Annotated in this window: 282 protein-coding genes and 5 pseudogenes (1 of these 287 cut by a window edge); 200 read left to right on the plus strand and 87 right to left on the minus strand. The window is 33.3% G+C overall.

Annotated elements, in window-relative coordinates; all coding sequences use genetic code 11:
* Positions 1-109: 109 nt before the first annotated feature.
* The 3 genes from NYE73_RS06575 to NYE73_RS06585 form a co-directional block, all read right to left on the minus strand.
* Positions 110-301: a hypothetical protein gene (locus NYE73_RS06575; protein WP_081011054.1), complete on the minus strand. Its 192-nt coding sequence runs from the start codon at positions 299-301 to the stop codon at positions 110-112.
* A gap of 182 nt (positions 302-483) precedes the next feature.
* On the minus strand, positions 484-1611 hold the full coding sequence (locus tag NYE73_RS06580) for an acyltransferase (RefSeq protein ID WP_259949968.1): 1128 nt from the start codon (positions 1609-1611) through the stop codon (positions 484-486).
* Positions 1612-1899: 288 nt separating this feature from the next.
* Complete coding sequence (locus NYE73_RS06585) at positions 1900-2892, minus strand: NADPH:quinone oxidoreductase family protein (protein WP_048389661.1); 993 nt, start codon at positions 2890-2892, stop codon at positions 1900-1902.
* A 126-nt stretch (positions 2893-3018) separates the two neighbouring features.
* On the opposite strand from NYE73_RS06585, the gene NYE73_RS06590 reads away from it, so the two are divergent.
* The 10 genes from NYE73_RS06590 to NYE73_RS06635 all read left to right on the plus strand — a co-directional run bounded on the left by NYE73_RS06590 (position 3019) and on the right by NYE73_RS06635 (position 13399).
* Positions 3019-3606 carry a TetR/AcrR family transcriptional regulator gene (locus tag NYE73_RS06590; protein WP_259949972.1) on the plus strand — a complete coding sequence of 196 codons (588 nt, stop codon included), beginning with the start codon at positions 3019-3021 and terminating at the stop codon, positions 3604-3606.
* Between the two features lie 376 nt (positions 3607-3982).
* Entirely contained in the window at positions 3983-4888 is a 906-nt protein-coding gene (rocF, locus tag NYE73_RS06595) for an arginase (protein ID WP_048389666.1), read from the plus strand.
* A 268-nt stretch (positions 4889-5156) separates the two neighbouring features.
* Positions 5157-6584 carry an amino acid permease gene (locus NYE73_RS06600; protein WP_004232450.1) on the plus strand — a complete coding sequence of 476 codons (1428 nt, stop codon included), beginning with the start codon at positions 5157-5159 and terminating at the stop codon, positions 6582-6584.
* Between the two features lie 203 nt (positions 6585-6787).
* Entirely contained in the window at positions 6788-7588 is an 801-nt protein-coding gene (locus tag NYE73_RS06605) for a DUF817 domain-containing protein (RefSeq protein ID WP_054550667.1), read from the plus strand.
* Positions 7589-7747: 159 nt separating this feature from the next.
* Positions 7748-8335, plus strand: a complete 588-nt coding sequence (locus tag NYE73_RS06610; protein ID WP_066038246.1) for a pyridoxamine 5'-phosphate oxidase family protein — start codon at positions 7748-7750, stop codon at positions 8333-8335.
* Positions 8336-8555: 220 nt separating this feature from the next.
* Entirely contained in the window at positions 8556-9248 is a 693-nt protein-coding gene (vanR, locus tag NYE73_RS06615) for a VanR-ABDEGLN family response regulator transcription factor (protein ID WP_199768326.1), read from the plus strand.
* Complete coding sequence (locus tag NYE73_RS06620) at positions 9184-10365, plus strand: sensor histidine kinase (RefSeq protein ID WP_054550669.1); 1182 nt, start codon at positions 9184-9186, stop codon at positions 10363-10365. Before vanR ends, NYE73_RS06620 begins: the two co-directional genes overlap by 65 nt.
* Before the next feature lie 88 nt (positions 10366-10453).
* On the plus strand, positions 10454-11371 hold the full coding sequence (locus NYE73_RS06625) for a D-alanyl-D-alanine carboxypeptidase family protein (protein WP_259949977.1): 918 nt from the start codon (positions 10454-10456) through the stop codon (positions 11369-11371).
* 220 nt (positions 11372-11591) lie between these two features.
* Entirely contained in the window at positions 11592-11987 is a 396-nt protein-coding gene (locus NYE73_RS06630) for a VOC family protein (RefSeq protein ID WP_048389675.1), read from the plus strand.
* Positions 11988-12268: 281 nt separating this feature from the next.
* Positions 12269-13399 carry a CamS family sex pheromone protein gene (locus NYE73_RS06635; protein ID WP_259949978.1) on the plus strand — a complete coding sequence of 377 codons (1131 nt, stop codon included), beginning with the start codon at positions 12269-12271 and terminating at the stop codon, positions 13397-13399.
* Between the two features lie 31 nt (positions 13400-13430).
* Here the strand turns inward: NYE73_RS06635 and NYE73_RS06640 are convergent, their stop codons facing one another.
* Positions 13431-13901, minus strand: coding sequence for a hypothetical protein (locus NYE73_RS06640; RefSeq protein WP_054550673.1), 471 nt, complete (start codon positions 13899-13901; stop codon positions 13431-13433).
* Positions 13902-14121: 220 nt separating this feature from the next.
* Between NYE73_RS06640 and NYE73_RS06645 the strand changes: the two genes are divergently transcribed.
* Complete coding sequence (locus NYE73_RS06645; RefSeq protein WP_259950124.1) at positions 14122-15384, plus strand: NtaA/DmoA family FMN-dependent monooxygenase; 1263 nt, start codon at positions 14122-14124, stop codon at positions 15382-15384.
* 34 nt (positions 15385-15418) lie between these two features.
* Here the strand turns inward: NYE73_RS06645 and NYE73_RS06650 are convergent, their stop codons facing one another.
* The 3 genes from NYE73_RS06650 to NYE73_RS06660 form a co-directional block, all read right to left on the minus strand.
* On the minus strand, positions 15419-16345 hold the full coding sequence (locus NYE73_RS06650) for a TIGR03943 family putative permease subunit (RefSeq protein ID WP_054550675.1): 927 nt from the start codon (positions 16343-16345) through the stop codon (positions 15419-15421).
* Between the two features lie 11 nt (positions 16346-16356).
* Positions 16357-17355 (minus strand): permease, encoded by a 999-nt coding sequence (locus NYE73_RS06655; RefSeq protein WP_054550676.1) that lies wholly within the window; start codon positions 17353-17355, stop codon positions 16357-16359.
* Between the two features lie 135 nt (positions 17356-17490).
* The gene (locus tag NYE73_RS06660; protein ID WP_054550677.1) at positions 17491-18672 is read right to left on the minus strand and encodes an AraC family transcriptional regulator; all 1182 of its coding nucleotides are present in this window, start codon (positions 18670-18672) and stop codon (positions 17491-17493) included.
* Positions 18673-18836: 164 nt separating this feature from the next.
* Between NYE73_RS06660 and NYE73_RS06665 the strand changes: the two genes are divergently transcribed.
* Positions 18837-19595 carry an SDR family NAD(P)-dependent oxidoreductase gene (locus NYE73_RS06665; protein ID WP_054550678.1) on the plus strand — a complete coding sequence of 253 codons (759 nt, stop codon included), beginning with the start codon at positions 18837-18839 and terminating at the stop codon, positions 19593-19595.
* 59 nt (positions 19596-19654) lie between these two features.
* On the opposite strand, the gene NYE73_RS06670 is transcribed toward NYE73_RS06665, so the two are convergent.
* From NYE73_RS06670 to NYE73_RS06695, 6 genes are all read right to left on the minus strand, one after another.
* Complete coding sequence (locus NYE73_RS06670; RefSeq protein WP_259949979.1) at positions 19655-21316, minus strand: methyl-accepting chemotaxis protein; 1662 nt, start codon at positions 21314-21316, stop codon at positions 19655-19657.
* Positions 21313-22299 carry a BMP family lipoprotein gene (locus NYE73_RS06675; RefSeq protein WP_115673461.1) on the minus strand — a complete coding sequence of 329 codons (987 nt, stop codon included), beginning with the start codon at positions 22297-22299 and terminating at the stop codon, positions 21313-21315. The genes NYE73_RS06670 and NYE73_RS06675 overlap by 4 nt, the downstream gene beginning before the upstream one ends.
* Before the next feature lie 252 nt (positions 22300-22551).
* Complete coding sequence (locus tag NYE73_RS06680) at positions 22552-23820, minus strand: PTS ascorbate transporter subunit IIC (RefSeq protein WP_066037585.1); 1269 nt, start codon at positions 23818-23820, stop codon at positions 22552-22554.
* Between the two features lie 33 nt (positions 23821-23853).
* Positions 23854-24117, minus strand: a complete 264-nt coding sequence (locus NYE73_RS06685) for a PTS sugar transporter subunit IIB (RefSeq protein WP_004232490.1) — start codon at positions 24115-24117, stop codon at positions 23854-23856.
* On the minus strand, positions 24114-24572 hold the full coding sequence (locus tag NYE73_RS06690; protein ID WP_054550682.1) for a PTS sugar transporter subunit IIA: 459 nt from the start codon (positions 24570-24572) through the stop codon (positions 24114-24116). Before NYE73_RS06690 ends, NYE73_RS06685 begins: the two co-directional genes overlap by 4 nt.
* Before the next feature lie 61 nt (positions 24573-24633).
* The gene (locus NYE73_RS06695) at positions 24634-25545 is read right to left on the minus strand and encodes a LysR family transcriptional regulator (RefSeq protein WP_259949981.1); all 912 of its coding nucleotides are present in this window, start codon (positions 25543-25545) and stop codon (positions 24634-24636) included.
* A 138-nt stretch (positions 25546-25683) separates the two neighbouring features.
* On the opposite strand from NYE73_RS06695, the gene NYE73_RS06700 reads away from it, so the two are divergent.
* The 8 genes from NYE73_RS06700 to NYE73_RS06735 all read left to right on the plus strand — a co-directional run bounded on the left by NYE73_RS06700 (position 25684) and on the right by NYE73_RS06735 (position 34074).
* Positions 25684-26649 carry an ABC transporter ATP-binding protein gene (locus NYE73_RS06700; RefSeq protein WP_054550684.1) on the plus strand — a complete coding sequence of 322 codons (966 nt, stop codon included), beginning with the start codon at positions 25684-25686 and terminating at the stop codon, positions 26647-26649.
* Complete coding sequence (locus tag NYE73_RS06705) at positions 26646-27671, plus strand: ABC transporter substrate-binding protein (protein WP_259949983.1); 1026 nt, start codon at positions 26646-26648, stop codon at positions 27669-27671. Before NYE73_RS06700 ends, NYE73_RS06705 begins: the two co-directional genes overlap by 4 nt.
* A gap of 56 nt (positions 27672-27727) precedes the next feature.
* Entirely contained in the window at positions 27728-29389 is a 1662-nt protein-coding gene (locus NYE73_RS06710) for an ABC transporter permease (RefSeq protein ID WP_259949986.1), read from the plus strand.
* Positions 29382-30452: an MBL fold metallo-hydrolase gene (locus tag NYE73_RS06715; protein ID WP_259949988.1), complete on the plus strand. Its 1071-nt coding sequence runs from the start codon at positions 29382-29384 to the stop codon at positions 30450-30452. The genes NYE73_RS06710 and NYE73_RS06715 overlap by 8 nt, the downstream gene beginning before the upstream one ends.
* Positions 30445-31251 carry a hypothetical protein gene (locus tag NYE73_RS06720; RefSeq protein WP_259949989.1) on the plus strand — a complete coding sequence of 269 codons (807 nt, stop codon included), beginning with the start codon at positions 30445-30447 and terminating at the stop codon, positions 31249-31251. Before NYE73_RS06715 ends, NYE73_RS06720 begins: the two co-directional genes overlap by 8 nt.
* Positions 31252-31408: 157 nt before the next feature.
* Positions 31409-32707, plus strand: a complete 1299-nt coding sequence (locus NYE73_RS06725; RefSeq protein WP_279629542.1) for a M48 family metallopeptidase — start codon at positions 31409-31411, stop codon at positions 32705-32707.
* 87 nt (positions 32708-32794) lie between these two features.
* Positions 32795-33613, plus strand: coding sequence for a YitT family protein (locus tag NYE73_RS06730; protein ID WP_004232517.1), 819 nt, complete (start codon positions 32795-32797; stop codon positions 33611-33613).
* 80 nt (positions 33614-33693) lie between these two features.
* Entirely contained in the window at positions 33694-34074 is a 381-nt protein-coding gene (locus NYE73_RS06735; RefSeq protein WP_259949990.1) for an MmcQ/YjbR family DNA-binding protein, read from the plus strand.
* Positions 34075-34113: 39 nt separating this feature from the next.
* Here NYE73_RS06735 and NYE73_RS06740 read toward each other — a convergent pair whose 3' ends face one another.
* From NYE73_RS06740 to NYE73_RS06765, 6 genes are all read right to left on the minus strand, one after another.
* The gene (locus NYE73_RS06740) at positions 34114-34455 is read right to left on the minus strand and encodes a GIY-YIG nuclease family protein (RefSeq protein ID WP_259949991.1); all 342 of its coding nucleotides are present in this window, start codon (positions 34453-34455) and stop codon (positions 34114-34116) included.
* An 18-nt stretch (positions 34456-34473) separates the two neighbouring features.
* Positions 34474-35229 carry a DUF2087 domain-containing protein gene (locus NYE73_RS06745; RefSeq protein ID WP_066037595.1) on the minus strand — a complete coding sequence of 252 codons (756 nt, stop codon included), beginning with the start codon at positions 35227-35229 and terminating at the stop codon, positions 34474-34476.
* A 135-nt stretch (positions 35230-35364) separates the two neighbouring features.
* Positions 35365-36240 carry an ABC transporter permease gene (locus NYE73_RS06750; RefSeq protein WP_259949992.1) on the minus strand — a complete coding sequence of 292 codons (876 nt, stop codon included), beginning with the start codon at positions 36238-36240 and terminating at the stop codon, positions 35365-35367.
* The gene (locus NYE73_RS06755) at positions 36240-37160 is read right to left on the minus strand and encodes an ABC transporter ATP-binding protein (protein WP_259949993.1); all 921 of its coding nucleotides are present in this window, start codon (positions 37158-37160) and stop codon (positions 36240-36242) included. Before NYE73_RS06755 ends, NYE73_RS06750 begins: the two co-directional genes overlap by 1 nt.
* Positions 37161-37166: 6 nt before the next feature.
* A complete protein-coding gene (locus NYE73_RS06760; RefSeq protein ID WP_259949994.1) occupies positions 37167-37568 on the minus strand; it encodes a DUF3021 domain-containing protein in 402 nt (133 codons plus the stop codon).
* Between the two features lies 1 nt (position 37569).
* Positions 37570-38019: a LytTR family DNA-binding domain-containing protein gene (locus NYE73_RS06765; RefSeq protein ID WP_340815204.1), complete on the minus strand. Its 450-nt coding sequence runs from the start codon at positions 38017-38019 to the stop codon at positions 37570-37572.
* A gap of 205 nt (positions 38020-38224) precedes the next feature.
* On the opposite strand from NYE73_RS06765, the gene NYE73_RS06770 reads away from it, so the two are divergent.
* From NYE73_RS06770 to NYE73_RS06790, 5 genes are all read left to right on the plus strand, one after another.
* A complete protein-coding gene (locus tag NYE73_RS06770) occupies positions 38225-39253 on the plus strand; it encodes an AbrB family transcriptional regulator (RefSeq protein ID WP_259949996.1) in 1029 nt (342 codons plus the stop codon).
* Positions 39254-39408: 155 nt separating this feature from the next.
* Positions 39409-39549: an RAxF-45 family protein gene (locus tag NYE73_RS06775; RefSeq protein WP_004232534.1), complete on the plus strand. Its 141-nt coding sequence runs from the start codon at positions 39409-39411 to the stop codon at positions 39547-39549.
* Between the two features lie 104 nt (positions 39550-39653).
* Complete coding sequence (gene abc-f, locus NYE73_RS06780) at positions 39654-41453, plus strand: ribosomal protection-like ABC-F family protein (protein WP_259949998.1); 1800 nt, start codon at positions 39654-39656, stop codon at positions 41451-41453.
* On the plus strand, positions 41446-42237 hold the full coding sequence (locus tag NYE73_RS06785; RefSeq protein ID WP_257961442.1) for a GNAT family N-acetyltransferase: 792 nt from the start codon (positions 41446-41448) through the stop codon (positions 42235-42237). The genes abc-f and NYE73_RS06785 overlap by 8 nt, the downstream gene beginning before the upstream one ends.
* A gap of 471 nt (positions 42238-42708) precedes the next feature.
* Positions 42709-43443, plus strand: coding sequence for a hypothetical protein (locus tag NYE73_RS06790; RefSeq protein ID WP_259950002.1), 735 nt, complete (start codon positions 42709-42711; stop codon positions 43441-43443).
* A 133-nt stretch (positions 43444-43576) separates the two neighbouring features.
* Here the strand turns inward: NYE73_RS06790 and NYE73_RS06795 are convergent, their stop codons facing one another.
* Complete coding sequence (locus NYE73_RS06795) at positions 43577-43954, minus strand: hypothetical protein (RefSeq protein ID WP_066037601.1); 378 nt, start codon at positions 43952-43954, stop codon at positions 43577-43579.
* Positions 43955-44108: 154 nt separating this feature from the next.
* Here NYE73_RS06795 and NYE73_RS06800 point away from each other — a divergent pair, with 154 nt between their 5' ends.
* Entirely contained in the window at positions 44109-44639 is a 531-nt protein-coding gene (locus tag NYE73_RS06800) for a hypothetical protein (protein WP_004232545.1), read from the plus strand.
* 15 nt (positions 44640-44654) lie between these two features.
* A complete protein-coding gene (locus NYE73_RS06805) occupies positions 44655-46199 on the plus strand; it encodes a flotillin family protein (RefSeq protein ID WP_004232547.1) in 1545 nt (514 codons plus the stop codon).
* Positions 46200-46235: 36 nt separating this feature from the next.
* Here the strand turns inward: NYE73_RS06805 and NYE73_RS06810 are convergent, their stop codons facing one another.
* A complete protein-coding gene (locus NYE73_RS06810; RefSeq protein ID WP_066037602.1) occupies positions 46236-46781 on the minus strand; it encodes a GNAT family N-acetyltransferase in 546 nt (181 codons plus the stop codon).
* A 17-nt stretch (positions 46782-46798) separates the two neighbouring features.
* Positions 46799-47623, minus strand: a complete 825-nt coding sequence (locus tag NYE73_RS06815; RefSeq protein ID WP_048389774.1) for a methyl-accepting chemotaxis protein — start codon at positions 47621-47623, stop codon at positions 46799-46801.
* A 299-nt stretch (positions 47624-47922) separates the two neighbouring features.
* Between NYE73_RS06815 and NYE73_RS06820 the strand changes: the two genes are divergently transcribed.
* Together NYE73_RS06820 and NYE73_RS06825 are read left to right on the plus strand one after the other, a co-directional pair.
* Entirely contained in the window at positions 47923-49122 is a 1200-nt protein-coding gene (locus NYE73_RS06820; protein WP_340815208.1) for an MFS transporter, read from the plus strand.
* A 14-nt stretch (positions 49123-49136) separates the two neighbouring features.
* On the plus strand, positions 49137-49865 hold the full coding sequence (locus NYE73_RS06825) for a sulfite exporter TauE/SafE family protein (RefSeq protein WP_066037604.1): 729 nt from the start codon (positions 49137-49139) through the stop codon (positions 49863-49865).
* Between the two features lie 52 nt (positions 49866-49917).
* On the opposite strand, the gene NYE73_RS06830 is transcribed toward NYE73_RS06825, so the two are convergent.
* The 3 genes from NYE73_RS06830 to NYE73_RS06840 form a co-directional block, all read right to left on the minus strand.
* Positions 49918-50700: an enoyl-ACP reductase FabI gene (locus NYE73_RS06830; RefSeq protein WP_004232559.1), complete on the minus strand. Its 783-nt coding sequence runs from the start codon at positions 50698-50700 to the stop codon at positions 49918-49920.
* 164 nt (positions 50701-50864) lie between these two features.
* The gene (locus NYE73_RS06835; protein WP_048389781.1) at positions 50865-51458 is read right to left on the minus strand and encodes a hypothetical protein; all 594 of its coding nucleotides are present in this window, start codon (positions 51456-51458) and stop codon (positions 50865-50867) included.
* A gap of 137 nt (positions 51459-51595) precedes the next feature.
* Positions 51596-51844, minus strand: coding sequence for a ferredoxin (locus tag NYE73_RS06840; protein WP_004232564.1), 249 nt, complete (start codon positions 51842-51844; stop codon positions 51596-51598).
* 106 nt (positions 51845-51950) lie between these two features.
* Between NYE73_RS06840 and NYE73_RS06845 the strand changes: the two genes are divergently transcribed.
* The 7 genes from NYE73_RS06845 (at position 51951) to NYE73_RS06875 (ending at position 59420) form a co-directional block, all read left to right on the plus strand.
* On the plus strand, positions 51951-52982 hold the full coding sequence (locus NYE73_RS06845; RefSeq protein WP_048389783.1) for a helix-turn-helix domain-containing protein: 1032 nt from the start codon (positions 51951-51953) through the stop codon (positions 52980-52982).
* A complete protein-coding gene (locus NYE73_RS06850; RefSeq protein WP_259950005.1) occupies positions 52983-54425 on the plus strand; it encodes a RecQ family ATP-dependent DNA helicase in 1443 nt (480 codons plus the stop codon).
* Positions 54426-54511: 86 nt separating this feature from the next.
* Positions 54512-55249, plus strand: a complete 738-nt coding sequence (locus tag NYE73_RS06855) for a LysM peptidoglycan-binding domain-containing protein (RefSeq protein ID WP_048389785.1) — start codon at positions 54512-54514, stop codon at positions 55247-55249.
* Between the two features lie 144 nt (positions 55250-55393).
* The gene (locus NYE73_RS06860) at positions 55394-56152 is read left to right on the plus strand and encodes a metallophosphoesterase (RefSeq protein ID WP_131519657.1); all 759 of its coding nucleotides are present in this window, start codon (positions 55394-55396) and stop codon (positions 56150-56152) included.
* 112 nt (positions 56153-56264) lie between these two features.
* Positions 56265-57230, plus strand: a complete 966-nt coding sequence (locus NYE73_RS06865; protein WP_259950007.1) for a YpdA family putative bacillithiol disulfide reductase — start codon at positions 56265-56267, stop codon at positions 57228-57230.
* A 58-nt stretch (positions 57231-57288) separates the two neighbouring features.
* Positions 57289-57849, plus strand: a complete 561-nt coding sequence (locus NYE73_RS06870) for a glycerol-3-phosphate acyltransferase (RefSeq protein WP_054550703.1) — start codon at positions 57289-57291, stop codon at positions 57847-57849.
* 5 nt (positions 57850-57854) lie between these two features.
* Positions 57855-59420 carry an aminotransferase class V-fold PLP-dependent enzyme gene (locus NYE73_RS06875; protein ID WP_259950008.1) on the plus strand — a complete coding sequence of 522 codons (1566 nt, stop codon included), beginning with the start codon at positions 57855-57857 and terminating at the stop codon, positions 59418-59420.
* On the opposite strand, the pseudogene NYE73_RS06880 reads toward NYE73_RS06875, so the two are convergent.
* A pseudogene (locus tag NYE73_RS06880) lies at positions 59400-59879 on the minus strand (asparaginase); the annotation flags it as partial. The gene NYE73_RS06875 and the pseudogene NYE73_RS06880 overlap by 21 nt on opposite strands.
* A 174-nt stretch (positions 59880-60053) precedes the next feature.
* On the opposite strand from NYE73_RS06880, the gene NYE73_RS06885 reads away from it, so the two are divergent.
* A complete protein-coding gene (locus NYE73_RS06885) occupies positions 60054-61019 on the plus strand; it encodes an asparaginase (protein ID WP_340815209.1) in 966 nt (321 codons plus the stop codon).
* 162 nt (positions 61020-61181) lie between these two features.
* Here the strand turns inward: NYE73_RS06885 and NYE73_RS06890 are convergent, their stop codons facing one another.
* The 4 genes from NYE73_RS06890 to NYE73_RS06905 form a co-directional block, all read right to left on the minus strand.
* On the minus strand, positions 61182-61478 hold the full coding sequence (locus tag NYE73_RS06890) for a hypothetical protein (RefSeq protein WP_340815210.1): 297 nt from the start codon (positions 61476-61478) through the stop codon (positions 61182-61184).
* Positions 61465-62301, minus strand: a complete 837-nt coding sequence (locus NYE73_RS06895; protein WP_340815211.1) for a ParM/StbA family protein — start codon at positions 62299-62301, stop codon at positions 61465-61467. Before NYE73_RS06895 ends, NYE73_RS06890 begins: the two co-directional genes overlap by 14 nt.
* A 245-nt stretch (positions 62302-62546) precedes the next feature.
* On the minus strand, positions 62547-62759 hold the full coding sequence (locus NYE73_RS06900) for a hypothetical protein (RefSeq protein ID WP_340815213.1): 213 nt from the start codon (positions 62757-62759) through the stop codon (positions 62547-62549).
* Between the two features lie 401 nt (positions 62760-63160).
* Positions 63161-63337: a hypothetical protein gene (locus NYE73_RS06905; RefSeq protein ID WP_281115094.1), complete on the minus strand. Its 177-nt coding sequence runs from the start codon at positions 63335-63337 to the stop codon at positions 63161-63163.
* Positions 63338-63417: 80 nt separating this feature from the next.
* Between NYE73_RS06905 and NYE73_RS06910 the strand changes: the two genes are divergently transcribed.
* Genes NYE73_RS06910 through NYE73_RS06925 form a run of 4 tightly spaced genes read left to right on the plus strand, consistent with a single transcriptional unit; the run spans position 63418 to position 67391 of the window.
* A complete protein-coding gene (locus NYE73_RS06910; RefSeq protein ID WP_281115093.1) occupies positions 63418-63555 on the plus strand; it encodes a hypothetical protein in 138 nt (45 codons plus the stop codon).
* Positions 63521-64075: a hypothetical protein gene (locus NYE73_RS06915; protein ID WP_340815218.1), complete on the plus strand. Its 555-nt coding sequence runs from the start codon at positions 63521-63523 to the stop codon at positions 64073-64075. Before NYE73_RS06910 ends, NYE73_RS06915 begins: the two co-directional genes overlap by 35 nt.
* A gap of 23 nt (positions 64076-64098) precedes the next feature.
* Entirely contained in the window at positions 64099-65112 is a 1014-nt protein-coding gene (locus NYE73_RS06920; protein WP_340815220.1) for a hypothetical protein, read from the plus strand.
* The gene (locus NYE73_RS06925) at positions 65109-67391 is read left to right on the plus strand and encodes an FtsK/SpoIIIE domain-containing protein (protein ID WP_340815222.1); all 2283 of its coding nucleotides are present in this window, start codon (positions 65109-65111) and stop codon (positions 67389-67391) included. Before NYE73_RS06920 ends, NYE73_RS06925 begins: the two co-directional genes overlap by 4 nt.
* A 146-nt stretch (positions 67392-67537) precedes the next feature.
* Here the strand turns inward: NYE73_RS06925 and NYE73_RS06930 are convergent, their stop codons facing one another.
* The 20 genes from NYE73_RS06930 to NYE73_RS07025 form a co-directional block, all read right to left on the minus strand.
* Positions 67538-68251, minus strand: a complete 714-nt coding sequence (locus NYE73_RS06930; RefSeq protein ID WP_340815223.1) for a M23 family metallopeptidase — start codon at positions 68249-68251, stop codon at positions 67538-67540.
* Positions 68252-68328: 77 nt separating this feature from the next.
* The gene (locus NYE73_RS06935) at positions 68329-68613 is read right to left on the minus strand and encodes a phage holin (protein ID WP_340815224.1); all 285 of its coding nucleotides are present in this window, start codon (positions 68611-68613) and stop codon (positions 68329-68331) included.
* Between the two features lie 16 nt (positions 68614-68629).
* Positions 68630-69043 (minus strand): hypothetical protein, encoded by a 414-nt coding sequence (locus NYE73_RS06940; RefSeq protein WP_340815225.1) that lies wholly within the window; start codon positions 69041-69043, stop codon positions 68630-68632.
* A gap of 165 nt (positions 69044-69208) precedes the next feature.
* Entirely contained in the window at positions 69209-69373 is a 165-nt protein-coding gene (locus NYE73_RS06945; protein ID WP_340815226.1) for a hypothetical protein, read from the minus strand.
* The gene (locus tag NYE73_RS06950; RefSeq protein WP_340815228.1) at positions 69373-69672 is read right to left on the minus strand and encodes a hypothetical protein; all 300 of its coding nucleotides are present in this window, start codon (positions 69670-69672) and stop codon (positions 69373-69375) included. The genes NYE73_RS06945 and NYE73_RS06950 overlap by 1 nt, the downstream gene beginning before the upstream one ends.
* Before the next feature lie 14 nt (positions 69673-69686).
* Complete coding sequence (locus tag NYE73_RS06955; protein ID WP_340815230.1) at positions 69687-72209, minus strand: pyocin knob domain-containing protein; 2523 nt, start codon at positions 72207-72209, stop codon at positions 69687-69689.
* 51 nt (positions 72210-72260) lie between these two features.
* Complete coding sequence (locus tag NYE73_RS06960; protein ID WP_340815231.1) at positions 72261-72434, minus strand: hypothetical protein; 174 nt, start codon at positions 72432-72434, stop codon at positions 72261-72263.
* Positions 72435-72560: 126 nt separating this feature from the next.
* Positions 72561-74186 (minus strand): hypothetical protein, encoded by a 1626-nt coding sequence (locus tag NYE73_RS06965; protein ID WP_340815232.1) that lies wholly within the window; start codon positions 74184-74186, stop codon positions 72561-72563.
* Entirely contained in the window at positions 74186-75316 is a 1131-nt protein-coding gene (locus NYE73_RS06970) for a DUF7487 domain-containing protein (RefSeq protein ID WP_340815234.1), read from the minus strand. Before NYE73_RS06970 ends, NYE73_RS06965 begins: the two co-directional genes overlap by 1 nt.
* A 25-nt stretch (positions 75317-75341) precedes the next feature.
* A complete protein-coding gene (locus NYE73_RS06975) occupies positions 75342-77177 on the minus strand; it encodes a phage tail spike protein (RefSeq protein WP_340815235.1) in 1836 nt (611 codons plus the stop codon).
* Between the two features lie 58 nt (positions 77178-77235).
* On the minus strand, positions 77236-78003 hold the full coding sequence (locus NYE73_RS06980) for a phage tail domain-containing protein (protein ID WP_340815236.1): 768 nt from the start codon (positions 78001-78003) through the stop codon (positions 77236-77238).
* Between the two features lie 63 nt (positions 78004-78066).
* Complete coding sequence (locus tag NYE73_RS06985) at positions 78067-85197, minus strand: phage tail tape measure protein (RefSeq protein WP_340815237.1); 7131 nt, start codon at positions 85195-85197, stop codon at positions 78067-78069.
* 310 nt (positions 85198-85507) lie between these two features.
* Positions 85508-86323, minus strand: coding sequence for a hypothetical protein (locus tag NYE73_RS06990; RefSeq protein ID WP_340815238.1), 816 nt, complete (start codon positions 86321-86323; stop codon positions 85508-85510).
* 315 nt (positions 86324-86638) lie between these two features.
* A complete protein-coding gene (locus NYE73_RS06995) occupies positions 86639-87472 on the minus strand; it encodes a hypothetical protein (protein ID WP_340815239.1) in 834 nt (277 codons plus the stop codon).
* A gap of 177 nt (positions 87473-87649) precedes the next feature.
* Positions 87650-88222, minus strand: a complete 573-nt coding sequence (locus NYE73_RS07000) for a hypothetical protein (protein ID WP_340815240.1) — start codon at positions 88220-88222, stop codon at positions 87650-87652.
* A 22-nt stretch (positions 88223-88244) separates the two neighbouring features.
* Entirely contained in the window at positions 88245-88541 is a 297-nt protein-coding gene (locus NYE73_RS07005) for a phage antirepressor N-terminal domain-containing protein (protein WP_340815241.1), read from the minus strand.
* 146 nt (positions 88542-88687) lie between these two features.
* Entirely contained in the window at positions 88688-89296 is a 609-nt protein-coding gene (locus NYE73_RS07010; protein ID WP_340815243.1) for a hypothetical protein, read from the minus strand.
* A 30-nt stretch (positions 89297-89326) separates the two neighbouring features.
* Entirely contained in the window at positions 89327-89545 is a 219-nt protein-coding gene (locus NYE73_RS07015; protein ID WP_340815244.1) for a helix-turn-helix domain-containing protein, read from the minus strand.
* A 288-nt stretch (positions 89546-89833) separates the two neighbouring features.
* Entirely contained in the window at positions 89834-90046 is a 213-nt protein-coding gene (locus NYE73_RS07020) for a helix-turn-helix domain-containing protein (protein ID WP_340815245.1), read from the minus strand.
* A gap of 126 nt (positions 90047-90172) precedes the next feature.
* Positions 90173-90409 (minus strand): helix-turn-helix domain-containing protein, encoded by a 237-nt coding sequence (locus NYE73_RS07025; RefSeq protein ID WP_340815246.1) that lies wholly within the window; start codon positions 90407-90409, stop codon positions 90173-90175.
* A 154-nt stretch (positions 90410-90563) separates the two neighbouring features.
* Between NYE73_RS07025 and NYE73_RS07030 the strand changes: the two genes are divergently transcribed.
* Positions 90564-91004, plus strand: coding sequence for a hypothetical protein (locus tag NYE73_RS07030; RefSeq protein WP_340815248.1), 441 nt, complete (start codon positions 90564-90566; stop codon positions 91002-91004).
* A 56-nt stretch (positions 91005-91060) separates the two neighbouring features.
* On the opposite strand, the gene NYE73_RS07035 is transcribed toward NYE73_RS07030, so the two are convergent.
* The 26 genes from NYE73_RS07035 to NYE73_RS07160 all read right to left on the minus strand — a co-directional run bounded on the left by NYE73_RS07035 (position 91061) and on the right by NYE73_RS07160 (position 113785).
* Positions 91061-91837, minus strand: coding sequence for a phage regulatory protein/antirepressor Ant (locus NYE73_RS07035; protein ID WP_340815250.1), 777 nt, complete (start codon positions 91835-91837; stop codon positions 91061-91063).
* Positions 91838-92023: 186 nt separating this feature from the next.
* Positions 92024-92317 carry a hypothetical protein gene (locus NYE73_RS07040; RefSeq protein WP_340815251.1) on the minus strand — a complete coding sequence of 98 codons (294 nt, stop codon included), beginning with the start codon at positions 92315-92317 and terminating at the stop codon, positions 92024-92026.
* Between the two features lie 144 nt (positions 92318-92461).
* A complete protein-coding gene (locus tag NYE73_RS07045) occupies positions 92462-93466 on the minus strand; it encodes a tyrosine-type recombinase/integrase (RefSeq protein ID WP_340815778.1) in 1005 nt (334 codons plus the stop codon).
* Positions 93467-93532: 66 nt separating this feature from the next.
* On the minus strand, positions 93533-94039 hold the full coding sequence (locus NYE73_RS07050; protein WP_340815252.1) for a hypothetical protein: 507 nt from the start codon (positions 94037-94039) through the stop codon (positions 93533-93535).
* Positions 94040-94041: 2 nt separating this feature from the next.
* Positions 94042-94539, minus strand: coding sequence for a hypothetical protein (locus NYE73_RS07055; RefSeq protein WP_340815253.1), 498 nt, complete (start codon positions 94537-94539; stop codon positions 94042-94044).
* Between the two features lie 77 nt (positions 94540-94616).
* A complete protein-coding gene (locus NYE73_RS07060; protein ID WP_340815254.1) occupies positions 94617-95588 on the minus strand; it encodes a hypothetical protein in 972 nt (323 codons plus the stop codon).
* A gap of 31 nt (positions 95589-95619) precedes the next feature.
* Positions 95620-96378, minus strand: a complete 759-nt coding sequence (locus NYE73_RS07065) for a hypothetical protein (protein ID WP_340815255.1) — start codon at positions 96376-96378, stop codon at positions 95620-95622.
* 13 nt (positions 96379-96391) lie between these two features.
* A complete protein-coding gene (locus NYE73_RS07070) occupies positions 96392-96913 on the minus strand; it encodes a hypothetical protein (protein ID WP_340815256.1) in 522 nt (173 codons plus the stop codon).
* A complete protein-coding gene (locus NYE73_RS07075; RefSeq protein WP_340815257.1) occupies positions 96913-97569 on the minus strand; it encodes a hypothetical protein in 657 nt (218 codons plus the stop codon). Before NYE73_RS07075 ends, NYE73_RS07070 begins: the two co-directional genes overlap by 1 nt.
* Positions 97556-97810 carry a hypothetical protein gene (locus NYE73_RS07080; protein ID WP_340815258.1) on the minus strand — a complete coding sequence of 85 codons (255 nt, stop codon included), beginning with the start codon at positions 97808-97810 and terminating at the stop codon, positions 97556-97558. Before NYE73_RS07080 ends, NYE73_RS07075 begins: the two co-directional genes overlap by 14 nt.
* Positions 97807-98205: a hypothetical protein gene (locus NYE73_RS07085; RefSeq protein ID WP_340815259.1), complete on the minus strand. Its 399-nt coding sequence runs from the start codon at positions 98203-98205 to the stop codon at positions 97807-97809. The genes NYE73_RS07080 and NYE73_RS07085 overlap by 4 nt, the downstream gene beginning before the upstream one ends.
* Positions 98206-98217: 12 nt before the next feature.
* A complete protein-coding gene (locus tag NYE73_RS07090) occupies positions 98218-98682 on the minus strand; it encodes a hypothetical protein (protein ID WP_340815260.1) in 465 nt (154 codons plus the stop codon).
* A gap of 75 nt (positions 98683-98757) precedes the next feature.
* Positions 98758-99774: a hypothetical protein gene (locus NYE73_RS07095; RefSeq protein WP_340815261.1), complete on the minus strand. Its 1017-nt coding sequence runs from the start codon at positions 99772-99774 to the stop codon at positions 98758-98760.
* Between the two features lie 40 nt (positions 99775-99814).
* On the minus strand, positions 99815-100351 hold the full coding sequence (locus tag NYE73_RS07100) for a hypothetical protein (RefSeq protein ID WP_340815262.1): 537 nt from the start codon (positions 100349-100351) through the stop codon (positions 99815-99817).
* Positions 100352-100381: 30 nt separating this feature from the next.
* Positions 100382-101860, minus strand: coding sequence for a hypothetical protein (locus tag NYE73_RS07105; protein ID WP_445668868.1), 1479 nt, complete (start codon positions 101858-101860; stop codon positions 100382-100384).
* Between the two features lie 29 nt (positions 101861-101889).
* The gene (locus tag NYE73_RS07110) at positions 101890-103416 is read right to left on the minus strand and encodes a hypothetical protein (protein ID WP_340815264.1); all 1527 of its coding nucleotides are present in this window, start codon (positions 103414-103416) and stop codon (positions 101890-101892) included.
* 103 nt (positions 103417-103519) lie between these two features.
* On the minus strand, positions 103520-105307 hold the full coding sequence (locus tag NYE73_RS07115) for a terminase (RefSeq protein ID WP_340815266.1): 1788 nt from the start codon (positions 105305-105307) through the stop codon (positions 103520-103522).
* Positions 105307-106188 (minus strand): hypothetical protein, encoded by an 882-nt coding sequence (locus NYE73_RS07120; RefSeq protein WP_340815267.1) that lies wholly within the window; start codon positions 106186-106188, stop codon positions 105307-105309. Before NYE73_RS07120 ends, NYE73_RS07115 begins: the two co-directional genes overlap by 1 nt.
* A gap of 219 nt (positions 106189-106407) precedes the next feature.
* The gene (locus tag NYE73_RS07125; protein WP_340815268.1) at positions 106408-107592 is read right to left on the minus strand and encodes a metallophosphoesterase; all 1185 of its coding nucleotides are present in this window, start codon (positions 107590-107592) and stop codon (positions 106408-106410) included.
* An 11-nt stretch (positions 107593-107603) separates the two neighbouring features.
* Entirely contained in the window at positions 107604-107801 is a 198-nt protein-coding gene (locus NYE73_RS07130) for a YonK family protein (RefSeq protein ID WP_445668865.1), read from the minus strand.
* A 133-nt stretch (positions 107802-107934) separates the two neighbouring features.
* Positions 107935-108228 carry an HU family DNA-binding protein gene (locus tag NYE73_RS07135; protein ID WP_340815270.1) on the minus strand — a complete coding sequence of 98 codons (294 nt, stop codon included), beginning with the start codon at positions 108226-108228 and terminating at the stop codon, positions 107935-107937.
* A 58-nt stretch (positions 108229-108286) separates the two neighbouring features.
* The gene (locus NYE73_RS07140) at positions 108287-108616 is read right to left on the minus strand and encodes an HU family DNA-binding protein (RefSeq protein ID WP_340815271.1); all 330 of its coding nucleotides are present in this window, start codon (positions 108614-108616) and stop codon (positions 108287-108289) included.
* Positions 108617-108700: 84 nt separating this feature from the next.
* The gene (locus tag NYE73_RS07145) at positions 108701-109537 is read right to left on the minus strand and encodes a hypothetical protein (protein WP_340815273.1); all 837 of its coding nucleotides are present in this window, start codon (positions 109535-109537) and stop codon (positions 108701-108703) included.
* Positions 109527-112118 (minus strand): hypothetical protein, encoded by a 2592-nt coding sequence (locus NYE73_RS07150; RefSeq protein ID WP_340815276.1) that lies wholly within the window; start codon positions 112116-112118, stop codon positions 109527-109529. The genes NYE73_RS07145 and NYE73_RS07150 overlap by 11 nt, the downstream gene beginning before the upstream one ends.
* Entirely contained in the window at positions 112111-113553 is a 1443-nt protein-coding gene (locus NYE73_RS07155) for a competence protein CoiA family protein (protein ID WP_340815277.1), read from the minus strand. Before NYE73_RS07155 ends, NYE73_RS07150 begins: the two co-directional genes overlap by 8 nt.
* A gap of 49 nt (positions 113554-113602) precedes the next feature.
* Complete coding sequence (locus NYE73_RS07160) at positions 113603-113785, minus strand: hypothetical protein (RefSeq protein WP_340815278.1); 183 nt, start codon at positions 113783-113785, stop codon at positions 113603-113605.
* Positions 113786-114130: 345 nt separating this feature from the next.
* Here NYE73_RS07160 and NYE73_RS07165 point away from each other — a divergent pair, with 345 nt between their 5' ends.
* Positions 114131-114331, plus strand: coding sequence for a hypothetical protein (locus NYE73_RS07165; RefSeq protein ID WP_340815279.1), 201 nt, complete (start codon positions 114131-114133; stop codon positions 114329-114331).
* A gap of 1191 nt (positions 114332-115522) precedes the next feature.
* Here the strand turns inward: NYE73_RS07165 and NYE73_RS07170 are convergent.
* From NYE73_RS07170 to NYE73_RS07205, 8 genes are all read right to left on the minus strand, one after another.
* A complete protein-coding gene (locus NYE73_RS07170) occupies positions 115523-116446 on the minus strand; it encodes a hypothetical protein (protein WP_340815280.1) in 924 nt (307 codons plus the stop codon).
* 238 nt (positions 116447-116684) lie between these two features.
* Positions 116685-117092, minus strand: coding sequence for a hypothetical protein (locus NYE73_RS07175; RefSeq protein ID WP_340815281.1), 408 nt, complete (start codon positions 117090-117092; stop codon positions 116685-116687).
* Positions 117093-117276: 184 nt separating this feature from the next.
* A complete protein-coding gene (locus tag NYE73_RS07180; protein ID WP_340815283.1) occupies positions 117277-117480 on the minus strand; it encodes a hypothetical protein in 204 nt (67 codons plus the stop codon).
* Between the two features lie 183 nt (positions 117481-117663).
* Entirely contained in the window at positions 117664-118059 is a 396-nt protein-coding gene (locus NYE73_RS07185) for a hypothetical protein (RefSeq protein WP_340815284.1), read from the minus strand.
* A 130-nt stretch (positions 118060-118189) separates the two neighbouring features.
* A complete protein-coding gene (locus tag NYE73_RS07190) occupies positions 118190-118381 on the minus strand; it encodes a hypothetical protein (protein WP_340815286.1) in 192 nt (63 codons plus the stop codon).
* Positions 118382-118762: 381 nt separating this feature from the next.
* Complete coding sequence (locus NYE73_RS07195; RefSeq protein ID WP_340815287.1) at positions 118763-119053, minus strand: hypothetical protein; 291 nt, start codon at positions 119051-119053, stop codon at positions 118763-118765.
* Between the two features lie 34 nt (positions 119054-119087).
* Positions 119088-119540, minus strand: coding sequence for a hypothetical protein (locus NYE73_RS07200; RefSeq protein WP_340815289.1), 453 nt, complete (start codon positions 119538-119540; stop codon positions 119088-119090).
* A gap of 110 nt (positions 119541-119650) precedes the next feature.
* Positions 119651-120268: a DNA-directed RNA polymerase subunit alpha C-terminal domain-containing protein gene (locus tag NYE73_RS07205; RefSeq protein WP_340815290.1), complete on the minus strand. Its 618-nt coding sequence runs from the start codon at positions 120266-120268 to the stop codon at positions 119651-119653.
* Positions 120269-121305: 1037 nt separating this feature from the next.
* Here NYE73_RS07205 and NYE73_RS07210 point away from each other — a divergent pair.
* The 56 genes and pseudogenes from NYE73_RS07210 (at position 121306) to NYE73_RS07485 (ending at position 147520) form a co-directional block, all read left to right on the plus strand.
* Positions 121306-121632 carry a hypothetical protein gene (locus NYE73_RS07210; RefSeq protein WP_340815292.1) on the plus strand — a complete coding sequence of 109 codons (327 nt, stop codon included), beginning with the start codon at positions 121306-121308 and terminating at the stop codon, positions 121630-121632.
* A 417-nt stretch (positions 121633-122049) separates the two neighbouring features.
* Entirely contained in the window at positions 122050-122535 is a 486-nt protein-coding gene (locus tag NYE73_RS07215; protein ID WP_340815293.1) for a hypothetical protein, read from the plus strand.
* A gap of 46 nt (positions 122536-122581) precedes the next feature.
* Entirely contained in the window at positions 122582-122758 is a 177-nt protein-coding gene (locus tag NYE73_RS07220) for a hypothetical protein (protein WP_281115027.1), read from the plus strand.
* Between the two features lie 33 nt (positions 122759-122791).
* Positions 122792-122980, plus strand: coding sequence for a hypothetical protein (locus tag NYE73_RS07225; RefSeq protein WP_340815294.1), 189 nt, complete (start codon positions 122792-122794; stop codon positions 122978-122980).
* A 40-nt stretch (positions 122981-123020) separates the two neighbouring features.
* A complete protein-coding gene (locus tag NYE73_RS07230; RefSeq protein ID WP_340815295.1) occupies positions 123021-123383 on the plus strand; it encodes a hypothetical protein in 363 nt (120 codons plus the stop codon).
* 84 nt (positions 123384-123467) lie between these two features.
* The gene (locus tag NYE73_RS07235) at positions 123468-123821 is read left to right on the plus strand and encodes a helix-turn-helix domain-containing protein (RefSeq protein WP_340815296.1); all 354 of its coding nucleotides are present in this window, start codon (positions 123468-123470) and stop codon (positions 123819-123821) included.
* 33 nt (positions 123822-123854) lie between these two features.
* Positions 123855-124130, plus strand: coding sequence for a hypothetical protein (locus tag NYE73_RS07240; RefSeq protein WP_340815298.1), 276 nt, complete (start codon positions 123855-123857; stop codon positions 124128-124130).
* Between the two features lie 25 nt (positions 124131-124155).
* Complete coding sequence (locus NYE73_RS07245; RefSeq protein ID WP_340815299.1) at positions 124156-124434, plus strand: hypothetical protein; 279 nt, start codon at positions 124156-124158, stop codon at positions 124432-124434.
* 116 nt (positions 124435-124550) lie between these two features.
* On the plus strand, positions 124551-124706 hold the full coding sequence (locus NYE73_RS07250; protein WP_257521526.1) for a hypothetical protein: 156 nt from the start codon (positions 124551-124553) through the stop codon (positions 124704-124706).
* A gap of 120 nt (positions 124707-124826) precedes the next feature.
* Positions 124827-125096 (plus strand): stage V sporulation protein S, encoded by a 270-nt coding sequence (locus NYE73_RS07255; RefSeq protein ID WP_281115021.1) that lies wholly within the window; start codon positions 124827-124829, stop codon positions 125094-125096.
* Between the two features lie 107 nt (positions 125097-125203).
* Positions 125204-125824 (plus strand): hypothetical protein, encoded by a 621-nt coding sequence (locus NYE73_RS07260; RefSeq protein ID WP_340815302.1) that lies wholly within the window; start codon positions 125204-125206, stop codon positions 125822-125824.
* Positions 125825-126162: 338 nt separating this feature from the next.
* Positions 126163-126543, plus strand: a complete 381-nt coding sequence (locus tag NYE73_RS07265) for a hypothetical protein (RefSeq protein WP_340815303.1) — start codon at positions 126163-126165, stop codon at positions 126541-126543.
* A 29-nt stretch (positions 126544-126572) separates the two neighbouring features.
* Positions 126573-126953 carry a zinc-finger-containing protein gene (locus NYE73_RS07270; protein ID WP_340815305.1) on the plus strand — a complete coding sequence of 127 codons (381 nt, stop codon included), beginning with the start codon at positions 126573-126575 and terminating at the stop codon, positions 126951-126953.
* A 462-nt stretch (positions 126954-127415) separates the two neighbouring features.
* Positions 127416-127814: a hypothetical protein gene (locus NYE73_RS07275; protein WP_340815307.1), complete on the plus strand. Its 399-nt coding sequence runs from the start codon at positions 127416-127418 to the stop codon at positions 127812-127814.
* A 33-nt stretch (positions 127815-127847) separates the two neighbouring features.
* Complete coding sequence (locus NYE73_RS07280) at positions 127848-128111, plus strand: hypothetical protein (RefSeq protein ID WP_340815309.1); 264 nt, start codon at positions 127848-127850, stop codon at positions 128109-128111.
* Between the two features lie 40 nt (positions 128112-128151).
* The gene (locus NYE73_RS07285; RefSeq protein ID WP_340815310.1) at positions 128152-128277 is read left to right on the plus strand and encodes a hypothetical protein; all 126 of its coding nucleotides are present in this window, start codon (positions 128152-128154) and stop codon (positions 128275-128277) included.
* 41 nt (positions 128278-128318) lie between these two features.
* Entirely contained in the window at positions 128319-128489 is a 171-nt protein-coding gene (locus tag NYE73_RS07290) for a hypothetical protein (protein ID WP_340815311.1), read from the plus strand.
* A complete protein-coding gene (locus tag NYE73_RS07295) occupies positions 128490-128789 on the plus strand; it encodes a hypothetical protein (RefSeq protein WP_340815312.1) in 300 nt (99 codons plus the stop codon).
* A gap of 29 nt (positions 128790-128818) precedes the next feature.
* Positions 128819-129274: a hypothetical protein gene (locus NYE73_RS07300; RefSeq protein ID WP_340815313.1), complete on the plus strand. Its 456-nt coding sequence runs from the start codon at positions 128819-128821 to the stop codon at positions 129272-129274.
* Positions 129275-129323: 49 nt separating this feature from the next.
* Positions 129324-129584: a hypothetical protein gene (locus NYE73_RS07305; protein ID WP_340815314.1), complete on the plus strand. Its 261-nt coding sequence runs from the start codon at positions 129324-129326 to the stop codon at positions 129582-129584.
* Positions 129585-129629: 45 nt separating this feature from the next.
* Entirely contained in the window at positions 129630-129824 is a 195-nt protein-coding gene (locus NYE73_RS07310; RefSeq protein ID WP_340815316.1) for a hypothetical protein, read from the plus strand.
* 14 nt (positions 129825-129838) lie between these two features.
* Positions 129839-130012 carry a hypothetical protein gene (locus tag NYE73_RS07315; protein ID WP_340815317.1) on the plus strand — a complete coding sequence of 58 codons (174 nt, stop codon included), beginning with the start codon at positions 129839-129841 and terminating at the stop codon, positions 130010-130012.
* A gap of 42 nt (positions 130013-130054) precedes the next feature.
* Positions 130055-131590 (plus strand): DUF4942 domain-containing protein, encoded by a 1536-nt coding sequence (locus NYE73_RS07320; RefSeq protein ID WP_340815318.1) that lies wholly within the window; start codon positions 130055-130057, stop codon positions 131588-131590.
* 129 nt (positions 131591-131719) lie between these two features.
* Positions 131720-131917 carry a hypothetical protein gene (locus NYE73_RS07325; RefSeq protein WP_340815319.1) on the plus strand — a complete coding sequence of 66 codons (198 nt, stop codon included), beginning with the start codon at positions 131720-131722 and terminating at the stop codon, positions 131915-131917.
* A 37-nt stretch (positions 131918-131954) separates the two neighbouring features.
* The gene (locus NYE73_RS07330; RefSeq protein WP_340815320.1) at positions 131955-133172 is read left to right on the plus strand and encodes an RNA-guided endonuclease InsQ/TnpB family protein; all 1218 of its coding nucleotides are present in this window, start codon (positions 131955-131957) and stop codon (positions 133170-133172) included.
* 209 nt (positions 133173-133381) lie between these two features.
* Positions 133382-133555 (plus strand): hypothetical protein, encoded by a 174-nt coding sequence (locus tag NYE73_RS07335; RefSeq protein ID WP_340815321.1) that lies wholly within the window; start codon positions 133382-133384, stop codon positions 133553-133555.
* Positions 133556-133592: 37 nt separating this feature from the next.
* A complete protein-coding gene (locus tag NYE73_RS07340; RefSeq protein WP_340815322.1) occupies positions 133593-133994 on the plus strand; it encodes a hypothetical protein in 402 nt (133 codons plus the stop codon).
* Between the two features lie 42 nt (positions 133995-134036).
* The gene (locus NYE73_RS07345) at positions 134037-134351 is read left to right on the plus strand and encodes a hypothetical protein (protein WP_257521555.1); all 315 of its coding nucleotides are present in this window, start codon (positions 134037-134039) and stop codon (positions 134349-134351) included.
* 34 nt (positions 134352-134385) lie between these two features.
* Positions 134386-134580, plus strand: a complete 195-nt coding sequence (locus tag NYE73_RS07350) for a hypothetical protein (protein ID WP_340815325.1) — start codon at positions 134386-134388, stop codon at positions 134578-134580.
* A gap of 90 nt (positions 134581-134670) precedes the next feature.
* Positions 134671-134907, plus strand: coding sequence for a hypothetical protein (locus NYE73_RS07355; RefSeq protein ID WP_340815326.1), 237 nt, complete (start codon positions 134671-134673; stop codon positions 134905-134907).
* A 27-nt stretch (positions 134908-134934) separates the two neighbouring features.
* On the plus strand, positions 134935-135132 hold the full coding sequence (locus NYE73_RS07360; RefSeq protein WP_340815327.1) for a hypothetical protein: 198 nt from the start codon (positions 134935-134937) through the stop codon (positions 135130-135132).
* A gap of 42 nt (positions 135133-135174) precedes the next feature.
* Positions 135175-135489, plus strand: coding sequence for a hypothetical protein (locus NYE73_RS07365; protein ID WP_340815328.1), 315 nt, complete (start codon positions 135175-135177; stop codon positions 135487-135489).
* A 50-nt stretch (positions 135490-135539) separates the two neighbouring features.
* Complete coding sequence (locus NYE73_RS07370; protein ID WP_340815329.1) at positions 135540-135857, plus strand: hypothetical protein; 318 nt, start codon at positions 135540-135542, stop codon at positions 135855-135857.
* A 26-nt stretch (positions 135858-135883) separates the two neighbouring features.
* Positions 135884-136201, plus strand: coding sequence for a hypothetical protein (locus tag NYE73_RS07375; RefSeq protein WP_281114914.1), 318 nt, complete (start codon positions 135884-135886; stop codon positions 136199-136201).
* Between the two features lie 29 nt (positions 136202-136230).
* The gene (locus NYE73_RS07380) at positions 136231-136383 is read left to right on the plus strand and encodes a hypothetical protein (protein ID WP_340815331.1); all 153 of its coding nucleotides are present in this window, start codon (positions 136231-136233) and stop codon (positions 136381-136383) included.
* Positions 136384-136419: 36 nt separating this feature from the next.
* Complete coding sequence (locus tag NYE73_RS07385) at positions 136420-136770, plus strand: hypothetical protein (protein ID WP_340815333.1); 351 nt, start codon at positions 136420-136422, stop codon at positions 136768-136770.
* Between the two features lie 18 nt (positions 136771-136788).
* A complete protein-coding gene (locus NYE73_RS07390) occupies positions 136789-136953 on the plus strand; it encodes a hypothetical protein (protein WP_340815335.1) in 165 nt (54 codons plus the stop codon).
* Complete coding sequence (locus NYE73_RS07395; protein ID WP_340815336.1) at positions 136937-137161, plus strand: hypothetical protein; 225 nt, start codon at positions 136937-136939, stop codon at positions 137159-137161. Before NYE73_RS07390 ends, NYE73_RS07395 begins: the two co-directional genes overlap by 17 nt.
* Positions 137162-137210: 49 nt before the next feature.
* Positions 137211-137882, plus strand: a complete 672-nt coding sequence (locus tag NYE73_RS07400) for a hypothetical protein (protein WP_340815337.1) — start codon at positions 137211-137213, stop codon at positions 137880-137882.
* A gap of 49 nt (positions 137883-137931) precedes the next feature.
* Positions 137932-138207: a hypothetical protein gene (locus NYE73_RS07405; RefSeq protein WP_340815338.1), complete on the plus strand. Its 276-nt coding sequence runs from the start codon at positions 137932-137934 to the stop codon at positions 138205-138207.
* A 30-nt stretch (positions 138208-138237) separates the two neighbouring features.
* Positions 138238-138492, plus strand: a complete 255-nt coding sequence (locus tag NYE73_RS07410; protein WP_340815339.1) for a hypothetical protein — start codon at positions 138238-138240, stop codon at positions 138490-138492.
* Positions 138493-138598: 106 nt separating this feature from the next.
* Positions 138599-139651 carry a tyrosine-type recombinase/integrase gene (locus NYE73_RS07415; RefSeq protein WP_340815340.1) on the plus strand — a complete coding sequence of 351 codons (1053 nt, stop codon included), beginning with the start codon at positions 138599-138601 and terminating at the stop codon, positions 139649-139651.
* A gap of 63 nt (positions 139652-139714) precedes the next feature.
* Positions 139715-141055, plus strand: a complete 1341-nt coding sequence (locus tag NYE73_RS07420; protein ID WP_340815341.1) for a hypothetical protein — start codon at positions 139715-139717, stop codon at positions 141053-141055.
* Positions 141056-141057: 2 nt separating this feature from the next.
* Positions 141058-142041: a phage lytic cycle repressor MrpR family protein gene (locus NYE73_RS07425; RefSeq protein WP_340815342.1), complete on the plus strand. Its 984-nt coding sequence runs from the start codon at positions 141058-141060 to the stop codon at positions 142039-142041.
* Positions 142042-142305: 264 nt separating this feature from the next.
* Positions 142306-142755 (plus strand): hypothetical protein, encoded by a 450-nt coding sequence (locus NYE73_RS07430; protein ID WP_340815343.1) that lies wholly within the window; start codon positions 142306-142308, stop codon positions 142753-142755.
* Positions 142756-143097: 342 nt separating this feature from the next.
* Positions 143098-143490, plus strand: a complete 393-nt coding sequence (locus tag NYE73_RS07435) for a hypothetical protein (RefSeq protein WP_257521573.1) — start codon at positions 143098-143100, stop codon at positions 143488-143490.
* 29 nt (positions 143491-143519) lie between these two features.
* Positions 143520-143759, plus strand: a complete 240-nt coding sequence (locus NYE73_RS07440; RefSeq protein WP_340815344.1) for a hypothetical protein — start codon at positions 143520-143522, stop codon at positions 143757-143759.
* Between the two features lie 274 nt (positions 143760-144033).
* On the plus strand, positions 144034-144252 hold the full coding sequence (locus NYE73_RS07445) for a hypothetical protein (protein ID WP_340815345.1): 219 nt from the start codon (positions 144034-144036) through the stop codon (positions 144250-144252).
* Between the two features lie 29 nt (positions 144253-144281).
* Positions 144282-144707, plus strand: coding sequence for a hypothetical protein (locus NYE73_RS07450; protein WP_340815347.1), 426 nt, complete (start codon positions 144282-144284; stop codon positions 144705-144707).
* A gap of 77 nt (positions 144708-144784) precedes the next feature.
* Positions 144785-145009 (plus strand): annotated as a pseudogene (locus NYE73_RS07455) (ASCH/PUA domain-containing protein); the annotation flags it as partial.
* A 250-nt stretch (positions 145010-145259) separates the two neighbouring features.
* Positions 145260-145625 carry a hypothetical protein gene (locus tag NYE73_RS07460; protein ID WP_340815348.1) on the plus strand — a complete coding sequence of 122 codons (366 nt, stop codon included), beginning with the start codon at positions 145260-145262 and terminating at the stop codon, positions 145623-145625.
* A gap of 60 nt (positions 145626-145685) precedes the next feature.
* Positions 145686-145946: a hypothetical protein gene (locus NYE73_RS07465; RefSeq protein ID WP_340815349.1), complete on the plus strand. Its 261-nt coding sequence runs from the start codon at positions 145686-145688 to the stop codon at positions 145944-145946.
* A gap of 153 nt (positions 145947-146099) precedes the next feature.
* Entirely contained in the window at positions 146100-146303 is a 204-nt protein-coding gene (locus NYE73_RS07470; protein ID WP_340815350.1) for a hypothetical protein, read from the plus strand.
* Between the two features lie 89 nt (positions 146304-146392).
* Positions 146393-146650 (plus strand): hypothetical protein, encoded by a 258-nt coding sequence (locus NYE73_RS07475; RefSeq protein WP_340815351.1) that lies wholly within the window; start codon positions 146393-146395, stop codon positions 146648-146650.
* Positions 146651-146661: 11 nt separating this feature from the next.
* Positions 146662-147288, plus strand: coding sequence for a sigma-70 family RNA polymerase sigma factor (locus tag NYE73_RS07480; protein WP_340815353.1), 627 nt, complete (start codon positions 146662-146664; stop codon positions 147286-147288).
* A gap of 25 nt (positions 147289-147313) precedes the next feature.
* Positions 147314-147520 (plus strand): hypothetical protein, encoded by a 207-nt coding sequence (locus NYE73_RS07485; protein ID WP_340815354.1) that lies wholly within the window; start codon positions 147314-147316, stop codon positions 147518-147520.
* A gap of 36 nt (positions 147521-147556) precedes the next feature.
* On the opposite strand, the gene NYE73_RS07490 is transcribed toward NYE73_RS07485, so the two are convergent.
* Positions 147557-147718 carry a hypothetical protein gene (locus tag NYE73_RS07490; protein ID WP_340815355.1) on the minus strand — a complete coding sequence of 54 codons (162 nt, stop codon included), beginning with the start codon at positions 147716-147718 and terminating at the stop codon, positions 147557-147559.
* An 89-nt stretch (positions 147719-147807) separates the two neighbouring features.
* Here NYE73_RS07490 and NYE73_RS07495 point away from each other — a divergent pair, with 89 nt between their 5' ends.
* The 52 genes and pseudogenes from NYE73_RS07495 to NYE73_RS07745 all read left to right on the plus strand — a co-directional run bounded on the left by NYE73_RS07495 (position 147808) and on the right by NYE73_RS07745 (position 183086).
* On the plus strand, positions 147808-148203 hold the full coding sequence (locus NYE73_RS07495; RefSeq protein ID WP_340815356.1) for a hypothetical protein: 396 nt from the start codon (positions 147808-147810) through the stop codon (positions 148201-148203).
* Between the two features lie 72 nt (positions 148204-148275).
* On the plus strand, positions 148276-148518 hold the full coding sequence (locus tag NYE73_RS07500) for a hypothetical protein (protein WP_340815357.1): 243 nt from the start codon (positions 148276-148278) through the stop codon (positions 148516-148518).
* A gap of 37 nt (positions 148519-148555) precedes the next feature.
* Complete coding sequence (locus tag NYE73_RS07505; protein WP_340815358.1) at positions 148556-148852, plus strand: hypothetical protein; 297 nt, start codon at positions 148556-148558, stop codon at positions 148850-148852.
* A gap of 2 nt (positions 148853-148854) precedes the next feature.
* Positions 148855-149055, plus strand: coding sequence for a hypothetical protein (locus NYE73_RS07510; protein ID WP_340815359.1), 201 nt, complete (start codon positions 148855-148857; stop codon positions 149053-149055).
* Positions 149056-149096: 41 nt separating this feature from the next.
* A complete protein-coding gene (locus tag NYE73_RS07515; protein ID WP_340815360.1) occupies positions 149097-149366 on the plus strand; it encodes a hypothetical protein in 270 nt (89 codons plus the stop codon).
* Between the two features lie 39 nt (positions 149367-149405).
* Positions 149406-149864 carry a hypothetical protein gene (locus NYE73_RS07520; protein ID WP_340815361.1) on the plus strand — a complete coding sequence of 153 codons (459 nt, stop codon included), beginning with the start codon at positions 149406-149408 and terminating at the stop codon, positions 149862-149864.
* A 151-nt stretch (positions 149865-150015) separates the two neighbouring features.
* The gene (locus NYE73_RS07525) at positions 150016-150999 is read left to right on the plus strand and encodes a hypothetical protein (RefSeq protein ID WP_340815363.1); all 984 of its coding nucleotides are present in this window, start codon (positions 150016-150018) and stop codon (positions 150997-150999) included.
* Positions 150891-151199, plus strand: a pseudogene (locus tag NYE73_RS24690) (hypothetical protein); the annotation flags it as partial. The gene NYE73_RS07525 and the pseudogene NYE73_RS24690, both read left to right, overlap by 109 nt.
* A gap of 171 nt (positions 151200-151370) precedes the next feature.
* Entirely contained in the window at positions 151371-152276 is a 906-nt protein-coding gene (locus NYE73_RS07530) for a hypothetical protein (protein ID WP_340815365.1), read from the plus strand.
* Positions 152263-152529, plus strand: coding sequence for a hypothetical protein (locus NYE73_RS07535; protein ID WP_340815366.1), 267 nt, complete (start codon positions 152263-152265; stop codon positions 152527-152529). The genes NYE73_RS07530 and NYE73_RS07535 overlap by 14 nt, the downstream gene beginning before the upstream one ends.
* A gap of 50 nt (positions 152530-152579) precedes the next feature.
* Positions 152580-152966, plus strand: a complete 387-nt coding sequence (locus NYE73_RS07540) for a hypothetical protein (RefSeq protein WP_340815367.1) — start codon at positions 152580-152582, stop codon at positions 152964-152966.
* 37 nt (positions 152967-153003) lie between these two features.
* Complete coding sequence (locus NYE73_RS07545) at positions 153004-153570, plus strand: hypothetical protein (protein WP_340815368.1); 567 nt, start codon at positions 153004-153006, stop codon at positions 153568-153570.
* Between the two features lie 81 nt (positions 153571-153651).
* Complete coding sequence (locus NYE73_RS07550; RefSeq protein WP_340815369.1) at positions 153652-153825, plus strand: hypothetical protein; 174 nt, start codon at positions 153652-153654, stop codon at positions 153823-153825.
* 14 nt (positions 153826-153839) lie between these two features.
* A complete protein-coding gene (locus NYE73_RS07555) occupies positions 153840-154274 on the plus strand; it encodes a hypothetical protein (protein WP_340815370.1) in 435 nt (144 codons plus the stop codon).
* A complete protein-coding gene (locus NYE73_RS07560) occupies positions 154271-154903 on the plus strand; it encodes a hypothetical protein (protein WP_340815371.1) in 633 nt (210 codons plus the stop codon). The genes NYE73_RS07555 and NYE73_RS07560 overlap by 4 nt, the downstream gene beginning before the upstream one ends.
* Before the next feature lie 216 nt (positions 154904-155119).
* Positions 155120-156367 carry a hypothetical protein gene (locus tag NYE73_RS07565; RefSeq protein ID WP_340815373.1) on the plus strand — a complete coding sequence of 416 codons (1248 nt, stop codon included), beginning with the start codon at positions 155120-155122 and terminating at the stop codon, positions 156365-156367.
* A 92-nt stretch (positions 156368-156459) separates the two neighbouring features.
* Positions 156460-157455 (plus strand): AAA family ATPase, encoded by a 996-nt coding sequence (locus NYE73_RS07570; RefSeq protein WP_340815374.1) that lies wholly within the window; start codon positions 156460-156462, stop codon positions 157453-157455.
* Positions 157456-157525: 70 nt separating this feature from the next.
* A complete protein-coding gene (locus NYE73_RS07575) occupies positions 157526-158080 on the plus strand; it encodes a hypothetical protein (protein WP_340815376.1) in 555 nt (184 codons plus the stop codon).
* 6 nt (positions 158081-158086) lie between these two features.
* Positions 158087-159559: a DnaB-like helicase C-terminal domain-containing protein gene (locus tag NYE73_RS07580; RefSeq protein WP_445668866.1), complete on the plus strand. Its 1473-nt coding sequence runs from the start codon at positions 158087-158089 to the stop codon at positions 159557-159559.
* An 11-nt stretch (positions 159560-159570) separates the two neighbouring features.
* Positions 159571-160590 carry a hypothetical protein gene (locus NYE73_RS07585; protein ID WP_340815380.1) on the plus strand — a complete coding sequence of 340 codons (1020 nt, stop codon included), beginning with the start codon at positions 159571-159573 and terminating at the stop codon, positions 160588-160590.
* Positions 160568-161653: a PD-(D/E)XK nuclease family protein gene (locus NYE73_RS07590; RefSeq protein ID WP_340815381.1), complete on the plus strand. Its 1086-nt coding sequence runs from the start codon at positions 160568-160570 to the stop codon at positions 161651-161653. Before NYE73_RS07585 ends, NYE73_RS07590 begins: the two co-directional genes overlap by 23 nt.
* Positions 161654-161665: 12 nt before the next feature.
* Positions 161666-164710, plus strand: a complete 3045-nt coding sequence (locus NYE73_RS07595; RefSeq protein ID WP_340815383.1) for a PHP domain-containing protein — start codon at positions 161666-161668, stop codon at positions 164708-164710.
* Positions 164711-164766: 56 nt separating this feature from the next.
* Positions 164767-165096: a MazG nucleotide pyrophosphohydrolase domain-containing protein gene (locus NYE73_RS07600; RefSeq protein ID WP_340815384.1), complete on the plus strand. Its 330-nt coding sequence runs from the start codon at positions 164767-164769 to the stop codon at positions 165094-165096.
* 34 nt (positions 165097-165130) lie between these two features.
* On the plus strand, positions 165131-165337 hold the full coding sequence (locus NYE73_RS07605; RefSeq protein ID WP_340815385.1) for a hypothetical protein: 207 nt from the start codon (positions 165131-165133) through the stop codon (positions 165335-165337).
* A 50-nt stretch (positions 165338-165387) separates the two neighbouring features.
* Complete coding sequence (locus NYE73_RS07610; RefSeq protein WP_340815386.1) at positions 165388-165693, plus strand: hypothetical protein; 306 nt, start codon at positions 165388-165390, stop codon at positions 165691-165693.
* A gap of 60 nt (positions 165694-165753) precedes the next feature.
* The gene (locus NYE73_RS07615) at positions 165754-166224 is read left to right on the plus strand and encodes a hypothetical protein (RefSeq protein ID WP_340815388.1); all 471 of its coding nucleotides are present in this window, start codon (positions 165754-165756) and stop codon (positions 166222-166224) included.
* A 118-nt stretch (positions 166225-166342) separates the two neighbouring features.
* On the plus strand, positions 166343-166816 hold the full coding sequence (locus NYE73_RS07620; protein WP_340815389.1) for a hypothetical protein: 474 nt from the start codon (positions 166343-166345) through the stop codon (positions 166814-166816).
* Positions 166817-166855: 39 nt separating this feature from the next.
* Positions 166856-167137 (plus strand): hypothetical protein, encoded by a 282-nt coding sequence (locus NYE73_RS07625; protein WP_340815391.1) that lies wholly within the window; start codon positions 166856-166858, stop codon positions 167135-167137.
* Positions 167138-167165: 28 nt separating this feature from the next.
* Entirely contained in the window at positions 167166-167375 is a 210-nt protein-coding gene (locus NYE73_RS07630; protein ID WP_301254291.1) for a hypothetical protein, read from the plus strand.
* Positions 167376-167516: 141 nt separating this feature from the next.
* A complete protein-coding gene (locus tag NYE73_RS07635; protein ID WP_340815393.1) occupies positions 167517-167759 on the plus strand; it encodes a hypothetical protein in 243 nt (80 codons plus the stop codon).
* Positions 167760-167802: 43 nt separating this feature from the next.
* Positions 167803-167964 (plus strand): hypothetical protein, encoded by a 162-nt coding sequence (locus tag NYE73_RS07640; protein WP_340815394.1) that lies wholly within the window; start codon positions 167803-167805, stop codon positions 167962-167964.
* 45 nt (positions 167965-168009) lie between these two features.
* Positions 168010-168228, plus strand: coding sequence for a hypothetical protein (locus NYE73_RS07645; RefSeq protein WP_340815395.1), 219 nt, complete (start codon positions 168010-168012; stop codon positions 168226-168228).
* Positions 168229-168303: 75 nt separating this feature from the next.
* Complete coding sequence (locus tag NYE73_RS07650) at positions 168304-168660, plus strand: hypothetical protein (protein ID WP_340815396.1); 357 nt, start codon at positions 168304-168306, stop codon at positions 168658-168660.
* Positions 168661-168704: 44 nt separating this feature from the next.
* A complete protein-coding gene (locus NYE73_RS07655) occupies positions 168705-169139 on the plus strand; it encodes a hypothetical protein (protein ID WP_340815398.1) in 435 nt (144 codons plus the stop codon).
* A gap of 119 nt (positions 169140-169258) precedes the next feature.
* Positions 169259-169966 (plus strand): 3D domain-containing protein, encoded by a 708-nt coding sequence (locus NYE73_RS07660; protein WP_340815399.1) that lies wholly within the window; start codon positions 169259-169261, stop codon positions 169964-169966.
* 221 nt (positions 169967-170187) lie between these two features.
* Entirely contained in the window at positions 170188-170409 is a 222-nt protein-coding gene (locus NYE73_RS07665) for a hypothetical protein (RefSeq protein ID WP_340815401.1), read from the plus strand.
* Between the two features lie 207 nt (positions 170410-170616).
* Entirely contained in the window at positions 170617-171036 is a 420-nt protein-coding gene (locus NYE73_RS07670) for a hypothetical protein (protein ID WP_281114966.1), read from the plus strand.
* A 176-nt stretch (positions 171037-171212) separates the two neighbouring features.
* Positions 171213-171548: a hypothetical protein gene (locus NYE73_RS07675; RefSeq protein WP_340815402.1), complete on the plus strand. Its 336-nt coding sequence runs from the start codon at positions 171213-171215 to the stop codon at positions 171546-171548.
* 38 nt (positions 171549-171586) lie between these two features.
* Complete coding sequence (locus NYE73_RS07680) at positions 171587-171802, plus strand: glutaredoxin (protein WP_281114967.1); 216 nt, start codon at positions 171587-171589, stop codon at positions 171800-171802.
* Entirely contained in the window at positions 171799-172161 is a 363-nt protein-coding gene (gene nrdI, locus NYE73_RS07685) for a class Ib ribonucleoside-diphosphate reductase assembly flavoprotein NrdI (RefSeq protein WP_281114968.1), read from the plus strand. Before NYE73_RS07680 ends, nrdI begins: the two co-directional genes overlap by 4 nt.
* Positions 172162-172165: 4 nt before the next feature.
* Positions 172166-174259, plus strand: coding sequence for a class 1b ribonucleoside-diphosphate reductase subunit alpha (nrdE, locus tag NYE73_RS07690; protein WP_340815404.1), 2094 nt, complete (start codon positions 172166-172168; stop codon positions 174257-174259).
* A gap of 57 nt (positions 174260-174316) precedes the next feature.
* Positions 174317-175288, plus strand: a complete 972-nt coding sequence (gene nrdF / locus NYE73_RS07695; RefSeq protein WP_340815781.1) for a class 1b ribonucleoside-diphosphate reductase subunit beta — start codon at positions 174317-174319, stop codon at positions 175286-175288.
* Positions 175289-175305: 17 nt separating this feature from the next.
* Positions 175306-175806, plus strand: a complete 501-nt coding sequence (locus NYE73_RS07700; RefSeq protein WP_340815405.1) for a hypothetical protein — start codon at positions 175306-175308, stop codon at positions 175804-175806.
* A 1141-nt stretch (positions 175807-176947) separates the two neighbouring features.
* On the plus strand, positions 176948-178297 hold the full coding sequence (locus tag NYE73_RS07705; protein ID WP_340815406.1) for an RNA-guided endonuclease InsQ/TnpB family protein: 1350 nt from the start codon (positions 176948-176950) through the stop codon (positions 178295-178297).
* Positions 178298-178372: 75 nt separating this feature from the next.
* Positions 178373-178531 (plus strand): hypothetical protein, encoded by a 159-nt coding sequence (locus NYE73_RS07710; RefSeq protein WP_340815408.1) that lies wholly within the window; start codon positions 178373-178375, stop codon positions 178529-178531.
* Between the two features lie 47 nt (positions 178532-178578).
* Entirely contained in the window at positions 178579-178923 is a 345-nt protein-coding gene (locus NYE73_RS07715) for a hypothetical protein (RefSeq protein WP_340815410.1), read from the plus strand.
* A gap of 43 nt (positions 178924-178966) precedes the next feature.
* Positions 178967-179272, plus strand: coding sequence for a hypothetical protein (locus tag NYE73_RS07720; RefSeq protein ID WP_340815411.1), 306 nt, complete (start codon positions 178967-178969; stop codon positions 179270-179272).
* A gap of 64 nt (positions 179273-179336) precedes the next feature.
* Positions 179337-180233 (plus strand): thymidylate synthase, encoded by an 897-nt coding sequence (gene thyA, locus NYE73_RS07725; RefSeq protein ID WP_340815412.1) that lies wholly within the window; start codon positions 179337-179339, stop codon positions 180231-180233.
* A 146-nt stretch (positions 180234-180379) separates the two neighbouring features.
* Positions 180380-180898, plus strand: coding sequence for a dihydrofolate reductase (locus tag NYE73_RS07730; RefSeq protein ID WP_340815413.1), 519 nt, complete (start codon positions 180380-180382; stop codon positions 180896-180898).
* Complete coding sequence (locus tag NYE73_RS07735) at positions 180898-181059, plus strand: hypothetical protein (RefSeq protein ID WP_340815415.1); 162 nt, start codon at positions 180898-180900, stop codon at positions 181057-181059. The genes NYE73_RS07730 and NYE73_RS07735 overlap by 1 nt, the downstream gene beginning before the upstream one ends.
* Positions 181060-181146: 87 nt before the next feature.
* Positions 181147-181578 (plus strand): hypothetical protein, encoded by a 432-nt coding sequence (locus NYE73_RS07740; RefSeq protein ID WP_340815416.1) that lies wholly within the window; start codon positions 181147-181149, stop codon positions 181576-181578.
* An 11-nt stretch (positions 181579-181589) separates the two neighbouring features.
* On the plus strand, positions 181590-183086 hold the full coding sequence (locus NYE73_RS07745; protein ID WP_340815417.1) for a recombinase family protein: 1497 nt from the start codon (positions 181590-181592) through the stop codon (positions 183084-183086).
* Between the two features lie 90 nt (positions 183087-183176).
* Here NYE73_RS07745 and NYE73_RS07750 read toward each other — a convergent pair.
* Positions 183177-183677, minus strand: a pseudogene (locus NYE73_RS07750) (asparaginase); the annotation flags it as partial.
* Between the two features lie 84 nt (positions 183678-183761).
* On the opposite strand from NYE73_RS07750, the gene prsW reads away from it, so the two are divergent.
* The 19 genes from prsW to NYE73_RS07845 all read left to right on the plus strand — a co-directional run bounded on the left by prsW (position 183762) and on the right by NYE73_RS07845 (position 200947).
* Entirely contained in the window at positions 183762-184436 is a 675-nt protein-coding gene (gene prsW / locus NYE73_RS07755; RefSeq protein ID WP_004232588.1) for a glutamic-type intramembrane protease PrsW, read from the plus strand.
* Between the two features lie 97 nt (positions 184437-184533).
* On the plus strand, positions 184534-185349 hold the full coding sequence (gene sleB, locus NYE73_RS07760) for a spore cortex-lytic enzyme (RefSeq protein WP_048389795.1): 816 nt from the start codon (positions 184534-184536) through the stop codon (positions 185347-185349).
* Positions 185350-185364: 15 nt separating this feature from the next.
* The gene (locus tag NYE73_RS07765; RefSeq protein WP_048389800.1) at positions 185365-186648 is read left to right on the plus strand and encodes a PepSY1/2 domain-containing protein; all 1284 of its coding nucleotides are present in this window, start codon (positions 185365-185367) and stop codon (positions 186646-186648) included.
* A gap of 114 nt (positions 186649-186762) precedes the next feature.
* Complete coding sequence (locus tag NYE73_RS07770) at positions 186763-187422, plus strand: flagellar brake protein (RefSeq protein ID WP_054550705.1); 660 nt, start codon at positions 186763-186765, stop codon at positions 187420-187422.
* 95 nt (positions 187423-187517) lie between these two features.
* Entirely contained in the window at positions 187518-188192 is a 675-nt protein-coding gene (gene cmk, locus NYE73_RS07775; protein ID WP_048389802.1) for a (d)CMP kinase, read from the plus strand.
* 102 nt (positions 188193-188294) lie between these two features.
* Positions 188295-189431 (plus strand): 30S ribosomal protein S1, encoded by a 1137-nt coding sequence (rpsA, locus tag NYE73_RS07780; protein ID WP_048389803.1) that lies wholly within the window; start codon positions 188295-188297, stop codon positions 189429-189431.
* A gap of 323 nt (positions 189432-189754) precedes the next feature.
* A complete protein-coding gene (gene der, locus NYE73_RS07785; RefSeq protein WP_004232601.1) occupies positions 189755-191065 on the plus strand; it encodes a ribosome biogenesis GTPase Der in 1311 nt (436 codons plus the stop codon).
* Positions 191066-191175: 110 nt separating this feature from the next.
* The gene (locus tag NYE73_RS07790; RefSeq protein ID WP_016993349.1) at positions 191176-192192 is read left to right on the plus strand and encodes an NAD(P)H-dependent glycerol-3-phosphate dehydrogenase; all 1017 of its coding nucleotides are present in this window, start codon (positions 191176-191178) and stop codon (positions 192190-192192) included.
* A 223-nt stretch (positions 192193-192415) separates the two neighbouring features.
* Positions 192416-192628, plus strand: a complete 213-nt coding sequence (locus NYE73_RS07795) for a DUF2768 domain-containing protein (protein ID WP_004232605.1) — start codon at positions 192416-192418, stop codon at positions 192626-192628.
* A 22-nt stretch (positions 192629-192650) separates the two neighbouring features.
* A complete protein-coding gene (locus tag NYE73_RS07800) occupies positions 192651-193433 on the plus strand; it encodes a hypothetical protein (protein WP_054550706.1) in 783 nt (260 codons plus the stop codon).
* Positions 193434-193525: 92 nt separating this feature from the next.
* The gene (spoIVA, locus tag NYE73_RS07805; RefSeq protein ID WP_048389809.1) at positions 193526-195004 is read left to right on the plus strand and encodes a stage IV sporulation protein A; all 1479 of its coding nucleotides are present in this window, start codon (positions 193526-193528) and stop codon (positions 195002-195004) included.
* 198 nt (positions 195005-195202) lie between these two features.
* Positions 195203-195475 carry an HU family DNA-binding protein gene (locus NYE73_RS07810; protein WP_004232618.1) on the plus strand — a complete coding sequence of 91 codons (273 nt, stop codon included), beginning with the start codon at positions 195203-195205 and terminating at the stop codon, positions 195473-195475.
* A 219-nt stretch (positions 195476-195694) separates the two neighbouring features.
* The gene (folE, locus tag NYE73_RS07815) at positions 195695-196264 is read left to right on the plus strand and encodes a GTP cyclohydrolase I FolE (RefSeq protein WP_009370809.1); all 570 of its coding nucleotides are present in this window, start codon (positions 195695-195697) and stop codon (positions 196262-196264) included.
* 62 nt (positions 196265-196326) lie between these two features.
* Positions 196327-196545: a trp RNA-binding attenuation protein MtrB gene (mtrB, locus tag NYE73_RS07820; RefSeq protein WP_004232621.1), complete on the plus strand. Its 219-nt coding sequence runs from the start codon at positions 196327-196329 to the stop codon at positions 196543-196545.
* A 263-nt stretch (positions 196546-196808) separates the two neighbouring features.
* Positions 196809-197576: a heptaprenyl diphosphate synthase component 1 gene (locus NYE73_RS07825; protein ID WP_048389813.1), complete on the plus strand. Its 768-nt coding sequence runs from the start codon at positions 196809-196811 to the stop codon at positions 197574-197576.
* 15 nt (positions 197577-197591) lie between these two features.
* The gene (locus NYE73_RS07830; protein ID WP_054550707.1) at positions 197592-198296 is read left to right on the plus strand and encodes a demethylmenaquinone methyltransferase; all 705 of its coding nucleotides are present in this window, start codon (positions 197592-197594) and stop codon (positions 198294-198296) included.
* A 19-nt stretch (positions 198297-198315) separates the two neighbouring features.
* Entirely contained in the window at positions 198316-199290 is a 975-nt protein-coding gene (gene hepT, locus NYE73_RS07835; protein WP_054550708.1) for a heptaprenyl diphosphate synthase component II, read from the plus strand.
* A gap of 86 nt (positions 199291-199376) precedes the next feature.
* Complete coding sequence (gene ndk / locus NYE73_RS07840) at positions 199377-199793, plus strand: nucleoside-diphosphate kinase (protein WP_004232627.1); 417 nt, start codon at positions 199377-199379, stop codon at positions 199791-199793.
* A 116-nt stretch (positions 199794-199909) separates the two neighbouring features.
* Complete coding sequence (locus tag NYE73_RS07845) at positions 199910-200947, plus strand: tyrosine-type recombinase/integrase (RefSeq protein ID WP_259950014.1); 1038 nt, start codon at positions 199910-199912, stop codon at positions 200945-200947.
* A 144-nt stretch (positions 200948-201091) separates the two neighbouring features.
* Here the strand turns inward: NYE73_RS07845 and NYE73_RS07850 are convergent, their stop codons facing one another.
* Positions 201092-201436, minus strand: a complete 345-nt coding sequence (locus tag NYE73_RS07850) for a helix-turn-helix transcriptional regulator (protein ID WP_257521633.1) — start codon at positions 201434-201436, stop codon at positions 201092-201094.
* 136 nt (positions 201437-201572) lie between these two features.
* Here NYE73_RS07850 and NYE73_RS07855 point away from each other — a divergent pair, with 136 nt between their 5' ends.
* From NYE73_RS07855 to NYE73_RS08000, 30 genes and pseudogenes are all read left to right on the plus strand, one after another.
* Positions 201573-201740: a hypothetical protein gene (locus tag NYE73_RS07855; RefSeq protein ID WP_259950015.1), complete on the plus strand. Its 168-nt coding sequence runs from the start codon at positions 201573-201575 to the stop codon at positions 201738-201740.
* An 85-nt stretch (positions 201741-201825) separates the two neighbouring features.
* Positions 201826-202542, plus strand: a complete 717-nt coding sequence (locus NYE73_RS07860) for a hypothetical protein (protein WP_259950016.1) — start codon at positions 201826-201828, stop codon at positions 202540-202542.
* A gap of 49 nt (positions 202543-202591) precedes the next feature.
* Positions 202592-202954, plus strand: coding sequence for a hypothetical protein (locus NYE73_RS07865; RefSeq protein ID WP_259955550.1), 363 nt, complete (start codon positions 202592-202594; stop codon positions 202952-202954).
* 817 nt (positions 202955-203771) lie between these two features.
* A complete protein-coding gene (locus NYE73_RS07870; RefSeq protein ID WP_259950018.1) occupies positions 203772-204722 on the plus strand; it encodes a hypothetical protein in 951 nt (316 codons plus the stop codon).
* Between the two features lie 436 nt (positions 204723-205158).
* A complete protein-coding gene (locus NYE73_RS07875) occupies positions 205159-206022 on the plus strand; it encodes a hypothetical protein (RefSeq protein WP_259950019.1) in 864 nt (287 codons plus the stop codon).
* Between the two features lie 293 nt (positions 206023-206315).
* Complete coding sequence (locus NYE73_RS07880; RefSeq protein ID WP_311198641.1) at positions 206316-206624, plus strand: hypothetical protein; 309 nt, start codon at positions 206316-206318, stop codon at positions 206622-206624.
* A gap of 717 nt (positions 206625-207341) precedes the next feature.
* Positions 207342-208739 carry a reverse transcriptase domain-containing protein gene (locus tag NYE73_RS07885; RefSeq protein ID WP_259950020.1) on the plus strand — a complete coding sequence of 466 codons (1398 nt, stop codon included), beginning with the start codon at positions 207342-207344 and terminating at the stop codon, positions 208737-208739.
* Positions 208740-209060: 321 nt separating this feature from the next.
* Positions 209061-209444: a YkvA family protein gene (locus NYE73_RS07890; RefSeq protein ID WP_036218962.1), complete on the plus strand. Its 384-nt coding sequence runs from the start codon at positions 209061-209063 to the stop codon at positions 209442-209444.
* A 373-nt stretch (positions 209445-209817) separates the two neighbouring features.
* A complete protein-coding gene (locus NYE73_RS07895) occupies positions 209818-210972 on the plus strand; it encodes an ATP-binding protein (protein WP_259950021.1) in 1155 nt (384 codons plus the stop codon).
* Between the two features lie 252 nt (positions 210973-211224).
* Positions 211225-211551, plus strand: a complete 327-nt coding sequence (locus NYE73_RS07900; protein WP_259950022.1) for a nucleoside triphosphate pyrophosphohydrolase — start codon at positions 211225-211227, stop codon at positions 211549-211551.
* 23 nt (positions 211552-211574) lie between these two features.
* The gene (locus NYE73_RS07905) at positions 211575-212627 is read left to right on the plus strand and encodes an HNH endonuclease domain-containing protein (RefSeq protein WP_259950023.1); all 1053 of its coding nucleotides are present in this window, start codon (positions 211575-211577) and stop codon (positions 212625-212627) included.
* Between the two features lie 197 nt (positions 212628-212824).
* A pseudogene (locus tag NYE73_RS07910) lies at positions 212825-213010 on the plus strand (nucleoside-diphosphate kinase); the annotation flags it as partial.
* A gap of 226 nt (positions 213011-213236) precedes the next feature.
* The gene (locus NYE73_RS07915; protein WP_259950024.1) at positions 213237-214385 is read left to right on the plus strand and encodes a thiolase family protein; all 1149 of its coding nucleotides are present in this window, start codon (positions 213237-213239) and stop codon (positions 214383-214385) included.
* Positions 214386-214400: 15 nt separating this feature from the next.
* Positions 214401-215168, plus strand: coding sequence for a 3-hydroxyacyl-CoA dehydrogenase (locus NYE73_RS07920; protein WP_259950025.1), 768 nt, complete (start codon positions 214401-214403; stop codon positions 215166-215168).
* Positions 215169-215238: 70 nt separating this feature from the next.
* The gene (locus NYE73_RS07925; protein WP_048389825.1) at positions 215239-216864 is read left to right on the plus strand and encodes a long-chain fatty acid--CoA ligase; all 1626 of its coding nucleotides are present in this window, start codon (positions 215239-215241) and stop codon (positions 216862-216864) included.
* 125 nt (positions 216865-216989) lie between these two features.
* Positions 216990-217220 carry a hypothetical protein gene (locus tag NYE73_RS07930; RefSeq protein WP_048389827.1) on the plus strand — a complete coding sequence of 77 codons (231 nt, stop codon included), beginning with the start codon at positions 216990-216992 and terminating at the stop codon, positions 217218-217220.
* A gap of 84 nt (positions 217221-217304) precedes the next feature.
* Positions 217305-218078 carry a CheR family methyltransferase gene (locus tag NYE73_RS07935; RefSeq protein WP_048389829.1) on the plus strand — a complete coding sequence of 258 codons (774 nt, stop codon included), beginning with the start codon at positions 217305-217307 and terminating at the stop codon, positions 218076-218078.
* Between the two features lie 280 nt (positions 218079-218358).
* Positions 218359-219540 carry a chorismate synthase gene (gene aroC / locus NYE73_RS07940; RefSeq protein WP_004232644.1) on the plus strand — a complete coding sequence of 394 codons (1182 nt, stop codon included), beginning with the start codon at positions 218359-218361 and terminating at the stop codon, positions 219538-219540.
* Between the two features lie 3 nt (positions 219541-219543).
* A complete protein-coding gene (aroB, locus tag NYE73_RS07945) occupies positions 219544-220635 on the plus strand; it encodes a 3-dehydroquinate synthase (RefSeq protein WP_016994409.1) in 1092 nt (363 codons plus the stop codon).
* Entirely contained in the window at positions 220632-221000 is a 369-nt protein-coding gene (gene aroH, locus NYE73_RS07950; protein ID WP_004232646.1) for a chorismate mutase, read from the plus strand. The genes aroB and aroH overlap by 4 nt, the downstream gene beginning before the upstream one ends.
* A gap of 18 nt (positions 221001-221018) precedes the next feature.
* A complete protein-coding gene (hisC, locus tag NYE73_RS07955) occupies positions 221019-222119 on the plus strand; it encodes a histidinol-phosphate transaminase (RefSeq protein ID WP_066037622.1) in 1101 nt (366 codons plus the stop codon).
* On the plus strand, positions 222116-223213 hold the full coding sequence (locus NYE73_RS07960; RefSeq protein WP_048389834.1) for a prephenate dehydrogenase: 1098 nt from the start codon (positions 222116-222118) through the stop codon (positions 223211-223213). Before hisC ends, NYE73_RS07960 begins: the two co-directional genes overlap by 4 nt.
* 59 nt (positions 223214-223272) lie before the next feature.
* Positions 223273-224559, plus strand: a complete 1287-nt coding sequence (aroA, locus tag NYE73_RS07965; protein ID WP_259950029.1) for a 3-phosphoshikimate 1-carboxyvinyltransferase — start codon at positions 223273-223275, stop codon at positions 224557-224559.
* 96 nt (positions 224560-224655) lie between these two features.
* Positions 224656-225924 carry a tetratricopeptide repeat protein gene (locus NYE73_RS07970; protein ID WP_004232654.1) on the plus strand — a complete coding sequence of 423 codons (1269 nt, stop codon included), beginning with the start codon at positions 224656-224658 and terminating at the stop codon, positions 225922-225924.
* Between the two features lie 14 nt (positions 225925-225938).
* On the plus strand, positions 225939-226496 hold the full coding sequence (locus tag NYE73_RS07975; protein WP_048389838.1) for a ReoY family proteolytic degradation factor: 558 nt from the start codon (positions 225939-225941) through the stop codon (positions 226494-226496).
* A gap of 141 nt (positions 226497-226637) precedes the next feature.
* Positions 226638-227087: a DUF2487 family protein gene (locus NYE73_RS07980; protein ID WP_048389840.1), complete on the plus strand. Its 450-nt coding sequence runs from the start codon at positions 226638-226640 to the stop codon at positions 227085-227087.
* Positions 227088-227241: 154 nt separating this feature from the next.
* Positions 227242-227748: a QcrA and Rieske domain-containing protein gene (locus tag NYE73_RS07985; RefSeq protein WP_004232660.1), complete on the plus strand. Its 507-nt coding sequence runs from the start codon at positions 227242-227244 to the stop codon at positions 227746-227748.
* Between the two features lie 19 nt (positions 227749-227767).
* A complete protein-coding gene (qcrB, locus tag NYE73_RS07990; RefSeq protein ID WP_004232663.1) occupies positions 227768-228442 on the plus strand; it encodes a menaquinol-cytochrome c reductase cytochrome b subunit in 675 nt (224 codons plus the stop codon).
* A 41-nt stretch (positions 228443-228483) separates the two neighbouring features.
* Positions 228484-229251: a menaquinol-cytochrome c reductase cytochrome b/c subunit gene (locus NYE73_RS07995; RefSeq protein WP_004232669.1), complete on the plus strand. Its 768-nt coding sequence runs from the start codon at positions 228484-228486 to the stop codon at positions 229249-229251.
* Positions 229252-229518: 267 nt separating this feature from the next.
* Positions 229519-229841: the 5' portion of a DUF1405 domain-containing protein gene (locus tag NYE73_RS08000; protein ID WP_048389842.1), read on the plus strand. It continues 274 nt past the right edge of the window; 323 of the gene's 597 nt are visible here — the first part of the coding sequence; its start codon is at positions 229519-229521; the stop codon falls past the right edge of the window.

Consider the following 229841-nt stretch of genomic DNA (forward strand, 5'->3'; position numbering starts at 1 on the left):
AGCAGAGCGATCAAAATAGCCCATGATTTGCATGATTAGAAAAAGGATAGGTTTTTATTTTCAATGTAGAGAAGTGATGCGTGACAACACCTCTTCATAAACCTTCACTTTATTTGAAAACCTTTGCTAAAAAGGTAACACTTTTGTGGGGGAGGGCAACTTGACTCCCGAGGGATAGCAAGACAGGCAAAACGCTAAACGGAGTGGTAGCGGAGGAAGCAATTCGGCGCTCGCCCACAGGAAAGTAAGTAGCCTGCAACGGAAATTCATTTTCACTTTTTATTGATTGTTTTTTTAACACTATGAAACCCCTTGGTAGACTTCCACAGGGCCTTTTTAATTAGTTTCTTCTTATTTAATAATGCACCACAGAAAAAACACTAGTATTTCAGTAACGGTAAGCACAAAATAACAGGTTCTCAACTAAATATACACAGCCAGTTGACGGAAACAAATCGACGACTGGCTGTGTATATTGAACGGCTATTTGTAAGGGAATTTGCTCGGGATAGGTCCAAAGGCAATCCAATGATATTTAAAGAATCTGCCCATCAATAGCACGACCATCCATGTGACGAATAGAGCAAAGATAAAGCCACCAATGCTCCATAGGTGATAGATTATACTATTACCACCAGTACTTAATTGTCTATAAAGGAAAAGGAAAAATGGATGCAATAGATAGACGCCAAATGATACTGTTCCTAGATTGATTAAGCCATTTACAAAAGCATGGTTCCATTTATCATAGATCCAGAAAGAAAGCTGTAATAAGACAATACAGGCTGTTAAAGATTGTAGCTGAAAAACTAGCTCAAATATTGTGCTGTTCACTATATAGGTTTGTGATGTATAAACAAAGTAATATAAATAAACATTATATATAGTAGAAATTAGCCATATGCACCACACAAAAAGTATCTTGATAGGAAAATTTTCTTTTTTTAGTTGAAGCCATCCTTTGTATTTTTCAAAATAAATTCCTAAAAATGCCCCTGCTAAGAAATAAAAGAGATAGGAAAAAGCGATACTCCCTCTATAGGGATACTGCCATAACTCAGCGTTTAATAGAATAAAGACCCATTGAAGAACGAACCCAATCCAAATTAAATAAGGAGATAGTGCTGGTTTTTTCTTTAAAATATATAGGAATAATGGGAACATAAGATAGAATTGAACAATAATAAAAATATAGTATAGATGCGTATACGCTTTGCCTAATAAAAGTTTTTCTAGAAATTCGATACTAAATAGAGAACGCCATGTGTCTACTAAATCATGTGTCACATAAAATTGCATCGCTGCATAATAAAAAATAGAAAAAAAGAGATAAGGAATGAGTATTTGGGTCACTCTTTTTTTATAAAAATGAATGATAAGCTCCTTTGTTAAATCCTTTTGTATATAATTGTAAAATAATACAAAGCCACTTAAAAAAATAAAAGCAGGGACAGCGAATTTAGGGGAGATATTGAAAAATACATAAAATGGATATAATTTTGAGTCACTAGATAAAGTCGTTACAGGTGTACTAGTAGAATGAATAAGAAGAACAGCTAGAATGGCTAAAGCCCGTGTAATAGCTAATTCATTAATATGTGCTCGCTTCATACGATCATCTCCAAAGTATTAATTATAGTATTGAATTCCCAGAATACTGCCTACATACTCTATTGGTATGCTTGTTAGTACAAATTTAGACAAGCTTTGTTGCCTAAATTTGTCTAAAGGAAACAAGTGGGTTGTTCATGAGCTACTATAAAGCGCTTTTATGTCAGGGAGATGTCAACAATAAAAAAAGCTACCACGCTCGCTTTGCGTAGTAGCTGTATGTTGTTATTTGCCATCTAGAATTATTTTCTGGGAAATAGAATAAAGAAGGAAGCTTAATTAAACTCCTTATAATGCAACAAGGATTCTACCTCTTGCTTGACCCTTCAGTAAAATAGGTAAAACATCAGGAAGTTGTTGGAGTGTTACCTCTTGCTGAATAAAATCATTAAGGTTTGCTGGTTTGAAATCAGTCGCTAGTCGATGCCAAATGTTTAATCGAATGTCCATTGGGCAATAAACAGAATCAACTCCAAGTAAACTCACGCCTCTTAAAATGAAGGGAAATACACTTGTAGGAAGCTGTGTACCTGCCGTTAAACCACTACATGCAACAGCCCCACCATATTGAATTTGGCTTAATAATGAGGCAAGTGGCTCTCCACCAACAGAATCAACAGCAGCAGCCCATTTTTGTTTGCCTAATGCTTTAATTTTTCCATCATAAACCTCTTCACGATTTACTATTGTAGTAGCCCCGAGTGATTGTAAATATTCATGTTCAGATTCTTTTCCTGTGCTCGCTTCAACTTGATAACCCAGTGTTGAAAGAATAGATACAGCAAAGCTACCTACACCTCCTGTAGCCCCTGTCACAAGAATTTTCCCCTTTTCAGGATGAATACCATTTTCCTCTAACTTTTGAACAGATAATGCAGCTGTAAATCCTGCAGTACCAATTACCATAGCCTCTTTAAGGGAAAGTCCTTTTGGAAGCGGGACAATCCATTGCGCTGGGATGCGGGCATATTCACTAAAGCCACCAAAATGGGAAACACCTATTTCATAGCTAGTCGCAATGACCTCGTCACCAATTTTAAAGCGAGAATCCTCAGAAGAAACAACAGTCCCAGCTAAATCAATGCCAGGAACAAAAGGATAAGACGTAACGATTTTACCATCAGGAATAGAGGCAAGACTATCTTTATAATTAATACCTGAATAACTAACTTTAATTAATACCTCACCCTTTGGTAGATCTTCTAAAGTTAACTTGTTCACTTTCACTGTAAATGCATCATCTTTATTGACTACTAACGCACTAAAATTTTCTGCCGTCATCGTAAACGTCCCCCTACAATTTTATTCCATTAAACAGTATCAAAATTATTCTGACTGGTCAACATAAAATTGGATTGTTGCTACTCTTCATGTATAATAACTTCTATCAAGTCATCGGAGGCTCCTATGAAAAAGAAAGAGGAAGAACGTAAAAAACAGATTATGAAAGCAGCCTTTAACGCTGTTTCACAATTAGGTTATGATAAGGTTACACTACAAGACATAGCCAATCATGCCAGTGTCTCAAAAGGGGTAGTTCACTACTACTTTACAAGCAAACAAAACATTTTATTAGAATTACTTGAATCCACTACGAACAAAATCTACAGCTATGAAATACAGGAAATAGGCAAGCATCAAACAGCTATAGACAAGCTTCATGCCTACTTAAATGCTGTATTTGTATCGCCTATAGAAAATAAAAAATTTTACAGGGTTTATTTAGACTTTTTAGCTCAGGCAAATAGCAATGAAGAGTACAAAAGAATTAACTTAAAATTTTATGAGAATTGCTGGGGAATTGGACAAGAAATTATTGAATTAGGAAAAAGAGAAGGTGTCTTTAGTTCAGACATTGATTCCTTAACCTATGCAAAAATGATGAGGGCAATGATTGATGGTTCATTAATTCAGTGGTTAACCTGCGATTTAGAAGAACAACATAAATTTTATAAAGAAACCTGTTTGAGTAGTATTGTGCGATTATTAAAATAGGCAATTGAAAAGCCTTATTACTATTGTAGTAAGGCTTTTTTTTTGCCGTAAAAAAGAAGAATAATTGAATGATTTTGGAAAATATTTATTAACATATTGCATTTATAGATAAAATTACCGTCAAAATTTTCGGAAAAAACTATAAAAAAAGAACAGTTTTAATATTTTGTTTAGTAATTTTTTACAAAAATACGCATTAAAAAGGAAAAAAATGTTTTGTTATGCATTGAAATAGCGTTTATGCAATCGTTTATACAAGAATAAATCTATGTTTTTAATAATTTAAACTGTATAAAAATTTAAAATAATGTCGAGTTGAGTCAATGTTGCAATTTCTTTATACTGTGAAAGTAATTATTGGAGAGGAGAAAACATCATGAATAAAGAAGTGACAATTATTGGGGTGCCCATGGATTTAGGTCAAACAAGAAGAGGCGTAGACATGGGACCAAGTGCTATCAGATATGCGGGGGTAACTGAACGACTTGAGAGACTTGGTTATTCGATTTACGACGAAGGGGATTTAACTATTGACTTCGTACACGAAGATAAAGACGCAGAAGGAAAGACAAACTTAAAAAATTTAAAAACTGTCACAGAAAGTAACGAGAAGCTAGGCCAAAAAGTAGACCATGAAATTTCTTTAAACCGTTTTCCTTTAGTTTTAGGTGGAGACCATAGTATTGCTATTGGAACATTAGCAGGAGTTTCCAAGCATTATGAGAATCTAGGTGTCATTTGGTATGATGCCCATGGCGATTTAAATACTGGTGAAACATCTCCTTCAGGAAATATCCATGGCATGTCTTTAGCTGTAAGCTTGGGCCTTGGACATCCAGCACTTACAAATATCGGAGGCTATGCTCCAAAGGTAAAGCCTGAAAACGTTGTTATCATTGGTGCTCGAGATTTAGATCCTGGAGAAAAAAAGCTTATTAAGGAAATTGGTATTAAAGTATACACGATGCATGAAATTGATCGTTTAGGAATGACGAAAGTAATGTCAGAAACGATTGACTATTTAAAGGAGCGCACAGACGGTGTTCACCTATCATTAGATTTAGATGGACTGGATCCAAATGATGCACCAGGTGTAGGCACGCCAGTAGCAGGTGGTATTAGCTATCGTGAAAGTCATTTAGCTATGGAAATGCTGTCAGAAGCAAATATTATTACTTCAGCAGAATTTGTTGAGACAAACCCTGTATTAGATCAATACAATAAAACGGCTATTGCTGCGGTAGCTTTAATCAGCTCACTATTTGGCGATACATTACTTTAAGCCATGAATAGAAGTCATTTTGTATCCCAGAAGGAAGAACTTTTCTTAAAAAATTAGGTCGCGACAACCAACTATAAGAAAATAGCTCTCCCTATAGTAAGTTTACAATACAATTTAGCTATTCAATAGCCTTTATTTTGTCAGAAAATTGACAGTTCATAAAATATATAAAACAGTTTATCTATTAACATTCAAATTTTAGATTGTTATCTGTTTTGTACGAAAAAAAGAAAGTGCTTACACAGATAATGAATGTAAGGAGTTTTTTATGGCAGCAGAACAATATGAATTAAAAAGAAGTATGAAAGCAAGACACTTATTTATGATTTCACTTGGCGGATGTATTGGAACTGGTTTCTTTCTTGGATCAGGCTACACGATTAACCAAGCTGGGCCAACTGGTGCCATCCTAGCTTACTTAGTAGGCGGAGCAGTTATGTATTTAACAATGCTATGTTTGGGTGAATTGTCTGTTGCTATGCCGGTATCAGGTTCATTCCAAACGTACACAACGAAATTTATCGGTCCTGCTACTGGTTTTGCCGTTGGATGGCTATACTGGCTAGGTTGGGCAGTAACTGTTGCTCTTGAGTTTTTAGGGGCTGGACAACTAATGCAAAGATGGTTTCCTGATTCACCAGTATGGATGTGGTGCCTAATATTTGCAGCACTACTCTTTGTATTGAATGGTTTATCAGCAAAAGCATTTGGTGAAGCAGAATTTGTCTTCTCCAGCATTAAGATATTGGCAATTATTATGTTCCTTGCGGTTGGTGGAGCAGCTATGTTTGGGCTAATCGATATGAAAGATGGAACAAATGCCCCATTCCTTACTCATTTTTATGAGGGTGGATTGTTTCCTAATGGTGTAACAGCACTGCTTATTACAATGATTACCGTGAATTTTTCATTCCAGGGTACAGAATTGATTGGTATTGCTGCTGGGGAGAGTGAAAATCCTGAAAAGACTATCCCTAAATCTATTAAGCAAACTGTTTGGCGTACGCTGTTCTTCTTTGTGTTATCCGTATTTGTACTTGCAGCAATGATACCAATGGATAAAGCAGGGGTGGTGGAAAGTCCATTTGTAGTCGTATTAGATAGCATCGGTATTCCATATGCAGCAGATATTATGAATTTTGTTATCCTAACAGCCTTATTATCTGTCGCAAACTCGGGTCTTTATGCTGCAACACGTATGCTGTTCTCACTATCTGTCGAAAAGATGGCAAGTCCCGTTTTAGGGAAAGTTAATAAAAGAGGTATCCCAATGAATGCATTACTAATCACACTCGCTGTAGCAGGTCTGTCTTTACTGTCAAGTGTATTTGCTGCTAATACAGTCTTTGTGTGGTTATTATCTCTAGCAGGCTTAGGTGCACAAATTGGTTGGATTGCTATTACAGCATCTCAAATTGCATTTAGACGCTCCTATATACGCCAAGGAGGAAAAGTAGAGGATTTAAAATTCAAAGCGCCACTGTATCCAGTGATCCCTATTTTAGGTTTATTAGCGAACTGTATTGTTATGGCAAGCTTGGCTTTTGATCCAGCTCAACGTTTAGCACTCTACTGTGGTGGAGCATTCTTCATTGGTTGTTATATCGTTTATTATTTAAAAGTGAAAAAAGTGACGAATTTAGAAATAAACCAACAAGAAGTCCAATTAAAATTAAATCAAAAAATATATCTTTAATATCAAAGAGTAGCTACTTACATGGCTACTCTTTTCTTCATAGATAAGCAACAACAAAGACGTATTTAACAAAGAATAGTTCCAATAATAAGAGAAAAAATTTATTGTTTTTCGATAAATAAATATTGAAATAAGATAATTTATCATTTATTCTTCATACAAGAAGCAATTTAATTATGAACAAGTTCATTTGAGGTGGATTCATGTTGAAGAATTTTATTAAAGACTTAGGAGTCTTTACGTATCATCAATCATTATCTTGTATTTTTCCCGTTGTAATATTTGCTACACTTGCACTCTCTAAAGCCATTCAAATACCTGGGGTAGGAAGATATGACTTTATTCTGGCAATCTGTCTATTGACTCAGTACTTGATGTATAAATTTGGTTTAGAAACAAAGGATGAAATAAAAGTCATTTGCTTGTTTCACATTATTGGGCTCGTGCTCGAACTATATAAAGTGAATTTCAATTCATGGTCATATCCTGAAGAGGCGTGGACAAAAATAGGGGGTGTGCCTTTATATAGCGGATTTATGTATGCGAGTGTAGCAAGTTATATTTGCCAAGCTTGGCGTAGGTTTGATTTAAAAATTGTAAGCTGGCCAAAAAGTTATGTAGCTATTCCACTTGGAGCCATTATCTACTTGAATTTTTTCACACACCATTTTATTTATGATTTTAGATGGCTGTTAATGGCACTACTATTTATTGTGTTTTATCGTACTGTTGTAAAATTTACAGTACGGAACAAAGTCTTTAAAATGCCCATCGTTGTATCGTTCTTTTTGATTGGCTTTTTCATTTGGATTGCTGAAAATATTGCAACTTTCTTTGGAGCATGGTCCTATCCAAATCAAGAGGTGTCTTGGTCGATTGTTCATTTTGGTAAAATCAGTTCATGGTTTTTACTTGTAGTCATTAGCATTATGATTGTTGCGCAACTTAAACTATTCTATCGTAATGTAGGTGAAAATTTGGAGAAGAAATCATTCAATATATGACATTCATTTGTAGAACTAGAGAACTTCTAAGAAAATAGTATGGGCTTTTGATAAACTAGTATTTTTACCTTGTACCCATGCCCTTTCATCAAACTGTCCCTTTTTTAACGTGCAATACTGCTGTAGACTCCTTTTTAGAAGAGGATAGGGGGAATGATAATGGTAACAGATATTCGGATGATAAATAGAGCTTGTACAGATGAAAAACAAATTAAACAATTATTAGAAGGCGCACAAACTGCATTTCTTGGTTTGGTAGATCAACATATGCCATATGTTATTCCGCTAAATTATGTTTACAAAGACGGAAGTTTTTATTTTCATGGTGCCAACGAAGGAAGAAAAATAGATATTCTAACAAATAATCGGAATGCATGTATCACAATAAGTGAAAATTATGGAACAATGGTAGACCCTATTCCTGCTAAGACTGATACGGCTTATATAAGTGTAGTAGCAAATGGTTTGGTGGAATTTGTTACTGATTTAAATGAAGCTACTGCTGCTATGCAGGCAATGCTTGATAAATATGTACCAGATTATTACCAAGCACCTTTATCAAAAAAGCATATCGAAAAATATCAGTCATCTTTAGGGAGCAAAACGCTTGTTCTCAAAGTGAAACCGACCAGTATAACTGTAAAAGAGAATAAATTAAATAAACAAATGCTATATTACGCAGGTAGAGTGGTAACACAGGATATGAGTCGAAAATCTACTACTACAGCAATCAATCCAACAAATTAATTACCAGAAAATGCGAGGCTTGGGATATAACCTAAGCTTATTTTTGATGTAGTAATAGTTCATTATGAAGCTATCTATGATTTTGTTAATATAAACTTATTAAAAGTAGAGCTGGAAAGATGTTTTCATCTAACTACCCTAATAATAGATATAGTCATGCGTAAGTGCTATAATGCCTGTGAAAAATCATTGGAAAACAAGTGGGGAGAAGGAGAGGGCAATACAGTTGAATATATTAGTTGTTGACGATGAAAAGGAAATTGCAGATTTAATAGAACTTTACTTAAAAAATGAAAACTATCATGTATTTAAGTTTTATACGGCTCAAGAGGCTTTGGCATGTATTGAGCATGAGAAAGTAGATTTAGCTGTTCTGGATATTATGATGCCTGATATAGATGGGTTTACTATTTTACGAAAAATCCGAGAAACACTAAATTTTCCAGTGATAATGCTTACGGCAAAGGAAGAAGAAATCGATAAAATAAATGGATTTTCTCTGGGAGCAGATGATTATATAACAAAGCCATTTCGTCCATTAGAGTTGGTTGCTCGTGTAAAGGCACAAATACGAAGGTTTACTTTCTACAACCAAGGTTCGAAGCAACAGGAAGATATCATTGATTTTGCTGGCTTGGTGATTAATAAAAACACACGACAAGTCTTTTTAAATGAAAGGTCCATATCCCTTACACCTACGGAGTTCGCTATTCTTTGGTATTTATGTGCAAATCGAGGGACAGTTATTAGCTCAGAGCAATTATTCCAAGAAATTTGGGGGGAAAAGTACTTTAGCAGCAATAACACGGTAATGGTTCACATTCGACATTTACGGGAAAAAATGAAGGATGCTGCGGAGAACCCAAAGTATATTAAAACGGTTTGGGGAGTGGGGTATACCATTGAAAAATGAGTTTGGCAAACTGAAAAGGAAAATGGTTCTACAAATTATTTCGATACTTGTCATCGCTAGCATCATAGGCTTTTTTATTAATTTTGCATTTATTGATGGGGTCTTACAAGCTCCCTTTGCAGATGCTTTTATTGCTTTTTGTGAAAATGTCTTGCAACTTGATTATTATGCTGCAAGCAATGCCTATCATGTGTTATTTCGACAAAATAAATCGCTTTGGCTTGCGATAGGATTTATTTTATTATTATTGATTATTTTCTATATCGCCTTGTCTCGATTTACCCGATATTTTCATCAAATTAGTTCAAGTATTACCATGCTTGCTGATGAGTCAGGGAAGGAAATTGAGCTCCCAGCTGAACTCGATTTTTTGGAAAAAAAATTAAATAACGTGAAATATAAATTAGAAAAGCGTGCAAGGGATGCACAAGAAGCTGAGCAACGAAAGAATGATTTAGTTGTCTATTTAGCGCATGATATTAAAACACCTTTAACATCCATTATTGGCTACTTAAGTCTTTTAGATGAAGCGAGGGATATGCCGGTAGAGCAGAAAGAAAAATATGTGACGATTACATTAGATAAATCTTATAGACTGGAACAACTAATCAATGAATTTTTTGAAATAACCAGGTTTAATTTACAATCCATCATTTTAGAGAAAGATTCTATTCCTTTACAACATATGTTAATGCAAGTGGCCGACGAGTTTTATCCATTGCTGGCACCAAAGGGTCAAAAAGCCATCGTCAAATTAGATGAAGATATTACTATCTATGCAGACGGTAATAAGATAGCAAGGGTATTTAATAATATTTTAAAAAATGCAATTGCCTACAGTGATCCAAATAGTACAATTGAAATTAGTGCGCAAAGCGAAAATAATCAGACATTTATTTCGTTTACGAATACAGGGAAGACGATCCCTCCTGAAAAATTAAAAATGATATTTGAAAAGTTTTACCGCTTAGATAGTGCAAGGTCTACCCAAACAGGAGGTGCTGGGCTTGGTTTAGCCATTTCTAATGAAATTGTACAGGCCCATGGCGGAACCATTACCGCAACTTCTAGTAATGATACAACCGTATTCACCGTGATGATTCCAACCAATTCTTAAGAAACCTTAAGAATTCACTAATAGTAAATTAAAAATAAGCTCCTTTTTTTATGGTTGAATAAAAGCATAAAGAGAAGGAGTTGTTTTTATGTTCAAGAGAAAAGGTATATTGAGTTTATTGTTCTTATCCATACTGATTTTCGTTTATTTACTATTGAAAGAATCGCCAATGACTTTACGTCAGGAAATAGATCATGCACCAAAAGTAGTACAAACAGCCAGTCAGCATATGCTCGATCTTGATATGTACAGTTCGAATGCAATTTTAGTGAATTTGGATGAAAATCAAATTGTTTTAGATAAAAAAAGTGAGGAAAAGATTTATCCTGCTTCTTTGACAAAAATGATGACGGTTCTAGTCGCGATAGAGCAGATCTCCAATTTACAAGAAGAAATCATTTTACCTAAACATATCTTTCGGGATTTATTAGAGGAAAATGCGTCAGTGGCGGGCTTTCTCCCAAATGAAAAGCTGACAGTAGAAGATTTGTTGTATGGCTCTATGTTGCCATCAGGTGCAGAGGCATCACTAGGTTTAGCTGAATATGTTGCGGGGTCAGAACGTGGATTTGTGAAACTGATGAACGAAAAGGCGCAGCAGCTAGGCATGAAAAATACGCACTTTGTGAATACAACTGGACTCCACCATTCAGATCATTATACAACTGTAAAGGATATGTCTTTACTTTTACAATACGCCTTAACAAACGATGATTTTCGAAATGTTTATACAGCAGAAAGATATTCTATAAAATCAACAAACCTTCATCCGGAAGGCATTACTTTTACCAGTCGCATGTTTCAGCATATGACGTCAAGTGCATTGCCAGGAGGGGAAATTTTAGGTGGAAAAACTGGCTATACAGAAGATGCAGGCTTATGTTTAGCAAGCTTAGCCCTTATAAATGGACAAGAATATGTGCTAGTGACAGTAGGAGCGGACGGCAGCCCTAGAACGGAGCAATATAATATTGCCGATGCCATTTCGGTATATAGTCAATTATAACTAGCCCTAATAGTGTGTGATTAGAGAATAATTCATTTTCTAGTCACACTTTTTTGTAGTTGTAAAAATAATAGAATTGAATAATAGATGGGAGATTCCATATAAGTCTCTATAAACCAACGTGTTGTTGGTATGGCAGAAATAATTTATTAATTTTAATCTTCAGAAAAATGATATATAGTAAATATGATCAAATACATTCATCTTTAAGGAGGATACTATGGGGAGATTAGTTCATTTTGAAATTCATGTAAGTGATATGGATCGGGCTAAGGATTTTTATGGGGAAGTTTTTGGATGGTCATTTCAGGACTGGAGTGAATATGCAGGCATGCCTTACTTCGGTGCCGTGACAGGTGAAGATGGTGAACTTGGCATTAACGGTGCTTTAATGCAACGCCAAGGGCCTCCACCAGAAACAAACCAAGCGTTGAATGGCTTTGCTTGTACAATGGGTGTTGAAAGTTATGATGTAACGGAAGCAAAAATTCTTGAAAACGGGGGCAAAGTAGCCATGCCAAAGTACGCATTACCAGGAATGGCATGGCAAGGCTATTATATTGATACGGAAGGCAATGTATTTGGTATTCACCAGCCCGATAAAAATGCCAAATAGTATTGAGGATAAATCGCTCTAAGAAGGAGGGAACCCGCTCCTAAAGAAGCGAAAACCCGCTCTTAAAAGTGTGAGAGCCACTCCAATGTAGTGAAAAACCCACTCATTAGCAGTTGAAAGCAGTAAGACCTATGTTCGAGAAAACGAGCATAGGTCTTTTTTGATCATATGATAGGTAAATGGGGAGATTTGTAAATTTGTAATGTTTTATTTTGGTAAATTTGGTATCGTTGAATGAGATAATTTATCAAATGATACATAGTATGCAAGGAGAAATAGCAATGAAAAAAAGAAGCTTTATGTTATTTTTATTCGCACCAATATTGATTTTAGCATCTTGTAGTAGTGAGGACGAAAGTGTTACTGCTAATGAGAAAAAATATATTTCATCGATACAGAAAAAGGAGGTCTATGAGATTCAACAGCCTGCAAAAGTCAATATTGCTAGAGGTTCAATCATCAATAATATGAATAATGCTTTAAATATTAATGAAATTGAAAGAGGACTCATGAATTTATCGGTGAATCATTTCTCAACTGACAAGTTTTATATGCAGGAAGGTCAATATCTGGAAGAGAAAATGATCAGCCAATGGTTAAGTAGAAAAACAGATGAAGGTATTGGGTTAAATCCAGCCATTGAAACTAGAAGTGACAATGTGCTAGAGGATGAAAAAAAGTATCCTTTGATTCTCTCACATGTGTTAGAACAAAATTTTATTAATAAAGAAAATAACAAAGTAGAGGGACTATCGATCGCGATCTCGTTAAATGAATTTTATGATATACGAGTTTCCGATGCCAATGGTTTAATTTACACAGGCCAAGTGAAAGTAGACCAAAATGATGATGATATCAACGATGTTAAAAATTATGGTAAGGAAGTAGCTAAAAGGATTCTTGAGGATATTAGAAAAAATGAAAAATATCCGAGAGTCCCTATTTATTTAACTTTATATCAAGAATCTAATATAAACGATATTATTCCAGGCATATTTTTAGCTGAAACCTTTATTCCTAAAGATGCAGATACCATAACAAAATGGTTTGATATAGATAAAAAGCATTATATATTCCCATCAGATGCTTTATATAGTTTGGACCAAAATATGTATAATAAATTATTAATTTATAAAGAGGATATTCAAGGTGGATTTAAACATTTAAATCCTAAAATCATGGGAAAACTTCGTTATGAAGATGGCAAATTAACAGATATTAATCTAGAAATACACGTACCACTGGTTAATGATATTGAATTAATTGGCTTGTTACAGCTCACTAGTACAAAAATAAATACAATTTTATTTGACTATATCCCCATCACCATTCGGGTAATCGATCAGAAGCAGGATGTTGGAATTGTTCTCTGGGACCCAACGGAAAAACAAATTTTTGCATCACCTATTTGAATAGAAAAAAGCTAAAGGGTGAAGCTCCATATTAAATTTCGTAACTTGTATTTATATCTACTGTAATTGAAGAACCATCATTATTATCAAATTTCATGAACCATTGACCAGCTTGACTTGCATCCAACTCGTAAGTTGAAGTAAATGATTGTCCAGATTTAATGATCTCTCCGTCTATCCAAACCGTTCCATTAGGTGCAGTTAATATAAACCTAATAGATTGTGAGCTGTTATTTTTCACATAAATTTGAATTGTATCAGTGCCATTACTAGGTGCTTTAAAATTAAAGCTCATCGAACCCTGACCAGTTGGAAAGGTAGAAGACGTTGTAAGAAGAGAATCATCACTTTTTTCAGCTGTGGGGGTAGAATAAGATTCCTCAGCAGAAGCACCAAGGTTCGGCGGAATAGATGGTTGGAGTATAGGATCTTCTATAAAAGATGCTCCACCAATTGGAAATATAAAAAGAGTAACTATAAATAAAGAGGTAAATTTTCTCATGATTCCTCCGCTTAAATATTTTTGAATTATCTCAATAATACCTTTATTTAACTTTATAGTAAATATTAGTTTGGTTGCTTATTTTTCATTTGTTAGAGGACCTTCAAAAACTTAATAGACATTCATTGCAATCTCTGCCATGAATGATTATTATGAAAATGATAATCGTTATCAATTAAAAAGAAGGAGAGTAGCAATGAAAAGACACCTTATTATTGGAATGCATTTAGCTGTTTACGGTAATCATGGCAAACAGGGTGCCTTGATAGAAGAACATATTGCATTTGCGCAGCGTGCTGAAGCAGCGAAATTAGATTTTGTATTTAAGGCGGATTATTTAACAGCTCATCCAGAATTAATGGCTAAAATGAAAGGAACAGTTGGCTTAGACCCTAACTTTTTAATGGCGATGGTGGCAAGAGAAACGAAACAGATTGGCTTAGTAACAACGATTTCCACATCCTTTACGCCACCTTATCTGATTGCGCGTCAATTGCAGTCCTTAAATTGGATTAGCGAAGGACGAGTTGGATGGAATATCGTAACCTCTATAGATGGCGCCCATAATTTCAGCAATGAGCCCATGCCTTCTTCCGAGGAGCGTTATGCTAAAGCGGCAGAATGTACAGCGGTGGTCAAGCAGCTATGGCATAGTTATCCCTATGAAACATTAGAAATGGATGGGAATTTAGAGAAAATAAAAGAGCTTGTTAAGCCAATTGAGTATGAAGGAGAATTTTTCCATATAAAAGGTCCCTTAAATCTCCCAATGCATCCAGCAGGAGAGATTCCACTCTTCCAAGCAGGAGCGTCGGATGTTGGGCGGCAATTTGCGGCTACTGTTTCCAATGCGATTTTTGCGGCTACACCAGTCATGGAGGTGGGTATTGAGATGCGTAATGATTTGCGTCAGCAGGCTAGAGAAGTAGGTCGTTCAGCCGACGATATTCGCTTATTACCCGGACTCTATTTCTTTATAGGGGATACATATGAAGAAGCACTCGAAATGCACCGACAAGCACATGCACATTTAACACTTGAGCGGCGCTACAGTGCTTTAGAATCTGTGATTGGCATGGATGTTCGTCATTTGGCACTTGAAGATCAGGTAACGATTGATATGCTGCCATCAAAAGATCAACAAGTACGTAGTAAAACACATGCAGATTTGGTACGTCGTTATATTGTAAACAATGAACCAACAGTCGCAGTATTGTTAGCACGCCCAGAGGTAATTGGCTCAGCCCACCTTGTAGCAATCGGTACACCACAGGATATTGTCGATCAAATCGTTACTTTTTATGAAGAGGGTGCATTGGATGGCTTTATTGCCATACCAGGCGGACCTGCGAAATCTTTGGATTTGTTCTTTAGCGACGTTATTCCCATGTTAGTAGAGCGGGGGTTATTCAGAGCTGAATATGAAGGTAGCACATTACGTTCCCATTTAGGCTTAGATGTGCAATCCCCTATTAATAGCTGAAAAAGGGCAAGCCATAAGCTTTGCCCTTTTATTGCTAGAAACTCATTCGAATATTAATAGGATAAAGATAAGGTGATTCAGGTTGTTCGATTGTTACCCAATCATCAATATGGATAACAGGTAAGCTTGCACCTTCATATGTTGTTTGACTAATTGTACCGACCACTTCAATCCATGTATCTTCTGTGAGTGTAGGAGCGTCCGAAAACTCTGTCAGAAAGCCGACGATACTGGCATCGGCGACACAATGCGTAATAAGAAATCTTGAAATCACTAGTTGCTTTTCTGTAAAATTTTCTTCTTTTAAAACAAAGCCCTTCAACTGTATTTTCTTCCCCAAATAGTTAGCCAAATTTTGATTAATTTCTTCATAATAAATCGTGTAGTCCTCATCGGTCATTTTTAGCATGGATTGTTGGGATAGCTGTTGCTTTAATTGCTCATATTGTTTTTTTGTCATTTCCTGTTTTTCCTCTGTCAGTCGGGGATCAGCTTCATGTTCATCATAGATGTTTTCATCAATCGTTTCATTTGAAGTGAGGTAATCCTCTATTTTAGATGATTGATTTTGCTGGGTGAGAATAAATGCACCACCTTTTTTATCAGCGATGGATGCATCTAAAATTTTTGCTGGCACGAAGAAGCCTGTCATTATTGGTGTCATGATAATGAGGTAGGCTATCATTTTTTTTCGGGTAAAGGCTGTGTGACCATGGTCGTGATGGGAGCAGCATGCTTGTCCCGTTTGATCACATGAATGAGGAACCTTTGAAAAAGATATAATTCTTGTCACTTGAACAAGAAATAGTATAAAAAATAAAATGGCGGCTGTTTTACTCAGCCCTTCATATTTAGGGTTGATAAATTTTGTTAGTTCTCCGGTCCAATGTAGGTTGGCAATCATAGCCGAAAAGGCGAGTAACATGAAGGCTCTTAGCGCTTGTTGAACGTGAAATTTCATGGTTTTCCCCCTTAGAGATACGCTGAAAGAATCCATATACTAATGTAGACAACTGTAGCCACTAAGGCGATTAACCAAAAAACAAATTTTAAACGAAATACGCTCATCAACATAATGGTATTTTTCAAATCGATCATAGGGCCAAAAATAAGAAAGGCTAGAATGGATGGAGTGGAGAAAATAGCACTAAAGGATGCGCCAATAAAGGCATCTGCCTCAGAGCAAAGTGACAGAATGAAGGCTAAGCCCATCATAACTAGAATGGAGGAGGGTTCACCTTCTCCAATGGCTACGAGTGTTTTGGTAGATATATAGGTTTGTACAAAGGCAGCTAAAAATGCCCCGATAATTAAGTATTTACCCATATCAAAAAATTCATCGATGGCATGTTTGACCATATTTAATAATTTGGTGAAGAAGGATGTTTGTTGACTAGGGATTGTTAATGAGTAGGGCTGTAAAGAGCTCTTAAATTGGGAGCCTTTAAAAAATAAGCTGATAAGTAATGCTACTACAATAGCGATGACAAAGCCAACAAACATTCGAAGGCTCGCTATTCTTAAATCATTTCCAAATGCCATATAAGTAGAAAGAATAACAACGGGATTAATAAGTGGACCAGTTAACATAAAGCCTATAGCTGCATGTATAGGTACGCCTTTGACAATCAATCTTCTAACAATCGGAACAATCCCACATTCACAGGCTGGAAATAATGCACCTACAAGACAACTCATGATAACTGCCATCACAGGGTTTCGAGGAATCCACCTTTGGATATGTTCCTCTGTTATAAAAATCTGAATAAAGCCAGCAATCAGTATTCCAATTAAGACAAATGGTAATGCTTCAATTAAAATACTTAAAAATATCGTATTTAAATTAAGTAGAGAGGAACTAAGGTCGTTTAAAGCTGAGACGTTGTATAACAGTAGTGGTAGCATGCCTAGGAATAAAATGAAGAGCAACCAAAAATTCAATACATATTTAGAAAAATGGAGACGTTCCACATAGACCTCCTTAAAGTGTAATGGTTACGTTTTAATTCAAGATATGACATAGATGATATTGTTAGTACTTCAAAAAAGGAAAGAGAAAAGTAAAAATTGATTTCTACCATCTTTTTACTTTCCCTCTATATCGAATTATTTATGAGAATACTTAGTTCTATATTGTTTAGGGGTAATTCCCGTAAATTTTTTGAAAACTTTAATGAAATAGCTTTGATCTGTGAAATTAAGTAATGAACCGATGTCTAGGATTGGATAGTTGGTAAATGTTAAGAGTTTTTTCGCCTCATCAATCCTTTGCTGCTGAATATATTCACTAAAGGAAGTACCTACTTCCTTTTTAAATAAGGAGGAAAGATAATTGGGGCTTAGGTGGCAAATTGCTGAAAGTTGGTCGAGTGTTAGATCCCCATACAACTCATTTTCAATAAAATGGATACAGGTAGTAATGGGTCCAGAATACTTCCTTGTATTTGCCTGTGATACACGGCTTGTATAGTCGTAAATAGCTTCCTCCATTAACGAAAGAATTTCGATTAAACTGTTTTGATCCTCTAGCTTTTGAATGTAAAAATCATTTAATGTAAAGGCTGTTTCTTCATTTAAACCACCCTCAATTGCTGCACGGCAAATAAGTGCAATGCCTGTAATCATCAAATATTGAACACTTCTTAAATTATTGCGTTTTGATAGTATTCCAAGTTCTGCTTGCTCAACAATGGAATAATTCAAAACTTCATTTAGTTTCTCTATACGCCCATTTTTCACATTGTCTAACAATATTTTTTCATAGTAAAGATTTGTATGAACAATATCATTTCTTCTTGCATAGGAGAGCTCAAGCGTAGTATTTTCCTCATGACGAATGAGAGGTCTTAATGCTTGGTTGTGATAAATGACAGCAGATTTATTTAATTTCTTTTGATAGATGGCATAATACACAAATAAACTAATGGCTAAACTTTGTTGATAATGAAGAATAGGAATCAGCTCTTGATTAACACTTGTCTTTATGTCTTCCACTTCTGGCGAAAGGGAAGGGCCAACTACAATTGCACCTAAATATTGATCCTCTTGCTGCACATTAATATAGAAAAAATTAAACTCAGCATAAGAGAAAAAAATTGGATAGGCATTAGAATCTTTATGGTAAGGATATGTTTTCAACTGTTCCTTTAAAGAAATGTAAGATGGATTATTTGTTGATGAATAGTCAAAGATTATTTTTCCTAATGAATTAATATAAGTGACTGGAAGATGATGTGTTTCATAGATTAATTGGCTGATGTATTGAAGATCAATAGTGTTAATTTTCATGTTCCTACACTCCAGTTCGTAATAATTCTATTAAAATGAAAGCATTTACATTTTTATTGGATAGACATTGAGAAAGTACTATTTTGTGTAGAATAATACAATAAATAAAGGAGAAGTAGCAATAAAATAGACAGTGACTTTAAAATGTTAGGGAGGAATAGAAGATGGATCTTTTGAATAAAATTGCAGTTGTAACAGGCGCAGGAAGCGGAATTGGAAGAGCTAGCAGCTTGAAACTTGCTAGCAATGGTGCAAAAGTGGTGGTAGTGGATTTCAACAAAGAAACAGGGGAAGAAACAGTAAGCTTGATTAGAGAACAAGGCGGGGAAGGTATTTTCGTTCAGGCAGACGTTTCAAAAAGTGAAGACGTTCAGAAATATGTCAATACTGCTGTTGATACGTACGGACGTATTGATGTATTTTTCAATAATGCTGGGGTTATTCAGAAAATTTCTCCACTAACAGAGATTGAAGATGAAGAATATGACCGTATTATGTCAATCAATGTGAAGGGTGTATTCCTTGGCTTAAAATATGTTTTAAAAGTAATGGAGGGACAAGGAAGCGGTTCAATTATAAATACAGCTTCTACAGCAGGAGTTCGCAGTGAGCACAGTATGGCTGTCTATTCTGCAAGTAAGCATGCAGTAGTGGGTTTAACAAAATCAGCTTCTTTGGAGTATGTAAAAAAAGGTATTCGGATCAATGGTATCTGTCCAGGGGGAGTAGAAACGGCATTAACAAACAGTGTAACTGCGATGTTTGAAACAGGTGGCTATGTGCCAGAGGAGATTCCAAATATGAGAATGGGACGCTATGCAAAACCAGAGGAATTAGCAGAAATGGTAGTATTCCTAGCATCAGACAAAGCAAGCTATATGACAGGCTCTATTGTGTTAGTAGATGGTGGTTTAACTTTATAATGAAAGAAGAAATCCAGTGAATCATTTCACTGGATTTTTTGCGGTAATGAATCGAATCGCTATAGGGTGAATTTTTTGAGCTCATTCATCAACGTATTAGTCATAGCTTCAAGATCGTCTATCTTAGCACTAATTTTTTGGAAGGAAAGTAGCTGTTCTTGCGTTGATGCCGATATTTCTTCTGTGCCAGCAGCCGTTTCTTCTGTAATAGCAGAAATATTTTCAATGGTACTATTTACTTGCTGGCTCATTTCATTCGTTTGTGCCATTTCTCTTGTGAGGTTTTGTAAATCGCGATGGATATTTGTTATGTGCATGGTAATAACAGAGAATGATTGTTCTGTCTCTACCATGGATTGAGATTGCTCATTTGACAGCAGATAACCTCGTTCAGCCGTAGTAAGGATGTGCGTAATGCCATCTTGAATATGCGAGACCATTGAAGTGATTAAATTCGTAGCATTCTCCGTTTCAGAAGAGAGCTTTTTAACCTCCTCGGCAACAATGGCAAACCCTTTGCCTGCTTCTCCAGCTCTTGCAGCCTCGATGGCAGCATTTAGTGCTAATAAATTTGTTTGGCTAGCAATCGTATGGACAGCATTGGCTGCGCCTTCAATTTCCGAAGTGAATTGAGAAAATTGAGTTACAGCTTCCTTAATATCAAGTGATGTGGTTGATATATCCTTTGCAATGGAAGATTGTTTTTCTAATGAATATTGACCATTTTGAACAGCCTCCAGAGCTTGTTTACCAGTGTCAGCCGATTGCTCACTCGTACGCATAACATCCCTAAATTGATCTGCCATATTATTCATTTGGAGTGCCACTGATTGAATGTCTTCGGACATCGTATAGCTGCCTTTTGCTAATTCGTCGGTTGAGGTAGCGACTTGATTACTACTTTCATGAATATTGTTCATATGGCTCGTCACTTCTTGTGTAAACAAATTAACATCCTTTCCAATATTATCAATGGATTGTACAGTACTTTTTAAATTATTCATCATGTCTGCAAAGCTTTTTGTTAATTGATCAATCTCATATCGACTGTTTGCTTGATAGGAAAGGGTAGAAGTATCCATTGTTAAGTTTCCTGTTGCTGCAGCCTGTGCACAATCTACAATCTGATTAATGGGTTTGGTAATTCTTTTCGCAGCTACATAGGAATAAAGTATCGTAGCAATAATTAATAGCACACTACCTATGATGGTAGAGGTTGTAATGAAACCTATTTTTTGCTTCGTTACTTGGATCATTTCTTGATACCATTCGTTCGTTTCTTTTTTGAGCAAATACATATCGTTTAAAATTCCTTTAATTCTGATGGACTGCTTTTTAATTTCAGAGCGATTGTTTTCTTGAAACCCGCTTTCAGTCGCTTTTTCTAGATTTTCAAATTTACTAGCTATTTTTTCGACGATTGTCTGATGTTCAGGTATTCTCGTTAGAGAGGCTAATGCCTCTAAATTACTTTTTGTTTCTTGTAAAATAGCGAGCGCTTCGTTTTTATTGGCTTCACTATCCAGGTAGGTAAAATTATTTAAAGATTGGCTGGCAACAACTAAACTTTGCTCTAGTTCTTTCACTGTAAGTAAAAGTTTCGTATCATCCTGTGCTGTTGTTTGGATCGTGAATGTTTGTAGGATAATAAAGACAATCATAGCCATAGCCAATACGATTGGAATTAATGTGTTCATAAATAATTTCTTACGTAGTGTCACTGGTCATTCCTCTTTTCTGCAGTAACTTTTATCGTACCTGAAATAATGGCTTCTTTGGCTTTTTCGATAGCAGTCTGTTGCTCAGCTGTCAGTTGAATTACACGAATATCTGCTAGTCCCACACCCTGATCCGCTAAACCTAATGCAAAGGATTTTTCTGTAATTTTACCATTTTCCACCAATGTCTTAGCGAGTTGATAGACGGCTAGATCAACATTTTTAAGCATGGATGTGACAACTGTTTTTTCGGCAACAAAAAACTGATCGATATCAACACCTGCTGCATAGATCCCCATTTCCTCTGCCTTTTTTATCGCCCCAAAGCCAGTAAAGCCTGCTGCATGGTAAATAAAATCAACGTTATTTTTGATATACCTTTCTGCTATTGCTGCACCAGCCTGGGTATCGTCAAAGGTACCAGCATAGTCACTCATAATTTCAATCGATGGCTGTACATAACGTGCCCCTTCGATAAAACCATTCTCAAAGTGATGGATAACAGGAGCATCTGCTCCACCAATAAAGCCAACTTTTCCTGTTTTACTTGTCATAGCGGCAATCATGCCAACTAAAAAGCTACCTTCTTGTTCTTTAAAGGTAATCGAAATGATGTTGTTAATATCAGATTGCCCGTCAATCAGTATAAATTGCTGAGAGGGATTTTGTTTTGCAGTCTTTTCTAGTGCTTCTTGTACAGAGAACCCGAGACCAATGATGATATCATATTTTTCTGCTACAAGTTCATTCAGCTTTTCCTCGTATTTACCATCAGGAGCCTCTTTGTAATCAAACAAAATGCCTAGCTCATCGCGCGCTTTTTCTAAGCCTTTAAAAGCGGAATCATTAAATGATTCATCGCCTAGTCCTGCATCTGATAGTAAAATTCCTATCTTATATCCTTCAGTTGATGTTTCTGTCGGTGCTGAGGAACAGCCTGCTATCAACAGAGTGATCAAAAGAAAACTAGTGAATAATTTCTTCAAATTTTGTGTACCTCCTGTTGTGTATAAAATATATATCGGCAAAAACTTAATATTTTTAGTCTGATGTCAGACATCCGTGCAAAAAAATTTTAGGATGTCTAAGAATAATGAATCATTTCTATATACATAATAAGTTAATAATATAAAGCTAGATTACTAATAAAGTAATTGATTTATAAAGGTTTTCGTAGCCCTTCTTGTATGTACAGCACTATAAAAGCCTAACGCAAATAGCGTCAGGCTTTATATGTTCTAAACAGCGCCGAATAATTTTAATAAATTAATAATAATAATGCCGATTACCCCAAAGTCTGAATCACCGAAGGTTGTGCCCTCATAGCCAATGTCTCCCATAAAGATAAGAAGTATGGCTGGAATAAAGCTAATTAATAAACCATTGGCAAAGGCTCCGGACATCGCACCAATTCTACCGCCAGTAGCATTTCCAAAGACACCCGCCGCAGCACCTGTGAAGAAATGTGGAACAAGACCTGGCACAATGACTTTTAGTCCGATGAAGGGGAGTATAAACATGGAAACCAGCCCTGCTATAAAACTAAAAATGAAACCAATAATAACGGCATTTGGTGCAAAAGGAAAGATGGTTGGACAATCAAGTGCTGGTTTTGTGTTTGGTACAAGTTTATCTGCAATGCCTTTGAAGGCTGGAATAATTTCAGCAATTAACATCCGTACACCTGCTAAAATAATATAAACACCCGCTGCGAATGTAATCGCTTGCATAATAGCGAAAATAATAAAATTTGAGCCAGCAGATAATTGTGACTCAATATAGGAAGGGCCAGCAAAAAGGGCAACAATTACAAAGAACACACTCATTGTTAAAGAAATAGCAACTGAGGTATCTCGTAAAAAGCCTAATGCTTTCGGAACCTGTATATCTTCTGTGGATTTCATTTTATTACCGAAGAGCTTACCAATCTTTGCAGAAACATAATAGCCAACACTGCCAAAGTGACCAACAGCAAAGTCATCACTCCCTGTTATTTGTCGAACTGTCGGCTGTAAAATGGCAGGGAACACGACCATACAAAGTCCAAGAATGATAGACCCAACAAGAATAAGAGGTGTACCACTCATCCCTCCAACTGATAATGAAGCGGCGATTAAACAAGCCATAAATAATGTATGATGTCCAGTTAAAAAGATATATTTTAATGGCGTAAATCGCGCAAATAGTAGATTCATAATCATACCAAATACCATGATTAGTGCAGTAGCTGTACCAAAATTAGTCTGAGCAGCTGCCACGATGGCCTCATTGTTGGGAATGACTCCTTGTACTTGAAAGGCATGATCGAACATTTTACTAAAATGATCTAAAGAGCCAATTAAGACAGTGGCACCAGCTCCGAGGATGACAAAGCCCATTATCGTTTTTAATGTACCTGACAGAACAGTGGAACTTGATTTTTTTTGAATAAGTAAACCAATAAAAGCGAATAGGCCGACTAATATAGCTGGTGTTCCTAAAATGTCATGCATGATAACATCTAACATACCAACACCTCATCCTATCCAAATTTTTAATGCTTAAAGCAACGGTTCAAGCTTTTCTTTTATTTCTGAAATACTCATCATATTTACGATGCTCACAATGATTCCTTTGTCTTTCGCTAATTCATTCACGATATCTGCTGCCCCTAAATAAATATCTGCTTTCTCCGCCTTGGCAGACGCTAAATCTGTATGCGTTACCTCTGCATCTTTCCCCAATACTTCTAATGCTTTTTTAACATTCAATTCTAAAATAAAGCTACTTCCTAAACCGCTCCCACACACGACTAAAATTTTCATTCTGTTGACTCCTTTGTCGTATATTGTTTGATTTTCTCCCATATCATGTCCGCATGTTGACAGGCGATTAGGTCATCAATCTGATCGGGTTCTTGTAAGACTAATGCCAAATCAGCCAACACCTGTAGATGTGAAGCATTGTCAATGGCAGCTAGCACAATTAGTAGGTAGACAGGCTGATTAGGGCTAAAAAAAACAGGCTTTTGTAATCGTAGCAAGCTTATGGCTAGTTCAAGAACCCCATCAGATGGCCGTGCATGAGGAATGGCTACTTTGGGTGTGATGACAACGTAAGGACCATAGTGTTCAATAGATCGAATCATGGCTTCGACATAGCGCTGTTCAATTTTGTGTTGTTGTACTAATGGGCTAGCCGCTAAATGAATTGCTTCTTGCCATGATCGGACAAAGTTTGCAAGCTGTATACAATCTTTTGTCAACAGCTTGGTTAGCAAGGACAACCCTCCTTTCATAAAAATATCTTCCCATTCCATGTTATTACGACTGTATGTGGAATTATGTCATCGTAGAAGACATTTTTAATTGCTTTGCTATTTCATAAACCGACATTTTTACAAATTCATCCATTTTATGATCTAAGCGCGTTTTCGGATAAATCAATTGAATTTTTCTATTTAGTGTTACATCATGTAGATCTTTCTTCAGCAGTACACCTGATTTTAATTCTTCTTCTATTAAGGAAACAGATAGAAATGCCAAGTTTTTGCCAAAGGTCAGCATCTTTTTAATCGTGCTCACAGAATCCAGCTCAATTGTGTAAATAGAAGGCTGAAAAGGTTCCATCCACTTTTCAATGAAGTGATTCGTGGAGCTAGAGGATGTATGCAACAATAGCTTGTACTTAAGAATATCTTCTTTGGTGATGTCTTTTTGTGCTGCTAGCTCGTGAGATGGGCTGTATGCCAATACAAGTGCATCTTCACCGATTGTTTCGTAATGAAGTAAAGGATTTTCCTGCTTAGTCTCCATGATGAGCCCGAAATCTAATTCTTGTAGTACTACCTTTTTTTCAATTTCAGGTGCTGTTTTTACTTCTAATGAAATGCGAATCTCAGGATAGGTCGTTGAAACTTGATGAATTAAATCTGGCATAAAAATATGGGCAGGTAAACCACTCGCTCCTAGTCGTAATGAACCGATATGGCCTGCTAAAAGATTTTCAATAAAACGATCCATATCCTTTTGAAGTTGAACCATTTGACGAGCGTAATGATACACACCTTCGCCCGCTTCTGTTAAACGGTATCCTCCAGCATTTGTTCGAAATAAATGAATACCGTATTCCTCCTCTATAGAGCGAATATGAAATGATACGGTGGGGGCTGTAATGCCAAGTGCTTTGGCGACAGGGGCTAATTTTTTTAATTCTACAAGTAAGCAAAATGCCTGTAATTTACTATTGTTCATTTTATCCTCCTAAAGGAAATTAGAAAAAATCTTGTATTTGCTTTAGTTTATTAGATTTTTTTTAACGTGTTATTAATAGTAGATTAATATTTTCTAAATATCTGGAATTTATAGTTGTAAGTAACGAGGAGGATACTTATGAAAATCTCATTAAAAAATATCGAGAAAAAATATGGGCAGTCTCAAGCATTGTGGCCGATTGATGTGGAGTTAGATCAGCAATTTATTACGATTCTCGGACAATCAGGCTGTGGCAAAACAACCTTATTAAAGTTGATAGCTGGCCTTGAACAGCCATCAAAAGGAGAAATACGATTTGATGACACCGTCATTTATTCTTCGGGGTCTCGTAAAAATGTCAAACCAAATAAGCGTAATATTGCCATGGTTTTTCAAGATTTTGCTCTATGGCCACATATGACCATCTTCCAAAATATTGCCTTTGGCTTAAAGGGCATTATTCCGAAATCAGCTATTCCTGAACGAGTCGAGCATGTGATGCGATTGGTAAAAATGCAAGGCTATGAGAAACGAAAGCCAGGTGAATTATCGGGTGGACAACAGCAGCGAGTGGCATTAGCTAGAGCTTTAGCGACCAAACCGCAATTAATTTTATTTGATGAACCTTTATCCGCTCTCGATGCTGTTTTAAGAGAGCAAATGCAAGATGAAATCATGCACCTCATTCATGAGCTTAATTGCCAAGCCATTTTCGTAACACATGATCAAACAGAGGCCATGACAATGTCTGATCAAATTATCGTTATGGAGGCAGGGAGGATTGCTCAAATTGGCTCGCCTGAGGAAATTTATCGTGCACCAGCAACGCCCTATGTGGCAGATTTTATTGGCAAAGTGAATTGGCTTCACAATCGACAATCAATTGTGCGACCTGAGGGTGTTTCGAGAATATCGCGTCCTGGTACGATTGCCAAACAAGCGCAGATTGTGAAAAGTACATTTGTTGGTGATCGTTATCTAGTACAAGCACAGGTAGAAGGACAGTATTGGAACTTTTATGAGAAGCAGCCATTAGAGCATGGAAAAAGATTGCAAGTTTTTATTGATGAAAAACAAATCTATCAATTGGAGGGTTTACATTGAAGAAACGACATTTTAAATTTTGGGCAACTGCTGGCATTTTATTGGCCTTAGCATTAGCTGGCTGTGGTAATAAAGAGGCAAAAGAGACGAATGAAGCAAGTGCAAAGACACAGGAGGAGAAAGTTCTGACAGTGTATTCTGCTGGGCCAGATGGTTTAGCTGCAAATATTCAGCAAGCATTTGAAGAAAAAACAGGGATTAAAGTGGAAATGTTTCAAGGAACTACGGGTAAAATTCTCTCTCGTTTAGAAGCGGAAAAAAATAATCCTGTAGCTGACATTGTTGTACTTGCCTCTGTTGCCTCAATGGATGGGTTAAAAGCAACAGATCAATTGCAAAGCTACGAAGCGGCTAAAAACAAGGACAAAATTAACAGTGATTGGTCGGATCAAGATGGATATTTTTATGGCTACAGTGCCTCTGCTTTAGGTATTGCTTATAATACGAAAAATACGACACAGGCGCCTACGGATTGGTCTGATTTAGCAAAAGCTGATTGGCAAAATAAAATGAATATACCAGATCCAAGTCTGTCAGGCTCTGCTGTTGATTTCTTATTTGGCTACACAGCAGCAGAAAAAACAGCTTGGAGTACGATTGATAGTTGGAAGAAAAATGGCTTACAAGTCAATGGTGCGAATAAAGAAGCCTTGGATGCGGTTATAACAGGCGAGAAAAATGCCACGATTGCAGGTGTAGATTATATGGCTTATAAAGCAAAAGCAGACGGTGAGCCAGTGGAAATTATCTATCCGACGAGTGGGACAGTAGTTAGTCCAAGAGCAGTAGGTATTTTAAAGGATGCACAACATGTAGAATCTGCACAAGCCTATGTTGATTTTTTATTGTCAGATGAAGGGCAAAAGCTAGTAGCAGATGCTTACTTATTACCAGGGAATAAAGATATTGCTGTGAAAAATCGTGCAGCATTAGATGAAATTCCACAGTTAACAGTTGATTGGATGGGTGCGGAAGCGAAACAGATGGAAGTACTAACAAAGTTTACGGATTTATTTCGATAAATAAAGGGAGGTTGATATACCTCCTTCTAGTTTTCATAGAGAAGGGTTGACATGCCATGATAATGGAAGGAAGACGAGCTTTTGGATTTTTACTGACAATTGTCATCATATTTGCTATCGCACCGTTGATGGCCATTTTATTTTATACCTTTATTAAAGAGGGACATGTTGATATATCACAGTTTAGTCGAATGTTTACACACGATAGAATATGGAAAACGCTTGGAAATTCGATGGTTTTAGGGATTTTCGTGATTATTGGGACAACAATTATCGCATTACCTATGGCTTTCATTCGCACGAAAACAAGTTTATATCAATATGAATGGCTCGATATAGTGTTAACGATTCCATTTATGACACCTCCCTATATTGGTTCAATGGGCTGGATTTTGTTTATGCAGCACAATGGTTTTTTACAGCAGCTTATTCCAAGTGCTGCTTGGATGACAGATTCCTTCTTTTCCTTATTTGGCATGGTAGTGATCATGAGCCTACACCTGTTTCCGTTTTTGTATTTAATGCTGAAAAATACATTGCTTCGCATAAATGGCTCATTTTTAGATGCAGCGCTGATTTTTGGGCGAAGTTCTTTGCAAAATTGGCTAAAAGTTGTGTTACCTCTTTTACTTTCGAGCTATGTTTTGGGAAGTCTCCTTATTTTTATTAAGACGCTTGCTGAATTTGGAACGCCAGCTACATTCGGCAGTCGGATTGGGTTTCAAGTGTTTACAACCGAAATTCATGCCTATTTATCAAGATGGCCAGTTGATATTCGCATGGCAACCTCGCTATCCTTATTCTTATTGTCAGTTTGCTTAGTCATTTGGTATTTCCAAAATCTCATTGGACGCAAATATACATATGGTGTGCTATCAGGAAAAACACCTGCTAGATGTGAGCTCAAGGACAAGTGGTATATAAAAACAGCTTCGTGGACTTTTGTAGGGCTTGTTCTATTGCTATCTATCGGCATTCCTTATTTCTCTATTATTGTGACCTCTTTGCAAAAGGTAAGAGGAGATGGGTTACAGGCAGGGAATTTCAGTTTGGCTTCTTATCAAGAGGTCTTCACTAGTGGAAGTGCAGGATTGACAGCATTTTTAAATAGCATTGTTTTTTCTATCATGACGGCCTTGATAACCGCCATAATAGGTTTATTCATCGCTCTTTATATTAAAAAGGGAGAAACCAGAAAGCAGCAAATATTAGACTTCTTTAGTTTAATGCCTAATATAATTCCGGGGATTGTCTTTGTTGTAGGTTTAATTATGTTTTGGAATGCTCCTTGGCTTCCCGCAACAATTTATAACACAAAGGCAATGGTAATAGTCACATACTGTGTACTGTTTTTACCTTATTCGGTGCAGTATATAAAGTCTTCTTTTTCACAATTGGATGCCTCTATTTTTCAATCAGCTGCTATTTTTGGACGTAGTAACATTGCGGTTTATCGTCGCATCATCCTACCACTTTTGATGCAGGGTATTTTAACAGGAATGATGATGACTTTTATTATTTCAATGCGAGAGCTTGTAGCTGGCCTTTTAATTTTGCCACCATCCGTAGAGACAGGGGCAACCTTTATCTATAGCCAATTTGAGCAAGGTAATGTAGGGGTTGGAATGGCAGTAGCTGTTATAACCGTCCTTATGACTGTTATTTTTATGTTCCTATTGGGTTGGCTGCAAAAACGAGGAGGGCAGGCCAATGCTTAGTGTTGAAATTTTAGGTGGTGTAGGCGAATATGGGCGCAATTGTTTTTATATAGAAAATCAGAGGCAGGCCATTTTATTGGATTGTGGCATTATGAAAAATACACAAAAAACGCCACCAAATATTACATTTAATCATATTGAAAAGCTAGTTGCTGTCTTTATTTCTCATTCGCATATTGATCATGTAGGGGCATTGCCAATACTACAGAACATGGGCTATACGGGACCGATACTAATGAGTCATACAACTGCTCAGCAGCTTCCACTGCTTATCCCACAAGTCAGAACTTTCTATCCAGATACGATTGGAAAATGGATAGAGGTCAATGAATATCTTGCCTTTCAATGGGGATATAGTGGGCATTTAATTGGAAGCGTGTGGTACAAAATTCGTTTTTTTGATGAAATGATTTTTTTCTCTGGTGATTATGTAGTCGATTCGTATTTATTAAAGGCGACCTTGCCAGAGGAGGATGGAACGGTTTATGATGTAGCGTTTATTGATAGTGGACATGCGGAAAAATGCATTCGAAATCTTGAGGTGTTACAGCAGATGGCTATGTATGTAAAGGCTCATCCCAATCATTCATTTATATTCCCCTCCTCTTTTTCGGGCAAAACAGTCGATATTATGACGTATCTTTCCGAACATACAACTCGAGCGATTAGGGTAGATGCCAAGCTACAACCTTTATTGGGGCATTATGATGAAGAACATGAAAATATTTGGCCGAATAAAGTGATGCTTTTAGAACGACTCAAGCAAAAACTGGACAGTGACCATGTACTGTATTTTGTCTCAGAGCAGGATGTGGCTCAAGTGGAGGAGCTTGCAAAGGATTATCCGACGGCAATTTTTGTTCATACAGGCTATTCTCGTCATGCTTACAATCCAGCTAGCTTAAAGCATATCTCTGAGGAGTTCTTCTATAAAACACATCCAGACTATTGGGATTTAGTGGCACTGTCACAGAGACTTCGTGCACGACAAACGATCTATTTTCACAGTACACATACAAATTTAACAACAACATTTCCGAAGGAGGAATTAAAGCGTGACTAAACTAAAAAAATGGGCATTTTATCTGTGTGTCTTCGGCTTGATAGTGATTAGTATGATGGGTGTGAATACAACACAAGCGAAAGCAGCCATTGAGCCAGGCCATGAAATTAAATTCAATATTAACCCTGAGATTTTTAATGAATCAACTATTGTCCAGGCTTTTCAAGCAACTAAAAAGGATGACGTAAAAGTTTATTTTTATGATACGCTTGACCAATTGTTTCTACGTCATGACTATATACACCGCTTACGTGTATATAAGGGTAGTAATAAAATGGATATAACCTACAAAAAGCGTTTTTTAAACACACCTTTAAGTGAAGCAATGGCAGAAACAATGAATCATGGTTTTACTGGTTCTGAGTCAAATTATAAGTTTGAGCTAGATATTAAGGGAGATCATCGTACATTTACGATAAGCCGAAAGGAATCTTTGAAGACTTCTGCAGAGGTCTCTTATGATTCAGTTGCTACAAAAGTTGCGAAAAAATTCATTCTTGAAAATGCGCCAAAGAAAATTGTAAATTGGAACTCCGAAGCATGGTATAAAAATACGTTGTCTCAAGTTGTCGTATATGGGCCTGCTAATGCTACGACCTATAAAGGAAGCTTTTTAGGACATGAAGCGGATATAGAGGTATGGCAGTACAAAGGCGATATTATGGTTGAACTTTCTACGAAGGTAGATGATGCGGCTCAAGCAGCTACTATAGAAAAGCAATGGTATGAGCAACTATTATCCACTGGCTATCTAAGCGGGGATCAACGTGGTAAAACGGCATTTGTTATGGATAAATGAATAGGACGATAATGATTTCGCCTCATATAGAAATGAGGCGAAATTTTTCTTTGGCAACAGAGAGATTAAAAAAGTAGGTCCATGTTTGTTCTAACTTTGATAATTTCGCTTACACTTACTATAGGACGAACTTTGGGTGATATGAGGGGGAAATAACATAGCGAAAAAAATGGGCATTGTTACACTACTACTTTTCGGTGTTTACGTGCTTTGTATGTACTGGTATATTTTCCACAGCGGTGGTGGTAAAATACCAAGTGCCTTACAAGGAACGGCGGCAGATCCAGTGATGTTTATGTCTGGCAAGGAGCTTTTTTTAAGTGGTGAATATTCAAAAATACGGAACTTTGTATTCTTTGTAGCCACACCTTTAGAATGGCTTATTTACTTCTTGATTTTACTATTGGGTGTATCTCGTTATTTCGAAAAAGTGACGACCTCCCAAACGAAGTGGAAGCTATTGCAAAATGCGGGTTACTTATTCCTATTATCTTTATTGCTCTATATTGTGCTATTCCCGCTTGATTATTATCGCTATCATCTAAGCAAAAGCTATGGCATCAGTACACAAGCATTTGCATCTTGGATGAAGGATGGTGTCATTGATTTTTGGGTGAATTTTGGTACTAGCTTGATTATTGTTACGGTGATTTATTGGCTCATTAAAAAGAGCGAAAAAAGATGGTGGCTCTATGCTTGGCTTTTAACTATCCCCTTTACAATCTTTGTGATGTTCATTCAGCCAGTTGTCATTGATCCTTTGTACAATGATTTTTATCCACTAAAAAATAAAGAACTGGAAACAAAGATACTTTCACTTGCTACACAGGCCAATATTCCAGCAGAGCATGTTTATGAGGTCAACATGGCAGAAAAGACAAATGCTTTAAATGCTTATGTGACAGGAATTGGGAGCAATTCGAGAATTGTGCTATGGGATACTACATTAAATAGACTAACGGACAATGAAATTTTATTTATCATGGCACATGAAATGGGACATTATGTTGAAAAGCATATTTATTTTGGCATTGCAGGCTATTTATTCTTAATGTTAATAGGGCTATGGCTAACAGCGAAAATTATGCGTCGCTTGATTTCACGATATGGACAGGTTTTAAAAATTAATAAAATCAGTAGCATTCGTTCCTATCCATTATTTTTACTCATTACTTCTATTTTACTATTTGCTTCCAATCCAGTATCCAATTTTATATCGAGATATCAAGAAACGAGAGCCGATCAATATGCTATTAACCTTATGAATGATAGAGAAGCGGCTGTAACAGCATTTCAAAAGCTAACGATTTCAGGCTTAAGTGAAGTGAACCCGCCACTCTTAGTGAAGTGGTTCCGCTATACACATCCACCGATGCTTGAGCGAATCTATAAAGTTGCGGATACAGGGGAACATAAACAAAATATGCCTTTAAAGGAAGAACAGAAGAAAAAGTAAGAGGATAGGTTTTTCAGGAGTGTAAATTGGGTAGTCTATGACAAAGATGTATCAAAAATTGGTCGTTGATTGATAGGGGATAGCATTATGCGAAATGTGATTATAATTACACTTTCTTCCATTTTAGTGGCCTTTGCCTATAATTATTTATTGATTCCCCATGAAATCTTGAGTGGTGGGTTGAGTGGTATTGCCATCATGCTTGGGATTATTACCCCTTTAAATACAGGCGTGTTAAATTTACTGCTTAACCTGCCTTTACTGATTTTAGGTGTGATGAAGCTCGGCAAGCGATTTATTAGCTACACCATTCTTTCGGTGGCTGTGTTGTCAGTGAGTTTATATATTATTCCAATACACAAAGCGACACAAGAGCCAATCCTCGCGTCCTTATTTGGTGGTGTTATTGTAGGGTTTGCAATGGGCATGATTTTCCGAGCAGCTGGCTCCTCAGGGGGCTTTGATATAATTGCTATGCTACTTAGCCGGAAACGTGATTTTCCGCTCGGTACGTTAATTGCCGCTATGAATGGAATCGTAGTGGCTGCTTCTGGCTTTGTCTTTAGCTGGGATGCGGCGTTGTTAACCCTTGTGTCCATTTATGCAACTGGAAAAGTAGTGGATACAATTCATACGAGCCATATTAAATTAACGCTGATGATTATTACGAGTAAAGGGGACGAGGTCAAACAGCAACTATTAGAAAAGCTACATCGTGGAGTAACGATTATCGATGCAAAGGGAGCGTATTCAGGCGAGGGTCGGAAAGTATTAATTACTGTTATTACGCGTTACCAACTAGCTGATGTGAAAAGCACGATTAAGGAGACTGATCCAAAGTCGTTTGTGAATATTTTACAGACGACGGAAGTAATCGGAATGTTTGATCGTGGTACAACTAAATAATGCTATTCTCTACACACGTTTTAGGTTATACTTACCATAATCGAACGTGTGTTTTTATTTGAGGGACGGGGATTGTTAAGATGGAAAAAGAAATAATTCATGCTTACTGTATACAGCTTCATGGAACAACGTATGACTATCAAGAGGAGTGGCAAGCAGATCGCTATCATATCGGTGGAAAAATGTATGCCATGCTTGGAGGAAATAGAACAGGTAAGCCTGTTCTTACATTGAAATGTGAGCCTTCTCGAGCGGAGGAATTACGAGAAGCCTATGCAAGCATTATACCTGGTTACTATATGAATAAAACCCATTGGAATTCCATTTATATGGATGCTGAGGATGTCCCGATGGATTTGGTAGAGAATCTTATTAAGCATTCGTATGAACTTGTTTTCAATAAATTAACGAAGAAAGCACAGCAGGAAATTCAATTGATTGGCAATGCATCAAACAAGTAATGAATAGCGCATTTACCTTTTTGGCAAATGCGCTAATGACTAATTATAACCATGCTCACCATAAGGCTTTAGTGTCTCAAGCCATTTTTGCTCCAGCTTTTCGAGTTCTTTTTTTTCATCAAAATAGCCTTCTTCTTTTTTCTTTAAATACTCAACGATTTTCACCTCGAAAGCTTCTTGACCATATAAATTGTAATCTGCCTGAAGCACCTTGTTCGTATGTGTATTGGTTTTTAGCATAAATTGAAAGCCATTTAAACGCTTTAAATTATTAAAGCTCCCCACAAATAATTTGCCTATTTGTGTATTGGTCATTGTAAAAACGCCAGCTTCAATTTTCATGTCCTTATACATTTCTTTTAACTCTTTTTTATGATCCATTTTTATTAACCTACTTTCTTATTTTTTTACCCAATAGGCACTGCCATCTGCTTTCCGGTCAAGAAAACCGTATTCAATTAAGTAACGACGTATATGAACATAGTCTTCATACATCGGTTTAATCACTTCATTTAATTCTTTTTCAGTATAATGCTTTTCTTGGTCAAAAAGATTTGCAATTGCACGCAGCACTACAATTTTCTGTTTTTCGCGCTTTGGAAAGCGAACCAGTTCCTTGCCAACACCGTTTGGAAATAGCTTCTCTAATAATTGCTGTTCTTCCGTGAGGGTTACGTTATAGCGATCGTCGACCATAGTAGCTGTTTTATGAATAGGCACAAATGGTTCCTCCTTCTGATCTTGTTCTTTTAGTAACTCCATCATCACCATCAATGTTTTGGCTTGGCGTTCCTTTTCTTTTAAAGCAAAACGGTGATGGCGAATCGTTGTGGCACTGCCAATCTCTAATTCTTCTTTTATCTCCTGATCTGATTTTCCCTCATAAAATAAGCGTAAAATATGACTTTGATGTTCTGTTAAGCCTGTCATTTTTTTATTGAGACCGTTTAAATAATGAAAAACAGAATGGTGAGCCAATGTAATATGGTGTCGCATCATTTTCTCTGCTTCATATAATAAGCCCTCTTGAGGATAAATAATGCCTTTTTCTACTTTTTCACCGCATAGTAGGCAGGTGAAGTGTGTCGCTTGATCGATATATCCCTTTTTTAGATCATCGATAGGAGCTTGCCAAAATAATTCATTTACATCCATTGCAATCCCTCCTTAACAAAACAAACGAATTATAAATTTGTTTGTTATTTAATATTTAAAATAACAAAATGTTTGTATTAAAGCAATAAAAAACACATCGTATTCTAAACGATGTGTAAAATGGTTGGCTCATATTTAGTTATACTTTCTCTTAAATAAGATCATAGATGCTAGAGAAAGAACTACAATTGTACAGACAATCACAATTAGACTTGTTGTGGAGCTAAGTATATGTCCATTTAGTTCATAAACAATGCCATAATTCATTTTATAATCTTCCACATAAGAAACGGGCACACCATCAAAAACATTTGCAATAGAGCTCTCCATAAATGCATTGCGTAATAATAGTGTTGTATGGCTAATTGGAAAGTACATGATTATATGTTGTGCAAAGCTTGGTAGAGCTCCAAGAGGTACATAAACACCACATAAAAATCCAAGTAATGTACCAACAATTGTGCCGAGTGTTGAGAAAACATTTTGGGTCGACACAAATAACGAAAGAAATAAATTAAAAACACTCGCAAGCAAGACAGATAAAAACAGTATGCTCAATACCTGAATAAAATCCCCAAAACTTAGTATCTTACCTCCCGTTGTGACAATAAAGATTTCACAGCCAAGGAGCGCAATAAAGGAAAAAATACAGCCGATAATAAATGCATTGAGCACATAGCTCAACTGAATAGTTGCACGAGAAAGAGGAGCTGTTAAAAAGTCGGCTTGTACTTTGGATTCTTGGTCTTTAACAGCGATACCATAGGCACCAAGTGTAGTCGAAACAGCAATCATGGATAGTAAACCTGCTACTAGCCACTCATTGACCATGGTGATCAATTCAGGTGTAGCTTCTGTTAGTTGTTCAATGGCATCTACCTGCATTTTTTGGAGAAAGACAGCGTACAACACAATGACAATAATGACTGACAGTAGGGAGAAGAACACCTGTGTTTTATCCCGTCTAAAAATTTTGTTATTACGCAGAACTAAACTAATTAATGCTTCCACTACGCAACCTCCTCCTCTGCCATAATATGAAGAAAGACATCATCCATTGATCCTTTAATGACTTCGAAGGAGGCGATAAGTGGCTCAGCTTTTTTTAAAAGGGGAAGTGCTTGTAAGGTAGACGTTAAACGGATGGTGTATATCCCTTGATTCTCTGTGTAGGAGATCGCATTTTCCTCAAGAAACTTCACACCCTCCTGTGCATTTTGAAAAACGAGAGCCATTGAATCATAGGCATATTTTGTTTTTAGTGCATCGGGCGTTCCCTGTGCAACAATTTTACCTTGCTTTAAGACAGTGACTTGGTGAGCGACTGCCGCTTCCTCCATATAGTGGGTCGTTAAAAAAACAGTCATATTGGTTTCCAGTTGAAGTTGTTTAATCGCCTGCCAAACAAATTGACGTGTTTGTGGATCTAAACCCGTTGTAGGTTCATCCAGAAATAAAATACTTGGACGATGAATCAGTGCACGAGCAATATCTGCTCGCCTTTTTTGTCCCCCTGATAATGTTCCATATTTTTTCTCTTCAATATCCTCTAAATGCAAATAGGTAGAAACAAATTGATAGTTATCGGTAAGCTGTGCTTTCGATAAGCCATATGTTTTACCTCGATGGAGGATATTTTCACGTACAGTTAATCGCTCATCTAATAGACTTTGCTGGAAAACGACACCAATAGATTTACGGATATCCGCGTTATCATTGCTTGCGTCGAGTGTGAAACCATTAATAGTTACTTGACCACTCGATTTTTTTAGTAAAGTACAAAGTATTTCAATCGTTGTAGATTTACCTGCACCGTTTTCACCTAAAAAAGCGAATAGGGTGCCTTGTTCGACTGTAAAAGAAATACCTTTGACAGCTTGCTGATCTCCATACTGTTTACATAAATTTTCAACTTTTATCGCAAACGTCATGAGTGGTTAATCCCTTCTCTTTTGAATTTCTTTATTGATTTTTTCAATATCATTTATTTGAAGAACATATAGAATACACCAAACAATCAAGTAAATAATGGCTTCCGCAATAAGTACATACCATACACCTGAATCAAACCAGCTACCAAAATAGCCTGCGGTTAGTACACATGCTGTCACCGCTACTAAATGGAGAAGAAGCTGAACTGTAAAAGGCAATTGCTCCATATCAAAAATGACGGATAGCAAACCAATGGCAATGCCAAGGATGGCCGCGATAACAATTTGCTCCAATAATTCTGTTCCTGAGGCCACCGCATTATTTGATAGGACGCTAAGTGTCACTAAGACATAAGAGGAGCTAAGGGAAATGAGTAGACCGATAATCATCATGCGTAAATACTTCATGCTATGAATCCCTCCCAATACCTAAGTGTCTCTTTAATTCTTTTAAATATTTTCGGCTGACATGAATGGCTACGTCATGTTCAAGTAATAGCTGTGTAGTGCCGATTTTGCCCATTTGAATAGAGGATATTTTATGGATATTGACGAGTGTAGACTTACTCACGCGTACAAAATCTTTGGCTAGCTGAGCCTCAAGCTCATATAATTTTCGCTTGGACTCAAACTCTTGCTCATCTGTCTGTAAAAATACTTTGGCATCCTCTGCGTAAATGGAATAAATATCGGAAATTTTTAAGAGATGAATTTCTTGTTGGTCATACCCATCTAGCATCGTAGTTTGGGATGCTTGAAGCTGTCTCATCAATCTTTCAATTTGCTCATTATATTCCTTGGCATGGATATGAACCTCAGTTTCCTCGAGCTCATGATTGATGGTTAAATGAATTTTCATAGGAGGCCTCCTTTAAAAACGCTGAATCAGGTATTACTAATGTAGCATAGAAAATTTTAGCAAGGATAAATTGTTCTATAAGAGGTTTTATTTGTTGGATAACAGGTTCTTTTTCAACGATAGCAAACAGCTCAAAAGTCGGTCCAGTAGAAAAAGCGGTTTATAAAGGTCATAATAGGCTTATCGAGTTGAAGGGGTTGCTACCATGTTTATTTTTGATAAGCATATGTTCATCACATTATGCATTGGTTTAATAGGTGCTGTAGTTTTTCAATTTTTCCATATACCGATGCCTTGGCTGTTAGGAGCGATTACAGCGGTGCTCATCGTGCAGCTATCCACCAACGTCCAATTAAAATGGCATCATTCTTTCCGCAATTTTGGTTTAGTCGTAGCAGGTTATTCTATCGGCTATGCCTTTACACCAGAAGCTGTACAGGACATCAAGCTTTTTTTAGGAAGCATGGTCGTGTTAAATATCATATTTATTTTGTTGTTTTTTACGGTAAGTTTCCTTGTTGCCAAGCGGACAGATTTAGATTTTGCGACTGCCTTAACGTGTTGTGTTCCTGGAGGCATGTCGCAGGTTGTGGCATTTGCGGAAGAGCAACAAGAGATGGATATGGTGGTCATCACATTCTTTCAAATCCTTCGCGTTCTTTTAATCGTTGGCTTTGTTCCTTTAATGGTGGCAGGGGCAGGTGGCAATAGTTCTATGATTGATGGAACATACACATGGAACCTTGTTGGCATACTTGTGGTATGTGGTGGCGCAGGGTGGCTAGCACAAAAGCTAAAAATTCCAACAGGCTATATGCTAGGCCCAGTGTTTTTACTAATGGGCGTTAATATGGCAGGGATAGAAGTGCCAAAATTACCATTATCGCTTCTGCATATTGCCCAACTCATGCTAGGAATTTATATTGGATTATTATTGAAAAAAGAGGATTTACATTTATCGAAGAAGCATATCTTTTATGCGTTTGTTTCGGCAGGCATTTTTATTGGGGCAGCCTATGGTTTAACATTTGTGATGGCAGCGTTGTACAGCCTTGATTTTAGGACAAGCTTTTTAAGTATTGTTCCTGGTGGTCTTGATCAAATGGGGATTATTGCCGCTTCGGTCCATGCAAATGTCACGATTGTCACGGCCTTTCAGCTTTTTCGTGTACTAGTTGTCTCGATTTTTCTGGTGCCTGTGGTAAAAGTATTTGTAAGAAAAGTGAAAACATGAGGGGGCTTTGAATCAACCTCTCATGTTTTTCTTTGTGCGAATTTCGATCAAATAGAACTTTTGAATAATGATAAATGAACGTTAAATTTTCCCTTTCCAAATAATCCGAATAATGTTATGATAGCCATAACTACTATGAACGGAGGTGAGAAGGAATGAATAAAAACGCTACGAAAACATGTGTAAAAGTGGATACGGCTATGTATTTTGCACGTGTGATTACTTTCGATTTTGCGAACAACGGGATAGGTCTGTCCATTTTTAAGCAAAATCAAATAACAAACGTAGCGAATTAACCATTCTTTTTCACACATTTAATTGAGAAGAGGACTGCTTGTTAATGAGCAGTCTTTTTTGTGTTCTAAAGATGTTTTCGCACGTTTCATTGGAGGAAAAAACGATGCAAATGAAAGCTGAACAAATCCAAAAAATTATGGGTGGTAATATATTATTCGAGAACTTACAGCTAGAGGTGAATAGTGGCGAACACGTGGCGATTGTTGGTGTAAATGGCAGTGGTAAAACGACTTTATTACAACTGCTAGCAGGGGTAGAGATACCTGACAAGGGACGAATAATTAAAAGTAAAGAAGCGACGATTGGCTATTTACATCAGATTCCACATTATCCACTTCATGCTGTGAAAGAAGTGCTGGAGGAAGCATTTGCGGATATTTATGCAATAAAGGCAAAAATGACAGCACTTGAGCAAGAGATGCAGTCGACGGTCACGGATAAAATATTACTGCAATATGGGCAATTGCAGGAGCAATTTATGCTATTAGGGGGCTATGAAGTAGATGCACAGCTAGCAATGATTGCAAATGGACTAGGTATTTCAGATATGCTAGAGCAGCCATTTAGTAGTTTAAGTGGTGGTGAAAAAACAAAGGTTATGCTTGGACAAATTTTATTGAAAAAGCCCTCTATTTTGTTATTGGATGAACCAACGAACCATCTGGATATGCAAGCTATTGAGTGGCTTGAACATTATGTGCGAAACTTTGAGGGGATTGTCATTGTCGTATCCCATGATCGTCAATTCATGAATCAAGTAGCCCAGAAGATTATTGAAATTGAGGATGGAGAGGCTTTTACGTATAACGGCCATTATGATGCCTTTATAGCACAAAAAGAAGCAAAAATTGAACAACAGTTTGCAAACTATGAAGAGCAGCAAAAGAAAATTAAAAAGATGCAAGAAACGATAAAACGATTAAAGCAGTGGGCGAATGAGGCGAATCCACCAAACGCCTCGATGCATCGACGTGCAAAAAGTATGGAAAAAGCATTAGCACGTATCGAGCGAGTAAAGAAGCCCCTCACTAAAAAGAAAATGAATTTAGCGTTAACGATGGCTGAACGCAGTGGTAAAGAGGTCGTGCTTTTGCAAGCCATTGATCATGGCTTTGATAAGCCTTTATTGAAGGAAAGCAATCTAGCTATTTATTTTGGCGAAAGATTAGCGATTGTTGGGAGCAATGGTAGTGGAAAATCAACATTATTAAAAATGATGTTAGGGGAAATCATTCCTAATCTGGGAGTGTGTCAGATTGGAAGTAATGTGAAATTTGGATACCTTTCCCAACAATTTGAACATCAAAATCCTGCTATTCGATTAATTGATGCCTTTCGTGAAAGTGTCGCCGTGTCAGAGGCGGAAGCTCGCCATATACTCGCACGATTTTTGTTCTATGGCTATGATGTCTTTAAAAAAGTGAAGGACTTAAGTGGTGGAGAAAAAATGCGTCTTCGTTTAGCACAATTAATGCATGAGGATATCAATGTCTTAATCTTAGATGAGCCAACGAATCATTTAGATATTGAAGCAAGAGAAGTATTGGAAGAGACACTAGAATCCTTTGAAGGCACGATTATTGGGGTGTCACATGACCGCTATTTCTTACAGAAAATTTTTACGAAAACGGCGTGGATTGAAAACCAGACTATTCAAGTTTTTGAGGGAGATTATGAGTGGGCTAGAGAAAAACGACAGGAACTTGCAATGAAAATGGTTGAAAAACAACCAGTAAATAAAACGCAGCCACCTAAAAAAGAATTACCGATTGAACAGCAAATTGAAAAATTAGAGACAAAACTACAACAACCATCTCTTGCTAAAGAACAACGGCAGAAGCTTGAACTTCAATTAGAAAATTTATATGAAAGATGGTTAGAGGGGGGCACAGAGCATGTTTAATTTAGAACGCATTATGCAGCTTGATATAGAGTATGTGAAGAGTTTCAGTGAAGTGGAGGTTTGTAAGGAGGGGGTCTTATTTTACAATCAGGCTATCCCAACCTATTACGATGCAAATCATGCACAGATTTGGAGAAAGATTGAACAACCTGATTTATTTTTACAAGACATCAAAGATTTCTACCAATCAAAATCTCTGATCCCGCGGATTTATTTATATAATCTAGAACAAAATCAGCTATGTATAGAGGCATTAGAGACGCACGGCTTTCAATATGAGCATTTTGTTAATGAAATTCAGTACTGGGATGGTGAATATGCGATACTTCCACCTAATCCTGCCATTCAAATTGAGCGTGTAACGGATGCAAATATGGAGGAAGCATTAGCAGTAGAAATGAGCATTTCTGCATTTGGGGAGCCTTCATTAATAAAAAAGGCATTTGAACAAACCTATCATTCTTCACATTTTACGTATTATCTACTAAGACTAGATGGGGTGGCGTGCTGCTCAGCAAATATTTTTGTGTCAGAAAATCAAGGTAGGATTGAAAGTGTTGCAACAACTGAAAGCTATCGTGGTCGAGGTTTAATCGGCTATATGCTGCAGCATATCCAACAGCAATCAGTCAAGCTGGGATTGGACGATCTTTGGATATTACCAATTAGTGAACAGGTTGCCAAAGTCTATGAGAAGGCAAATTTTAAATCGGTGGGCTCCATTGCATCGATTCATGCGTTTACTGAAGGGAAGAGCATTCAAGATATCCGCCAACAGGCTTAAATAGCTACACATAAAAATCGCCAAATTCCTGTAGTGCTTACAAGGAACTTGGCGATTTTTTAGAACTGTACTTGTCAATTTTGATTACAGGTTGTTTTAATGAAGGGATGCTTTAAAATATAATCAGCAAAAATTATTTATTGCTCCTGTAGCACGATAGCTGCTCATTATGACATCAAATTCCTCAGGCCTCAGTTAACAGCATTGTTTTTATCTTGTCATCTATCGCTTTGATATAAATTTGCGAGATGCAACCATACACGGGTTAGTGGAGCAGGTGGAAAGGTGTTAAAGGATAAGTAGGAATGAATGAAAACTAGTAAAATCCTGAATAGTATCGACTATTCGGGATTTTTGTTTTATTGTTAAAAAGAAGGATTTTCAATTATTAAAAGTTTTTTACTTGAAAAAATGTCGTATTCGATTTATTGTCTTTAGAGATACTTGTTTAATGGACTTGGAGGATATGAAATGCACGGAATTTATATACGCTATAATGTCTCAGATGAAACCCAAGCAGCACAATGGCCCAAAAAAATGGATGCATTTGCGTATGTTCAACGAGAAAAACCACAACAAGACAATGATAACTTGCTGTCAAAAGAAGAGCTAAAAAACCATGCCATTCGCTATATTAAAAGCTTGAAAGACAATGCAAGTGTCCATTTAGTAGAGCAGCGCAACGGTGAAATTGAACATTTTGATCGACGCTACATGGAGTCATTAAAGTTAAAGGAAAGCATCGATTCCCAACTTATTAATCTAGAAGAAATACGCTTATTATTGCAATTAATGAATGTCTTGAATTTATCCCATGCTTTTGGAGAAAATGCTGGAAAGCTACTTCGTCAAATAACGCCATATGCCAAAGATGTAGAACATCCAACATTCCAAACAACACGCGTTGAGCGCCATTTTTATTCGGAGCTAATTGAACAAATTGAAATGGTTTACGCACGAATTATGCGTCAGCACAACCCATCAACAACGGAAATGCAGCAATCAGAAAAGCTCTGGACAACTGTCTGTGAGCAAGCAATAGAAAAAGTAGAAGCACGAATCGAACGTTTATCATCTATTAAGTTAAAGCATGAGAAAAATTTACTAGAGTTTAGTCACTTAAAACAGCAAAATATCGAAGCGAAGGAACGTTTAGATCTAGCTGTCCATGAACTGGATGCCATTTTAAATGTATTAGAATCATAAGAAATAAGAAAAGCATGTCTCTGTCAAAATCAGAGACATGCTTTTTATGTTGTCGTCGGATAGAGGGACAAAAGTGACGGTTAGCAGTGCGAAAGTGGTGGATAGCTTCGTAAGATTGACGGATAGCTGTGCTTTACTTCGCTTTCTCCTCTGTTTGATCCCGCTTAGTTTGGCGTGAAAGGCGGATTAAATCCAATCCAAGAAGCACAACAATGATATAAAATAGAGGACTTGTGAATGATAGGCCAATTTGTGATTGACCGCCAAGTAATGTTAAAACAATCCATAATCCAACTGTATACAATGTTAATCCGATATAAGCCTTTTTGGATAATCTTTTATATCTACCCTTGTCGAAGGCTAGCTGAATGATGACAAGCCCAACTAGTATAAGCAATATTATTTTTTTAGTCAGCATCGCAGCAATAGCTGTATCAGGGAAGAAATCATTAACGAATAATAACGTGAAAAATACTAGAATTATAAAATTTAAGATTGTCGAAAGCTTCATGCCATTTCTCCTTAGTTGTCAGAATACTTTTCTATTGTAACATGGTTCTAATGAAAGCAAAAAATAATACTTTAAAGAAGAGTTTGAAAAATTTTGAAACTTTTCCTGAGGTACATCCGTATAGTAGGTAATATGATGAAAAGGGGTGAGCAACTTGACGCTATTTGGCTATTCACTCGAGCAGATCTTTTTGGTGGTTTTGATTTTCGCTGGCCTTGCCACAGTATTGGTTATGTTTTTTGGTGATGCAGTCGAAGGTATTGGGGAAGGACTACCCATTTTTAATCCGAGTGTCATTCTATCTTTCATTACGTTGATGTCAGCAGCAGGTTTTATTTTAGAAAAACTAGCCTGGTTCTCTAGCGTTTGGAACATCATTGCTGCATGTATCATCGGTGCTATTTTAAGTTCCATCTTTTATTTATTTGTTCTCGTTCCGCTACGTTCCGCTGATGTTTCTTTAGCTTATACAGAGGAATCGCTAGGCGGGCAATTAGGAAGAGTTATTGTGCCAATTCCAGTAGATGGTTTTGGCGAGGTTGTTATCGAAACGACAAGTGGCATGATTTCAAAACGCGCAACGGGCTATGATAATGAAGCCATTGACTATGATGAAACCGTACTTGTTGTGGATGTGAAGGACGGAACACTTTTTGTTAGAACGTACGAGAAAAAATTTGTTTAAAGGAGAGATATGTCTATGTCAACCGATATCTTAATTGTTTTAGGAATTGTAGCATTTGTATTAATTGCCCTAGTCGGCTTATATGTGACAAAGTATCGTACGGCGGGTCCTGATGAAGCACTGATTGTGACAGGTAGCTATCTCGGCTCTAAAAATGTACATAAGGATGAGTCGGGGAATCGCATTAAAATCATTCGTGGGGGCGGTACATTTGTATTCCCTATTTTCCAACAAGCACAGCCGTTAAGCTTACTTTCTAGTAAACTAGAAGTGACAACGCCTGAGGTGTATACAGAGCAAGGTGTTCCTGTTATGGCAGATGGTACAGCCATTATTAAAATTGGCGGTTCCATTTCAGAAATTGCGACAGCAGCAGAGCAGTTTTTAGGCAAGCAAAAAGCAGAGCGCGAAGGGGAAGCACGTGAAGTATTAGAAGGTCATTTACGTTCCATTTTAGGATCTATGACGGTTGAAGAAATCTACAAAAACCGCGATAAATTCTCACAGGAAGTTCAACGTGTTGCTTCACAAGATTTAGCAAAGATGGGTCTTGTCATTGTATCCTTCACGATCAAGGATGTACGAGATAAAAATGGCTATTTAGACTCACTAGGGAAACCGAGAATCGCACAGGTAAAGCGAGATGCTGATATTGCGACAGCAGATGCAGAAAAAGAAACACGTATTAAACGTGCAGAAGCGTCTAAGGAAGCACAAAAGGCAGAACTAGAGCGTGCGACGGAAATTGCAGAAGCAGAAAAAGAAAATCAATTAAAAGTAGCTGAGTTCCGACGTGAGCAGGATATTGCCAAAGCGCGTGCTGACCAAGCGTATGAGCTTGAAACTGCTCGTGCTAAGCAGGAAGTAACGGAGCAAGAAATGCAAATTCGCATTATCGAGCGTCAAAAGCAAATTGAATTAGAAGAAAAAGAGATTTTACGTAGAGAAAAGCAATATGACTCTGAGGTTAAAAAGAAAGCAGATGCAGATCGCTATGCAGTGGAGCAAAATGCTGCAGCTGAAAAAATGCGTGAGCTTGCACAGGCTGATGCGGAAAAATATCGTATTGAATCATTAGCAAAAGCAGAGGCAGAGAAAATTCGTTTGGATGGTCTTGCCAAAGCTGATGCAGAGCGAGCACAAGGGGAGACGGAGGCTGATATCATTCGTCTACGTGGTCTGGCTGAAGCTGAAGCTAAACGTAAGATTGCCGAAGCCTTTGAATACTATGGTCAAGCAGCTGTACTGGATATGGTTGTACGCATGATGCCAGAGTATGCAAAAGAGCTTGCAAGTCCACTTGGCAATATCGATAAGATTACAGTGGTCGATACTGGTGGTGGAGAGGGAAGTGGTGCGAATAAGGTTACATCTTACGCAACCAATTTAATGTCTACACTTCAAGAAACATTAAAAGAAACTTCTGGTCTCGATGTAAAAGAGCTGATCGAGAGCTATGCTGGGAAGCACACATTGCGTCCAGAATTAGAGCAGATTGCTTTAGGACTTGAAAAAAAGCAAGCACCTGAAGAAACGAAAGAAGCGGTAGAACAATCCTAACAAAAAACGACCTGATGATCTCATCAGGTCGTTTTTTTATAGTTGTTGCTGCCATTCACTTACAAGCATGCCATAAATAACGTGATTTACATAATGATCGTAGAGCCATTCTGCAGCTCGAATGGTTCCTTCTTGCATGAATCCAAGACGTTCTGGGATTGCGCGACTTTTGTGATTGGCTTCAGCAACACGAATTTCAACTTTATGAAGCTTCAATGTTTCAAAGGCATATTGCAATAAAGCTTTTACCGTTTTCGTCATGATGCCATGTCCTTGTGCTCCTTCGCTCAACCAATAGCCAATAGTGCCGATTTTATTGCTCGGGTTAATCGCGTTAAAGCCTGCAATGCCAACAATTTCATTTTTAAAGAGAATGACTAGGAAGAGGCTACTGTTCGCTTCATGGCCCTTAATACAGCCCTCAATATAGGCTTTTGTATCCGCCAGTTCTTTTGTGAAATCTAGCCATGGTAGCCATTCTTTCAGATATTCCCTCGAGGCATCCGTTAATGCAAAAACCTTCTCTGCATCTTCAGGTGCGATCATCCGTAAAGCTAAATCTTGGTTTATGGTAATTTGCATTATTGTTCACCTCATTATTATTTTAACGCATTGTGCATAAAGCCTTTCATTTCTCGGCTAAGTAAAGTTAATTCTTCTATAATTTCGCTGAAATCCTGTACGAGCTGTGCTTGCTCATTTGTTGCATCATTGATTTGTCCCATATTTTGCTTTAGATTATCTAGATTTCTATTGATATTCCGTAATGATGATTCTATATTTTCGGTAGCACTAGACGTCTCAAAGGACAGTTTTCGAACTTCCTGTGCCACAATATTAAAGCCAGCGCCGTGCTGTCCAGCACGTGCAGCCTCGATGGATGCGTTTAAACCTAATAAATTAGTTTGGCGAGATATACTTTTAATTAAATCTGTCACGGCATTTGTTTTTTCAGAGTCCTCTAGGGCATGCTGTGCCTGCTTATTAATTTCCTCACTAGTGGCTGCTAATTCCTCAGAATGAGAAGCGATTGTATGTACTTTATCCTGTAGACTGTTGACGATCTTATCCATCGTAGCCATATAATCTTCAAGTTTGAGCTCATTATCTATTGGTAAGCCAAAAGCTAATGCACCTACTACTTGACCATTTTCACGAATGGGGAATGAAAAAGCATTGATTGCTACACCGTAAACATCCTCTGGTATCACCACATCTGCATTTTGTCCATTAAAGGCGATGAAAACATTTTGGTCATTGGCGTTAACTTTTTGTCCATCATGGTAGCCGGAATCCACACGTTTACCTGCTAAGTATTTAACGACTGTTTCATTTTCCTTTTCAACAACAGCTACAATGGCTTCTTGTTTTAATGCTAGATGAATATAAGGTGTTGCGAGGGCTAAAGCTTCAATAATTTTCATAAAAATTCCTCCAAGTCTCGTCAATGAAAATGGTTGTGTCATCTGTCTTCATTGTGACAATGGTTCTAGATGATTACTTTTACTGTAGCACAATATTTGCCAAGTCAAAATAGCTATTTATATTTTTTATTAAAAGAAGAACATACAAATCCGAAGTGCTTTTATTTGTCAATTATTATTTTTTTGCAGAGGTGAAAATGAAGGCCTTTTTGTCTATTTTTTGACAAGGAGACGTGTGTTTTGCGAAATATTGTATTAGAATAATAGTAGCATGTGGAAGAAGTTAAGGAGAGAGTTTCATGGACTATATACAAAAGGGTACGAGGGCGTTTCATAAAGCGAATTGGGCCTTATTTTTAGCAGGCTTTATTACGTTTGCTAACCTATATGTAACGCAGCCATTACTACCAACATTTTCAGAAGCATTTCACGTCTCACCAGCTGTAGCAAGTTTATCTCTTTCAGTAACTACCTTTGCATTAGCGGTGAGTTTAATAATTGTCAGTTCGTTATCAGAAGCATGGGGAAGAAAATCATTGATGACGATTTCTATTTTTGCAGCTTCTGTCCTGACACTAGCTCTTGCATTTTCACCTAACTTTGAAACAATTTTAGTTTTACGTGTTGTACAAGGCATCGTTTTTGCAGGTTTACCAGCAATCGCTATGGCTTATTTGGGAGAAGAGATGGAACCAGGAAGCTTAGGGGTTGCCATGGGCTTATATATTAGCGGTAATTCAGTAGGGGGACTTAGTGGACGAGTTATTATTGGTACCTTAACGGACCATTATAACTGGCATACAGGCATGATGGTACTAGGAGGAATCAGCCTGCTAGTTAGTTTATTGTTTGTCTGGATGTTACCAAGCTCCAAACATTTCAGCGCGCGACCTTTACAATTAAAAGCATTGACCAAAACCCTACTGCAACATTTAAGAGATCCTTCTATGCTGTGTCTTTATGGGATGGGGTTTCTTTTAATGGGAAGCTTTGTCACACTTTATAATTATATTGGCTTTAAACTAATGGCACCTCCCTATAATTTAAGTGCCACAATTGTAGGTTGGATATTTGTCATTTATTTAGTTGGGACATTTAGCTCGGCATGGTTTGGCAGTTTAGCCGATCGTTATGGTCGCCAACGAATGCTCTTACTGGCCATTGCCATTATGTTAGCTGGAGCTATAGTAACGCTCAATGGGCTACTTACTTCAAAGATTATAGGGATAACAGTTTTTACCTTTGGCTTTTTTGCAGCTCATTCAATCGCAAGTGGCTGGGTGAGCAAACGAGCATCCCACGATAAAGCACAAGCATCTTCTCTCTATTTATTTTTCTATTATTTTGGTTCAAGTGTTGGAGGAACAGTAGGAGGCGTTTTTTGGATGAAATATGGGTGGATGGGTGTTATAGTGATGATTGCTCTGTTTTTATTCATTGCTTGTGTCCTATCATTTTTATTAAAAAGATTCATTGTTAGACAACGTATCACAACATGATGTGAGGTGTCATTTTGCAGGAATTACTTTTCTATTTTTTCATTATCCTAGCGGCTTCTATTTTACAAACCAGTACAGGTTTTGGTTTTTCCGTTATGGCTACGCCTTTTTTACTGTTGCTTTTTACACCACAAGAGGCGATGCAAATAAATATAATACTGTCCCTTGTTATTTCGTTTTCTCTCATATGGAAGGTGAGACATGATATTGATGTAGCGTTGCTTAAAAAGGTGATGATCGGTAGTGTTGCAGGTGCTCCTTTTGGTAGTATACTATTTGCCTTAGTCGATGTGACGACATTTAAGCTGCTCATCGCTATCCTTCTTATAGGGCTTACGATTCTATTGATTAAAAATCTCTCTATTCAACAAACAAGAAGTAGAGATTATGGCGTTGGTTTTATATCAGGTATGTTCACAACAAGTATTGGGATGGCTGGACCACCACTGTTGCTCTATTTTGCGAGCACACATAGAAATAAAGAAACCATTAGAGCTGTTTCACTAGCCTACTATATATTTATCTATCTAATTAGCTTACTTTCTCAAGTCATTTTTGAGGGTACAAGTAAAATGGTTTGGATATATAGTATGTATGCTTTGCCAATTGTTTTCTTAGGACTTATTTTTGGACAAATGCTATTTACTCGATTAAATCAAAAATTGTTTAAAATCTTAATTTATTTTCTATTAGTAGCAGCAGGCTTAATTTTGTTGATCCAAAGTTTATGGACAATGCTATAAACAACAAAAAGAAGTATGGAAGGATAATACATCCTCCCATACTTCTTTATTGTTAACCCATAATATTGTAGCCAGCGTCGATGTAGATCGTCTCACCAGTCACACCACGTGATAGGTGAGATAGCATAACAATCGTCATATCTGCTACTTCGTCTTGTTGAACATTACGTTTTAAAGGAGCTGTTTCTTCAATTTTGTGTAAAATTGTGTTAAAAGAAGGAACACCTTTTGCAGCGAGTGTACGAATAGCACCAGCTGAGATAGCATTGACGCGAATATTATCTTGGCCAATATCAGCAGCAAGATAGCGCATAGAAGCCTCTAATGCAGCTTTTGCAACGCCCATCACATTGTAGCCATCAAGTACTCGTTCTGCACCTAAGTAACTCATTGTCACGATAGAGCCACCCTCTGTCATGTATGGATGAGCTGCTTTTGCAGTGGAAATAAGTGAATAGGCACTTGTATCTTGTGCGAATGCATAGCCTTCTCGAGTTGTTTCAAGGAAGCGGTTGTGTAAATCTTCTGCATGCGCAAAAGCCACTGAATGTACAATCCCATGAATAACACCAACCTTTGAGCCTATTTCTTCAAAAGCTGCTTTTGTGCTGTCGTCACTATTCACATCACATTGAACAACAAGAGAATCGGATTGTCCGATATTTTCTAATTGTTTTTGTAATTTTTTTAATGAACGTTCTTGACGATACGTGAAGATGACATTTGCACCAACGTCAAATAAACGTTTAGCAATGCCCCAAGCAATACTGCGATCATTTGCTACGCCCATGACAACAATGTTCTTATCTTTTAATTGTAATAAATTATCCATCATTATGAAGAACTCCTTTGTGAGATAATATCTGTTATTAGTACCAACTACTAAAATCTTATCATACATAAAATAACGTTGCAATAACAAGATGAAAAGAGAAGTAGTTTAGAGAGCAAAAAAAATTCATCTCTTTACAGTAGAGACGAATTAAAAAGTGTGCTATTTTATTTTGTTACATAATGATCATACATATCTACTGCTCGATTAACAGCACTACTGACAGTGATTCTAAAGCAATTTTGTGACCGAATGACCTGTGCCAATATTTTGATTGCTCTTGTTTGATTTTTATGGAATAAAGCATTGTCTGTTTGAAAATCATCGTCTAAAAAGGCAAGATAATAAGGTATTCGATTTTGTGGTTTTAACAAATCAGATTCTGCACTTTTTTCAAGTGTATCGTACACCCATAAATCGATGGCATTTCCTAAGTGGAAGGCCGCAAAATACTGAAAATCATCATTCTCACATTCTTTTACTTTTTGAATTATTTGAATTTTTTGGAGCTCATCTAATAAGAATGTATTGATAGAATAATAGATGGCTTTAGAAGGATTTAGAATGAGCTCATCGGTCTGCTGCGATTTTAAGAAAACCCAGTTATTTAACACGTTTGCCCATGCGTCCACAGTATTCAAACATTTCGCACAAACATCTGGAAATATTGATTGCCACTTTGCAGCAAGATTTTTAAATCTATTCATATGGTCTTGATCAATATAAAATAAACTATGCTCAACTTGTAACTGCTCAAACATTCACATTCCTCCAATAGATTGGTATGTATAGCAATGGACCATATGCCTATTATCTTGATGCAAAAGATAGCCAATATTTTAATCAATAAGAAGGCATCCCCTGAAGGATGCCTTTTAAGATATACATCAACGGAAGACTATTCAAATTTTAATGAGTCACCATCGAATGTTTCATCTGCTACTTTGATAGAGTCTGTTGGACAACCTTCAAAAGCGTCTTGCATATCTTCCAATAGATCCTCTGGAACTTCAGCAGTTCCCATGTTATCATCTAAAATAACGAAGGCAATGCCTTCATCATCATAATCATAAATGTCTGGCGCTGCGGCTCCACATGCGCCACAAGCGATGCATGTATCTTTATCAACTATTGTGTATTTAGCCATTTTATTCTCTCCTTTAACGATGTTCCTACAAAGCTTCATACTCATTTTAAAGATGTTTATCTTACATTTCAACTTAAATACTATTAAATTGGAGGAATTTGCGTCAATGTTTCATCAAATTTTATTGCAAATCTTTCAAAAACTCAATAAAGAGCGGACGATTTCGGCTGCCTATCATGTCCTAAGAGGGAAGCGTTCAGGCCAGACGATTCAAGATATTGGTCTTTTTCAACTGCATCAATATTTTGGCCTCTTGCCAAAACTATCTCGTACTACATTTGATGAGGCTGTAAACTTATTTATGCAGAATAGTTGGTTAAATGTGCAGGAATCTGGTCATTTTTACATGGAAACGCTAGGATTACAACGTGCACAACAAACGCCAACCTTTTTCTTTGATGGTTGGCACTATCGGGGAAATGAGCATGTGTTTTTTGCGAGGCTCTCTCTCATTGTACAAAGTTTGTCACATCAAGCCGCAGCCGTTCGTACCTTTTCACCGATTAGTAGAGATACAATGATTCAAGCGTGGGTGCGAACTTTTTTACAGGCACATCATTATAAGGAAGGTCATTTACAGCAGCAATTATTGACAGAATGTAATCATGTGCTAACTATTCTCCCTGTGTCAGATGCAAGCAAACAGCTTGTTCTGTATCGTTTAAGTGGTTATCAATTACCAGGATGGACGTGGCAACAACTTGCAGATGAACGGAAGGAAACTGTACTGGATAGTCAATTAGCTTTTATTGAAACCCTACATATATTATTAAATGAAGTGCATCAAAAAATAGATGATTACCCATTACTAGGGCATGTGGCAGAAGGATTAAAAGTTAAAATATTGCTAACAGATTCTGCACAACAAACCGCACAATTATATGAACAAGGTTATTCGATGGAGCAAATTGTTCAAATGAGAAAACTAAAACAAAGTACAATTGAGGATCATTTTGTGGAATTAGCTATGTATGAACCGAACTTTTCTATTGGCCCATTCGTCTCCTATGATGAAGCTCAAAAAGTGTGGCAGGCATCGAAGCAGTATCAAACAAAAAAATTGAAAATATTACATGAAGCTTTAAACGATATGAGTTATTTTCAATTAAGGCTTGTCCTTGCGAAAGGAGAAGTATAAATGGAACTTGAACAATTATTGCATAAGCATTTTGGTTATTCATCATTTCGACCAGGACAGAAAGAAGTCATTGAGGCATTACTACAGGAACAAGATGTTATTGCCTTATTGCCAACAGGAATGGGAAAATCACTCTGCTACCAGCTACCAGCCTATACATTAGAGAAACCTGTACTAATTGTTTCACCATTACTCTCATTAATGCAGGATCAAGTAGAAGAGCTGAAGCGTTTTGGGGAAAAGAGGGTGGTAGCTTTAAATTCCTTTTTATCACTAACAGAGAAACGTTATGTATTACATTATTTAGAGCAATATCGTTTTATTTTTACTTCCCCAGAGATGCTGCTCCAGCAACAGGTACAAGAGAAACTGGCGCAGATGAAGCTAGGTTTAATCGTAGTAGATGAAGCGCATTGTATCTCACAATGGGGCTTTGATTTTCGACCAGATTATTTACGAATAGGTGACTGGCTATCGAGAGAAAATCGTCCGCCAATTTTGGCATTATCTGCTACGGCAACAAAGAAGGTTGTTCGAGATATACGGGAAACTTTATCTCTCAAAGCTCCATTCGAGTTTATGTATAATGTTGACCGCCCGAATATTCATTTAGGTCGTGTAGTAGTGGAGGATAAGGCTGATAAAGCTAGATGGCTCATGCACCATGTTACGGAAACAGCAGGACCTGGTATTTTATATGTTTCCTCACGTAAACGTGCGCAACAATATAGCGAAGCCTTATTACAAGAGGGCGTTCGTGTTGCTGCATATCATGCGGGCTATGGGGTGGAGGACCGTCAATTTATTCAACAGCAATTTATAGCTGGTGAACTTGATTGGATTGTTGCAACAAACGCTTTTGGTATGGGCATTAATAAGCTTGATATACGGCAGGTCATTCATGAATCAATGCCTGCCAATATAGCGAATTATATGCAGGAGATCGGACGTGCAGGGCGGGATGGTCACTCTGCACTTGCTATATTACTATATGCTGAAGGTGATGAGGAGCTGGCTAAATTTGTTGTGACAGGCGATTTACCAACTTTACATCATGTTGACCGCTATCAGGAGCTGCTATCTCAGCAAATACAGCCCATCCAAATGCTGAAAAATGGGGGGTTAAGTGAGACAGCCTTCCGTGTGTTAGACTATTGGCTGCAACGAGAGTCTTCGGAACAAGTGAAGGTCCGATTAAATCATTTAGCACTAGAGAAATACAATGCAGTGAATGAAATGCTTCAAATCATACAGACAAAAGACTGTATTCGTGAACATTTAGTCGGGTATTTTGGGCAAAAATTGCAGAAAAAGCCGGAAAACTGTTGTGAAAATTGTGGAATCCATTATGATGTAATCAAGAAAGTACGCTTAAAAGAGAAAAAGAAAGTAGAAATGGCAACGTGGGAAAGTCGATTGCAACAACTATTAATGGGTAATTAGACTAAAACTGACGGTCATTTACTTTTTTCGTAAAATTCGTCATAATAGAGATGATAGAAAGCGTAGTAAGGTTGGGGGAAAGGCGAATGAATAAAGAAGATTATCGCGATAAAATAGAAGAGCATCGTCAATCGTTTGAAGATGAGCAAAAAGAACAGCAATCCTTATCAAGAGTTTCCAGAATGAATAAAAACGGTAATAAAAACAAAAAGCCAAAAAATTCGAAACGTAAGACACCGTTAATGACGATTCTGTTTGTTATTTTTATCTTGATACCATTAACAATTCTTATTTATTTTTGGAAATTTTATGAACCAGGAAAAACGATTGAACAAGCCGAAAAGGATACAGCTGAACAGGTTGTCGAATTAGATCCTTCAGAAGCATCTGCGTCAGATAAAGATAAGGAAAAAGATGATAAGGGTCAAGACGCTCAGGGAGATAAGAAGGCTCAAGAGCAATCTCAAAAAGATGCTGATAAGTTAGCAGCGGAGCAAAAAGCTGCTGAAGAAGCGAAAAAGGCTCAAGAAGCGAAAAAGGCAGAGGCAGCAAAAAAAGCCGAAGAAGCTCGAAAAGCTGAAGAAGCAAGAATAGCTCAACAACAAGCAGAGGCAGCAAGAAAAGCAGAAGAGGCTAGAAAAGCGGAAGAAGCAAAACAAAATGCTAAAGCAACGACACATACTGTAAAAGCAAATGAGAACTTATACCGAATTGCATTAAATCACTATGGCGATGGCAGTGAAGCGACTTTAGCTAAAATTCGTGCTGCTAATGGGATGTCCTCTAATACTGTAATGGTTGGGCAAGTCATTAAGTTACCTTAATAGAATTTTTTTATCGTTATATAGGTTTTCTAGTATAAAATTACAGACAAACGTTCACACCAAAACGTACGTCTGATTTAGCAAAAAGGCGATTCGTTTTTTAAGAAGAATCGCCTTTTTGCTGTCGTAAGGAGAAGTGAGAAAATGCTATATTTAGGGCTATTTCTTTTGGTAGTCATCGCCCCTCCACTTTATATGTGGAAGGTGGCACATGAAAATAATGTATTGTCTCACCAGCTTTCATTACAGGGTGAACAGGAGAAGGTACGATTATTTTTTATTTCAGATGTTCATTTACGTAAAATAAGTAAGAAAATGATTGCACAGTTACAGGGACATCATTTTGATGCAGTAATTATTGGCGGTGATTTTGCGGATAGCCGTACACCGATTGATCGTATTCATGAAAATTTATCATTATTAACGTCCCTTGGACCAACCTATTTTATTTGGGGCAATAATGACAGAGAAATTGGGGAAGAAAGACTGAAGGACATTTTACAGGCATACCATGTTCAAATTATTGTCAATGATGCCGTACAGCTTCCGCTTAAAAATAGCTTTTGGTTAAGTGCTATTGAGGATACAACCGTTAAAGAATATAGTTTTGAAAAAGCTTTTGCAAAGATAGGAGAGCAGGATTTAGTTGTTTTTATCGCCCATAATCCAGAGGTTTTTGCGAAAGTTCGGGCTAAATATCGTGCGGATTTAATGATGGGGGGACATTTACATGGAGGGCAAATCAGATTCGGTCCATATGGTGTCCATCCAAATGGTTCCTATCGTCGGCGTGATGGTGTCATGACTTTAGTAAGCAATGGCTATGGGACGACATTAGTACCTTTTCGATTTGGTGCAAAGCCCCAATGTCATATAATTGACATTGATATTTCGAGTAAATAAACAACCAAAACGTGTGAGAAGGCGTATAATAAAAAAGTATCGTCTATTCTATGAAATGTGAAAGCATGGAGCAGCAATTTTTGCTGTTCAAATTCGATTGGAGTGTCAAGAAATGCAGCAAGCAGATGCAATTATTGTTGGAGGAGGCCCATGCGGCTTAGCAGCAGCAATAGCTTTGCAAAATATTGGTTTACAACCTATTGTGATTGAAAAAGGAAATATCGTCAATGCCATCTATCATTACCCTACACATCAAACATTTTTTAGTACGAGTGAACGGTTAGCCATTGGTGATGTACCATTTATTATTGAAGGACGTAAGCCGAAACGCAATCAAGCCCTTGTCTACTATCGAGAGGTCGTCCGTTTAAAAAATATACAAGTTAATCGCTTCGAAAAAGTACAAAGTGTTGTAAAAAATAATGATTTGTTCACGGTTACCTCCGATAAGGAAATATATGAAACGCCCTATGTTGTCATTGCAACAGGTTATTATGATCATCCGAATTATTTAAATATCCATGGTGAGCAGTTACCTAAAGTTTTCCATTACTTTAAAGAGGGCCATGAATTTTTTGATACGGATGTTCTAGTTATAGGCGGCAAAAATTCAGCGATAGATGCCGCGTTAGAATTAAATAAAGCCGGTGCTCGTGTAACCGTAGCCTATCGTGGCAGCGAATACTCTCCAAGCATCAAGCCATGGGTATTGCCCGAATTTGAAGGGGTAGTCAAAACTGGAGAAGTTGACATGCTTTTTAATACAAATGTATTGGAAATACGAGAGCACGAAGTTGTTTTAGAAGTAGAGGGCCAAGAGAAAATAGTAAAAAATGATTTCGTTTTTGCTATGACTGGCTATCATCCTGATCACTCCTTTATTAAAGCGATGGGAGTGGACATAGAGGAAGTAACGGGTCGTCCTTATGTTACGCCTGAAACGATGGAAACCAATGTTGAAGGACTATTCATTGCAGGTGTTATTGCAGCAGGAAATAATGCCAATGAAATTTTTATTGAAAATGGTCGTTTCCATGGCGAATGTATCGCTCGAACTATTGAGCAGAGAAAAAAATAACGATCGAGGCTGTATAGGCATGTAGCTTATACAGCCTTTTTAGCAAGGAGGCAACTCAATGATTGGCTTGTATTGGCTCTTGAGTTATTTAATAGGAAACATCTTGACGGCTTATTTCGTTGGTAAGATATACGGTGTCAATTTGCAGGAAGAGCGTAGTAAAAATTTAGGCGCGCGTAATGCGGGAAGTGTGATTGGGAAAACAGCGTTTATTTTGACTCTTCTTGGCGATTCATTAAAAGGTGTACTTGTTGTCGGATTAGGACGCATGTGGCAATTGGATGAATGGGTCCTTATTGGCGGAGCTGCATGGGTGATAATTGGCCATCTATTTCCGATTTGGCTGAAATGGAATGGAGGGAAAGGTGTAGCTACTTTTATTGGTGTGGGTCTCGCCTTATCGCCAAGTCTTTTTTTATGGATGATTATTGGTACAGCACTTATATCTGCATTTACTAGAAGTCTGACACTTGGCATGGTTGGGGGCTTTGCTTTTTATATAGCCGCAATTATACAAGCAGGGAAATTAGAGCCATATGGACTTTTAATCATGGCAATCGTGTGTATGCTTATTAAGCATATGTCTAATATTCAGGAATCATTGAAAAGAGGGAAGTGAAGGAAATGTATTGGTGTAAAATTGCCAAGACAAATGAAGAATTTGAGGCGATTGCTCGATTGAATTATGAAACATTTGTAGAAGAAATTCCTCAGCATGAGGTAAATGCATCGCGAAAAAAAGTAGATCGATTTCATCAGGAGAATACCTATGTCGTTGTTTATAAGCAAACAGAATTAATTGGCATGGTGGCGTTTAGAGATCAACGACCATTTTCTATTGATGAAAAGATTGGTAAGGTCGAGCAGTATTTATCGAAGGAAAATTGTGAGAAGCTTTGTGAAATTCGTTTGCTTTCCGTGAAGAAAGGTTATCGAACGGGTCGAGTTCTATTGAAGCTTACTCAGGCCTTAACTACATTTGCCTACGAAAAAGGCTATTCTGCTGCAGTGATTTCAGGTACAACGAGAGAGGGAAAACTATATAAGCAGATGGGTTTTAAGCAGTTTGCACCAGCTGTCGGGGAAGAGGGTGCGATGTTTTTACCGATGGTGCTCACTAGACATGAATTTGAACAATCATTACAACATAGACTAACGACGGAACCCTCTACATTTTATCCTGGGCCGGTGAGGCAATTAGAGACAATTGCTCATTCAGATTTATCACATCGTTCATTACCTTTTTATGCGCTTTATGAACGAGTGCAGAAGAGGTTGCTGCATTTATCGAAGTCCAATCATGTTGGTGTAATCGTAGGAACGGGAACGCTAGCAAATGAAGTAATGCTTGCACAACTAAAGGCACAGCAATTAGGAAAAGGGCTTATCCTCACAAATGGAGAATTCGGTGAACGTTTACAGAAGCAAGCCGCTCGTTGGTCATTACATTATGATGTGGTAGAAAAAGAATGGGGAACGGTATTTGATGACAAAGAACTGGCTTCACAGCTTGAGACGGGGTCTTATCAGTGGATGTTGGCAGTACATGGTGAGACTTCCACGGGAACTTGTAATAACTTAGATATTCTTAAAAAGCTTGCTAAACAATACAATGTAAAGTTATGTATAGATTGTATTAGTTCGTTCGGTGCCATGCCGTTCTCTTTACAGGACTGCTATTTAGCTACGGCTGTGAGTGGTAAGGCCATTGGTGCGTTAAGTGGGCTAGCATTTGTATTTTCGCAATCACTTGCACCCCCATCTGCCGATCTACCCGCTTATCTTGATTTAGCAAATTATCAGCAAGGTGTCATACCATTTACATTACCTGCTGTATTACTGAGCAATGTGGAGACTGCATTGCAAGCCTATCCAGCACGTTATGAGCAGCTACAGCAACGCTTTCAATCACTGCTGCAGCTACCAATCATGCAATTTCAATATCCAACTACTCAATATCCGATGTTGATAACGGTTCAATTGCCTAATAATTATGCCAACCTACTTATTGATTTAGCATTAAACGGGCTATTCGTTCATGGTGAAAGCCAGTATTTACGCCAAAAGAATTTCATTCAATTTTCTGTGATACAGCCAGATTTTGATGAAGCTTTTGCTCGACTTAGCGAAATACTGGGCTATTATGAACAGGTGATCGAGACTTTAGCGTTACAAGAAAAAGTCCTTTAAATTTAAAGGCGAGCCAGTTGTGTTAAGGCCTATTAATAATTTTAAGCGTGCCTTTTGACCATTAATACCTGTGGCGAATATGGCGCCTAAGTCTTCTAGCATTTTACCGCCACCCATATAGCCATAAACACCTTCTGCGATTCCATTAAAGCAGCGGGAAACAAGTACAACTGGGATGTCTCGCTGTATAAGGCTTTCAATTCCCTTTACAACAGATGGCGGGACATTCCCTTGACCTAGTCCTTCTAGCACAACACCATCATATTTACATGCAAGCACGACATCCAATAAATCTTCTTCCATTCCAGCATACACTTTTAGCATGGCGACACGCTTAGATAAATTGTTAACATCTACATATTGTCGACGAATTGGTGCGTGATGGAATAAGATTCGGGATTTTGTAATAAGCCCAATCGGTCCATATTGCGGAGATTGGAAAGTATTTACAGAACTTGTATGTACAGTAATTCATATGTGCTTTAAAATGTACAGTTAGTCTATCCCCTATAAGTGTTGATATATAGGACTTTATAAGATGTGGGTAACATTCAGAAAGTTATCCACAATACATAAAATATAAGGTGATATAGACGTACTTATACTATATAATATTAGTGAGGTGAAATAAAATTGACAAAAAAAGTAGTATTAATTACAACTGGTGGAACGATAGCTAGTAAAAGAAACACTTCTGGTAAATTAGAATCTGGAGTATTGGATGGAAATGAAATTCTATCAATGTGTAATTTAGAAAATGATATTGAAATAGTATTAATTGACTTATTACATTTGCCATCAATGCATATGTCATTCGACAATCTTAATACTTTAACACAGACTATAAATGAGCAATTAAAAGATGAATCAGTGAATGGTATAGTGGTTACTCATGGTACTGACTCATTAGAAGAGACTGCGTATTTCTTAGAATTGACAACTAATGATACTAGACCGATTGTTGTTACAGGATCTCAAAAATCTCCTGAAGATATTGGAACAGACGTATATTCAAATTTGAGAAATTCCATTCTTGTAGCTTCGAATGAAAATGCAAACAATTTTGGTACGGTAGTTGTTTTCAATGATGAAATTTTCCATTCAAAATATGTAAAGAAAATCCATTCTTCAAGTATAAATGGTTTTGGTTCTATAGGTTATGGTAGATTGGGATTCATTGATAATGATGAGGTTGTAATTTATCAAAAGCCAACTAAAAGAGAATGCTATGATATCAAACAAACATACCCAAATGTAGAAATCGTTAATGCTTATTTAGGATGTACAGGGTTTTTATTAGACGCACTATATGCTTCTGATATAGATGGTATAGTTTTAGTTGGATCTGGTAGAGGTCAAATAACTCCAAGCATGACAAAATCAATTGAAAAGTTAATTGCGAAAAATGTTAAAATTGTACTCACAACTTCCACTGAAGAGGGTAGAGTATTTCCATCTTATGATTACTATGGTAGCGCAAATAATCTTAAAGAGATTGGTGTTATTATGGGTGGGGATTATGATGCAAAGAAAGCACGAATTAAGTTAATGCTTATGCTTGCCAACAATAATGACATGTATGATACTTTTATGCATTAAAATAAGAAAATCCCTATCTAAATGATTCAAGATAGGGATTTAAATTGGTTATGACCTAGTATTACAGTTAAGTTAACCGTTAAACCTCTGTCATAATACCATTTATAAAATAATTATTCCACAATTAATTAAAGTATTACCATAATAAAAGATTTTTTTAATCTATAAAAGAAAGTTCCCTGTATTTTTCTTTTCAACTATTTCATTATGCTTATAAGTAGGCGATGGGGAGTTATTATTTGCTTGAGGCTTAGTTTCGCTTTCGTACTTTTCAGCAATCAATTCTTTTCCAAATCCACTGAAAGATGTTGAATGCATTAATGCAAATTTCAATAGTTCCATTTGACGTTCACTTTCCTTACTAAATGTAACGGCTTGAGTTATATATTTACCTTTGGATTTTCTCTTCATTTCATTAATCATTGCTTCAGCTTCTTCTTCTGATCTAAGATATCCCATATGCTGACCTCCCTGAATTATACATTCCAATAGCATTACACATTTTAGGATTTTCCATTACTTCTGCATTTGGAAAGAATTCTTTAACATAAGTAACTAATTGAGTATCCAATGCTCCTCCACCAAGAAGGTAAACAATGTCGTGTTTACTCCACATTTTAGATAACATCCCACATACATAGTCAGCCAAACCTTTAGGACTGTAACTTCCATCTAATGCTTCTAGACCTTTACCAAAGAAAGTGTCACTTTCAGTATCAATAAATCTGATTACATCACCTTCTTTTATAGTTGTCGCAGCCCCGATAGTCCTTGAACCAAAATCAATGTATCGTGTCTTTCCATTAGGTTCATTTATGAAAAATGCTGAAGCAGTTTCAGGTGCAACTTTTACATCATTAATGGAGAAGGTTTTACTTACACCATTTATAGAAATTGTATGTGATCCTTTTAATCTTTGTAATCGACCATCTCTTTCTTCTAATGAATAACTCTTTATTGGAACTGAAACCACAATGTTGTTAGCAGGATATCCATACTGATGAATTGCAATTAATACGGACAAGTCATAAAAATCATGTTGTTTAGTTTCAGTGTGCATTTGTAAAGGCATAGTACAGTCATACTTAGCTAACATCCCTGCAACATATTTCTGTCCTTTGTAATCAATAATGAAATCATGTTTATGTGTTATTTCAGTTAAATTTCTTTTACCATAGTAGCCTTTTACACTAGGGAAGCTTTCTTTCACATCTTTCGTTACCACACAAGTTGAATTACCTCCATCATCAATTGCAACTACGCCTACAACTGTGTTATTCAATAAAATCCCCTTTCGCACAATTTGTTGATGTTAATTTAGCATATGATTCTGATTTATAAAAATGAGTAAAATTTTAAAGATATTTGAGATGTTTTAAACTATTTTGATTTTAAAAACCCTTGTAAACATTGAGTTTTAAAGTCCTTAAAATTAAATAAAATGGGGTTATTATTTAAAGTAATAAAAACACAAATAAAAACCATCTTTTACCCCATAATTAGAGATTTTTTGATGGTTTCTTTTCATTATTTATTTTCTGTTTCAAGATATTCAATTAATGCCTTACGAGTGTATTCTCCAAAAGATGTTGTCCTCATCAATACATTCTTCAATAATTCTAATTGTTGGGGACTGTCCTTTTTAAATAAAACGCTTTGAGTGATGTATTTTCCTTTTCCTTTTTGTAAAAGTTCTTCTATTATACGTTTAGCTTCTTGTTCTGATCTGACTATAGCCAAGACATATCACTCCCTCCATATATAATACTTATGTCAAATTGGAAGGGTATATGTTTAAAATTATTTAAAATAATTTTTATTTATTAGTAATTATTTTTAACCTACCTACATAAATTACGATTAAGTTCAAAAGAATTTAAAACTTTTTTAAACTAAAAAATCCCATTACAATAATGCAATGAGACTTGTCAAAAGAAACATCAAAACTGTTTTTAAAAGTTAAGGTATATTTTCAATTTATTTGAGATAATATGGCATTGAACAGTTAGAGGATGTGGAGCTAATTATCAAATAATCAAATTATCGCTAAGAATTAGCTTAATTATCACAGGAATTAACACATTGACACCGATAATAATAAGAAAACTCAACAGGGAAATTACAGAGTTACATAATTAATTTCATTCTTCGTATTGTACTTTTTCAAATACTCCAAACTCATCAAGAATTTCTAAAATCTCTTCAACTTCTTTTCTTTCCATTTTTAATTCACGAAAAACTCTAGGATCACAACTATCTAGATTTACTTTCCAATCGGATTGTGGACGATGTAGCCAATCATTAAAGAATATACCCATATAAGCGCAGCTCCTTTTTAAGCTTTGTTATCAATCTGTCCATTTTAATTTATTTAATACATTTTAAAAGGAGGAATATTGTGAGTGGAATTGTTGTCTTATTAGGTCAAATAGGAATTGCTTTAGGTGGTTTTATAGGAATGTCTTCTATTTTGAATTGGTATCACGGAGGAGGTAAGAAAGATGACAAGTCTAATAGCAAATTACCATTACAATAATGGAATACGTCAAATGTCGATAAATAGGAAAAGTATAGATGAATTAAAAACAGAAAGAAAAGAAAATGAACAGTTCATACCTTTTATAGAAGAGTTAACAAAGGAGGTGAACCTGTTACCAAAGAAAGCTCGACATCGATTTTATTCAAAACTAAAAAGGTTATCCCTTTTAATAATACCGATACTTGCACCAACAAAAGTAACTCATGCTCAAGAAATGACCAACTTTCCATTGTTAGAGAAATCCCACGGAATCGAATTATTACCTCCAGAAGTCATAGACATTCTGAAACAATTAATCTTAGCTTTCGGGACAGTTTCAGTTGCATTAGCAATCCTGTTTCTAATGGGGGCAGGGATATACAGAATGATTGGGAACGAAAGAAAAGCAAGGGAATGGTCAGTGAACGTGATAAAAGGATTCGGTCAAGTATTATTAGCTCCAGTAATTATTCTAATACTGACAACTCTAACAGCTTTAATCTTCAAAAACGTTCGTGGCTTAGATGCATTCTTTTAACATTAGCTGTACCATTTGCAGCGTTGACTACATTTCAATTAAAAGCATCTGCTGCTTGGTACGACAAATTTAATCCTATACCCAAAGAAACTCAAGCAAAAGTAAGCTCAATCATTGATACCGTATATAAAATATTTGATTGGTTTAAGAACATTAAACAGAACATAACTGAATTATCAATAGATGTAATGTTTTGGGTATACGAGACATTAACTAAAGTGGTTCTACATACACCTTCAATTTTATTTAATACTGAATGGTTTAAAGGAAATATCTTAACATTCACAGGATTGTCTATAGCTACTTCAATATTACTTTCGATGTTTGAAGGGTTAAAAATGATGTCTGGTGATCTAATTGAAAATAAAAAGCCAACTGATTTAAAACGAATAACGAAAAGAATACCTTTAGTTGTACTAGGTTCTGCAATTGCGCCTAGTGCGTTTTATTACCTGTTTAAAGGCTTAAATAAACTAACTGACATGATAATTGATTTCGGAAAGTTTCAAATGGAAAAAGGTATGAGTCAACTATCCGTTAATGACATATCTTTACTTCAGGTATTTGGCTTTATCGGATTTGATATTGCATTAATTACTATGCTTATCCCTATACTTTTACAGAATTTTAGAAGATGGTTTGATCTCCTTGCTTTGGGTGTTATGACACCATTAGCATTAGCATGTTGGGTATTTGCATCACAAGAACACTGGTTCATTATGTGGAGAGAGCATATTAAAAAATGTGCCTTTGTTCAAGTTGTTTATGCAATATTCTTACTGCTAATTGGAACTTTATTATTTGGTACAAAGATTACTAATGATTCATGGAATGTTTTAATTCAATTAGGAATTGTGATAGGCGGTCTGTGGAGAATGAATACGCCTCCTAATTTCTTATTTAGATATATTGATAGGGGAGAAGATGTTACTTCAATGTGGAATGGTGCTTTCAACGTTGTTAGACCTGTCACTATGGTTAAGAAGAAATTTAAGTTAAACAATAGGAATACGGTGAGGGGTGTGAAATCTAGATGAGTTTGAAACGATTGATAAATCCAAGCATTACTTCAAATGAAAAGTACAGTAATTACAAGATAACCTCATTAAGCAAAAGTACTGTAAAAGAAATGTTGTCAAATTCATTCATTGATGGAGTATTTGGATTAGAAGCATTTAGGGTTTCAGATAAGGAAAGTTTCATGTTCTTTTCTCCACCAAATTACAAAGTTGATTGGGGTAAAGTAGATGATGATGTATTACAGCAATATGAATTAAATTCAAATAATGACCATATGACTTGTTGTGAACTGTGTACAGTTAAGGGTTCATTATTTCCTGTAGAAATGAATTCTGATGAGTCATTTTGGAAAATAATTTGCTCTATATGTCCTCCACGTATTAATCTCATGTACCAAATTTTACTTGTATTCAGACAAGACAATTGGAAAGTGAGACTACAAGATCAATACGAGGATTATTTGAATGGTGTTCAGAATCCTTCTAATTATGGTTTTCTAAGAAAAATTCAACGTGGTATTAATAATAAACTAGATAATCTATTACAGTGGAAAAATAAGCATTCAGAAATTGAAGAGATAGAAAAGAAGTTAGATGAGAATGGATACCGTTTCAATGTAAGGTTTGTAATGAGTGGAGGTAATAAGAAAGAGCAGAGTAAATTGGTACAATTAATAGAAAATGAAATTAATAAATATTCATACACTAATCATTGGTCAATAAGTACAGATTCTTCATCGGAAATTATTGACAATATGATGAAACGAAGATTGGATTACAATAGTAAACATTCTGTATTATCGACTTCAGAGCTTTTACCACTTGTAATGATTAATGAGGAATTGAAAGTAGAAAAAATAAATTCAGTAGAACATCCATTAGTAAATACATCGACAAACAATAACCTAATAAAATTACTACCAGTTGGAAATAGTTTATCTGAGGCAAATGGAAAACAAATAGCTGAGAAATTTATTATTGCATTGAAGGAAGTTAAGAAGTTTAATAAAGAAATAGAACTGAAACAATCTAAAACAGGTTCTACTCTAATGAAGCTTACATTTAAATTACCTGATGAGTTAAGATTTTCAGAATTAAATAAGGAAAATGTGGTTAAAGATATTCAAATGAAAATGGGAGTTAAACATCTACAATTAAAACAAGGGGATGGAATACGAGAAATTGACGTGCTATTACCTTTAGAAAAAAGACAGAAGGTATTGTTGAGGAATTACATTGATACAGATGAATTCAGGCAGTATTCTAAGGAAAACCCACTTGCATTTTTAGTTGGTGTAGATGAAGTTGGAAATCCTATATACTCATGTATAAGTAAAATTAAACACTTATTGGTTGCAGGCACAACTGGTTCAGGAAAATCAGTATGGTTAAATCAATTAATATTGACACTTTTAACAACTAAAAATCCATTAGATGTGCAATTCTATATGATCGATATTAAACAAGTCGAGCTTACAGTATTTGAAGATTTCCCACATGTTCAATCTGTTGTTACTAATGCTATTGAAGGAATCAGTTTGTTAAATCAATTAATCAATGAAATGAATCGTAGATATGAGTTATTTAAGAAAAGTAATGTGAAAAATATTGCTCTTTACAATAAGCAATCGATTAATAAGTTACCATATATTATTTGTGTTATTGATGAATATGCAGAATTAAGTATAAGAGACAGTAGGGTACATGATCATGTCACAAGTTTAACTCAATTAGCTAGAGCAGCAGGAATTCATTTGATTATCGCCACACAAAGACCAAGTGTAGATGTAATTCCATCATTAATTAAAAGTAACTTACCAAGTAAAATAGGATTCTATTGTTCTAATACACGTACTTATTTGACTTTCTTAAATACTAAACCGCCATACGAACTGTTAGGTAATGGAGATGGAACAATGTGTTTTGAAGGTCATATTGAAGAACATGTTAGATTTCAAGGTTGTTTAATTGTTGATGATCCAAATTATGAAGGGTTAGAAAGTAAATTGATAAGAAGAATAGCAAGCAAAATTACCCAAAGGAAAGAAAATTTTGACTTACCTATAGTTGAGGAAGTTGTTCAAGATAGTGAATTGGATAGGTTAAAGAAAATTATAGCTAATACAGGAGAAACGAGAGTGTCGCCTTTGCGAAATATAATGAAAATAAATATAAATAAATTGAATGATTTAATGAAAGAGTTGGTTGAAGAGGAGTGGTTAGAAGCTCCTAAAACTAAACAGTCAGGATATAGACTTATAATTGAAGAAGAGGAACTGAAAAATTGGAGAAGTTGAATTGCAACATAAATAAAGAAAACATAAATCCCTAACAGAATTAAACCTCTGCATAGGGATTTATAAAATGATGTAAATTTGACTTATTAAGATATGTATTTGATTAGAATGATGTTCACTCATCGTTATAACATGTGTATTATTAACTACTTTTTAAATTTCTTCGTATTAAATGAATCCATGCGATGTGTTATTGTTGCTAACTGTTCACGAGTCACATAATCTTGCGGATTCGTACCGTCAGAAATACCATTAGCTTTAAACCAAGACCAGTCATCTTTATGACATTCTAATGGTTGTCTTACTTTTTGTTTATCCAATTTATTTTCTAACTGTTTCTTGAGTTCTGAGTTTTCTTTTTGAAGTTCAGTGATCATATTCTTTAGTTCATTGTACTGTGACATAGTTAGCTCATCTCCATTTTCTTTAATAGAATTTATTAAGGAAATATATTTCATAGGGTCTACTGCATTTGGTTGACCAGAAGTCCAAATTCCATTATGAATTTCAAAATGCAAATGTACTCCATATGATCGACCTGTCATACCCATAATTCCAATTTTTTGTCCTTGTTTAACTTTTTGTCCTACTTTTACAGAATACGAATCAAGATGCGCATAATTGGTTTCATATGTTTTGCCTGCTATTGAATGTTTGATCATTACTACATTTCCATAACTACTCAACACCTGCGCTCTACTCACAACACCATCTGCACTTGCATAGATAGGAGCTTTCAATCCTGCAATAGGAGAAGCTAGATCAATTCCTTGATGCCATTCTTTGTTCCCACTTATAGTTCTCCAACCAAAAGGGGAGGTTAGTCGAGCATTTAGCACAGGACAGATAAAATTAACCATCAAATCATTCCTTTCTTTTTCTTGGAACTTTCAATAAATAATAAGCAATACATAATAGCACCAATCCAATAATTGATTTATTTCTTAATATTACTTTTAGATCGTAAGCGATTCATAACTAAGTCACTATCACTAATGCCTTTTGTAGTGAAATCTACAACTGCCAAATAAATGAACTCTCCCAAATTAATAAATGTGTATGGATTCTTCAAAGCATCTAAAATTAAACCACCTAATTTACCCCAACTTGTTACATCTTCAAATGATACGTCTGCCATTGCAAACAGGTTTGTAAAGAAAACAATTCCAATAGCAATCCAAAACTGAGGGTTATAGATACGTACTTTCCAGTTAATTTTCATAGTTATCAATCCTTTCTTATAGTCCTAGCCATTTCATGAAGTAAGCTCCAATAATTGTGAGGGGGAGTAGTAGCCACCATTGTATGTATTTTTTAATTGTCTCACTGATAGAAATATTATCTTTACTTGATTCCGACTTTAAATCTTCCTCAATCCCATCTACACGTTTACCAATACTTTTAACATCATTTTGTAATTCGTCTTGTGACATATTTAATTTAGTTAGATTTACATTTATATTGTTAAAAGTCTCATCCATTTTATTTAGTTGGATTTGTTGATTCTTATTCATTTCCTGTTGTTGTTCTGAAACAACTGTTAAACGGTAAAGCAGTTCGTTATTACCTTCTAATTTTGAAACCCTATGATTTTGATTCTTTAACTCGGTTTCCACGCTTGCTAATCTTTCGCCAAGCTTTTCGTTATCCAATTTAATCACCGACTTCTTTAAAATAATAAAAAGAGTAGGGGAGATTAAACTCACACCTACTCTAAAGTTATGTGTATTTTCATACAATTTTTATGTATTTATATGTCTTATATTCATTATTTTTGTATTAATATACGTTAGAGTTTAAATAATATATGTCTATTATTAAATGCCTTCAGTATTCTTTAAAATATAATCTTCCACAGCAATACGATATTCTTGATTGGTAATGTCATCAATAATATATACTTTTTCAGTCTTTGGATTTAATCCTCCTGAAATAATTCGTTCTGCCGCAATTCTTACCACTACTTGATTAATTGTATTCATTATAAAATCCCTCCAATTTCATTGTCTGTTTGAAGCAATAAAGTATCTTCAAGTTCTCGAATACGTTTTTGTTCATCTGTCAGTTCAGGTTCAGGGTAAGCCTCAATGATAGGTTCTTTTGTATCAGGATTGATTGAAACTAAGAACTCATTAGCACCCACTATGCCATAAGGCAAATCTACGTAATCCAATCCATTAATATCTTCATGCGGAACCACAACACCCTTAGCTTCTCCGAACTGATGAACGATACGTCCAGTCACAGTGTCGAATATTACTCTATTTCCTAACTCTTGCATGTAAAGTCCCTCCTTTATTCTCCATAAGCTCTCCACTCATACTCTGTACCATTTGGAGAATCAACCTGTAGCCAAAACACACTACCGTCCCAACCACTGTTACCTGTGTAAACTGTGTCACCATCGTTGGCATACATCTTTATAGACCCAAGTGCTGCATCGAAATAGTCTGCATTGACAGCAGATGATCTTCTGGTTGTAGCATCTCCAACCTTTTTAGCTACTACAGTAATTGGAATAAATCCTAAGTTTGCTATTCTAAGGTAGGATGCAACATAACCTGGTCTATTAGAAGTTACAGTTACCCTACCTTTAGCTCTCTTACCTGAAATAGCTCTGATATTGGCAGCAGTCGTCGCAAATGTTGCGTCAGGCGGAGTATACACTCCCATGTCAGTAACCGCCTGATTGACTGTTGCCTTCCCATTACTGACAGATTGAAAAAGTTTTCTAGGGGATGTTTCGATCCAATTTTCCCAGACACCGTTAAAGCATTGTCTTTCGAATTCACTACCACCTGTAACATTGATTACTTTTTGAATAACATAAAGGTCATTATGAGCTGTAACAAAACCCATCCACCATTCCTTTGTAGGTGCATTTTGTGCTACAGGGTCCCCCATATAAAATCCATTATCTTTTACCATATTCCAGTCAGAAACTACTGTACATTTAGGTTGCAATCTCTGTGCAACACTGTTCCAGTTGGAGAAATCTACATTTGTAGGAATATTACTTTTCTGTGGTGTCCACGGATAGCCACTCCAAGATGTTCCTAAATCTTCAAACAATAAAGTTGCATTCTTAAGCATATCCATAGACATGGACTGAGTTGTATATAGCTCCACAGTAATAGTTACATAATTTTTACCTTGAGGAGTACGGACAATAGGTATAGTAAAAGCATCATTGTTGTGTTGACAATCTACAATAAAATAATGATTAGCAAATAAGTTAGATATTGATGTTATTGTTTTTGAGTAAGTACGGAGAACATCGGTCGTTTTAGCATAATTATGAACTACCTCGGCTCCACCTTCTGCGTTAGATTGAATCCAACTACATGTATACGTGACCTTGACAATACCTGAAAAGTGAACAGCAGGTATAGCAATACTTAACCGTTCAAGGTTAGAGTCGGAAGCAACCCAATCACTAGGTTTTATCATAAATGACCTTTTAACATTGAATTCGCCTAAATTAGTAATATCAGTATCGTTATAAATACCTTTTTGCCATGAATTATCGACTTTAGGTTTCATTTCAGCCAAATGTTCAGTAACTACTTGTTGGTTTTGAGATACAGTTTGCTGTAAATTCGCTATTTCTTGATTAACTTCTGTGAGATCAGCGTCTCGCCCTTTATCACCTTTTTCACCTTTTAGAGAAGCTAACCATTCTTCCGAAGTTCCAACAAAACCATTAAGTACTGCAACTTCATAAGCAGATAATCCATCCTCTCCAGTGTCACCTTTATCACCCTTTTCACCTTTAATATTACCTACATTTTCCCAAGCGTCTAAATTCTCAGACCATACATATAATTCACCGTTGACTGTGTATGCTTGACCTGCTTGACCAGTAGGAGGTAATTGTGAAGGATCAGTTAATTTACCTAAAATGCTTAATGCTGCACCAGTGTCTCCTTTATCTCCCTTTAAACCATGTAATGCTGCCAATCTCCAATATGTATTTTCTACAATAGGTAATACAGGTAAAGAATTATTTTGCGTATCTTGTAATGCAATCCAAGTTGAACCATTGTCTAAGACTGTATTATTTTTCTTATAAAGTGTAGATAAATTAAATTTTCCTGCTGATTTTACTTCATTGACGAGTAGTTCTGCGTTATCAATTACTTCTTGTCCATCATTGATGATGGCTTCTACCATAGTGGATTTCTGCTGAACGTCTGAAATAGTAGTTTCAGCTTGATTTAATTTAGTATCCAACTCGGATATTTTAGTTGTAGCTTCGCTAATTTTATCATCCATTTCAGTTATCTTACCATTGGCACTAACAATAACTTGATTACCTTCTGTAATTACTTCTTTAGTGTCATTTGTTGCTGTAATTGCATTAGTTGTCGCTTGTGTTACTTCGTTTAACTTTTCATCCAATCTCTCTAAAGCATCTAAAGCTTCATGACTATTTTCAATTAAACCTCCTAAAGTTTCCACGACAGAGCCTTCATTCAGTTTTGTATAAATAGAGTTTGGACTGTAGTAATGATTACCTTCACCTAAATATTTAAAGTGTAGTTGTTTGCCTACATTGATCGTGTTAAAGGTTACAATTTTGTTTATGTAATCAACTTTAAATCCATTCTCAGGAATTTGTCCTTCAGTAACTTCATACCAAGTAACGATATCATCAGAAGTGACAATGACTCGATTTAATTCATTAGGAATTTCGGACAATATTACTTTACCATCATTTGAAACAACAAGTGATTCATTCATATTGCTGAAAGGGGAGTCAGGTGTACCTTTTCGTCTTTCTATAATTACGGCAGGACTACCTTCATATCTATTCATGCATTCGCCTCCTTTATAAAATAAAAAGCATCTAGTATAAAACTAGACACTTTATTTAATCTCATAGATGCACTCAATGTGATGTTTGTTGATTACTAAATTTCCTATTGGAACGAGTGTGTCATCCCACGCTTTGATAGCCTTGTGTAATTCAACTGCATCATAAGTTTCTACTTCCGTTTCAAAGTCTTTGTTGTTTTGTAGTACAATTTTAATTTTAACCATAACTTTAATTCCTCCAATTATTATGTATTTTCTGTATCAAATAATTGATATATTTGTTAAAATAACTATAAAAATAATAAAATTCTATTACTAATTTCAAATAATATTTATATTTTATGTAATAAATTAATTATTGTATCCCATTAATGCTTGAACAAAAACAGTCGCATCGATTCTTCCTAGTTGACTACTATACAAATCAATAGTATTCCATTGACCTTTAACTAAGTAGGGAGTAATATCCAAATCATGTCTGTCAACATTAAACTTTCCTCCTAATTCATAATCCCGATTCACACCGTTAATATGTACAGATAGTTGTCTAGCATATGTACTTTTATAAATACCATGTTGAATAGGGTGAGAATGAGATGGTACAGTAAATGAATGAGAATGCGATGGTATATCTACTGTATGATAATGAGAAGGGATGTTGATAGTATGATAGTGAGATGGTACTGAGAAAGAGTGAGTATGGGAAGGTAGGGTAATATTGTGTTTGTGTCCTTCTACAGTTCGGTAAGTATGACTGTGACCTGCCGATGGATCAGTTTGTCCAGTTCCATATATTACATCGATACCACTATTACCAGATGTCACAATTGCACTTCCACCACTTTCAGTAGATGAAAAAGTACCACCGCCACTGTCAGTAGATCCGTACGTACCGCCACCAGAACCAGTAGATGTATAAGCACCGCCACCTCCATCCGTAGATGAATATGTCCCACCACCACTTTCAGTAGTTTGACTATATGCTCTAAATTGCAGTAGTTTGAAACGTAACATTACCTTTTTTATAGATAATGTTTCAGATGGAATAAAGACTTCCAAAGTAAGGGGGTTAAACCCATCCACATTATCAACTGAATTTTGTTGCCAAGTTTGCAACATTCCATTTTCATCTAATATAGTTTGATTACCAGTTTTATCTAATAACTGTAGACCATATACACCTTTAGAATATTCACCAAGTTTAACTCGTGGTTTTTCATTTAGGTCTTTAATGGTTAAAAGATTACCATTAATTGTGAATGTACCGTTGTTATCACCAATGATTAATTTTTCACCAAGAAGGAGTTTGCCTATTATTCTCTCGCCAATAATTAAGTGTTTATTAGTTTCAATATAATCATCGAGTGACTTAAGATTAATCTTCTCATCGATAGGGGAGTTAAGTAATTCGATAATTTTGCCTTTTGTTACCTTTAATACTTTTAAATTACCGCCAATCGTTTCATCTGAAAGCTGATCGAATGTAGACTGATACAATTCCTCTATTTTCATTTGAGATAATAGTTTTTCATATGCTAGATCAAATGATTCTTGAGTTTTAATTCCACCTGTTAAAATTGCTGCATCTTGAAGGTTACATATTTTACTTTCAATAATTTCAAAGTCATTGTACGGTGAAATTTGATACACTATTGAGTAATCATCAAATACTTCTCCGACAAGAATATCTAAATCAAAATTATCGTATGATTTAGTAGGGGTGAACATAGAATAGAAATGTGATGCAATTTCTTGTAAGATACTAACATCTTGAATCAGTCGTTTCTTGAATTCTTCAATAATTGAATAGGAGAGCAGAAGATTACCAGAGCAGAATACTACCTTGTTGTCGATGGTGAATAGCTTTTCTCCATTTGTGTCAATACGACAATGTGAATCATTTAACTTTGTGGATACTGCACTATCCGATCCGAAATAAATTGCATCTTTAGTTTGAATTACTGTTACATTACTCATTATGAAACCTCCTTTTCTCCCCAGTCATCCAATTTTATTTGAGTAAATGACCTGTCGGTGTTAACTAATTTATCGATTGCATACTGTAATTCTTCCATAGTTGGTAGCTTTCTACGACTCTTGATGCGTAAAATCTTCCAACCTTGAGACTTTAAAAACTCGTCACGTTTTCTATCTTCATTTTGCTTATCCTTATGGAAATACCAACCATCATATTCCACATCAATTTTAATATCATTGATGAATAAACCTATGTCGGTGCTGATTCTTGAAACAGGATAATTTAATTCTACGTTGTAACCTTCATTATGTAATAATTCATATATAGCAACTTGTTGAGATGAAGTTTTAATGCTACTGTTTCTGTAATATGTTTGAGCAATTTTTTCTTTAACACATTCAGCTTGAAGAGTATAGTCAACGCCGTATCTTTCTTGATTTGTAGCTCTTATCCTTTGTTTAACTTCTTCATTCTGACAGGAGTATTCTACACCGTATATTTCCATATTTGTTGCTTTTACTTTATTCAATATTTCAGGATTTTGAAGAGGAGAGGGAACTCCATATACTTCTATATTAGTCTGTCTTACTTTTTCTTGAATGTCTTTGTTTGCTAATGGATTGCCTACACCATAATTTTTGATAAATGTCTCTGTTACTTTATCTCTCACTTCCTTACTTTGGAACGGATGTTCAACTCCATAATTATTTAGTGAGGTTTGTTTGTATTTATCTTTATACTCTTGCGTTTGAGAGTAGTATTCTACACCATACTTTTCTAATATCGTATCTTTAGTCTTCTGTTTTCCAGTGTCGCTATGTAGAAATGATGCGTTACCATATCTTTCGATATTGGTTTGTTTCATTTTTATTGATCTACATTTTATACAACAATCACTATTTTTATTTCCATCTTTATTTTGTTTGTAATATGTTCTATACTCTTTATTTGACACATTCTCTTTGCAATAATCACAAAGAACTTCTACTTTTATATGACTACCAGTATTCAAGTCTTCTACTTTTACCTCAAAAGCATCTTTGTTGTCAGTGTAAATGTACCCTTTTTCTTCATAGTGCTTCTTGTTATAGCTGCTCCATTTAACCATTACTGTTTTAGTAATTAACAAATTATCACCTCAAAATAAAAAGAGCCTATATAGAATAGACTCCAGTTAATTTTTTATATTTAATTTTTTCATTAACAAATCCATCGGGTCTAACGGCATGGCGAAATGTATTTCCGCCGTCCCCGCTCAAACCGATTATGCCATGTTGGATTATAATTAGGTTTAGTGGATCATTAGGGTCAGTAATTACTATTCCTTTTCTGTCTATACTTATTTGGTTATTATATCCGCTCTCAATTTGCCTTTTATTTGCATCCCAAACGTCATTGATGATTTGACCAATCTCATGCGTATTTACAGTTGTTTTATCCCACTTAAACTTAGACATATCAAGAGTGGTAGAGCTTGAAACAGTACGATTAAATAACTCTTTAAGCGTCATAAATCCATTCTTAATATCATGAGCATTAGCGATCTCAATGCTTAAACTGTTACTATCTTCACCATGTTTAATTGAAATTATTTTAGCTAACACATCAATACCAAAGTTAGGGTATTTGACAGTAACTAAGTCACCTAATACTAACTTATCCCAATCTCTTTGACATTTAGATACATTTAAGAAATCAACTACATCAATAGAATAGGAGATACGAGGTTGACTAACTTTTAATAATTCCTTTTTACCTTCTTCGTACAAATCATCCACTTCAAAAATACTTGTATTTGACCACACTAATTCATTAACAAATCTTTCACGCTCAATAATTTGCTCACGAGTAAAGTTGTTCTCAATTGAGATAGTATTTTTTAATACTATAATCTCGTCATCAATACTCTTTAATGATAATTTAATAGTACCAATTTCATTATTCTTACTTGCAATTTCCGCTAGTTTATTTATTTTCTGTGTTATTAGTGCATCCGTAGGTTTCATTGTCGCATTTGCTACAGCTAATTCATCTTCTATAGTATTTAATTGAGTTTGTAGTACAAATAATTCATTTTGTTTTGTTTGCAAATTTTCTAAAATAGGCTTTTTTCTTTCAAGCATGTTTGTAAACTCACCTTGTTTACTATCTAACAAAGCATTATAGTCAAGAATAGCGTGACATAGTGAATCAGTCATATAATTAGAATGAGATATTATTTCTCTTGAATTTTCATCACGTTTGAAAGGGTACATATAGAAGTCAAATGATTCTATAAACGGAACACCTGTAGGATTTATGCTTGCAAAAGAGATACCTTCATTCCCATATACGTATAGTCTTGTAACTACTGAATCAAAGTCAGGATTTTCTTCTAATGATTTTAAATACTTTCCATGTTCAATAGATAATCCCTTATTTGTACCTATATTTTCATTCTTATAGAAGTTGATTTTCTTATTAATCGTATCCCATATAATAACTGCGTCATACAAATCAGATAAATCACCGATGAATTCAATTAAGCCTTGTTCACTAACGTCAAATGTTCGATGTTTATTAGCAATATCTACATCAATGTAACCAACTGTCCAATCAGATTTAGCAAGTAAAGTTTCGTTTAAAACACCTTCTGATCCAACATCAGAGTATAAAGGTTTCGTACCACTGAATTCACGAATTATCTTTTTATTCAATTCATAGGGAAGTAGGTAACATTGTACGTTTTTAACTTCTACGCCATTATTTGTAGTGTTCTTAGGATTGGTAATAATAAAATACTCTTTCTCATGACCACGTTCATATCGAATTAAATAGTGTCCACGTATCAAATCGACATTTTTATTTCGAACATACTTGTGACTACGATTAACTAAATATGGGATGTCAAAAGTTAATTCATGAATACCATTGTAATTTGTTGATAAATTTTTATTATATGCTTCCGACAGTTCTGCAATTGTTGTTCTATCTGGTTTACATAAATACAACCTAGACTTTTCAGGCTTTTTATATCTATCAATTGTTCCTAACAGTGCTATTACCTCCTTATCCTTTCAAAATTAGTTGATACCTAAATGTTAAACTACATGCACCTGTTACTTCTAATCTATTTATACCTCTCACTAATTCAAGGTAATTGTAATTAAAATTATCATAACGGTAGGTGAGCGTGATATCAGATTCAATGTAATGATTCTTATTGTCTACGTAAATAGTTTCAGCATTTGCTAGGTTATTAAATTTAAAATCCTTACCACCATTACTTAAATTTCTAATCTGGAAATCTCCATCATTCATTACATAAATCCACATTTCAGGGCAGAGTACTTCATCCCCAATATTGTCAAATTCAATAATTGTAGGGGTTGTAATGGTTGTTAATTCATATCGTTTTTCTTGAATAGGAGAGTAGATGAAAGGGGAGTCATTTATCATCGAAACTTCCACATAACCATCCCATGCATCATTATGGGTTAATTCAACTAATCCTTGATATTGAAGATAGTAGTATCTATCTGGTTCATCATCTGTATAAAACTCTTCGAAATTATTTGTATCAAGCCATCTAGCAATTTCTCTACGTTTTTTATCTGTCCATCTTTCACCTTCGACACAAGCTAAAGTTAACTTATATTCTAATGGCTCATATTCAGAACCGTATACATAAGGCGTAGGATTACCTGCAACTACTTCAGATACAATTTTCTTATTTGATAAGTAATTTGATTTGGTCATACCGCCTTCAAGGTTTACCATACAAACACCCATTTCAGATGAATGCCTACCATTATAGTAAAAATGAATTGAACTCAATTTATAATTCCACCTCCTAAATATAAAAAGAGGGGGAGACTAAGCTCCACCTCTAATTTGTTATTATATTCTAAATCCATACGGTTTCATTTTATCAATCAGTTTATTCATTGTTTGTTCAGTCAATCTATCTATATCTAGGTTTGCATTTTGTGATACGGTATCAATAGAAAGCAAGCTATCAATTTTAATCGTACCACCTTGTGGACTATTTACTTTAAAGTCAGGCATTGCCGAACGAATATTAGCAAACATATTTGGTATATTATTTTCTGGAACAAACAACTCACGTTTAAGAGCAATCACAGTTTGTTCATTAGGTTTATTGTTAGCTAATCTGTTGGCTAGTTCAGTTAATTTATTACCTTTACCACCAACAATTCCACCAACATGATACTTTTTGAGGTTCTTTAATGAATTGTATGATCCATCTTGGAAGCCGTATTGATTACGTAGTTTCTCATTTTCCTTATTTAAACGTGCCTTTTCTGCTGCTGACGCTGATTCCCATGCTTTTTTATTAGCTAAGTATTGTTGCCATGCATTATCTCTAGTAGTATTAGATGAGGAATTATTAGAGCTTGAATTTGAATCAATAATTGAACCAGTATTTAAGTCTAAATTCTGATTAGGAGTAGAGATATTACCTAAATTACCTTGCATCTGCGTAATTCTGTAAATTTTATTCTCTAATTCCTGCCAACTTATACCCAATTCATTGATTAAATCCTTATTCATACCCTTAAAGTCAGTTAAGAAAGTTGAAAGTTTTTCACTCATACCATCAACGCTACCGTTAATTATTTGAGCACGTAAATTAGCGTATTCTTGTTCATTGTTAATCAACTGATCATAATGATTAACGATATCTTTACGTTCTCTTTCTAATTGAGCTTTAGTAGCTTTAAACTTTTCTTCTTCCAATTTTTTCTTAGCTTCTAATTCTTTTTTGTATAACTCTAACTGATTATCTAATGCTTCTTTAGACGTATTATAATTATTGTCTTCAGTTTCTTTCTTTGCATCCTGCTGTGATTTATAAGCGTCTAGTTCATCTTGAAGGTTCTGCTCACGTAATTCATACTGTCTGTCATTTTGTTTATCAGCAATCTGTTCACGAATATTAGCTAATTCTTCTTCAAGCTTTTTGCGTTGTAATTTTGCCTCTCTAGAATCGTCCATTGATAGTTCATTAATTTTAGCAACTATACTAGCTTCTTCTTTTTGAAGTTTACCAATATCCTTATTGAAGTCTTCTTCGTCACGTTGCTTTCTCATCAATTCAAGTTGACGATTAATAGCGTCTTCGAAAGCTTTGGACTCTTCATCTAGCTTATCTAACTTGTCTTTATGAGCCTTATCTAGTGAATCCATTTGCTCTTTTATTGATTCTTCATAAGCTTTAGATTCTTCTTCAAGAGCATTTAATTTAGCGTCACGTAATTCCTCTAAGTCTTCAATTTGCTTGTCTTTTAACGCTAATTCATAATCACGTTGTTGACCGTAGGCATCTTTCATTGTGTTAATTAACTCATCGGCGATATCAGAATTAATTCTTACAATTTCAGACTGAAGTTCTAACCAAGTTGAAGATAATTCTTTTAGACGATTCTTTTTACGTTCAATTTCTCTAATTGATAATTTGTCTAATTGAATAGATTTACGTAATGCTTCAGCTTCGGCTTCATAAGCTTTTTGTTTTTCGTATAATGTAGTGACAATATTTTTCTGTTCCGCATTATACTCTTTTGAACCTTTTGCGTGTAACTCCATTAACTTGTTTGATTTAGTAATTGACTCATTTAGACTTTCAATTTTCTTATCAAATTCAGCAATTTTGCTATTTTCAATTTGTTCGTTTACACTTTTAATACTTTCTTCAACATCCCACCAAGAAAGAGATAATTCACTCAATTGAGTTGTTAATTCATCTTTGAAAGCAGGGGAGAGGTCAGTACGTTTAAGTTGCTCACGAATGAAGTTTGCTTCTTTATGTAATAAAGATTGTTTGTATTCTAAGTGTTTAGTTTCTTTTTCTAACTCATCACGGTAAGCTTGGGAATGTTCAAGTTGTTGGTCAGCAAGAATGTTCGATTTCTTAATCGAACGATCTACGCCTTCCGATAAATGATTATAATAAGCAATATTAGATTTTACTAATTTTTCATTTAAGTCTTCAATTATTTCTCTAGTATTTAGTGCATCATTTTGTACTCCGTAAAAATCTGATTTAGCTTGGTCGATAGCTTGCTGAGATGTATCAATACCGATTCCTGAACCACCATTAGTACCTTGAAATTGATTGAAGTATTGGTTAGCATAATCTTGACGTTTTCCAACTGCTGAACCACCAGAACGTTCAAATAGTCTATCAAATTCAGATGCATGTTGGGAAGCTGATAAGTCATTTCGCTGTAAGGAAGCTAAAGATTTCTTTTCTGAACCCTGCAACTCTTTCCATGCATAATCTAATTGAACCTGCAAATCAGACCAAGATTTACCTACCGATTTAGCGTAGTCTTGTAATCCGTTCTTGCGTCCACCTAACCATTGGAAGATACCTGAAGCACCACTAGATTTATTTACAGCACTAGAATTAAAGCCTGATTCTTGTTGGATATTACCCATGATTCCAGCAATTGCTTTATCGTTTAATCCTTTATTTTTAAAGTAATTCCAAACAACAGCTTGTTGACTACTTGAAGATGAGTAGGAGGCTGATACTTTTCCATTTCTAGCATCATTTAAATAGTTAGATGGATCGATAGGATTACCGTTTTTATTTATTTCGTAATGTAGATGATTACCTGTAGAATTACCAGTTGAGCCAATTGTACCAATCTGCATACCCGCTGTAATAGTGTCGCCAAGTTTAGCCATAGCTTTATCTAAATGAGCGTAGATATGTTTCATACCATTAGTATCTTGAATAACTACAACATTACCATATGTACCACTCATACCATTTTTCTTAGCATCACCACTAGCTACAACTTTACCACCAATGTTTGCATCTAATCTAGTACCTTTAGCCATAGCGATATCAATACCACGATGGAATTCATTTTTACCGTTTAATATTCGATTACCATAACCACTTGAAATTGTACCGTTCCAACCACTTAAATTTTGATTAGTAGTAGAGGAGGAGTTAGTTGATATCGAACCAGTTTGCTGAATTTTACCTGATGCAATTTGAGATTGTAGCGCTTTAGCTTGCTTCTCTTGTAAAGCTAATTTATCTTTTTCAAGTTTAATTTGTGCTTCAAGATGTTTACGGTATTCATTGGAATGTTCAGGGTATTTAGCTTGTAACTTTTGCTGTTTTTCAATTTCTAGTGTTAACGCTTCGAGTGCTTGTCTATATTTATCTGTTATGTATATTGATTCTTTAGTTGTGGAGTTGCCGTCTTTTTGTGAGTTAGTGGTATCTTTAGTAGCTTTACCTGAATTTTCTATTTCTACATTGAAAGAGTCGATAGTACCGACATTAGAGTTTAATGATGACTGTAAATTATCTAATTCAGATGTATAGTCACTAATTTTAGATTGAGTTTGACCTAAAATAGTACCAGAACGATAAGCTCCATAACCAGCAGTATAGCTATTAGGATCTTCATCCTTCATTTTCTTAACTTGCTCATTGTAGACTTCTTGCATTTTAGTTTGAAGAATATTTAATGCCTGAAGTTCCTTTTTGATGTTGTCAATTCGTGTCTTAGTAGCACTAGCTTGAGCAAGTGTCATTTGTTGTTCGGCAGTTAATTTACCGTCACGAGCATTTTTATAGCCTTCAAGAAGAACTTTATTCGCCTTGTTTTCAGCTTTAATAGCTTCTATTTTCTCAGAAGTCAAAGCAATTGCTTTTCCATCCTTACCGAGTAAATCTGGATACACACTAGCTAGTTCATTCATAATCACTAGTCGTTTATCTAGGGTATCTTTTACACGTTGTTCTTCAGCATTCAAATTTTCTTTTACAAAAATATCTTGAAGTTGTTGTTCTGTATATCCTGCTAATTGATCTGTAAGCCCTTGATAATAAAGTAATAAGTTATCCAAATCATCAACATACGCTTGTGATACACCTGCTAAAGATTCGGTGATATCTTTGAAATCCTTCATTTTTGAGGCAAGATTCTCTGTAGATTCTGCTGCTTCATCCAATTCACTGGAATATTCTGCTGAATTAGCTTTTAGTTGTTCAAGACTTACTCCTGTTCTATTAGACTCTTCAACTAATCTAACATGTTCATCAGAAACATCATTTAATTTCTTCTCTAATATGCTCATAACCGCAGAAATTTCTTTAGAACTCATTCCTCCAGATTTCAGTAATGCCGGTAGAGTAGAAAGGAATTCTTCGGTATTTTTCTTCGTTTTACCAAAAGATTCTTCAGATGAGTTTTCCAGATCGTTGAATACTTTAATTAATTCACTTGAAACGTCTGAGAATTGAACTCCAGAAAATAGATTTTCTAATCCATTTTTGACGTTTTCTAAATCTGATTCATTTACTGAATTTAATAATTGAAGTGTCATATTTTTAGCTGATTCTTTTACAGATTCATCTAAATTCTTATTGCTATCTATCATATCACTTATTGAATCAGAGTAAATTAACCGTAGTGCAGAAATACTTTTGTTTATATCGTTGACATAGGGTAATGTTTCTTGATAAGTCTCAGTTAAAGCATTGAGCATTTTAGTGTAATACGCTACAGCTTTATCGTCACCAGAATTACTTGCCTCTTTCAGTAAGATGTTAATTCTAGCAATTCCATCTTCAACATCTTTAAATGTTTGGAATACAGGTTTACCTTTATCTTTTCCGTCTGAAACTATAAATTCAATACGTTTTTCGGATGGTATATCATTAAGTTTAGCTGAAAGATCTTCAGTTTTAAGTGTGCTTGTTTTTAAAACATCTAAATAAGAATCAATTGCTTTTTGTGAATCTTTGATAGATGTTTCATATGTATCAATATTTTCGTCACGTTTTTCTCTTGCTTCAACTTCAGCTATTTTTTCTTGAATTTCGAGTTGTCTTTGTAACATTTCAACTCTTAGTTTAACAGCATCGGCAGAGCCTATAACTTTTTGACCATAAGTATCTTCGCTTTGAACAAGTGAGGGCATCATTTGTCCTAACTTATCAGCTACTTCAGCATGTTCTTGAAGAGTATCTTTAGAATTGTCTCCATTTTTTATAGCGTCATCTAATTTAATATAGCTATCAATTAATTCATCTACACTTTTTTTATTAGATTTATAAGAATCAAACATTTGCTTTGATTGCGATTCTAATTCTTCAGTTCGCTGTCTCGCTTCGCCCATTTTACCTATTATCTTTTCTAAGATAAATCCAACAGCAACAAATCCTGCTCCTATAATGGTAGAAGCAACAACTGATTTCCACGCAACGCCTAATCTTGTTGCACTAGCTGCTGTTGCGTCACTAGAAGTTTTAACAGCTAACAATCCTCCAGATAGGGATCGTGATTGAACTGTTGCACCAATAAAAGTTTTACCTACAGTTGTCATATCAATAGCTAAAGTTCTAGCTCTTGTACTCACCAACATTAAAGCAGTAGAACCTAATCCTAATGCTATAGGTAATGCTCCGATACCACTTACTAATTTAGTAGTGACTTCTAATAGTGAAGCCGATCCTTGAAGAAATGCTATCATGCCATCTGTGAGAAATGCTTCACCTATAGAAACTGCGAGCTTTTCGAATTCAACACGAGTCAAAGCAATGCGGGCTTCAAGAGATTTCATGTAGACTTCGTTTTCCTTCATGGCTGATCCTGCTGAATTTTTAGACGCTTCGTACATTGAACGATACATTGAATCAGCAGAACCTAAGTCATCTAATAACGCTTGCATACGAGAGATATGATATTTACCAGCTAATCCCTCTACCACAGCAATACGTTCAGTGTCAGAAATATTTTTAACTTTATTAGCAACTTCTGTATAAACTTCGATAACATCACGCATATTTCCAGAGTCGTCAGTCAATGAAATATTTAAAGATTGTAAAGCGTCTTGAGCAGGTTTTCCAACTAAACGAGGCAACACGTTTTTGACGAAGTTACCGACCTCATCACCTGATTGTTTAGTGCTAGCTGTCACAGTGCCGATTATAGAATTTAGCTGATGGAATTCTAATCCCATAGCCTTAGCTGTTGCTCCAGAGCGAGCTTGACCTCTAGCTAGTTTTTCAGTGGTTGTTGCATAGTTATTGGAAATATTATTCCAACTGTCAATTATTCCCATTGCTTCTGAAGCGTCCTTCTTCCACTGCACCAAAGAAGCCGTCATATACTCACTTGATGCTTGCGCTGTGATCTCACCTACATTAGCAGCGACAAGTCCAGCATCAGACAAAATACCTAGTTCATCACCTTTATAACCTTGTCTAGCGAATTCGATATATGCGTCCAATGCGCTACTAATTGACTGTCCAAAAGTCTCTGCCGATTGAGTTGCTCGGTCAAACATAGCAGCCATGTCCGTTCCATCACTTGTTACTTTTTGGATAGAAACTAACTTTGAGTCAATATCTACTAATATAGACGCAAATTCTTTTGCGACTCTGACAGTACCATAAAAAGCTGTACTAGCCGCCATCCACACAGGGAAACGTTCCATAGCCACCTTGAAATTATCCAGTACACCATTAGAACTTCTAGCAGCTTGAGTAGATTCCGCACTAAATAACTTAATTTTCTCACGTAATCTATCAATTTCAATTTGATTATTCTTTAAAGAAGTAGGGTTGATTATATTTAGTCTACTTAATTTTTCTATTTCTCTTCTTAATTCTTCTGCTTTTGATTTATCCATTGTACGAGGAAAGAGTTTTTCTGTACGTACAAGTTCAGTATTTAATCGTGAAAGGGAGTTTTTTTGTTTTTCAAAAGCATCAGTCATTCCTTCACTACTTTTAAATTTATTTGGAATCGACATAGCTTTAGTTAAATCTTGTTCTAATTTAGCAATCTTTTTCTGTAATGATTCAATTTCTTTATCTATTCCACCTAAAGAATTTCCTCTAGGAGCGTTTATTTGAACATCTAATTTTAAATCCTTTTTTATGTTTTCTATGTATTTATTTATATTATTTCTTGATGAAGAATCATTGATTCCCAAAGCAATCAATAATTCTATAGGATTTTTAGTAGCCATTCACATCCTCCTTATAATTTGTAAAATAAAAAGAAGAAGGTAAGCGAAATAAAATCACTCAACTTCTTCTTTTTATTTTATATGTATTTATTGATTTAAATAAAAAAGATTAGAGATAAGCAAATATCACTCATCTCTAATCTTTACTTCTAACATACTGAGTTCTAATGTATACTAACGTACTAATGTGTTCTAAGTTCTTAACAGTTCTAATGTTCTAAAATTGTCCTACACATCTATTATATGTAGTGCAAAGTTGTTTATGTCATTATAATAGCTGTTTTTTTAGTAAAAGTCAAACATTTTAAGATCATTTCTTTTTAATTAGTTGAGACACAGCTTTTACTTTGGAATGCTCTTTGTTAATTATCAATACTTTCACCAAATCACCATCTCTATGACCAGTTCTTCTGTCTATTAGTAAGATTCCGTTGTCTACACATCGATATAAGAAATCTATGGCGTCTTGATATAGATTTATGTCATTGAATCCTATATCTGTAGATTTAAGTATGTCGTTGGCAGTAGTTGTTAAATACAAGTAATCAAATTTTGTTGTTAAAAATCTCTTAATCACAGCTTTTTCTCCATCACTTAAAACGCTTGAAGTAAAATAACCGTCTTTAACACAGTCATCTTTCTCTTTCACATTAAGTACATCATCAATATAGAATACTTCTACGTTTCTATTAATTCTCAACTTACTGTAATATGAATTTTTCCATGAGTAAATTTTAACTTTCTTTCCAATACTCAATAAATAACGAACTAATCCAGAGTATACTGAGTCTCCACCAAACAATATAACTTCATCAATATCATCTTTTTGTTGAGATAACTTAGCCATTCCATTAACAATTAAATAACCATCAGCACAGCTCTCACCATCTTCACTTACATCTATGACCGAATAAAAGGAATTGGTAAAATATTGTTTATACAATTTATAATGATCCCAAAAAGCAAAAACTAGGATGTTTGAATTATTAAGTTTCTTATCAATACTTGCAAGTTCTATCAATTTATCTAATCCACTTTCAGTTATTTGTAACTCGTATTGTTTAATAGATGGGATATAGATATTTTCGAAATCTATAAGCATTAAAATATTTTTATCTTTAGTCACAATTAATATACTCCTTCATGTAAAATATACCGTTAATAAATAGAACACTGTACTCTTTACATATTCTATAAATAGTACAAATATCCTTTAAATTTTACATATTTCGAGAAAATATATTTTGCAACTTAATTTTTATAATAAAGACAGACAAAAATAACAAACTATTATATGTAAAAACCCCCTAGTTATATTAACTAGGAGGAAACCCTTAGGTTTTGGTTTTCGATGTAAGTATTGCGATTTCACGCCCTGAAGGCTGCATATGTGTATCTATCCAACAATCAGTTAGAGTAGGGGAAATGCGGTTCAACTCTCTTATTCTATTTTTCCGTACTGTTTTTCGTACTGTTCGAGATACATCCAACGAAAACCGATGGCAGTTCTTTGTTTTCCTTTGCAACATGCTGATATTGAATTTACACTCCCTTTAGATTTACATCCAATCTCAGAAGTAGCTTCCGTTATAGATGAATATACTTTTATTTCATCATTATCATTTAATCTAACAACTTTTGTGGATTTTCGTACTGTTTCTATTAAAGGCGGAATCTTAATATTTTTGACCATACACTTATCGTAGTCATTAGCATACATCCATCTATACCCTAGCGATGTTTTTAATTTTCCTTTGCAGCAAGCAGATATAGATGATACGTTAGCTCTATTATGCTTTTTCTTAATTTGTGTTATTGATTCATATCTATTAAGAAAATCGCCATCTACACTTAGTTGGACAACAGGTATATGTTTATGTTTCCCTAATAAGTTTTTTATTTTGTCATTATTAGGCGTGTAATCGGATAAACCTACAGAGTGACCTTGTTTCAAGTATTCTCTAACAGTGCATGTAGACAGTTTAAACTCTCTAGAAATTTCAGTCAATGAAACATCATTGTTTTTATAAAACTCGCACACTTCTACAATCAATGATTTTGCACTAACTGTACCTACGTAGTCCCAATCAATTTCTACAATATCTAAAATGTTAGCAATTTCATTATTTATTACATTATTTTTTATATAATTAAAGTCACTCTCATTAAATAGGTGATGGGAGTGGCATAACATTGCGTTTTCTTTTAAGGTTGACACTTTCTCCATATCCAAAACTTCACCAGTTTGAATATTTACATATGTATTTTCACACATACTTTAATTACCTCCTACAGTAATTTTATAGTTCCTAATTATATTAAATAGGGAAGTAAAGTTAGGATGCTTTACTTGTCAAGAAGGCTAGCTACTTCCTTCTCTATCCCTATAGTTAAATATTAACATAAATTAAATATATGTCAAACTATTTGTTATGTATTTACTTAATTAAGATCATTTGTACTTCTTATATGTATTTTCATTAAATTTATATGTCTTGTTATTTAATTCGAACGCAGCCTCGTTAAATGTATCTTTCTTAATTCCACGCTTATAGTAAATAGCAGAAGGTTTGAACTCTTCTTTTAAATATTCATTGATCATTCCAATTGCTTCATATGAATAATAAACGGCAACTCCTATGCTACCGCCATGTACAGTTGTTCTGACTACATTTACATATTCATCCTTATAGCCAACTTGCGTATTATAAATTCGTAAATGCTTCGCTACTGCGTCCACAAATCCGAAATGAGGTTTATTTTTGGTTGAATATAACGCCAAGCTACGTGCGATATTATCGTTAGTTTTATAGCCCTCGGTTACTGTTTCTTTATTGAATTCTGTCTCTAGATGAATTACTTTGTTATTAGTGAAAGAGGATTGTTCTTCGAGTTTCTTGACTCTCAACTCGCTTTCTTTCATTCCATCTAGAATACCTTGTAAGAACATTAAATTGCTCGAAAGTTGATTATTTTCAATAAACGCATTAGCTAATACGTCTTTGGCTTTTAATTGATAATCCACCAGTTTCGCCACTAAGAAAGGATTATCTTTTTTGCATTTTTGGAGTAATGGATATCTTAGCTAACCATAATGGAAGAAATTCTAATTCAATACACAAAACATCCTGTTTACCACTATTCGTAGGGAGGACGAAATTCCGTCCACCTTGTTTTAACACGATATCCTCTTGTATCTTCTTTCTTTCTGATTTGATTTGTCCTTCTGATAATCCAATACCTTGACAGACCCATTTCACTCCTACATAAATTTTTTCGTCCTTCTCACAAGCCATTAAAGTATCTCCATTAAAATCTACTTCTTTTACTACTAAATTATTCACAATATCTCTCCTTTGTTTTTATGTATTGTTGTAGATTAATTTCTCTACAATTTAATACTACCAAAGAAGAAAATACAATTCAAGTAATTTTATGTATTTATTTATATAAAATTTAAAAGCACCCTATGTAGGATGCGATTATAGTATTATTCACTGCCGACCATTGCAATATCAATTAGTTTCAATGTAATATCATATATAATTTCAGATTGAGCTTTTATGATACTAAAATCATGGTCATTTTCTTGATCTATATAGTATTCAATAGCTTGGAATCTAATGTCCTGATATTTCTTCAACTCACCCAACAAGTAAACAACATCTTCTTCACCTTTAGACGTAGGTACTATGTTAATCTCACTTAACTTATCATTAAGAGCAGAACCCTTATCTAATAACTCTTTCTTTTGGTAATCCTCTAATGTGGAATCTGATATATAGTTACTCACAAGTTCATTAAACTTTGTTAAATCTCCCACAAAATCATATAAAATTACATCAACTTCTGCACTTAAATCATTGTTAGGTAGCTCATCTTTTACTTCTTTATTAACAGGCACTTCTTCATTTACTTCGGCAACATTTTTCTTTGTTGTCTCAATTTTAGATTCTTCATTTATCTCAGTTTCAACAACTTCTTCCTTACCACAAGAAACTAATAATAGGGAAGTAAACAAGATTAGAAATAAAGAACGTTTCCTAAATTGCATAAATACACCTCCAAGAATACCATATTCTTGGATATATTTTAACATGATTATGTAATTAATGAAAGATTCTAGAAATTATCGTCTCTTGATTGTAAGAACTTCATTAAAATCTGTTATTTCTAAAGCTTCCATTACAGCAAATAAGTGTTCTCTGTTAATTTGATTTTTATTGTTTCTATATAAATCTGAAATTGTAGCTGCTCTTAATTCCACTCCAGTTTTTTCTATAATCAATTCCCTCAACTCTTTTTGAGAACTAATTCCCTTGGAACTAGCTGCCTTATCAATTGTCAATTTTATCAATATTCTACACCTCTAATGTATATAAAAATCTACTAAAAATCATTATATGCACAAGAGGAATGGATTTCAATTTATTACATATTTACGTATTTCTGTAATTATGTTATATTTTTGATACGAAATTATTTTGTTTAATGTAAAAAGAGGGTGTTTATATTCAACTTTAATCTTATAAAAGTAGTTCTGTTTTACTAAATTTCATAATTATTCCAAGCGAATATAAGGATACATATACATAAAATAGTGGGAATAATTACGAAATCCAAGATTAGTTTTCAATTATTGGTCTTCTGCAAAATCAATAAGCTCTCTAATGTCGTTTACTTTTAATGCGATTGCAATTTTTACTAGTGCAGTCTTAGGAATTCTCTCAGTTTTATTATTTACTAATTCAGATATTGTTCTAGAAGATAAACCTGTTAATTCAGCCAGTTCTTTTTGTTCCATACTTATTTTTTTCAAAAGCTCTTTTAATTTAATTTCAATATTCATCCCATACACCTCTTTAATTAACGTGATGAAAATCACTTTTAAAGTAAATTGAGTAATACAGAAATGATCTTAATAAATACTTTGTCATGAAGGGAATTATAAATGCGAAAATTCAAAGAGTTACCACTAATCTTCTTGATCTTTAAAATCTATTAATTTTCTTATGTCATCAATTTCTAATACTTCAGCTATACGAGCTAAATGTACTCTATTCATTGCAGTTTTTCCATTTGTACTAATTTCACTAATGGTTGCTCTTCTAATACCAGTCATTTCAGATAATTGCTCTTGGGTTAGATTATTCTCTTTCATTAGTTGTTTAAGTTTAACTTCTATAGTTTTCATAGTAACTAAACGCTCCATCCTAAAAGTACTTAACTTGATTATAACTTATTTACGAATTTCCGTACAGAAATGTATTGACATAATTTTTCAGTTCATGATACATTTTATTTGTACTTAAATACGTACAAGCGTACACAAATCTAACTCACAAATAAAGAAGGGGAGTATGAACATGAATACACTAATCACATCAATCAAGCTAATTGCAAAAGGGGACATCCCATCACAAGTCGAATTACTAGGACAACCAATTTACGAAAAGGGTAAATTAATATCATTCGAAACAATTTATCAAGAGTACAATTATGATGAAGATAACAGTCTAGATTACAACATAGAAAACTTCAACTTGTCTGTGAATAGTCTTCCAGATTGTACATACAAATTCACCAGTTATTTTAAATTTAATGTAATATCTAAAGGTGTCGTAGAATTCGATCTCTGTGTATTAATTGATAATGTATCTGATGATCAACTAAGCAGTATTGATACACTGGTGACATCATCTAATATCCAAATCAATAATTTCACCTTCAAGGATGATTGCTACTTATTTGATTCATTGATGTCAGTTATTGAAATTGCATGTGTAGAAATAATTGATACTTATTAATAATAGGGAAGGTGAGAGTTATTTTCTCACCTTTTATTATGTATTTATATTGGACATTAAGCTATGTATTGAAAATCTTGTTCAATCATTGGTAAAACATTATTTTGCTTTAAAATATCATAAAGGAATAGTCTACCTTTTTGTGTCCACTTGGTACTTACTCGTGTTTTATCTATATCGTATGTAAATGTTTCAGTTTTGGTATATCCTTTGTCATGATACTTAGAATATAAGAACCATACCTTTCCTTGTTTATACTGAATACCTAGATCATGTAATAATCGATTAAATTTATTAGCACTCATACCATAGTCTTTAGAAATTTCAGTAACAGATAGTGCAGAAGGTGATTTTAATACAATATCATAATAAGATACTTTAGGTTTCATTTCACCAATCTGTTGTTTGAAAGTAGAATTCTCAATTTGTAAACTCTCATTCTTTTCCACTTCAATTAGTAAAGCTTGCAATGCTTCTTTATAAGTCATAGGTAGTGCAGGCGATTTACTTTTTATAGCATTAGCCATTTCTTCAAATTTAGTAACATATGCAGCCGTAAATAAAACACCTTTTTCGCCAGTTAATTTATTTGCTACCATGTCACAACCTTTTTTAGTTAGTAGGTAACAAGGGAGGTCTTTGTTTTGACTAGATTTATAGGTACTCTCAATAAAGAAATCAGACAGTCCAAAATTGGACTTACCTAAAATTTCAATATATCCTCTAATGTCTCTCATTAAATGCTTATGTTCTTTCTCAACCATGTCTGCAACATCACGACTATCTGTTACCAATTTTCCTTCATGATTCATTACTTTTAATTCTTTTACCATTAAATCTCTCCTAATTGGTTAATTTATGTATTTATTATTATAAGTGATAAAATCAATTACTGATTTATCTCTATGTCTAAATACTAACACGAGGAGAGGATATTATCAAGTCAGTATTTATATATTTATTTAAATAATAACTGAAAGTAAAAAGAGACCTTACTAAAAAATAAGATCTCAGAAAACTTAATTATTCAATCCTAATACAATCAACCATCCATTATTGTTACCTGCAATACCTGAGTCCACATTTACCTTTTTAAAGGTTTTCCATTCATTACCTACTTCAAAAGCCACATCAATATATTTTACTTCACCAGTTACATGATATTCAGCAAATTTTTCATGCGCATCTTTTTCATTTTTATGAATATTAACGATTAACTTACCGTCTTCTTCAGTATAGATTCCTTTGGTATCAATTTCAAATGTATCTATATCCATTATAAGTACTCTGCCAAAATGTACTTGTTTACTCATAACATACACCTCCATTTTACTTAATTATAAATAAAAGGGTATTACTTGTCCTTAATACATTTCAGCTTATTTTAATAATATTCTTATTTGATTTAAATAACTCAAGTAATCCCCTAAGTCAAAGTAGGGGAGTAGTTCAGATATTTATGACATACTACCGAAAATATTATTCTTTTCTTCTGCATGATCTCGTAAATCGTAATGTGCAATTGTTGTAGACACATCATTATGATGAGCGACAAATTTAGATACTAACTCAAGCGGTACGCCTTGTTCTAATAAATATGTAACTGCTGAAGCTTTAAATAGGTGAGGATTAATACGTCTGTTTAAGATATGTGATAATACACTTTTACAAAAGTAATTAGCCCATCCTTCTTCTACTACTTTTATTTCATCACCGTATTTTTTTGTGAAAACATATTCATGATCATAGCCACGTTTTTCAATCCATAAACGAATGTATTTAAGGGCTTCGAAATTAATCATATAAGGCTCTATTTTTCCATCTTCTCCAGAACCCTTCAGGCGCACATTATGACTCATTATATATGTCATACCTTCTTCGATAGGATAGTTCAAGATTTCAGTTTTAAATTGAATGATTTCATTACGTCTAGCACCAGTATTGAATGCTGTAGCCAACCAAGCCATACCTAAATAATTTTCATCATCTTCTAACACTTTCATCATATCCAAGTATTCTTCTCTAGTAATTTTAACTTTTTCATAAACTGGACTTTTTGGAATAGATGGTAATCCACGAGTGAAGTTCCTGAAATTTTTATATGGATTTTCTTCATCGTCATCAAAATCATCCATAACTACGTTTTCAATATAATTACATAGGCTAGAAATAGCTGCTTTACGAGTACCTATCGCCGCTGGAGACATTTTTCTTTCTTCTCGTAAATATGTTAAAAATCTAATAACATCACGCTTTTTAATTTTGTAGATAGGTTTATTGTTTAATGAATTATAAATGAACCATCCAAATTGACGTAACATCGACTTATATTGTTTTTTAGTTTGAGGGGAATGTGATTGTGAAGCTATGTATTCATTAATTAAATCCACATATTCTTTATTCACCATGTTCCACATTTCATCTGTTACTTCTGGGAGATTCTTAGCTCTTTCACGTAACATATTCTTGTCAATATTTAACTCTTTCTTACTCAATCCAACATTCTCCTTTCATAGAGTGATTGAATATTACTTAACTTCAAATCCTAGTTTTCTATAAGAATCCTTAATCGCATTAATTAAATAACTAGGATTAGCTTCAATTCTAGCTATGGTTTCTTGTACAAATGGTCTAGCCTGTGACCACTTACCTTGCCTATACCAATTATCACTAATACCATCCTCGATCGTATCTGTAATAAACTGACCATGCATACTATCTACAGGTTGTTCGTAAATAGGAGTATAATGTGTTTGTCCCATTGTTAAGTTTTCAAATAGAACTCTGACTTTTCCATTCTTTACTTCAACTTTGGTAATCTTCATATTACGAACGTCAGATAAACCACCGTCATTACGTCTACGCTTGTATTCCACAGGTACGTATCTTCTATATACAACATCATATACAGCTTGCGACATTGTTTTGGCTAATACTGATTCAATTTTCTTATCGCTGAATACTTTATTAATAAGGTCTCCACGTAGAAGCTGTCGTTGCAAGTCATCTAAATTTGTTGCTTGTAGTTTGACCATAATTATTTGCCTAACGTATTCACAACTTGTAATTTATTTAATTCCTCATTTAGAGATTTCTTTTCTAATTCACCAATAAGTGTTTCGCCTAATTTTTCAATTTCATTTTTTCTATCCAGTACTTTATTTACTTCAGCAGGATCAAACATGTGATTTAAGAAAGTACGGTGTAATCCTACTTCTTCTAGCATTTCCATTGATGTATAATGAATATCGAAAGGCTTATTATCAACTTCTGGTTTAAAGGAAGTAAAATGTTTAATAATTAAAAATTGTAAATAACGTCCAATTTCCTCATCTGTATTCAGTTTATCTAATTTATTTTCTTGACAATATGTAATTGACTTGTACAATTCTTCAATTAATTCATTAATTTTAGTATCAGAAAATTTAGGATAGTAGTAAATAAATTCATCATTTTCTTTATCTAAATAAAACTTTTCTTTTTTCTCTAACTCTTTAACACGTTTCTTTACTTCAGATAACTTTAATTGTCCCACGATGAAACTCCTCCTTGTTCTCCTCGAATAATAAAAAAAAAGAGTAGGGAATTAACCCTACTCATGTTATGTATTTATTATGCCACTACAACTTCGATAACGTCTTTATTTGTACCGTCTGACACTTTAACGTTAGTTTCTCCTGCACCAATACCAGTAATTTCACCATTTACAAAAGTAGCAACAGCTTCGTCATCAGAAGAGAATGTTAGCTTAGAATTATCCATTAGAACATTACTATAACCACCACCACGAATACCGTATGTAATTACTTTTTGTTTTCCACCTACAGACAGCGTAACTTCTGAAACATCTGTTGCTAAAGCTGAAACCTGAATTGAAGTACCGTTTACAGGTTTCCATTTAATATAAGCATAGTTATCGTCTTCATCGACTAACGTCTTACCGTTCAATGTAAATTGAGAAACTCCATCGTGAGTAAGGTTTAATGATAACGCACCATCAAGCTTATAACGTGGAGCGATGATTTGTTGTTCATAAACCTTATCACCATCGGAATTAAAGATATCAGAAGTCAACACTAATTTATAAGATTTAGGGAAGTCATTTGCTGAAATTGTTAACTCATCAACTTGTGCGTTATATTGATACGCTACTTTTAATTCCTTATTTGCATAAGCAACATCTATAATATCTGAACCTGATGGAGCTTTAGTAACATGATTAGACGCTAATTCTACATACACATTACCAATTGGAGTTTGAGATAGAGTTCCTTTACCCGAAGCATCGAAACTAACTTTTTCTTCTGTAAAGTATTCGCTCATTTTATTTTTAATTTCTGAACCAGTTTGTAAAGCTAAGTATACAGGGGAGAAGTCAGCAGCCTCGATCTGGAATGATAAAACCTTTTGGTAATTATATACAAATTGTAGCTTAGAACCACGTCCAGCAAATAATTCATTTTCTTGCATAGTTTGTTCCATTGTAGAACTTAATAGAGCAGTACCTTTGACAGCTAATGTATCTTTTGATTCATCAATCAATAAAGCGTCTGCCACAGATACAGCAAATAGTTTTTCTGTCATAAAATTTTTACCTCTTTCTTATTTATGTATTTTATTTATTAACTAGACCATTCTTTTTACTTATTTGGTCTAATTGCTCTTTACTTAAAACTAAATCATCATCAGGATTCTTATCTTCAATTTGATCTAACCAATGTGGTATTTTTGTACCTTCTTTAAATGAAACCATTCCAGAATATTGAGCATTTTGTAGTACATCTGCTGATTTACTGAAAATTATTCTTTCTAACTCTTTTCTAAATTGATAGATAGTTAGGTTTCTAATTTCTTCATAAGATGTTTTTTGTTCACATTTATAAGCTACAATCTGTTGTTCTAAATCAGCCATTTTGCTATTTCTCTTAGCCAAATCATCTTTAGCTTTTTCTTTAGCCTTATCAAAATCGCTACCCAGAGAATCATCCTTTGTTTTAATCAAATTTTGAGAACCTATGATTTCACGAAGCTTTTCAAAATCTCTTTCTTTGATAAATCCATCATCATCAACTGAAATTACAAATTTATTTTTTTCGTCAATAAAGTAGTTGATATTTTCTGTTCTAGTTACTAATTTAAGAAGACTATCCAACTTGTCTAATAAGTGTTCGTTTTTTTCATCTCTTCCTAATTCAATTAAAAAAGCTAAGTAAGACATCTTTATAATTTTTGGATCACTCATCGAGTTTTTAGGAATAAGGAGACAAGTAGATGTTTCATAAAGCTTTAGAATATTCTCCATAGTAACAGGATAAATTGGAACTCCATTCACATATTTAGGATTGCCCCATACATTATCTAAATCAATATTCATCAGTTAAATCACCTCACTGCGATGAACTTGTTACATAAACCAATTTATAACCAATGAATCCATCAGGAGTATTGTTGATAGGTGAGGAGAAAGCTAGTCTAAATTTACCTATATCCGATATATTCTGCCTGTCTAAAATTTCATTCAACGTATTACAAATCCAAGTCATACGAAAATCCTTTATATCAATGTCAACATGAACATACACATCGAAATTGTATTTTTGATTAGCAACATATATATTGTCTTGTTGTCTACGTGCAGCAGAATTGTATGAGTCTTGTAATTCCCTAGTTCCTGTATAAAAACAAACCCTACATAGTTCAGACTTCAAATCTAAATCGTATTTTTTATCAGATGGCATTAACACCTTTTCGACAATATCATACTTGTTTGGTAATGAATTAATATCAGGTTTCTTTGTATCTAGAGGATTATCCAACGCATTTGCAGGTATGTAATGAAGTAAACGTAATAACTTTTCATGAGAAGATAACGTAATGAATAATTTTTTAAGACTACCTCTCAAATCCATTAATCATCACCAACACTTTCAACACGTTCTCCAGTAATTCTAAGAACGCCAACTTTATTGATTGATTTAGAAGGATCAATACGAATTATTCTGTATGTATCATTGAACAGTTTAAATTTTTCATTATACTTAATTGATGGAGCTTCAGTGTAGGGGATAGTAATCATTACTTGATTGTCTAGTAGGTTAATTGGATTATTAGTATCAGCAATAGAAGTTGAAGCATCATTCATCTTAGGAACACATGGAAGCATCTTAACTTCACCTTCGATAATATCGTACACTGGTCTACCTAAATCATCTTTGCCGATTTCAACTTTTTGATCAGCATATTTTACAGGAAACTCTGTACTACATAACCTTGCTTCAGCTTTTCGATAAATCCTATTATCTTCAGGTTTAGTTACTACTAACCAATATTCACCATTATGCTCAATTAAGTTTCCTCTTTCGATATCTTCAATATTCCCAATAATTTTAACTGCTTCACCATCAGCATCCCATTTTTGATTCATCAATATCTTTGCTGGTTTTTCATAGTTAATCATTACTTCATACGATGCATAACTATCTAAGGATTTATTAAGTAGCAATAATGCATCATGAGTAATTTTGTCGCCTGTATTAGTATTGTGATAATTACTATAATCCTTCATTTTCGTCACCTTCCTCAACATAGAGTAGGGAAGGTAGTCTTGCTATATCTGCACTAACTGTCAAAACGACATTTCTTATTTCAGCTAATTCATTGTCGCTAAGTAACTTTTTATTCAGGTGTGATTCAAGTAAGTAGAGTATTGCATTGTTTCTTTTACTCAATTTAGAGCAATAAGAATAAATACTTTCATCTTCAAATTCATTATTGATATAAGAGGATTTCACTTTAATATCACTCATAAAAAGTCCTCCATTGTATTAATAATTAGAGTATCAAGCTTCTTTTCTTGTTCTTGAACAGATGCTTTCAAAGAGTTTATCTGAGTGCCAAAGTTTCTTAATCCAACATCTGAAGCAAAAGGCTGCCATAATGATTCAAAATATGTACGCTGATTAACTAAGAATGTCAATCGGATAAAATTAGCAAGAATTAAAAGGTGATCTTCTGACAAATCGACACTAAAAGTTTCGATTTCAGTATCACATTGAATAGAAGTCCTCATTCTATTGTTAAAATACATAGTCGCATTTTTAATTGCTTCGTGAATTTTTTCATTTGTATTAGGTAAATCAATATCGGAAACTTTACAATTATTCAAGAAACATTTCCACACATCATCAAAAGTGGTATTCATTTATACCACCTCTTAATCAAATAGAATATCAGCGCTAACTCCCATCCATTCAGCTAGAGCGTCTAATTTACCTTTTGTTAGGTTATCTTTCATATCAGAAGCGACATCAATTACAAATTGTTTTTCAGAATCAACTGTAATTTTCTTTAGTTCGACTTTAAGTTTGTTAATATTGCCACCTAATAATTTCTCGATATCTTCCTTTGTATTCGTGTTGTTTTCATAAGTATCTACTTCAGCAATAGTGTCTTTTATTTCATTTACAATCACATCATCTTCTTGAATTACTAATTGTCCTTTATCAAAACATGAAGTGTTCATAGTCAGCCAATCAACTACTTCACGAGGAACAGCCTTGATATCCGGACGACCGTTTTTACTCCCACTCCATGTGTATTGTCTTTCTTGTCCATTTCCTGTGTACTTAACAAAATATGATGTATTGCGATAACGTGCTAATTTAACAGTCTCATTCATTTTTATTTCTTCCTCCTATAATCCTTAAAATAAAAGGTGACTACAAATTAAGCAGTCACCTTACATGTTTATGTATTAATTTAAAGTAATGCTATCATCTTCAATTACAGCGATTGCTTCACCGTATACAAGATTAATTGCTACATCTTGAGTAATTTTAACTTTAATACGTTCATCTTCAATATCCTGTTCAGTCATTTGACGTAAACCACCATATTCTACGATAGAGAACGGTTTTTGAGTAACACTACCTGCGAACATGTAACCTTTATTTACAGGTAATTCAACTTTAGAGTTTGTTTCATCAGTAAATGGATTTACAAGGTTTACAGCGGTTGTACGTTGAATAGTCGTAGGGTTAAGAGAAGTAAGTAATTCCTCTTTAACACCTTCTGTAAGTAATTCTTTTACAACAGAGTCACTAGCTTGCTGGAACGCAAAATGATCGATGAGTAATGAATCTGCAACAAATACAGGGCGACCACCATATCGTTGAAGTACAGATGCTGCCTTATTATATTGCGCTAAAGTTAAATTAGTACCAGTAACTACGTTTGCTGCTGGAATTTTACCAGAAGTGATGGCAGATGCAGTTAACTCATTAATTTTGTCAAGGAATAATTTAACCTTTGCATTTGCAACGTCATTTACTAATTTACGGAAATATTCTTCAGACTCTTTCACTAAATCAAGAGGTTCATAATAAAAACCAGTAGAAAGATGAGCAGGTACTGCAATAATTGATTTGCGACCTTCTACACGTACTAAGTCTACTCCTGAACCAGTTGCAGACCATACTACTTTAGCTTTATTCTTTTGCGGAATTCGTAACTCAACTAAATCACCACGTTGTCGAGTTTGAGTATTTGCAAATAGCGATAGTAAATCAGATACCATTGGCTTTGCAATTTGATCTGCTGTCTCAACGACTAATTGATTGAATTGGTGTAACATCGTTGGATCTGGATTAGCGCCACCGTCACCAAATACTTTTGTGATATAAGCTTTGATATCAGTTGAATCTGTTTCTTCCATTTTATTGTTAATTACACGATTAAATAAACCTTTTAATTTTGTATTGTCTAGTGCCATTATTTTAAACTCCTTTAATGTATAATATGTATTTTTTGTATTAAGCCTTAATTACTTCAAAGCGAATCATTGGTTTCCCAAGAGTATATTGCATGTCTTCTTCATTATTCACAACTAAGAATTGAGCAGAAGCAGAAGCGTAATCAGCATGTGTCGAAGTTACATCAGAAACAATGAACTTTTTAGTAGCTACATCAAAATGAGCAACTTGTCCATTTTTAATTTCGCTAACTCCTGTGTTTTTAGTAAATGCAGAAGTTTCGAATCGAGTATAACCTTCCTCTAAAATTACACATCGAACACGTTCACCGACTGCGTTGTAGAATTTTGTGATTTCTTCTCCAAGATAACGTGTTTCTGGTGAAGCTACTAATACAGCTTTTTTATCATTTGCAGATAATTGTTTTACTGTACGTTCTCCTTCTGCATTAAAGCCTAATTCGCCCAACGTAAAATTATCAATGTCTGCTCCTTCAACAATAGCTCCATTTGCTACTGTTTTTACTTTTAGACTGTTCAAATTACCCACCGAGTGAGTTCCTGTTTGCTGTAACGCTTTTAAGATATCGCTTGCCATTTTAAATTTCCTCCAATTATTATGTATTTTTTATAGTGAATATCTGCTATCAAAATCATCACTAGACGGAATTAGATTTTCACGTTTACTAGAAACTTCTCTGATTGCAGGTTTTTCCGAATTTGTTTCTTTGTTCAATACAACCATATCAACTAACATTGAATTTAATTGAAGGGTTGCTTTAGAACCTTCTTCATTTTCATAAACTGTCTTATTAATTAATTCTTGTACTTCTTCTGATTCGAATTTTTCTTTAGCGTTCAATGCTTCAAATTTACCACTATAAAACTCCTTCTTCTCATTTAAAACCTTTTCTAATTCTTGTTGTTCGAATTGTTCTTTGAATGGTGTAAGATGTTCTACTTTTGAATTTAGTTGAACGATTGTTTCAGATGCAGTATTGAATTTTTCTTCGATAGTTTTCTTATCTGTAGAAATAGTATTCAATTGTTTTTCTAATTCAGTTACTTTTGATTCTTTTTCATTTAATTGAGTAGATAATTCTTTCACCTCATTTTGAATTGATTCGAATTGACTTACTTCAACCCAATCACGTTTAATAGTAACCTCTACTTTTGAATCACCGTCAATAGTAATCGTGTCGTTTTCACCTTTAGAATAATTAAATTTAAAATATTTATCATATTCTAAATTATCATCCTCATCATATTTATATATATTAACTACAAAATATGTCTCATACACATCTGAAATATAAGAGTATTCTTTTTTATCTAAGAATGATTCAAGTTGCGTATAAAGTAGGGAACGAACATCATTATGTGATAATTCGTACACTTTCTTAAAGAATTCCATATTTTCTTTTTCCTCCTCTTCTTTCTGATTAATTGCTTGTGCAATTAATTTATTAAATTTGCTTATCTCATTAAAACTCAACAATTTTGATGATTCATAAGCAGGCAATACTATATCTTGATTCCCTCGATTTTCACTTGCTAAAATAGCATGTCCTTCAAAATAAATAGGGGAATAGTGATATTCAATTCCATTTTGAAACGAGTAGTTTGAATACAAATATTCACAACTTGTATTGATTTTAATACCACTTTCGTACCATTCTAATAACAAATCACAAGCATCTGGGAATCTTGTTCTCCAAAGTACAGCATCACAAGCCATAACGTCTCTTTGTTTACCATCGATATTTATAGATATCTTATAACCTTCAGTTGTAAATACTCCGATCGGTACTGTATTAGATTTAACTATTTGATTTCCATATCTATCTTCGCCTATATATTGATTATGACCTTCAAAGTTATCTGTTTTTGTATTTGCTTCTTCAACATCTTTATATGCAGCTACTATAGGTTTGTTTAAAAGAGATTTACCACCTTCAAGCACTACATCTTCCTCAACCACAACATTATTTCCTGACTTTTCAAAATCCATTATAATAAAAGTACAAGGAAGAATAGTTGGGTCATCACTTTGTTTTATTTCGTTTAATACCAAATTCAATTTGTGTTTTTTGCTCAATTTCATTATCACCTCCTTTAATCTCTAGTGAAAAAAGTCTATTCAGGAAGACTGTTTCCATCAGTTGTCTTAGAAAGGATAGTGTTATCATTATCTGGACTTTCTTGACTAGGTCTACCTGCATCATTACCAGACATAGTGTAAGTACTTTGATATGGGCGAATTCTGTCTTGTAAATGAAGTTCTTCAGTTTCATAAATAGTTTGTTCAAAGAAGCTCTCCCATGAAACACCGTCTAGTTGGTCTACGACATGCTTAATTGACCATCCTTTATCGTTCAATCTCATTAAAATATCCACTTTCTCTTTATGAGTGAGCGGAGTTGATTTGTCATATTCCATTACAAAATTGTCTTTTTGAGAAGATGGAAGAATTAGGTTGATTAATTTCTGATAACATTCTTGTTCGATATCTTCTAACATTACTCCAAGTCTCTTATAGAAAGTATCAAGATTGAGTTTAGATGCACTAAAGTTACCGCCATCACCATTCAATAACGCCCCAGATATACCATATGCAGTTTTAATATCTGAATTGACATTTCCATACTTCTTATCACCTAAACCATCTGTAGAAACGTCAGGAAAATCTAATTTGGCAAAGTCTGGTATAGTTACTACAGTTACTCCTTTAGTATTACTTTTTTCTAATGCTTGTTTAACTCCAGAGTGAACTTTCTGTTTCACAGCTTTAGGTAGTTTCAAGTTTGTCATTGTGTCATACTTTTCATTGCCATTCACACCAACTGTTAGTACTGCAACGGCATTTATGATTTTATTAGCGATGGAGTATTCCACATCTTTCAGCTTCTTCTTATGTAATACGTCATATAAACCAGATGTAACTAAAGATGTACCTAAACCTTGATTTCTTTTTAATGTTCCAGTTCTCAATACAAATGTTCTATCTTGTGGTAACTCTTTATATTTGTATTTTGAAGTATCGGTTTGATATTTCTCAAAATCTTCTATTGTTAAGTATGGTGACATGTTGTTAAATTGTTCATTACGAAAATCATCTTGTAATTTTGAGAAATACTCCATATCAATAACACATTGCCACTCACCATTTTTTCTATAAGCAGGGAATGTCATTCTCACATCATCAAACACATAAGGATAAATATTGTTTTTATCACCTAGCCAAATTCCAACTAACGTTCCAGACGCTGATGTTTGTTTAAGTAAATCACGAGTCAAACGTTTATGTTTAATTTTGTGGAGTGCTTTGTTAATCATTCCGATATATTTATCTGTGTGTTTATTCTTATCGAACGAATCTATTTTGTAATTTAAAGAAGGGAGTGCTTCGATTAACTCGAATAATTGATGTATTTCGCCTGAAGAAATATAATAATATTGTGCTAGATCCTCAATTTCTTTTTGAAAAGTATCTGGATTCGAGAAATACTTTTTAAGCGTTTCAGCGTCCACTTCTTCAATTATTCCTTGTGAGAATAAATTGGTAACAAATCCAGAAACAAAAGTGCTAATATAGTCGTTATAATCGTTCACCATTCTTTTGTATTCTTCTGTCTCTGTATCTATTTGTATAATTTCTGACATTTATTCACCTCCCTGTGATATATAAATTTTTAATTATACGTTATTTACAGTGCTAACTTATTATTAAATATAGAGATGTGCTTAATCATTCAGTTCTCCTTAGTCAAAAATATACTATTGAATCATCTTCTTCGTATGTACTAAGATCAGAAGATAGTTTCTCAGTTTCTAAAATTTTCGCTAAGTAGTTAGAAAACGCAAGAGAAGAGTATCTGTCTTTTCTCTTGCCTGATTTTTCTTTTACTTTAATAAAACCCCCTACAATTTCATGATCCAAGTTAACTAACTCATTTACTAATATTGTAGTTTGTAGATAGGGTTTAATGTATTCTGCTTTTTTCTCCTCAGAAGCATTTAAATAGTATTTTCGTTCAGCTAAAATTTCTCTAGCTTCTAAATCATTAATAGGTAACTCTATATTAGAATTTTGTAAATTCACACGTAGTGAAGACGCTATTTCATGATTCAAACGAACCCCTGCTTTAATTGAGAATATAACAGGTAGAGGATTTTGTGATTTTGCACGACTTCTCATTTCATCATCATTAAATGAACACCACGCTTCATATTCAACATCTCTTTGTTCATCGTATTGGACTTTTACTAGCTCATCATAAACCGACATGCCATTACCATGACAGTCTAGTGCTATGTATGACGCTTGAAAATCTTCAAATAACTGTTTTATTCTAATAGCTTGATCTTCCGAGTGTTTACCTTCTATTGTTTCTATATAAGAAACTTTTCTTAAGTATGTACCACCATTAGGAATTAATCTAGTACACGTAAGCACAGTATTATCATTTGCCTTACCGCCCATCAAAGCTATATCTATTCCTATAATCCTAACTTCTCCATCTTTTAGTTTTTCTTTTCTTTTATTCTTTAATTCTGAGTAGTCTACATTATCTATAGGATAGAATATATTTTTCAATTTTCTGTTCTTATTAACATCTTCTAGGGCAAACAATGCATTTTCATTTTGACCATACATTAGATTTTCATATTCCATCATGAATCCAACAGAATCAAAATTAGAGCTTTCTTTATCTTTCTCGATACGCTTTTTACTCAATAACCCATGATGCAGGGAAGTTAGGTAATCCAATGAAAATAGCATAGAATCTTTACCTTGAAGCATCAAATCCCTAGATGATTGCATAGCCTTCCACATCCAGTGAGATGTGTACCAAGCACTAGAAATGTAAAGCTCAATATTCTCTTCAGTTAAGTGAGCGTACTCAGGCTTTTTTAAATAAGGAGGCTGCCTATAAACATTCAAGAAAGGTTTAAGTACAGTGTTCAGTATACCAAAATCTATCATCCTGAATTCTTCACATATTAAAATATTTCCTCGATAACCTCGTGAACCGTCTGAAGAAGTTACAGCTTCTATAGATGACCCATTATGGAAGATCACTTTTGCATCATTTGCTGAAGTTTTAATTTGCTTAATTTCTCTAGCTACATTAGGATATTGCATTAGTTCTTTTTCTATTTTTTCTGTGATAATTAATCTACTTTGGGATTTTTGACCTGATGCTATTATTACTTTGGTATTAGGGTAAAGTATACACCTAGACACTGCGTAGATAGAAATAATAAATGACTTAGATAATCCGCGAGCAGCGATAATCATTACATATGAGTTTAAATTCATAAAGAATATCAATATTTTTTGAAACAGGAATAGTTCTATACCTAGATAATGTTCAACAAACCTATGTACATTCAAACGATAAAATGAAGTCCATTTCCTCATTTGAGTGCGCATTCTATCGTTTTTACTTGTATTTTCTATACGCTTTTTATTTGGATTGTTTTTAATTAATTGATTTTGACCTTTAGAATGTTTATTTCTGTTAACCTGAAAGTTTTGATGTGACGACATTATTTATCATCCTTTACATCAAAATCTTTTGATAAATTGAAAATATTTTTAAAAGGTCTAACAAACCACTTTTCTATGTATCTTCTAAAATAATCATAGTCTTCATATGTCTTTTTATCTTCGAAGTATTCACAAGGCTCATCGTTCTCGATTGTTTTTATCCACATACCATATGTCGAAACACCTTTATCATCATTCATTCCAGAAGATTGTATAGGCTTGATGTTACCATCATTATGCATTTTTGAAGATAAATCCATTAAGTCTTTATAAGATTTAATATTACCTTTTTCTAGTTCCTTTTCTGCCTGTAAATGTATTTTAGCTAGATTTCTATAAATATTTATCTGAGCAGGTGTGTCTGTAGGGAAGTTGTTCTCATATTCTCCATAAAAATTTTCCAGAAATATAAAATCTTGTTCAGTGAAGTTGTTTCCCCAAACTCTTTTCATTTTCTTTATTTCTTGTGGCGAGTAAATATAATCTTCTTCATCTAATAGATGATCTTCATGTACTAATTCTACTTTTACTACTTTATTATCAAAATCAGAATCATCCCATGTTAAGTTTATATTTTGAGGGAGCGCAATATTTTTCATATATACTTTAAAATATGTCCATGAATTTGCTTTTGTCTCAGCTTCCTCTACTGACGAATCCCATATACTTTGAATAAAAGGCTTATCTATCATTCGTAGAGCAATTTTTACTTTACTCATGTCATATTGATTTCTTAAATCAGGTTCTACATAATCCCAAATACATTTCTTACATGTGTGAACCTTCCCGAAATGACGCATAAAGTAGGAGGATGAAGAATAGTAGTCTTCTACTTTCTTAGGATTTCCGCAAGCACAGCATATTATCTTATTAGTAGACATTAAGTATCCACCTCATTTCTATAAAAGCATCTCTGCTTTATCGCACATCTAAAAGGAGAATGCTATAATCCTAGTTAGATGTACTTAAAGGGGAGATATCTATTTTATCTTTTATGTATTAATTTTAATAAAATAACCGTTTTAAGTAATTCTTAAATTAAGTATGTAAAAATTAACTTTAAATCTAACTTCGAATGTTAGATTTCTCATATGTTTCACCTAATTAAATTCTATAAAGAATGTACCTTTACGACCTTTTTCAGTAATCCAGAGAAGCTTTTGATGTGCTTTACCTGTCATTCGACCATCTTTTGCATAATCATCAACGCCTCCAAATGATCCGTTAACAATCAAGTCAACACCATGTACTTCATTTTCAAAATTCTTATGTATGTGTCCTGCAAAAATTGCTTTTGGTTTCTTGTCTAGCATTAATGAAAGATTATTAATTACAGTATTAACACTATCTAAATGACCATGAACACCGTAATATTTGTTTCCTAGTATTTCAGCTACAATAATTTCGCTATCAATATCATTTTTATGGAATATAACATTTTCAAATTTCTCTAATCTCATTTCCATGTACCACATAATAAAACTATGGAATGACTCAGTACGAACTTCCTCTTCTTTACGAGCTGCAACACGATCATGATTACCTTTTACATTATAGTAATGGACTGTTTCGAAATTATTTGCTAATACCGATACCAATTCACTTAAAGCTTCTGCAACTTTCTGAGTAGAAGTAACAGCATTCTCTGTTTCACTTAATTTTGTCAAACGGTGAATACATCCACTAATTACATCCCCAAGTTCAAATACATGAATTTCTTTTACATTTAACAAATCTTTATATTCAAGAACATCATTTCTAACCTGATTCAGACGTTCATAAAAGATTTCATCATTATATTTGTTCCAGTAGTTATCTGTTACCATACCTTTATGTAAATCACTTAATAATAAAGCCAACGCTCCTTTTGAAGTAGGGGAGGGAAGGGGTTTAACCCATTGTAAAGGCTTATTGTTATGTATATCATCTTTAATTTCATCTAGTAGTTTCTGAAGTAAGTTGTCTAGACGTGCTTCATGAGTCATATACCTACGTATTTCTCTACGTTCATCAGATAATTGAACTTTAAGTTTGAACAATTCCTTTTCTAATTGCTTCATTTCGTCTAATTGTTCATTTGTCATACCATCTTTAAATTTCTTTTCAAAATAATCTTTGATTTCTAAGAAGTAAATTGAACCTTTACGTAAAGTATCACGGTGTACATTTAGATTTAAAGCTTCGACAATATCTTGCCAATCATCATTGATAGCTCCAGTTAACTTTTCTTCAATTAACCGAAATTTCCATTCTTGATTAGTCTCATTAGGGAGTTTAGTTAGCATTTAATCACTCCTTAATCTTCGATTGGGGTAATTTCGTTATCTTCTTTAATTGAAATAGTCACATTTTTACCATTAAAATTAGCAAGTTCTTTGAAAAAGTCATATACATATTCTGTCTCTTTAGTTACTTCTGTAATAGTTGATCGTCCTTCTTCAAAATTTACATCTAAAATGCCCTTGAACCCAACTTGATTAGTCTTTTTAGCCATAATTTATATCCTCCTGTTATCCTCATCTAATTTTTAATTAAAATTAAAAGGATAGAGCAGAGAAGGAGAGAACCCTACCTCTAACACTATCCTCATGTTAAAACGTCTGTACGAATACGCTATGTATTAAAAATTAGCTATTTAACTTTTCTTTAAATTTAGGAGTAACTTTCAATTTAATAACTCGTTTTTCTGGAACATCAATCGGTTCACCAGTTTGTGGATTTTTAGCGGTACGTGCAGCTCGAATTCCTTGATTAATCTTAGCAAAACCTAATGTTACATCTGAACCTTCTGTTAATAATTGTTCAATTGCAGTAATAACGTCATCTACTCGTAATGATACTTCGTTATTTGCTAATTTTTCTCCTGTACGTGCAAAATTTACCTCTTGTACTTTTGATACCAATTCTTGTTTAGTCGCCATAATTTAATTTCTCCTTTTTATATTTATATTTGTTTTATGTATTTTCTAATTTTAAAATTTAACGTTTAACTATATCATTAAATGTTTTACCTGCTTTAAATTTAGGTACTCTCTTAGCTTCTACTGTAATTTCATCTTTGCCAAAGTTACTATATTTACGTTGATTCCTAATTACAGATTTAAAACTACCAAAGCCTTGCAACATCAACTCATTATGTTCATCGGTTAATTTAATTATTGTACTCAGCATTGAATCTATGATAAAGTCAGTGTCATCTAAACTGACTCCTTTTTGGTTTGATTTGCTTATTGAATTTATAAATTTTTGATTGTTATTTAATACATTCTTTAATTCACGTTTCAAATCATCCCTTTTCGCATTATTCATTATTATCATCCTTTTTTATCCTTGTAAATTTCATATTGACATATGTTCAACCTGTATCCACTGTGATAAATAAGCTCTAAACCCTTAACATTTTGAAGACCTTTTCTTTTTCATGCTTTTTCTTGCATATTCTCTATTTTTTATTTTTTCATTTATCGATGTACAATAATTACAATAAATTTGTCTATTGCTGTTTGGTAAAAATAGCATTTCACACATTTTACATTCTTTTTCATAGGTAAAGTTAATATACTTTTTATAGTTTTTCATATAACCAGTCAAACTTTTACAGAAATACTTTACGATATAATTATCTTCGTGCCATGCATCATGCGTAACATTTAACTCCCATCCATTTTCCTGTTCGTATTCAAATGGTGACTTATAGTTGTTAAATATTTTATATATGTATCCGTTTATTATTTTCTTATATTCTTTAAAAGATAATTCTATTTTTTTCTCAACATCTCTTAAACGCAATTCCTCCGTCTTTTTTTCAAAATCTAATAATTGATATTTTATTTCGTCTGTATTTACAGCTTCTCCATTTTTGATACGTTCAATTGTTTTAAAGTATAATTTCTTGGGTTTTAGCTTATAATTAAAGTATTCCTTAGACATATAAACTTCACTATTAGTAAGATACATGTACATATTATTTATATGTATTCTTATCATATCGATTGAGTTTGGTTTATCCTTATAATAACTAACAGCATGTCTAACCTTTATTATTTGATAAGGTTCAAATATCTTAATCAGTTCTTCGTTATTACCTAAGAGTTCAGGTTGCATTTTGAACGTATATGACTTACTATACGTTCTACATCCATATTTACTACTCCATAATAACTTGATAAATTCATCTAAAGCTTCATCTTCATTAAATTCTTGATAGTCTTCTAATAATTCACTCAGCATTATTTTCAACTCCTACGAATTTATAATAACGTCCTAAAAACTCCTTTCCTTCAGTATCATCTGCATCACATTCTACAATTTTCAATTCCTTTGTAATAGGGGAGTTGTTTTTTAAGTTATTAATCATCTCATCACCGAATAAATACCAACATAAGGATTTATCAATTCCCATTGAACGGTATGCTGTTTTGATGCAGTAATTAATAAATTCATCTTCCGATAATGTTCGTATTTCATCCTTTAATACGATTAGCTTTTCCTTATATTCATCATACAAATCATTAATGTTATCTTCGTCACATTCACGTAGTTTGTCTGTAAATTCATTGTAGATGGTTGATATTTTACGAATTATTTTTTTATCATTCAATTCCAATGAATTATTAGTCAATAACTTTTGACTGTTCTTAACTGAATTTTTAGGTTTTAACTTTTTTCTTTCCCATTGACATATGTAGTCGCATAGTTCATTGAGTGGGGTAGGGGACTTGAATGAATCTGTCTCTATTTTTTCTCCATTTTCTAATGATTTATTTATTTCTTTAATTTTCTTATACCGTTTCATTTTATTTGGATAATTGTATAGTAAAAAGTGAGGTAATTTATCTTTGTATTTACTTAAATTCTTCGTCATATACCATCTGAATCCAGTTTTCAAGAAATCAATTTCCTTACCTTGATAAAGTCTTAGCATTGCAATATTATCTTCGTTAATTTTTTTCCATTTAGTATTCTCAGTATAGTGATTTAGAATAGAGGTAGCAATGTTTGTTATTTCACCAATACGATTATCTCTACTATTTAATTCGTATTTGATAATATTCTCTGCGTTGTATTCTACTGGGTCTGCACCTTTTTTATCCTCCATGTCCACTACAATTGGTAGGTCTATCTTGGATTTAATGATTATATCGTTGTCGGTAAGTAGTACAGTATCTCCATCCATATCCATTCCGCCTTGTTGCTGCATGGTTAAATCATACATATTAATCATTACAATATCTTGATCTTGAAAATGTGAAAACCATTTGTTTAAAAAGTCATCTTCAACTAGCTCAACAATATTTACTTCAGAAGCATCAACAAGCGGACTTCGCATAGATGCAACTTTACCTAAAGTGAGTGTTTTTGCTAAGAACTGTTCCTTTTGCAAGCACCCATTTACCGTTTTATTGGCGCAAAACTCCAAATAACCTATAATATCTCCGACTACCGTGTGATAATGACCTTTAACATAAATCTTACCATATTTCATCATATTTATTGTCTTATCAATTCTACGCTTTAACATCTTTTTTATGCTGACATCATCTAACATTGCGTCATTTATCAATATAGCTTTTTCGTAACTACTAGAAATTTCATCAAATTTACCTGTATTATGTATTCCTAAAAATTTTAAAGTATATAACTTATCGCCATTAACTATGTTTTCAATTAGATTCGTTGAGTATTTAGCTAAATTTATGATTTTACCATGATTTGATTCATCTAAAATGTCATAATCGAAATTGTGATTTTTATATTTTTCTACATATTTTTTATTCAATAAGTTTAAGCATTGTAAATATTGAAAGTTCATACGTGAATATAATTTAAAGTCATTTTTGTGATGACTATATTTACTAATACCTAGTTTATATCCATACTTTTCTACGCTTTCTATGTAATTAGTCCATCCATCAATACCGTACTCTTGTTTAAAGTAGGAATAACCTTTCCACATAGTTATATTCCATAAACAATCTATGTCATCTACATCATGCTCTTTCCCAAAAACATCTTTAATTTTACTCACTTTTAGTTCATTTTTAAGGTACTCTTTAAAATTGAATTCTACGGTTACACCTTTCATGAATGGTAATCTTATTTGGAATAAAACTGATTTACATTTTTCAGATACTGTTTTTCTTAATAATTCAGATACTTCTTTAGTATGTAAACCAAAACCATCAAAAGGGGAGATAGTTATATCAGTTTTATCTTCTACAATCACTCGATTTTTGTATTTTTTAATCTCACCTGTATCTTTGTCAATATGTTCAAATTCTCTTTCCCTAGCACATCGAATCTTCTGGTTGGGTATAATTTTCTCAAACTCATCAACAATAACAATATTGGGTAAATCTTCATTTACGATGTGACATGAACTAAAAATTAGTGATCTATAGCTTTCATATTTAGAAATTACGCACTTATTGATGTTTAATCCTAATTTACTGCGCTCAGTTAATTCTTTGTAATACTCTTCTTGTACAAAAGTTGTAATACCATCTTTACCTTGTGACGGACTTTTACCAAACCTTATGTATTTTTTATTATTACAAATAAATCCATCTCGTAATAGTTTAATTAGCTTTTCTTCTCTATCCTTATTTCTTTTCGCTTCTACAAAGATGAATTCGTTGATTTCTTCATTATTGTGTCCACGAACGATATTTAATTGATGGAACAGAAGAGATTCTGGCAGTTTGATTTGATACTTTTTCTTAGATTCATCATCAATAGATATCTTATATTCAGATTTAATTATATCTTGGATTTTAAGTTTCAACAAAGTGTACATTTTGATTTTACCCATTCAATTTCTCCTTTTTACGTTTATTACGACAAGATTTACATCGTTTTGGTATCTCCAATCGATTACCAATATAAAAGAAATATTCTTTCGAAGAAACGTTGAATAACTTGCTGCAAGTTTTACATTCTCTTTCTCTCGATCCTTTAAATGATTTATCAAGTAAGTTATTTTTAAACTTAGACTTATCGATAAAATCATTTTTATACATGTAAATTTCATCATAGTTATAATAATCGAAATAAAATAATTCATCCAATCTGTTAAATAAATGTTTAACTGTAATCGCAAAACCTTTTCTATCAAAGTCTAACTTAAACGAAACTTCTTTATAATCATTATTTAGTTCATCTATAGAATGCTTTAATACACTTTCAATTTCTTTGTACGCCATTCTATTGTGTATTTTATTCAATCTTTCTTCTATATCTACACCGTCATATCTGTATAATTTGAATTCTATCTTATAATTCGAACCGTCATTGTTTTTGTACATGATATAAAATTTATTAATAGAAAACTCTATGGATTCAACAATGTACTCGATTTTATTGCTTTTTAGCATTTTATTTAAATAGTTGACATTTAAAAATTTTTCTTCGATAAATTTTACTTTTTCCTTTTCCTGTTTAAATAACTTTTTATACATTGTATCCATAAATCCTTTTATTATCTCATTACTTTTTCGTTTCTTTAAAGCTATGTCGATTATTTTAAACTCTTCAGGATTCATAGTTTCCAAAAATAAATACATCTCATTTAAATCTATGTCTTCATTGTTTTCATATTTACAAACCTCATCCCAAAACCAATCCAACTTCTTCACCAATTCAATATCATACTTACCACTTTGTTTCATTTTCTCTTTCAACTTACCGATAGTTTTATAATATCCTCCATCACGCTTATTGAAATTGAAACATTTACCCTTATAATATAAGGCTTTAAATTCCTTTACTTCATTCTGACCAGTCAGAGTAGGGGTATCCACTTCAACTACAATCTTATCTAGCTCAATCCAACGATCAATGTAATCTTGAACTTTCTTTTTATTTTTGTGAGCCATTTCAAAAACAATTTCATTTCCACATTCAGTTTCAATTACTATGTCTGGACGATAAACTCCTGTTTTTAAATTAAACGTAACCTCAGTTTTAAAATCTTTACATGTAAAAATATGTGATTCATCTGAAATGATTGTAAATGTATCTCCACGTTCAATAAATCCATGTTTCATCCAAAAGTGGATAAACGATTCCCCAGTACATTTACTCCTATCGATATGTGCGAAGTGGGGAGTAACTTGCTTTGACTCTAAAGCTTTTGGAATTACTTCACTGTTACAAATAGGGCAGGTATATGTATTTGTAATATTTGAATTTAAAATTGTTATAATTTCACCATGATTATTCCTAGCAAACCATAAATTTATATTCATTATGTATCCTCTCTATAATTATCTAATTTTCTATTATGTATTTATATAATTAAAATTTAGTATTTTGCCATTTATGCATACGCTGTAATACTGATCTTAATTGTTCTCTAGTTATCTTCTTATCTTGTTTAAGTGAATAGTAGACATCTTCCTCAATAGAAGTGGCCATCTCCATTTGTACCATTTCCTCTAAATAAAATAAAACATCCTCTTTGTTAAATTTTGTAGTCATATAAAATCTCCTTTTAAATTATATTTTATGTATTTATTAATATTATAATGTAAAAGTTAGAGAAGTGACAGTCAAAGTTAAAAATATTTTTTAATATCCACTATATGAGTAGTATTAATTCAATAAAACCGTTAAAATCTATATGTTGGCAAAATTTGTATCGATTTTTTGTCGAATCATGTAGAAATATGTAATATCTGAATAGCTTTGATAGGTATTATGGTGTATTATTTAAACTGTAAGATTAATGTTTGTTTGTATAATTAATGAAATGAAGAGTGTTTTTCTTGTAATTTATAGAAATCATACCAATAATTATAACTATAGAAAGGTGGAGTAGTATATATGAAAGAAATAAAAACTGTTGATTTAAGTGAAAATGATTCAGTAGATTCTGCACTATTATTAATTATAAGTAAGTTATCTATAACTCAACCTGAAGAGTCATTAAGGTTATTGGCAATGTGCGCCAAAGATGATCTCCCCAAAAAAAGCGTATTAAAGTACGCAATTGATATTGTAGAGAATGGTAGATTACTAAGCTAATTCATATTATCAAATTTATATTTAATATGACAAATAAATATCATAAGTTAATTTGTATGAATACTTAATAATTGAATAATGAGCAATTTTTGAACTCGAAAAGACGATAATCAAGAATTTCATCCTTAGTCGATTGACTATGGGAATCCTGCTGCTGATATGTAGTGTTTACAAGGGATTGGAGATGAATGATCGTTAATTTTCGAGTTATTTTATTGTCTGCTGAAATAGAGGAAAAGGTAGGGGAATATCCAATGCTTATTGGAATTTTATCCTTATTATAAGGAATGTATTAATTTTAGTCGTACCGTTTTAATCGTAAAACTCAATGAATATGGGCATTTTAGATGCTATTTGAGGTGAAATAGAGGATAAAATAAGGTAAAGTGACAAAAGTCCTATGTTGTTATATTCAATGTTTACAATGGTTTTGAGGGTGTCAGACGAATGCGAAAACGAATAAAGGAAGAGTGGATGGTGGGTATAAAGTAATATAAAATTTTGTAAGTTGAAAAATTGTCATGCTGTGTGGATGGAAGAGGTAGGCAACTATATAGAACAACCAATTACTTCCAAAATGTAAACATACCCCCCTATATTCAATGGTGATAAGGATATAATGTATATTATTTTACCTATAATAACCACTTATTTACAGTATAATCAGCAGCAAATAAGATGAATAAATAAGAACAAACGTTCTAAAATAAACAATGTATAATCTAAAACTGTGTAAATTTTAAACTGTTCTATTCGTTATATAACAGATGCCGTGTGACCAAAGACTTATAATATTCATTCCTAATCATTTCATCCCACTTGTGGATATGTTAATAACTTGTGTATAACTCTGTTGATAAGTTTGAACTTAATTTCCATACACTCTTACCACAGTATCGCATCAACTAAACTTTACACATACAAAAAATAAAAGTAGCAGCAAGTATATTTCAACTTACCACTACTCATATAATATATATTAAGTTGCACCTTAAATTACTTTTTATGTATTTACTAAATACTGTCCCTTTTAGTCACTTAATAATCATATATAATGGGTAAGAACGTACAACTTTTAAAGATAAATAAAATTTAAATTCTATCATAATTATTTAATGATAATCACATAAGCTAACTTGTTAGCGTTGTGGACAAACGACTGCTTGCAGTTGTGCGTCAGGCTCTTATTATTTATTTGTTATTATTGTTAAAGTCTCTAAATATAATAAGTAATACCTTTAACATCTCTGGTGATCCAGCAAACATTAGCTTAGGATTAACAAATATCTTCATCTTACGTCTATCATTTACTAACGATACAAATGCAAACGAATATTCATCTTCAAATATAGTCTTATACATCGCACTCTTTAATTTAGTACAGTCTCTATAACCTAGTTTATTCGCTAATTCCATTATTGACATTGGAATAACTTTATCTTCATCTATCTCATTTGGATTGTGACTGATAATATTAGTATATAGATTAATATATGGTAGTATCATATAGATAGTAGATAACCTTGAAAACTCTCTAACTGTAGAACAATCGTATAACTTTCTAACAGTATTACGGAATAATCTAGTATATTTTATATCATGTTTATGTAAATGTTTTTTATCTAACGAACCATTCTTACAAATGTGATTGCTTATGTATTTGTTACCATCTATATCTACATTTAATATATCATTATCAATTAACTTCTTTATGTAGATATTATATTGTCTAGTCTTTAACCTCAACATTGCAGCTAAGTCTTTATCTGAAATACTTCTACCATTATCATATTGAATTTTATTACTATTATATGCTACATAAGTAGTTAAATAGAGTAATCTTGTTATGTATGGTTTAGTTAAATCATTTATGTAGTTACTCATGCTCTTATTAACCTGATAAAATAAGAATACAAATCCACCATGTTCTTTTTCGAATTCAATCATCTCATGTTTTGATTTAAAACCTTCAATCTGTTCATCTGAATAATTTACTCTTAGATCATGAGAGTATCTATCTCCAATATACTCACCTTCTAAATCATACATTCTACCATTTATAACTGTATGATTATCTCTAAGTTTAGCTATTTTATTATGTGTTCTACTATTCAAATTAGAAAAATTAATATTAATCATCCTTTACTTTTATATTTAGTTTTTTTTAGTTGTGATATAGATAGATAAGACTTACTAAAACACCTCTAATAACCATATAAACATTGAGTATTGAAGGTGTTTTTAGGTGTTACTCGAAGCAGACTATCTAGCCTATATTGTGTTGCTCAAGGCAGACTAATTTATAATTATATGTAATTATTGAACTTACAACCACAAAAGCACCATATTAATGTTAAGTTGTTTTATTAAAAATACGTATTAAGTTTTTCAATCTAATATTATCAGGAAGAAACTTTAATAAGCATTCATATAATGCATAGTGAACTTCTGTTTTCCAATGATTAGTTAACATTATTCTTGGAATGTTTTTATAATTATACTTTTTAGCGTCTTCATCAATTGTTAGGTTGTCAAACTCTAATATTGCTATTACTGTATCATCATTGTATACACAAATATATCCATGATACCTATTGCTTGATATTCCATTCAACTTCTCTCTAACTTCATATTTGGCATGAATAAATTTTAATAACTCTTCAGTATAAATTAATTTGTTGTATTTATGTTTACCTACGAAATTAATTATTTCCTTTTCTTTTTCTGACAACGCTTCAAGATTAATATATTTTAGTTTCATCTAATCAATTCCTTTTCAATTTTATTTACAAGTTAGTTAGGGAAGCGGTACAACTATACAATGTATCATCTCTAATCATATTCATATATCTCTCATTACTTTCTTATGTATTTTACATATTAATTATAATGTAACTAATTAATAACTGACAGTAACGCAAAAAGAAACCACTTGTAAGGTGGCTTTAAATTAAACCTAGATATAGTTTAGCTTCGATATTCATGTTCCAATACTTATCATAAAACTTTTGGAAGCTTGTTAGCATTTTTTCATTTGGTTTTGATTTGTTTTCTTCTTTGGCGATAAAGTTTCTCCATACTTCCATTTCACGATTTGAGTAGCGAATATTGTACTCAGCATGTTCTTTATTCATGATTACGTTTGTCATTTTAATTTTCTCCTTTTGGTTTGATGCCTTGTTGCACCTACAACCTTTGTGATTTGTTTATGTATTTCTTAACTTAAATATAGTATATCACAGGTTTTTAAATAATACAACTATATTTATGTATTTTATTAAATAAACTCAAGGAAAGAGGAGAGAACCAAATTATATTTAAATTTACTCAATCTAAAAATATCTACTCAACCTATACGCATAACCGTCTTCAAATTCAATCTGATACTCTGTCTCTGTCACTTTATCCAATGCAGCTACTTCTTTTTCGTTTTCACTTGATGCATTATCATTCATAGTTGCTTCAAGTTTTTTAATTTTATCATAGTTGTTAGTTTTACCATTGTAGTTATATGACTTTACTTCACGACCACTATTAGACGTGCTGTATTGATCTACTAATAACACAAAACCATTTTTAGTTACTACACCATCCCAATGAGCAGGAGACCAGTAATCAGTCATTGCGTCGCTTTCGTCTGGAGTATATCCAAAAATAGTCCATCCATTTTCCTTAAGCACATGCATTAACGCAACTTTTGCACTTTGTTTGTCATAATAGTTTGTCATGAGTAAAACCTCCGTGTATTTTATGTATTTATTAATTTAATAATAAACAAAAGTCTAAATATATTCAAGTATATTTTATGTAATTATTCAAATAAAAAAGCCTTCCAATTAAGGAAAGCAGGCGTGATTATTATTTACGTGCTGATTTTAAAGCCTCTGAAAATTCCTTTTCGACATTATAGCTTCGAGCCATCTTTTTAACTTTCCATTTCTTATCATTAACAATTTGCGCTTTGTCTAATTCATCATGATCAGCTAGTTCATTCTCCAAAGCCTCTAAACGCAAAAACTCAGCAACCATTGCATTAATATCTGTACTCATTTTGTTTTCCCTCCGATTGTTTTTATAAAAAGCATATATTATTTAAGAATTCCGAGCTTAAAATTTAATCACAATAAACAATATGGGCTTATTTACTCTGATTAAATTTTAATAATTCCTTTTCTTAATTCTTATTATACACTAGTACATATAAAACGCAATAGTTTTTATGTATTTATTTAATTAATTTTCGAAAGAATAAATATGAGCATTAAAATAGATATAGCGTTGACTGATAAAGCGACCTTATAAAATGATACTTTGTCTTTTGGATTATCTTCAGGTGACCAAAAATAATTGTCAATAGCAGCTATACATTTTTGCATCAAGATCTTTTCACCTCACTTCATAAATGGGGAAGGGGTACTCTATTTAAAAAGATTATTTATAGAGTAAGTTTAAATAATTAGTTAAATGTAATCCAGTTTTAAAGTCTAAACCTGAACCTATGTTGAGAGTAGCTAATTCAACTTTTTGAAGTAATACTGATATTTTGAAGCTATTTAAGTTGCATAGTTCTTTATGTCCTTGTTGGATAGGTTTAAAAACTGGATATTCGAAAATTTTATTATTAATCTTAGTTTTCTCTAGTTTGCCGTTTTCCTCTAACATTTTTTCAACAAGTTTTAATTGTTCATCAGTTAATAAACCATTAAATGTGACTATATTCATTTTCATCTCTCCTTATATAATATTTACTTTTTATTTAAGCAACTACAGCTTTAATTTTATGTTCTGCTGTAGATAAAATGAACTTAATGTTATTGATAGTAAGATTCCATTTATGAGCTAGTAGCTTGTTTTTCTTATCTGTAAGCTTATCATGCAGCTTTACTAATGCATCAGATAGTAGTTCTTTAACAGTACTCAATTGTTGTGTAGCTTTATCATAGTCTTCTTTAGCTGTATTTACAGCATTGGAAGCTAATTCTTTAAAATGTGTAACCAATTGAACAGTAGTTGAATTTTCAATTTCTAAGTTTTGATCCTGTTCAATTAAATTTGTGTAATGATTAGTTAACATTGAAATAATTTCATCTTTACGCATTTTACGTTTTTCTTCACGGTTATACCACGCTAGACCTTCTTTGTTTGCTTCTACTTGTAACTCCTTAGCTGTCATACTGGCTAGTGCACTGATCTTGTTTTGTAATATCATTTTTATTTCCTCCTGAGTGGGTTATGTATTTTGTTACAACCTCCTTCCATATTGGAAGGAACGCTCACAGCTTAATGCCTTTTTATACTCGCTGTGACGAGTTTATTTGGCTATGCAAATTTAATATTTAAAATCTGTTCTATTTCAATTAAAGAATTTCTCCCCAAATTTCTAACTTTCATCATTTCGTCAAGAGTAGCATTTTTTACTTGTTGTACAGTGTTATATCCTGCACGTTTTAAGCAGTTGAAAGAACGAACGGATAATTTTAATGCTTCAATTTCTCGGTTGTCATCATTGTTTTGACTAATGATATTGATATATAAAGACATAAATTTATTTTCTAATTTTAAATTACGGTTTTCCTGTTCTTCTTTAGATGGGTATCCTACTTGTCCATAGTTTTCAAATTCAGAAGCTTTAATAATAGCAATTAATTCATTTTGTGCATATTCTTCTTTAGATGAAATACGAGTGATTGTATCTTGAATAAATTCATTGATACGTTTTGTATCGTCTGTGTCTACAAACTCACGAACAGCAAAGTATTCAACTTCTGCATTTACTGGGTTGAATGTTACGATAGTAGCGATAAATGAACGATCATATATAGTTTGACCATATGAATTACGCTCTCTCGACGTAAAATCCACAGCCGATTGGATAGAATTTTTAAAACCGTTAGAAGTAGCAACTAGAATATTTTCAGCAACATTAAATTTTTTCATTATAATTTCCTCCCATTTAGTAAGTACATTATAAAATTACCTATGCTCATATCATCGCTACTTTGTTACATTGTACGCTCACTCTTTTGAGGTCATGGCGACTAGGTGACTTTATAAAGTACTTACTTGTTTTTATGTAATTATTAACTGTCTTAATATTAACATCCACCAATAATGGAGTCAACTGTATTATGTATTTATTTATTTAAAATTTAAATTTTGTTTTATGAATGATTATTTATAGAGCTTTACAGGATGTTTCTTAACAAATATACAGAGTTTCTTCCTATAATAAACGAATCTATATTAACTGACTGCAATTTTAATTTAACACCAAACAACATTATTAGTAACAGAACTTGAATTTTAACACCATCAGTTCAGGTATAGATTGTAGGAGGAGGGGCATGATCGGCATATAGTAACAGAAATTAAATAATAACACTGAGACTTCTTAGAAATTTTAAGTAGTAACAGTTGAATTGAATTACTTCTTTGTTTTAGGCAGCTATCAATTATGTAAAAAGTTCTAACTAGAAAAACGACACATTCAGATCACTACGATTTTGAAAACGGATGAACTTCCAAATCTATTCTAATCTTATATTCAATTTAAAATTCTATCTATTATTGATTAAATCAACTTTATTAATCCTCGTATCAACAGAATTTTTTCCAAACTGATCATTTATTAAGAAAAAAGGAAGTAGATAAGAATAATTAATATTTCCAAAATATACAAAAATAAATATAAAAAACTATTGTATCTTACTTGTATCTTATGTATAATTTACTTATAGCTTACAAGTAAGATAAATTTTAGTTAAATATCCAATTATCTACTTAGAGTAAGATTAACACTACTTAAGATTGGTTATTCTTACGATAAATAAAATGAGAAATACATAATAATGTAATTTTTTATGGATAATTGGAATATGGATATAAAAATAAGCTAATCTTACAAAGAAACAAGTTAAGTTGTTGTGATATAATTTATATGAATAAATACTTAAAATGATAAAGGGGATATAAAAATGATGAATCAATTAAAATTAGTTGTTAATAATGCTGCGGAATATGGTACTGGAGTTAGTTATAATAAGTATGAGGTATACAATTCACTACTACAAATGAGTGCTGAAGTTAGAGAGGAATGCATTAACAATATAAATAATGAATATGGCTTCGAATTAGTGGATAAATATGATTTTGCTCGTTACGAAATTTCTGTAAATAACTCAGAAGTAGAAATTGAAGTTCCTGCATTTTTTGCTCCAAGCTACACAAAAGAAGAAGTTGATTATTATAAGGATCAAATGAAAGAGCTACAAAAGGGGTACATGAAGTTATTAGCTAACTAAATGCATAAATATATATGATGGATCTAAGTAATGGCGGAGTTAAAGATTGAGGTGGCAGTAAAGTCAAAACTGTAGAATTAAAAAATCAAAATCGTAGAATTTTACATTTAGGTAATTAGGATGTGTAGAATTATTAATACGAATATAGAGATAGATAAAATCTTGATTTATTAATTGTATGATTTTGAAATTTGAATCGTATAGAATTTTCCTGTCCAATTAACCATTATCAAATTAAATATAAAAATACATAATTGTATTTGACTTTGTATTTTATGATGTGGTAGTCTTATCTTAAGAATAAATGGAGGCAGCAACTGATTATAAGTGCAAATTAATATTTGTAGTTGGAAGTTGTATACCATTTGAGCATCAAGTAAAATTGATTATGAAGAATAAGAAAAGAGATGATTAATGATGAGATATACAAAGGAAAGCCTTATTGAAAAAATTGCAACAAACGAATACGAAATAGAATATATCAACGACTTAAGTGATGAAGTTTTTGAGCTTATAGCAGATGTAATTGAGTATAATGACCAACATGAAATAGTATCGTTCAAAGATATACAAACTCACGCTATGATGGTTAGTGTAATGCGTTATGATTTTATTACTAAAGAAAGACTCAAAGAACGATTTCCTAATGAAGAATATGAATATCTTCATTTGAAAGAAATGTCAAATGAATGGGAGATATACAGAGCTGTGAATGATGATACTTCTATGAAAATAGTTATGGCAGACCAACATTTTTACACTATGGAACGAGTTGGTACAATTTTAGGTTTATCGCATTACGTGAAATTTAATAATGTTGCTGGTTGGATTACAGTTGTTGACCTTAATGGTAGAGAAATGAGTGGTTTTCCACCGTATCCAAAACATGCTCAAGTTAATTAAAATTTTCGTAAAAGTATAATATTATTTAAAAATTAGGAGTGGTATCTTGAAACTAGAAGAATTCGTTAACAGCGAGGTATTTGTTAATTATGTTAAAAATAATCCTGTAAAGCCTATCTGTATCAGTGCTTTAGGTGAGGTAAAATCTTTAGATACAGAGAATGTAGAGAGTTTAAGTAATATTGCTAGAAAACTTAAAAATGCAGTAAAAAGAATTAAGTAAAATCAGCATTTTATATAAAAAGAGGTGAAAATTATGGATAGCAAAAAACTGAAAGTAATAAAATATATTGGTCAATCAAGAAGTAAAATTAAATATCCTGTAGAAAAAACAATTAGTGGTACTGTTATTAAATCTGATGCGCCATATTTGCGTATTAAGCCAGAAATTGGGCGGATAGTTGAAATTGCTAAGAGTGCATTAATTAGTGTAGAAGACAAATAATAAAAGTCTTTTAATTACTAACCACAAAGGGGAAATTGATATGCAAAAAGAACTTAGAGATGTTGTTGCGTATATTGCAGGTAGATTAGTATTGGACAATACAGTAAATTTTATTTATTCATTTGAGGATGGGGTTCATCTTCAGTATTCTGGAGAAGTAACTTCTGATAGAGTTAATGTATATGATAATCAAATGGGTAACTTTATCACAGGTAATAAAAATGGTGATAAATTTAGTCTGTATCATTATAGCATTGGAAACTTTACAGATTTAACGATTATAGAATCTACCTTTAAGGGATATGATTACGCATCTGGTCAATTCTATGATGGGAAAATTAATGGTAACTTAATTAACCTTTATGATTATGAAGATGGAAATTTTCATGAATATAGATTATGAAAATCAAGGAGCTTGCTACCTACCTGATCTATATTCGCTATAAAATGAAGTTATTATTCAAAGTTAATCTGAAGGTGGTGAATCATGGATATTTTAGCAGCGAGACTTAAGAGGCTAAGAGAAGAAAATAAAGCATCAAATAAAGATTGGACTCAAGGTTATGTTGCTGACAAATTGAATGTAGCAAGGACTTCCTATACCGCATATGAAAACGGTACAAAGCAACCTACCTTAGAAACTTTACTTAATATGGCTGATTTGTTTGATGTGACTATTGATTATCTTTTAGGACGAAGTATTCAAAAGAATATTAATGATGATTTTGTTAAAGAATTAACTGAACTAATCCAATTGATTCCAGAAGAAAAAATTAATGAATCGAAAATAAAGTTATTAGCATACGCCCAAGGTCTAGTAGATGCCTATGGTAGTAATTAATTTTTTTAGTCGAATCACAGAGGTGAAAAGTATATGAAATATGTTACTCAATTGACGCATGACCAAATATTAGAAATCGTGGAAATTTACTCACCGAACTATCTTGAATTGAACTATAAGAGATTAGATCATTGTATAGGAGTTACACTTAGAGATCATGAAGGGATAGAAGAAAATTATACAATTAATGATTATGATGTCAATATTATAGATTGGATGGGTAATGAGCATTCATATCTTATAAGATTTAGAGAAAAGATGTTGGACTGGTTCGGTTTCGATTATGCAAAAGATTATTTATTAAAATAGAACTATTATTAGGGGAGATATTAATTTGAGTTACATTGTAATAGGTAAATATTGGAAAGACAATGGTGAGTGCGAAGAAGTAACAAATAAAATTACCTTTGAAACCAAGATAGAGGCATACAACTACATTAAGAATATGTATACAAATAAATTTGAAGCTAGATTAGAAGGAATAAAGGATGGAGTAAGTTGCACAGTTATAATTGATAAACCTCTCCAACTGAATTATTCAGAAAGTAGCTTAGAATTGCTTTGGGGCAATCCTAAAACATTTTGGTATTATGTAAAAGAGCTAGATATTTAAATTTAATAAAACATCTTTTACTCAATGTTAACACTATCTATATACTAGTTACGTGGTACAATGCCCATAAGCTACATACATCATTTATTGATGAAAAATTAATTAGGGGTGTTTGTATGGATAAAAAGATTAAAAATAACATCATCATTTTCACAATTTTACAAGAACTAAGATGGGCAAGTTTGCGACACACATCTTTAGAAGTCAGAATTTTCTCTAAAGATTTATTGGAGAAAGTTGAATATGAGTTGACTCATTGGAAAGATGGTTAAATAGGATAGCGATTTTAATTATTTCCATTACGTATAAGCTCATTTTCTTTAAAAGATGATAAATATATCAAGCACACTATAAATGGCTTTAAAATCAACGCACATAGAGGAGAAATATAGATGACAACATTAAAAGTATCAAGTAAATCAAATCCAAATTCATTAGCAGGAGCAATTGTAGCAACTTTAAGAGAAAATCCTAGTGTAGAAATAGCTGGTGTTGGTGCTGGTGCAATTAATCAAGCAATAAAAGCTATCGCTGTCGGTGAAGGTTTTGTAAGACCTGAAGGTAATGAATTGGTCTGTATTCCATACTTCGAAAATATCACAATTGAAGGAGAAGGTAGGACTTCTATAAGATTGAGAATAGAAAAGAGAAAGATGTATTAAATTATTCAAAGTTTAAGTTGTGAAGGAGGTGGAGTATCATCTAGTCTATATAAATGTGAAATAAAGGAAAAATATAAATAACAAAATACATAAAGGATTTAATTATTATGAGTAAGGAGAAAAGAATATGGTTACAGATACCAAATGAAATAATACGCAACACGGGATTTAATATCGATGAAAAGTCATTTGCTATTTATGCGTTTTTACTGTTTAAAAAATTTCAAGCTTTCAATAATGGCGAAATAGATGTTTTACTTAAAGATATAAAATTTGTGACAGGGATTACAGATAACAGAACCGTGAAGAAGTGTTTTTCAATTTTAAGTGATCAAGACTTAATTAGGGTTGATTTTGATAGTTTACCAATTAATAATCCAATACATTTTACAATGTTAAAACCATATAAAGAAAACTACTTTACGCAAATACCTTTAAATTTACTAAAATCATTAGATACCATTGGTGTAATTGGATTTAGATTGATGTATTATTATGAGTCGTTTATTAACAGAGAGAATGTAACTAAACAATTTTGTTACCCTAGTTACGAGACTATTCAAGAGGATTTAGGTATAAGTAATTTTTCTGTAACGAAATATAATAAACTATTAGTAAAAGAAAAACTAATTACTATTACAAAACATAAAGTAGAGTATGATCCATTTGGAGATAGCGGATTAGAAAGATTCAATAATCATTACACTGTAAATCTACATATGATATAGATAGTAGAAGAATGAATAATTTTCACGATTGGAATTTTACCTGATAAGGTGAAATTTTAAATCGTATATACTGGTTATTAATGATTATTAAATATTCTTCTTTATACACAAAGAATTTTGCAACCTTTAATGGTAATTAACTTTGAGAGATGTTGCATTTCAATTAGCAATAGTGGTAATTGGCTTTATTAATGAATTTAGGTGCCATCAAGTCTTTAGAGAGCTTTTGTCTGAATAGTATACAAAGTGTGCTTAAAAGTATTAAAACGTCTAAAATCAATTGGAATCAATATTAAAAGTTAAATGAAAGATAGATATTATCTAAGGAGAGAAATACTATGAAAATCAAATTAGAAAAAACTAACCATAGATACTACTGTAATGACTCAAATTATTATGTAAATGGATTAGATAATTTCGGACTTGCTGAGTATGACACATGGAGGGAGTTCAAAGAGGCATGGTTGTTTGATGATTTAACTATTGACCATGATTATAACCATTGCTTCCGATTTGACATTAAAGAGAAATATAATCACGAGACAGACAGTGAAATTTCAGGAGAGTACAGTCTACATCTGTATTTCATGTTGCAGCGTAAAGGAAATTTCGTACCCGTTCGTATTAATACAATTGTGGAAGATGAAATGAATGAAGTTAACATTTACTTGAAACAATGTTGGGAATATCTTAGGAAACAATGGGTTGAATTTCAATAAATATAAATTTAGAAAGTAGGTGAGTAGTTATGGAAGCACCAAGTCAATGTCCTTACTGTAATCATGAAGTTGTATTTACTTCAAATAAAGAACTTTATGGGAAAGAATATGGTAATGGAAAATGTTATTTATGTAGGAACTGTAAAGCAAGTGTAGGTTGTCATGATAATGGCAAACCACTAGGAGTATTAGCGACCAAAGAAATGAAAGTACTAAAAACTGCATGTCATGATCTGTTTGATATTGTTTGGAAGAAGAAGCTATTAGGACGTAGCGAGGCTTATCGAAGAATGTCCATCTTATTAGGAATTGAACAGAATCAATGTCATTTTGGTTATTTCGATATTCCAATGTTAATGAAAGCTATACATATTTTGTTGAACCCACAATGGTTTCGAGAGATAAAGTGACTTTATATAAAAACTGAATATTATTAAAGGAGAAACAAGATGCTAAAAACCATTATCTCAGACTTTAAAATTATAATTAAGTTTTATAAGAATACAACAAAAGAATACCTTGTAATAATAATCGGATGTATATTTGCTTCAATTTTTGGAACGGTTATTTATGATTCGAAGTATTTTCTATTTTTAAGCTTTATATCTGTATTCGCAATTGCAATGCATTATAAGACTAATGTGTTTCCGTATTTTAGAGAAACAGAAAGAGAAGTTGAATTAGAAAATAAATACCAATTCTTACATGACAGGTTTACAAAGAATAAATTATAAAGTTTTATAAAAGTGATTTATTATAAAAATACATAATTGAGGAGAATTGATATGAAACCTTCAACACATAAGAAGATTAAAAATTTTAAATCAAAATCAATTAATACATATTATAAGTTAATGTTTCCTTTAGCATGAGTGGTTGACAAATTTGAAAAACGTAACTATAACAGGTTAAAACGACAAGCGACTCCAGAACGTGTAGCAAAGCTATTAGCAAAAGATATGTACAAGTATATGTGTAAGAGTAATTATGATAATGCAGCATATGTGATTATTGCAGAATGGGTTAACGATGAGGATTATATTACTCCAAGTAGTTCAATTGAATACTTCACTAAATATAAATCCAAATCCAGAAAGTTAGGAAAAATGTTAAATAGGAAAGATCGAAATGAGGACTTCTTTAAGAAAGTAATGTATGAATTTAATAAGTTAAATGAATATACGTTTGTAGAAACGAATGATAAATATAAGAATGACCATTGGGGTATTAGAGGATATAAGTATACATATTATTTTGGGGTTAAAGTTTAGTTAAAATGTTCATTTTATAAAGGAGAGATAAAGATGGCACAAATTAAATTAGTGTACGTAGAACGTGGCGATTTTGAGTGGTTGTATGTTGATGATTTGATCGATACAGCAGGACATAAAATTGGAAACGTAGCTTATTTATCGTTGATAAATGAGAAAGAATTAGACGGTTCATATGCAATTTATGAAGTGACAGATAACTGTGTGGATGAATATGGTGGAGATTTACCAAATGATTTCAATGAAATTCCAAGTGATGAGTTAACATTGTTAAATGAAAAAGCAATGAGAGTATAGTAAATGGCTTTTTTATGAATTGAAAAAGGAGGAATCAGTTATGTGTAATCACGATTGGGAAGAATACAGCAGTACGGCAGATGGTACAGGTGATTTATACGTTTACTCAATTTGTATTTATTGCGGAGATACAAAGGAAGAAGTGATAGATCAGTTAAGGTATTAAATAATAGAGGAGTTTTATTAAAAGTTGAGGAGGAATGAAAGTTGATTTATGAAATAAGAAGTAAAGGGTTTATGGGTAGTGGGTCGTCATCATTAAATAAATATTTTAAAAGTAAAGAAAATGCTAAAGAATATGTAGATGAGCTGAACGAATACTTACCTGACATGTATTTCGTATATGAAATTAAACTTGAAGATGAGGAGAATGAATAAATGGATACACGAGAGTTAGATAAGATTGTCAGTGATATAGGTTCAAACCCGTTATCTACAATTGTAGCTATGATGTTGAGTGCAAATAGAAACTTTAATGAAAAATATACAAAAGAAGAGCAACTAGAAATGAATCATAATCGAGAAGCTATTAGAAGAGAAGATGTTAGGTGTGCAAACATACGTCAAGGCATTTGTCCGTCATGTAAAGGTAAACTAATTCGAGGTAAGAAGGATAAGCGAAATAACTATAAAAGATCATGGGACTGTAAAGAGCGTAAAGAAATGCATTTAGCGTAAATATTCTATATTAAAGGAGGAAATACATAATGAAAGAAATTGCTTTTAAGGATAGAGAAGGGCAGGAATTAATTGTAAAACACAGAAAATCAGCAGTATTTTTCGAAGGCAAAGTAGACATATCCAAACCAAATTCTTATGGTGAAAAACATAGCGAATATATTTGCATCAAGGAATTACATAAATTATATAATTTCTCAAAAGAGGATTTTGAAGAATTCATATCGTATTGTGAAAAAATTGCTAATGAAAGTTGGTCTAGTTTCGAACCTAAAGTTGCAGATAGTACTGGTGCTGATTACGATGATTATTATGATAAAGAGTTCGACAATAATGGAAGTTTATCTATTCGAGCAGGAATTATTAGTATAGAAGCTCCGTATACTCAATTAAAATCAAATGGTGAAGTTGTACGGTTTATCAAGTTCAACAAAAGAAAGTTTGAGTCGTTTGTATTTGATTTACAAAGAGTAATATCTCGGTAATTAGATAAAATGATTCTTTTATAAAAATGAAAAGGAGTTGAAAGTGAATATGGATAGTATGTATTTTCAAAAGAAACGAAAAGAGGAAAATAAGCATAAGCCAAAAGAAAAATGGTTAGATGAATCTGGCATAACCGTAGCTGCTGTAATTTTATTTACGATATTGTTTATGATTGGTTTATTGGTTATCGCTACTATTTCAAGCAAAGAGTCAGAGATAGATTGCGAGTCAATTGGCGGAAAATATAAAGTTATAGATAGAACATTTGCAGGTAAATCGATAGTTGATGTTTATGGATGTGTAAAATAGTTAAATAATAGTCAAGTTTTATAAAAAGTAGGAGGTTAATTTATTATGGCTAAATATTGCGATAAAGAGTGCGAAGAATTAGGTGGAATATGCGATTTCTGTATTCACTATCAAGATGAAAATGAAGGAACTGATAAAGGTTTTGCAGGTGAGGGTAAATGCTTGATGAAAAATGAAGTAGTAGTTGCTCATGATGGCTGCGATGACGATTTTTATTGTTTTAGATTAGAAAATAAATAGAGAGGAGTATGGATATGTGGACACCAGAAGTATTAGAAGGAATCAAAAACAAGACAATAAAAGAAGCAATCCCTCACTATGTAGGTGATGATATTTATTTAATAGAGATACAATTTACTGACGGAACAACTATTGAAATCGATAATGAATATCGCCAAGAAAAAGTTTTACAAGCTAGAATTAAATAATATATTTGTTTAATAAATATAAATACATAAATGGAGGAGTATATGTTCAATAAAAACTTTTATCCTACACCTGATAATGTGTGTAGAGACTTACTTTCATTAGGTGGAAGTATAGGAAGTAATATTCTAGAACCATCAGCAGGTAAGGGTGATATCGTAAAATACATAAAATCACGAAAACGTCATTATCAAACTTACAAAATTGATGTTATTGAAACTGATCCAGAATTACGAAATTTGTTATTTGGTTCAGGATATAATGTGATATGGGAGGATTTTCTTACATTTGAATCACATAAGGAGTATACTGACATTATCATGAATCCACCTTTCGATGAAGGCGCTAAACACTTATTAAAAGCTATAGAGGTAGCAGAAAAACAAATCAGTACAAATTGCCAAGTATTTGCGATTGTAAATGCTGAAACAATTAAGAATCCATTTTCAAATGAAAGAAAATTGTTAGTGAATAAATTAGAATTATACAATGCTAAAATTGAATATAGACATAATGCTTTTTCTGACAGCGAGCGTAAAACAGACGTAGAAGTAGCATTGATATACTTAAATGTTGACACACTCACTAAAGGTTGTGATTTATATGATCGAATAATGAAGGGTTTTAAAAAGAAAGACACCACAAACATAGAACGTGGACTTTCTACACAAGTGCATTCACAGGAACTACAGCAACGGTTAGATGACATTGAAAGATATGTAAATGAATATGAACAAGCTGTAAAATTAATTAAATCATCCTATGTTCAGATGCATGAACGAAAACAATTTCTGAATTATTTAGAAAGTGTTAACAAATTTGATCACAGTATGTTAGGTGTAAATAAATTAGAATATACATATGCATTATTGAATCAAGAAATACACTCATTACGATCATTGTATTGGAGAAAAATTTTAAATACAAAGAAGATTAGAGACATCCTAACTAATGGAGGTATTGAGAAATTAGAAAAGCAAATTGCTATGGCTGAAAATATGGAAATTAACATGGTGAATATTGAAATGTTAATTATGTCATTGCAATACAATCAAAAGGATTTACTGATAGATAGCTGCGTTGCTTTGTTTGAACGTATTACAAGATATCATATGAATGAGTATAGCAAGAACCTACATTATTACAATGGATGGAAAACTAATAATGCATTCAAAGTTAATCCTAAGATAATCATTCCTATTAATTACGGAGGGTTTGATCTTATGTTTGGGGCTTGGATTAAGGATTCGTATAATAAAATTGATTATAAGATTAAAAGTTTAATAGATGATATTGTGAAAATGATGCAGTTATTTAATTCTGAAATCAATAATGAATTCGAAACAGATGGTAATAATGAATTTGAAACCGATTGGTTGAAATTTAAGATATTCAAAAAAGGCACAATACATATTTGGTTCAAAGATTTAGACACTCTCTCAAAATTTAACTATGTATGTGGTCAACATTTCAATTGGTTGCCACAAGAGGAAGAAATGAATGATCCTAAAGCTAAAGAATTTGTAATGAAGGAATTTGGTAATATTAATACAGAAAACTTACTGAGTTATGCTATATAGATAAAATAAACAACTGAGACGTAGGATTAAATTTCTTACGTCTTTTAATTAAATAAATACATAATAATAGTTGTATTTGCATTATTGTTGTGGTAATATTTAGGTAGATAAAATAAGGAGTGATTCAAAATGAATGAACAAGAAAGAATTAAATACATAAAAGAACTATCAGAAAATGGATTAATGCATGAGATCAATTATCAGGACATTAATTTCTTAATTGATGTTGCAGGAAGGTTAGAGAAAGTTGCTAATGAATTTAATCCTACATATTCAGAAGGGCAGCAAAAGCATTTAGCTGACGCATATAAGACAGTGATTAAATGAATCCAATATATTATTTAAAAAATAGGAGGTGATATTTATGAAAAAGGAGTACAGATGTGAAACGCACATCATTAAAAGGAATCATCGATTATTTAAATACTGCGATGAAGTTTGTTTTAAATCAAAGAATTTATATAATTATGCGAACTATATGATGAGAAAAGAATTTATTGAAACAAGAAGGTTGTCATCAGCATATGATTATAACAAGTTATTGAAAACAGAAGAGGTATTCAAAGAGCTTCCTGCGAAAACATCTCAACAAATTATTATGAAGTTATCAAAGAATTGGAAATCTTTCTTTAGAGCTATAAACGATTGGAAGAACAATATACACAAGTATAATGGACAACCATCGTTGCCAAAATACAAAGAGAAAAACGGTAGAAACATTGTGTTTTTTGATTATCAGCAAATGAAGTTGTTAGACAAAAAGTTTAAATTCCCTAAATCTGATAATTATATAGAATCATTTATTTCCAAAGAACAATTTAAGCAGTTGCAAATAATACCTTATGGATCATGTTATAAAATTTGTATTTACTATCAGATTGAAGTTCCTGAAAAAGAAACATACAACAATAATTATCTAGCTATTGATTTAGGAGTAGATAATCTTGCTACATTGACTAACAATATAGGATTAGAGCCTATTATTGTAAATGGTAAGATATTGAAATCTATTAATCAATACTATAACAAAATTCTAGGTAAAGCTCGTTCATACGTAGGAAACATAACAAGTAACAGAATGAAGAGAATTTCTTTTAAGAGAAATAACATCATAGAAACTCATTTCCACATCATTAGTAGATGGATTACTAATTACTGTAAATCTTATAACATTGAAAATATTGTAGTAGGTAAGAATAAAGATTGGAAGCGTAATTCAACCATGAATAAAAAGTCTAATCAGAAATTTATACAATTACCTCACGAAAGACTAATTCAGATGTTGAAATACAAAGGTGAAGAAGTAGGTATCAGAGTTATTGAAGTAGAGGAATCATATACAAGTAAAGCTAGTTTTATTGATAATGATGAGGCAAAGAAAGGTGTCAACTTTAGTGGTGAGAGAATAACAAGAGGATTGTATCGGAGTAAAAACGGCAAATTGATCAATGCTGATGTAAACGGCAGCTACAATATTTTAAGAAAATGTAATGCTCAATTTTCATATGAGAGTATAGAGGGATTATCATTGATTCCAGTTAGGTTGAATATTGCACCTAATAAAGAAGTTAGATACGTCTGACTTTCAATGAAATCATGCTTTTATAAGATAATGGAGAGGGAAAAAACAGTGAATATTTTACAGATTGTAACTGAGTTAAAAAAGGTAATCCCAAAAGAAAATTTTCACATAGAACCTGAAACATCAAAGAAAAAATTAAGTGAGTTTGAAAGAAAATATACTATGTCTACTTATGAATTTGTGAATATGCAGAAGGACATCTATGCTATATGTTTAAAGCTACAGTGAATCAAATTAACAGCATGAAACATTTCTTAGGCTTTGAGTATGAAAAGGAGTCAATTGAAACTTATATTCAACATGGAAATGAAGCTTTAATTGTTTATGATAACTGTGACAGAGTTTCTAAATTTGTTGAAGCTTTGCAGAAATTGGAGGGTTAAATAATATTCGTATATTACATAAAGGGGAGAAACGTAAATGTTAATTCAAAGTTTATTCAGTACTCGCATTGTTGATCTTAATGCTATTGAAAGAAGCAAAGAAAGAGTATTAGAGGAAATAAATAAATCCTTACCATATCATAATATTTCGTTCAGAGACAAAATTAATAATTACAGTATCGATACTATAGGAGAAGGTGGGCATTTCAAAGTTTTTTCAATAGATCCTGAAAGAGATTGGGTATTTACTTCAAAATGTAAGGCTTTAAAAATCAAAAATAAAAATGACTTAGCAGAGTTAATAGTGAATTACTCAGATGAAAAATTAAAGGAATACGATGAAGATAAAATATTCCAATTAAAAGATATGATAGATAATTTAAGTCCTGATGAAAAAGATGAGATATTACTAGGACTACTATCAAAAGAAATTAAATAATAATTTCATTTTATATAAACAAATACATAAGAGGTGTTTTTGATGGATAAAAAGATAAGTAGAATATTTAAGTACAATGTTAAAGACTCTTCAGACCAATTATTGACCTTCATAAGTGCTGCTAAATCTGAAAACTGGAGAATTGAAGATTTAATTTCTAATGTTGAATGGGTAGCTAAAGAGATGCAAAAACAATATGAAGATAATTATGAGAAGTTTATTAAAATAGAAACTGAATTGAATCATATGAATTCATTAGTTAAGTCTTCGTTAAATAACTTTTTGACTACAGAAGATGTTAATAATGAGGATAATGATGATTGGTTAAAGAGGTTTTTTACTACAAAGATTAAATGATAGTCGCATTTTATAAAACAAAGGAGATGAGATTATGCAAGTTCAATATTTGAAACCATTTTATACAAAGGTAACTGGAGATAAATTAAGAATTGTATTTGCACATCAATATTTATCAATCTTGAGAGATGGTTTAATTTATCATTTCATTCCTACGGAAGATAAAGAAATAATAATAAATCTCAACACGCAGCAATTAGAAAATCCTTCTGATACGTTTGTTTTTTAAAGTGGTAATAAGTTTGTAAGATTGTCGTTGAGACAGTTCTTTGAAATATCTAATACATATGAGTTTATTAATCCGATAATACATAATGAAATGAAAAAATTAGGCTACAATTTAGATCTGATAATTATTGAGGTAAATACAGAGAATTTTGATTTAGATACGCAAGGATCAAGAAAGTGGGAGTATGGTATTCCAGATAAATTCAAACCTGAAACAAATAAATTGATTACAGAAATGATGATCTACAATAAAGAGAATTTAATTAACAAATATTTAGATGATAAGAATTTTGATAGATTAAATGATGTTCTAGAAATTCAACTTTAAAAAATATACAAAATAAAGGATGATATTATGTATGGATTAGCTGATGGGTTGAGAACTAAAGAGTTTGCAAATTATACAGACGGTGATGTTGAAAGTAAACTAAACAAATTTTTTAAAGAAAATCCAAAAATAATAGTATTAGATATTAAGTATACAAACACTTACCATCACGATTATGAGATGTATGGTACTGAAAAAGCTTTATTGATTTATAGAAAAGCTTAAATAAAAGCCGTCTATTATAAAAGAAAAGGAGATGTATTTGAGATGGATTTCACAAAAGAAGTGGGTATCATTGATTACTCTTTCGCTAAAGAATTTCAGAATAGGCTAATTTCATTGTACAATCCTAAACACCAAATAACATATTGGACATTTTATGCAGTAATAGAAGAATCATATGGTTATAACAAATTATTAAAGGAAATGATCGATGAGTTTAATTTAAACACTTCATTTTCTTTTATCAATGAATTAAAGTGGTATGAATACGATGACTTCAATAGAGATTTCACAAGAAGAGTCACAGCGTTATTAGGTGTTCCGCAAGGAGAAATAGGGGATTATGGTATTAAATTTTAATAAACAATCAATTACATAAAACAGATGTATTATTTAAAGGAGAGATGGTTGTGATGGTTACAATAGATGTAATTAACAAAGAACTTAAAGATCTTCAAGAGAAAAAGTATGAGATTGAGCAGAAAGAAGTAGAATTGATGAATAAGTTTTATCAATTATATTCAATGCCTTCAGAAAAACATACACTTTCTGTCCAATATTACGGAACAGAGTACTTAGTGACCGATGTTGATTTTGGTGAACAAAAAGTATTCTTAGAATCAGCACCATATGAAGTAGATAACGAGGTAGTAACTGTTAGTTTTTTAGCTTTTGATGAAGTTTTTAGGGAATATCACAGTTATGAAGAAATAGAGTGGAGTAAATAGCATTACTTAAGAAAGGAGATCAATCGATGGTAAAAACAGTCACTAGTTATGAATGTGAGATTTGTAATGAAAAATATAATGATCTTAGAAAAGCTGAGAAATGTGAAAGCAAAGGTAAAGAAGAACCGTTATTACAACTACATCAAGAAGTATTTTTAAGACGAAGTATGGGTGGAGGTTGGAGTGATTGGTGGTTACCTGTACGTGTAAGTGAAATTGAAGATATGGGACATTTCTTCCGTTATGAATTAGAGGAGGAGAATGAAGATGGTCTTTGGTTCAGAACATCATATGGTACTTTGTATGGTAAAAGTGATGTAGAACGAGATATTAGATTTAAATGAAAGAGATATATTATAAGGTGGTGACAATATTGGATATTGTTAAAAAGTTAAATGAGATCGAAGATCATTTCAACAATATAAGTAGTGAAGAATTTGAAAAGGTATTAATTCTTTCAGGACATGTTAAAATCGAATCTTTATCAGAAAGCAATATGGAATTTGCAGATATTGAGAAAGAATAGATAAAAGGAATCTATTAAGAAAAAGGAGATGTAGTTATGGAGATTATTATGATACTATTTGCAACAATTATTATTTCACTATTCTTTAGTTGTATACCTTGGATGACTCACATTTCAATGACTAAAAGTTATTCAAATGATAGTGAATGGGGAGGGTATAGACAGTTTAAAAGGGAGTTTGCTAGCACGAACTGGAGATTTTGGGATATTTTCAAATACAGTTTGTTTGATGAAGATATACTCAAAGATGAAAATGAGTATCATGCAGGTATTATCAAATTTAAAGGAACTGGTATGAAAATAAATAACCCAATAAGCTATTTATTTGTAGTAATGTATGTTAGAAAATACATAAATAAAAATAGTTACGTAGACAACAATAAGTGATAAGAAGGAGAGGATATGATGAAAACATACTATAAAGTTAATATTAGATTAAATGGAGAACTATTCAATCGTCGCTCCAAAAGAGAATTTGACAGTTTATTATTTGATATCCATGATTATGTAGGCTTAAAAAGCCAAATAACGCAACAGAAGAAAGGGTGTCTATATGGAAAAGGGTTATGAGGTAATAATGGCTGATGGGGTAATAAATCTCGTTTTTGCAAATGGATATGAATTCATTGATGGAGACTATTATTTTTTTAATCGTGGAATTTATGGAAGTAAATTAATAGTAACTAGCTATCAAAAAGACGAAGTGTCAGAGATCAATGAGAAAATTGATATGAAGAAATATATGGATACTATCTATAAAGGGCATAATATAGTTTGATTAATAACTAAATATTATTAAATACATAATAAAAGGAGGAATTTAAATTATGGAATACTTTTCTAAACTTGATAATAAGACATTTAAAACAAAGGAGGCATTAATTGATCATTTAATATCTAATTACTCAATGACTGTTGAAAATGATGATCACAAAGACATTATTGATAAAATTAAAAGGGCAGCTCCATTAGTAGAAGTCAATTCAATTAGTAAAGATGATAAAGATAGAATCATCATTGATTTAAGTTATTACAATGATAAACAGGAGTGTTTAGATAGTGAGGATATAGTTGTAGGGAAAGTTGTTGATTTTGATTATTATGACTACAATACATTTGAAAACTTAGAGTCCATGATTGAATATGTATCTTCATATTATAAGAATGCAAAATTGTTAGAAGGACTACTGAATCAATATAATATCGATAATGACTCATTTGTAATTACTGGAATTCATACGGGAGGTCATGATAGTAATTCAGAAATTTATTATAGATTTTCTAAGGACGGAGAAGTATTTGATAAGAAACTTAAGTATGATGACAATTGGGAAGAAATAGTTAATCAAGTAAAATCAATTTTCATCAAAAATTTAGAAGGTACTATAGAAAATACTTGGGAAAGTTGTTCACACAGTCAAATTTTCAGAGTTAATGGCGTAGATTTAGATGAATTTTTAGTACATGGAAAGAAAGTTAAAATTGAAATTTTAGATTAAATTTAAATAAAAGGTAAGTATTATACAAACCGAAAAAGGAAGTGTAATTATGAGCAATAATACATTTAAAGAACTAGGGTTTTTCGCAAAAGGAATGGTAATGATTAAACCAGATGGAGTAGAAAATGTCATTACTAATATTCATGATACAGAAGGGAGAACGTATGGAGGTTGTTATATCAATACGATGGATGCTGAAGGATTATTTTTAGAATTAGACAATGTTCAATATTTATATACAGACTCTTCGTGGTTGAACTTTCCTAAAGATATAGTATGTAAGAATGCAAATGATTTTGTAGCAACTAATGAATGGTTAAATTAAATATTTAACTTTTATGAAAGGATGATATGTATGTCAAATAAAAGACAAGAAATGTTCTTATCGAGAAATCCAGTGTTAAAACGATTTACTAAAAATACGATTGTTAAAAATTTTGGAATTACTTCAGAAGAGTTTGATAAGCTGATTAAGGATGGATTTATTGAAGAAAACACCAATGATATCTGTATTGGTTGTCATCGAATATGGAGTCAAGATAATGATCAGTGTATTTATTGCGGAGAAGAGGAATTTGGTAAGGAAGATGGGTATTACAGTTACAAGTAACATTTAATAAAAGGAACATATTAATGAAATAAATACATAAATCTCTTTACTTTGTAATAAAAATGGCTTATACTCTTATTATTAACAGTATAAGGGGGATGTTGTAGTGGTAGCTTTGAATACAGTTAAGATGGAAAATTATATCGGTGATCATATTGAAGCTTTCTTAAATGAATACAAATCAAATTCAATACACAGTTATAAGAGCTACAAAAGCAGCTTGAATAAACTATTTAAAGATACATTAGATAAAGGTGACTTTAAATTCATAACTGTTTCTGATATTGAAGGTATGACAGTGCATGTATTAAAAGAATACTTCAATACATTACATGAGGAAGTAAATAGTGAAGATGAACCAAAACACAAAAATTCAACAATCAACAAACACATTTCTGTTATAAAGAAGTTCATTGAGTTTTTAGCTGCATGGGATATAATTTCATACGATGTAAATAAGCTATCACTACTAAAATTCTTTCCAGATACAAGAGAAGAGATTGAAATGATACCTTTTGATTTAGCTATGAAATACTCTACTTACTTTAGAGGCGAGGATCAGGGGTTAGAAAAACAATTAATAATTAAATTAGCTATCGAAACTGCTCTAAGAGCAACAGAATTATTAGAGTTAAAGTGGAGTAACTTTACAGTTGTCGAAGATGGTGTAATTATGAAATCACATGGTAGTAAAAAAGGAAAAGGTAATAAAGAGTGGATTGATAAAATAAATAAAGAATTATATGAGGAACTTTTACAATTAAAGAGTTTAGGAAATGAAAATAAGTTGTTTACTCTCACATATAAACAATTAACTGGTATGATGGATAGGGGTAACGAACTTTTAAATGATACTGGAGTTAAATATTCTTTCCATTCATTTAAAAAATTAGCTGTAACAATGTGCTACTTAAATAATAATAACTGTATTGATACTGCAATGAAGAAAGCTAGACACAGTAATGTTAATACGACTATGAGGTATCTTAGATTAACTAATTTAAATGTTACAGGAATAATTTCTGCTAAATTAAATACTGAAGATGAGGTTTATAAAACAGTATCGCATGAACTCCTCTTAGAAGCATTGAGTGAAATGAGACCAGAAATGCTTTTACTTTTAAATAATAAAATAAAAAATAAGAAAAATAATATGTAATATTTAATGAAAAATTAATTACTAGATGATAAAATATCTCTTGTAATTAAGGGAGGGAAATTAATGAAATTAGGTAAAGATAATGAACAATTAGAGATCGAAGTTAAAAGTTTAATAAATGCTTTCTCATCCAATGTAGATAAAGATGAAGTAGATTTAATTGTCGAACACCTAAATAGCAAACATGGTATTGAAAGTGCTAAGATTTATTCCTTATTTAATAATGTTAATAATGTAAGTAAATTAGAATTTGAAGAGATTGCATTATTTGGGCAGCAATTAGTCGTTAAATTAGGAATGAACCAGAGTGAATGGATGAATGAATGGTTTACTGATCGTGAACAAAAAGAAATTGGCGGATATCAATTTGTAGGATCTTCATCAACAGATATTATTGATTTTCCAATGACAATTCATAATGTGAGTGATTTAGGTGACGGTTATTATAGTCTTGTTTTATCAAGAAAAGAGTTGGCGAGACTTTATAAATCAGGGAAGTTAGATTATAACGCTAATGTACAACGTGGTATGAAAAAAGTAATGAGATTTGGAGTCGAAATAGAAAAACCAATTATTTACCAAAGCAAGGTTGCACAAATTAGTAAAGAAGTTTTAAAAGGAATAAACAAACCTACTACAATTACTTTGAATGCACATCAAATGACAGCTCTCGAAGGTATAGAATTAGTATATGATGATAAAAAACATACCTTGTTGATAAATGAAGGAACAGTATTAGATATTGTAGATGGTACTCACAGAATACTTGGTAACTATAGTGCATATAACAAAGAATCAGATATAAAAGGATCATTACCTGTAATAATTTCAAATAAATCAGATGTAGAAGTTAAGAGATATCAAGTTGATTTAGATAAACATACTCCACTATCAAGAAGTCGAGTAGAAGAATTAGATAGTAAATCATATTCAAATGAAGTAGTGAATATTTTAAAAGCAGAAGGGCAACTAAAGAATAGAATAACATCAGCAAGTGATGCGAAATCTTCTATCAAAGGTAGTGACTTTACAACTTATAAAATAATTAATACTCAAATAAACAATGTATTTAAGTTAGATAGTATATTAGATGCAAGAAAACTTGCAAAAGCTATAAATGAATATTTAGTATATCTATTTGGTATATATAAAAACTATATGGTAAGTGATTACAGTCTACTGTTTGACGCTGATGTATTTGAAGGTCATCTACATTTAATTAAATTAATGAAAGATAATGAAATTCCATTTGAAAAAATAGAAGACATTATCGATATTAATGAATTCCATAAATCAGAATCTAAATTAAGCAAGATAGTTAGTGGAAAAATGAAGTTAAATGTTAAAGATAGAAAAGCTTTGATTAAGATATTTACAGATATGTATAAGAAAGGCGTGAAGTGATTATGTATAACGAGGAATACAAGAAATCATTTCTTGAAACATTAAATTTATCAGATTCATCTAAGAAGACTTATTACTCCATCTTTAATCGTACTGAATCATTTGAAAGAAAACATGAAACAGATTTATATGATATGGATAATTCCATGTTAGATTTATTATTTAGACAAGCAAAAAGACAGACAAAGAGATCTGCAATTATATTTATTAATACTATAAAAAATTATATAACATGGGCTATCGATAATGGTCATAGCGCTTCTCCAACACATCCAATTGTTGATGTAATTAATGATGAGTATGTTTCTACTTATGTTTGGAATGCTGGTAAACATTATTATACTAGAGAAGAACTTCTTAATAAAATTGAGTTACTAGATAATAACAGGGATAAAGCTATTGTAATTTTGTTGTTTGAAGGAATAGTTGGATCATCTTTTTCTGAAATAAGAAATTTAAGAATTGATGACATTATCACAAAAGATGATAAATACTTTTTGAATGTACTTTCGGATGAAATAAATTTAGATAGTAGACAAATTGAAGTATCAAAAGAGCTGCACGATTTACTAATTAAAACTTATAATACTACAGAAATAAAGAGTCCAAGTGGAAAAATGACTCGACTAGTTGATGGCGAATATGTATTTAGAAAGAATAGACTGGGAAAAGACAATGATATTCGTATTACAGCATCCATGATTAGTACAATAATTATGCAGAGAATAAAAGATACGTTTGAGGACAGTAACGTAACTGCAACAACTATTGAGATTTCTGGAATGATGTATTATGCAAATGAATGGATGAATAAAAAAGGCGAACGTGTTTTTGATTTAAACATTGTAGAAGAGTTAGTTAAAAAATACAATTTGAGTACTATAATATCTAACAATAAAGAATATCCTCAGCTTCAACGAATCAGAGAAACAATGGATTTTGATTTCATGCAAGATGAATATGGGCATTTTGAGGTTAAGATATAAAGAATAGAAAGACTGAATGAAATTATCATTCAGCTCTCTTATACATATAAATATATAAATATATTAATGATATTCGATACTTTTTAAGAGGATATAAATTATGAGAAAGAAAATAACTATTTAAATGTTCTTAAAAAATATCGAACAAAAATACGAACAAATGTTTTCATTTTTAGATTGACATTATTTTAGACAATTGGTAAAATTGTATTAATAAAGTAACTATTTATACTATGTATAAGCCAAAAGGGGGAGTATATGATTATGACAATAGTAGCAAAGATTCAATCTGATGTAGTAATTCAGAACAATAGCCCAGAAGAGTTATTAGCGCTTTATGATGGTTTAATACCTACTAACGGATTAAGCGTAACAAATGTAAAAGGGAATAAGTTAATCTCTGACTGTACAGATTTTCATTTTGTTGAAATCGCAGAAATAACTGAAGATGGAGATGTAATTAGTATTCTTAAACGGACACCAGAAGTAAAATACTATCTATCTAATAATAAGTTGTTTGACATGACAGATATGATAAGAATTGATGGAAAAGGAGATTATACTTTAATATTGATGCATAGTAATATTTTTTTGTATAATACAGAAGATTTAACTACAATTGAAACTGATGGTGCATCTAACATAGAGGAGATAAAAAAATACTTAAATGTTAACTATCCAAGTTATGAGGTGCTAAGGAAAATCAAGGGGTGAGACTTATTATGTTGTCTTTGTGAAAAACTGATGTGGTAATGGTACAGAGCGCCAATATCACATCAATAAATATATAATTAAAATAAATACATAAAGGTGGTTTTAAAATGTTATGTACATCTGTTAAAAATAATCTTTTCGTTATATCAAATATTTGTGGAGAGGGATACAAAATTAGAGATGAAGATGGTTTTGTTTATGAAAAAACATACAATTCAATAAAGGATGCAAACGATTGGATATTATACATAAATGATTTATTAAGTAATTCGAAGTTAGATCAAAATACATATATTGAGTGTTAATGGATTTAAATTTTAAATAAGGAAGGTGAGTAATCATATGTTAAAAATTTATACAGACAGTAGTTACAAAGACGGTGTATCAACTCATCACTATTTTGTAATGAAAGGAAATAATAAAATCAAGCGAAGAACTTTTATAGGTTTTGATTCTTCTTCTACAAAAGCTGAAGCAACAACCATAATTAAAGCGCTACAAATGGTTTTAAAGAAAGATTGGGAAGGGGTGACGATCTATACAGATTCATTAGTTACAGTATTTGGAGTAAAACATGGGAAGTTTAGTAATGAGGATTATCGATACATAGCACATTTACTCAAGGTGACAAAATCAAATATTATGTGGAAGAACAGAAAACATTATAGAATTAAAATTGCTGATACAGAATGTCGAAAGATGATGCAAACAAAACTTAGAAGAGTAGTAATCTAAAAATACATATACATAAAGGTGAGATTAAAATGAATAAAGATATTGTAAATTTACGAAATACATTTGAGTATATTATTGATGACTATGATAATGGATCAATGTTTAAAGATGATGACAGTATGAAGACTTGGATTGCTAAATGTGAATGGTTTGTTAAACAGATGGTTGACATTAAAGTAGGGGCAGGATTCAAGTATTTTGAGCTACAAAGGGAATACAATCCACTCCAAGAAAATAACAAAGTTGGAGAGGGTGAAGAATCTGAATAAATATCACGATATTAATGTGATTGGTTGTTGTGCGAATAAGGATTGTTCTAATGAGTTAACCAGAAAAGATGAATACCTTATTGATGATTCAAATTTATACTGTGATTCAATTTGTTATACAAAATACATGCTGAGTGTTGGAGCAGTAAAAGAAGTTAGATATTAAATAAATACATAATAACATAATATATAGATATTACTAAATTAAAAATGGAGATTATACATAATGAATCAATACATAGTTACGTTAATTTTAAATGGGAATGAATATAACATGAATGTAAAGACGGAGAGTAAAGAAGATGCTTTACAATATGCGAGGGACAAGCTTAAGTTTGATAAAATAATCGGGGTTGCAGAAAAAACTGATTTTAAACGTAGACGATTCGGTTATTTAGGCAATCCAGATCGTACGCCATATGGAAGTAAAAGTAGAGATATGAAGGCTGCAAGAAAAGTTAAGCGTGGAAATATTACTAAAAAGAAAGCTTAAAACACTATACATAAATGGAGGAATTAATTATGGCTGAACGTTTAGGTGGATATGATAACTATTCTACAGCTCTTGTACATATTGGAAGTTCATCAGCATGTACTTACTGTGGTAACGAGGCTCTAGTGATAGACGATTGGTTTGATGAACATGGTAATTATTGCGGTACAAGAAATTATTGCACATGTGAGCAAGCCAAGATTGAGCAACAAATGAAACGTGAACTTGAAAAAGAGTATGAAAAGGAACTAGAGATTCGTAAGAAATATGAAGATAAATTGAAAGTTGATAAAAGTAAAATTGAAATGCTAGAAGTAAAAGAAAAATTCTCAGATATTTGTAGAGATTATGTTCAGTATGGTGCGTTATCAGGATATTCATTTGAAGATTTATGTGTCTTGTTGAAAGAGGCTTATGATGAACAAGTGTATGATTACGAGTATGAAGAAGAGTGAAAGCTTCAATAATACCACTATATTATTTAAAAAATACATAGTTTAATTATAAAAAAACAAACAGAAAGGAAGAAGATATGAACCAAGTTCATGAATTAAAAATTTTAAATGAGTATTTTGAGGGAGTTAATGAAGGGCTAAAAACCTTTGAAATTCGTAAAAATGACCGAAACTTTCAAGTTGGAGATTTTCTGTTACTAAAAGAATATACTGGAGAGCAATTCACAGGACGAGAAATATTACAACAAGTCGCCTACATGACAAATTACGAGCAAAAAGAAGGTTATGTTGTCATGTCAATCCAAAGTGTACCAGTTAGTTTTGGTTTTTATTTGAACATGAGTGAGAAAGAGAAGGCTGTTTTTAAGAAAGTCATTGCTCACATGCATTTGTACGGAACAGGAGATAGGGATGTAACCAATACTTTTTGGGAAATTATTGACGAACTTATTGAACGACGTGGGTTAACAGAATCAGACCAACATTGGTATATGGAATTTTGGAATGAAGATTAATCGAAAAGAAAATGTACAGGAAGGATGATATATGTAGATGGATATTTTAACAGATTATAAAGATTTAGTTGGTAAGAAAATTGTGTTTTCACATATGGCGCAGTTTGCTGAACAAATTACATTAGCAACAGAAGACGGTTGTGTAATAATGGCAACGTTTGATTATGACGAAATGGCAGAAGAATCAAGGGTAAGGGTTATGTACCCTCATTCTGTAATTCAAGTCCTTGAAAGACATGAATGGATACGTAATGAATTAGGTAGGTTAGGTATTTTTGATATTGAAAAATATAAAGAAGAACAACGAATCAAACAAGAAAAAGAAAAAGAGGAACTACGCAAGAGGCAAGAAGTTAAAGAACTCGCTGAGTATGCACGTTTAAAGGCTAAATACGAAAAGTAATCTCTGAAAATGATATTAAATAATAGTGGAATATTATCATAAGAGAAAGGAGTATTAGAGGTGAAATTAGAACATATCGATACAGTAAATGAATCTATTACTTATACAATAGAATTATCACGAGCAGAAGATGTAGCTAGAAATGGTGAAATGGCTGATCTTATGAACATTGGACTTCCTAATAACTTTAATCCAGATGATGAATTGCAATGGACGAGTATGTTGGAAAAATTAAAACCATATATTGATCAGGGTAACTTTGATACAGTTGTATTGAAGTGTGAAACCAATGAAGAAAAAGTTTTTATAATTATTAATTAAATAAATACATAAAACTATTGATTATTTAAACTTAATATAGTAAGATATACATATTCTAGTAGAAATAAAGGAATGTAAATCCATTCTCAATCAGTAGTGAAGTTGTTATGTAGCAAATTGTCGGTGATTAATTTAATAAATACATAATAATGAATGGAGATGGGTGAAATGATTGAAGAAATAAAACAGTTAAGTGAAGATTCCAGAATACAGGACAAGCTAAAAGAAGCATGGATCAAGCAAATGGAAATAGGGTATCAGGAGATGGCTGAAATAAATCTTAGTATAGCAAATGAGTCATTTCATATTGAAAATGAAGCTGAAGTGATCAATGAAGGTATTTGGAAACAGAAATAAAAAGTCAATTTTTTAGCAAGAGTGCTTATTTTGAATAGGTACTCTTGCAAGAGAGACTTAGTTATATACAATATAAAGGAGTGAATTAAATGGCGAAAGATTGGAGTAAGAAGAAGCAATTCAATAGGAAATCAACGCATCAATTTATAGTTACATTTAGAGATAATAGAGTTCTTGAAAAGTTAAATGAATTAGGTTCGATTACATATAAATCGTCAGTACTTAATGTTTTATTTATCGATACATATAAAGAGAAGAATGAGCTGTTGAAAGTAGATGGGGTAATGAGTGTAAGATTACCAAGTAAGGGTAGATTGCTAAATAATAAAGAGAATTACTATACATAGAGGGAAAACTAATGGAAAAATTAACAAATGAGGAATTAGTGGAGTACTACCAAAAAGAATATGATGAATTAGCAATTGAAGAACTGTATAAAAGGAATAGTGGCTTAATTAATGATGTAACAAAACTCTTTAGAAATGTAAAAACGATTAGTGGAGATGATGCAATTAGTGATTGCTATTATGCCTTTATAAAGGCAGCTAAAACATTTGATGTATTAAAGAATAATAAATTTTCTACCTATTGCGTTTCTTTAATGAAAAATGAAATTCTTAAAACTATTAAAACTGAAACCTATCAAAAAAGAGATGTCTCAAAATATCAATTTTTGTATTTAAATAAAAAAATTAATGAAGATGTTGATGCAAGTTTAATTGACATACTTGATGTATCAGATAGAGATGTACTACATAAGAAAGACTTTAAATATCTACATAACGCAATAAATTATGCAAAATCTTTCATAAATGAAAAATATCATCCTTACTTGTTACCATTATTACTTAGAGAGACAACGTCAAATGAAGTTGCGCCATTAATAGGAATTAGTAAAAGAACAGTTCATTATACAACAACTTTGTTCAGAGAGCATATTCGTGAATACATATATCATTATTCAAGTGGTGAGATTGTTTCTTAAATAAAAGAAAAGTGAGGGTATAGTAATGAAAGTAAATGTTGTTTATAAAGTTTATTTAAATAATAGAAATAGAATTGGTCAATTTTATAAAGAAATAGCAAAGGTATGCTCTAAAGATGAAAACGAATATTTACAAGTAGCTTTGTTTCGAAGTAAAAATAAAGAACCTGATGTTAGATACGTTTTAGGTCATCTAAAAGAAGAGGAATTAAGTAACTACGTAATTTTATAAAAGAATTATATTATAGAAATAAAAAAAAGGATGATATCATCCTTTAGGTTTATTCTCAGGCTTATTATTAAGTTTTTGTAGTGCTTCAATATATTTCTTAGCTATCTCTAATTCATCATCAGAAATTTCATTGAACAGGTTTTTTAGTGCAAGATGCTCATCACAATTAACTGTATTTGTATTAAGTTTTTCAGTCATACATAATCAATCCTTTACAACTTATATCACAGTTATGTTAGCATTTCACATTAGCAATTTTCAAATAAAACGATTACGGAGGAAATTAAATGAATACAAAGCCAATTAATTATAAGTTAACTCATTATTACGCAAAAGAGAAAGAGAGTTATGATGTGATATTTAGCAGTAAACTACGACCAGAATATTTAAGTAATGTAATTGCACATATTCAGTTTTTGACTGACGAGATATCACATGCTAAAGAACTAGCTTCTATAGAAATCGTATCATTATTGAAAATGTTCTACGATAACGACATTGAAATTTTAGATAATAACGAGGTAGCTAAATTTACAATTGATGAATATGATAATTGGGAATTTTATTGTAGTGCAGCAGATCAAATATTAAAAAATAAAAACTATGTCCGAAAAGGTTTGGAGTCATTTATCAAAAAGTTACTGTTGAATCAAGAAGAGCTACTAAATACTAGCATTCAGTAATAAATATGAAAGGGTGAAAAAATGAGTTACAAATTCACTTATTCTGAGGAAAATAGAATTAGAGATATTGCTATGAAGTTGATAAAAACAGCAAAGAGTAATACTAAATTGAAATTTAGTGATAAAGAGTTACTTATGATTCGTAAAATGGCTATGCTGCACCAGACAGATAACAACTTACTAATTGATACATGGATGAAAGTTAATCCAAACATGACAGAGGAAGAATCAAAGTACACATTAGATTTAATGCTTAGTAATACTAAATGGAACTACTTTGATTCAAGCAATATTAAACATTGGAAGTTTAAATAATAATTCACTTTTATGAAGAGAACGGAGGAAAATACATATGCAAAATGTGATCTTTGATGTGATGGATGAAACAGTAATGAAGGTAACAAAGCAAGTTAAGAACAGTAAGCCCGATAGTATGCTTCTATTAGCACCTATGTCAGGAAATTGCTCTCTACATGCTCCTAGTAAGACTGGAAAATATAAAGGGTATCATCGAATTAAAATGGAAGTTTGGATACCAGAAGATGCAATTAAAGGAGAAAATGTTCTAGATGATTTTAGTCTAATAACATTGTTGCGCCTACCTAAGTCAAGAGTACAACCACATTTAATACGTAGAGAAGGAGAATAGATATGAAATGTAATGTTAAAGATTGTTATTGGAACATGTGGCATCCTAAGTATGAATTATTTAAAGGCGAGGATTCAAAAATTTGTGTTAGTGAAAGTATGGATGATCATTTTGATGAAACAAATGAATTTATTTTAAAGCCAAATACAGAAAGTTGCAAAGGATACTTGTCATATATTGAGTTTTGTGGAACTGAAAAATAATAAATAATAGTACGATATCATTTAAAAGGAGTGAGATAGATATGGATAAGCCAACTTTAACTATAAAACCAATTAGACCAGTTACACCTAAGAAAGTACCAAAAGGAACAAAAATTATCGCATTAGATGAAAATAAAATTCTAATAAGTGAAGGTGATTGGCATCCTGAAGCAAGTACTGTAATTGACTTTGGAGCAAGATATGTTGATAGAACAGGAATTGATCGATATGGAAATGAAATATTCGGCAATCGTGGGTTCAAGTACAAAGACAAAGGTGTAAAATGGGACTTCTATAGTGAAATTAATTAAATAAAATACACGTATTATAAAAAAATGAGGAGGTTTAACTTGAATATTGAGTATCTAAAAGAGCAGTTAGACAACATCAGAACTTTTCGAGACACATATAATACATCCAATGATGAAGATAAATATTTACATAATGAATTATCTAAAGCGCTGAGAGTGATTAAGAGTAAAATTTGGAGTGAAGAATACGATAGGTACAATAAAAGTAGACTTAAATCTAAAATTATTGATGGTAAAGAAGTTATTATTCCAGAATTCATGAATGGTTTCAGCGAAGAATTTGAGTTTAAAATAATTGATAATGATTTATACTTAATCCCTTCCAGATATAAAGAAAGTAAAGATGGATCATTTAATCAATGGGGTTTTGTATACATAAAAGAAAGAGAAGATAAGCATACGAGACTTACTGTAAGTATGTTAGGTAAGGATAAATATGGTGATAGGATTTTTACAGAAGCAGAATATTTTAAAAAAGTAGAAAGTGATTTCAGGTAGTTGAGTAAAAATTATGGCAAGAATGATAGATTTCCAGAGAAGTTTAGGAAACAAGTTGAAACAATAATTGCTGAGTATAACAAGTTAGATGGAGTTAAAGATTTTAACCCACTTAAATAAATAAAATACATAAAAAAAGGAATGGTGTATAGTGCAATTTACTTTAACTGAAGATCAATACAATGAAATTAAAAAAGATATTTTAAGTAGTCAATTCGATTTTACATTTGAAAAGAATAAACTGAAGGCATACTTAGGTCAAGACTTATATAACTCCTTAAAGAAATCGAAAGCAATTATTGCGGGTGGAATGATTTCAAGCTTATTCACCAATAAGGATATCAATGATGTGGATGTATATTTCCGTGATTATAATTCACTCTACTTATTCGCTGAACAAACTTTATCAGGTAATCATGTAGTATCCCACACAAAGAAAGCTACGCAATTCATTAAGAAACATATAGATGAGCAGATTTTAGTACAGATTATTCACTACCGTACATATGAGAAAGTTGAAGAAATTTTTAATACTTATGATTTTACAGTTTGTATGGGTGCGTATGATTTTGAAGTTGAAGAATTCATTTTACATCCAGAGTTCCTTAAACATAATTCACAACGTATTTTACGGTTTAATTCAAATACAAGTTATCCATTAATTTCAGCTATTCGTACACAGAAGTATGAAAATAAAGGATATAAAATCTCAAAAGCAGAGTATTTCCGTGTTCTGATGACTTGTATGAAATTGAATATTACATCTTATGATGAGCTAAAAGAGCAGCTAGGTGATATGTATGGTGAATCTTATGATCGATTATTTGATGATGTAAAAGATGAAGAGTTTGATTTGCAACTAGTTATTGATCGAATCGCAAACTTCTCTAAATCAGAAAATTACTTTAAAGAATATCGTCCGATTGACTATAACATTGATGATATTTTAGATGATTTAGATAAAGGCGAAAGATTTACTATTACATTAAAAGATGGTAACAAATATCGAGTTATTAATGGTGAAGTATTAGGAGAGAATATGACTCTGAAAAAGAAACATCTGAACTTAATGTTGATGAGTTTTATAAAGGTGAAAAATTCTATAAATTTGTTAAAAAATCAAGAGAATCATTAGAAAGCTTTTATCGTTCATCATTTAAGTATGTAGTTGGAGAAGAAGCAAAGGCTGAAAAAGAATATAATAAAAATACATATGGTGGAGACGGTAAGTTATTCTTTAATCATAGAAATAAATTAAAAAGTTCATCTTATTATGGCAATAATGATAGTGTTTTAATTGAAGTAGAAATTAATGGGTCGGATGTAATTGACGACAATATGTGTGAAATCAAGGCTACAAAATGCAAAGTAGTTAGAGAAGTACCAGAAGCAGAATGGAAAGAGTGGCTTGGAAATACAGATGAAGAAGATAAATTTATCCTATTCTAATTAAATAATAATCTGCTTTTATAAAATAATAAATACATAAAATTAGGAGTGTTTTGATTGGAAAAACAAACGAATAAATTAAAACTAATCATGATTACAAGTAAAAGTAACAATTATATTTCTGATAACGTAAATAATGAAGGGTACTTTCACACCAAGATTTCAGATTTACTGTTTGATGGTCAAAAATTAGAACGTACTTATGATAAAAATTGGTTAAAAATTAATTCAATGCCTAAGAAAATAGAAAAAGTTAAACCTAAATCAAGAATTAATCAGCGTTATGAATTAAAAGAGGGTTATCCAGAGGGTGATTTAACTCCAAAAATCATAAGTTATTCTGATTTTGATGATAACTATGAGGAAGTACGTGGTCTATATACATATAAGTACGATGAGGTTGAAGAAGGTTTTGAAGATGTGGAATTCGAAGTAAATGTAATTGAGGAAGTAGATGGAGAATTTGAAATGAAACAACTTCAGTATACTCCTAAATACAACTTTTTAGATCAAATTCAAACTCATCCAAAATTATTACCTTTGAAACCATGTAAGCTAACACATGAACAATCGTATAAAATAATTCGTGATTTTGTTAAAAATAATATTGATTCCAAGTATGCAGTTATTACAAGTGACTACGATTTCTGTTTTACGGTTAAGAAGAAAATTGAATTGTATGAGCCACGACAGTATCGAGTAGACGTTAATTTAATGCATAAACGTAGAAAGCCTAAGTATGAAACCCGATATCAACGTAGCAGGGAGGTAACAGTTTTTGAAGTAGCACCTAAATCATACAATGATTATACAATTGTTACGCCATTTGAAGGCGACAGTTATGAAGAGTTGCTATCTAATATTGATACATATTTAAATGAACTTATTACAAAGATCAACGAACCATTAACTGAATGCGAATGTTGTAAAGGAACAGGAGTGATTTTTGATGACAACAATTAAACTACATAAGGATTATCTAAAAAATGAATTGGATTTACCGAGTAGTGCTGTACTTGATGAAATTACTGATACTTCTCGATGGAGTATTCATCATCGAATTATCTTTAAACATGAAGGTAAGTTTTATGAAACGTATTACAGTGAAGGTGCTACTGAAATGCAAGATGAACGTCCTTGGGAATATGAAGATGAGGTGGAATGTGATGAGGTTGAGTTAAAAGAAGTTAAAGTATTGAAGTGGGTTAAAGTTTAAATAAAATTTCAGTTTTATAAAAATACATAAAAAGAATGGAGAAATGAAGAATGGGAATGTATACTGAGTTAGTTTTATCAATTGAATTGAACGAAGATGTACCAAGTGAGGTTATCAATACATTAAAGTTTATGATGAATCGATACAGTGACGAAGATCACGTAACTCCTCCAGATCATAAATTATTTAAAGTTTCAAATCGATGGAGGTATATGTTAAATTCATGGAGTTATTATTTTGATGGATTTAGTAATAGTGCTTTACAATATGACTCAATTATCAATTCATATTTCTTAGTTATAAAATGTAATCTAAAAAATTATGAAAATGAAATTGAGCTATTCCTAGATTGGATTAAAGGCTATTCCAAAACAAGTGGTTTTGTTGGATATAGTCGATATGAAGAAGATACTGAACCTACATTAATTTATTTCTAAATAATAATCACATTTTATAAAAATTGGAGGAAGATAAATGCATAAATTTTATGATGACTTAAAGAGTTATATTCTTAATCAAGAACAGGAAACTAAGGAATTGCTGATTCCGTATTATGAAACATTGTTGCAGCTAGAATCATATTCAGAAATGAAAGATCTATTAAATCATTACAATGAAAAAGAATATCAAATTGATTATAATGATGCAGATACAGACGATCCTTATTCGAATGGATGGCTTGAAATTTATGAAATGCATAATCCTATTTCCTATACAATTGAATTAGATTTGGGAAATATGCAAGGAAATTATTGTCAATGTAATCCTGAAGACGAAGATTATATTTCAGACAAAGGTTGTTGTGGAATCCTTTGTGATGCAAGTTTACCAAAGGTATCTATCGTTAAAGAAGTAAAGATGTTAAATCATGAGTTTCAAGGTTATGAGCGTGATTTATGGGAATTAGAAGAGAAGTGGTTGACAGATTATGAAAAGGAGTTATTGTATAAGAAGAAGTTAGAAAAGGTAAGTAGCATAGAAAAAAGAATTGAACAACTACAAAAGGAATTAAACGCAGCTAAATCTGATTTAGAAAATTAAATAAATAAATACATAAAAATACTTGAAATAAAAAATGTTGGTGGTATAATAAGAATATAGTTAAGAAAGGGAGTGAGGACAATGGTCAGGCGTTTAACTTATGAAGATGAGCAGAAAATTTTAGACGAATTAGATTACTTAATTGAGCAGACAGAATTTAATCGTGAGGATGTTGTTTGGTGTAGTAAGATAATCAAAAAGCTGCTACTTGAATTACATTTTATGAAGAATGATATTATAAATAAAAATACATAAAGTAAGGTGATTAAATGGTTGAATCTCCATTAGAAAAAAATGAAGTCCAGATTACTTCGCAGCACAGGATCGCAGTAGATAAATTGAATTTTGCATTAATGAATAGGTATGAGAAGAAAATTTCTAGAGGTAAAAACACTGAAGGTAGTGGTGAATTTGCTTATAACAAACAAAATGCAAGTTACTTTGGAAACCTCAAAGCATTAGGTAAACGACTTATTGAAAAAGAATTTCTAGAAAATTTGAGTGAACAAGATTTAAACCAAGTAGAGGATCTAACAGAAGCAATTAATAAAGCTATTGTACATATTGATAAGGTGGCGAAAGAAGTGTCAGACCATCTTACTGAACATATCACTGTTGACCTAGGAGAATCTACAAAGGGTAGGGGGAGAAAGAAATCAACTGAAGACGGAGAAGAAAGTATAGATGAGGTTGATGCTGATTGACAAAGCGTTATGTTGGAATTGACCCATCATCAATGACAGGTTTCTTTATACAGGATGAAAAAGGTAAGATTGTAGTAGAAACTGAATTATTTTATACATACAAGAAAGACCCAGAAAGAATGATTTATATTGCTGAGGAGATAATTAAGAAATTAAACATAAAAACAGATATCATCTGTATTGAAAACTTCAGTTATAATTCATTAGGTCAAGGAATCGATTATCAATTTGGAGTAGGTTGGATTATAAGAGAGCATCTATATAATGCAGGATTCACTTATTATGACGTAGCCCCAAAAACATTAAAGAAATTTGCAACTGGAAATGGAAACTCTTCTAAAAAGACAATGGTAGCACCAATAGAAAGACGATGGGGATATAAACATCCAAGCGATAATGTTACAGATGCATTTATATTGTCAGAGATTGCTAAAGCCATTGATCAAGGTAATGAATATATTGGATTAAGAGAGTATGAGAAACAAGTAGTAAAAGTAGTTAAAAATAGTATTTTGAACAAAGAGCAATGGAAAGAAATTAAAACTCCTCCTTGGATGAATAAAAGGAGTAAGTATTACTTTAAACGTGAAGGTTTAGATGAAAATGATTGTTTTATTGAAGATAAGTAAGATATGATACATAAGCTAGTTAAACTATCGAGCCATGAACGATGTAAATAATTAAAATTTATTTATTGTTAGGTAATATTAAAATAACACATGTTCTCAACTCATCAAATGTTCTCATTAAAATCCTAATATTATTTAAACTTTAGTTAGGTACATTGTGATTGGTTCGATAATTAATAAACAAAATACATAATTGAAATGGAGAGATTTATTTATATGGTAAAACTGAATAACACTTTTGAATTTGTAGGGAACTTAAAGTTTATGAGCGAGCCTGTAAAAACTAACGAATATACTTCTGGTTGGACAAAGAAGGAATTAAAAGCAGTATTAAATGAGTCAACAAAAAATGGAGTATTTTTATCTTTAGAAGGTGGATATTACAAATCAGCAGGTAAACCTGATAAAGTTTTCTCATTCACTAAAGGAATGTTTGGAGAAAAAGGTAGTAAGTTAGAAGTTGCATGGGATGACCGTCATATTCCTACGATTGTAAATTCAGTAGCAGATTTCAGTAAAACAATTATTGATCTAACAACCGATGCTCAAGTTAAAGAAAAATATTACAAATTACGTGGAGACATTTGGACAATTGAAAATAATGAAAATGCAACTGATGAAGATAAGCTGAAATTAGAAGGATTATATTCAGAGTTGAAGTCAACAGCTCCACACCGTTATGAATTTATTCATGAACTAGATGCTTTGGAATTTTTAGAAAAACATTCAGAAAAATTAAATGGTAAAAAGTTTAAGATTAAAGGTGAAGTACAAGTATCGCATTGGAATGGTAAATTCTATACAAATTACGTACCGTCAATTATGGAGTTGGTAGATGAAGAAGTTCCTAATCAATTACTTGTAGATTTAGACTTATATTTTGGTAAAGATGTAATCAATGACACTCGTTTCAAAAAAGATAAAGTGAAAGTTTTTAATACATATATTTTAGCGTATGACTCAGGATATAAAAAAGACGTATTCTTCCCATTAACAACAGTGTTAAATGCAAAAGATTACGATTTAGAAGGTAATCCTAAACATAAAGCTCATGTTGAAATTGTTGAAAAGTTTTTCACGGTAAAAGGTAAAAAAGTATTCCGACTACCCTATTCTGCAAAAGTAATAAATGGATCTGAAGTTGGTGATTTCTCTGAAGCAAATCTAACAGAAGATCAAAAGCAGCTTATTGATATTGGTATGGCTACATTAAATGATTTTAAACCTAAAGGACAAACGTTTGGTGATAATGTAAATGAAATTCGATTATTGTTCCCAAAAATTAAGAATTTGGGAGAAAATGCAGACTTCACTAAAGGAGCAATTGAAACTAACTACGAACTATCTGCATTAGAATATAAAGCTATTGAACGAGGAAGTATGGTTTCAGATGTAAAAAATGAAGTGACTCAAGAGACAGAATCTAATCCATTTGATATCAACCCTGATGATTTGCCATTCTAATAATCAATAATTAAGTAAATAATAATTTGAGTAGGAGAAGTTCTTACTGAATCATATTAATATGAATAATAAAATAATGGAGGAATTAATTTATGGCATTACGTAAACCATCTACAAAAAAAATCGGTGTAAAAGTTTTAACAACAGGAAATACAGGTACTGGTAAATCATTATTTGGTCTATCATTCCCAAAGATTGCCGCATTAGATTCTGAAGCAGGTTTAGCTTTATATGAAGGAACTGAAGTGGGAGAAAACATTGTTGTAATTGATAACACTATGTCTGTTTCTGACTTAGAATCCACGTTTACTGAAATTGAAGAGATGTTAGAAGATGATCCAAATTCGATTGCAACATTAGTGATTGATTCTGAAACTAAATTCTATCAAAACTTACAACATTCATGCTTAGACGTTGAAGAAAGACGAGCCGTAAGTAAGGGTGGAGACGTTAATGATACTAACCTTTCAGTTCGTTCATGGGGGCGTATTAAGCAAGTCGCACAACGTCTACAAAACCTAAAAATTGACTTATCAGCTAAAGGAGTAAATATCATTTCGGTTTCTCAAGTTGAAGATGTTAAGAAAAAAGTAGGCGAAAACTTTGTTAAAATTGGTGAAAAACCAGTTATGCCGAAGAATTCTGAATATGATTACGATATCATTATTGATTTGTTTATTGAAAAAGATGAGAACGGGAACGAAGTATATAAAGGTGTAATTAAGAAAGACCGTACACGAGTTACTAAAGTTGGCGATGTATTTGAAAATCCTTCGTATGATATTTGGAAGAGTCATTTAGAGGGACGTAAAGATGCAGACACTATTTCATCTTCATTAACTAAAGATTTAGATAAAGACAAGAAAGCATTAGAACAAGAAGATCATGAAAAAGAGAACCCTATTGTTGGTGTAAACGTAGAGCGAAATAAAGAATTAGCTCGTGAAATCTTAGAAAAATCAAATAATACTACGGATGAAATTAAGAAGAAAGTTATTACATATATGACTGAAAATAAAGTGTCACTTAAAGCAGTTGATACTACATTGACTTCAGTTTATGAAGCTACATTAGCTCAATTTAAATAATACATAATTAAATATGGGGGGGGAGATTAATTTCTCCTCCTACATCTATAACAATGAGGTGTACATAATAATGGCTAGAAAAGTTAAATGCACGTACTGTAAAAAAGATGGGACGAATGAATCTTTCCATAAGGAAGTAATTAAAGGAAGGAATAAATACTTTTGTAATCAGATTGAATACGAATTATTTGAAATGAATGAGGCTAAAAAACAAACAGAGACAGAAGAAAGAAACAGTCTGATGAAATGGATCATGGACGAAATCTATAATTATGAAACAGGAATGGTATTCCCAAAAACTTTAAATGGAAGAGTATCAAAGCTTCTTAATTTCTATCCAGTATCAGTCGTAAAAGAGGCTTTCGTTAATAACTATGAGGTTCTTTCTTGGGCAATCAAGAATAAAGACTTCACCAGTGAATTTCATGCTACATGTTATGTAATGACAATAGTCGAAGGTAGCGTGAATGATATTTATTTAGAATTTAAAAGAAATCAGAAGCAAATTGATAGAGTAAGTGAGAAGAGTGTGGATGTTCAATTATTTGATGAAGTTTCAAATACTACAGTAATAAACAACACGAATAAAAAAGACATATCTCACTTCTTAGAAGATGATTTTTAAGGAGGAATGTTAGTGACAGTATTAAGTAATTATCCTAGTGAGTTAGTGGATACTAGAAAAATCATTGAGGCATCGTTTGTATTTTGCTTATGGAAAGATCCTGAATTGTTTGATGATTATTCAGAGTTTAATCCTAGTAAAGAATTATTACTTGATGATTCCAAGTTTTACTATTCTATTGCTCATAAAATGAAAGAGTTAGAGTATAAATCATTAGACAATGCGTCAGTTTTTACATATTTAAAAGACAATCCATTATTAGCTGAAGAATTTAGTTTAAAAGGTGGATTCAAGACTGTTGACAAGATGTGCAAGATTCTTAATTCAAATAACATTGAATCATACCATGATGCATTATCAAAAAGTAATATGTTGATTAGTTTATATGACAAAGGATTCAATGTACTAAGCGAGTTGGACAAATTTAAACAAATGACTACTTCGCAACTCTACGATTATTATGAATACCAATTAGATAATGTTTTCTTGGGTAGGGGGTCAGGCGTACAAATTGTAGACTTAGATATTAGTGATGACTTTATTGAGCGAAACAATTCAGGAGCAGGAAGAGGATTGAGTTATCATTCAACATCACCAATCATGAACTATCATACTATGGGTTTACATCGTTCTAATGTACAAATATTTGCAGGTTTTAGTGGTACAGGGAAGAGTAGTTATGTAGTTAATTCATACATGTTGCCTATTTTAGACAGTGGAGAAAAATTAACAATTATTGCAAATGAAATGAATATTGATGCATGGAGACATATCTTTCTTGCCACAGTTTTATCTCAAAAGTTAGGTTATTTTGGATTGACCAGAAAGAAACAAAAGTTAGGTTCATATACAGATGAACAATTACAAAAAATTAAAGAAGCTCAAAAATACATAGATGATCATTATAAAGGAAGAATTAAGTTTGTAAAAATATTTGACTATAGTGTAGATGACGTAAAGCGTATTGCTCGTAAGATGGCTAAAAGAGGATTTGGGTATATAGTTTACGATACTTTTAAATCAGAAAACGCTGCTTCGGATAAAGTCACTGGTGAATTAATAGAAGCATCAAAACAGCTACTTCAGGTAGCAGAGAAGGAAGATATCTGCATCATCATTACCATGCAATTAGCGATCTATATGGAAAATACACGTTATTTAACTGCTGCTACATTATCCAATGCAAAAGGAGTTAAGGAAGTTGTTTCTGAATTAATCCTGATGAGAAAATTATGGGATGACGAATATACTGGAGAAAAATTTGACGTTAAAGCATGGAAATACATAAAAGATGAAAACGGGAAAATTACAGGAAGTAAAGAGTACATTACTTTAGACAAAGAAAAAAGGTATCGTCTCATGTTTCTAGATAAAACACGAAATGATGAGGATGATATTTGTGTCATTTCAAGATTCGACGGTCAGTGGAATCAATGGAAGGAAATAGGGTACTGTAATCCAAAGCACCAGAATAGATAGGGTGTGACTAATTGAACATTTACGCATTAAAACAACAGATTATAGATAATGAAGAATTAATTGAATTAATACTTAATGATTCAGGATTTACTGATATTAATGGAGAATTCAATCAAGGGAATGAATATAGATGTTCTTGGGAAGAAGGAGGTAATCCTACTTCGGTTCGAGTTAACAAATCTACATTGTCATCTGATTGCTTTTCTAGAGGGATTAAAGGTGACATTATTACTTTAGTAAGTGAAAAATTGAACCTTTCCTTTACAAAAACAATAGATAGGTTGTCCAGATTAATAAATTTTGAAGACATTAACGAGGACATCACTTTACCATTCGATGGATTCTTTAATGAAATATTAAATTTAGTTGATGATAGTTTCGATGATCTTGAAACTTTTGACGAATCAATACTTGATGATTATTTAATTTTACCTTCTGAAAGGTTTTTGAAAGATGGGATAAGTTACGAAGTACAACAGAAATACAATGTAGGATATGATGTTACAACAGGTAGAATAATTGTTCCGTGGAGAAATTTAGAAGGTAAAATAGTTGGAATCATGGGTAGGTTAAATAAAGAAGAAATAGAAGAGTATGAAAATAAGTACCTACCAATCATCTCATTCCCTAAAAGTAAGACTATATTTGGATTTAGTGAGAATTACAGATCAATACAAGAACAAGAATTAGTTATTATAGTTGAGCCAGAAAAAGGAGTAATGAAGCTAGAGTCAATGGGAGTAAATGTTGGCTTAGGACTAGGAGGGAGTTCTCTTAGTACTTTTCAAGCAAATAATATTAAATCATTGTTCCCAAAAAGAATTATTGTTGGTCTTGATGAAGGATTATCCGAAGAAGTATCACGCAATATGGCTAAACAATTAAAAATTGATACCTTCTTTGAAAATGAAGTAGGATACATATATGATGCAGAAAATAAATACTTACCTAAAGGATCAAAAATGAGTCCGTCCGATTTACCATTGGAGAAGTTTAAAAAGTTAATAGTTGAATGCACTAGAAAGGTATAAGGGGCTGATTTTAATTAAGAAAATAAATAATGAAAAAGAAGAAGAATTAGTAAAACAATTACGAGAAGATGGGAAAACTGTTTATTCAATAAGTAGGATAAATACATTCAATGGTTGTAGTTTCGAGTATTACAATACATATATAAAAAAGAATCGTGGAATTAATAATTGCTATGGTGAAGTTGGTATTACAATTCATGAATACATTGAGAGTGTGTATCGTGAAAATATTAAAGATACATCTGATTTCACACAGAAGTTACATACAAAATTACTTGAGCTAGAAATTATGGATTTAGATTTTCCGAGTGAAACAATTAAGAATTCATTTGTGAAAGATATGGAACACTTCACTAAAAACTTCAATAAGTTAGATGGTAATTTTACACTAGAGAAGATGTTTGTAACAAAAATTGGCGAGTATTATTTAATGGGATATATTGATGCAATTCAAGAATTAGATGATACATTGAACATTGTAGATTGGAAAACTTCAAGTAAATTTACAGGATCAAAACTTCTCGAAGCAGGTAGGCAGCTAGTTATTTATAAATTAGGATTAGAAAACACATCAAATATCAATATTAATGAAATTAAATGGGCTATGCTCAAATACATAAATGTTTGTTGGAAATTAAAGAATGGCAATATCAAAAAGAAGATGGTCAATCGTGGTAAGTTAATTAAAGAAATGAAAACCACATTCGAAAAGGAAATGATCAAGTCAGGATTGGATGAATTAGAAATAGGATTAGCTTTAATGAATGCTGAAGCCAATAATTCATTTGATAATTTACCTAATGTTATTAAGGATAAATATTGGTTAGAGGATTGTTTCGTTGAATATAAAGCTACTGAAGAAGTAGTTAAAGAAGTAGAGGATTACGTAATCAATACAATTGAAGAAATTGAAAATAAAGATATACATAATGAAAGTGAATGGAAGCCTTTAGATTTTGATAAAGAAGGCACATTTTATTGTAATACATTATGCAGCCACAGAAAAACGTGCCCATTTATTAGAGAATATAATCAAAAGAATCCATACAAGAAAAGCTTTTAAGGAGGATTTAAATTGAGATATAACAACTATCATAAACATACTCATTATAGTAATGTGCATACTCCTGACTCTATTGCTAAAGTTGAAGACTATGCTAAACGAGCCATTGAATTGGGACATACATCATTGGCAACTACTGAACATGGATATGCAGGTAATATATTCGAATATTATGATGTTGCTAAGAAATATGGTTTAAAATTTGTATTTGGGATTGAGTATTATTATGTAAATGATCGTTTTGAAAAAGATAAAACTAATTCACATCTGATGGTATTAGCAAAGAATAAGCGTGGTATGAAGCAGATGTTGAAGATTATGTCTGAAGCAAGTAAAACAGGATATTACTATAAACCTCGTATTGATAAGGAACTGTTATTCTCATTAAATCCAGAAGATGTTGTAGTTACTTCAACTTGTGTAATTAGTTATATCAATAAGTATGATGATTATGAAAAAAACTTTGTTAAACCTTTGATGGAATATTTCGGAGAGAATTTTTACTTAGAGATTCATGATAATACTCACCCAATGCAAGTTGAATACAATAAAACAATATTAGAACTACATAATAAATATAAGATTCCGTTTATCCACGCAACAGACTCACACTATATTTACACAGAGGATGACAAATATCGTACAATTTTCTTAAATGGGAAAGGAATTTTTTATCCAGAAGAGGAAGGATTCATTTTAGATTATCCTGATTCGGATGCAATTTTTGAACGATACGAAGAGCAAGGAGTATTTACAAGAGAGCAAGTAGAAAGCTCTTTAAGGAATACTTGGATTATAGATGATTTTGAAGATATTGAAATGGATAAAGAAATAAAAATGCCATCTTTATATCCTGAATTATCTCATGAAGAAAAAGTTGAGAAATTAAAAAACGTCATTAATCATGAATGGATAAAAGATAGAGTACATATCGCTAATGAAGATTATCAGAAATACATAGAAGCAATTAGACTAGAGACATCAATTATCGAAGACACTAAAATGGAAGACTACTTTTTACTTAATTACGAGATTATAAAGAGAGCAAAAGAATTAGGTGGAGTATTGACTCGTACTGGTCGTGGTTCAGCGCCAAGTTTTTACGTAAATAAATTGTTAGGGTTTACTGAGATTGATCGACTAGAAGCACCTATTACGTTATATCCAACTCGTTTCATGAGTAAATCACGGATCATTGAATCTAAATCTTTACCAGATATCGATTTTAATACTGCCAATCCAAAACCATTTATTCAGGCTAGTCGTGAAATTTTAGGAGAGGATAATGTCTATTACATGACTGCTTATGGTACTATGCAAGCATCATCAGCATTTAGAAACCTATGTCGTTCTTATGGATATAATATGGATGAATATAATGAGATTGCTAAAGATTTAGATAGATATAAAAATCACGAAAAATGGAAAGATGTAATTGAAGAATCTCAACGTTTTATCGGAGTAATTGATTCAGTAGCACCTCACCCTTGCGCTAATATTCTCTTGAGTGAATCTGTATCGGAAGAGATAGGAGTAATTAAAGTAGGAGATGAACTATGTGTACTTATTGATTCAACTACTTCTGACACATGGAAATTCTTAAAGAATGATTATCTTTCAGTTACTGTATGGGACATTATTGCTGAAACTTATAAGATGCTAGAGCAACCAATTCCCAATATCCGTGAATTAAACAATTTAATGATGAACGATAGTAAGATGTGGGATTTATACGAAAAAGGTTTAACTGCAACACTAAATCAAGTTGGTACTGAAAGTGGTACGTCACAAGTAATGCAGTATAAACCTAAGTCTGTACGAGAGTTATCAGGTTTCGTAGCTGCAATTCGTCCGTCATTTGAAAGTATGAAGCATTTATTCCTTGATCGTAAAGAGTTTTCATATGGTATCCCAGAGTTTGATAAGATTCTTGAAACATCAGATAATTTTGTTTTGTATCAAGAGAATATAATGGAAACACTTGTGTATTCAGGGTTTAATGAAGATGAAACTTATTCATTATTAAAAGCAATTGCAAAAAAGAAAGAAGGTATCATTGAACCAATCTATGAGCGATTTATTAATGGATTTACAGAAAAAACAGGTAGTCAAGAAAACGCTCAAAAAGTATGGAAAATCATTGAAGATGCAGTTGCTTATGGGTTCAATAGCTCTCACTCGTTATCAGTTGCTTACGATTCACTATATGGAGCATATTTGAAGGCAAATTATCCTCTTGAATATTACGCAGTAGTTCTAAATATTTACGAAGACAATACAGAAATGACTGCTAGAATATATAAAGAATTATCTCATTTCAAAATTAAAGTCGTATCGCCTTTGTTTGGTAAGGCACGTGGTAAATATTCAGTAGATAAAGCGAATAATCAAATTGTAAAAGGTATGAAGTCAATCAAATTTGTGAATGATTTAGTATCTGAGCAGCTATATGAGTTAGCACAAAGAAAACAGTATGATAATTTCATTAATCTATTAGTTGATATTGCCAGTGAAACAAAAGTAAATACTCGACAACTAAACATATTAATTCGACTTGGATTCTTCAGAGAGTTCGGTAATTCAAAATACCTCGAATTACTGTCAGCTAAATTTGCTGAAAGATATAAGAAGTCTCATAAAGAAGATACTAAATTGAAGCGATTAGAAGAAATTCAACAATATGAAATAGAAATTAAAAACATTGAAGATTACCATATTAGCGAGAAAGTAGTATTTGAGAAGGAAGCATTAGGTTACTCACAAAGCACAGATAAAAAATATGATCTTTCATACGCAGTCGTAACAGAAGTTGATACTAAATATGCACCGTCAATTAAGTTGTATCTAGTTAATAATGGAATTGAGATGACCTTACGAGTACAAAAGAATATTTTCCTTGATGAAAATAAACAGACATTATTGAGCATTGGAGATATGATCAAAGTTACTCAAGTAGAGAAGAAACCTAAAATGCAAAAAGTTGAAGGCAAATGGCTGCCTACTGATATCATGCAGACATGGTTAACTTCATGGCAGAAAGTAGAGATTAATAAATAAAATACATAAAATATTTAAATAAAAATTAAATATTATTGAAAATGGAGGAGTTAAATATGACAGAACAAAGCGTAGGATTTAATTATCATGAGAAGGTTATTAATTCATATTGTAATCGAGCTTATCAAATTGCAAAATCTAAAGGTTGGCACGAAGAAAAAAGAGAAACAGGAACATTATTAGCATTAATTCATAGTGAGGTAAGTGAAGCATTAGAAGCAGATAGAAAAGGTGATCTTGAGAATTTCAAAGAGGAGTTAGCAGATATTGTAATTCGTGTATTTGATTTATGTGGAAGTCGAAATATTGATTTAGGTAAAGTCATTGAAGAGAAAATGCTTAAAAATGAAGGAAGAGAATATAAACATGGTGGTAAGAAATATTAAATAAAAGAAACCTATTATGAAAGGAGATTTGATTATGAATAGAGATTTATTGTATCACGTTAAATTTGATGCTAATTGTGATATAGAAGGTAGAGTGCTTTACGAAGGGGAACAGTATCCAGTATTCAAAAAGTCAAACGACTATATAATTCTATGTGCAGAGAATGGTGATTTTTGCTTCAGTAACGAATTGATGAAATCTGCAATTGAAGAATGGAATCTAGAAGTGGTTAATGTTTAAGTAATATTCATCTTTTATTAAAACAAATACATAAGATTTGGAGTGGTCATTTGTACGCAGTATGTAAAAATGGAAATTGTGCTCAAACCTACGCAGTAAAAGAAATAATTAAAGGTCGATCAGAAAAAGTATTTATGAAGGATATTAAAATTACAAACGGTTATCGTTGTGAAAAGTGCGGAGATATAGTGATTGATGTGAAAGGAAATGGTACTTTTTCGACTCTTCCAGATATCAGAAAGTTTATTACAGTTGAAGATTTAGAAAAACAAAAGAAGGAAGTTTATAAAAAAGCTAAACGCAAATTGAAGGAAGCTAAGAAAGAATTAAAACAAATTAAGAAAGAAGACTATTAAGATTTAATAAAACACGCATTTTAATGAAATAAATACAAATTAAATGGAGGAATTAATTTTATGAGTATTCAAATCATGGGTCAGAATTTAGATTTAGCATTTAAAGAACTGAATATTAAAGCTGTTAAAATGTATGAAACAAAAGGCGAAGAAGTTTTAGCTGAAATGCAAGTTTGGGAATTAGAAAAAGAAGAATACAATAAATTGAATTCAGTAAAAGGTAGTGACTGGAAAGATGATTACGGTTGGTGGCGCAATAACGGTTGTAATTGCGAAAATGATGAAAAGTTCCAATTCATTATAAACAATAATGTAATGATTGGATTTAAAAATGAACATAGTTGGTATCATAATGAAGATGAAATTAAAGAAGATCCTGATTTAAGTCCTCCAGAGTACAAAAACTTCTCTAGTTGGTTTACTGAGTACATAAGCTTGAGTAAATTAGACAATTATACTTATTTTGTACATAGTTTAGCGAAGATTAACGGATTTACTAAAGCTGAATTCTTACAGAAGTTCGAAGGGTAATTAATTATAAATCGAAGTCTGCATATAGTGTTTTAATTGATTTAATTAATAAATACTGCACTATATGTAGATGTAACTTTCAATAAAATCACACTATTATCTAAGGGGGATTATGCTGATGAATAGTAAAAGAGATAGATTCAGTATAGATGAATTAGTAAGTATAAGTGACATATCTAATAAATTACTAAGAGCTGCTGAGTTGCTAAAAGGAATAGATAGTGAATTATCTGCAAGTCTTAATGAAGGTTACTTACTTTTAAGTAAATTGAAAGGTGATGAGTGTAAAAATGGAGAAATAAAACAGTCACTGTATTGTCTACAAACTGGTAATTATTATGGTGACATCGGGGAGTACACTGGATATAAGGATTATCATGTTGGGGATATAATCAAATTTGATAGATATAAAAAGAACATAATAATTAAAAAGAATAATCAGTACTTCTTATATGGGTGGGTCGGGCGTTCATTGCAGAGTATGGAAAACGACAGTTCTATAGAGTTTGAGAGAATATTTAAACACAATGAGTACTTTAAGCGTGAATATAGTTATTGTCATCCCTTATCAATAAAGAACATTGTTTCATAAAAGATTAGTATTATTAAATACATAAAAAGGAGAATTAAAATGACGGAGATGAAATATTACGAATTCAATAAAAATGAGTATTACGCATTAATAAAGGCTAAAACTGCTCAAAAATCGATGGAGATTTATGTTGAAAATGTAGCAGGTGAAAGTGTGGAGCAAATCAAAAATGAAGGAACACCAGACCTTTTAAACAAGTATGACGCATTTGTTAAATATGGATTAGCTCCAAAAGAAGTAGACGAAAACTTCGAGGAAACTGTTAAAAATTTTGAAGAAGAGACAGAAGGATTGTTATTAATTGATGGTTCGCTATTGTAATTCAAATACATAATTGGAGTTGAGTCTTATGCAAGATGGGAAAACATTAACCGAACAGAATGTATGGGAACATTATAAAAAGGTGGAAGCAGAAAACTTTCACCTCAAGAAACAACTCGTAAATAAGAATAGACAAATTAAGCAGCTTAAACGTGTGATCAGTACTTGGAAAGTAAAGTTTGAAAAGCTTACTGAAAATCGTAAACCAAAATATAAAAATACAATTAGAAGAAAGTAGGATGATTAAATATTGTTGTCAGTTATATTATTAGTTTTAATTATTGCTTATGAGATTTTTAGAGCATTCAAGTTGGATGAATTTAAGTTAGTTCTAAATATGATAAAAAGCCTTAAAGGAAAAGAGAGGCACAGTCCAGAGATGGTTCAAGCAGGGCAACTATTTCTTAATAATAAAAGATTCATCATTTATATCTTGTTTGAATATGGATATCTAGTTGTATTAGGCATTTTATTCTTTACACAGTATTGGCTAGTTGCTTTGCTAATCACTATTCAAAGTCTGATAGTGTACTTTATTAACAAAAAGAAGAATGATTTTATTACATATACAGATTCAGCAATTACGATATTAATTATTGTATTAGGCTTAATGTTGATTTAATTAAAATGACAATATTATTGGAAAATTAGGAGGGTGGATTTTTATGAAGCGATGGTTATTGGTTGTATCAAATAAAGAAAATGATAAAAAGTATTTATGGGATCCAATTAAAGGTATGAATGTTGTACCATATGGTTATCGAAAAGTAACCCAAAGTATACCTTTAGATGAGTCCAAGTATGGTCACTTACCATTACTAACTTAAATAATATTTTGATTTTATAAAAGAAAATATAAAGGAGTGGATTATTTGAACGCAGAAGATGAAATTACAGCTACAGAGGCAGGTAGACGATTGTCTAAATTTGCAGAGAGTCTTGGTATTGATGAGAAAATATTTGATGAATGGAACAACTTAGATAATGTAAGTTTTACAATGGGATCAGGAAATGTATCTCGTACCAGAGGCACTAGTGGAGATGGATTTTTAAAAGGTAAGCAAATGAGTAAAGTGTTAGGAAAACGATAATGGTGATTAAATAATAGTTTGCTTTTACAAATTTTAAATAACAAATACAAAATGCGAATAGGGGAATGATTAATTATGATGCAAGAAAATGTTGAATTAAATAACAGTAACCATGTGTTGAGTGATAAAGTAAATGGAGACAAGATATATATCGTAACTGTATCAAAGACAGTACCTCATACTGCTAAAAGGAAAGTATTTGATGGAATCAAAGAAAGACTAAATGCGAATAACAAGATGCTGATGCTTGATGATAACTTTAAGTTAGAAATCATGAAAAAAGGCGACTTTCTTTACATTAAAGATTCAGTTAACAACCCCAGAGTTCTAAGTAAAATTGTATCCAACAGTGTCAAGAATGCTATCGAATGTGAACATAATTTAATTATGATTCCAGAAGGTTATGAAATAAAGTATTTTAAAGTTAAATAATAACCATATTTTACGAAAAGGAAATACTAGAAAGGACTGATCGTATGACAGTGATGACAATTTTAACTGCCGATGACTTGTCTCATGTAAAAGTAGAAATTAAGAATGTTTCAGTAAAGTATTATAAATATCATGAAAATATTCCTGAAGAACTCTATTCACGTTTTAAATCAGATTTACCTTCTAAGATTATCTTTGGTTCAGAAAATGTTTATACAAAGTCATTTACAAAGATACTATATGATAATGGATATGAATTATCGGAAAATGGGGATGTTCTTGTTATTAACAATGATGACATTTGTTATGCTACTTTAGAAAAAGAAGTTGAAAATATACTAGAGCAATTCACATTAGAAATTAATGATGAGTATGATGCTGAAACTATACAAAACGCATTATTGAAGAGTGGATATATCATTTCATCTAAAATTATCAACGGTGTAACGCACATTACAATTCATAACAAATTAGATTAATTATAAAAAATACATAAAATAAGAAAGTAGGGAAGTTTATTTCTGCAAGAGAATCGCACAATTATATAATTGTCATATGAGATTCGAATGAGATATGTTTGTGGATAATAAGCGAATAAATGAAGAAGTTTAATAAGTCTGTGACAGTTCCAACTATTATCGTATGCACCCTTGGTTGGGGAGTATTTGCATCTAAAGCTATACAAGAGAATCATAAGGAAGAGAGTAGTAATGTACATAAATACACTTCTGATGAATTTGAGAAAAGGTTAGCTGCTTACCGATTTATACCACCTTATGACAATATTAAAAAAGAATATGAACGCTTGAAAGAAGAGGAAAGAAAAAGGTTAGAAGAATTAGAGCGTCAACGTTTGGAAAGGTTAGAGAAAATTAGGTTAGTAAAAATTAAAGAAGCAAAAAAGATAGCTGAACAGAAACGAATTGAAGAGTTAAAGAAGCAACAACAAGAAGAAGTAATAAGTAGAGGAGATACTAACTCTACAGGAAATTGGATGACGTTTAATGCAAGCTATTACACAGCTTATTGTTCAGAAGGCTGTACGGGCGTAACAGCAACAGGATACGATGTGTCTAATACGATTTATTACAATGGATTAAGAATTATTGCAACCGATCCAAATGTAATTAAGTTGGGAACAATTGTGGAAGTTAAAACACCATACGAAACGTTCAAGGCAATTTCACTTGATACAGGTGGGGCTATTAAGAATCGCAAGGTAGATATTTTAGTTTCATCTACACAAGAAGCCATTAATTTAGGAAGACATAATATTCAAATCAAAGTATTAAAAATTCCAAAATAATACATAAAGAATTGAGTGGGGTAGTTATTCTACCTCAAGTCAGTTCTAAGGAAGGTGAATGACTATTGAAGTTTAGGAAAAGAATCCAATGGATTAAGAGGATTAGAAAACTAAAAGTTAAAGTAAAGGATTTATTATTCAAGAAACCATTTTATAAATACCTATATCGGCATATAAAGAATGAATTTACTGATAATAACAAAACAGCAATTAGGTATTACATGAACGCTAATACATTGCGCGATGAGTCATTTAAGTTTGAAATTGAACTATATCATAAAGCTTATTACACTTCATTTGATTTGAAGTATTTGGAACATATTTTCATATTCACAAAGGATCACATTGCACAAAAGATCAGTAAATACTCTGATTTACAGTTTATTTATGGCGAGGATGAACTTGGTCTGTATTTTGAAGTAAGTTACATTGATGATTATTAAAATTAATTAAATAAATACATAAATATTACTTGTAATTATTGAACCTGATGATATAATAAGATCATAAAACAAGTAAGGGAGATGAGAAGATGAAAATCAACGATTCAGTATTAGAATATTACGGATATAAATTCGTAAATTGCAAGATTCGTGAAGAGGAAGGAATTACTTTTGAAGAATACCTTAAACGAGAGTTAGGTGATTAATTTGACCAAAGACACTCTAAAAGAAGTCATTCAGTTCGAAAAGGATTTAGCATTTGTTAGAGACTTCTTAGATAATCTACCTAAAGAGGTTGAATATTTATCACAATTGGTTGATCAGAAACAACGTGAACAAGAAGACTTATTACATCATATTGAGTTTGAAACATTACCTGCCAATAAAGGCTATGAAGCCTATCGTAAATTACATATAGTTAGAAATGAACGTAGGAAAGCTAAGGATATGTTGGATGTCATGAAAAGTGCGAATGACAAGTTAAAACCTAAGCTTCCAAACATAAGTATTTTTAATAATACATTAGGTGAAGTAAGAGGAATTATTAATAAACAGAAGAATAGGAAATACAAGCCTAGAGAACTAACAGAGATAACATACGGAAATAATACATATACAAATACATAAGGATTGTGGTGATTAAAATAAATTATATTGTTGTAGGAACTGATTGTAGTGGCAAGACAAGCCTAGTTGAAATGCTTTCTGACATTACAGAGCTTAAAGTAGTGAAAGGATCAAGTTTCCAAGATTCAAAATGTACACAAGATGAATTGTTTAATAAGTTTTTAGAGTTTACTAAGATGGATAATGTAATATTTGATAGGTTTTCTTATTGTAATGAAGTGTATGCAGAGATGTATGATGACTTTGCAATGCTATCTGATGAGCAGCGCAGATTTATTGAACGAGAAATGAAAGATGAAGCAACAATTATTTACTTATATGCAGACGATGAAGTATTAGAGAATCGATTTAATTCTCGTGGTGATGATTATGTATCATTAGAGAAATTGAAATATGCTAAAGGTAAATATGAAGAAGCATTACATAAGGTTGAACATTTAGAAGTAGTAAAATTTGATACAGGTAAGATGACTACAAAAGAAATTGTGGAGCAGATATTACTTAATTATTAATAAATACATAAATTAAATTTAATGAAAGAGGTTTTGTAATGAAATTGTATACAAAAAATATTTGCCCAAAATGCATGTTGGCAAAAGTATGGATTAATGAATCTGGAAAGAAAGTAGATATTGTTAATTTAGATGAACATGAAGAGGTACGTAATGAACTAGTGACAAAAGGTTTTTCTTCAATGCCTATCTTAGAAGTGAATGATGTTTTTTACACTGATATTAAAGAAATTCAAGAAATTATTGAACAATGATTATTTACGCAAGTAGAACAGGTAATGTCAGATACATAGTAAGTAAACTGAATATACCATCATTCGAAATCAACGAAAGTTTAATAGTTAAGGAACCATACATAATATTCACATACACAGATAAGTTGGGGGAAGTTCCTGAAAAGGTAGATACCTTCCTTCAACTGAATCACGAATTTTGCAAAGGTGTAATAGCAAGTGGAAACAGTAACTTTGGAAAGAAAATGTTCTGTGAATCAGCACAAAAAATTAGTGATCAATATAATGTTCCAATAATACATAAGGTCGAATTAAGAGGATTTCAACATGATTACGATTTGATTGTTGAGAAATATAAAAAATTAATACAAGGTGAGTGATAATTTGAAAGAGTACCTAAAGTTGAATAATGAGGTTTTAAATACATATGAACGAACTGGAAGATTAGTATCAGAAAAAGATAAAGAAGCAACTAGGAAGTACTTCTTAGAACATGTGAATGTTAAGTTACGATACTTTATCGACCTAGAAGAAAAACTTAAGTACCTTGTATCAGAAGGTTATTACGAAAAAGAATTCTTAGACTTGTACTCATTTGACTTCATTAAGAAGATTTATAAGATTGCATATTCATATAACTTCCGTTTCCCGTCATTTATGAGTGCTAGTAAATTTTATGATAGCTATGCTATGAAAAGTCGAGATGGGGAAGAGATATTAGAAAAATATGAGGACAGAATTTCTATTATTGCACTGTATCTTTCTCAAGGCGATGAGCAACTAGCAGAGAAATCAGTAAGAGTGATGATGGAAGCCTATCAACCTGCGACACCAACAGCTTTAAATAGTGGCAAGAAAGCTAGAGGCGAATTAGTGAGCTGTTTCAAATTATCAATGGATGATTCAATGAATAGTATTGCAGAGAATATTGGATACTGTCTAGAGTTGAGTAGACTAGGTGGAGGAGTTGGAGTTAATCTAACAGATCTTCGACCATTAGGTGATCCTATTAAGGAGATTCTCAATAGAGCAAGTGGTGTTATTCCAGTAGCTAAACTTCTAGAAAACTCATTTAGTTATTCAAATCAAATGGGACAACGAAATGGCTCAGGAGTAGTATATCTAAATATTTTCCATGCAGACATTGAAAACTTTATTTCATCAAAGAAACCTAACGCAGATGATAAAATTCGCCTAGCAACCTTATCAACAGGAATCATTATACCAAGCATTTTCTTTGAGTTAATGAAAAAGGACAAGGATATTGTTCTATTTAGCCCATATGACATCCATAAGGAATATGGTAAGCGTATGTCTGAAATCAGTATTACTGATATGTACTATGAGCTACTAGATAACCCTAGAATTCGAAAAATTAAACGTATAAATGCACGTAATTTATATACTGAAGTAAAAAAAGCACAATTTGAATCCGGATATCCTTTTGAAATCTTTGATGATAATGTAAACGATGTACATCCACTCAAGGGTATTGGACGAGTACAAATGTCTAACCTCTGTACGGAAATCCTACAATTACAACAAAAAAGTATTATCACTGATCAAGATCAACCTAACGAATATGGGTTAGATGTTTCGTGTAATTTAGGGTCGATTGATATTCATGCAGCAAGTAAAGTAAATGATTTTGAAGATCTAGTAGACACATCAATGAGATTGCTTACAAACGTTACAACAAAGACAAATATTGTTAATGTACCGTCTGTCGCAAAAGCCAATCAATTAATGCATTCTGTAGGACTTGGTTGTATGAACCTTCATGGACATTTAGCAACACAAGATATCATGTATGGCTCTCCTGATTCGATTAAATTTGTAGATCATTTTATGGAAGCATTGAACTATTACTCACTTAAATCATCTATGGCGTTAGCTAAAGAAAAATGTGAAAGTTTCTTCGGATTTGAGAAGAGTGAATATGCAAATGGCAATTATTTTGCTACATATGTTTCCAAAGAAGACACCTTCCCGAATGAGAAAGTGCAAAAAGCACTAGGTAACATACCAATTATCACTTCTGAGATGTGGAAACAACTTAAAGTAGATGTAATGAAATATGGTCTATTTCATTCATATCGTTTAGCAACTGCACCTACAGGAAGTATCAGTTATATTCGAAGCTGCACAGCATCAATGTCACCTATTACAGAACGTGTGGAAATTCGTGATTATGCTGATAGTCGGACAATTTATCCAATGCCATATATGACTAATGACAACATGCATTTATATCAAGAATCTTACGATGTTAACCCTTATAACTTAATTGATTTATATGCTGCGGCACAAAAACATGTTGACCAAGGTATTTCAATGACACTTTATGTAACAGACCAATGGACAACAGAACAACTAGCTAAAGTTTATATTTATGCTTGGACTAAAGGAATTAAAAGTGTTTACTATGTTCGTCAACGATTACAAACACTGGAATCTTGTGTCGCATGTTCAATTTAAGTAGTGATGAGCTAAAAAAGCAAGGATTGAAAAAGAAAGGACGATTGAATAGTGACAATTAGTAAACAGTATTCAGCAGTTAACTGGAATAGACCATCTTCAGAATTAGCACAAATATTTTGGGATCAGCAATGGAGACAGATATGGTTTCCAGAAGAAATTGCTGTTTCTAAAGATATTAAACAATGGAAAGGTTTTGAGCATCAAGAAACCTATAAAAAAGTATTTGGTGGTTTGACATTATTAGATACAGTTCAAACAAATATTGGGATGAACGAGATAACTCGTTATATTCCAGACTTTCAAGAAAAAGCTGTAACAAGTATGTTTGGCGCTTTTGAAGCAATTCACGCTAAGTCCTATTCCTATATTTTTACAACTTTATGTACTAATGAAGAAATTGATGAGTTATTTGAGTGGGTAAAAAAGAATGAGTTTCTACAGTACAAGGCAAATAAAATCGGAGATATTTATAATGCTATCGAAGAAGGAAATAAAGAAAGCTTATGGAAAGCGTTGTTCGCATCAGTAATGCTAGAAAGTTTCCTATTCTACTCTGGATTCTTTTATCCACTTTACTTAGGTGGACAAGGTATTCTTCGTAACTCAGCAGAGGTAGTAAGTTTGATATTGCGTGACGAATCCATTCATGGTGTAGCAGTAGGATTCTTTGCTCAAAACATTTTTAATAAATTTAGCAAAGAAACGCAGGACGAATTAAAAATATGGGGATATGAATTGTTACTAGACTTATATCAAAATGAAATGAAATACACTGATGATATTTATGCTGAAACAGGATTAAGTCCTGATGTTAAAGCTTATGTAAGATACAATGCAAACAAAGCCTTAATGAATCTTGGATTAGATACTATGTTCCCAGATGAAGAAGTTAATCCTATTGTAATGAATGGTATTCGCAACGAAGGTAGTACCTATGACTTCTTTTCACAAAAGGGTGCTACATATGCTAAAGCTAAGGTAGAACCAATTAATGACGACACATTTGACTTTTCAAACTTAAATTAAAAGGAGAAATCTTTATTATGAATTTAATTGACACATTATATTTTGCAAAAGTTAAAGAGGAAGCAATTATCCCAACTAAACGAAAAGAAGATGGGTGTTATGACATCTATGTATTGCTTAATGAGGATGAAGTAACAATTAAACCGCACGAAATTGTTGGATTTGATACAGGAATTGCAACAGCAGTAAGTTATAAATATCGTTTAGATTTTAAGCGTGAACGTGGTTCAACAGGATCAATTGGTTTAGTGCCTCGATGTGGACAAGTTGATAGTGGGTATCGTGGTGAAGTTTTCTTAAAACTACAAAATACAACTAATAAAAATATTGTAATTTCAAAATTAGTTACTGATAAAGTAGAAACTGAAGATGAAGTTAAATATCCCATTAGTAAAGCAGTTTGTCAAATGGCAGTTGAAATTGTACCAGAGGTTGAAGTAGAAGTAATTTCATATGATGAATTATTAAACATTCCGTCTGAACGAGGTACAGGTGCTTTAGGTAGTAGTGGCAAGTGATAATCAATTTAAATAAATCATGGATATTATTTAATCTTTAAAAAGTTATAAATTTAAGAAAATAAATACATAAAACCACTTGTTATTTAATATACTTATGTTATTATTAAATTAATAAATACATAATTTTGCGGTAAGGTATTGATGTAATATATCTCCTTACCGCAAATACCATACTAACGTCAATAGAAATTAATACTTGCTCTATTGATAACGTAGACTTTCCTACGTAATACCAGTCCATTAAGCGAATAATGGTGAGAAGTGAATCGGATACATATTAAGTTAGAAAATACATATAAACGTTCGAAAATAACGATTTTACACTCGGTAATCTCATACGAAAAATTCGCAGTAACAATCTACATAGTACGTGTGAGAAGGAAGTAATGCTTAAAAATCAAAATTATTTAACGGATTGGTAACAATCTACATTATACAGACAACAAAATAACTTGAAAGATGTGATACTTAACTGAACAATTACTAAATAAGAATTATAATCAAAAAAAGTATAATTATAAGAGTAAGCAATTAATACTTACTCTTACTACTTCTAGCGACTCTCCGCTAGTATACCAGTATCCATTAAATAATTAATTGGACGAGAAGTGTGGGTATATGATGATAAGAATTAAAAATACATAAGAAATTTAAAATCCATTACACTCGGTAAATATAAAATAATCACAAGTGAATAAATTTCGCTGTACAACTTACATGTGTACGTGAGTAGAGAGTCAACGAAAGAGACATCAATCATATAGTAGTAACCGTCATAACCTACATTCATAAACAAGAAAACAAAAAACTACCTGTGCAGACTCTCCTGCACTATATCGAGAAGTCTTGGTCATCAAATACATAGAAAACTAATTTTAAATATACCTTTGACACTCGATAAATTTACATACACAGAAAAAAATGATTAGATATACATAATTTTCGCAGCAACAATTCATATGAGTATGTAAATAGAGAGATTCTCGATGTTCATGTTTGCTTTTCCGCTGAAGTAACAATTCATATGAGTATGTAAGAGATTGAATAATTATAAGATCTAAAAGTGCGAATTATAAGTTAACATGAAATTTCTGTGTTACTCGCACAAAATAAAAATTAAAAGGTAGGTAATTAATAAATGGTTAAAAAAGAAACTAAACAAAAAACTATGACTAAAACAATGAGATGCGAAATTAAGTATGATAAAGAATTATATAACTTATTAAGCGACATCCAATACGAAGTGTATCGACTTAAAAACAAAGCAACAACATTAGCATATGACTGGCAAAACTTTTCATATTCATATAATGAAAGATTTGGAACATACCCGAATTCAAAAGAATTAACAGGTCAAGTATGGATTTCAGGAGATATTAATGCAATATTAAAAAAAGATCATGCGAAAAGTGTATACTCTATGACTAGAGAATCGGCAGTAAAAGAGGCGTGTGATAAATTTAAAAATGACATGCCTCAAATCATGAAAGGTGAAATTTCAATCGCTAGGTATAAACGTGATGGTAGTTTTCCAATTAGAGCAAAACAAATTACATATCTAACTAGAGTTTCTAGTAAGAAGTATACATGTAAACTAGCGCTATTATCACGAGAAGGTGTTAAAGAAAGAGAATTAAAGAATGGTCAGATTGATGTTGAGCTGCGTACAGGTAATGGTTCAAATATAATTTTAGATAGATTAATCAGTGGAGAATACAAGTTGTCAGATAGTAAAATTGGAAAAACTAAAAATAAGTTTTATTTACTTGTAGCTTATACTTTTACACCAAATAGAGAAATATTAGATGAAAACAAAATTATGGGAATAGATGTAGGTATAAATGTTCCTGCAACATTGGCAGTATCTCACGATAAATATTATCGCCAATTCGTAGGAGATGGTAAAGAAATTAGAGACTTTGAGAATCAAGTAATTGCTCGCAAGAGACGTATTCAACAATCACGTAAATGGGCTGGAGATGGAAGTGTAGGTCGTGGTATTAAAACTCGCACTAAAGCTTTAGATAAAATTAGTGGTAAAATTGCAAATTTCAAACAAACTAAGAATCATAATTGGTCAAAATTTATTATTGATGAAGCTGTAAAAATGGGTTGTGGAACTATTCAACTTGAAAATTTAACAGGTATTGCTGAAGAAAATACATTTCTTAAAACATGGACTTTTTATCAACTTAAACAATACATTACCTATAAAGCTGAACAAGTTGGAATTAAGGTTGTAGAAATTGATCCATCACATACATCTGCACGTTGTAATAAATGCGGTTATATACATAAAAAAAGTAATAAGGATAAATGGAGACTTAATCAAGAAACATTTCATTGTCAAAACTGCAATCATAAAGCTAATGCAGATGTAAATGCTGCTAGAAATATTGCAATGAAAGATATAGAACAAATTATTAAAGAACAATTGGAAGTACAAAAGAAAGCGAATCAACATGCATTGAAATACATAGCAGAATAAAATACACGTAGAAATACGTTTAATATATAAAATACAAGGTTAATAAATAACGAAAGGAGAATTTACAAATGAGTAATGTTAAAAATAAAGAATCACATATGCATAAAGAGCTGTTTTTTAGAGCGTTTAGGATTTAGTAGAGATTCAGAATTACGATATGTGAAGATTTCTGAAGATGGTAAATGGGTAAAAGTTGGAGTTAATGTTGTTGTTCAGGAAGATAATATTATTTAATATATATATAATTACATAAAATTAAAATATTATTTAGGAGAGTTGATATGAGAAAGTATTACACAGATATTTACGTTACTCTAAAGCCTATAATCAATGAAGAACCAGTGGAAAGTGAGTTTAGAATGGCTGTTTCTTATCCTTTTTGTTATGAGAAAGATGCATTTGTTAATCTAAAACAAATGAAAAAAGCAAAGAAACAGTTTCTGAAAATTATGGACATGAGTAAATTTTTAAAGAAATATGAAAACGTTAATGAGTTTATTTTTGAGTATGTAGTAATAGATAAAGCTTACAATGAAGTAAATGGACAAAGATTAGGTGGAACAACTAGCCCAAATGCACCCATTACTTCTGTTGTAAGTAGAGAAGAGCTAAGTAAAAAAGGTTAAAATTTAACTAAACAATTACATAATTGAAGAGGAGATTGATTTAATGAAGAAATCACGAAAAGAGCGTAAATTAGAAGCAAAGCAAAACGGAGTATCTTTTGTACCACAATACAATGGAAATGGGGTAATTTCTTCTGAAGATTTCTATGGTTCGGGTTTAGAACGATTTAATAATAAATTTGTGAAATTTGATAAGAAAGTTGAAGCACCAGTAAATGCTCCAGAAGATGTAGTAAGTAATGAAGAAGAAAAAGTTGAGGTAGTTGAAGCTGTAAGTGAAACATTTAAAGAAACACCTAAGAAAAAGGGTAAGTTCAAAAAGGCACTGAAGAAACTTTTTAATAAATAAAAAATACATAATTTTATATGAGGGTGGATTAATTTCTGCTCTCATTACTTTTACATAAAGGAGAATGTCATTGGGTAAACATGTTGACTTAGTATATAAGGATTTAGTCTTTAAAGTGTTAGAAGAAGGTGTAGTTAAAGGAGATAGAACTGGTACAGGAACAGTTAGTTCATTTGGTAATCAAATCGAAATTGATTTACAGGACGGATTCCCACTATTAACAACTAAACGAGTATATTGGAAAGGTGTAGTAGCTGAGACAATTATGTTCTTAAAAGGCATTACAGATTTGAAATTTTTACTTGATAAGAATGTAGATATTTGGACTCGTGATGCGTATAAGAAATATTTAAAAGAAATGAATGAGCATTCTCACACTCCTACCTTTACATTAGATGAATTTCGTGAAGATGCAAAAGTAAACGGTTATGATTTAGGGAAAATTTACGGTAGTATTTGGCGTGATTTTAATAACGATGGTACTGATCAATTAATGAATGTTATTAATGAAATTAAAGTTAATCCAGATAGTCGTAGATTAAAGGTGTATTCAGCTAACCCATCTGTTGCTCATACTCAAACATTACCGCCATGTCATGATGCATTTCAATTCTATGTAAGAGATGGACATCTTGATTGTTTATTCCAAATGAGAAGTTCAGATGTTTTTCATGGTTGGAGCTTTAATGTTGCTAGTTATTCATTAATTACTCATATCGTCTCTGAAATGACAGGTTTAAAAGTTGGAAGATTAATTGGTCAATTGGGAGACACCCACATCTACTCTACTCATTTAGATGCATTGAAAGAACAAACTAAACGTGAACCTAAAGAATTACCTATATTAAAACTGAGCAAACGTGTTAAACAATTTAGAGATATTGGAGAGATTGATTTTGATGATATCGAATTGTTAAATTACAATCCACATCCAACTATTAAAGCACCGCAGGCTTTTTAAACAAAAAAGAGTGAATGCAAATTAAGCACTCACTAAAAAAAAGAACTATGGAAGTGACTTCATCAGTCTTAAGGAAGATGCGGTTTAGCCACAACTATATTTTACAATTTAAGTATATAGTAGTCAATTTTAAGCAGGAGGAATAAATGTCGATTAATATCATTGCAGCAATTAATGAAACACACTCTATAGGAGTGAAAGGAAAATTACAGTACAGAATTAAGAAAGATTTAGAACGATTCAAGCAATTAACACAGAGTAATAATGGTCATCCAAATATTTGTTTAATGGGGAAGAATACATTTTTAGAATTAGATAAACCATTGTCAAAAAGGATTAATGTAGTTTTAACGTCAGATAAGAAGCTAGTAGTACCAAAAGGTGTAATTGTAGAATCATCATTTGATAAAGTACTGAATCATTATTTACATAGCGGAAGTCAAGATAAGGATTTATGGATTTGTGGTGGACAAGAGTTGTTTAAACAAGCATTACCACACAGTGATAAAGTTTTTATTACTTACATACACGATGATAAAGTAGGTGATCGACATTTCCCATATGAGCATGTAAAGCAACAATTCAAAATAGTACATAGTGAAGAGCATGAAGAGAATGGATTGAAATTTGAGTTTATTAATTATGAGAGAAAGGATGATATTTGATGAAGAAATTAATCACAGAAGAAAACAAAAATGAGTATGCAAGTTGCATTATTCCAAACGAAGAAATAGATAAGATATTCCACGATGCTTTATTAAAGTATTTAAAATCTTTACCTGTAGAAAGATTGTTAGAAATTGAATCTTATATGAGCTGTGATTAGGATTAGTAACTAGCACTGATGTTGTATTGCGTCAGTGTTTTTTGCTATTATATCTTTATGTGATATTGATATTTAGGAGTGATGAGTTTGAGTCGTATCAGATGGTCTCAAGAAGAGAGTGATTTGTTGAAAAAAGTTTATAAATATAAGACAGCCAATCAATTGGCTGAGATATTTCCTCATTATACAAATACTCAAATATTAAGGAGAGCTAAAAGATTAGGGTTAAAGAAAGATCCTTTAGTAGCAAAGGAATCTCGTGAACAAAACAAGATAATACAACGTCAAGACTTATGGACGGATGAGGATTTGAAAATATTATCAGAAGTGTATCCACATGAAGGTGCAATAGGAGTGAAAAAGAAACTAGAAAAAGAAAGAAGTATACAGTCTATAATTTCACAAGCCAACAAATATAAAATATGTAGGATTCAAAAAGACTTGTTTTGGAACCCACAAGCTATATCAATTAACGATGATAATATTTTTTCGGTAAAAATTATCTATAAAGGACAGTAGGTGTATGAAGATTGAAAGAATTAAAAGATGTAAAAAATGTAGCAATTTATCTAAGACGTTCTAGGGGGGAAGAAACGGAAGATTTAATAAAACATGAACGTAGTTCTATTCAAGTGTGTGAAAAATATGGTTGGAGCTATACTATCTACAAAGAAATAGGTTCTGGTGATTCTATTGAGGCTAGACCAATAATGTGTGAACTATTAGATGATGTTGGAATAGGATTGTATGATGCAGTAGTTGTAACTTATTACGACAGACTTGGTAGAGGTAGTGGAACAGATCAAGACATAATTACAAATGTATTTTTAAACAGTAGTACGTTGATTATAGAGACTACTCCATTCACTATTTACAACATGGAGGATGAGGCTTCTGAAGAAATGTTGGCTTTTAAACAATTTATGGCAAGGCGTGATTATAAGAATATTAACAAAAAGTTGACACATGGTAGAAAAATGGCAGTAGAGATGGGAAGATGGGTTTTTTCATCCCCACCTTATGGATATGATTACAATAGAAAAACTAAGAAATTAGAGATAAATGAGGAACAGGTTAAAGTTTTAAGAATGATTTACGATATGTATTTGGATGAGAATATGTCTAGTAATGATATTGCATGGTCATTAAATAAACAACAGATACCATCCCCTAAAAATACATTGTGGACTGGTGCAACAATATTACAACAATTAAAAGCAGAAGTTACTCTTGGACATATTGTTTACAACAAAACAAAAGGTAATCGGAAATCAAAATCTACTATAAAAAAGAAATTTGAGTATGTGCCTAAAAGCGAATGGAAAACTGTGTATAATGCACATCCAGCAATAAAAACTCAGGAAGAACATGAAAGAATTTTAAAGGCAATAAAAGAAAATAATACTCATACAAGAAAGAATAATGTTAATGTATTATCAGGTGTGGTAAAATGTTACAATTGTAATTCAACTCTAACAATAAGAAAGGCGAGTCATGATGGTAGAGATGAAATATCGAACTGTTCTAAGTGTAAACAATGTAAAGGTGGTAGGGCTGAAATAGTAATGAATTCGATTTTTAAATCTGCTACCACAATAAAAGGAGCTTTAAAGGATATAGAAAATGACCAATTAAAAGATAAAGAAAAGACAATGTTACTTAAAGAGATAGAAAAGTTAGATGCTAAATTAGATACTCAATATAAAGCGATTGAGAATATTGAGTTGTGGTTTGAAGAAGGTAGATATTCTTCGGATAAAGCTAAATCAAAAATCAAAGAAAGAGAAGAGAAAATATATGAATTAGAAAATATTGTTAGGAAGAAAAGAGAAAAGTTTGAATCATTTTCTAATATGACTAACACTGACAGAATTAAAAGACTAGATGAATTTATTGATCGCATGAAAAAAAGTAGTGATGAAAACGATAAAGCCAAGCAAAATACTTACATTAAAAATATTATATCAGAAATAATATGGAAGCGAACCGAATGGGATGAAATAGAGATAACGGTAAATTTTCTTTAAGGGGATAGACTGTAAAATAGATACTGTATGATGTAATAAAATACATATGAAAATAAAGGACATATTGTGTAATTAAGAACAATACAATAAAACATTCAATGTGCTTGTTTTTGTTGTATTTACAGCAAGATGAACCTCATCATTCATCACAACAAGCACACCTTTATCACGTGCTTCTTCATCAACAGCTACTCGGACTGCCTCTACTAAATTATAAATCCCATCTGCTCCAAGTTCGTTAGATGAACGCATTGCTCCTGTTAGCACAATCGGAATGGCTAAGTTCGTAGTTAGCTCTAAGAAATAGGCGGTTTCTTCCAATGTATCCGTACCGTGTGTGATGACCACACCGTCAATTGGCTGTGCGTCAATTTGTTCCAAAATCAAGTTACGCAATAAAAGCATCTCTTTCGGTGTAATATGTGGAGAAGGGAGGTTAAAAGCTTCTATTTCGATAATGCTTGCTAGTGAAGCCAGTTTATTACTTTCCTTCATTAGAGGATTTTCCTTATTAGGCATGACCGCTCCTTCAGCACTCATCGCCATGGAGATTGTGCCGCCAGTATGAATTAATAAAATTGTTTTTTTCATAAAAAAATAAATCTCCTTTTAAAAAGTTTTTTTGTCATTACATGGTATAATAATAGCAGTCTATTGTTGAAAGGAGCCGGCATCATGATCATTTTATTATCTGCTGCCATTGCTCCCGGTCTAGCGCTTTTTAGTTATTTCTATTTGCGCAATCAGATGGCTACGGAGCCAAGAAGAACTTTACTACAAACGTTTTTATACGGCGCATTTTTAACGTTCCCAATCATGTTTTTACAGTATGTATTAACAGAGGAAGGGGTTTTTCGATATCTTTATCTTCAAGACGTACTATTTTCAAGTGTCATTGAAGAATTTTTTAAATGGTTTGTGCTATTAATTGCCATCTATAATCATATAGAATTTGATGACCCTTACGATGGTATATTGTACGGGGCAAGCATTTCACTTGGCTTTGCTACGATTGAAAATGTTCTTTATTTACTTTCATTTGGCTTAGACACGGCATTTATGCGAGCCTTATTACCAGTATCGAGTCATGCTTTGTTCGGTGTCGTAATGGGCTATTATTATGGACGGGCTAAGTTTTCGAAACTTGTTAAGACAAAAGAGATGATTGCTATGGCGCTTTGTGCACCAGTCGTACTTCACATTCTATACAATACAATATTATCATTCAAAGGTCACTGGGTTTATTTAATGATTCCTTTTATGTTGTTTTTATGGTGGTTTGGCTTGCGTAAAGTGAAGCTTGCACATTATCATCTGGTGCAGCATCTTCATATGCAAAAGAAAATATAAAGCGTAGAAATCGTCAAAGATTTCTACGCTTTATTTCATTTTTATCATGTATAAATTACTCCTTTTGTTTCAAGCTATAAAAAAAGGAGTGATAAAAGTGCGTTTAGTAAGCATACTTTTTGCTTTAATATTAGGAATTAGTATAATTGCGATTCCTCAAAATGATGCGAATGCATTTAGCGATCAGCAAATTACTCGGGGTGCCTATGGAGATGATGTCGTTGAATTGCAAGCGAGGCTACAATACTTAGGTTTTTATAAGAGTAAAATTGATGGCAAATTTGGCTACAACACATACTGGGCTTTACGTAATTTCCAAGAAAATTATGGGTTACCAGTAGACGGAATTGCAGGCGCTAAGACAAAGAAAGCGTTAACGGGCAATTCAGATTATGACGAAAAATGGGTGAAAGCTCAATTAAATGCAGGAAATCAATTTACTTATTATGGTGGGCAGCCACTTGATCAGCAAGTGAAAAAGAATACTAGTGGTGGCAGTAGCAATAGTAGTGGAAGTAGTAATAATAATGGAACACAGACACAAGTTCCTCCCAAATATACAGAGCGTGATTTACAGCTAATGGCGAATGCGGTATATGGAGAGGCAAGGGGAGAACCATATGAAGGACAAGTAGCGGTTGCCGCAGTTATTTTAAATCGTTTGGAAAGCCCAGATTTCCCGAATACTATTTCAGGTATCATTTTCCAACCGTTAGCATTTACGGCCGTTGCAGATGGGCAAATTTGGCTTGAGCCAAATGAGCGAGCGAAAGAAGCGGTTATTGATGCCATGAACGGCTGGGACCCTTCTGAAAATGCATTGTATTATTTCAATCCAAAAACTGCAACGAGCAAATGGATTTGGTCACGTCCACAAATTAAACAAATTGGAGAGCATATTTTCTGTTCATAGAAAGGAGGAACCTAGATGAAAACTTGGCTCGTGGTCTTAACGATTGCCGTTATTGGGTTAGGGGCATACAGCATTGATTTACATGGAGATAAAGAAGATTTACAACGTACCGTGCTTGCACAATATACAGATAAGTTAACGGATGCATCTGAAAAACTTTCCCATCTTCAACGCTCAGTTTCACAATCCCTGTTGTTTCAAGACGAGCAGGCGATTCACAATGAACTAGATTCGGTTTGGCGTTTAAGCTCAGAAGTTCGTTCTTCAATTGCGAATATTCCAATAGGACAAGAACTATCAAGTGAATGGATGAACTATCTAGGGCGACTTGGCGATGAAGCAAAAAGGACAGCGAAAACAGGGGATTATGAAGCTTGGCGTGAAAAAATGCCCCAGGTTTCAACGAATTTACAATCTCTTTCCGATGAATGGACAGCTGCAACCGTCGATTTCTATAAGCATGATGGGAAAATGGATGTTTGGCTACAGCAAGTAGATAATAAAAATCCAAATAGCCAATTTGATACTGTAAAAGATACATTAAAGGGCTACGGCGAAAAGGATTTCCCGTTAACTTTATCTGAATCTGATTGGCAGAAAAAAATTGAGTTAAAGGCATTACAGGATGCAGTTATTACCGAAAAAGAAGCACTAGAGAAAGTGAAGTACTTATTCCCAGTCATTAAAGATGCTACATTTACAGTTACAAAAAGTAGTGATACAGCACCATATCCTTTTTATCATATCCAATTCCACCAAGGGATTCGATTAGGCTATGTTGATTTAACAGAAAAGGGTGGACATTTATTATCCTATTTAGTAGAACGTCCTGTGGATGAAGCCAAGTTATCACAAGAGGAAATCATGAAAAAAGCGCAGGAATATGTGAAGAAATTAGGCATGAAAGATGTAGCCTATGTGGAATCACGAGAAAATCATCAAGCTTGGCATGTGACATTTGCTCGTGTCCATCCAGGAGATAATGCGTTAATCTACGCTGATGGTGTTCAATTGAAAGTGGCGAAAGATACAGGTGAGCTGTTAGGTGCAAATGCAATGGAATATATTCAAGAAGAAAATATTAAAAAGCAAACAGCTAAGCCGATTGATTGGAAAACGTTCTTCCAAGACGATATCCAAGTACAAGAGGTAAAAAATATCTACACAGATAATGGACAATTTGAGCAACGTCTTTGCTATGAGGTCATAGCATTGCGTGATGGTAATACGCAGGAAACATTTAGAATTGTTATTGATGCGGAAAACCATAATGTATTAAAAGTGGAATATCTAACTTAATCAATGATGCTTCCGCTCTGTATCAACTTGACATGAAAATACTACCAATTTTTATAGCCAAAATAAGCTTCTCATGAGATAATTAAACTATATTTTTCGCACGGGGAGATGCTCATGGAAATAAAAATTGGTACACAATTACAACTTGAACCAACTTATACAGAGCGTTTGGAGAAATTCCGCTGTAAAGTTGTAGAGCAAAAAGATAATATTCTATATATTGATTATCCGGTTAATATGGCAACAAAGAAAACGGCATTTTTAATAGATGGCTCAGAATTTAGAGCAACTTTTCGTACCGAGGATAAACAATCCTTTGCCTTTAATACAGAGGTAGTTGGCCGTAAAGCAGGTAATATCCCAATGATTATGTTGCATTGTCCAACACCAGAGGAGTTTATAAAAATTCAGCGACGAGAATACGTTCGTGTGGAGACACAAGTAGACGTTGCTATTCAGTTGAAAGATTATAAATATCAGCTTGTGACTGTGGATATTAGTGCAGGAGGCCTAGCAGTCATGTTGAAAGGTCAAGTAGCTTTCACTGAGGGTGATGAAGTAAAACTAACCATTGTATTGCCATTTGCTAATGGAGATGTCAAGTATGTCATTACGGAAGCGCTGATCGTACGTATTTTTGAAAAAGAGGATAAACGCATTGCAACAATCCAACTAACAGATACAGATGATGTCGATCAACAGCATATTGTCCGTTTTTGCTTTGAACGTCAATTAGTCAATCGTCGTAAAGAAATGAACCCTTTTAATGTTTAAAATCCTTTATGAATATTTTGATGAAGCCCTCTCCTAGTAGAGGGCTTTTTTGAGGTTATATGATACAATAAGAGGTGCAGAAAGTAGGGAAGAATATGAAGAAAAACATTCAAATTGCGATAGACGGGCCTGCTGGTGCTGGCAAAAGTACAATCGCGAAAATTGTTGCTGAAGCACTTGGCTTTACTTACATTGACACAGGGGCAATGTATCGAGCAGTTACGTATAAAGCGATGCAACAAAACATACATTTAGATGATGAAGCAAAATTAGCAGAGATGCTTGAAGTAAGCACAATTGAATTAAAACCATCACCTCAGGGACAGCTTGTTTTTTTAGATGGTCACAATGTGTCAGCGGAAATACGCTCTAATGAGGTCACTTCATCAGTCTCACAAGTAGCTGCCCATGCGAAGGTTCGTGAGCTATTAGTTGCTCAACAGCAAAAACTTGCAGCTAATGGCGGTGTTGTCATGGATGGCCGCGATATTGCTACACATGTCTTAAAGGATGCAGAACTAAAGGTTTTCATGTCTGCAACAGTAGAGGAGCGTGCTAGACGACGCTTGATTGATAATCAAAAAAGAGGAATTGAGTCCTCTCTTGAAAAACTTCAGGAAGAAATAGCGCTACGTGATAAAAAGGATAGTGAGCGTGAAGCATCGCCACTGATTCAAGCTGAAGATGCGATTTTTTTAGATACAACAGCATTGTCCATTGATGATGCAGCACAAGCTATTTTAAAATTAGCAGAAGAAAAAATGCTATAAATCCTAAAATTTCAGACATTTTTAGAATTTAAAGGATTTATTTTTGTCTTTGTCTTCAATATCGAATAAAATAGTAAGGGAAGATGCGAAGGAGGGTTACATATGTCTGAAGAAATGAACTATGCAGAACAAACGTTTAACGAGGGTGATATCGTCAAAGGCATTGCCGCGCAAGTTGATGAAAAGGCAGTATCTGTATCAATTCCAGGTGCTCCGTTTGATGGTATTGTACCGATTAGTGAATTATCAAGCTTACACATTGAGAAAGCGTCTGATGTCATCTCAGTTGGAGATGAATTAGAATTGATGATTACAAAGGTTGAAGAAGAAAACTTTGTCCTATCAAAACGTAAAGTGGATGCTCTAAAAGCATGGGATACACTGGAGCAGCAATTTGCCGCTGAGGAAATCTTTGAAGCGGAAGTAAAGGATATTGTTAAAGGTGGTCTTGTCGTAGATTTAGGTGTACGTGGCTTTGTACCAGCATCGCTTGTAGAGGACTATTTTGTTGATGATTTTGAAGGCTATAAAGGGCAAACATTAAGCTTTAAAATTGTTGAGCTTGATAAGGATAAGAATCGCCTTATTTTATCTCACCGAGCAGTGGTTGAAGCAGAGAAAGCTTCACAAAAGAAAAATGTGATTAATCAAATAAAAGCTGGCGATGTATTGGATGGTAAAGTACAGCGTCTCGCGTCATTTGGTGCATTTATCGACCTAGGTGGTATTGATGGTCTTGTACACATCTCGCAAGTATCACATGAGCATGTGAGTGATGTGAGTGAGGTTTTAGCTGAAGGACAAGATGTAAAAGTAAAAGTTCTATCAGTGGACCCAGAAAATGAACGTATTTCTTTATCTATTAAGGAAACAATTCCTGGACCATGGTCTAATATTGAAGAACGTGCCGCTAAAGGCACTATTTTAGACGGTAGAGTGAAGCGACTTACTTCATTTGGCGCATTTGTGGAAGTATTCCCAGGCGTTGAAGGTTTAGTGCATATATCGCAAATTGCGCATAAGCACATTAACACGCCTCATGAAGCACTAAAAGAGGGACAAGAAGTACAGGTAAAGGTTCTTGATGTCAACGCTGACGAAGGCCGTCTAGCCCTTAGCATTAAAGAATTATTAGAAAATCCTGAAGCAGAAGAAGTAATCGACTATGAATTACCTGAAGAGAATACAGGCTTCTCATTCGGTGATGTGATTGGCGATAAACTAAAAAACTTTAAATAATGTATAAAGCGAGGATGCATAAATGTATCCTCGCTATTTTTATGGTTGATAGGATTTTGAAAGTGAAGAATAGCGATTGAAGAGTGGATAAAATCTTTGAATTGAAGGATAAAACTCTAAAAGTAGCGGATAAGATTCTCAAAATAAAGGATAGGAATTAAAAAGGCGATAGAACCTTTATAACATCTGATAGAGCGCTTAAAAAAATGAGGTAACACCTTTTATCACCATACATAGCGTTCTACATTATGGATATGATATGATATAATGGCATTTTTCGTGTATAATAGCGAAAGACAAGAAGTTGGAAGGATGAAGTACAGATGACGAAACCAGTAGTAGCCATCGTAGGTCGTCCGAACGTAGGTAAGTCGACGATTTTTAATCGTATCGTTGGAGAACGTGTTTCGATTGTGGAGGATATCCCAGGCGTAACACGTGACCGTATTTATAGTTCGGCAGAGTGGTTAACACACGATTTTAATATTATTGATACAGGTGGCATTGAAATTGGAGACGAGCCGTTTTTAGAACAAATTCGTCAACAAGCTGAAATCGCTATTGATGAAGCAGACGTTATTATTTTCATGACAAATGGTCGTGAAGGGGTAACGGCAGCAGATGAGCAAGTTGCTAAAATTCTATACAAAACAAAAAAACCAGTCGTATTAGCGGTCAATAAAATTGATAATCCTGATATGCGTGAAATGATTTATGATTTTTATGCACTTGGCTTCGGTGAACCTTGGCCTATTTCAGGTTCCCACGGTTTAGGTTTAGGGGATTTATTGGACGAATGTGCGAAACATTTCCCGAAAGAAGATGAAGAACAATACGGTGATGATGTCATTAAATTCTCTTTAATTGGTCGCCCGAATGTTGGGAAATCCTCTTTAGTGAATGCTTTCCTAGGGCAGGAACGTGTTATTGTTAGTAATATTGCAGGGACAACACGTGATGCGATTGATACGCCTTATGCATATGATGGACAGGAATATGTCATTATTGATACGGCGGGTATGCGTAAAAAAGGAAAGATCTATGAAACAACCGAGAAATATTCTGTGTTACGTGCGCTACGTGCTATTGAACGCTCAGACGTTGTTTTAGTAGTGCTGAATGCAGAAGAAGGTATTCAGGAGCAAGATAAAAAAATCGCTGGCTATGCACATGAGGCTGGAAAAGCTGTGATCATTGTTGTGAATAAATGGGATGCCATTGAAAAAGATGAAAAAACAATGAATGTCTTTACACAGCAAATTCGTGAGCATTTCCTATTTTTAGATTATGCCCCAATTATTTTTGTATCGGCGAATACAAAACAGCGTGTGCATCAAATTTTACCGATTATCCAACGTGTCAGCGAGAATCATGCGATGCGTATTCAGTCCTCTATTTTAAATGAAGTGATTGAGGACTCAGTGGCTCGTAATCCAGCACCGACAGATAAAGGTCGTCGTTTACGTATTTACTATGCTACTCAGGTAGCGATTAAGCCACCAACATTCGTTATTTTTGTGAATGAACCAGAGCTTATGCATTTCTCATATGAACGCTTCTTAGAAAATCGCATCCGCGAAACATTTGACTTTGAAGGGACGCCAATTCGTTTAATTACACGTGCGCGTGCTTAAGGCAATAGCTATAGACATACAATACGCCAACCCGACATTATTGTTGGGTGGCGTCTTTTTACAAGAAAGAACTTACTTAATAGACAACCCAACAAAGGGAGGATTTTGTTATGGAAAAAGTTTGTGTGTTAGGGGCAGGCTCATGGGGTACTGCACTGGCAATGGTACTAGCGGAAAATGGACATGATACGCTTGTATGGACACATAGAGCTGAGCAGGCAGAAGAAATCAATCAACTGCATACGAATAAAAAATATTTACCAGAAACCATTCTACCTGTAAATTTACATGCAACGAGTGATATGGCGCAGGTAGCTACTCATGCAGAAACCATTGTTGTGGCTGTTCCAACAAAAGCGATTCGTGAAGTATGCGAGAAACTAACGGCTGAATTAACAAAAAAAGTGTTGTTTGTCCATGTTTCGAAAGGAATTGAGCCTGACTCATTAAAACGAATATCTGAGATTTTAGCAGAAAGCTTACCAGCAATGTATGTGGAAGAAATTGTTGTTCTTTCTGGGCCAAGTCATGCAGAAGAAGTGGTACTGCATCATCCTACAACGGTTACTGCAGCTTGTGCTAATATTGATGCTGCTGAAAAGGTACAGGATTTATTTATGAATCAGTTCTTCCGCGTCTATACAAATGAGGATATCATTGGTGTAGAAATAGGAGGAGCGTTGAAAAACGTTATCGCTTTAGCGGCAGGTATTACTGATGGCTTAAATTATGGAGACAATGCAAAAGCGGCACTTATTACGCGAGGTCTTGCAGAAATTTCACGGTTAGGTGTAAAAATGGGTGGTAATCCATTTACGTTCTCAGGGCTTACAGGTATGGGGGACTTAATTGTAACCTGTACAAGTGTCCACTCGCGAAACTGGCGTGCAGGTAATATGTTAGGGCAAGGTATGAAGCTACAAGAAGTGCTGGATCAAATGGGCATGGTCGTAGAAGGTGTCCGTACCACGAAGGCAGCCTATCAATTAGCAGAGAAATATGATGTCGCCATGCCGATTTCCACAGAGCTCTATAGTGTGCTATTTAATGATGTTGAACCGAAAGTGGCAGTAGATGCCTTAATGATGCGTATGAAAAAACGAGAAATAGACGATATGAAGCATTAATATTAATTTTTTGATTAGACTTGTCATTAAATGGACATAAATAAGGTGTCTCAACGAATCTGTTGAGACGCCTTATTGTGTGCCACTAGTTGAATAGAAATACATGCTAAAAGAGTTGTCCATTTCTTGATAGTTATGGGACAACTATTTCTTTTTAGCAAAAGCACATAGTATAATATACTTTGATTGTGTCTTGACATTCAAAGAAAGGTGGTTTTTTGAAATGGGCCCGTTAGCTCATATGCCTGCGCTTGATGTAATGTGGGTGTCGTTTTATTGCATCGCATTTATGATTATATCAGTCGGCTTAATTTATTTAGCGCGAAATAAGATTTCAAATGTATTTTTACGAACAGTCGTAAATTTATGTGCATACATACTGTTTGGACTTGGCACATTTTTAATGGTACTTGTAGTTGCCACTTGGCCAGCATAAATAATAATGAGGTGTCAGTAACATGAAAAAACTAAGTGCTTTGCTGTTGGTATTTGCAACCGCCATACTGTTAGTAGGATGTGCATACCCAGAAGAAGAAAAAAGGGCTAAGGTCACGCCTGATGTCGATCAACTAGCGGCAGTTCAACGTGCTGTGGATGAATACCGTGAAGCAACAGGTGGACTAGTACCAATTAAAAATAGCGAGCTAGATACGGATATCTATATCAAATATTTAATCGATTTTGAAAAACTTATGCCGAAGTATTTGACGACAATTCCTGGAAATGCCTATGAAAAAGGTGGTATATATCAATATATCATTTGGGACCCTGAAAATGAGGCATCGGTCAAATTAGTAGATTTAAATGCGGCAGAGCGTATACGTGAAATAGGTATTCGTAAACTATCTACACAGTATTTACCAATAAAAGGGTCAATTTCAGATAATGTTTATCAGATCAACTATAAAGATTTGGGTTATAAAACAGAGGTAACTGTAAAAAGTCCCTATTCTGGCGTCGAGTTACCGCTTTTCATGACTGGTGATGGTGAATTACATGTAGACTATGCTGTGGATTTAGGCCAGCTTTTAAAAGAGGATAAGCCGAATGTAAAGCCAGGTGATGATATTCGCCAACTGCTTGTCGACAAATTTCCAGTGGTGCCTGCCTATTCTATTCCATATACAGTGGACGAGAATGGAGAGCCTATCTATGATATGAAAACGTATAATGCGGATGTCAAAAAAGCGAAAGAATTACAAAAACAAGAGGCAGAAGCCGCCGAGAAAAAAGAGAAATAGCAAACAAGCTCCTTACATTTGTGAGGGGCTTTTTCATATTTGTCTACAGGCTCGCATATAGTGAAAAAGCGTAGATAAAGGAGGCAGAAACCTTGAGTGAAGCAGTATTTAGAGAAATTGCAGAGCGCACAAATGGCGATGTTTATATTGGTGTTGTCGGTCCAGTACGTGTAGGTAAATCAACATTTGTAAAAAAGGTAATGGAATCAGTCGTGTTACCAAACATTGTGGATGAAACGGAAAGAATGCGAGCACAAGATGAGTTGCCACAAAGTTCTCCGGGGCCAGTCATTATGACTGCTGAGCCGAAGTTTGTGCCTGCCCAAGCAACCCGTATTGTGGTCGGTGAAGATGAAATGCCATTCCAAATTCGATTAGCAGATTGTGTTGGTTATATTATCGATGGGACAAAAGGCTATGAGGATGAAAATGGACCAAAATTTGTTCATACGCCTTGGCATACGGAGCCAATTCCATTTCAGGAAGCCGCTAAAATTGGCACAGATAAGGTGATTCGCGATCATGCGAATATTGGTATTGTCGTAACGACTGATGGTACAGTGAACGGAATCAGTCGACGAGCAGCAGAGAAGGCAGAAGAGGAAATTGTAGAGCAATTAAAAGATATCGGCAAACCATTTGTCATCTTACTCAATTGCCAAATGCCTGCGAGAGAAGAAACGGTTCAGCTTCGCAATGAATTGTTTGAACGTTACAATGTCCCTGTTATTGCGATGTCCATTGATCAAATGAGAGAAACGGATATTCAATATATTTTACAAGAGGCGCTATTTGAATTCCCAATTCGTACCATTGAGGTGGAAAAACCAGACTGGCTGGATGTATTAGATGCTACACATCCATTAAATGTTGCATTGATTGATTCGATGGAGGAAGTCCTTTCTTCTGTTATGAAAATTCGAGATGTGCAACAGGCGTCAGATGCCTTTAAAGCCATTGACTTTATTGACCAAAGTGAAGTTGTTCATGTAGATGCAGGTGTAGGAACAGCTGTAATTCGGGTATCCCTACAGGGTGAATTGTATAAATCAGTTTGTAATGAATGGCTAGAAGAACCAATTGAAACGAAAAAAGATTGGTTACTCTTTATCAAAGAGGCGGCAGAGGCAAAAGAGGCCCAAAAACGATTTAAAAGTGCTATTCACGATGCTGATACGACAGGCTATGGCGTGACATTGCCAATGATGCAGGAATTTGAGCCAACAGCCCCAGAGCTCATTAAACAGAATAATTTCTTCGGCGTACGAATGAAGGCAAAAGCGCCATCCTATCATATTATCCGAGTTGATATGGAGTCAGAATTTGCACCGTTAATTGGCTCAGAGTTCCATAGTCAGCAACTTCTAAAAGATTTAAATCATGCTTATTTACATGATCGTGATGCCTTATGGAATACACAATTATTTGGCACACCATTGCATGAAGTATTAAAAGAGGGGATTCGCTATAAAATGGATGCAGTTCCATCTACTGCCAAAAAACGTATGCGTCAGACGATTGAACGTATGGTTAACGAAGGAGATCGTGGTTTAGTAACATTTATTTTATAGTGATAAAATTCAGAAAAAATGCAAAAAATATACGCAGGGCTTTTCGTTTTTATGCGAAAAGTCCTTTTATTTTTGTTTTTTGGGTGAAAAACTGATTTTTTGGTTATAATCATGTATGAATACAGTTGCGTAGCGGTTTTCTATGTGTTACTCTTTTTACAGAATTGGTTCATGACCCTTTGAGAGGAGGTGAATGGTGTGAATAAAACAGAATTAGTAAACTCTGTTGCTGAAGCTGCAGGTCTTTCTAAAAAAGACGCTTCTAAAGCAGTTGAAGCTGTATTTGATACAATTCAAGATGCTCTTGCAAAGGGTGACAAAGTACAATTAATTGGTTTTGGTAACTTTGAAGTACGTGAACGTGCGGCTCGTAAAGGTCGTAACCCACAAACTGGTAAAGAAATCGAAATCGCTGCTAGCAAGGTGCCTGCTTTCAAACCAGGTAAAGCGCTTAAAGACGCGGTAAAATAATACACGTCTAGTAGTTACATAGAGCAGTCTTCATGTTAACGAACATGAAGGCTGCTCTTTTTAACTTCAAATTTGAATATTACATAATAATATACAGTGATTTTCTTATCTAGAAGCGAATTTCTGATGAATCAGGTAAGTCATTTTGCGCTTACCTTTTGGATGTGCTACGATGCATAGGGAAATGTGTAATGTTTTGATATGCAGGAGGGTTTTTTGATGTCGAATATTGATTTATTAAAAATAGAAGAAGCGGTAAAAATGATTTTAGAAGCGGTAGGTGAAGATGTAAATCGTGAAGGTTTATTGGATACGCCGAAGCGTGTAGCAAAAATGTATGCCGAAATGTTCAGCGGCTTGCATGAGGATGCTAAAGATTATTTTAAAACGGTATTTCATGAGGATCATGAAGAACTAGTGCTTGTCAAAGATATACCTTTTTATTCGATGTGTGAGCATCATCTAGTACCATTCTATGGCAAAGCACATGTTGCATACATACCAAATGACGGCGTTGTTGCTGGACTGAGTAAGTTAGGACGTGCAGTGGAGACGATTGCCCGCAGACCACAACTACAAGAGCGTATTACCTCTTCAGTAGCAGACACAATAATGGAGATGCTTTCGCCAAAAGGTGTCTATGTTGTGATCGAGGCTGAGCATATGTGTATGACAATGCGTGGATTAAAAAAACCTGGTTCTAAAACGGTGACATCTGTTGCACGCGGTATTTATGAGGAAGATGAAGTGAAACGTAGAGAAGTACTATCATTTATTCAAATGTCTTAAATTGCGTGTCTAATTATGTTATGATGAACTAAGAATTTGTCGGATTTAAGGAGTGTACAAAGATGTCACAAGATTATATTGTTATTCAAGCAGAAGAAGATGGTGTACATGTCATTGGATTAACACGTGGAACTGATACGAAATTCCATCATTCAGAGAAATTAGATGCCGGCGAAGTAATGATTGCTCAATTTACAGAACACACGTCTGCCATGAAAATACGCGGTAAAGCGCAAATTCATACAGCACATGGCGTGATCAATAGCGAAGCGAAAAAATAAGAAATTTTGTTTCTGACGATAGGTTTTAATGCTGTTCAACGTTCTACAACACATATAAAAACACTAGATGTGAAAAACTTAGTATAAGGTCTATGGGCAGTTAGCATTCCAACATTCAATTATGGGAGAGCTTTACTGCCTGTGCTATGAAGAAAGCAAATTTTTTTTATTCCGCATCGTTGCGTATGCTATAATGACTCAGTAAGCAAGCGTTTGGCCTTGTATAGGGCTAACGTATCTGAAAGTGAAATGGAGTAAGGTCTATGAATGCAACATACATTCAAAATTCAATTGCACAGTTAAAAACAGAGATTTTCATGGATGTTCGTCATAGAACTTTGCAAAAATACACAGGTGTACCTGTGCTAGATGAAAATCAACTGTTTTATTTGTTAATCCCGTTTTTGAATGGTGAAGAGTGGCAACAAGAGCAACAAGAGGCTGCAATTACTGTTGGCATAGTGTACGCAGCATTAGCGGCTCACGATCATATAAAAGAATTAGACGCAACATCAAAAGAACAGCAGCTTACCGTATTAGCTGGGGATTTTTATAGTGGTCGTTATTATGAAATATTAGCAATGTCAGGGAATGTTGCATTAATTCGAAACTTGTCACAAGGTATTGTGGCACGATGTGAAAACCAAATTAAGGTTTATGAAAATAAACAACGAACAATGGAACAGTGGTATACATCGATGAGTACGATAGAATCTGGGTTAATTGCTCAATTTTTTGATCTTTATTCTTTCAGTGAATATATACCACTTATAGAAAAAAGCTTATTAATCTTGCGTTTAGAAAAAGAATGGACAGCTTATCAACGTGGGCAAATGTCTTTAATGGGTAAGGCACTAGAAGAAAGTGTCAGACGTAATGGCGCAACCTTTAATAGCGTCATCCAAGGGAAAATTGTGCATTTAAAAACAGAGCTATCACAGATCATTAATCAGGCATCCTTTTTACAAAGTGATATCAAACAAGCTTTACATGCACATGTAGAGGCATCCATTGCTTCTACTAACGGATAAGAGAGGTTTTTCAAAATGGCTAAAACGAAAGAAGAACACGTTCACGAAGTATTTGAAAGTATTTCGGAAAACTACGATAAAATGAATGGTGTAATTAGTTTCCAGATGCATGTTGGCTGGCGTAACGATACGATGAAGCACATGGCTGTAAAACCTGGATCAAAAGCACTTGATGTATGCTGTGGCACCGCAGACTGGACAATCGCATTGGCAGAGGCTGTTGGTGAAAGTGGAGAAGTAAAAGGGCTTGACTTTAGTCAAAACATGCTGAAAGTTGGCGAAAAAAAGGTAGAGCCATACCCACAAATTGAACTCATTCATGGAAATGCAATGGAGTTGCCTTTTCCAGATGATACGTTTGATTATGTGACAATCGGCTTTGGTCTTCGCAATGTACCTGATTATTTACAAGTTTTGAAGGAAATGCATCGTGTTGTTAAACCAGGTGGAATGGTGGTTTGTTTAGAAACATCTCAATCTGAAATCCCTGGTTATCGTCAGCTGTTCCGTTTTTATTTTAAATATATAATGCCGATATTTGGTAAAATATTTGCGAAAAGCTATAAGGAGTATTCTTGGCTTCAGGAATCTGCGAATGATTTCCCAGGTATGAAAAGGTTAGCGGCATTGTTTGAGCAGGCAGGATTAGAAAAAGTAACGTACAAAGCATACAGTGGCGGGGCTGCGGCAATGCATATGGGCTTTAAAAAGATACGTTAATGGGGGAAGGTTTTCACACGTGGAAAAGATGAAGTTAAAACTACTCTATTCCGATTTGAAATCAGATATCGAAATCATTGAACAAGAGTTAGAAAAAGCGGTGGACTCATCTTCATATTTGATCAACGATGCTTCTCTCCATTTATTACAAGCTGGTGGCAAACGGATAAGACCAATTTTTGTGTTACTAGGCGCAAAATTTGGTGATTATGACATTGAGAAGATGAAGGATGTAGCAGTGCCTTTAGAACTCATTCATATGGCATCGCTTGTACATGATGATGTCATTGACGACTCCAATATGCGAAGAGGACGCCCAACTGTCAAATCACAGTGGAATAACAGGGTAGCAATGTACACAGGCGATTTTATTTTCGCACGTGCGCTGGAATATATAACAAAGTTAGAAGACCCACTTGTTCATCAAATTTTAGCCCGTACGATGGTGGAGATTTGTAACGGTGAAGTCATTCAAATTGAAGATAAATTTAGATTAGATCAAGGTTTAAAAGATTATTTTAGAAGAATCAAACGCAAAACAGCATTACTTATTTCTTCAAGCTGTGAGCTAGGAGCTGTGGCAGCGGGGGTTGATGCTAAAACAGTTCGGCATTTAAAGCGCTTCGGCTACTTTGTAGGCATGAGCTTCCAAATTATCGATGATGTTTTAGATATTATGGCAACCGATAAAGAACTAGGGAAGCCAGCAGGTAGTGACTTACTACAGGGCAATATTACTTTACCGATTTTATTGTTGAAAGATGATCCGGAGATGCAACCATACTTAGTTAAAGTGTTTGCAGGCACGTTAACAGAATCGGAACGTCAAAATATGTTGCAATATGTGCGTAAATCTCATGCGATTGAGCAAGCTAATCGTATGAGTGATAAATATTTGAAAAAAGCCTTACAAGAAATTGATGCTTTACCAAAACATCCCGTTAAGAAAAAATTACGTGATGTAGCATTGTTCATGGGTAAGCGCAAATTCTAGCTTTTTGTTGTACAAAAGCTCATTTTTTGTTAATATTTATCGGTAGGTGTAAAACCTGTTAGACGAATTTAAGGAGTGTTTTAAACATGGCAATTGAACAAACTTTTTTAATGGTTAAGCCTGACGGCGTTGAACGTCAAGTAATTGGAGACATCGTTGATCGTTTCGAACGTCGCGGTTTTGTAATGAAAGGTGCTAAATTAATGGTAATTCCTAAAGAATTAGCAGAAAAGCACTATGCTGAGCATGCTGAGCGTCCATTCTTTGGTGAATTAGTTGATTTCATCACTTCTGGTCCTGTATTCGCTATGGTATGGGAAGGCGAGAACGTAATCAAGCTTGCTCGTACAATGATGGGTGCAACAAAACCTGAAGAATCTAACCCAGGTACAATCCGTGGAGACTACGCAACAACTGTTTCTCACAACATCATCCACGGTTCTGACTCTCTTGCATCTGCAGAGCGCGAAATCGGCTTATTCTTCGGTGAAGATTTAGTTTAATTTGTGAATCTAAGAAGCGTAGCGAAAATAACTACGAATAGAACTCAATAAAAAAATCATCTATTTTTCCGATGTAACTTTTACCTTCTAACAAAAAATGTTAGGGGGTTTTTTATTTGTCAAAATCATTCAATAAAGTTAACACAAACATTGATTTAAGCTTATTGACTATCAAAACTGAAAAAGAACCAAAGAAAGAAATGGTGACAAAAATCAATAACTCAATAGTTAAAATGGATACGTTTGATGAATTGGACAACAGAAATATAACCATTAAACACGCCATACAAATTTTAAATCAACAATGGCGACTAAACGGATTAAGACAAAGGACAATTGATAGTTACAACTATAATTTTAAGCGATTTGTTGAAGTTACTAAAGTGGAACATCTCCACGAAATCAACAATGAAAAAATTTATCAATATTTATCAAGTTTCAAGAATACAAAGGACACATCTCTACATGGTCGTTTAAAGCAAATTAAAGCCGTTTTAAGCAAGTGTCATGATAATGGTTGGTATAACTCGAAGTTTTGGACAAACATCAAAATAAAAGTAAATACAAGCGTTAAGGAAGCTACTACGGAAAGTGAACTGGCACTCTTGTTATCACTTTTGGATAAATCAACGTATTCAGGGTTACGTGATAGCATAGCGATTTTACTTTTATACAAAACAGGTATTCGAATTAGAACATTAGGTGCGCTGAGAGAACAGAATATTGATTTTGAAAATATGCTTTTGAAGTTACAGGGAGAGATAATGAAATCGCATAGACCATTGATTCTCCCTTTAGATGATGAAATGTGTACTTTATTAAGAGAGCTAATTTCAATAAATGATGATGTTAGGAAAGAACATAAAGAAAAGAATGATTATATTTTTCTTTCAAACATAGGCGTACCAATCTCAAATACAGTTTCACCGTCCAATTTAATTGCAAAAAATTTATGGGTGTACAGTAAAAAGTGGAATTTAAAGAACATTAACCCTCACTCTATTAGAAGATTGTATGCCCAGAATTTGGTGAAACGTGGAGCGGATATAAACTTAGTATCTCATGCTTTAGCACATTCTGATTTATCGACAACTACAAGGTATTTAGGGTTAGATGTTGATACAGTAGCAAAAAATTTACGTGATTTTTTATAACATATACTTCTTCTCAAAGTTAGTTAAAAGCTATATACAAGCCAATGATAGTGAAAAGTTTATGTTTACAAAGCCCGCTTCTAAAACTACTGCGACTAAATGAGATGAAGAATAGGGCTACTAATGATAGCCCTATTCCTTGGTTTATTTATTTTTCCTATTATTTTGGATTTTCAGTAGCTCATCAATTTGTTTTAACACAAATTCTTGATACTCAGGATTTAACTCTTTGAAAATTGTCATAGCCATTTCAAATTTAGTATCAGCAGGGCTTTTAAACATCTCACCTTCACCAGTGTTTAGCCAATTTTCATTCACATTGAAAGTGATACAAATCAATCTGATGATGCGGTCATTTACCTTTCGATGCTCTAATTCAATGCCTGCTATATGACTATTGGATATTGAAATAGCTTTAGCAAATTTGGCTTGCGATAAATTCAGTTCAGTTCGTACTTGTTTAACACGTTGATTGATAGTAATAGACAATAGATATCACCTCGTTAGTATTCAAAATATCATATATTCACTCACATTGAAAGTAAATATAAATAAAATGAAGTTGAATTACTCTCTATGTAATTATATAATACTCTCATAAGGTGTGATGAATGGGAGGGGTTTCATGGAAAACGAAGACCAATATAAGCAACTAGAGTCCAGCTTTAACAGGTTAGATGAAGAAGGAAAGCGTTATATACTGGGTATTTTACAGGCACTAGAGTTTGCCCAATCGAATCAAGTTGTGGGTGTAACCAAGCCTAAGAAAAAAGATGTCGAGAAAGAAGATTGATGGTACATATACAGCTATATGAGTATTTATCTTAATTGAAGCATGTCATAGGGTTTTCAATAATGCAAATTATAGGAGGGGAATAATGTTAAAAAAATTTGTAGTTCTATTAGTAATAGGTGGGGTATTAACAGGATGTTCTGATAAATTGGATGAAACCACAGAAGAAGTAAATAAAAAAGATGAAGTTGCGTTATCTACAACCAAGAATATGATCGCGGATAGCGATAGTACAGCTAATATTGAGGAATATCTCAACGATATGCAAAAATTTAAAGAAAACATATATATAGAATTAAAAGCTATGGAAGCGTTGAGTCAGAAAATGGCTGATAATCCCTTAATAATAGAAGATAAAGAATTTGTATCAAGGGTAACTGGCATAGCTAAAGAAGTTAGAGATAATTACAAATTTATTAAAGAGATGGATGTACCTGATGAATTATTAAATTATCATTCACGAATGTTAGAGGTATTTAAGGAGTTAGAATTAGGTGCAAATTTATATGAAAAAGGTTCATTAGAAAAAAATGCTGAAACGGTACTTGAATCATCAAGGCATTTTGTAGTGGCTGTGAATTTACTTGATTCAGCTACGACAGAATTGAACACAATTTATAAAGCTAATGATGATGAGATTTATGACTTTATGGTGCAGTCATACAATGCATTAACTAATAATGGGGAAAATTATATTCCTGAAATACATGATGGACAGGTATCTAAATTAGCAAGTGAGAAATATGGAATAAGTGAAGAAGAGGCAGACCGAATATACATTCAGAAAGAAATGTCACGTTAAAATATTTGTCAAAGGATGAAGTAGAGTGAACAAATTAATCTTAGTAATAATGTCGCTGATTTTTATTCTTAGTGCTTGTAGTGGTAGAGATTTATCCAATGTGAAAACATCTCTTTATGGTCATTGGATAGATGAAGAATCTGAAACACAGTACTATATTTGTGCAGACAGCATTATACAAGTTAATGAAGAGGGTCAAAAAGATAAAACCTATAAAGTATTAGATTATGATGAAGTAATGAACATGATAAGGATACGAGAAAAAGACGAAGAAGGTAATAGCTTTGTTACGGAAATTGTATTCAATGATGATAAAAGAGAATCAGCACAGATATTACTAGATTTGTCTACACTAGAATTTGCTAACGAGGATATTGACTCCGATATGTTGGGCACAGTTGAGATGTTGTAACAAAAAATCATTCAAGCGAATGCAAAGTCATTTGAATATCGGTGGGAGTATGTTGATGATAAACAAGAACCATAAAGATGAAGAGAACAGGGAGAGAAATCCCTGTTTTTTATTTATATTAATATCATGAACAGTGAAAATGAGTCTGTCAGCCACGCAAATGTATGAAAAATACGTCACGTGCGATATTGAATAAAATAATGTTAATAGAGATGATTTCTACGTGTGAGTAGTACGGGGGTATTAAAGACCAAATAGGTTGATGTTTATAGTCAAAGACATGATTGCACTTCCGCTCCTGCACATAGTTAGCGATATTAAAGCGTCAAAATACATTTTGTGTATTTGGCGTTTCTTTTAGTTTATAAGCTGTGTGCTAGCTGTCTATCTAATGGATAAAATTGAGTTTTTATCAAATGAAAAATAAAGTATATGTATTTTGCAATTTTATGGATTTACATTCGATTTATGTAACATCCTAGAGTGGAATAAATTATGAATTTATGATATAATAATATAGTAATAAGGTTATATTCTTCATACCAAAACACCAAAACACCAACACCAAAACACCAAAACACCAAAACACCAAAACACCAAAACACCAAAACACCAAAACACCAAAACACCAAAACACCAAAACACCAAAACACCAAAACACCAAAACACCAAAACACCAAAACACCAAAACACCAAAACACCAAAACACCAAAACACCAAAACACCAAAACACCAAAACACCAAAACACCAAAACACCAAAACACCAAAACACCAAAACACATAAATTTATCAATAATTTAAGGAGGATTATTAATATTGGTCAAATCTTTAACGAAGAGGGAATTGGTGGAATTTGTGCAATATAATAGAGAAGAGAATTATTTACTAATGCCAAATGAGATATTTGGAATGTTAGTGAAAGATGTGGAACTAAATCAAAAAAAAGCTCCACATGTTGCATTTGCTTATACATATACTTTTTTAATCACTTGGTTATATAGATACACTAAGTATGGACAGTTGGAGTTAAATAATGTAAGTAAAAAGGCAATTTTTAAAATTATGGGGATTGCTGAAACAAGTAAAGAGTATGATTATATTATAAAAAAGGGAGGTGTGCTTGATAGGCTTGGTATCACAATGACACACTCATTCACACAAGCACCTATCACGTGGTTTTTCGAAGAAGAAGGGAAACATGATTTTATACAGTTTAATTTCTTTGAAGATTTGAATGAAGAGATTAAGAGAATGATGGTAAATGGAGCTACTCTTAAAAGAAGACATATAAAAGAACCATTACTTGCAACTGGTTATAGAAACCCTTTGAATGAAGAAATTCCAGAAGTTTTCAATGGCACATTTTTTGAAGGTGGTAAAGAATATACTCATATGGTTGGTATGGATGCATTTATCAAATGTATGACCACTCAAAATTTAGGATTCAATGCTTTTTATTTATTATCATTTCTCCGCAGTCGGTATGGAAAAAATACATATGTTAACATTTCATTGGAAACGATTTCTGAAGAAAGTGGTATTAAGCCTACTACAAGAGATTTTATATTAAAAATGCTAAAAGCGTATAATATGATTATTTGTGACCCTACTAACTTTTGCTTGGGGCGTGGAGAATACAGAACAGAGGCAAGTACATATTGGTTAGTGAAGAACTCAATTGAATGGAAAATTGAACCGAATTTCAATTTCCCAAAGCGTAAAGTGTTTCATGTTTCAACGCATAAAGATTATATAGAAAATAATTGAAGTAGTAAGTGAAAATAAATAAATTTTATTCTAAAATAATATATTTACGAGATTTATAAAAGGTATGATAATCGAGGTAAATAAATATAAAAGATATTTAATTTTAATAATTTAAAGAGTTAATGTAAATTAATCTACTTTGATATTATATTAATTTACTATGAATATCGTACCTTTTGATTTTGAGTCTGATTTTTATATTAGTATTTTGTCTCTAGTCAACTCATTACTTAGATTGACTATGGGCTTAATAGAGATTATTTTGTTCCCGATACAAAGTACGAAAATGAAAATAATAGTTTTAATCTATGAATAACTATAACCTTTTGAATCAAATATATTTTAAGGTAATATGAACCTATTATTTGACAAAAATATACCTAATTTTACATAATGTAAGTAATATATTAGTAAAAAGTACATGAGGAGGTTCGTTATGTTCATAGAAAAAGTTTATTATAAAAAAAATAATGGGGATGTTGAGGAAGTCAATATTGATGATATAGAATTAAGAGAAGATTTTGACATTGTTAAAGAGAATATTTACTGTACTTACGAAGAATGTAATTGTCAAATGTTGTATGTTCCTAAAGGTAAGAGGGTAGCTCACTTTAAAACTTGGCCAGGAGAAAACCATTCTGAAGAGTGTGAAGCCTATTTTGAGCGAATCAAAGAAAGAAAACCTACTAGAAGTTTAGCTACTAGTACAGCTAGGTTAACAGACGAACATATACGTAATATTTTAAGGGAAATGGGAAAAACCGCTAGTGAGACGCCTGAAGAACGTGAGGAAAGATTAGAAAAACAACGAAAGAAAAGGAAGAAAAAGAATCCAGTAAAAAATAATAATCAAACCCCTAACGTAGATACCAATATAATTCCAGTTACCGATGACTCTGCAGATATACTTCAACTAGAGAGTCGAGCACCAAGAGTTAGTAGAAGATATTCTGTCAATAATTTGATTCAAGATGATGTAGGAACTGCATTGGCTTTACGTGAAGAAATTTCTGAAATTGAGATTATCAATAACAATTATGCAGTTTTTCATTTAGAGTCTGAAAATGGAAAAACTGCTAAAGTATATTTAGAGGAAGCTTTTTTTGCAACTGCACCATTAAATATTCATAGTTGGTTAAAGAGTTTAGAGAAAATTATTGATTCTGGAGCTAATTTAACTTTAAGTTGTGTGGGGAATGTTATTTTCAGAAATAATGAATTAGCATTGCAAATATTCAGTGAAAATCATTTGCGAGTGGGAGATAAGCTATTACCAGCTTTTATTATGCAGTATAATTAGAAAATGACGATTGTTAAAACGATATATACATATGTTTATATCGTTTTTTTTACTATAGTGTATTATTGATTATTGTATGCTTTATACAATTAGCATACATAAGGAATCTTGAAATGTAGGGATTCTATGATTGTTATCTAATAAATGTAAAGTATTTTAATAATAATTAAATTAGCATACATGAAAAGTGTGGTAAAATCATGGCAAACATGAACGAGAAAAAGGGAATGTTGATTGATGTTCAACCTGTAAAAACAAAAAAAGATATTCATAAACTAATATAAGCATTGAGGATGTCTAAAAATGGTTTGCGTGACCAGTTATTATTTAAGCTAGGTATTTCAACAGGTTTACGGTGTGGGGATTTAGTTGTTCTCAAAGTTGAACAAGTCTTAATGGCTGGTATTGTTGATTACATAGAAACATTACCTAAAGAAGCGGTATTCCTATTTGCTAGTCATAAGGGTGGTGGTCATATTACAACAACACAAGCTTATCGTATTATTTCTAAAGCTGGTGATATGATAGGAAACAATTCAATTGGCACTCATACAATCGTAAGACGTTTGGCTACACATACTATCAAGCTACAAAGGATGTAGCAACATTAATGGAGATATTCAACCATTCGTCACAAAAAACTACATTGCGATATATCGGTATTACGGAGGAATCAATTGAAAATAGCATTAAAAGTATTTCTTTTTCCTAGTGAATTGAGGGCATATCGTAATTGATATGCTTTTATTTTTGGGTAATATAGAGCCATAGGACTTGTAGTTCGCTTTTAGAGGTCGAATTAATATATTGGTCAGTGAAGGTCAAAAATATGTCAGATAAGAAAAAGAATTTTTTAACTTATCCATGGATGAGATGGAAAGAAGGTTAGTTCAACTACTTCTATATTCACAACGAATTTAATAGTTACAGCAAAGAATAAAAGATAATTATATTTTGTTGTTTAAATTTATTGTGTCAAAATTTTACTATTTAAAATTATAATAAGATCCTGTAAAATTTGATTATCGTATTTAATTGGGAATACGAGTGCAAGGTTTGATATTGTCAATCAGATAGTCGCACAATTGTTCGATTACTATGCTAAATAGTAAGTTTACAATTCGCATGTCGATATCGTTAGGCATTCTACAATCAACTCCTACGCTAATCATTATAAGATGATTATATAATAATTGTTTATTTATGGGTCCTTCTGTCTTTGTATTAGACAAAAGTCAGATGATTATTTTGTATGCTAGGGAGGTCACTGTTAATAGACCCAGGTTACTACCTCCCCAGCTCTGCAAAGGAGAAAATAAATGAAAGATATTAGTTATTTCGAAAATTATAAATCTAAAAACTACTTACATATAGATAAAAGGATTCCTATAAAGCGTGTTTACAAACTTATCCAAGATGAGAAATGGGTTAGTAAACACGCTTTTTTACCGTTTATTCATTATAGTATTGATTTGAAAAAATATACTTTTAAAGAAGGACATAGTAACAGGTCTTATAAGAAATTAAAACTTAATAAAAATTTTAATCAAAGACATATAAAATATAAAAAACCTAAAAAGAGAGAAATTAACTATGCCTCTCATATTGATAGTTTCATTTACAAATATTATGGAGATGAACTAAATGATACATATAACAAATATGCAATAAAAAATGGTATTGATGAGAATGTACTTGCGTACAGAAATAATAAAAAGGGCAAGAATAATATTCATTTCGCAAGAGATGTATTTGATTTTATTATTAGAACAGAAAAATCATTAATAATCGCATTAGATTTTTCGTCATTTTTTGATAAAATATCACATAAACATTTAAAGACCTCTATAAAAGAATTGCTACATGTAGATGAGCTTTCAGAAGATAATTATAATGTTTTCAAATCTATAACTAAGTTTCATTATATAGAAAAATCGGATTTAGATAATCATTTAAAAAGTCAGTATAGTGAAGATGAATTGAAAGATATGCTCAAATATAGAAAAATTAATAGCTATATGGATTTAAAAGTATTTAGGCAACTTGTGAAAGAAAAAAAATTGAACATAAAAGCAAATAGAAATCCATACGGTATTCCACAAGGGTCTGGAATGAGTGCTGTATGCTCAAATATTAGGTTAACTAAATTTGATATTGAAATGAAATGCTGGTCGGATAAAAAGAATGCTTTATATAGAAGATATTGTGATGATTTAATATGGATAATTCCAAACGTGAATGACGATGAAATGGCATCAATTGTAGAAGAAATATATTCTATCATTGAAAAGTATGATGACTTACATTTACAGAAGGAAAAGACTATCATTTTGAATTATAATGGAAATAAAATGCTAGATTTACATGGCTATGATTCAAAGTTAGATTATTTAGGTTTTATATTTGATGGCCAAGTAATCAAAGTCAGAGAGAAAAGCTTGTTTAAATTTTACAATCGTGCATATAAAAAAACTAAAGTATTGGCAAAATACAATCTAATATATGGAAGAAATGCGTATATGCGTAATTTTTATGGTTTATACTCTCATCTTGGTAGGAATTATAAGGGAAAAGGAAATTTCATAAGCTATGCATACAAAGCGCAAAAAATTATGGAAGAATTACCAGTGGAAGTAGTAATTCGTAAGCAAGTTAAAAGGCATTGGAATAAAATTCATAAACGCTTAGAAGAATATAAAAAAGAATATTCTAACTAAATGTCAAGAAAATAAAAAAAGCAGAAACATGCGAATTTAACATATAATCTCATTGAAGATTATTTAAACAATTCGTCTTAAATGAGTAGAAAAGAAAAAATTGAAATCAACTTTATCTATTCAGGTAATAGGGTATATTTATTTAAGGAAAATTTTATATTTTTATTAAATAATTGAATATAGTTGGAGGAACATGAATTGTTTGAAATGTTTAGGAAAAAGAAACTAGATGATAAATTTGAAGAGATGCATAAAGAAATAATAGAGGGGGTAAATTTTGAAGAAAAAGAAATAGAAAAATTAAAGTTCGAAGCAGATAACATGGAAGATGAAGCTATAAAAAATCATGAAAAATATTATTCTGATGAAAAGCTGTGGAAAAAAATCCGAAAATTCTCTAAAAAAGCTGGTTCCTCAGTTATATATGTTGTTCTACTCCTATATTTTACATTGCAGAAACCTGAGGTGCCTTTGAAAGTAAAAGCTACTATTGCTGGGGCATTAGGGTACTTTATTCTTCCATTAGATTTAATTCCAGATGTTGCTATAGGGGTAGGTTATATCGATGATTTATCTATTGTTATGGTAGCATTATTTCAAGTGGCTATGTATATTGATGAAGATATAAAAAAACAAGCAAAAGATAAGTTAAACGATTGGTTTGGAGAAGATGTAGATACATCTGATATAGATGATAAACTATGATATTAACTTTTTAATGAGAACAATGATGCCTTTCTTATTTTGTTCTAAAATAAACATTATGTTATGAGGGCAGATGAAATTATAGTAAAAGACTAGTATAAGGTTATAAAATGTCATGTGAGTAGTTCACTATGGAGCTAACTAAACAATTTGGACAAGTGAGTTCCAAATAGCATATAGACTGCTCAAGTGTTAGGGAAGCGATTAGATAATGGAGCGAAGAAGTGGGATAAACTCTACGTTTATCTCGTTTTTTATTTTATCAAGGTAGTTTAATTAAAAGGTATAATATGTTTAAGCGATAATTAATAGATATTGGTGATAGTAGGCATAATTTAGCTATTATAGATTAATTGAAAGAGGGAGATTGAAGTTGGAACTAGAGTGGCTAATAAAAAATGAAACAGAGAATACAACTTTAGATTTTAAAAGGGAACAATATTTGAAACCAAAGTATTCTGATTTAATAAAAGATGTAATTTCAATGGCAAATACACCTATTGGAAAAAAGAAGTATATTGTTATTGGTATTAAAGAAACTTCAAGTGGTTGTAAAGAGTGTTTTCCAATTAATGAAAAAGAATTTGTTGATAAAGCTACGTATCAACAAATTATCAGAGAGAATATAGAGCCATACATTGAAATTGATTACTATTCATTTAATTTAGATGGAAATTTACTAGGGATTATTGAAATTGATAATTGCGATAATCCACCATATATGTTAAAGAAAAACTTTGGTGATAAGTTAAAAAAAGGCGATATGTTTATTAGAAAAGGAAGTCAGCAAGATAAAATTACTCGAAGCGATTTAGATGAAATACTTGCATTTAAACAAAAAAGCTTATTTAATAACAAAGTTAGTATGGGTTTATCTAAAGATATGGCTGAAAAGTTAAATACAGTTATAGAGAAAGATTATGAGCTTCCATCAAGTAAAGCTAAAAGAGAAATTGAAGGTATTTTAGAAAGAAGAAAATATGGTTTAGTAGTTGAATGGGATATAGGGTTTGATATTAATGATGCATTATTGAGTTCTAATAAAAAGCCTTTATCAAAGAGAACAACTGAGGAATTAGAGCAAATGCTAACTGATATAGAAAGTTATTATCAAGAGGAAGATATGTACTATATTAGCGAGTCATTAAGTATAAAATTAAATGTATTTATTAAAAACAATTCTGAGAAATATATCGAAGATGCGAATATAATATTGAAATTACCTAAATATGAGGGAAATTTAATGGTTTTTGAAGAGATTCCTGAAGAGCCGAATAGTATATTTAATAAATTCAATAGTTTTTATAATCATAATTATCCGATAGTAGAAGAAAATGAAACTCATTTTATTGTTGAATGGAATTATGGAGATTTACCTCACAAGAAGACTGTACAATTTTTTGATGAAGATATTAGAGTGTTTATAAATGGTAATTTAATTGGGGAAAGTGTATTAGTAAATTGTGAATTGTATGGTAAAAACCTACCATCTCCAATTCAAACAAAATTAGAACTTCAAATTAAATAATAGCCACTAAATTTATCACTTTTTATGAAGTAACGTATAGTGTCTAGAAGAAAATTAACTAAAATTTCAACTCAATTAATATTATTTTGCTAGATAAAATTATTATCTCAAGTGAGTAGATATTAAGAAGCTAGGTGCTTACTGAGAGGTTCAAGTAAGTACCTTTTTGATGGGTAACTTTTGAGTTATGAATTAAGTTTGTAATTTAGTACAATGAGAGTAAGTTAATATATCGCATAAAGGAGAATGACGATGCCTGTATATAATAAATTAGTACGAGATAAGATTTTAGAGATTATTGAAGCGGATGGTTTAAAGTATAATGCAAGAATTTTAGAACCGAAGGAACTTCTAGTGGAAGTAAAAGCAAAAATGATTGAAGAAGCTAAAGAGTTTCATGGAACAGATACTGTACAAGAAAGTATTGAAGAATTAGCAGATATTTTAGAATTAGTACATACAGCTATTAATGCGTTAGGTGTAAGTTATGAAGAACTAGAAGCGATTAGAGGACAGAAGAAGGCTAAACGTGGAGGATTTGAAAAGGCGATTTATTTAATTGATGTAGAGGATAAGTAACCTATTTTCAATGGAGTGTTTAGATGAATAATTACTTAGACAATGATAATACTTTGGAATCGAATTTTCGCTCGATATACTTATTTGGTAGAAATGTTGCAACTTATAAATTTGCGTTTGCTAAAACATTACTTGAATTAGGTGAGAGTAATAAAAGTTTTGTGAGCTTAGAAGAAATATCCCCTATATTTGCAAAGTACATGTTAGAGCATATTAGGAACGGGAAACGACAAATAACAAGTCAGTCATCTAAGTTTATTAGTGCCTTGAATTTGTTTCATCAAAACCAAATTACGTGGGAACAGTTACTTGAAGTTACCGAAAAAGTAGGGTTTAACAATGTGATAGATGCCTTTCATAACATTCCTAATGGTGAGCTTGATAAAAAATTTTATGAGAAGTCCATACAAGGAAAGTCGTTAGGGATTACGTTGACTGATAGTATATTTATGTTGAATGGAAGCTCCCAAAAAGAAAATATATTAAGTGAAATTGAAGGTAGATGGAACTTAGTTGAAAACGCATGGACTGAACGAAATCCAAAACTAGAAGTTCAGTTTGATACAGACCTTGAGCAGTTTTTCTTTATAAAGCCTATGACACCACAGCAGTTCATGTTGTCTCATGAAAGAATAAATCTAACTTCTGCTAGAAAACCATTAAACGGATATCAAAAGGGAAAATGCTTCTATTGCTATAAACCGATTTCAATTGAAAGTAACCAATTGAATACTTGTGACATAGACCATTTCGTACCGCTATCAACACAGTTCAACAGTACACATGATTTAGACTTAAATTGTGTTTGGAATCTAGTTCTAAGCTGTCAGGATTGCAATAGAGGTGAAGCTAATGGGAAGTTTGCTAGACTACCTGAAGACCCTCTTTTACAACGATTGTATAAGCGTAATGAGTTTCTAATTGAAAGCAATCATCCACTAAAAGAAACGATTATTATGCGAACAGGGAAAAATCCACAGCAAAGAGCAGATTTTTTAAAACTAATGTATAGACTTGCGGAGACCCTAAGTAGAGCAAAGTGGAAGCCTAAATTTGAGTATGACATTGGATTTTAAAATAGAGCAATGAAAAATATACAGGATGGTACTGTCTTTATAAAAATGTAAAGAGTCTAAAAGTTTACTTGCAAATAGATGACTTTATTATAGTGGGGATTTTTCCACTTCTACTTGCTAACATGGCTAAAAGTAATGTATAGTTACTAATTAATAGAAGGTAAAAGCTCGGTTCTAATTTAGTTTTTTTCGTTTATTTCAGAGAACCCATGATATTAGTGATTTCAGAGACAATAGTTAAAGTCTATTTTCTTGGTAGTAACCCAGGTACAATCCGTGGTGACTACGCAACAACTGTTTCTCACAACATCATCCACGGTTCTGACTCTCTTGCTTCTGCAGAGCGCGAAATCGGCTTATTCTTCGGTGAAGATTTAGTTTAATTTCGAATAGATCAAGCAATCTCAATTTTTTGAGATTGCTTTTTTATTGCGCAAAAAAGGAGAGGGATCATGCCGACGAATAATCTCTTACTAGAAACATATAGAATTGTTAAAAACTTCTTAGTCATGTACAATAAATAATGTAATATTCTGATAATTAAGTGAGGAATAGTTGAGTAGACTCGTCAATAAACTAAGAGGATGACGAGGAAAAGGGGTTATGGACATGAGAGAAGTGGTGATTGTAGCAGCTGTGAGAACTGCTATAGGAAGAAGTAAGGGCGCATTAAGTCAAGTTCGAGCAGATGATTTAGCAGCTGATGTATTACAGGAGGTTGTAAAGCGTGCAGGCATTGGTAAGGAACAAGTAGACGATGTCATTTTGGGGTGTGTGACGCAAACAGCTGAACAAGGGGCAAATATTGCGAGGACCTCTTTATTAATGGCTGGATTCCCCGATAGTGTGCCAGGTGTAACCATTGATCGTCAGTGTGGTTCAAGCCAACAAGCCGTGCACTTCGCAGCACAGGCAATTTTAGCGGGGGATATGGACATTGTCATTGCTGGGGGGGTAGAAAGTATGTCAAGAGTACCAATGGGCTCAAACATGCAACATGCCCATGCTAGTAACCGCTTACAGGAAAATTATGATATTATCCATCAAGGATTATCAGCAGAGAAAATCGCTTCCCAATGGTCTTTATCGAAAGAACAGCTAAATAACTATGCTTATCAAAGCCATCAACGGGCGATTTCCGCCATTAGAGCGGGTCATTTCCAAGCTGAAATACTACCCATTCAAGTTCCACAAGAGGATGGCTCAGTGACAACATTTGCGGTAGATGAGGGTCCTCGTGCAGAAACTACCGTTGACATTTTAAATGGATTAAAAACCGTCTTTCAAGAGAATGGCACGATTACTGCGGGCAATGCGAGCCAAATGAGTGATGGGGCCTCAGCTGTAGTCGTAATGGCATTGGATAAAGCGAGAGAACTAGGCATTCAACCACTCGCTAAAATTGTGACAAGAGTGGTCGTGGGCTCTGATCCGACATTAATGCTGACAGGGCCAATCCAAGCTACTAGAAAAGCATTAGAACGGTCAGGGCTCAACATTGAGGATATCGACACCTATGAGGTAAATGAAGCCTTTGCACCTGTGCCGCTCGTATGGCTGCATGAAATAGGAGGAGACCCACAGAAGCTCAATCCTGATGGTGGAGCCATTGCACTGGGACATCCATTAGGGGCAACAGGTACGAAATTGTTAACGACCATGCTCTATCGAATGGAGCGAGAGAATTATCGTTACGGCTTGTTGGCGATTTGTGAGGGAATGGGAATGGCCAATGCCACGATCATTGAAAAAATGTAAAAGGGGATATGTCTGATGAAGGAACATGAAGTGGTGGCAGTCGTAACAGGGGGTGCCTCTGGTTTAGGAGAGGCAACCGTTCGGAAATTAATAGGACAGGGTGGCAAAGCAATTATTTTTGATGTCAATGATGAGCGTGGACAAGCTCTAGTGGAAGAATTAGGTCAAAATGTCCTTTATGCACGAGTAGACGTCACAAAGGAAGAGGAGGTGGCGACTGGCCTTGAGCAGGCTATTGCAGCTTTTGGCAAGATCAATGTTGCAGTGAACTGTGCTGGCATTGCAGATGCGAGTAAAGTTATTTCGAAGCGTGGTATACACGCCCTTGCGTTATTTGAAAAAGTGATTGCTGTTAATTTAGTTGGCACGTTTAATGTCATCCGTCTAGTGGCAGAAAAAATGCAACATAATGAGCCAAATGAGGATGGACAGCGTGGCGTCATTATTAATACCGCGTCTGTGGCTGCATTTGATGGGCAAATCGGACAAGCTGCTTATAGCGCGTCAAAAGGTGGCGTAGCAGCCATGACGTTGCCAATTGCAAGAGAGCTTGCGGAAATCGGTGTCCGAGTGATGACCATAGCGCCAGGATTAATTGAAACACCAATGTTTGCTTCGTTACCTGAGCCTGCACGAACAGCTCTTGCTCAAATGACACCATTCCCTAAACGACTTGGTAAACCTTGGGAATATGCTCTTTTGGTTGAAAGTATTATCCACAATGGCTTGTTAAATGGAGAGGTCATTCGACTAGATGGTGCCATTCGCATGCAACCGAGGTAACGGCAAAATCTAGTTCAAATAGTTTTTGTTTTGATTGTTTCTAAAATCGTAGATGAAGGGAAGCGGTATCATGCATATGATGGATACACCTTTATTATTAACAAGTTTTTTGAATCGTGCAGAACGATTTTTTCACTCAAAGAAAATCTATTCTCGAACAAGTGCCACTACTATTCACGAATTTACGTATAAAGAATATGTCAAACGGACTCGCCGATTAGCCGATGCTTTGACGAAACTAGGGATGGATCGAGGAATGAAGGTGGGCACATTTGCTTGGAATCACCATCGCCATTTGGAAGCCTATTTTGCTGTACCATGTGCAGGAGCAGTATTGCATATGATTAATATTCGATTATCCCCTGAGCATATTGCCTATGTCATCAATCATGCCGAGGATGAAATATTATTAATAGATGATAATCTGGTGCCACTAATTGCACCTATCGTCTCTCAGCTGAAAACGGTAAAGCATTATATCATTATGGGTGATGCTGTTGCAGTAGAAACTTTACCGATTCCAAATGCTCTTTCCTATGAATCGCTACTTGCGGAGGCAGATGAACATTTCACATTCCCAGAAGATTTAGATGAAAATACACCTGCAGGCATGTGCTATACCAGTGCAACGACGGGCATGCCAAAAGGAGTAGTCTATACACATCGCAGTATTGTACTTCATAGTTTAACAGCTGGTCTTGCTGACAGTATTGCAATTTGTGAGTCGGATGTGGTGTTACCTGTTGTGCCAATGTTCCATGCGAATGCATGGGGATTACCATTTGCCAGTGTCGCATTTGGTTCTACACAGGTCTTACCGGGACCTATGTTTACACCACAGCTATTGCTAGAATTATTTGATGTATATAAAGTTACATTGACAGCAGGTGTACCGACCATATGGCTGGGCGTTCTACAGGAGCAGCGTCAAAACCCTCGTGACCTATCGTCTATGCGATTAATTGTTTGTGGAGGTTCTGCTTCACCAATTGGTCTTGTCCGAGGCTTTGAGCAAGAACTTAATATCCCTTACATGACAGGTTACGGTATGACGGAAACCTCACCTCTTGTAAGCCTATCCACGTATTTAACACATATGCAGGACTATACGGCTGATGAAAAAATGAATGTTCGGATTACACAAGGTATGACGATGCCACTTATTGATACAAGGATTGTCAATGAAAATGGTGAAGTGCCTTGGGATGGCAAAACGATGGGAGAGCTTACGATTAGAGGACCATGGATTGCTAATGAGTATTATCAGGATGAACGAACGGAAGAGGCCTTTAAAGACGGCTGGCTCTATACAGGCGATATTGCTGTGATGACAACAGATGGCTATATAAAAATTACCGACCGTACAAAGGATTTAATTAAGAGTGGTGGCGAATGGATTTCTTCAGTAGAGCTTGAAAATGCATTAATGTCCCATCCAAAGGTCTTTGAGGCGGCTGTTATTGCCATTCCACATGAAAAGTGGTTGGAGCGACCATTAGCTTGTGTCGTAGCAAAGCCAGAGTTTAAGGGTTCGATTACAAAAGAAGAGTTACTAGAGAGTCTACAGCACCAATTCCATAAATCATGGGTTCCTGATGATATTGTTTTCATTGACGAGGTACCAAAAACGTCTGTAGGTAAATTCTTGAAGGCTAAATTACGAGAAGATTTAAAAGAGTATCGCATACAAGTCTAACGATAATGGATAGAATGAGGGTGGTGAAAAACTACCTTCATTTTTTATTGGAATAAATTCCTGAAAAATGAAACTATTTTTTCCATTTTGCCGTATAATCAAAATAACGAAAGGAAGTGAACGGATTGTCAATTGCCATTGTAGCGATAATTGGGGGCGTCATTATTTCTCTAGCTGGAATTTTTACAGACGCTCGTACGAGACAACAAAAAATAAAACTGAAGGCTGTTGAAAAAGAAGTAGAATTAGAAAAGCTTAGGTTAGAAACTTATACGATTGAAACAGAAAAAATGAGACTTGAATTAGAACAGTCGAAAGTATTACTTTTAGAGGAAAAACAAAACGTAAGAAAGTAGATTTGCATACATGAGAAAGACTATTTCAGGATTGGGACTTTTCCGCTATAATGGTAATACGACGCTAGAGGGGAAGATGACCATATGTCTGATTATGAACAGTTTATAGAAGGTATTAAGCGCAAAACAGGAATAGATTTAGCGTTATATAAAGAAGCGCAAATGAAAAGACGATTAACCTCTCTTTATGAGAAAAAGGGCTATCGTAATTTTGTAGACTTTCTAAAGGCACTCGAACAAGATCGTGATTTAATGAATGAATTCTTAGATCGTATGACGATCAATGTTTCTGAATTTTATCGCAATGGAAAGCGCTGGGAAGTATTACAAAAGAAAATATTTCCGAAACTTTTACAAACTAATAAGCGTTTAAAAATTTGGAGTGCGGCTTGTTCGACAGGAGAAGAACCATATTCTTTAGTAATGGTATTATCTCAATTGGTGCCTTTATCTCAAATTCAAATTATTGCCACTGATTTAGATGAGAATGTGATACAAAAGGCGAAGTTAGGTGTCTACCCTGAACGCTCTTTAGCCGAGGTCCCAAGTGATATTAAAGCAAAGTATTTTGAACAAGAAGGCTCCTTCTATCGCGTGAAGGATGAGATTAAGCGTTGTGTAACCTTTAAGAAACATAATTTATTGAATGACTCTTATGACGGCAATTATGATTTAATTGTTTGTCGCAATGTCATGATTTATTTTACAGAAGAAGCGAAAGATCAAATTTATAATAATTTTAGTAAAGCACTGCGCAAGGATGGCGTTTTATTTGTTGGATCGACAGAGCAAATTTTTAATCCAGCACGTTATGAATTTGATGTAGAAGACACGTTCTTCTATCGTAAAAATAATTAATAATATGGATGAAAAGCTTTGTACAAATGACACAATTGTACATAAAGTTGACCAAGCATTAAACATAGATAATTCATACGCTTTTCGCTTATCATAAGCAAAGGCGTATTTTTTATAAAATTAGCTAGGTGTTTTTTATAACTTTCATTCAGAATATTCACATTTAGATCTATGAAAATGGTAACTACTTAAAAGACATTCGTAAAAGGACTGTTTTTTTAAAGAATATATGTTATAGTGAAAAATACATACTTTAGCGAGTTGAAGGGAGAAAGTGTTTATGCGTTACTTAACAGCAGGTGAGTCTCATGGACCTCAATTAACGACAATTATTGAGGGTTTACCGTCACTCTTACCCATTACAGCAGAAAAAATTAATCACGATTTAAAACGTCGCCAAGGAGGTCATGGACGTGGACGCCGCATGCAAATCGAAACAGATACAGTGGAGATTGTAGCTGGTGTTCGTCATGGTCAGACACTTGGATCTCCTGTTGCACTCGTTGTCACAAATGATGACTGGAAGCACTGGACTAAAATTATGGGTGCAGAGCCACTAGCTGATGATATCAATCCTGAAGATATCAAGCGTCAAATCTCACGTCCTCGTCCAGGTCATGCAGATTTAGTTGGAGGCATGAAATATGGTCACCGTGATTTAAGGAATGTATTAGAGCGCTCCTCTGCGCGTGAAACAACTGTACGAGTAGCAGTTGGGTCTGTGGCAAAGGCGTTACTTAATGAACTAGGCATTTCCATTGTTGCACATGTTACAGAGATAGTGGGAATTAAAGCCGATACTTCTTTAATAGAAGGAAAAACAACAGAAGAAATTCGTGCAATTGTCGAAGCGGATCCTTGCTACTGTGTAGATCCAATCGCCTCTGCGAAAATGGTTGAGGCAATTGATGAAGCGAAAAAGGCCGGCGATTCGATCGGTGGTGTTGTAGAAGTCATTGTAGAAGGCATGCCAGCAGGTGTAGGTTCTTATGTACATTATGATCGTAAGCTGGATGCAAAGCTTGCTGCTGCTATGCTATCTATTAATGCATTTAAAGGAGTAGAGTTTGGACTTGGCTTTGAAATGGCACGTCGAAAAGGTTCTGAAGTACACGATGAAATCATCTGGTCTGAAGAAGAAGGTTATACTCGTGCAACCAATCGACTTGGTGGCTTAGAAGGCGGTATGTCAACAGGTATGCCAATTGTTGTACGTGGTGTGATGAAGCCAATTCCTACTTTATATAAACCATTACAAAGTGTAGATATTGAAACAAAAGAGCCGTTTAAAGCGAGTGTTGAGCGCTCTGATAGCTGCGCAGTACCGGCAGCGTCTGTAGTTGCAGAACATGTTATTGCCTGGGAAATAGCGAATGCAATTTTAGAGCAATTCCATAGTGATCAACTACCACAATTACAAGCTCAAATTGACGAGCATCGTCAATATACAAAGGGGTTCTAAGTTATGCGTGTACCAGTAGCAACAAAATCGCATCAATATGAAGTTGTTCTTGGGCATCAATTTCTAACTGAAGCTGTGGAGGCATTTGCTGATAAACTTCAAAAAGCGGATAAGCTCTTTGTGTTTACTGATGTCAATGTTTGGGCAGCACAGGGAGAGTACTTCAAAGCAAATTTCCCGTACCACTTTGAGGTCTTTATTTTGCCAGGTGGAGAAGCGTGCAAAACCTTTGATCAATACAATGCTGCTCAAACATTTTTATTAGAGCAAAAATGCTCCAGAAAATCCTTCATTTTTGCTTTTGGAGGAGGAGCAGTTGGCGATTTAACAGGTTTTGTTGCGGCAACCTATATGCGTGGGATTCCGTTTATTCAAATTCCAACGACTATTCTAGCGCATGATTCCGCAGTTGGTGGAAAAACTGCCATTAATCATCCACTAGGAAAAAATATGATTGGCGCATTTTATCAGCCAGAAGGCGTGATATATGATACAGCTCTTTTAGAAAGTTTATCAGAGCGTGAGGTACGATCGGGAACAGCAGAGTTAATTAAGCATGCCATGATTTCTGACCCGAACTGGCTGGAGGAATTAATGACAGGAGATTCGGTGATCCATTTTAATCAAAATGAACTAGCAAAGCAACTAAAAAAAGGAATTGAAGTGAAAGCACAAATTGTTGCTGAGGACGAAACAGAGCAATCCGTTCGAAAGTTTTTAAACCTAGGCCATACATATGGACATGCAATTGAGGCAGCTGCGGGTTATGGCAAAGTGGCTCATGGTGAGGCGGTTATGATTGGACTCGTCTATTGTCTTCTATTGAGTGAACGATATGGAGAAATTGATCGAACGTTCACCCAATCCTTTTTACAGTTTGCGATAAAAAACGGCTATCCTTTTAAGGCTGTGAGTGATTATTCATTTGAACAATTATCTAGCTACCTAATGAAAGATAAAAAAGCGGAATATGGCATTTTACAATTTGTTCTTTTGGAGAAAATTGGAAAGCCTTTTGTCAAAGCTATTGATTTAGAAGAATGCCAAGAAATAGATGCTGAATATAGACAGTTATTAGCGGAGGTGCTTGTATGATTCGTGGACTTAGAGGAGCAATAACAATTGAATCTGACAAGCCAGAGCTTGTATGGGATGAGACAGCAAGATTAGTGCGTGAGGTTGTGGCAGCAAATAATGTGGACATTGATGATATCGCATCGATCCTCATTTCAACAACGCCAGATATTACCTCAGCATTTCCTGCTCGTGCAGTACGCTTGATGGATGGCTGGCAATATGTCCCTGTTATGTGTACACATGAAATGGATGTGCCAGAAGCATTACCATTATGTATTCGTGTATTAATACATGCAAACGTAGAGGTTGCCCAAAAAGATGTAAAGCACTTGTATCTCAATGATGCAGTGAAATTAAGACCAGATTTGGCTCAGGCTAAATAAGTAGAGGAGATGTTTTAGATGAAGTGGAAACAACAATTGGACGGTATGCAAGCATATAAGCCAGGTAAACCAATTGAAGAAGTACAACGTGAATATGGCTTAAAGGAAGTTATTAAATTGGCATCGAATGAAAATCCATTCGGGTGCTCACCTAAGGTAACAGCTTATTTACAAAATAATGCAGTGAATCATGCACTTTATCCAGATGGCTATGCCCAAAACCTACGTACTGCTGTGGCAAATCATCTAGGTGTGAAAGAAACACAGCTTCTTTTTGGTAACGGCTCTGATGACATCATTGCTATTATTACTCGTGCTCTGTTGTATCCAGGGGTAAACACGGTTATGGCCGACCCTTCCTTCTCTCAATACTGGCACAATGCTGAAATTGAAGGTGCTGAAGTACGTAAAGTGCCTTGTCAAGATGGAGCACATGATCTAGAGGCAATGTTGGCTGCAATTGATGACCAAACTTCTATTGTTTGGGTATGTAGTCCAAATAATCCTACAGGAGTTGTCATTCCTGATGCTGCATTGCGTGCCTTTCTTGCAAAGGTTCCAAGCGATGTCCTTGTCGTGCTTGATGAGGCATACATTGAATATGTTACACATCCAGACCACAAGGATACGTTACCAATCATTAATGAGTATCCGAATGTGCTTTTACTGCGTACATTCTCTAAAGCATATGGCTTAGCTTCGTTCCGCGTAGGCTATGCTATTGGCCAACCTGATGTTATTGCTAAGCTTGATCCTGTGCGTGCACCATTCAATAATACAATCTTAAGTCAAGCTGTTGCTGCCATTGCCCTCAGTGACCAAGATTATATTGAAGCCTGCCGAGAAGCCAATGAAAAAGGCAAAAAACAATATGTAGAATTTTGTGAAAAGCATAATTTAAAATACTTCCCATCTGATACAAACTTTATTTTCTTTGATACCCATGCTGATAGTGATGTTGTTTTCCAAGAGCTGATGAAAAGAGGCTTTATCGTGCGCAGTGGTAATGCATTAGGCTTACCAGGATTTATCCGTGTGACAATTGGAACAGAGGCTCAAAATGCAGCATTGCTTAGCCAACTTGATGAAGTGTTAAAACAACAAGGGGTATTTGCATGACACGCAAAGTACTCGTTATAGGGCTAGGATTGATCGGAGGTTCTATTGCCCTTGCTTTGCAAAAAGCACCGGAAACAAAAATTATTGGCTACGACATGGACGCACAAACACGCGAGCATGCGAAAACATTAAATATTGTGCATGAGATTGTCGCAGATCCACTGGCTGTTGCGGCTGAGGTTGATGTTATTATCTTCGGTACGCCCGTTAATGCAACACTGGATTGGATGGAGCAATTAAAATCATGGCCCTTGAAAAATAAAGTCATCGTAACAGATACAGGAAGTACAAAAAAATTAATTATGCAAAAAGCCAGCGAATTACGAGAACTTGGCATAACGTTTATTGGTGGACATCCAATGGCGGGGTCTCATAAAAGTGGTGTGCTGGCTGCTAAGGCGCATCTTTTTGAAAACGCATATTACATGCTTACACCACTTGCTGGGGAAGAAATTGTTCATATGGCACAGCTTGAAAGTTTGCTGAAATTTACCCATGCAAAAGTAGTCAGTGTATCTGCCAGTGAGCATGATCACATGACAGCGGTGGTGAGTCATTTTCCGCATGTTATTGCGGCCTCACTTGTTCATCAATTAGGCGGCGAAAATGGGGAGTACCCAATGACACGTTCTCTTGCAGCAGGAGGGTTTCGTGATGTGACACGAATCGCCTCTTCCAATCCCATCTTATGGCGAGATATTACGCTGCAAAATCGCGAGGAACTCCTCACGCAATTAGATGGCTGGGAAAAAGAAATGACACGCATTAAGGAACTGCTGATGGAGGGTTCTTCACAGGCTATTGAAAACTATTTTGCAGTTGCCAAAGAACTGAGAGATGAATTACCGATTAGTGCAGGGGCTATGTATACACCATTCGATCTATATGTTGATGTTCCTGACTATCCAGGTGTTATTTCTGAAGTGACGGGCTTTTTAGCAGATGAAGCAATTAGTATTACGAATCTTCGCATCGTTGAATCACGAGAAGATGTTTTCGGTATTCTAGTCATTAGCTTCCAAAGTGAAAATGATCGCGAACGTGCTGCAGCCTGTATTCAAAAACGAGCAAATTTCGAAACGTATATTTCTTAGCATAAGAAAGCGTCGGCATTTCGGCGCTTTCTATCTTCATATTGGAGGGAATAAAGTTCATGAGTGAAAAAGTATTGCAATACAACAAGCCTTCTTTACAGGGCTCTTTAACTGTTCCAGGCGATAAGTCTGTATCTCATCGCTCTGTGATGTTTGGCGCCATTGCTAGTGGAACAACGACAGTAGAGGGTTTTTTACTAGGTGAAGATTGTTTAAGTACAATTGATTGCTTCCAGAAACTTGGCGTTCAGATTGAGGTGGAAGGGACAAATGTAACCATTCATAGTCCAGGGATGGATGGCTGGCAGGAGCCGACAGAAGTGTTATATACGGGTAACTCTGGTACAACAACACGCTTAATGCTAGGCATTTTAGCTGGTTCTACTGTTCACTCTGTCATGACAGGAGATGCATCCATTGGAAAACGACCAATGCGCCGTGTTATAGATCCACTGCGTCAGATGGGTGCACAAATTACAGGGCGTGCAGACGGGCAATATACACCGCTAGCCATTCAAGGTACAAAATTACAAGCCATTGATTACAAGATGCCTGTAGCAAGTGCACAGGTGAAATCTGCTATTTTACTAGCGGGCTTGCGTGCTGAAGGAACAACTATTGTTAGAGAAATGGATGTTTCGAGAGATCATACAGAGCGAATGCTGCGTCAATTTGGTGCACATGTAGAAGTAGATAATGGCGTAGTATCGATTGAAGGAGGACAAGCTCTCAATGGTACGCATGTTTCTGTGCCAGGAGATATATCATCGGCTGCCTTTTTCTTAGTGGCAGGAGCCATTTGCAAAAATAGTCAGCTAACACTAAATAATGTGGGCATTAATCCAACACGTGATGGCATTATAGAGGTGCTGGAAAAAATGGGCGCCACGATGACGGTAACGCCGAATGATGATAATCAAGCTGAACCGACAGCAACAATCCAAATCGCGACATCTTCTTTAACTGGTACAATAATTGAGGGAGACATTATTCCTCGTTTAATTGACGAAATTCCAATTCTTGCATTACTCGCTACGCAAGCACATGGTCAAACGATCATTAAAGATGCCGAGGAGCTAAAGGTGAAGGAGACTGACCGTATCACGGCTGTTGTGACTGAATTGAAGAAACTTGGTGCCCAAATCGAAGCAACAGAAGATGGTATGATTATTGAGGGACCAACGTCTTTAAAAGGAGCAAACCTTCAAACCTATGGCGATCATCGAATCGGCATGATGGGTGCAGTTGCAGCTTTAATAACAGACGGAGCTGTTACACTAGATGATGCACAATGTATTGCTGTATCCTACCCATCGTTCTTTGAGCATATTGAGGCAGTGAGGTAACAATTAAAGAGAGGCTCTCCAAGCTTTTGGGGAGTTTTTTCTTGTTTCAGAGGTAAATGTTTTGTAGCATAAAGGTATCAACGAAAGAATAGGTGAATGACTGTGAACAATGCGATGACTGAAATGATGCAAGCACTTGAACAAGGGGATTTAGCATTAATAGATCAGCTACTAGAATCATTTTTAATGAAGGAGCTACCCGAGGAGATCTATGCACTTGCTGAGATTTTTATGCAGTATGGGTACATGAAGGAAGCTGACCGTGTGCTGGAGCATTTACAATTTTTATTCCCAGAAGAAGCACAGTTAAAAATAGATCGTGCCAATGTCCTAATGGAGCTTGGTAATGAAGATGAAGCATTAGATTTATTATTAGAAATTGAAGAAACCTCCCCAGAATATCCACAAGCGTTATTGGTTTTAGCTGATTATTATCAAATGCAAGGGTTATTTGAGGTTGCAGAAAAGCGTATAAATGAAGCATTAGCGATTTTACCAGACGAGCCATTATTACATTTTGCGAAAGCAGAACTTTTATTTGAAACAGGTCGTTTTTTAGAGGCAGCAAGACTGTATGAGGACTTATATGAGCAGCAAAATGAATTTGCTGGTATTCAACTTGTCGAACGACTAGCGGAGGTTTATCGTGCAGGTGCAGCCTATGAGACGGCATTTGATTATTATGTCAAAGCCCTTGAAGATGAAGTAAAGCCCGATATTTTATTTGGAGCTGCTTATTCAGCCTTCCAGTCACAAAAATACGAGATGGCTATTAAACAACTAGAGGAATTGAAAGAATTAGATCCTGATTACTTCTCAGCCTATTTATTGCTTGCGGAAAGCTATGCAATGACAGAGGATAATCAAAAAGCTTATGCTGCCATTCAAGAGGGGTTAAAGCGTGATGAATATGATAAATCGCTTTATTTATTCGCTGGTAAAATGGCATTGAAAAATGGTTTGCCAGAAGAAGCTGAGCAACATCTTAGAGAAGCTATAGCGCTCGATCCTGAATATATGGAAGCGGTACTGGCACTTATTTCAGTTTTTGGTCAACAGGAGCGCCATGAGGATGTAATCGAGTTATTTGAGACATTACAGCAAAATGATTTTGAATGGAGCACTTTATATCCTTTTGCGGCAGAGGCATATGAAAATTTAGAATTGTACGACCGTGCATACGAATTTTACCGTTTGGCATATAATGATTTTAAGGAAGACGCAACATTTTTAGAAAAATATGTTTACTTCTTATTAGAAGAAGGAAAGCGTTCAGAGGCAAAAGAGGTTCTTGGACAATTAATCAACATTCAACCGGGTGAACCAGAGTGGCAGGAGAAGTTAGAAACCTTAGAATTTGAGTAAAGGAGGGAGTGGGTATGACTGCTTCTGTATCAGTTGTTGATAAAAAAGCATTTGTTCGATGGTTTTTAAAAAATTATCAATTGAAACGTCGTGAGTGTGTATGGATTTTAAATTACCTATTAAGTAATGATGACTTGTTAAAAAGAATCCGTTTTGTGGAAGAAGCTCACTATTGTCCTAGGGCAATGGTGATGTCAACAGTAGACTCAACTGGTGTGCCTTTTCGTTTCTATAAAGGCAATGTGATGACGGCAGATGCTGAGAAGTCTTTCCATGATTTACGCTTACATGAACAAGAAGATATGTATATACAATTGAATTTTCCTAATATACCACCAAGTGCACAATACTTAGCAGTTCTTGAAGAAAACCCTTATATGCCAGAAACACTGCTCGTCAGTGAAAAAGATCGTGTACTGGCAGAAGAGCTGCTTTCTAATAGCTTACTCGTATTCCAAGAAGAGAAATTACTTGCACAAATTGATGAAGCCCTCGACCAGGGAGATGAAGTGCGATTTTATGAATTGTCTAATTTGTTACAAGCATTGAAGGAAACGGCTAATTTACGTTAATTATAGGTAAAAATTGAATGTCCTTTATCCATTTCAATATGGTAACATTACTAGTGAATGATTGTTTTCACTTTTAATTGGGTATCCTATTGAAGAGTGGAAAAGGACATTTTTATTTTGCGATAAAAGGAGGTTTGTTGAATGTATTTTAATGCAAACGATGTAACATCGTTTATGGCACAAAAAGATTTTATTGATACCGCGGTTGTTCCACTTGTATCCATTGATCTCTCTTCTGAAAAAATGAAACAAAGTGGTGCCGAGGTAGATTTTGTCATGTCTTTAACTTCTTTTATAGAGCAGCAGTTTAAAGGTCGACTACTAGTCATGCCACCATTTTCTTATATGACAACTTTAAAAAACGACGATTTACCACAGCAATTAGAAGCACAATTACATAATGCTGGATTTAAGCATGTGTTCTTCATTACTTGTGACCATTATTGGACAAAGAGTGGAGAGATAGTCAATATGATTTGGTTACCAGCGATTCCTTTAGAAAGTATGGATGCCAGTGTGAAAAAATCCATTCTAGAAGATCAATTGCGACAAGTGATTCCAATGCTTTCGACTAAATGGGCACAGATTTAACAATTAGTTTCAATAAATGTTCACATTCTCCAGCTTTCCACAGAATGCTATATTGACCAAGCTATGGACTTGATATATCATATATATGTCCTAGTATTACTATTTGTAAAAGTATGTCCGTTGGACTGACCTTTAAGTTAGAGGGGGGAAAATAATGAGTAATAATCGAGTTTCACGTCGTCAATTTCTAAGTTATACTCTTACTGGTGTAGGTGGATTTATGGCGGCAGGTATGCTAATGCCAATGCTTCGCTTTGCAATTGATCCTGTGCTACAAAAGCATGAGGGTGGGGATTTTGTAAAAACAGAGCATAAAATCGCTGACTTGACTGAAGAGCCTGTAAAAGTGGACTTTTCATATGAACAAGTGGATGCATGGTATAAATCACAGGTTACAGATGTAGCTTGGGTTTATAAAAGTGGCGATCAAATCATTGCCCTTTCACCTGTTTGTAAGCATTTAGGATGTATGGTTGACTGGAATGGAGATTCTGCACACCCAGGTCAATTCTTCTGTCCATGCCACGCAGGACGTTATGAGAAAAACGGGAAAAACATTGCAGGTACACCGCCTCTAGGTCCGTTGGATGAATTTGAAGTACAAGAACAAGATGGCTATTTAATGATTGGTCCAGCTAAAGCAAATTCTCTAGTTAAATAAGTAAGGGGGTACGACAACAGTGCTAAATAAAATTTATGATTGGGTCGATGAACGCCTAGATATTACACCGATTTGGCGTGATATTGCCGACCACGAAGTGCCAGAGCACGTTAACCCTGCACATCATTTTTCAGCATTCGTTTACTGCTTTGGTGGATTAACATTCTTCATCACAGTAATTCAAATTCTATCTGGTATGTTCCTAACAATGTACTATGTACCAGACGTTGTGAATGCCTGGAAATCAGTTTATTATTTACAAAACGAAGTAGCATTTGGTGAAATCGTACGCGGTATGCACCACTGGGGAGCTTCATTAGTTATCGTAATGATGTTCTTACATACACTTCGTGTATTCTTCACAGGTTCTTATAAAAAACCTCGTGAGTTAAACTGGATGGTTGGTGTAGGTATTTTTGGTGTAATGATGGGTCTTGGATTTACAGGATACTTATTACCATGGGATATGAAAGCATTATTCGCTACTAAAGTAGGTATCGAAATTGCAGCATCAGTACCGTTTATCGGTGGGATGATTAAAGTATTATTAGCGGGTGACACAACGATTCTTGGTGCTCAAACGTTAACTCGATTCTTTGCGATTCATGTATTCTTCTTACCTGCAGTATTGTTTGGGTTACTTGCAGCGCACTTTATCATGATTCGTCGTCAAGGAATTTCAGGACCGTTGTAATTGTCTTGACGGTTCGATGATCTTTAAAAGGAGGGGACACTATGCATCGCGGAAAAGGAATGAAATTTGTCGGCGATTCTCGTATTAAAGCGAATCACAGAATGCCGAACGTTCCAAAGGATTATTCCGAATATCCAGGTAAGACGGAAGCTTTCTGGCCAAACTTCTTACTTAAGGAATGGATGGTAGGTGCTGTATTTTTAATTGGATACTTATTATTAACTGTCGCTCACCCGTCACCACTTGAAGGGCCGGCAGATCCAACTAGAGCATATACACCACTACCGGACTGGTACTTCTTATTTATGTATCAACTTTTAAAATACTCATTTGCTTCTGGTCCATACAATGTAATCGGAGCTATTGTAATTCCAGGTCTTGCATTTGGAGCGCTATTATTAATGCCATTTTTAGACAAGGGTCCAGAACGTCGTCCATCTAAACGTCCATTGCCAACAGCGTTTATGTTATTAACTTTAGCTGCTATGTTCTACCTAACTTGGGAGTCAGTTGTTAACCACGACTGGGAAGCTCAAAAAGCTATGGGTGCAATCGTAGAAACAGTTGAATTCGATAAAGAATCAGAAGGTTATAAACTATACGCTGGTTCAGCTTGTATTACATGTCACGGTGAAGGCTTAGAAGGTGGAGCTGGTGCACCATCTCTAATGAACACTGGATTAACAGCTGATGAGATTAAGGACATTGCTCATAATGGTCGCGGTAACATGCCACCAGGATTATGGACAGGTTCAGATGAAGATCTTCAAAAACTTGCTGAATTCATCGAAAGCTTAAAAGCAGAGTAATAGTAAAAGAGTCAGGAAACTGGCTCTTTTTTTCTACCTTGTTATACTATTGGGACTGGAAGCCATACAAAAAGGTTCCCTTGTATAAAGGATTTTAGCGAAAGATGTCGAAAAAACATTTATTCTTGAAACAAGTAAGCGAATTAAAACAATAAAATAACACATATTGATGGTGAGATACAATTGAATTGAAAGGTAGAGTAAAGCTCTAGAATTTCAGAACTATACATAAATAATGGATTGTTTTTATCGGAAGGAGTTAACATCGTGCAACTAACAAGAGCAAATATTTGGTACCTTCTGACCCATAAATCATTCTTGATAGTGCTGCTAATTATTAATCTACTAGGTACAATTTATGGCTATTATTGGTATGGGTGGCAGCTTGCCATCACAGAGCCTATTTTTTATATTTTTGTTCCAGATAGTCCGACAGCCAGTTTATTCTTTTGTTTTGTGTTAATTGCTTGGATTATGGGGAAAAGCTGGCCACTGATGGAAGTACTTGCCCTTGTTACGTTGGTGAAATATGGCTTATGGGCAGATGTGATGAATATTTGGACATTAATTGAAACAGGTTCTATTGGCTG

The sequence above is a fragment of the Lysinibacillus sp. FSL K6-0102 genome (assembly GCF_038003545.1).
Classification (GTDB): Bacteria; Bacillota; Bacilli; order Bacillales_A; family Planococcaceae; genus Lysinibacillus; species Lysinibacillus capsici.

What these genes read in the sequence shown, in the direction of transcription:
- NYE73_RS06580 (WP_259949968.1), bottom strand. Translation starts at nt 1,611, where the DNA reads ATGAAGCGAGCACATATTAATGAATTAGCTATTACACGGGCTTTAGCC.
- NYE73_RS06585 (WP_048389661.1), bottom strand. Translation starts at nt 2,892, where the DNA reads ATGACGGCAGAAAATTTTAGTGCGTTAGTAGTCAATAAAGATGATGCA.
- NYE73_RS06590 (WP_259949972.1), top strand. Translation starts at nt 3,019, where the DNA reads ATGAAAAAGAAAGAGGAAGAACGTAAAAAACAGATTATGAAAGCAGCC.
- rocF (WP_048389666.1), top strand. Translation starts at nt 3,983, where the DNA reads ATGAATAAAGAAGTGACAATTATTGGGGTGCCCATGGATTTAGGTCAA.
- NYE73_RS06600 (WP_004232450.1), top strand. Translation starts at nt 5,157, where the DNA reads ATGGCAGCAGAACAATATGAATTAAAAAGAAGTATGAAAGCAAGACAC.
- NYE73_RS06605 (WP_054550667.1), top strand. Translation starts at nt 6,788, where the DNA reads ATGTTGAAGAATTTTATTAAAGACTTAGGAGTCTTTACGTATCATCAA.
- NYE73_RS06610 (WP_066038246.1), top strand. Translation starts at nt 7,748, where the DNA reads ATGGTAACAGATATTCGGATGATAAATAGAGCTTGTACAGATGAAAAA.
- NYE73_RS06620 (WP_054550669.1), top strand. Translation starts at nt 9,184, where the DNA reads ATGCTGCGGAGAACCCAAAGTATATTAAAACGGTTTGGGGAGTGGGGT.
- NYE73_RS06625 (WP_259949977.1), top strand. Translation starts at nt 10,454, where the DNA reads ATGTTCAAGAGAAAAGGTATATTGAGTTTATTGTTCTTATCCATACTG.
- NYE73_RS06630 (WP_048389675.1), top strand. Translation starts at nt 11,592, where the DNA reads ATGGGGAGATTAGTTCATTTTGAAATTCATGTAAGTGATATGGATCGG.
- NYE73_RS06635 (WP_259949978.1), top strand. Translation starts at nt 12,269, where the DNA reads ATGAAAAAAAGAAGCTTTATGTTATTTTTATTCGCACCAATATTGATT.
- NYE73_RS06640 (WP_054550673.1), bottom strand. Translation starts at nt 13,901, where the DNA reads ATGAGAAAATTTACCTCTTTATTTATAGTTACTCTTTTTATATTTCCA.
- NYE73_RS06645 (WP_259950124.1), top strand. Translation starts at nt 14,122, where the DNA reads ATGCATTTAGCTGTTTACGGTAATCATGGCAAACAGGGTGCCTTGATA.
- NYE73_RS06650 (WP_054550675.1), bottom strand. Translation starts at nt 16,345, where the DNA reads ATGAAATTTCACGTTCAACAAGCGCTAAGAGCCTTCATGTTACTCGCC.
- NYE73_RS06660 (WP_054550677.1), bottom strand. Translation starts at nt 18,672, where the DNA reads ATGAAAATTAACACTATTGATCTTCAATACATCAGCCAATTAATCTAT.
- NYE73_RS06665 (WP_054550678.1), top strand. Translation starts at nt 18,837, where the DNA reads ATGGATCTTTTGAATAAAATTGCAGTTGTAACAGGCGCAGGAAGCGGA.
- NYE73_RS06680 (WP_066037585.1), bottom strand. Translation starts at nt 23,820, where the DNA reads ATGTTAGATGTTATCATGCATGACATTTTAGGAACACCAGCTATATTA.
- NYE73_RS06685 (WP_004232490.1), bottom strand. Translation starts at nt 24,117, where the DNA reads ATGAAAATTTTAGTCGTGTGTGGGAGCGGTTTAGGAAGTAGCTTTATT.
- NYE73_RS06695 (WP_259949981.1), bottom strand. Translation starts at nt 25,545, where the DNA reads ATGAACAATAGTAAATTACAGGCATTTTGCTTACTTGTAGAATTAAAA.
- NYE73_RS06700 (WP_054550684.1), top strand. Translation starts at nt 25,684, where the DNA reads ATGAAAATCTCATTAAAAAATATCGAGAAAAAATATGGGCAGTCTCAA.
- NYE73_RS06710 (WP_259949986.1), top strand. Translation starts at nt 27,728, where the DNA reads ATGATAATGGAAGGAAGACGAGCTTTTGGATTTTTACTGACAATTGTC.
- NYE73_RS06715 (WP_259949988.1), top strand. Translation starts at nt 29,382, where the DNA reads ATGCTTAGTGTTGAAATTTTAGGTGGTGTAGGCGAATATGGGCGCAAT.
- NYE73_RS06730 (WP_004232517.1), top strand. Translation starts at nt 32,795, where the DNA reads ATGCGAAATGTGATTATAATTACACTTTCTTCCATTTTAGTGGCCTTT.
- NYE73_RS06735 (WP_259949990.1), top strand. Translation starts at nt 33,694, where the DNA reads ATGGAAAAAGAAATAATTCATGCTTACTGTATACAGCTTCATGGAACA.
- NYE73_RS06740 (WP_259949991.1), bottom strand. Translation starts at nt 34,455, where the DNA reads ATGGATCATAAAAAAGAGTTAAAAGAAATGTATAAGGACATGAAAATT.
- NYE73_RS06745 (WP_066037595.1), bottom strand. Translation starts at nt 35,229, where the DNA reads ATGGATGTAAATGAATTATTTTGGCAAGCTCCTATCGATGATCTAAAA.
- NYE73_RS06755 (WP_259949993.1), bottom strand. Translation starts at nt 37,160, where the DNA reads ATGACGTTTGCGATAAAAGTTGAAAATTTATGTAAACAGTATGGAGAT.
- NYE73_RS06760 (WP_259949994.1), bottom strand. Translation starts at nt 37,568, where the DNA reads ATGAAGTATTTACGCATGATGATTATCGGTCTACTCATTTCCCTTAGC.
- NYE73_RS06765 (WP_340815204.1), bottom strand. Translation starts at nt 38,019, where the DNA reads ATGAAAATTCATTTAACCATCAATCATGAGCTCGAGGAAACTGAGGTT.
- NYE73_RS06770 (WP_259949996.1), top strand. Translation starts at nt 38,225, where the DNA reads ATGTTTATTTTTGATAAGCATATGTTCATCACATTATGCATTGGTTTA.
- NYE73_RS06775 (WP_004232534.1), top strand. Translation starts at nt 39,409, where the DNA reads ATGAATAAAAACGCTACGAAAACATGTGTAAAAGTGGATACGGCTATG.
- abc-f (WP_259949998.1), top strand. Translation starts at nt 39,654, where the DNA reads ATGCAAATGAAAGCTGAACAAATCCAAAAAATTATGGGTGGTAATATA.
- NYE73_RS06785 (WP_257961442.1), top strand. Translation starts at nt 41,446, where the DNA reads ATGTTTAATTTAGAACGCATTATGCAGCTTGATATAGAGTATGTGAAG.
- NYE73_RS06790 (WP_259950002.1), top strand. Translation starts at nt 42,709, where the DNA reads ATGCACGGAATTTATATACGCTATAATGTCTCAGATGAAACCCAAGCA.
- NYE73_RS06795 (WP_066037601.1), bottom strand. Translation starts at nt 43,954, where the DNA reads ATGAAGCTTTCGACAATCTTAAATTTTATAATTCTAGTATTTTTCACG.
- NYE73_RS06805 (WP_004232547.1), top strand. Translation starts at nt 44,655, where the DNA reads ATGTCAACCGATATCTTAATTGTTTTAGGAATTGTAGCATTTGTATTA.
- NYE73_RS06810 (WP_066037602.1), bottom strand. Translation starts at nt 46,781, where the DNA reads ATGCAAATTACCATAAACCAAGATTTAGCTTTACGGATGATCGCACCT.
- NYE73_RS06815 (WP_048389774.1), bottom strand. Translation starts at nt 47,623, where the DNA reads ATGAAAATTATTGAAGCTTTAGCCCTCGCAACACCTTATATTCATCTA.
- NYE73_RS06820 (WP_340815208.1), top strand. Translation starts at nt 47,923, where the DNA reads ATGGACTATATACAAAAGGGTACGAGGGCGTTTCATAAAGCGAATTGG.
- NYE73_RS06830 (WP_004232559.1), bottom strand. Translation starts at nt 50,700, where the DNA reads ATGATGGATAATTTATTACAATTAAAAGATAAGAACATTGTTGTCATG.
- NYE73_RS06835 (WP_048389781.1), bottom strand. Translation starts at nt 51,458, where the DNA reads ATGTTTGAGCAGTTACAAGTTGAGCATAGTTTATTTTATATTGATCAA.
- NYE73_RS06840 (WP_004232564.1), bottom strand. Translation starts at nt 51,844, where the DNA reads ATGGCTAAATACACAATAGTTGATAAAGATACATGCATCGCTTGTGGC.
- NYE73_RS06845 (WP_048389783.1), top strand. Translation starts at nt 51,951, where the DNA reads ATGTTTCATCAAATTTTATTGCAAATCTTTCAAAAACTCAATAAAGAG.
- NYE73_RS06850 (WP_259950005.1), top strand. Translation starts at nt 52,983, where the DNA reads ATGGAACTTGAACAATTATTGCATAAGCATTTTGGTTATTCATCATTT.
- NYE73_RS06855 (WP_048389785.1), top strand. Translation starts at nt 54,512, where the DNA reads ATGAATAAAGAAGATTATCGCGATAAAATAGAAGAGCATCGTCAATCG.
- NYE73_RS06860 (WP_131519657.1), top strand. Translation starts at nt 55,394, where the DNA reads ATGCTATATTTAGGGCTATTTCTTTTGGTAGTCATCGCCCCTCCACTT.
- NYE73_RS06865 (WP_259950007.1), top strand. Translation starts at nt 56,265, where the DNA reads ATGCAGCAAGCAGATGCAATTATTGTTGGAGGAGGCCCATGCGGCTTA.
- NYE73_RS06870 (WP_054550703.1), top strand. Translation starts at nt 57,289, where the DNA reads ATGATTGGCTTGTATTGGCTCTTGAGTTATTTAATAGGAAACATCTTG.
- NYE73_RS06875 (WP_259950008.1), top strand. Translation starts at nt 57,855, where the DNA reads ATGTATTGGTGTAAAATTGCCAAGACAAATGAAGAATTTGAGGCGATT.
- NYE73_RS06890 (WP_340815210.1), bottom strand. Translation starts at nt 61,478, where the DNA reads ATGGGATATCTTAGATCAGAAGAAGAAGCTGAAGCAATGATTAATGAA.
- NYE73_RS06905 (WP_281115094.1), bottom strand. Translation starts at nt 63,337, where the DNA reads ATGGGTATATTCTTTAATGATTGGCTACATCGTCCACAATCCGATTGG.
- NYE73_RS06915 (WP_340815218.1), top strand. Translation starts at nt 63,521, where the DNA reads ATGACAAGTCTAATAGCAAATTACCATTACAATAATGGAATACGTCAA.
- NYE73_RS06925 (WP_340815222.1), top strand. Translation starts at nt 65,109, where the DNA reads ATGAGTTTGAAACGATTGATAAATCCAAGCATTACTTCAAATGAAAAG.
- NYE73_RS06930 (WP_340815223.1), bottom strand. Translation starts at nt 68,251, where the DNA reads ATGGTTAATTTTATCTGTCCTGTGCTAAATGCTCGACTAACCTCCCCT.
- NYE73_RS06935 (WP_340815224.1), bottom strand. Translation starts at nt 68,613, where the DNA reads ATGAAAATTAACTGGAAAGTACGTATCTATAACCCTCAGTTTTGGATT.
- NYE73_RS06945 (WP_340815226.1), bottom strand. Translation starts at nt 69,373, where the DNA reads ATGAATACAATTAATCAAGTAGTGGTAAGAATTGCGGCAGAACGAATT.
- NYE73_RS06950 (WP_340815228.1), bottom strand. Translation starts at nt 69,672, where the DNA reads ATGCAAGAGTTAGGAAATAGAGTAATATTCGACACTGTGACTGGACGT.
- NYE73_RS06955 (WP_340815230.1), bottom strand. Translation starts at nt 72,209, where the DNA reads ATGAATAGATATGAAGGTAGTCCTGCCGTAATTATAGAAAGACGAAAA.
- NYE73_RS06960 (WP_340815231.1), bottom strand. Translation starts at nt 72,434, where the DNA reads ATGGTTAAAATTAAAATTGTACTACAAAACAACAAAGACTTTGAAACG.
- NYE73_RS06965 (WP_340815232.1), bottom strand. Translation starts at nt 74,186, where the DNA reads ATGAGTAATGTAACAGTAATTCAAACTAAAGATGCAATTTATTTCGGA.
- NYE73_RS06985 (WP_340815237.1), bottom strand. Translation starts at nt 85,197, where the DNA reads ATGGCTACTAAAAATCCTATAGAATTATTGATTGCTTTGGGAATCAAT.
- NYE73_RS06995 (WP_340815239.1), bottom strand. Translation starts at nt 87,472, where the DNA reads ATGTGTGAAAATACATATGTAAATATTCAAACTGGTGAAGTTTTGGAT.
- NYE73_RS07010 (WP_340815243.1), bottom strand. Translation starts at nt 89,296, where the DNA reads ATGTTAAAATATATCCAAGAATATGGTATTCTTGGAGGTGTATTTATG.
- NYE73_RS07020 (WP_340815245.1), bottom strand. Translation starts at nt 90,046, where the DNA reads ATGAATATTGAAATTAAATTAAAAGAGCTTTTGAAAAAAATAAGTATG.
- NYE73_RS07025 (WP_340815246.1), bottom strand. Translation starts at nt 90,409, where the DNA reads ATGGAGCGTTTAGTTACTATGAAAACTATAGAAGTTAAACTTAAACAA.
- NYE73_RS07030 (WP_340815248.1), top strand. Translation starts at nt 90,564, where the DNA reads ATGAATACACTAATCACATCAATCAAGCTAATTGCAAAAGGGGACATC.
- NYE73_RS07035 (WP_340815250.1), bottom strand. Translation starts at nt 91,837, where the DNA reads ATGGTAAAAGAATTAAAAGTAATGAATCATGAAGGAAAATTGGTAACA.
- NYE73_RS07040 (WP_340815251.1), bottom strand. Translation starts at nt 92,317, where the DNA reads ATGAGTAAACAAGTACATTTTGGCAGAGTACTTATAATGGATATAGAT.
- NYE73_RS07045 (WP_340815778.1), bottom strand. Translation starts at nt 93,466, where the DNA reads ATGTTACGTGAAAGAGCTAAGAATCTCCCAGAAGTAACAGATGAAATG.
- NYE73_RS07050 (WP_340815252.1), bottom strand. Translation starts at nt 94,039, where the DNA reads ATGGTCAAACTACAAGCAACAAATTTAGATGACTTGCAACGACAGCTT.
- NYE73_RS07060 (WP_340815254.1), bottom strand. Translation starts at nt 95,588, where the DNA reads ATGACAGAAAAACTATTTGCTGTATCTGTGGCAGACGCTTTATTGATT.
- NYE73_RS07065 (WP_340815255.1), bottom strand. Translation starts at nt 96,378, where the DNA reads ATGAATATTGATTTAGATAATGTATGGGGCAATCCTAAATATGTGAAT.
- NYE73_RS07070 (WP_340815256.1), bottom strand. Translation starts at nt 96,913, where the DNA reads ATGGATTTGAGAGGTAGTCTTAAAAAATTATTCATTACGTTATCTTCT.
- NYE73_RS07075 (WP_340815257.1), bottom strand. Translation starts at nt 97,569, where the DNA reads ATGAAGGATTATAGTAATTATCACAATACTAATACAGGCGACAAAATT.
- NYE73_RS07080 (WP_340815258.1), bottom strand. Translation starts at nt 97,810, where the DNA reads ATGAGTGATATTAAAGTGAAATCCTCTTATATCAATAATGAATTTGAA.
- NYE73_RS07085 (WP_340815259.1), bottom strand. Translation starts at nt 98,205, where the DNA reads ATGAATACCACTTTTGATGATGTGTGGAAATGTTTCTTGAATAATTGT.
- NYE73_RS07090 (WP_340815260.1), bottom strand. Translation starts at nt 98,682, where the DNA reads ATGAATGAGACTGTTAAATTAGCACGTTATCGCAATACATCATATTTT.
- NYE73_RS07095 (WP_340815261.1), bottom strand. Translation starts at nt 99,774, where the DNA reads ATGGCACTAGACAATACAAAATTAAAAGGTTTATTTAATCGTGTAATT.
- NYE73_RS07100 (WP_340815262.1), bottom strand. Translation starts at nt 100,351, where the DNA reads ATGGCAAGCGATATCTTAAAAGCGTTACAGCAAACAGGAACTCACTCG.
- NYE73_RS07110 (WP_340815264.1), bottom strand. Translation starts at nt 103,416, where the DNA reads ATGTCAGAAATTATACAAATAGATACAGAGACAGAAGAATACAAAAGA.
- NYE73_RS07115 (WP_340815266.1), bottom strand. Translation starts at nt 105,307, where the DNA reads ATGTCGTCACATCAAAACTTTCAGGTTAACAGAAATAAACATTCTAAA.
- NYE73_RS07120 (WP_340815267.1), bottom strand. Translation starts at nt 106,188, where the DNA reads ATGTCTACTAATAAGATAATATGCTGTGCTTGCGGAAATCCTAAGAAA.
- NYE73_RS07125 (WP_340815268.1), bottom strand. Translation starts at nt 107,592, where the DNA reads ATGCTAACTAAACTCCCTAATGAGACTAATCAAGAATGGAAATTTCGG.
- NYE73_RS07130 (WP_445668865.1), bottom strand. Translation starts at nt 107,801, where the DNA reads ATGGCTAAAAAGACTAATCAAGTTGGGTTCAAGGGCATTTTAGATGTA.
- NYE73_RS07135 (WP_340815270.1), bottom strand. Translation starts at nt 108,228, where the DNA reads ATGGCGACTAAACAAGAATTGGTATCAAAAGTACAAGAGGTAAATTTT.
- NYE73_RS07140 (WP_340815271.1), bottom strand. Translation starts at nt 108,616, where the DNA reads ATGAATAATGCGAAAAGGGATGATTTGAAACGTGAATTAAAGAATGTA.
- NYE73_RS07145 (WP_340815273.1), bottom strand. Translation starts at nt 109,537, where the DNA reads ATGCTGAGTGAATTATTAGAAGACTATCAAGAATTTAATGAAGATGAA.
- NYE73_RS07150 (WP_340815276.1), bottom strand. Translation starts at nt 112,118, where the DNA reads ATGGGTAAAATCAAAATGTACACTTTGTTGAAACTTAAAATCCAAGAT.
- NYE73_RS07155 (WP_340815277.1), bottom strand. Translation starts at nt 113,553, where the DNA reads ATGAATATAAATTTATGGTTTGCTAGGAATAATCATGGTGAAATTATA.
- NYE73_RS07160 (WP_340815278.1), bottom strand. Translation starts at nt 113,785, where the DNA reads ATGACTACAAAATTTAACAAAGAGGATGTTTTATTTTATTTAGAGGAA.
- NYE73_RS07165 (WP_340815279.1), top strand. Translation starts at nt 114,131, where the DNA reads ATGAAAGAAATAAAAACTGTTGATTTAAGTGAAAATGATTCAGTAGAT.
- NYE73_RS07175 (WP_340815281.1), bottom strand. Translation starts at nt 117,092, where the DNA reads ATGAAACTAAAATATATTAATCTTGAAGCGTTGTCAGAAAAAGAAAAG.
- NYE73_RS07180 (WP_340815283.1), bottom strand. Translation starts at nt 117,480, where the DNA reads ATGACAAACGTAATCATGAATAAAGAACATGCTGAGTACAATATTCGC.
- NYE73_RS07185 (WP_340815284.1), bottom strand. Translation starts at nt 118,059, where the DNA reads ATGACAAACTATTATGACAAACAAAGTGCAAAAGTTGCGTTAATGCAT.
- NYE73_RS07190 (WP_340815286.1), bottom strand. Translation starts at nt 118,381, where the DNA reads ATGAGTACAGATATTAATGCAATGGTTGCTGAGTTTTTGCGTTTAGAG.
- NYE73_RS07195 (WP_340815287.1), bottom strand. Translation starts at nt 119,053, where the DNA reads ATGAATATAGTCACATTTAATGGTTTATTAACTGATGAACAATTAAAA.
- NYE73_RS07200 (WP_340815289.1), bottom strand. Translation starts at nt 119,540, where the DNA reads ATGATATTACAAAACAAGATCAGTGCACTAGCCAGTATGACAGCTAAG.
- NYE73_RS07205 (WP_340815290.1), bottom strand. Translation starts at nt 120,268, where the DNA reads ATGAAAAAATTTAATGTTGCTGAAAATATTCTAGTTGCTACTTCTAAC.
- NYE73_RS07210 (WP_340815292.1), top strand. Translation starts at nt 121,306, where the DNA reads ATGATGAATCAATTAAAATTAGTTGTTAATAATGCTGCGGAATATGGT.
- NYE73_RS07215 (WP_340815293.1), top strand. Translation starts at nt 122,050, where the DNA reads ATGAGATATACAAAGGAAAGCCTTATTGAAAAAATTGCAACAAACGAA.
- NYE73_RS07225 (WP_340815294.1), top strand. Translation starts at nt 122,792, where the DNA reads ATGGATAGCAAAAAACTGAAAGTAATAAAATATATTGGTCAATCAAGA.
- NYE73_RS07230 (WP_340815295.1), top strand. Translation starts at nt 123,021, where the DNA reads ATGCAAAAAGAACTTAGAGATGTTGTTGCGTATATTGCAGGTAGATTA.
- NYE73_RS07235 (WP_340815296.1), top strand. Translation starts at nt 123,468, where the DNA reads ATGGATATTTTAGCAGCGAGACTTAAGAGGCTAAGAGAAGAAAATAAA.
- NYE73_RS07240 (WP_340815298.1), top strand. Translation starts at nt 123,855, where the DNA reads ATGAAATATGTTACTCAATTGACGCATGACCAAATATTAGAAATCGTG.
- NYE73_RS07250 (WP_257521526.1), top strand. Translation starts at nt 124,551, where the DNA reads ATGGATAAAAAGATTAAAAATAACATCATCATTTTCACAATTTTACAA.
- NYE73_RS07255 (WP_281115021.1), top strand. Translation starts at nt 124,827, where the DNA reads ATGACAACATTAAAAGTATCAAGTAAATCAAATCCAAATTCATTAGCA.
- NYE73_RS07260 (WP_340815302.1), top strand. Translation starts at nt 125,204, where the DNA reads ATGAGTAAGGAGAAAAGAATATGGTTACAGATACCAAATGAAATAATA.
- NYE73_RS07265 (WP_340815303.1), top strand. Translation starts at nt 126,163, where the DNA reads ATGAAAATCAAATTAGAAAAAACTAACCATAGATACTACTGTAATGAC.
- NYE73_RS07270 (WP_340815305.1), top strand. Translation starts at nt 126,573, where the DNA reads ATGGAAGCACCAAGTCAATGTCCTTACTGTAATCATGAAGTTGTATTT.
- NYE73_RS07280 (WP_340815309.1), top strand. Translation starts at nt 127,848, where the DNA reads ATGGCACAAATTAAATTAGTGTACGTAGAACGTGGCGATTTTGAGTGG.
- NYE73_RS07285 (WP_340815310.1), top strand. Translation starts at nt 128,152, where the DNA reads ATGTGTAATCACGATTGGGAAGAATACAGCAGTACGGCAGATGGTACA.
- NYE73_RS07295 (WP_340815312.1), top strand. Translation starts at nt 128,490, where the DNA reads ATGGATACACGAGAGTTAGATAAGATTGTCAGTGATATAGGTTCAAAC.
- NYE73_RS07300 (WP_340815313.1), top strand. Translation starts at nt 128,819, where the DNA reads ATGAAAGAAATTGCTTTTAAGGATAGAGAAGGGCAGGAATTAATTGTA.
- NYE73_RS07305 (WP_340815314.1), top strand. Translation starts at nt 129,324, where the DNA reads ATGGATAGTATGTATTTTCAAAAGAAACGAAAAGAGGAAAATAAGCAT.
- NYE73_RS07310 (WP_340815316.1), top strand. Translation starts at nt 129,630, where the DNA reads ATGGCTAAATATTGCGATAAAGAGTGCGAAGAATTAGGTGGAATATGC.
- NYE73_RS07315 (WP_340815317.1), top strand. Translation starts at nt 129,839, where the DNA reads ATGTGGACACCAGAAGTATTAGAAGGAATCAAAAACAAGACAATAAAA.
- NYE73_RS07320 (WP_340815318.1), top strand. Translation starts at nt 130,055, where the DNA reads ATGTTCAATAAAAACTTTTATCCTACACCTGATAATGTGTGTAGAGAC.
- NYE73_RS07325 (WP_340815319.1), top strand. Translation starts at nt 131,720, where the DNA reads ATGAATGAACAAGAAAGAATTAAATACATAAAAGAACTATCAGAAAAT.
- NYE73_RS07330 (WP_340815320.1), top strand. Translation starts at nt 131,955, where the DNA reads ATGAAAAAGGAGTACAGATGTGAAACGCACATCATTAAAAGGAATCAT.
- NYE73_RS07335 (WP_340815321.1), top strand. Translation starts at nt 133,382, where the DNA reads ATGTTTAAAGCTACAGTGAATCAAATTAACAGCATGAAACATTTCTTA.
- NYE73_RS07340 (WP_340815322.1), top strand. Translation starts at nt 133,593, where the DNA reads ATGTTAATTCAAAGTTTATTCAGTACTCGCATTGTTGATCTTAATGCT.
- NYE73_RS07345 (WP_257521555.1), top strand. Translation starts at nt 134,037, where the DNA reads ATGGATAAAAAGATAAGTAGAATATTTAAGTACAATGTTAAAGACTCT.
- NYE73_RS07350 (WP_340815325.1), top strand. Translation starts at nt 134,386, where the DNA reads ATGCAAGTTCAATATTTGAAACCATTTTATACAAAGGTAACTGGAGAT.
- NYE73_RS07355 (WP_340815326.1), top strand. Translation starts at nt 134,671, where the DNA reads ATGAAAAAATTAGGCTACAATTTAGATCTGATAATTATTGAGGTAAAT.
- NYE73_RS07360 (WP_340815327.1), top strand. Translation starts at nt 134,935, where the DNA reads ATGTATGGATTAGCTGATGGGTTGAGAACTAAAGAGTTTGCAAATTAT.
- NYE73_RS07365 (WP_340815328.1), top strand. Translation starts at nt 135,175, where the DNA reads ATGGATTTCACAAAAGAAGTGGGTATCATTGATTACTCTTTCGCTAAA.
- NYE73_RS07375 (WP_281114914.1), top strand. Translation starts at nt 135,884, where the DNA reads ATGGTAAAAACAGTCACTAGTTATGAATGTGAGATTTGTAATGAAAAA.
- NYE73_RS07385 (WP_340815333.1), top strand. Translation starts at nt 136,420, where the DNA reads ATGGAGATTATTATGATACTATTTGCAACAATTATTATTTCACTATTC.
- NYE73_RS07390 (WP_340815335.1), top strand. Translation starts at nt 136,789, where the DNA reads ATGAAAACATACTATAAAGTTAATATTAGATTAAATGGAGAACTATTC.
- NYE73_RS07395 (WP_340815336.1), top strand. Translation starts at nt 136,937, where the DNA reads ATGGAAAAGGGTTATGAGGTAATAATGGCTGATGGGGTAATAAATCTC.
- NYE73_RS07400 (WP_340815337.1), top strand. Translation starts at nt 137,211, where the DNA reads ATGGAATACTTTTCTAAACTTGATAATAAGACATTTAAAACAAAGGAG.
- NYE73_RS07405 (WP_340815338.1), top strand. Translation starts at nt 137,932, where the DNA reads ATGAGCAATAATACATTTAAAGAACTAGGGTTTTTCGCAAAAGGAATG.
- NYE73_RS07410 (WP_340815339.1), top strand. Translation starts at nt 138,238, where the DNA reads ATGTCAAATAAAAGACAAGAAATGTTCTTATCGAGAAATCCAGTGTTA.
- NYE73_RS07420 (WP_340815341.1), top strand. Translation starts at nt 139,715, where the DNA reads ATGAAATTAGGTAAAGATAATGAACAATTAGAGATCGAAGTTAAAAGT.
- NYE73_RS07425 (WP_340815342.1), top strand. Translation starts at nt 141,058, where the DNA reads ATGTATAACGAGGAATACAAGAAATCATTTCTTGAAACATTAAATTTA.
- NYE73_RS07430 (WP_340815343.1), top strand. Translation starts at nt 142,306, where the DNA reads ATGACAATAGTAGCAAAGATTCAATCTGATGTAGTAATTCAGAACAAT.
- NYE73_RS07435 (WP_257521573.1), top strand. Translation starts at nt 143,098, where the DNA reads ATGTTAAAAATTTATACAGACAGTAGTTACAAAGACGGTGTATCAACT.
- NYE73_RS07440 (WP_340815344.1), top strand. Translation starts at nt 143,520, where the DNA reads ATGAATAAAGATATTGTAAATTTACGAAATACATTTGAGTATATTATT.
- NYE73_RS07445 (WP_340815345.1), top strand. Translation starts at nt 144,034, where the DNA reads ATGAATGTAAAGACGGAGAGTAAAGAAGATGCTTTACAATATGCGAGG.
- NYE73_RS07450 (WP_340815347.1), top strand. Translation starts at nt 144,282, where the DNA reads ATGGCTGAACGTTTAGGTGGATATGATAACTATTCTACAGCTCTTGTA.
- NYE73_RS07460 (WP_340815348.1), top strand. Translation starts at nt 145,260, where the DNA reads ATGGATATTTTAACAGATTATAAAGATTTAGTTGGTAAGAAAATTGTG.
- NYE73_RS07470 (WP_340815350.1), top strand. Translation starts at nt 146,100, where the DNA reads ATGGAGATGGGTGAAATGATTGAAGAAATAAAACAGTTAAGTGAAGAT.
- NYE73_RS07475 (WP_340815351.1), top strand. Translation starts at nt 146,393, where the DNA reads ATGGCGAAAGATTGGAGTAAGAAGAAGCAATTCAATAGGAAATCAACG.
- NYE73_RS07480 (WP_340815353.1), top strand. Translation starts at nt 146,662, where the DNA reads ATGGAAAAATTAACAAATGAGGAATTAGTGGAGTACTACCAAAAAGAA.
- NYE73_RS07485 (WP_340815354.1), top strand. Translation starts at nt 147,314, where the DNA reads ATGAAAGTAAATGTTGTTTATAAAGTTTATTTAAATAATAGAAATAGA.
- NYE73_RS07490 (WP_340815355.1), bottom strand. Translation starts at nt 147,718, where the DNA reads ATGACTGAAAAACTTAATACAAATACAGTTAATTGTGATGAGCATCTT.
- NYE73_RS07495 (WP_340815356.1), top strand. Translation starts at nt 147,808, where the DNA reads ATGAATACAAAGCCAATTAATTATAAGTTAACTCATTATTACGCAAAA.
- NYE73_RS07500 (WP_340815357.1), top strand. Translation starts at nt 148,276, where the DNA reads ATGAAGTTGATAAAAACAGCAAAGAGTAATACTAAATTGAAATTTAGT.
- NYE73_RS07505 (WP_340815358.1), top strand. Translation starts at nt 148,556, where the DNA reads ATGCAAAATGTGATCTTTGATGTGATGGATGAAACAGTAATGAAGGTA.
- NYE73_RS07510 (WP_340815359.1), top strand. Translation starts at nt 148,855, where the DNA reads ATGAAATGTAATGTTAAAGATTGTTATTGGAACATGTGGCATCCTAAG.
- NYE73_RS07515 (WP_340815360.1), top strand. Translation starts at nt 149,097, where the DNA reads ATGGATAAGCCAACTTTAACTATAAAACCAATTAGACCAGTTACACCT.
- NYE73_RS07535 (WP_340815366.1), top strand. Translation starts at nt 152,263, where the DNA reads ATGACAACAATTAAACTACATAAGGATTATCTAAAAAATGAATTGGAT.
- NYE73_RS07540 (WP_340815367.1), top strand. Translation starts at nt 152,580, where the DNA reads ATGGGAATGTATACTGAGTTAGTTTTATCAATTGAATTGAACGAAGAT.
- NYE73_RS07545 (WP_340815368.1), top strand. Translation starts at nt 153,004, where the DNA reads ATGCATAAATTTTATGATGACTTAAAGAGTTATATTCTTAATCAAGAA.
- NYE73_RS07550 (WP_340815369.1), top strand. Translation starts at nt 153,652, where the DNA reads ATGGTCAGGCGTTTAACTTATGAAGATGAGCAGAAAATTTTAGACGAA.
- NYE73_RS07555 (WP_340815370.1), top strand. Translation starts at nt 153,840, where the DNA reads ATGGTTGAATCTCCATTAGAAAAAAATGAAGTCCAGATTACTTCGCAG.
- NYE73_RS07565 (WP_340815373.1), top strand. Translation starts at nt 155,120, where the DNA reads ATGGTAAAACTGAATAACACTTTTGAATTTGTAGGGAACTTAAAGTTT.
- NYE73_RS07570 (WP_340815374.1), top strand. Translation starts at nt 156,460, where the DNA reads ATGGCATTACGTAAACCATCTACAAAAAAAATCGGTGTAAAAGTTTTA.
- NYE73_RS07575 (WP_340815376.1), top strand. Translation starts at nt 157,526, where the DNA reads ATGGCTAGAAAAGTTAAATGCACGTACTGTAAAAAAGATGGGACGAAT.
- NYE73_RS07580 (WP_445668866.1), top strand. Translation starts at nt 158,087, where the DNA reads ATGTTAGTGACAGTATTAAGTAATTATCCTAGTGAGTTAGTGGATACT.
- NYE73_RS07600 (WP_340815384.1), top strand. Translation starts at nt 164,767, where the DNA reads ATGACAGAACAAAGCGTAGGATTTAATTATCATGAGAAGGTTATTAAT.
- NYE73_RS07605 (WP_340815385.1), top strand. Translation starts at nt 165,131, where the DNA reads ATGAATAGAGATTTATTGTATCACGTTAAATTTGATGCTAATTGTGAT.
- NYE73_RS07615 (WP_340815388.1), top strand. Translation starts at nt 165,754, where the DNA reads ATGAGTATTCAAATCATGGGTCAGAATTTAGATTTAGCATTTAAAGAA.
- NYE73_RS07620 (WP_340815389.1), top strand. Translation starts at nt 166,343, where the DNA reads ATGAATAGTAAAAGAGATAGATTCAGTATAGATGAATTAGTAAGTATA.
- NYE73_RS07625 (WP_340815391.1), top strand. Translation starts at nt 166,856, where the DNA reads ATGACGGAGATGAAATATTACGAATTCAATAAAAATGAGTATTACGCA.
- NYE73_RS07630 (WP_301254291.1), top strand. Translation starts at nt 167,166, where the DNA reads ATGCAAGATGGGAAAACATTAACCGAACAGAATGTATGGGAACATTAT.
- NYE73_RS07635 (WP_340815393.1), top strand. Translation starts at nt 167,517, where the DNA reads ATGGTTCAAGCAGGGCAACTATTTCTTAATAATAAAAGATTCATCATT.
- NYE73_RS07640 (WP_340815394.1), top strand. Translation starts at nt 167,803, where the DNA reads ATGAAGCGATGGTTATTGGTTGTATCAAATAAAGAAAATGATAAAAAG.
- NYE73_RS07650 (WP_340815396.1), top strand. Translation starts at nt 168,304, where the DNA reads ATGATGCAAGAAAATGTTGAATTAAATAACAGTAACCATGTGTTGAGT.
- NYE73_RS07655 (WP_340815398.1), top strand. Translation starts at nt 168,705, where the DNA reads ATGACAGTGATGACAATTTTAACTGCCGATGACTTGTCTCATGTAAAA.
- NYE73_RS07660 (WP_340815399.1), top strand. Translation starts at nt 169,259, where the DNA reads ATGAAGAAGTTTAATAAGTCTGTGACAGTTCCAACTATTATCGTATGC.
- NYE73_RS07665 (WP_340815401.1), top strand. Translation starts at nt 170,188, where the DNA reads ATGAACGCTAATACATTGCGCGATGAGTCATTTAAGTTTGAAATTGAA.
- NYE73_RS07675 (WP_340815402.1), top strand. Translation starts at nt 171,213, where the DNA reads ATGGATAATGTAATATTTGATAGGTTTTCTTATTGTAATGAAGTGTAT.
- NYE73_RS07680 (WP_281114967.1), top strand. Translation starts at nt 171,587, where the DNA reads ATGAAATTGTATACAAAAAATATTTGCCCAAAATGCATGTTGGCAAAA.
- nrdI (WP_281114968.1), top strand. Translation starts at nt 171,799, where the DNA reads ATGATTATTTACGCAAGTAGAACAGGTAATGTCAGATACATAGTAAGT.
- NYE73_RS07700 (WP_340815405.1), top strand. Translation starts at nt 175,306, where the DNA reads ATGAATTTAATTGACACATTATATTTTGCAAAAGTTAAAGAGGAAGCA.
- NYE73_RS07705 (WP_340815406.1), top strand. Translation starts at nt 176,948, where the DNA reads ATGGTTAAAAAAGAAACTAAACAAAAAACTATGACTAAAACAATGAGA.
- NYE73_RS07710 (WP_340815408.1), top strand. Translation starts at nt 178,373, where the DNA reads ATGTTAAAAATAAAGAATCACATATGCATAAAGAGCTGTTTTTTAGAG.
- NYE73_RS07715 (WP_340815410.1), top strand. Translation starts at nt 178,579, where the DNA reads ATGAGAAAGTATTACACAGATATTTACGTTACTCTAAAGCCTATAATC.
- NYE73_RS07720 (WP_340815411.1), top strand. Translation starts at nt 178,967, where the DNA reads ATGAAGAAATCACGAAAAGAGCGTAAATTAGAAGCAAAGCAAAACGGA.
- thyA (WP_340815412.1), top strand. Translation starts at nt 179,337, where the DNA reads ATGTCATTGGGTAAACATGTTGACTTAGTATATAAGGATTTAGTCTTT.
- NYE73_RS07730 (WP_340815413.1), top strand. Translation starts at nt 180,380, where the DNA reads ATGTCGATTAATATCATTGCAGCAATTAATGAAACACACTCTATAGGA.
- NYE73_RS07735 (WP_340815415.1), top strand. Translation starts at nt 180,898, where the DNA reads ATGAAGAAATTAATCACAGAAGAAAACAAAAATGAGTATGCAAGTTGC.
- prsW (WP_004232588.1), top strand. Translation starts at nt 183,762, where the DNA reads ATGATCATTTTATTATCTGCTGCCATTGCTCCCGGTCTAGCGCTTTTT.
- NYE73_RS07765 (WP_048389800.1), top strand. Translation starts at nt 185,365, where the DNA reads ATGAAAACTTGGCTCGTGGTCTTAACGATTGCCGTTATTGGGTTAGGG.
- NYE73_RS07770 (WP_054550705.1), top strand. Translation starts at nt 186,763, where the DNA reads ATGGAAATAAAAATTGGTACACAATTACAACTTGAACCAACTTATACA.
- cmk (WP_048389802.1), top strand. Translation starts at nt 187,518, where the DNA reads ATGAAGAAAAACATTCAAATTGCGATAGACGGGCCTGCTGGTGCTGGC.
- rpsA (WP_048389803.1), top strand. Translation starts at nt 188,295, where the DNA reads ATGTCTGAAGAAATGAACTATGCAGAACAAACGTTTAACGAGGGTGAT.
- der (WP_004232601.1), top strand. Translation starts at nt 189,755, where the DNA reads ATGACGAAACCAGTAGTAGCCATCGTAGGTCGTCCGAACGTAGGTAAG.
- NYE73_RS07790 (WP_016993349.1), top strand. Translation starts at nt 191,176, where the DNA reads ATGGAAAAAGTTTGTGTGTTAGGGGCAGGCTCATGGGGTACTGCACTG.
- NYE73_RS07795 (WP_004232605.1), top strand. Translation starts at nt 192,416, where the DNA reads ATGGGCCCGTTAGCTCATATGCCTGCGCTTGATGTAATGTGGGTGTCG.
- NYE73_RS07800 (WP_054550706.1), top strand. Translation starts at nt 192,651, where the DNA reads ATGAAAAAACTAAGTGCTTTGCTGTTGGTATTTGCAACCGCCATACTG.
- folE (WP_009370809.1), top strand. Translation starts at nt 195,695, where the DNA reads ATGTCGAATATTGATTTATTAAAAATAGAAGAAGCGGTAAAAATGATT.
- mtrB (WP_004232621.1), top strand. Translation starts at nt 196,327, where the DNA reads ATGTCACAAGATTATATTGTTATTCAAGCAGAAGAAGATGGTGTACAT.
- NYE73_RS07825 (WP_048389813.1), top strand. Translation starts at nt 196,809, where the DNA reads ATGAATGCAACATACATTCAAAATTCAATTGCACAGTTAAAAACAGAG.
- NYE73_RS07830 (WP_054550707.1), top strand. Translation starts at nt 197,592, where the DNA reads ATGGCTAAAACGAAAGAAGAACACGTTCACGAAGTATTTGAAAGTATT.
- ndk (WP_004232627.1), top strand. Translation starts at nt 199,377, where the DNA reads ATGGCAATTGAACAAACTTTTTTAATGGTTAAGCCTGACGGCGTTGAA.
- NYE73_RS07855 (WP_259950015.1), top strand. Translation starts at nt 201,573, where the DNA reads ATGGAAAACGAAGACCAATATAAGCAACTAGAGTCCAGCTTTAACAGG.
- NYE73_RS07860 (WP_259950016.1), top strand. Translation starts at nt 201,826, where the DNA reads ATGTTAAAAAAATTTGTAGTTCTATTAGTAATAGGTGGGGTATTAACA.
- NYE73_RS07865 (WP_259955550.1), top strand. Translation starts at nt 202,592, where the DNA reads ATGTCGCTGATTTTTATTCTTAGTGCTTGTAGTGGTAGAGATTTATCC.
- NYE73_RS07875 (WP_259950019.1), top strand. Translation starts at nt 205,159, where the DNA reads ATGTTCATAGAAAAAGTTTATTATAAAAAAAATAATGGGGATGTTGAG.
- NYE73_RS07880 (WP_311198641.1), top strand. Translation starts at nt 206,316, where the DNA reads ATGTCTAAAAATGGTTTGCGTGACCAGTTATTATTTAAGCTAGGTATT.
- NYE73_RS07885 (WP_259950020.1), top strand. Translation starts at nt 207,342, where the DNA reads ATGAAAGATATTAGTTATTTCGAAAATTATAAATCTAAAAACTACTTA.
- NYE73_RS07890 (WP_036218962.1), top strand. Translation starts at nt 209,061, where the DNA reads ATGGAAGATGAAGCTATAAAAAATCATGAAAAATATTATTCTGATGAA.
- NYE73_RS07900 (WP_259950022.1), top strand. Translation starts at nt 211,225, where the DNA reads ATGCCTGTATATAATAAATTAGTACGAGATAAGATTTTAGAGATTATT.
- NYE73_RS07905 (WP_259950023.1), top strand. Translation starts at nt 211,575, where the DNA reads ATGAATAATTACTTAGACAATGATAATACTTTGGAATCGAATTTTCGC.
- NYE73_RS07915 (WP_259950024.1), top strand. Translation starts at nt 213,237, where the DNA reads ATGAGAGAAGTGGTGATTGTAGCAGCTGTGAGAACTGCTATAGGAAGA.
- NYE73_RS07920 (WP_259950025.1), top strand. Translation starts at nt 214,401, where the DNA reads ATGAAGGAACATGAAGTGGTGGCAGTCGTAACAGGGGGTGCCTCTGGT.
- NYE73_RS07925 (WP_048389825.1), top strand. Translation starts at nt 215,239, where the DNA reads ATGCATATGATGGATACACCTTTATTATTAACAAGTTTTTTGAATCGT.
- NYE73_RS07935 (WP_048389829.1), top strand. Translation starts at nt 217,305, where the DNA reads ATGTCTGATTATGAACAGTTTATAGAAGGTATTAAGCGCAAAACAGGA.
- aroC (WP_004232644.1), top strand. Translation starts at nt 218,359, where the DNA reads ATGCGTTACTTAACAGCAGGTGAGTCTCATGGACCTCAATTAACGACA.
- aroB (WP_016994409.1), top strand. Translation starts at nt 219,544, where the DNA reads ATGCGTGTACCAGTAGCAACAAAATCGCATCAATATGAAGTTGTTCTT.
- aroH (WP_004232646.1), top strand. Translation starts at nt 220,632, where the DNA reads ATGATTCGTGGACTTAGAGGAGCAATAACAATTGAATCTGACAAGCCA.
- hisC (WP_066037622.1), top strand. Translation starts at nt 221,019, where the DNA reads ATGAAGTGGAAACAACAATTGGACGGTATGCAAGCATATAAGCCAGGT.
- NYE73_RS07960 (WP_048389834.1), top strand. Translation starts at nt 222,116, where the DNA reads ATGACACGCAAAGTACTCGTTATAGGGCTAGGATTGATCGGAGGTTCT.
- aroA (WP_259950029.1), top strand. Translation starts at nt 223,273, where the DNA reads ATGAGTGAAAAAGTATTGCAATACAACAAGCCTTCTTTACAGGGCTCT.
- NYE73_RS07970 (WP_004232654.1), top strand. Translation starts at nt 224,656, where the DNA reads ATGACTGTGAACAATGCGATGACTGAAATGATGCAAGCACTTGAACAA.
- NYE73_RS07975 (WP_048389838.1), top strand. Translation starts at nt 225,939, where the DNA reads ATGACTGCTTCTGTATCAGTTGTTGATAAAAAAGCATTTGTTCGATGG.
- NYE73_RS07980 (WP_048389840.1), top strand. Translation starts at nt 226,638, where the DNA reads ATGTATTTTAATGCAAACGATGTAACATCGTTTATGGCACAAAAAGAT.
- NYE73_RS07985 (WP_004232660.1), top strand. Translation starts at nt 227,242, where the DNA reads ATGAGTAATAATCGAGTTTCACGTCGTCAATTTCTAAGTTATACTCTT.
- NYE73_RS07995 (WP_004232669.1), top strand. Translation starts at nt 228,484, where the DNA reads ATGCATCGCGGAAAAGGAATGAAATTTGTCGGCGATTCTCGTATTAAA.